Source organism: Bradyrhizobium sp. CCGUVB23, assembly GCF_024199885.1.
Classification (GTDB): Bacteria; Pseudomonadota; Alphaproteobacteria; order Rhizobiales; family Xanthobacteraceae; genus Bradyrhizobium.
In genome coordinates, this window is record NZ_JANADQ010000001.1 from 4,174,230 (window position 1) to 4,399,056 (window position 224,827).

At 64.2% G+C, this 224,827-nt stretch carries 213 protein-coding genes, 1 tRNA gene and 2 pseudogenes (1 of these 216 running past the window's edge); 109 read left to right on the forward strand and 107 right to left on the reverse strand.

Annotation, left to right across the window (positions count from 1 at the left end; genetic code table 11):
• Window positions 1–382: the start of a VWA domain-containing protein gene (locus NLN62_RS19070; protein WP_254109836.1), read on the reverse strand. Its footprint begins 737 nt before the window's first position; 382 of the gene's 1,119 nt are visible here — the first part of the coding sequence; the start codon lies at window positions 380–382; the stop codon falls past the left edge of the window.
• A gap of 231 nt (window positions 383–613) precedes the next feature.
• Between NLN62_RS19070 and NLN62_RS19075 the strand changes: the two genes are divergently transcribed.
• Window positions 614–2,215, forward strand: a complete 1,602-nt coding sequence (locus NLN62_RS19075) for an alpha-amylase family glycosyl hydrolase (RefSeq protein ID WP_254109837.1) — start codon at window positions 614–616, stop codon at window positions 2,213–2,215.
• Window positions 2,216–2,265: 50 nt separating this feature from the next.
• On the opposite strand, the gene NLN62_RS19080 is transcribed toward NLN62_RS19075, so the two are convergent.
• A complete protein-coding gene (locus NLN62_RS19080) occupies window positions 2,266–3,966 on the reverse strand; it encodes an alpha-amylase family protein (protein WP_254109838.1) in 1,701 nt (566 codons plus the stop codon).
• A gap of 201 nt (window positions 3,967–4,167) precedes the next feature.
• Between NLN62_RS19080 and NLN62_RS19085 the strand changes: the two genes are divergently transcribed.
• A complete protein-coding gene (locus NLN62_RS19085) occupies window positions 4,168–4,659 on the forward strand; it encodes an MmcB family DNA repair protein (RefSeq protein WP_027523987.1) in 492 nt (163 codons plus the stop codon).
• A gap of 147 nt (window positions 4,660–4,806) precedes the next feature.
• Here the strand turns inward: NLN62_RS19085 and NLN62_RS19090 are convergent, their stop codons facing one another.
• Together NLN62_RS19090 and NLN62_RS19095 are read right to left on the reverse strand one after the other, a co-directional pair.
• Window positions 4,807–5,361, reverse strand: coding sequence for an ActR/PrrA/RegA family redox response regulator transcription factor (locus NLN62_RS19090; RefSeq protein WP_027523988.1), 555 nt, complete (start codon window positions 5,359–5,361; stop codon window positions 4,807–4,809).
• 103 nt (window positions 5,362–5,464) lie between these two features.
• The gene (locus NLN62_RS19095) at window positions 5,465–6,787 is read right to left on the reverse strand and encodes an ActS/PrrB/RegB family redox-sensitive histidine kinase (RefSeq protein WP_027523989.1); all 1,323 of its coding nucleotides are present in this window, start codon (window positions 6,785–6,787) and stop codon (window positions 5,465–5,467) included.
• A 108-nt stretch (window positions 6,788–6,895) separates the two neighbouring features.
• Here NLN62_RS19095 and NLN62_RS19100 point away from each other — a divergent pair, with 108 nt between their 5' ends.
• The 4 genes from NLN62_RS19100 to NLN62_RS19115 all read left to right on the forward strand — a co-directional run bounded on the left by NLN62_RS19100 (window position 6,896) and on the right by NLN62_RS19115 (window position 11,013).
• Complete coding sequence (locus NLN62_RS19100) at window positions 6,896–7,702, forward strand: ABC transporter ATP-binding protein (RefSeq protein ID WP_027523990.1); 807 nt, start codon at window positions 6,896–6,898, stop codon at window positions 7,700–7,702.
• Window positions 7,699–8,517, forward strand: a complete 819-nt coding sequence (locus NLN62_RS19105; protein ID WP_027523991.1) for an ABC transporter permease — start codon at window positions 7,699–7,701, stop codon at window positions 8,515–8,517. Before NLN62_RS19100 ends, NLN62_RS19105 begins: the two co-directional genes overlap by 4 nt.
• A gap of 121 nt (window positions 8,518–8,638) precedes the next feature.
• Entirely contained in the window at window positions 8,639–9,967 is a 1,329-nt protein-coding gene (locus NLN62_RS19110) for a polyhydroxyalkanoate depolymerase (protein ID WP_027523992.1), read from the forward strand.
• A 206-nt stretch (window positions 9,968–10,173) separates the two neighbouring features.
• Window positions 10,174–11,013 carry a M48 family metallopeptidase gene (locus NLN62_RS19115; RefSeq protein ID WP_254109839.1) on the forward strand — a complete coding sequence of 280 codons (840 nt, stop codon included), beginning with the start codon at window positions 10,174–10,176 and terminating at the stop codon, window positions 11,011–11,013.
• 349 nt (window positions 11,014–11,362) lie between these two features.
• Here the strand turns inward: NLN62_RS19115 and NLN62_RS19120 are convergent, their stop codons facing one another.
• Entirely contained in the window at window positions 11,363–13,561 is a 2,199-nt protein-coding gene (locus tag NLN62_RS19120) for a transglycosylase domain-containing protein (RefSeq protein WP_027523994.1), read from the reverse strand.
• 166 nt (window positions 13,562–13,727) lie between these two features.
• Here NLN62_RS19120 and NLN62_RS19125 point away from each other — a divergent pair, with 166 nt between their 5' ends.
• Window positions 13,728–14,153: a DUF1330 domain-containing protein gene (locus NLN62_RS19125; RefSeq protein ID WP_027523995.1), complete on the forward strand. Its 426-nt coding sequence runs from the start codon at window positions 13,728–13,730 to the stop codon at window positions 14,151–14,153.
• Window positions 14,154–14,284: 131 nt separating this feature from the next.
• Here NLN62_RS19125 and NLN62_RS19130 read toward each other — a convergent pair whose 3' ends face one another.
• Window positions 14,285–15,511: an ABC transporter substrate-binding protein gene (locus NLN62_RS19130; protein WP_027523996.1), complete on the reverse strand. Its 1,227-nt coding sequence runs from the start codon at window positions 15,509–15,511 to the stop codon at window positions 14,285–14,287.
• 185 nt (window positions 15,512–15,696) lie between these two features.
• Between NLN62_RS19130 and NLN62_RS19135 the strand changes: the two genes are divergently transcribed.
• Window positions 15,697–16,224: a methylated-DNA--[protein]-cysteine S-methyltransferase gene (locus NLN62_RS19135; RefSeq protein ID WP_027523997.1), complete on the forward strand. Its 528-nt coding sequence runs from the start codon at window positions 15,697–15,699 to the stop codon at window positions 16,222–16,224.
• A gap of 155 nt (window positions 16,225–16,379) precedes the next feature.
• Here the strand turns inward: NLN62_RS19135 and NLN62_RS19140 are convergent, their stop codons facing one another.
• Window positions 16,380–19,169 carry a [protein-PII] uridylyltransferase gene (locus NLN62_RS19140; protein WP_027523998.1) on the reverse strand — a complete coding sequence of 930 codons (2,790 nt, stop codon included), beginning with the start codon at window positions 19,167–19,169 and terminating at the stop codon, window positions 16,380–16,382.
• A 188-nt stretch (window positions 19,170–19,357) separates the two neighbouring features.
• On the opposite strand from NLN62_RS19140, the gene NLN62_RS19145 reads away from it, so the two are divergent.
• From NLN62_RS19145 to NLN62_RS19170, 6 genes are all read left to right on the forward strand, one after another.
• Window positions 19,358–20,332, forward strand: a complete 975-nt coding sequence (locus tag NLN62_RS19145; protein ID WP_254109840.1) for an aliphatic sulfonate ABC transporter substrate-binding protein — start codon at window positions 19,358–19,360, stop codon at window positions 20,330–20,332.
• Window positions 20,333–20,468: 136 nt separating this feature from the next.
• Window positions 20,469–21,314 carry an ABC transporter permease gene (locus NLN62_RS19150; protein WP_371932998.1) on the forward strand — a complete coding sequence of 282 codons (846 nt, stop codon included), beginning with the start codon at window positions 20,469–20,471 and terminating at the stop codon, window positions 21,312–21,314.
• Window positions 21,314–22,099 (forward strand): ABC transporter ATP-binding protein, encoded by a 786-nt coding sequence (locus NLN62_RS19155; RefSeq protein ID WP_027524001.1) that lies wholly within the window; start codon window positions 21,314–21,316, stop codon window positions 22,097–22,099. Before NLN62_RS19150 ends, NLN62_RS19155 begins: the two co-directional genes overlap by 1 nt.
• A 54-nt stretch (window positions 22,100–22,153) precedes the next feature.
• The gene (locus NLN62_RS19160; RefSeq protein ID WP_254109841.1) at window positions 22,154–22,663 is read left to right on the forward strand and encodes an OsmC family protein; all 510 of its coding nucleotides are present in this window, start codon (window positions 22,154–22,156) and stop codon (window positions 22,661–22,663) included.
• 173 nt (window positions 22,664–22,836) lie between these two features.
• A complete protein-coding gene (locus tag NLN62_RS19165; RefSeq protein ID WP_254109842.1) occupies window positions 22,837–23,631 on the forward strand; it encodes a hypothetical protein in 795 nt (264 codons plus the stop codon).
• Window positions 23,632–24,075: 444 nt separating this feature from the next.
• Window positions 24,076–25,752 (forward strand): PAS domain-containing methyl-accepting chemotaxis protein, encoded by a 1,677-nt coding sequence (locus tag NLN62_RS19170; RefSeq protein ID WP_027524004.1) that lies wholly within the window; start codon window positions 24,076–24,078, stop codon window positions 25,750–25,752.
• Window positions 25,753–25,860: 108 nt separating this feature from the next.
• Here NLN62_RS19170 and mutS read toward each other — a convergent pair whose 3' ends face one another.
• Window positions 25,861–28,599: a DNA mismatch repair protein MutS gene (mutS, locus tag NLN62_RS19175; protein ID WP_254109843.1), complete on the reverse strand. Its 2,739-nt coding sequence runs from the start codon at window positions 28,597–28,599 to the stop codon at window positions 25,861–25,863.
• 350 nt (window positions 28,600–28,949) lie between these two features.
• On the opposite strand from mutS, the gene pcaF reads away from it, so the two are divergent.
• The 5 genes from pcaF (at window position 28,950) to NLN62_RS19200 (ending at window position 33,734) form a co-directional block, all read left to right on the forward strand.
• Window positions 28,950–30,158 carry a 3-oxoadipyl-CoA thiolase gene (gene pcaF / locus NLN62_RS19180; protein ID WP_254109844.1) on the forward strand — a complete coding sequence of 403 codons (1,209 nt, stop codon included), beginning with the start codon at window positions 28,950–28,952 and terminating at the stop codon, window positions 30,156–30,158.
• A 116-nt stretch (window positions 30,159–30,274) separates the two neighbouring features.
• Window positions 30,275–31,168 (forward strand): dioxygenase, encoded by an 894-nt coding sequence (locus tag NLN62_RS19185; RefSeq protein ID WP_027524007.1) that lies wholly within the window; start codon window positions 30,275–30,277, stop codon window positions 31,166–31,168.
• A gap of 138 nt (window positions 31,169–31,306) precedes the next feature.
• Entirely contained in the window at window positions 31,307–32,008 is a 702-nt protein-coding gene (gene pcaH / locus NLN62_RS19190; RefSeq protein WP_027524008.1) for a protocatechuate 3,4-dioxygenase subunit beta, read from the forward strand.
• Window positions 32,009–32,611: a protocatechuate 3,4-dioxygenase subunit alpha gene (gene pcaG / locus NLN62_RS19195; protein ID WP_254109845.1), complete on the forward strand. Its 603-nt coding sequence runs from the start codon at window positions 32,009–32,011 to the stop codon at window positions 32,609–32,611.
• Between the two features lie 58 nt (window positions 32,612–32,669).
• On the forward strand, window positions 32,670–33,734 hold the full coding sequence (locus NLN62_RS19200) for an ecdysteroid 22-kinase family protein (protein ID WP_254109846.1): 1,065 nt from the start codon (window positions 32,670–32,672) through the stop codon (window positions 33,732–33,734).
• 128 nt (window positions 33,735–33,862) lie between these two features.
• Here NLN62_RS19200 and NLN62_RS19205 read toward each other — a convergent pair whose 3' ends face one another.
• From NLN62_RS19205 to NLN62_RS19215, 3 genes are read right to left on the reverse strand one after another with little or no spacing between them, the layout of a single operon-like run.
• Entirely contained in the window at window positions 33,863–35,419 is a 1,557-nt protein-coding gene (locus NLN62_RS19205) for an MDR family MFS transporter (RefSeq protein ID WP_027524011.1), read from the reverse strand.
• Window positions 35,420–35,424: 5 nt separating this feature from the next.
• Window positions 35,425–36,594 (reverse strand): HlyD family secretion protein, encoded by a 1,170-nt coding sequence (locus NLN62_RS19210; protein WP_254109847.1) that lies wholly within the window; start codon window positions 36,592–36,594, stop codon window positions 35,425–35,427.
• Entirely contained in the window at window positions 36,587–37,069 is a 483-nt protein-coding gene (locus NLN62_RS19215) for a MarR family winged helix-turn-helix transcriptional regulator (protein WP_027524013.1), read from the reverse strand. The genes NLN62_RS19210 and NLN62_RS19215 overlap by 8 nt, the downstream gene beginning before the upstream one ends.
• A 157-nt stretch (window positions 37,070–37,226) precedes the next feature.
• Between NLN62_RS19215 and NLN62_RS19220 the strand changes: the two genes are divergently transcribed.
• From NLN62_RS19220 to NLN62_RS19240, 5 genes are all read left to right on the forward strand, one after another.
• Entirely contained in the window at window positions 37,227–37,718 is a 492-nt protein-coding gene (locus tag NLN62_RS19220; RefSeq protein WP_027524014.1) for a Fur family transcriptional regulator, read from the forward strand.
• Window positions 37,719–37,752: 34 nt separating this feature from the next.
• Window positions 37,753–38,706, forward strand: coding sequence for a DMT family transporter (locus NLN62_RS19225; protein ID WP_371932999.1), 954 nt, complete (start codon window positions 37,753–37,755; stop codon window positions 38,704–38,706).
• Between the two features lie 12 nt (window positions 38,707–38,718).
• The gene (ispG, locus tag NLN62_RS19230) at window positions 38,719–40,002 is read left to right on the forward strand and encodes a flavodoxin-dependent (E)-4-hydroxy-3-methylbut-2-enyl-diphosphate synthase (RefSeq protein WP_027524016.1); all 1,284 of its coding nucleotides are present in this window, start codon (window positions 38,719–38,721) and stop codon (window positions 40,000–40,002) included.
• A 285-nt stretch (window positions 40,003–40,287) separates the two neighbouring features.
• Window positions 40,288–41,184 carry a TauD/TfdA family dioxygenase gene (locus NLN62_RS19235; protein WP_027524017.1) on the forward strand — a complete coding sequence of 299 codons (897 nt, stop codon included), beginning with the start codon at window positions 40,288–40,290 and terminating at the stop codon, window positions 41,182–41,184.
• A gap of 3 nt (window positions 41,185–41,187) precedes the next feature.
• Window positions 41,188–42,009: an N-acetylmuramoyl-L-alanine amidase gene (locus tag NLN62_RS19240; protein WP_254109848.1), complete on the forward strand. Its 822-nt coding sequence runs from the start codon at window positions 41,188–41,190 to the stop codon at window positions 42,007–42,009.
• 115 nt (window positions 42,010–42,124) lie between these two features.
• On the opposite strand, the gene NLN62_RS19245 is transcribed toward NLN62_RS19240, so the two are convergent.
• The 3 genes from NLN62_RS19245 to NLN62_RS19255 all read right to left on the reverse strand — a co-directional run bounded on the left by NLN62_RS19245 (window position 42,125) and on the right by NLN62_RS19255 (window position 45,330).
• Window positions 42,125–43,732 carry a Na+/H+ antiporter gene (locus NLN62_RS19245; RefSeq protein ID WP_254109849.1) on the reverse strand — a complete coding sequence of 536 codons (1,608 nt, stop codon included), beginning with the start codon at window positions 43,730–43,732 and terminating at the stop codon, window positions 42,125–42,127.
• 48 nt (window positions 43,733–43,780) lie between these two features.
• Complete coding sequence (gene bla / locus NLN62_RS19250) at window positions 43,781–44,638, reverse strand: class A beta-lactamase (RefSeq protein WP_027524020.1); 858 nt, start codon at window positions 44,636–44,638, stop codon at window positions 43,781–43,783.
• Between the two features lie 317 nt (window positions 44,639–44,955).
• Window positions 44,956–45,330, reverse strand: coding sequence for a nuclear transport factor 2 family protein (locus NLN62_RS19255; protein WP_027524022.1), 375 nt, complete (start codon window positions 45,328–45,330; stop codon window positions 44,956–44,958).
• Window positions 45,331–45,479: 149 nt separating this feature from the next.
• On the opposite strand from NLN62_RS19255, the gene NLN62_RS19260 reads away from it, so the two are divergent.
• Window positions 45,480–45,902, forward strand: a complete 423-nt coding sequence (locus tag NLN62_RS19260; protein WP_027524023.1) for a GFA family protein — start codon at window positions 45,480–45,482, stop codon at window positions 45,900–45,902.
• Window positions 45,903–46,112: 210 nt separating this feature from the next.
• On the forward strand, window positions 46,113–47,894 hold the full coding sequence (locus tag NLN62_RS19265; RefSeq protein WP_254109850.1) for a caspase family protein: 1,782 nt from the start codon (window positions 46,113–46,115) through the stop codon (window positions 47,892–47,894).
• A 50-nt stretch (window positions 47,895–47,944) separates the two neighbouring features.
• Here NLN62_RS19265 and NLN62_RS19270 read toward each other — a convergent pair whose 3' ends face one another.
• Together NLN62_RS19270 and NLN62_RS19275 are read right to left on the reverse strand one after the other, a co-directional pair.
• Window positions 47,945–48,625, reverse strand: coding sequence for a DUF1345 domain-containing protein (locus NLN62_RS19270; RefSeq protein WP_035662844.1), 681 nt, complete (start codon window positions 48,623–48,625; stop codon window positions 47,945–47,947).
• 90 nt (window positions 48,626–48,715) lie between these two features.
• Window positions 48,716–49,639, reverse strand: coding sequence for a polyprenyl synthetase family protein (locus NLN62_RS19275; RefSeq protein ID WP_027524026.1), 924 nt, complete (start codon window positions 49,637–49,639; stop codon window positions 48,716–48,718).
• A 161-nt stretch (window positions 49,640–49,800) separates the two neighbouring features.
• Here NLN62_RS19275 and mtgA point away from each other — a divergent pair, with 161 nt between their 5' ends.
• The 3 genes from mtgA to NLN62_RS19290 all read left to right on the forward strand — a co-directional run bounded on the left by mtgA (window position 49,801) and on the right by NLN62_RS19290 (window position 51,615).
• The gene (mtgA, locus tag NLN62_RS19280) at window positions 49,801–50,478 is read left to right on the forward strand and encodes a monofunctional biosynthetic peptidoglycan transglycosylase (RefSeq protein ID WP_035662871.1); all 678 of its coding nucleotides are present in this window, start codon (window positions 49,801–49,803) and stop codon (window positions 50,476–50,478) included.
• Between the two features lie 163 nt (window positions 50,479–50,641).
• The gene (rpmF, locus tag NLN62_RS19285) at window positions 50,642–50,824 is read left to right on the forward strand and encodes a 50S ribosomal protein L32 (protein WP_024509484.1); all 183 of its coding nucleotides are present in this window, start codon (window positions 50,642–50,644) and stop codon (window positions 50,822–50,824) included.
• A 140-nt stretch (window positions 50,825–50,964) separates the two neighbouring features.
• A complete protein-coding gene (locus tag NLN62_RS19290; RefSeq protein WP_254113548.1) occupies window positions 50,965–51,615 on the forward strand; it encodes a hypothetical protein in 651 nt (216 codons plus the stop codon).
• A gap of 50 nt (window positions 51,616–51,665) precedes the next feature.
• Here NLN62_RS19290 and NLN62_RS19295 read toward each other — a convergent pair whose 3' ends face one another.
• On the reverse strand, window positions 51,666–51,929 hold the full coding sequence (locus NLN62_RS19295; RefSeq protein WP_254109851.1) for a hypothetical protein: 264 nt from the start codon (window positions 51,927–51,929) through the stop codon (window positions 51,666–51,668).
• A 234-nt stretch (window positions 51,930–52,163) separates the two neighbouring features.
• Here NLN62_RS19295 and NLN62_RS19300 point away from each other — a divergent pair, with 234 nt between their 5' ends.
• A complete protein-coding gene (locus tag NLN62_RS19300) occupies window positions 52,164–53,858 on the forward strand; it encodes a bifunctional diguanylate cyclase/phosphodiesterase (protein ID WP_254109852.1) in 1,695 nt (564 codons plus the stop codon).
• A 151-nt stretch (window positions 53,859–54,009) separates the two neighbouring features.
• Entirely contained in the window at window positions 54,010–54,885 is an 876-nt protein-coding gene (locus NLN62_RS19305) for an ankyrin repeat domain-containing protein (RefSeq protein WP_254109853.1), read from the forward strand.
• Window positions 54,886–54,891: 6 nt separating this feature from the next.
• On the opposite strand, the gene NLN62_RS19310 is transcribed toward NLN62_RS19305, so the two are convergent.
• The 4 genes from NLN62_RS19310 to phaR form a co-directional block, all read right to left on the reverse strand.
• Window positions 54,892–55,515, reverse strand: coding sequence for a c-type cytochrome (locus NLN62_RS19310; RefSeq protein ID WP_245288055.1), 624 nt, complete (start codon window positions 55,513–55,515; stop codon window positions 54,892–54,894).
• A 67-nt stretch (window positions 55,516–55,582) separates the two neighbouring features.
• Window positions 55,583–57,298, reverse strand: coding sequence for a PQQ-binding-like beta-propeller repeat protein (locus NLN62_RS19315; protein ID WP_051389811.1), 1,716 nt, complete (start codon window positions 57,296–57,298; stop codon window positions 55,583–55,585).
• Between the two features lie 461 nt (window positions 57,299–57,759).
• Window positions 57,760–60,627 carry a PAS-domain containing protein gene (locus NLN62_RS19320; RefSeq protein WP_027524033.1) on the reverse strand — a complete coding sequence of 956 codons (2,868 nt, stop codon included), beginning with the start codon at window positions 60,625–60,627 and terminating at the stop codon, window positions 57,760–57,762.
• 394 nt (window positions 60,628–61,021) lie between these two features.
• A complete protein-coding gene (gene phaR / locus NLN62_RS19325) occupies window positions 61,022–61,612 on the reverse strand; it encodes a polyhydroxyalkanoate synthesis repressor PhaR (protein WP_027524034.1) in 591 nt (196 codons plus the stop codon).
• A gap of 316 nt (window positions 61,613–61,928) precedes the next feature.
• Between phaR and NLN62_RS19330 the strand changes: the two genes are divergently transcribed.
• The 3 genes from NLN62_RS19330 to NLN62_RS19340 all read left to right on the forward strand — a co-directional run bounded on the left by NLN62_RS19330 (window position 61,929) and on the right by NLN62_RS19340 (window position 65,120).
• Window positions 61,929–63,107 (forward strand): acetyl-CoA C-acetyltransferase, encoded by a 1,179-nt coding sequence (locus tag NLN62_RS19330; protein ID WP_254109854.1) that lies wholly within the window; start codon window positions 61,929–61,931, stop codon window positions 63,105–63,107.
• Between the two features lie 211 nt (window positions 63,108–63,318).
• Complete coding sequence (gene phbB, locus NLN62_RS19335; protein ID WP_027524036.1) at window positions 63,319–64,044, forward strand: acetoacetyl-CoA reductase; 726 nt, start codon at window positions 63,319–63,321, stop codon at window positions 64,042–64,044.
• A 206-nt stretch (window positions 64,045–64,250) separates the two neighbouring features.
• The gene (locus NLN62_RS19340; protein ID WP_027524037.1) at window positions 64,251–65,120 is read left to right on the forward strand and encodes a DMT family transporter; all 870 of its coding nucleotides are present in this window, start codon (window positions 64,251–64,253) and stop codon (window positions 65,118–65,120) included.
• Window positions 65,121–65,136: 16 nt separating this feature from the next.
• Here the strand turns inward: NLN62_RS19340 and NLN62_RS19345 are convergent, their stop codons facing one another.
• Both NLN62_RS19345 and gloB read right to left on the reverse strand, forming a co-directional pair.
• Entirely contained in the window at window positions 65,137–65,559 is a 423-nt protein-coding gene (locus NLN62_RS19345) for a cupin domain-containing protein (protein ID WP_027524038.1), read from the reverse strand.
• 9 nt (window positions 65,560–65,568) lie between these two features.
• The gene (gene gloB, locus NLN62_RS19350) at window positions 65,569–66,336 is read right to left on the reverse strand and encodes a hydroxyacylglutathione hydrolase (protein WP_027524039.1); all 768 of its coding nucleotides are present in this window, start codon (window positions 66,334–66,336) and stop codon (window positions 65,569–65,571) included.
• A gap of 108 nt (window positions 66,337–66,444) precedes the next feature.
• Here gloB and NLN62_RS19355 point away from each other — a divergent pair, with 108 nt between their 5' ends.
• Complete coding sequence (locus NLN62_RS19355; RefSeq protein WP_254109855.1) at window positions 66,445–67,188, forward strand: methyltransferase domain-containing protein; 744 nt, start codon at window positions 66,445–66,447, stop codon at window positions 67,186–67,188.
• 66 nt (window positions 67,189–67,254) lie between these two features.
• Here NLN62_RS19355 and NLN62_RS19360 read toward each other — a convergent pair whose 3' ends face one another.
• Together NLN62_RS19360 and prmC are read right to left on the reverse strand one after the other, a co-directional pair.
• The gene (locus tag NLN62_RS19360) at window positions 67,255–68,019 is read right to left on the reverse strand and encodes a DUF4167 domain-containing protein (RefSeq protein ID WP_027524041.1); all 765 of its coding nucleotides are present in this window, start codon (window positions 68,017–68,019) and stop codon (window positions 67,255–67,257) included.
• 469 nt (window positions 68,020–68,488) lie between these two features.
• On the reverse strand, window positions 68,489–69,325 hold the full coding sequence (gene prmC / locus NLN62_RS19365) for a peptide chain release factor N(5)-glutamine methyltransferase (protein ID WP_371260493.1): 837 nt from the start codon (window positions 69,323–69,325) through the stop codon (window positions 68,489–68,491).
• Window positions 69,326–69,472: 147 nt separating this feature from the next.
• Here prmC and NLN62_RS19370 point away from each other — a divergent pair, with 147 nt between their 5' ends.
• Window positions 69,473–69,898, forward strand: coding sequence for an HIT domain-containing protein (locus NLN62_RS19370; RefSeq protein ID WP_027524044.1), 426 nt, complete (start codon window positions 69,473–69,475; stop codon window positions 69,896–69,898).
• Between the two features lie 14 nt (window positions 69,899–69,912).
• On the opposite strand, the gene NLN62_RS19375 is transcribed toward NLN62_RS19370, so the two are convergent.
• The 4 genes from NLN62_RS19375 to NLN62_RS19390 all read right to left on the reverse strand — a co-directional run bounded on the left by NLN62_RS19375 (window position 69,913) and on the right by NLN62_RS19390 (window position 74,818).
• Window positions 69,913–70,611, reverse strand: coding sequence for an ABC transporter ATP-binding protein (locus NLN62_RS19375; protein WP_254109856.1), 699 nt, complete (start codon window positions 70,609–70,611; stop codon window positions 69,913–69,915).
• Complete coding sequence (locus NLN62_RS19380) at window positions 70,608–72,482, reverse strand: ATP-binding cassette domain-containing protein (RefSeq protein WP_254109857.1); 1,875 nt, start codon at window positions 72,480–72,482, stop codon at window positions 70,608–70,610. The genes NLN62_RS19375 and NLN62_RS19380 overlap by 4 nt, the downstream gene beginning before the upstream one ends.
• An 8-nt stretch (window positions 72,483–72,490) precedes the next feature.
• Window positions 72,491–73,366: a branched-chain amino acid ABC transporter permease gene (locus NLN62_RS19385; RefSeq protein ID WP_027524047.1), complete on the reverse strand. Its 876-nt coding sequence runs from the start codon at window positions 73,364–73,366 to the stop codon at window positions 72,491–72,493.
• A gap of 105 nt (window positions 73,367–73,471) precedes the next feature.
• Window positions 73,472–74,818 carry a substrate-binding protein gene (locus NLN62_RS19390; protein ID WP_254109858.1) on the reverse strand — a complete coding sequence of 449 codons (1,347 nt, stop codon included), beginning with the start codon at window positions 74,816–74,818 and terminating at the stop codon, window positions 73,472–73,474.
• 241 nt (window positions 74,819–75,059) lie between these two features.
• Here NLN62_RS19390 and NLN62_RS19395 point away from each other — a divergent pair, with 241 nt between their 5' ends.
• Entirely contained in the window at window positions 75,060–75,665 is a 606-nt protein-coding gene (locus tag NLN62_RS19395; RefSeq protein ID WP_254109859.1) for a hypothetical protein, read from the forward strand.
• 117 nt (window positions 75,666–75,782) lie between these two features.
• Window positions 75,783–76,241, forward strand: coding sequence for a MarR family winged helix-turn-helix transcriptional regulator (locus NLN62_RS19400; protein ID WP_254109860.1), 459 nt, complete (start codon window positions 75,783–75,785; stop codon window positions 76,239–76,241).
• On the opposite strand, the gene prfA is transcribed toward NLN62_RS19400, so the two are convergent.
• The 3 genes from prfA to NLN62_RS19415 form a co-directional block, all read right to left on the reverse strand.
• A complete protein-coding gene (prfA, locus tag NLN62_RS19405; RefSeq protein WP_254109861.1) occupies window positions 76,238–77,323 on the reverse strand; it encodes a peptide chain release factor 1 in 1,086 nt (361 codons plus the stop codon). The two genes, NLN62_RS19400 and prfA, sit on opposite strands and share 4 nt — an antisense overlap.
• Before the next feature lie 56 nt (window positions 77,324–77,379).
• Window positions 77,380–79,647 carry a phosphoenolpyruvate--protein phosphotransferase gene (ptsP, locus tag NLN62_RS19410; protein ID WP_027524052.1) on the reverse strand — a complete coding sequence of 756 codons (2,268 nt, stop codon included), beginning with the start codon at window positions 79,645–79,647 and terminating at the stop codon, window positions 77,380–77,382.
• A gap of 286 nt (window positions 79,648–79,933) precedes the next feature.
• The gene (locus NLN62_RS19415) at window positions 79,934–81,190 is read right to left on the reverse strand and encodes an aspartate kinase (protein WP_254109862.1); all 1,257 of its coding nucleotides are present in this window, start codon (window positions 81,188–81,190) and stop codon (window positions 79,934–79,936) included.
• 148 nt (window positions 81,191–81,338) lie between these two features.
• Between NLN62_RS19415 and NLN62_RS19420 the strand changes: the two genes are divergently transcribed.
• The 3 genes from NLN62_RS19420 to NLN62_RS19430 all read left to right on the forward strand — a co-directional run bounded on the left by NLN62_RS19420 (window position 81,339) and on the right by NLN62_RS19430 (window position 83,781).
• Window positions 81,339–81,806 carry a PH domain-containing protein gene (locus NLN62_RS19420; RefSeq protein ID WP_027524054.1) on the forward strand — a complete coding sequence of 156 codons (468 nt, stop codon included), beginning with the start codon at window positions 81,339–81,341 and terminating at the stop codon, window positions 81,804–81,806.
• Window positions 81,807–81,820: 14 nt separating this feature from the next.
• Window positions 81,821–82,594, forward strand: a complete 774-nt coding sequence (gene ubiG, locus NLN62_RS19425; RefSeq protein WP_254109863.1) for a bifunctional 2-polyprenyl-6-hydroxyphenol methylase/3-demethylubiquinol 3-O-methyltransferase UbiG — start codon at window positions 81,821–81,823, stop codon at window positions 82,592–82,594.
• Window positions 82,595–82,881: 287 nt separating this feature from the next.
• On the forward strand, window positions 82,882–83,781 hold the full coding sequence (locus NLN62_RS19430; protein ID WP_254109864.1) for an EamA family transporter: 900 nt from the start codon (window positions 82,882–82,884) through the stop codon (window positions 83,779–83,781).
• Here the strand turns inward: NLN62_RS19430 and NLN62_RS19435 are convergent.
• Genes NLN62_RS19435 through NLN62_RS19450 form a run of 4 tightly spaced genes read right to left on the reverse strand, consistent with a single transcriptional unit; the run spans window position 83,778 to window position 86,255 of the window.
• Window positions 83,778–84,257: a DUF1178 family protein gene (locus NLN62_RS19435; RefSeq protein ID WP_027524057.1), complete on the reverse strand. Its 480-nt coding sequence runs from the start codon at window positions 84,255–84,257 to the stop codon at window positions 83,778–83,780. The two genes, NLN62_RS19430 and NLN62_RS19435, sit on opposite strands and share 4 nt — an antisense overlap.
• Window positions 84,254–85,138: a carbon-nitrogen hydrolase family protein gene (locus tag NLN62_RS19440; RefSeq protein ID WP_254109865.1), complete on the reverse strand. Its 885-nt coding sequence runs from the start codon at window positions 85,136–85,138 to the stop codon at window positions 84,254–84,256. The genes NLN62_RS19435 and NLN62_RS19440 overlap by 4 nt, the downstream gene beginning before the upstream one ends.
• Entirely contained in the window at window positions 85,135–85,410 is a 276-nt protein-coding gene (gene grxC, locus NLN62_RS19445) for a glutaredoxin 3 (RefSeq protein ID WP_254109866.1), read from the reverse strand. Before grxC ends, NLN62_RS19440 begins: the two co-directional genes overlap by 4 nt.
• 35 nt (window positions 85,411–85,445) lie before the next feature.
• On the reverse strand, window positions 85,446–86,255 hold the full coding sequence (locus NLN62_RS19450) for a ComF family protein (protein WP_254109867.1): 810 nt from the start codon (window positions 86,253–86,255) through the stop codon (window positions 85,446–85,448).
• A gap of 256 nt (window positions 86,256–86,511) precedes the next feature.
• On the opposite strand from NLN62_RS19450, the gene NLN62_RS19455 reads away from it, so the two are divergent.
• Entirely contained in the window at window positions 86,512–87,360 is an 849-nt protein-coding gene (locus NLN62_RS19455; RefSeq protein WP_254109868.1) for a methyltransferase domain-containing protein, read from the forward strand.
• 86 nt (window positions 87,361–87,446) lie between these two features.
• Window positions 87,447–88,389 (forward strand): IS630 family transposase gene (locus NLN62_RS19460; RefSeq protein WP_254109869.1). Its coding sequence is split into 2 segments (ribosomal slippage): window positions 87,447–87,782 and window positions 87,784–88,389, totalling 942 coding nucleotides; the frame shifts between segments, so codons are not numbered across the junction.
• A gap of 148 nt (window positions 88,390–88,537) precedes the next feature.
• On the opposite strand, the gene NLN62_RS19465 is transcribed toward NLN62_RS19460, so the two are convergent.
• The 3 genes from NLN62_RS19465 to NLN62_RS19475 form a co-directional block, all read right to left on the reverse strand.
• Entirely contained in the window at window positions 88,538–88,948 is a 411-nt protein-coding gene (locus NLN62_RS19465; protein WP_027524062.1) for a (deoxy)nucleoside triphosphate pyrophosphohydrolase, read from the reverse strand.
• Between the two features lie 8 nt (window positions 88,949–88,956).
• The gene (gene argJ, locus NLN62_RS19470; RefSeq protein WP_254109870.1) at window positions 88,957–90,198 is read right to left on the reverse strand and encodes a bifunctional glutamate N-acetyltransferase/amino-acid acetyltransferase ArgJ; all 1,242 of its coding nucleotides are present in this window, start codon (window positions 90,196–90,198) and stop codon (window positions 88,957–88,959) included.
• A gap of 108 nt (window positions 90,199–90,306) precedes the next feature.
• Complete coding sequence (locus NLN62_RS19475) at window positions 90,307–91,230, reverse strand: peptidylprolyl isomerase (RefSeq protein ID WP_027524064.1); 924 nt, start codon at window positions 91,228–91,230, stop codon at window positions 90,307–90,309.
• A 342-nt stretch (window positions 91,231–91,572) separates the two neighbouring features.
• Here NLN62_RS19475 and secA point away from each other — a divergent pair, with 342 nt between their 5' ends.
• A complete protein-coding gene (gene secA, locus NLN62_RS19480; RefSeq protein ID WP_027524065.1) occupies window positions 91,573–94,413 on the forward strand; it encodes a preprotein translocase subunit SecA in 2,841 nt (946 codons plus the stop codon).
• Window positions 94,414–94,634: 221 nt separating this feature from the next.
• On the opposite strand, the gene NLN62_RS19485 is transcribed toward secA, so the two are convergent.
• Complete coding sequence (locus NLN62_RS19485; RefSeq protein WP_027524066.1) at window positions 94,635–95,078, reverse strand: MarR family winged helix-turn-helix transcriptional regulator; 444 nt, start codon at window positions 95,076–95,078, stop codon at window positions 94,635–94,637.
• Between the two features lie 179 nt (window positions 95,079–95,257).
• Here NLN62_RS19485 and NLN62_RS19490 point away from each other — a divergent pair, with 179 nt between their 5' ends.
• From NLN62_RS19490 to NLN62_RS19520, 7 genes are all read left to right on the forward strand, one after another.
• Window positions 95,258–96,445 (forward strand): substrate-binding domain-containing protein, encoded by a 1,188-nt coding sequence (locus tag NLN62_RS19490; protein ID WP_254109871.1) that lies wholly within the window; start codon window positions 95,258–95,260, stop codon window positions 96,443–96,445.
• Between the two features lie 171 nt (window positions 96,446–96,616).
• On the forward strand, window positions 96,617–98,131 hold the full coding sequence (locus NLN62_RS19495; RefSeq protein WP_254109872.1) for an amidase: 1,515 nt from the start codon (window positions 96,617–96,619) through the stop codon (window positions 98,129–98,131).
• 36 nt (window positions 98,132–98,167) lie between these two features.
• Entirely contained in the window at window positions 98,168–99,025 is an 858-nt protein-coding gene (locus tag NLN62_RS19500) for a branched-chain amino acid ABC transporter permease (protein ID WP_027524069.1), read from the forward strand.
• A gap of 3 nt (window positions 99,026–99,028) precedes the next feature.
• On the forward strand, window positions 99,029–100,246 hold the full coding sequence (locus NLN62_RS19505) for a substrate-binding protein (protein ID WP_254109873.1): 1,218 nt from the start codon (window positions 99,029–99,031) through the stop codon (window positions 100,244–100,246).
• 6 nt (window positions 100,247–100,252) lie between these two features.
• Complete coding sequence (locus NLN62_RS19510; RefSeq protein ID WP_254109874.1) at window positions 100,253–101,356, forward strand: branched-chain amino acid ABC transporter permease; 1,104 nt, start codon at window positions 100,253–100,255, stop codon at window positions 101,354–101,356.
• Window positions 101,343–102,077: an ABC transporter ATP-binding protein gene (locus tag NLN62_RS19515; protein ID WP_027524072.1), complete on the forward strand. Its 735-nt coding sequence runs from the start codon at window positions 101,343–101,345 to the stop codon at window positions 102,075–102,077. The genes NLN62_RS19510 and NLN62_RS19515 overlap by 14 nt, the downstream gene beginning before the upstream one ends.
• A complete protein-coding gene (locus NLN62_RS19520; protein ID WP_254109875.1) occupies window positions 102,070–102,771 on the forward strand; it encodes an ABC transporter ATP-binding protein in 702 nt (233 codons plus the stop codon). Before NLN62_RS19515 ends, NLN62_RS19520 begins: the two co-directional genes overlap by 8 nt.
• Before the next feature lie 191 nt (window positions 102,772–102,962).
• On the opposite strand, the gene NLN62_RS19525 is transcribed toward NLN62_RS19520, so the two are convergent.
• The 4 genes from NLN62_RS19525 to NLN62_RS19540 all read right to left on the reverse strand — a co-directional run bounded on the left by NLN62_RS19525 (window position 102,963) and on the right by NLN62_RS19540 (window position 107,361).
• Entirely contained in the window at window positions 102,963–104,534 is a 1,572-nt protein-coding gene (locus tag NLN62_RS19525) for a L,D-transpeptidase family protein (protein WP_254109876.1), read from the reverse strand.
• Between the two features lie 466 nt (window positions 104,535–105,000).
• Window positions 105,001–105,960, reverse strand: a complete 960-nt coding sequence (locus tag NLN62_RS19530) for an acetyl-CoA carboxylase carboxyltransferase subunit alpha (protein WP_027524075.1) — start codon at window positions 105,958–105,960, stop codon at window positions 105,001–105,003.
• Between the two features lie 256 nt (window positions 105,961–106,216).
• Window positions 106,217–107,197 carry a site-specific tyrosine recombinase XerD gene (gene xerD / locus NLN62_RS19535; RefSeq protein WP_254109877.1) on the reverse strand — a complete coding sequence of 327 codons (981 nt, stop codon included), beginning with the start codon at window positions 107,195–107,197 and terminating at the stop codon, window positions 106,217–106,219.
• Between the two features lie 17 nt (window positions 107,198–107,214).
• Complete coding sequence (locus NLN62_RS19540) at window positions 107,215–107,361, reverse strand: hypothetical protein (RefSeq protein WP_035662856.1); 147 nt, start codon at window positions 107,359–107,361, stop codon at window positions 107,215–107,217.
• A gap of 157 nt (window positions 107,362–107,518) precedes the next feature.
• Here NLN62_RS19540 and NLN62_RS19545 point away from each other — a divergent pair.
• The 3 genes and pseudogenes from NLN62_RS19545 to NLN62_RS19555 all read left to right on the forward strand — a co-directional run bounded on the left by NLN62_RS19545 (window position 107,519) and on the right by NLN62_RS19555 (window position 110,609).
• Window positions 107,519–108,132, forward strand: a pseudogene (locus NLN62_RS19545) (shikimate kinase).
• Window positions 108,129–109,277, forward strand: coding sequence for a 3-dehydroquinate synthase (aroB, locus tag NLN62_RS19550; RefSeq protein ID WP_254109878.1), 1,149 nt, complete (start codon window positions 108,129–108,131; stop codon window positions 109,275–109,277). Before NLN62_RS19545 ends, aroB begins: the two are co-directional and overlap by 4 nt.
• 27 nt (window positions 109,278–109,304) lie before the next feature.
• Window positions 109,305–110,609, forward strand: a complete 1,305-nt coding sequence (locus NLN62_RS19555; RefSeq protein ID WP_027524077.1) for an HlyC/CorC family transporter — start codon at window positions 109,305–109,307, stop codon at window positions 110,607–110,609.
• 165 nt (window positions 110,610–110,774) lie between these two features.
• Here NLN62_RS19555 and NLN62_RS19560 read toward each other — a convergent pair whose 3' ends face one another.
• Complete coding sequence (locus tag NLN62_RS19560; RefSeq protein ID WP_027524078.1) at window positions 110,775–111,050, reverse strand: BolA family transcriptional regulator; 276 nt, start codon at window positions 111,048–111,050, stop codon at window positions 110,775–110,777.
• Window positions 111,051–111,169: 119 nt separating this feature from the next.
• Here NLN62_RS19560 and NLN62_RS19565 point away from each other — a divergent pair, with 119 nt between their 5' ends.
• Entirely contained in the window at window positions 111,170–111,805 is a 636-nt protein-coding gene (locus NLN62_RS19565; protein WP_254109879.1) for a J domain-containing protein, read from the forward strand.
• A gap of 212 nt (window positions 111,806–112,017) precedes the next feature.
• Here NLN62_RS19565 and NLN62_RS19570 read toward each other — a convergent pair whose 3' ends face one another.
• Entirely contained in the window at window positions 112,018–113,067 is a 1,050-nt protein-coding gene (locus NLN62_RS19570; protein ID WP_254109880.1) for a citrate synthase/methylcitrate synthase, read from the reverse strand.
• 73 nt (window positions 113,068–113,140) lie between these two features.
• On the opposite strand from NLN62_RS19570, the gene NLN62_RS19575 reads away from it, so the two are divergent.
• Window positions 113,141–114,370 (forward strand): citrate synthase family protein, encoded by a 1,230-nt coding sequence (locus NLN62_RS19575; protein ID WP_027524081.1) that lies wholly within the window; start codon window positions 113,141–113,143, stop codon window positions 114,368–114,370.
• 194 nt (window positions 114,371–114,564) lie between these two features.
• Here NLN62_RS19575 and NLN62_RS19580 read toward each other — a convergent pair whose 3' ends face one another.
• On the reverse strand, window positions 114,565–115,224 hold the full coding sequence (locus NLN62_RS19580; protein WP_254109881.1) for a DedA family protein: 660 nt from the start codon (window positions 115,222–115,224) through the stop codon (window positions 114,565–114,567).
• A 295-nt stretch (window positions 115,225–115,519) separates the two neighbouring features.
• Here NLN62_RS19580 and cobS point away from each other — a divergent pair, with 295 nt between their 5' ends.
• The 7 genes from cobS to NLN62_RS19615 all read left to right on the forward strand — a co-directional run bounded on the left by cobS (window position 115,520) and on the right by NLN62_RS19615 (window position 122,727).
• Entirely contained in the window at window positions 115,520–116,518 is a 999-nt protein-coding gene (gene cobS, locus NLN62_RS19585; protein ID WP_027524083.1) for a cobaltochelatase subunit CobS, read from the forward strand.
• Between the two features lie 4 nt (window positions 116,519–116,522).
• A complete protein-coding gene (locus NLN62_RS19590; RefSeq protein WP_027524084.1) occupies window positions 116,523–116,933 on the forward strand; it encodes a GNAT family N-acetyltransferase in 411 nt (136 codons plus the stop codon).
• Entirely contained in the window at window positions 116,930–118,834 is a 1,905-nt protein-coding gene (gene cobT, locus NLN62_RS19595) for a cobaltochelatase subunit CobT (RefSeq protein WP_027524085.1), read from the forward strand. The genes NLN62_RS19590 and cobT overlap by 4 nt, the downstream gene beginning before the upstream one ends.
• Complete coding sequence (locus NLN62_RS19600) at window positions 118,831–119,928, forward strand: esterase-like activity of phytase family protein (RefSeq protein ID WP_027524086.1); 1,098 nt, start codon at window positions 118,831–118,833, stop codon at window positions 119,926–119,928. Before cobT ends, NLN62_RS19600 begins: the two co-directional genes overlap by 4 nt.
• A gap of 97 nt (window positions 119,929–120,025) precedes the next feature.
• Entirely contained in the window at window positions 120,026–120,718 is a 693-nt protein-coding gene (locus tag NLN62_RS19605) for a hypothetical protein (RefSeq protein WP_254109882.1), read from the forward strand.
• Window positions 120,719–121,052: 334 nt separating this feature from the next.
• Window positions 121,053–122,165 carry an NADH:flavin oxidoreductase/NADH oxidase gene (locus NLN62_RS19610; RefSeq protein ID WP_254109883.1) on the forward strand — a complete coding sequence of 371 codons (1,113 nt, stop codon included), beginning with the start codon at window positions 121,053–121,055 and terminating at the stop codon, window positions 122,163–122,165.
• A gap of 145 nt (window positions 122,166–122,310) precedes the next feature.
• Window positions 122,311–122,727, forward strand: coding sequence for a hypothetical protein (locus NLN62_RS19615; protein WP_027524089.1), 417 nt, complete (start codon window positions 122,311–122,313; stop codon window positions 122,725–122,727).
• A 109-nt stretch (window positions 122,728–122,836) separates the two neighbouring features.
• Here NLN62_RS19615 and NLN62_RS19620 read toward each other — a convergent pair whose 3' ends face one another.
• Window positions 122,837–123,085 carry a PilZ domain-containing protein gene (locus tag NLN62_RS19620; RefSeq protein WP_027524090.1) on the reverse strand — a complete coding sequence of 83 codons (249 nt, stop codon included), beginning with the start codon at window positions 123,083–123,085 and terminating at the stop codon, window positions 122,837–122,839.
• A gap of 348 nt (window positions 123,086–123,433) precedes the next feature.
• Window positions 123,434–124,783: a DUF2235 domain-containing protein gene (locus NLN62_RS19625; RefSeq protein WP_254109884.1), complete on the reverse strand. Its 1,350-nt coding sequence runs from the start codon at window positions 124,781–124,783 to the stop codon at window positions 123,434–123,436.
• 259 nt (window positions 124,784–125,042) lie between these two features.
• On the opposite strand from NLN62_RS19625, the gene NLN62_RS19630 reads away from it, so the two are divergent.
• Window positions 125,043–125,588 (forward strand): hypothetical protein, encoded by a 546-nt coding sequence (locus NLN62_RS19630; protein ID WP_254109885.1) that lies wholly within the window; start codon window positions 125,043–125,045, stop codon window positions 125,586–125,588.
• 362 nt (window positions 125,589–125,950) lie between these two features.
• Window positions 125,951–126,928 carry an IS110 family transposase gene (locus NLN62_RS19635; protein WP_254109886.1) on the forward strand — a complete coding sequence of 326 codons (978 nt, stop codon included), beginning with the start codon at window positions 125,951–125,953 and terminating at the stop codon, window positions 126,926–126,928.
• 302 nt (window positions 126,929–127,230) lie between these two features.
• On the opposite strand, the gene ftsZ is transcribed toward NLN62_RS19635, so the two are convergent.
• The 3 genes from ftsZ to NLN62_RS19650 form a co-directional block, all read right to left on the reverse strand.
• The gene (ftsZ, locus tag NLN62_RS19640; protein ID WP_254109887.1) at window positions 127,231–128,487 is read right to left on the reverse strand and encodes a cell division protein FtsZ; all 1,257 of its coding nucleotides are present in this window, start codon (window positions 128,485–128,487) and stop codon (window positions 127,231–127,233) included.
• A gap of 51 nt (window positions 128,488–128,538) precedes the next feature.
• Complete coding sequence (locus NLN62_RS19645) at window positions 128,539–129,051, reverse strand: hypothetical protein (protein ID WP_254109888.1); 513 nt, start codon at window positions 129,049–129,051, stop codon at window positions 128,539–128,541.
• 255 nt (window positions 129,052–129,306) lie between these two features.
• Entirely contained in the window at window positions 129,307–129,498 is a 192-nt protein-coding gene (locus NLN62_RS19650) for a hypothetical protein (RefSeq protein ID WP_035662860.1), read from the reverse strand.
• A 183-nt stretch (window positions 129,499–129,681) separates the two neighbouring features.
• Between NLN62_RS19650 and NLN62_RS19655 the strand changes: the two genes are divergently transcribed.
• The 3 genes from NLN62_RS19655 to NLN62_RS19665 all read left to right on the forward strand — a co-directional run bounded on the left by NLN62_RS19655 (window position 129,682) and on the right by NLN62_RS19665 (window position 130,634).
• Window positions 129,682–129,966: a hypothetical protein gene (locus NLN62_RS19655; protein WP_254109889.1), complete on the forward strand. Its 285-nt coding sequence runs from the start codon at window positions 129,682–129,684 to the stop codon at window positions 129,964–129,966.
• Window positions 129,959–130,255, forward strand: coding sequence for a hypothetical protein (locus tag NLN62_RS19660; RefSeq protein ID WP_027524095.1), 297 nt, complete (start codon window positions 129,959–129,961; stop codon window positions 130,253–130,255). The genes NLN62_RS19655 and NLN62_RS19660 overlap by 8 nt, the downstream gene beginning before the upstream one ends.
• A 100-nt stretch (window positions 130,256–130,355) precedes the next feature.
• Window positions 130,356–130,634 carry a DUF1488 domain-containing protein gene (locus NLN62_RS19665; protein ID WP_027524096.1) on the forward strand — a complete coding sequence of 93 codons (279 nt, stop codon included), beginning with the start codon at window positions 130,356–130,358 and terminating at the stop codon, window positions 130,632–130,634.
• A gap of 52 nt (window positions 130,635–130,686) precedes the next feature.
• Here NLN62_RS19665 and NLN62_RS19670 read toward each other — a convergent pair whose 3' ends face one another.
• The 5 genes from NLN62_RS19670 to rpmB all read right to left on the reverse strand — a co-directional run bounded on the left by NLN62_RS19670 (window position 130,687) and on the right by rpmB (window position 134,496).
• Window positions 130,687–131,064, reverse strand: coding sequence for a hypothetical protein (locus NLN62_RS19670; RefSeq protein ID WP_254109890.1), 378 nt, complete (start codon window positions 131,062–131,064; stop codon window positions 130,687–130,689).
• Window positions 131,065–131,224: 160 nt separating this feature from the next.
• Window positions 131,225–132,402 (reverse strand): IS3 family transposase gene (locus NLN62_RS19675; protein WP_254107522.1). Its coding sequence is split into 2 segments (ribosomal slippage): window positions 131,225–132,105 and window positions 132,105–132,402, totalling 1,179 coding nucleotides; the frame shifts between segments, so codons are not numbered across the junction.
• A gap of 27 nt (window positions 132,403–132,429) precedes the next feature.
• Window positions 132,430–133,440, reverse strand: coding sequence for an ATP-dependent endonuclease (locus tag NLN62_RS19680; protein WP_254109891.1), 1,011 nt, complete (start codon window positions 133,438–133,440; stop codon window positions 132,430–132,432).
• Complete coding sequence (locus tag NLN62_RS19685; RefSeq protein WP_254109892.1) at window positions 133,377–133,964, reverse strand: AAA family ATPase; 588 nt, start codon at window positions 133,962–133,964, stop codon at window positions 133,377–133,379. The genes NLN62_RS19680 and NLN62_RS19685 overlap by 64 nt, the downstream gene beginning before the upstream one ends.
• A 223-nt stretch (window positions 133,965–134,187) precedes the next feature.
• A complete protein-coding gene (gene rpmB / locus NLN62_RS19690; protein WP_027524097.1) occupies window positions 134,188–134,496 on the reverse strand; it encodes a 50S ribosomal protein L28 in 309 nt (102 codons plus the stop codon).
• A 482-nt stretch (window positions 134,497–134,978) separates the two neighbouring features.
• On the opposite strand from rpmB, the gene NLN62_RS19695 reads away from it, so the two are divergent.
• The 5 genes from NLN62_RS19695 to NLN62_RS19715 all read left to right on the forward strand — a co-directional run bounded on the left by NLN62_RS19695 (window position 134,979) and on the right by NLN62_RS19715 (window position 141,913).
• On the forward strand, window positions 134,979–135,830 hold the full coding sequence (locus tag NLN62_RS19695) for a DUF3108 domain-containing protein (RefSeq protein WP_371933000.1): 852 nt from the start codon (window positions 134,979–134,981) through the stop codon (window positions 135,828–135,830).
• A gap of 727 nt (window positions 135,831–136,557) precedes the next feature.
• Entirely contained in the window at window positions 136,558–139,935 is a 3,378-nt protein-coding gene (locus NLN62_RS19700) for a helicase-related protein (RefSeq protein WP_254109893.1), read from the forward strand.
• Between the two features lie 84 nt (window positions 139,936–140,019).
• Complete coding sequence (locus NLN62_RS19705; RefSeq protein WP_256576091.1) at window positions 140,020–140,274, forward strand: RNA-binding S4 domain-containing protein; 255 nt, start codon at window positions 140,020–140,022, stop codon at window positions 140,272–140,274.
• Window positions 140,275–140,409: 135 nt separating this feature from the next.
• The gene (fdxA, locus tag NLN62_RS19710; RefSeq protein ID WP_027526516.1) at window positions 140,410–140,748 is read left to right on the forward strand and encodes a ferredoxin FdxA; all 339 of its coding nucleotides are present in this window, start codon (window positions 140,410–140,412) and stop codon (window positions 140,746–140,748) included.
• 340 nt (window positions 140,749–141,088) lie between these two features.
• Window positions 141,089–141,913 (forward strand): CarD family transcriptional regulator, encoded by an 825-nt coding sequence (locus NLN62_RS19715; RefSeq protein ID WP_084801675.1) that lies wholly within the window; start codon window positions 141,089–141,091, stop codon window positions 141,911–141,913.
• Window positions 141,914–142,027: 114 nt separating this feature from the next.
• Here NLN62_RS19715 and NLN62_RS19720 read toward each other — a convergent pair whose 3' ends face one another.
• Window positions 142,028–142,489: a hypothetical protein gene (locus tag NLN62_RS19720; protein WP_254109894.1), complete on the reverse strand. Its 462-nt coding sequence runs from the start codon at window positions 142,487–142,489 to the stop codon at window positions 142,028–142,030.
• Window positions 142,490–142,856: 367 nt separating this feature from the next.
• Here NLN62_RS19720 and NLN62_RS19725 point away from each other — a divergent pair, with 367 nt between their 5' ends.
• From NLN62_RS19725 to NLN62_RS19740, 4 genes are all read left to right on the forward strand, one after another.
• A complete protein-coding gene (locus tag NLN62_RS19725) occupies window positions 142,857–144,113 on the forward strand; it encodes a GTP cyclohydrolase II (RefSeq protein WP_254109895.1) in 1,257 nt (418 codons plus the stop codon).
• 8 nt (window positions 144,114–144,121) lie between these two features.
• The gene (locus tag NLN62_RS19730; RefSeq protein ID WP_254109896.1) at window positions 144,122–145,360 is read left to right on the forward strand and encodes a URC4/urg3 family protein; all 1,239 of its coding nucleotides are present in this window, start codon (window positions 144,122–144,124) and stop codon (window positions 145,358–145,360) included.
• Between the two features lie 128 nt (window positions 145,361–145,488).
• Window positions 145,489–146,118, forward strand: coding sequence for a uracil phosphoribosyltransferase (gene upp / locus NLN62_RS19735; protein WP_027526512.1), 630 nt, complete (start codon window positions 145,489–145,491; stop codon window positions 146,116–146,118).
• A gap of 127 nt (window positions 146,119–146,245) precedes the next feature.
• Window positions 146,246–146,728 (forward strand): cytochrome c family protein, encoded by a 483-nt coding sequence (locus tag NLN62_RS19740; protein WP_371260534.1) that lies wholly within the window; start codon window positions 146,246–146,248, stop codon window positions 146,726–146,728.
• A 42-nt stretch (window positions 146,729–146,770) separates the two neighbouring features.
• Here the strand turns inward: NLN62_RS19740 and NLN62_RS19745 are convergent, their stop codons facing one another.
• Window positions 146,771–147,610 (reverse strand): DUF1194 domain-containing protein, encoded by an 840-nt coding sequence (locus NLN62_RS19745; protein WP_027526510.1) that lies wholly within the window; start codon window positions 147,608–147,610, stop codon window positions 146,771–146,773.
• A 234-nt stretch (window positions 147,611–147,844) separates the two neighbouring features.
• A complete protein-coding gene (locus NLN62_RS19750) occupies window positions 147,845–148,132 on the reverse strand; it encodes a hypothetical protein (protein WP_035664194.1) in 288 nt (95 codons plus the stop codon).
• Between the two features lie 422 nt (window positions 148,133–148,554).
• On the opposite strand from NLN62_RS19750, the gene NLN62_RS19755 reads away from it, so the two are divergent.
• Complete coding sequence (locus NLN62_RS19755; RefSeq protein WP_027526508.1) at window positions 148,555–149,517, forward strand: AraC family transcriptional regulator; 963 nt, start codon at window positions 148,555–148,557, stop codon at window positions 149,515–149,517.
• Window positions 149,518–149,540: 23 nt separating this feature from the next.
• On the opposite strand, the gene NLN62_RS19760 is transcribed toward NLN62_RS19755, so the two are convergent.
• Window positions 149,541–150,941: an adenylate/guanylate cyclase domain-containing protein gene (locus NLN62_RS19760; RefSeq protein ID WP_084801677.1), complete on the reverse strand. Its 1,401-nt coding sequence runs from the start codon at window positions 150,939–150,941 to the stop codon at window positions 149,541–149,543.
• 325 nt (window positions 150,942–151,266) lie between these two features.
• Here NLN62_RS19760 and NLN62_RS19765 point away from each other — a divergent pair, with 325 nt between their 5' ends.
• A complete protein-coding gene (locus NLN62_RS19765; protein WP_254109897.1) occupies window positions 151,267–152,088 on the forward strand; it encodes an outer membrane protein in 822 nt (273 codons plus the stop codon).
• 121 nt (window positions 152,089–152,209) lie between these two features.
• On the opposite strand, the gene NLN62_RS19770 is transcribed toward NLN62_RS19765, so the two are convergent.
• Genes NLN62_RS19770 through cyoA form a run of 7 tightly spaced genes read right to left on the reverse strand, consistent with a single transcriptional unit; the run spans window position 152,210 to window position 159,119 of the window.
• Window positions 152,210–152,743 (reverse strand): response regulator transcription factor, encoded by a 534-nt coding sequence (locus NLN62_RS19770; protein ID WP_027526506.1) that lies wholly within the window; start codon window positions 152,741–152,743, stop codon window positions 152,210–152,212.
• Complete coding sequence (locus tag NLN62_RS19775; RefSeq protein WP_027526505.1) at window positions 152,733–154,130, reverse strand: ATP-binding protein; 1,398 nt, start codon at window positions 154,128–154,130, stop codon at window positions 152,733–152,735. Before NLN62_RS19775 ends, NLN62_RS19770 begins: the two co-directional genes overlap by 11 nt.
• Entirely contained in the window at window positions 154,102–154,935 is an 834-nt protein-coding gene (locus tag NLN62_RS19780; protein ID WP_254109898.1) for an SURF1 family protein, read from the reverse strand. The genes NLN62_RS19775 and NLN62_RS19780 overlap by 29 nt, the downstream gene beginning before the upstream one ends.
• Window positions 154,936–154,943: 8 nt before the next feature.
• On the reverse strand, window positions 154,944–155,321 hold the full coding sequence (cyoD, locus tag NLN62_RS19785) for a cytochrome o ubiquinol oxidase subunit IV (RefSeq protein WP_027526503.1): 378 nt from the start codon (window positions 155,319–155,321) through the stop codon (window positions 154,944–154,946).
• Window positions 155,318–155,947 carry a cytochrome o ubiquinol oxidase subunit III gene (gene cyoC / locus NLN62_RS19790; protein WP_027526502.1) on the reverse strand — a complete coding sequence of 210 codons (630 nt, stop codon included), beginning with the start codon at window positions 155,945–155,947 and terminating at the stop codon, window positions 155,318–155,320. Before cyoC ends, cyoD begins: the two co-directional genes overlap by 4 nt.
• Window positions 155,948–157,951, reverse strand: coding sequence for a cytochrome o ubiquinol oxidase subunit I (gene cyoB, locus NLN62_RS19795; RefSeq protein ID WP_254109899.1), 2,004 nt, complete (start codon window positions 157,949–157,951; stop codon window positions 155,948–155,950).
• A 7-nt stretch (window positions 157,952–157,958) separates the two neighbouring features.
• Window positions 157,959–159,119: a ubiquinol oxidase subunit II gene (gene cyoA, locus NLN62_RS19800; protein ID WP_254109900.1), complete on the reverse strand. Its 1,161-nt coding sequence runs from the start codon at window positions 159,117–159,119 to the stop codon at window positions 157,959–157,961.
• Window positions 159,120–159,298: 179 nt separating this feature from the next.
• Here cyoA and NLN62_RS19805 point away from each other — a divergent pair, with 179 nt between their 5' ends.
• Window positions 159,299–160,627, forward strand: coding sequence for an MFS transporter (locus tag NLN62_RS19805; RefSeq protein WP_254109901.1), 1,329 nt, complete (start codon window positions 159,299–159,301; stop codon window positions 160,625–160,627).
• A 137-nt stretch (window positions 160,628–160,764) separates the two neighbouring features.
• On the opposite strand, the gene NLN62_RS19810 is transcribed toward NLN62_RS19805, so the two are convergent.
• Complete coding sequence (locus NLN62_RS19810) at window positions 160,765–162,153, reverse strand: M48 family metalloprotease (protein ID WP_027526498.1); 1,389 nt, start codon at window positions 162,151–162,153, stop codon at window positions 160,765–160,767.
• Between the two features lie 156 nt (window positions 162,154–162,309).
• Window positions 162,310–163,119 carry a thermonuclease family protein gene (locus tag NLN62_RS19815; RefSeq protein ID WP_027526497.1) on the reverse strand — a complete coding sequence of 270 codons (810 nt, stop codon included), beginning with the start codon at window positions 163,117–163,119 and terminating at the stop codon, window positions 162,310–162,312.
• A 295-nt stretch (window positions 163,120–163,414) separates the two neighbouring features.
• On the opposite strand from NLN62_RS19815, the gene NLN62_RS19820 reads away from it, so the two are divergent.
• The 4 genes from NLN62_RS19820 to NLN62_RS19835 all read left to right on the forward strand — a co-directional run bounded on the left by NLN62_RS19820 (window position 163,415) and on the right by NLN62_RS19835 (window position 168,687).
• Window positions 163,415–164,614 (forward strand): ABC transporter substrate-binding protein, encoded by a 1,200-nt coding sequence (locus tag NLN62_RS19820; protein ID WP_254109902.1) that lies wholly within the window; start codon window positions 163,415–163,417, stop codon window positions 164,612–164,614.
• Window positions 164,615–164,803: 189 nt separating this feature from the next.
• A complete protein-coding gene (locus NLN62_RS19825; protein ID WP_254109903.1) occupies window positions 164,804–165,595 on the forward strand; it encodes an enoyl-CoA hydratase in 792 nt (263 codons plus the stop codon).
• A gap of 2 nt (window positions 165,596–165,597) precedes the next feature.
• Window positions 165,598–166,362, forward strand: a complete 765-nt coding sequence (locus NLN62_RS19830) for a hypothetical protein (RefSeq protein WP_254109904.1) — start codon at window positions 165,598–165,600, stop codon at window positions 166,360–166,362.
• A 210-nt stretch (window positions 166,363–166,572) separates the two neighbouring features.
• Complete coding sequence (locus NLN62_RS19835) at window positions 166,573–168,687, forward strand: acetate--CoA ligase family protein (RefSeq protein WP_254109905.1); 2,115 nt, start codon at window positions 166,573–166,575, stop codon at window positions 168,685–168,687.
• A 347-nt stretch (window positions 168,688–169,034) separates the two neighbouring features.
• On the opposite strand, the gene NLN62_RS19840 is transcribed toward NLN62_RS19835, so the two are convergent.
• The 5 genes from NLN62_RS19840 to NLN62_RS19855 all read right to left on the reverse strand — a co-directional run bounded on the left by NLN62_RS19840 (window position 169,035) and on the right by NLN62_RS19855 (window position 172,112).
• A complete protein-coding gene (locus NLN62_RS19840; protein ID WP_254109906.1) occupies window positions 169,035–169,601 on the reverse strand; it encodes a hypothetical protein in 567 nt (188 codons plus the stop codon).
• On the reverse strand, window positions 169,592–169,903 hold the full coding sequence (locus NLN62_RS53495) for a PadR family transcriptional regulator (protein ID WP_371933001.1): 312 nt from the start codon (window positions 169,901–169,903) through the stop codon (window positions 169,592–169,594). The genes NLN62_RS19840 and NLN62_RS53495 overlap by 10 nt, the downstream gene beginning before the upstream one ends.
• A 365-nt stretch (window positions 169,904–170,268) precedes the next feature.
• Entirely contained in the window at window positions 170,269–170,634 is a 366-nt protein-coding gene (locus tag NLN62_RS19845; protein WP_254109907.1) for a hypothetical protein, read from the reverse strand.
• A 26-nt stretch (window positions 170,635–170,660) separates the two neighbouring features.
• The gene (locus tag NLN62_RS19850) at window positions 170,661–170,873 is read right to left on the reverse strand and encodes a hypothetical protein (RefSeq protein WP_254109908.1); all 213 of its coding nucleotides are present in this window, start codon (window positions 170,871–170,873) and stop codon (window positions 170,661–170,663) included.
• Window positions 170,874–170,882: 9 nt separating this feature from the next.
• Window positions 170,883–172,112: a phage major capsid protein gene (locus tag NLN62_RS19855; protein ID WP_254109909.1), complete on the reverse strand. Its 1,230-nt coding sequence runs from the start codon at window positions 172,110–172,112 to the stop codon at window positions 170,883–170,885.
• Between the two features lie 357 nt (window positions 172,113–172,469).
• Here NLN62_RS19855 and NLN62_RS19860 point away from each other — a divergent pair, with 357 nt between their 5' ends.
• Window positions 172,470–172,763, forward strand: coding sequence for a hypothetical protein (locus NLN62_RS19860; RefSeq protein ID WP_254109910.1), 294 nt, complete (start codon window positions 172,470–172,472; stop codon window positions 172,761–172,763).
• 312 nt (window positions 172,764–173,075) lie between these two features.
• On the opposite strand, the gene NLN62_RS19865 is transcribed toward NLN62_RS19860, so the two are convergent.
• From NLN62_RS19865 to NLN62_RS19905, 9 genes are all read right to left on the reverse strand, one after another.
• On the reverse strand, window positions 173,076–173,534 hold the full coding sequence (locus NLN62_RS19865) for a hypothetical protein (RefSeq protein ID WP_254109911.1): 459 nt from the start codon (window positions 173,532–173,534) through the stop codon (window positions 173,076–173,078).
• A complete protein-coding gene (locus NLN62_RS19870) occupies window positions 173,509–173,967 on the reverse strand; it encodes a hypothetical protein (protein ID WP_254109912.1) in 459 nt (152 codons plus the stop codon). The genes NLN62_RS19865 and NLN62_RS19870 overlap by 26 nt, the downstream gene beginning before the upstream one ends.
• A 155-nt stretch (window positions 173,968–174,122) precedes the next feature.
• A complete protein-coding gene (locus NLN62_RS19875; RefSeq protein WP_254109913.1) occupies window positions 174,123–175,517 on the reverse strand; it encodes a primase-helicase family protein in 1,395 nt (464 codons plus the stop codon).
• Window positions 175,518–175,821: 304 nt separating this feature from the next.
• Window positions 175,822–176,199 carry a hypothetical protein gene (locus NLN62_RS19880; RefSeq protein ID WP_254109914.1) on the reverse strand — a complete coding sequence of 126 codons (378 nt, stop codon included), beginning with the start codon at window positions 176,197–176,199 and terminating at the stop codon, window positions 175,822–175,824.
• A 39-nt stretch (window positions 176,200–176,238) separates the two neighbouring features.
• Complete coding sequence (locus NLN62_RS19885; RefSeq protein WP_254109915.1) at window positions 176,239–176,589, reverse strand: hypothetical protein; 351 nt, start codon at window positions 176,587–176,589, stop codon at window positions 176,239–176,241.
• Between the two features lie 336 nt (window positions 176,590–176,925).
• Complete coding sequence (locus NLN62_RS19890) at window positions 176,926–178,236, reverse strand: tyrosine-type recombinase/integrase (RefSeq protein ID WP_254109916.1); 1,311 nt, start codon at window positions 178,234–178,236, stop codon at window positions 176,926–176,928.
• Window positions 178,237–178,423: 187 nt separating this feature from the next.
• Window positions 178,424–179,230: an enoyl-CoA hydratase/isomerase family protein gene (locus NLN62_RS19895; protein WP_254109917.1), complete on the reverse strand. Its 807-nt coding sequence runs from the start codon at window positions 179,228–179,230 to the stop codon at window positions 178,424–178,426.
• A gap of 11 nt (window positions 179,231–179,241) precedes the next feature.
• Window positions 179,242–180,402 (reverse strand): acyl-CoA dehydrogenase family protein, encoded by a 1,161-nt coding sequence (locus NLN62_RS19900; protein ID WP_027526491.1) that lies wholly within the window; start codon window positions 180,400–180,402, stop codon window positions 179,242–179,244.
• Window positions 180,403–180,420: 18 nt separating this feature from the next.
• Complete coding sequence (locus NLN62_RS19905) at window positions 180,421–181,485, reverse strand: acyl-CoA dehydrogenase family protein (RefSeq protein WP_027526490.1); 1,065 nt, start codon at window positions 181,483–181,485, stop codon at window positions 180,421–180,423.
• A gap of 238 nt (window positions 181,486–181,723) precedes the next feature.
• Between NLN62_RS19905 and NLN62_RS19910 the strand changes: the two genes are divergently transcribed.
• Window positions 181,724–182,509 (forward strand): SDR family NAD(P)-dependent oxidoreductase, encoded by a 786-nt coding sequence (locus tag NLN62_RS19910; protein ID WP_027526489.1) that lies wholly within the window; start codon window positions 181,724–181,726, stop codon window positions 182,507–182,509.
• 96 nt (window positions 182,510–182,605) lie between these two features.
• On the opposite strand, the gene NLN62_RS19915 is transcribed toward NLN62_RS19910, so the two are convergent.
• Entirely contained in the window at window positions 182,606–182,872 is a 267-nt protein-coding gene (locus tag NLN62_RS19915) for a GlsB/YeaQ/YmgE family stress response membrane protein (RefSeq protein ID WP_027526488.1), read from the reverse strand.
• Window positions 182,873–182,920: 48 nt separating this feature from the next.
• Window positions 182,921–183,523: a YidB family protein gene (locus tag NLN62_RS19920; RefSeq protein ID WP_027526487.1), complete on the reverse strand. Its 603-nt coding sequence runs from the start codon at window positions 183,521–183,523 to the stop codon at window positions 182,921–182,923.
• 187 nt (window positions 183,524–183,710) lie between these two features.
• On the opposite strand from NLN62_RS19920, the gene NLN62_RS19925 reads away from it, so the two are divergent.
• Together NLN62_RS19925 and NLN62_RS19930 are read left to right on the forward strand one after the other, a co-directional pair.
• Window positions 183,711–184,718 (forward strand): 2-dehydropantoate 2-reductase, encoded by a 1,008-nt coding sequence (locus tag NLN62_RS19925; protein ID WP_027526486.1) that lies wholly within the window; start codon window positions 183,711–183,713, stop codon window positions 184,716–184,718.
• Between the two features lie 26 nt (window positions 184,719–184,744).
• Window positions 184,745–184,957, forward strand: a complete 213-nt coding sequence (locus NLN62_RS19930; RefSeq protein ID WP_027526485.1) for a hypothetical protein — start codon at window positions 184,745–184,747, stop codon at window positions 184,955–184,957.
• 221 nt (window positions 184,958–185,178) lie between these two features.
• Here the strand turns inward: NLN62_RS19930 and NLN62_RS19935 are convergent, their stop codons facing one another.
• A complete protein-coding gene (locus NLN62_RS19935; protein WP_027526484.1) occupies window positions 185,179–185,775 on the reverse strand; it encodes a hypothetical protein in 597 nt (198 codons plus the stop codon).
• A 231-nt stretch (window positions 185,776–186,006) separates the two neighbouring features.
• Here NLN62_RS19935 and NLN62_RS19940 point away from each other — a divergent pair, with 231 nt between their 5' ends.
• Together NLN62_RS19940 and NLN62_RS19945 are read left to right on the forward strand one after the other, a co-directional pair.
• A complete protein-coding gene (locus NLN62_RS19940) occupies window positions 186,007–187,035 on the forward strand; it encodes a hypothetical protein (RefSeq protein WP_027526483.1) in 1,029 nt (342 codons plus the stop codon).
• Window positions 187,036–187,640: 605 nt separating this feature from the next.
• The gene (locus NLN62_RS19945; RefSeq protein WP_156944669.1) at window positions 187,641–188,153 is read left to right on the forward strand and encodes a hypothetical protein; all 513 of its coding nucleotides are present in this window, start codon (window positions 187,641–187,643) and stop codon (window positions 188,151–188,153) included.
• 120 nt (window positions 188,154–188,273) lie between these two features.
• Here NLN62_RS19945 and NLN62_RS19950 read toward each other — a convergent pair whose 3' ends face one another.
• Together NLN62_RS19950 and NLN62_RS19955 are read right to left on the reverse strand one after the other, a co-directional pair.
• Window positions 188,274–188,567: a GYD domain-containing protein gene (locus tag NLN62_RS19950; RefSeq protein WP_027526481.1), complete on the reverse strand. Its 294-nt coding sequence runs from the start codon at window positions 188,565–188,567 to the stop codon at window positions 188,274–188,276.
• Between the two features lie 123 nt (window positions 188,568–188,690).
• Window positions 188,691–189,044, reverse strand: a complete 354-nt coding sequence (locus tag NLN62_RS19955) for a VOC family protein (protein ID WP_027526480.1) — start codon at window positions 189,042–189,044, stop codon at window positions 188,691–188,693.
• A gap of 111 nt (window positions 189,045–189,155) precedes the next feature.
• On the opposite strand from NLN62_RS19955, the gene NLN62_RS19960 reads away from it, so the two are divergent.
• The 4 genes from NLN62_RS19960 to NLN62_RS19975 all read left to right on the forward strand — a co-directional run bounded on the left by NLN62_RS19960 (window position 189,156) and on the right by NLN62_RS19975 (window position 193,010).
• Window positions 189,156–189,350, forward strand: a complete 195-nt coding sequence (locus NLN62_RS19960; protein ID WP_156944667.1) for a hypothetical protein — start codon at window positions 189,156–189,158, stop codon at window positions 189,348–189,350.
• Window positions 189,351–189,451: 101 nt separating this feature from the next.
• A tRNA-Arg gene (locus NLN62_RS19965) sits at window positions 189,452–189,528 on the forward strand.
• 200 nt (window positions 189,529–189,728) lie between these two features.
• Entirely contained in the window at window positions 189,729–191,735 is a 2,007-nt protein-coding gene (locus tag NLN62_RS19970; RefSeq protein ID WP_035664186.1) for an SPFH domain-containing protein, read from the forward strand.
• A 135-nt stretch (window positions 191,736–191,870) separates the two neighbouring features.
• Window positions 191,871–193,010, forward strand: coding sequence for an amidohydrolase/deacetylase family metallohydrolase (locus tag NLN62_RS19975; RefSeq protein WP_027526477.1), 1,140 nt, complete (start codon window positions 191,871–191,873; stop codon window positions 193,008–193,010).
• 235 nt (window positions 193,011–193,245) lie between these two features.
• Here NLN62_RS19975 and NLN62_RS19980 read toward each other — a convergent pair whose 3' ends face one another.
• Both NLN62_RS19980 and NLN62_RS19985 read right to left on the reverse strand, forming a co-directional pair.
• The gene (locus NLN62_RS19980; protein WP_027526476.1) at window positions 193,246–194,856 is read right to left on the reverse strand and encodes an ABC transporter substrate-binding protein; all 1,611 of its coding nucleotides are present in this window, start codon (window positions 194,854–194,856) and stop codon (window positions 193,246–193,248) included.
• A gap of 375 nt (window positions 194,857–195,231) precedes the next feature.
• Window positions 195,232–195,957, reverse strand: coding sequence for an alpha/beta hydrolase (locus tag NLN62_RS19985; protein ID WP_027526475.1), 726 nt, complete (start codon window positions 195,955–195,957; stop codon window positions 195,232–195,234).
• Between the two features lie 161 nt (window positions 195,958–196,118).
• On the opposite strand from NLN62_RS19985, the gene NLN62_RS19990 reads away from it, so the two are divergent.
• Window positions 196,119–197,099, forward strand: coding sequence for a helix-turn-helix domain-containing protein (locus tag NLN62_RS19990; RefSeq protein WP_027526474.1), 981 nt, complete (start codon window positions 196,119–196,121; stop codon window positions 197,097–197,099).
• A gap of 96 nt (window positions 197,100–197,195) precedes the next feature.
• Here NLN62_RS19990 and NLN62_RS19995 read toward each other — a convergent pair whose 3' ends face one another.
• From NLN62_RS19995 to NLN62_RS20010, 4 genes are all read right to left on the reverse strand, one after another.
• Complete coding sequence (locus NLN62_RS19995) at window positions 197,196–197,723, reverse strand: hypothetical protein (protein WP_254109918.1); 528 nt, start codon at window positions 197,721–197,723, stop codon at window positions 197,196–197,198.
• Window positions 197,724–197,982: 259 nt separating this feature from the next.
• Window positions 197,983–198,591 (reverse strand): TlpA disulfide reductase family protein, encoded by a 609-nt coding sequence (locus NLN62_RS20000; RefSeq protein ID WP_254109919.1) that lies wholly within the window; start codon window positions 198,589–198,591, stop codon window positions 197,983–197,985.
• Window positions 198,584–199,048, reverse strand: coding sequence for a hypothetical protein (locus NLN62_RS20005; RefSeq protein ID WP_254109920.1), 465 nt, complete (start codon window positions 199,046–199,048; stop codon window positions 198,584–198,586). The genes NLN62_RS20000 and NLN62_RS20005 overlap by 8 nt, the downstream gene beginning before the upstream one ends.
• Before the next feature lie 22 nt (window positions 199,049–199,070).
• On the reverse strand, window positions 199,071–199,499 hold the full coding sequence (locus NLN62_RS20010) for a DoxX family protein (protein ID WP_254109921.1): 429 nt from the start codon (window positions 199,497–199,499) through the stop codon (window positions 199,071–199,073).
• Between the two features lie 101 nt (window positions 199,500–199,600).
• Between NLN62_RS20010 and NLN62_RS20015 the strand changes: the two genes are divergently transcribed.
• Window positions 199,601–200,485 carry a LysR family transcriptional regulator gene (locus NLN62_RS20015; RefSeq protein ID WP_254109922.1) on the forward strand — a complete coding sequence of 295 codons (885 nt, stop codon included), beginning with the start codon at window positions 199,601–199,603 and terminating at the stop codon, window positions 200,483–200,485.
• A 4-nt stretch (window positions 200,486–200,489) separates the two neighbouring features.
• On the opposite strand, the gene NLN62_RS20020 is transcribed toward NLN62_RS20015, so the two are convergent.
• The gene (locus NLN62_RS20020) at window positions 200,490–201,635 is read right to left on the reverse strand and encodes an acyl-CoA dehydrogenase family protein (protein ID WP_254109923.1); all 1,146 of its coding nucleotides are present in this window, start codon (window positions 201,633–201,635) and stop codon (window positions 200,490–200,492) included.
• Window positions 201,636–201,760: 125 nt separating this feature from the next.
• Between NLN62_RS20020 and NLN62_RS20025 the strand changes: the two genes are divergently transcribed.
• Window positions 201,761–202,438, forward strand: coding sequence for an alpha/beta family hydrolase (locus tag NLN62_RS20025; RefSeq protein ID WP_254109924.1), 678 nt, complete (start codon window positions 201,761–201,763; stop codon window positions 202,436–202,438).
• 12 nt (window positions 202,439–202,450) lie between these two features.
• Here NLN62_RS20025 and NLN62_RS20030 read toward each other — a convergent pair whose 3' ends face one another.
• Together NLN62_RS20030 and NLN62_RS20035 are read right to left on the reverse strand one after the other, a co-directional pair.
• Entirely contained in the window at window positions 202,451–203,098 is a 648-nt protein-coding gene (locus tag NLN62_RS20030; RefSeq protein ID WP_254109925.1) for a ketopantoate reductase C-terminal domain-containing protein, read from the reverse strand.
• Window positions 203,099–203,174: 76 nt separating this feature from the next.
• A pseudogene (locus NLN62_RS20035) lies at window positions 203,175–203,426 on the reverse strand (ketopantoate reductase family protein); the annotation flags it as partial.
• A gap of 172 nt (window positions 203,427–203,598) precedes the next feature.
• Here NLN62_RS20035 and NLN62_RS20040 point away from each other — a divergent pair.
• On the forward strand, window positions 203,599–204,399 hold the full coding sequence (locus NLN62_RS20040) for an enoyl-CoA hydratase-related protein (RefSeq protein WP_027526465.1): 801 nt from the start codon (window positions 203,599–203,601) through the stop codon (window positions 204,397–204,399).
• 16 nt (window positions 204,400–204,415) lie between these two features.
• On the opposite strand, the gene NLN62_RS20045 is transcribed toward NLN62_RS20040, so the two are convergent.
• Window positions 204,416–204,676: a hypothetical protein gene (locus tag NLN62_RS20045; protein WP_035664182.1), complete on the reverse strand. Its 261-nt coding sequence runs from the start codon at window positions 204,674–204,676 to the stop codon at window positions 204,416–204,418.
• A 244-nt stretch (window positions 204,677–204,920) separates the two neighbouring features.
• On the opposite strand from NLN62_RS20045, the gene NLN62_RS20050 reads away from it, so the two are divergent.
• From NLN62_RS20050 to NLN62_RS20065, 4 genes are all read left to right on the forward strand, one after another.
• The gene (locus tag NLN62_RS20050; RefSeq protein ID WP_027526463.1) at window positions 204,921–206,285 is read left to right on the forward strand and encodes an FAD-dependent oxidoreductase; all 1,365 of its coding nucleotides are present in this window, start codon (window positions 204,921–204,923) and stop codon (window positions 206,283–206,285) included.
• A 21-nt stretch (window positions 206,286–206,306) separates the two neighbouring features.
• Window positions 206,307–207,311 (forward strand): ABC transporter substrate-binding protein, encoded by a 1,005-nt coding sequence (locus tag NLN62_RS20055; protein ID WP_254109926.1) that lies wholly within the window; start codon window positions 206,307–206,309, stop codon window positions 207,309–207,311.
• Between the two features lie 72 nt (window positions 207,312–207,383).
• Window positions 207,384–208,157 (forward strand): ABC transporter ATP-binding protein, encoded by a 774-nt coding sequence (locus NLN62_RS20060; RefSeq protein ID WP_027520920.1) that lies wholly within the window; start codon window positions 207,384–207,386, stop codon window positions 208,155–208,157.
• Window positions 208,150–208,977 carry an ABC transporter permease gene (locus NLN62_RS20065; RefSeq protein WP_027520919.1) on the forward strand — a complete coding sequence of 276 codons (828 nt, stop codon included), beginning with the start codon at window positions 208,150–208,152 and terminating at the stop codon, window positions 208,975–208,977. The genes NLN62_RS20060 and NLN62_RS20065 overlap by 8 nt, the downstream gene beginning before the upstream one ends.
• Before the next feature lie 280 nt (window positions 208,978–209,257).
• On the opposite strand, the gene gtdA is transcribed toward NLN62_RS20065, so the two are convergent.
• Window positions 209,258–210,298, reverse strand: coding sequence for a gentisate 1,2-dioxygenase (gtdA, locus tag NLN62_RS20070; protein WP_027520918.1), 1,041 nt, complete (start codon window positions 210,296–210,298; stop codon window positions 209,258–209,260).
• A gap of 196 nt (window positions 210,299–210,494) precedes the next feature.
• On the opposite strand from gtdA, the gene maiA reads away from it, so the two are divergent.
• Together maiA and NLN62_RS20080 are read left to right on the forward strand one after the other, a co-directional pair.
• The gene (maiA, locus tag NLN62_RS20075; RefSeq protein WP_027520917.1) at window positions 210,495–211,127 is read left to right on the forward strand and encodes a maleylacetoacetate isomerase; all 633 of its coding nucleotides are present in this window, start codon (window positions 210,495–210,497) and stop codon (window positions 211,125–211,127) included.
• Window positions 211,117–211,629, forward strand: a complete 513-nt coding sequence (locus NLN62_RS20080; RefSeq protein WP_027520916.1) for a MarR family winged helix-turn-helix transcriptional regulator — start codon at window positions 211,117–211,119, stop codon at window positions 211,627–211,629. Before maiA ends, NLN62_RS20080 begins: the two co-directional genes overlap by 11 nt.
• Window positions 211,630–211,662: 33 nt before the next feature.
• On the opposite strand, the gene NLN62_RS20085 is transcribed toward NLN62_RS20080, so the two are convergent.
• The 4 genes from NLN62_RS20085 to NLN62_RS20100 form a co-directional block, all read right to left on the reverse strand.
• A complete protein-coding gene (locus NLN62_RS20085) occupies window positions 211,663–212,820 on the reverse strand; it encodes an FAD-dependent monooxygenase (RefSeq protein ID WP_027520915.1) in 1,158 nt (385 codons plus the stop codon).
• Window positions 212,821–212,911: 91 nt separating this feature from the next.
• A complete protein-coding gene (locus NLN62_RS20090; protein ID WP_027520914.1) occupies window positions 212,912–213,127 on the reverse strand; it encodes a hypothetical protein in 216 nt (71 codons plus the stop codon).
• A gap of 134 nt (window positions 213,128–213,261) precedes the next feature.
• Window positions 213,262–214,083 (reverse strand): cysteine rich repeat-containing protein, encoded by an 822-nt coding sequence (locus NLN62_RS20095; protein WP_254109927.1) that lies wholly within the window; start codon window positions 214,081–214,083, stop codon window positions 213,262–213,264.
• A gap of 165 nt (window positions 214,084–214,248) precedes the next feature.
• Complete coding sequence (locus tag NLN62_RS20100; RefSeq protein WP_254109928.1) at window positions 214,249–215,250, reverse strand: NADP-dependent oxidoreductase; 1,002 nt, start codon at window positions 215,248–215,250, stop codon at window positions 214,249–214,251.
• A 213-nt stretch (window positions 215,251–215,463) separates the two neighbouring features.
• On the opposite strand from NLN62_RS20100, the gene NLN62_RS20105 reads away from it, so the two are divergent.
• On the forward strand, window positions 215,464–216,759 hold the full coding sequence (locus tag NLN62_RS20105) for a dicarboxylate/amino acid:cation symporter (RefSeq protein ID WP_027520911.1): 1,296 nt from the start codon (window positions 215,464–215,466) through the stop codon (window positions 216,757–216,759).
• A 12-nt stretch (window positions 216,760–216,771) separates the two neighbouring features.
• Window positions 216,772–217,689: an amino acid ABC transporter substrate-binding protein gene (locus tag NLN62_RS20110; RefSeq protein ID WP_027520910.1), complete on the forward strand. Its 918-nt coding sequence runs from the start codon at window positions 216,772–216,774 to the stop codon at window positions 217,687–217,689.
• Window positions 217,690–217,959: 270 nt separating this feature from the next.
• On the opposite strand, the gene NLN62_RS20115 is transcribed toward NLN62_RS20110, so the two are convergent.
• Both NLN62_RS20115 and NLN62_RS20120 read right to left on the reverse strand, forming a co-directional pair.
• Window positions 217,960–218,229: a hypothetical protein gene (locus tag NLN62_RS20115; RefSeq protein ID WP_084801316.1), complete on the reverse strand. Its 270-nt coding sequence runs from the start codon at window positions 218,227–218,229 to the stop codon at window positions 217,960–217,962.
• A gap of 161 nt (window positions 218,230–218,390) precedes the next feature.
• Window positions 218,391–219,311, reverse strand: coding sequence for a RimK family alpha-L-glutamate ligase (locus NLN62_RS20120; RefSeq protein WP_371933002.1), 921 nt, complete (start codon window positions 219,309–219,311; stop codon window positions 218,391–218,393).
• Window positions 219,312–219,677: 366 nt separating this feature from the next.
• Between NLN62_RS20120 and NLN62_RS20125 the strand changes: the two genes are divergently transcribed.
• The 3 genes from NLN62_RS20125 (at window position 219,678) to NLN62_RS20135 (ending at window position 222,739) form a co-directional block, all read left to right on the forward strand.
• On the forward strand, window positions 219,678–220,451 hold the full coding sequence (locus NLN62_RS20125) for a ferredoxin--NADP reductase (protein WP_027520908.1): 774 nt from the start codon (window positions 219,678–219,680) through the stop codon (window positions 220,449–220,451).
• A gap of 406 nt (window positions 220,452–220,857) precedes the next feature.
• Window positions 220,858–222,483, forward strand: a complete 1,626-nt coding sequence (locus NLN62_RS20130; RefSeq protein WP_254113556.1) for an FMN-binding glutamate synthase family protein — start codon at window positions 220,858–220,860, stop codon at window positions 222,481–222,483.
• Window positions 222,484–222,499: 16 nt separating this feature from the next.
• Complete coding sequence (locus NLN62_RS20135) at window positions 222,500–222,739, forward strand: PilZ domain-containing protein (RefSeq protein ID WP_254109929.1); 240 nt, start codon at window positions 222,500–222,502, stop codon at window positions 222,737–222,739.
• 457 nt (window positions 222,740–223,196) lie between these two features.
• On the opposite strand, the gene NLN62_RS20140 is transcribed toward NLN62_RS20135, so the two are convergent.
• Complete coding sequence (locus NLN62_RS20140; RefSeq protein ID WP_254109930.1) at window positions 223,197–224,495, reverse strand: hemolysin family protein; 1,299 nt, start codon at window positions 224,493–224,495, stop codon at window positions 223,197–223,199.
• Window positions 224,496–224,827: the final 332 nt, after the last annotated feature.

A 224,827-nucleotide genomic window follows, 5' to 3' on the forward strand; every position in this document is an offset into this window, starting at 1 on the left:
TGTTGATGGCGACATCCAGCGCCTCATTGACGCTTTCCGGCCAGTCGCCGCCACCGCGCGCCTTGAACTCGAGCAGGTTGGCGTAGAGATCCTGGATGTCGCGCGTGAGCTCGATCTTGGTCGTGACGTACTCATCCCCGATATCGCGGTAGGCCACGAGGCCCATGCGGATATTGGCGTCCGGATTGGAATCGACGATGGCCGTGGCGATCGACCAGATCTTGCGCTTGGCGCCCTCGATCAACCGGCTCATCGAGCCGGTTGTATCGAGCACGAAGGCGACCTCGACGGTCGGTCGTGCCATGGCCGAGGACAGGCCTGCGGGCAACGGAAGTACGGCGAGAGCGAAGGCGAGCGAGTAACGGGTGATGCGTGACCTCATGGGTCTCCTCCAGGGTTTCGTCCCCGGAACCAAGGTTCCATCCGCATCGCGGTGGGCTGAAGGCGGGATCGGCGCGAAATTGCGGTACGAGTCCGCATCACGCGCCGTCCTCGCGGCATGACGCGAACTCGCGGTCATACGGACGTCCCATTACCCTGTTCCTCTGAACGCGCGCGCCAGTCCCGCGTTGCTTCGTCTGAAGCGCATATTTTCGGGGGAAATCACAAGAATATGGCCCAGGACGACGAATACTGGTGGCGCGACGGCATCTTCTATCAGATCTACCCGCGCTCGTTTCAGGACACCGACGGCGACGGGGTCGGCGATCTCGCCGGCATCCTCAAGCGCCTGGCTTACGTGAAATCGCTCGGCGTCGATGCCATCTGGCTGTCGCCGGTCTTCCGCTCGCCGATGGCCGATTTCGGCTACGACATCTCCGAGTACACCGGCATCGATCCCCTGTTCGGCACCATGGAGGATTTCGATGCGCTGCTTGAGGCCGCGCATGAAAGCGGGCTGAAGCTGATCCTCGATCTCGTGCCGAACCACACCTCCGACCAGCATCCCTGGTTCATCGCGAGCCGCTCCTCGCGCGACAACCCGAAGCGCGACTGGTTCATCTGGCGCGATGGCGGGCCCGACGGCGGTCCGCCGAACAACTGGCTGTCCGAGTTCGGCGGCAGTGCGTGGCAATATGACGAGGCAACGGGACAATATTACTACCACGCCTTCCTCGCCCGGCAGCCGGACCTCAACTGGCGCAATCCTGATGTCCGCGAGGCGATGTATGACGTGATGCGGTTCTGGCTGGAGAAAGACGTCGACGGCTTTCGCGTCGACGTCATCTGGCACCTGATCAAGGACGCGGAATTCCGCGACAATCCGCTGAACCCGCATTATGTCGAGGGACGTCCGCCGCACGAAAAAATCCTCACGCAGTACTCGACCGACCAGCCGGAGGTGCATGACGTCATCGCCGAGATGCGCCGCGTCACCGATGTCTATCGCGCGCGCGTGCTGATCGGCGAGATTTATCTGCCGCTGCATCGTCTGATGGCCTATTACGGCAACGATCTCGCCGGCGCGCAGATGCCATTCAATTTCGCGCTGCTCTCGACCTTCTGGAGCGCGCGCTCGATCGAGAAGATCATCGAGGACTACGAGAAGGCATTGCCGAAGGGCGCCTGGCCCAACTGGGTGCTCGGCAATCACGACCGGCCGCGCGTCGCAAGCCGCGTCGGGCCGGAGCAGGCGCGGGTCGCCGCCATGCTGCTGCTGACGCTGCGCGGTACGCCGACGCTCTACTATGGTGACGAGATCGGGATGAACCAGGTCGCGATCGCGCCCGAGGACGTCCGCGATCCCTTCGAGAAGAACGTGCCCGGCATCGGCGTCGGCCGCGACGGCTGCCGTACCCCGATGCAATGGGATTCCTCGAATTTTGGCGGTTTCTCTCAAGTCGCGCCGTGGCTGCCGCTGCCGGAGATCTACGTTCATGCGAACGTGGTCAATCTCGAGGCCGACAAATTCTCGATCCTGAATCTCTACAAGCGCCTGATCGCTTTGCGGAAGGCGCATCGGCCGCTGGTCGCCGGCGACTATCACCCGATCGCCGCGCAAGGCGACCTCCTGATCTATCGCCGGCAGGCCGGCGACGACGCGCTGGTCGTGGTGCTCAATCTCGGCCCGGACCCCGTCGCCGTCACCACCAGCGCCATCCGCTTCGGCAGCGAGATCCTGCTCTCGACCTTCCTCGACCGCGAAGGCGAAGAGCTCGAAGGCGTGCTCGACCTGCGCGGCAATGAAGGCGTGGTGATCGGACCGACGCGATGATCGCTGTCGTCCCGGGCTCGCGCTTTGCGCGCCCCGGAATGACGGGGGCGTCACTTCCCACGCGCATTCTTCCGCATCGCCGTGGTGTCGATATCGCTGCGCTTCAAGAGATAGTCGAGCCCGCCGACGCGGTACCAGCGATAGCCGTAGGGCTCGAGCACGACGTGGTGCCGGCCGCGTTTGTCGGCGCGGCTGTGATCTTCCGCCAGGAGATTGATCAGCAGCCCGCCATATCCTTCAGGCAGCTTCGTCGAGAACGCGATCTCGCGCGGCTTCTCGTCGAGATTGTGCACGAACAGCACCGAATTGTTGCGCCAGTCATAGCGGATGATGAAGATCGCCGGGTCCTGCACGGCGATGACCTCGAAGTCGCCCCAGCCGACCTCCGGCACTTCTTTTCGCATGCGGATGATGCGCTCGGTCCAGTTCAGCATCGAGTTCGGATCGCGCCGCTGCTTGGCGACGTTGACGTGCCCGAAGCCATATGGTCCTTCGTCGATGACCGGCGAGACCGGCTTGTTGCTGTCGGTGAAGCCTCCGTGCGGTTCGGTCGACCATTGCATCGGAGTGCGCGCGCAATTGCGCTCGGGCAGCGACAGGTCGTCGCCCATCGCGATCTCGTCGCCGTAGCGGATCACCGGTGTCCCCGGCAGCGTGCACATCAGGCTGTAGGCAAGCTCGAGCCGGCGCCGGTCGCCGCCGAGCATCGGCGCGAGCCGCCGGCGGATGCCGCGGTCATAGAGCTGCATGTCCTTGTCCGGGCCGAAGCATTTGAAGACGCGATCGCGCTGGGCCTTGGTCAGGCGTCCGAGATCGAGCTCGTCATGGTTGCGCAGGAACAGGCCCCATTGGGCGGACGCCGGCCGCGGCCTGGTCGCCTTCACTGCCTTGGCGAGTGCGCGCGAGTCGGCCGAAGCCAGCGCATAAAACAAATGCTGGTTGACGTGGAAGTTGAACATCATGTGCATGCGGTCGCCGTCGCGGCCGAAGTATTCCATGTCGGTCCTGGGCAGCACATTGGCTTCCGCAAGGATGATCGCGTCGCCCTCGCGCCATTGCAGAAATTCGCGGAACGAGCGCAGCATGTCGTACTGCTCCGTCGGCGTCTTGACCTTCGCTCCCTTGGTGGCGATCACGAACGGCACGGCATCCATCCGGAAGCCGGAGACGCCGAGCTGGATCCAGAAGCCCATGATCTTCAGGAGCTCGGCCTGCACGCGCGGGTTCGAGGTGTTGAGGTCGGGCTGGAAATCGTAGAAGCGGTGGAAGTACCAGGCGCCTGCTTCCCTGTCGCGCGTCCAGGTCGATTTCTGCACGCCTGGAAACACGACGCCCTTGGCTGCGTTCGCAGGCTTCTTGTCGGACCACACATACCAGTCGCGGTGGGGCGAGTCCTTCGAGCTGCGCGCAGCCCTGAACCAGGGATGCTGGTCCGAAGTGTGGTTGACGACGAGATCGATGATGATGCGGATGCCGCGCTGCTTGCAGCCATGAGCGAATTCGACGAAGTCGCCGAGCGTGCCGTAGCGTGGATCGACGCCGTAATAGTCTGATATGTCGTAGCCGCCGTCGCGCCCGGGCGACGGCTGAAACGGCATCAGCCAGATCGCAGTGATGCCGAGGCCGTGCAGATAGTCGAGCCGCCGCAACAGCCCCTTGAAGTCGCCGACGCCGTCGCCATTGGCATCCATGTAGGTGGCAACAGAGAGGCAGTAGATGACGCCGTTCTTGTACCAGAGGTCGTCGATCATGTCGGGGCAGCCTCGTGGGTCCGCGCGGCGGTTGGTGGCTGCGTGATTAAGTGTCGGCGAGAGGCGAGGTTCCACACCTCGCACTCAGTGTCGTCCCGGGCTCGCGCTTCGCGCGCCCCGGAATGACGACGGAGAATGGGCACCAGCTGCGTCTCCATCCAACTGTGGGCGCACCCAGTGGAATCGGCTAAGCTCACGTCCATGGACAACACCGCCCGCCACATCGCACTCGTTCCGCCGACTGACGGCCGTCAGTCGGAAACCGCGCTCGCGGTCGCGCGCGGTACGGCGCGGCTGTTGCGCTCGCTCGGCTTCTCCTGCATCAGCGAATTGCCGCTGCCGTCGGGCCGCCGTGCCGATCTCGTCGCGCTGAACGAGCGCGGCGAGATCTGGATCGTCGAGATCAAGTCGTCGGTCGAGGATCTTCGCAGCGACCAGAAATGGCACGAATACCGCGCCCATTGCGACCGGCTGTTCTTCGCCTTCACGCAGGATCTTCCTTGCGAGATCTTTCCGGAAGGCACCGGCCTGATCATCGCAGATGCCTATGGCGCGCATCTCCACTGCGAGGCGCCCGAGCACAAGCTGCCGGCCCCGACGCGCAAGCAGATGACGGTACGCTTCGCGATGGCCGCCGCGCTCCGGATCAACCGCCTGGTCGATCCGCAGGGCCATGCCGAGTTTTGGGAGTAAGGCAAAGAGCGACGCCGACCCGTCATCCTGAGGTGCGAGCGTAGCGAGCCTCGAAGGATGAACGGCCGGGATGCGGCCGGGCCGTCGCCCTTCGAGGGCCGCTTCGCGGCCACCTCAGGGTGACGGTGCCAGAGTACGATCCTGAAACTACCGCGGCGCGCGCTTGGCCAGAATTCGCTGCAGGGTGCGGCGGTGCATGTTGAGGCGGCGCGCGGTTTCCGAGACGTTGCGGTTGCACATCTCGTAGATGCGCTGGATGTGCTCCCAGCGCACACGGTCGGCCGACATCGGGTTCGCCGGCAGCTCGGACTTTTCGGTGCCGGTCGAAAGCAGCGCGGCGACGACGTCGTCGGCGTCGGCCGGCTTGGAGAGATAATCGATCGCGCCCATCTTCACCGCGGTCACGGCGGTGGCGATGTTGCCATAGCCGGTGAGCACGATGGCCCGTGCCTCCGGGCGCTTCTTCTTCAGCGCCGAGACCACGTCGAGGCCGTTGCCGTCGCCGAGCCGCAAGTCGACCACCGCAAACGCCGGCGCGGCCTTGCCGATCTCAGCCAATCCATCCGAGACGCTATCGCAGGAGGTCACCGTGAAGCCGCGCGTCTCCATGGCGCGTGACAGCCGCTCCAGAAACGGCTTGTCGTCCTCGACGATCAGGAGCGAGCGGTCGGCCTGTTCATTCAGTTCGGCGATGGCGTTCAAGGTTTTGTCCTCTCTCCAACGCTGAAACATATGGCGTTGCAATCGGGCGCTGCCAAGGTCGCCGAAAGTCGATCGTACTTGCAGTGCGACCCAACGTCGCGGCCTATCCTATTGTTTCTTCGGCTGTCTCGGTAGCCTCAAAACGCTCGCGCGGCCATGCGATCTGCACCACGGCGCCATGCTCGGGGAAGGTCCGATTGGTAAACGAGACTTTCGCGCCCGTGCGCTCCAGGAGCGTGCGTGCGATGAACACCCCGAGCCCCAGGCCGCGACGCTCGCCTCCACCGTCGTCCTGCAAGCGCCGCCGCGACAGATAGGGTTCGCCGATCCGGTTCAAGAGATCGGGTGGAATGCCGGGGCCGTCGTCGGAGATCAGGATCTCGAGACTGTCATTGTTCCACCACGCGTTCACCTCGACGGTGGTGTGGGCAAAATCGACGGCATTTTCGACGATATTGCCGACGCCATAGAGGATCGCTGGATTGCGCGAGCCGACCGGTTCCATGGTCGCCGCCACCGCGATCCGCACCTTGATGGCGACACCGAAATCACGGTGTGGCGCTACGACCTCCTCGATCAGCTCTGACAGCTTCATGCGGTCGAATGGCGCGCCGGTGGAGGAGAGCTGGGTGATCTTGCTCAGGATGTCGCGGCAACGCTGCGTCTGCTCGCGCAGGGTTTTCAGATCGGCGGCGAAGCTTGCGTCCTTCACCGTCTTCTCCAGTTCGCGCGAGATCAGGAAGATGGTTGCCAGCGGCGTGCCGAGCTCATGCGCGGCCGCGGCCGCAAGCCCGTCGAGCTGGGTCAGATGCTGCTCGCGCGTCAGCACCAGCTCGGTCGCGGCGAGCGCGTCGGCGAGCTTGCGCGCCTCTTCCGTCACCTGGAAGGAGTAGAGGCTCGTGACGCCGATCGCGAGCACGATCGAAAGCCAGACGCCGACCAGATAGATCGGCGGCAGCACCAGGGGATCGTCGGTGTCCCAGGGCAGCGGCAGATGAGAGAAGACCAGAATCGAGGCGCAGGCGACCGCGAGCAGGCCGAGGCCGAAGGTAAGCCGGGCCGGCAGCGCGGTCGCGGAGATCAGGACCGGGGCCAGGAACAGGAATGAGAACGGGTTCTGCAATCCGCCGGTGAAGAACAAGAGACCGGCCAGTTCCACGATGTTCAGCGCCAGCAGTGCGGCCGCATGGACCGGCTTCAGCCGCTGCATCGGATTGGCCGCCGTTTGCAGGGTGAGGTTGAGCGCCGCCGACAGCCCGATGATGGTGACGCAGGGGATGATCGGAACGTTGAATTCCAGCCCCTGCGCCACGATGAAGATGGCGGCGAGCTGGCCGAGCACCGCAAGCCAGCGCAGCCGCAGAATCGTATCCAGGCGGATATGTCGCTGCGAATGGCGAAACTCGGAAGCGGCAATTTCAGTCATATCGGCCAATTGGGCACTGCCTTCTCAGGTCACAAACACCGTGGCTCACACAATCCGACTGGTTACAAGTCTTGCGCTTGCCGCCGCAATAGCAGAAGAACGCCCAGCATGACCGAGAATGACAAGGCTTCAAGTCGGCTGACTGTCGCGGACGGCGCCCTGTCCGCGGCGATCGAGGTCGACCATCTCGTCAAGGTCTACAAGCAGACCCGCGCGGTCGACGACATTTCCTTTTCGCTTGCCCGCGGCACCATCACGGGCCTGCTCGGCGGCAACGGCGCCGGCAAGACCACGACGATCGCGATGATCATGGGCCTCGTGCTGCCGACCTCGGGCCGCGTGCGGGTGCTCGGGCATCGGATGCCCGAGGAGAGCGCCGATGTGCTCGGGCGGATGAATTTCGAGAGCCCCTATGTCGACATGCCGATGCGGCTCACGGTGCGGCAGAATCTGACGATTTTCGGCAAGCTCTATGCGGTGAAGGATCTGTCCGGTCGCATCGCGCAGCTTGCCGACGATCTCGATCTCAATGAATTCCTCGACCGGTCGAACGGCAAGCTCTCGGCCGGGCAGAAGACCCGCGTTGCGCTTGCGAAGGCGCTGATCAACCAGCCCGAGCTGCTGCTGCTGGACGAGCCGACGGCCTCGCTCGACCCTGACACGGCAGACTGGGTGCGGGCGCATCTCGAGGCCTACCGGAAAGCGCACAATGCCACCATCCTGCTCGCCTCGCACAACATGCTCGAGGTCGAGCGGCTGTGCGACCGCGTCATCATCATGAAGCGCGGCCGCATCGAGGACGACGACACGCCCGACGCCATCATGGCCCGCTACAACCGCGACACGCTGGAAGAGGTGTTTCTGGACGTCGCGCGCGGCCGGAGCAATGGAGCGCCGCGGGAGGCGGTGCGATGAGCGAGCTTGCGCTTCATCGTGGCCTCGCCATGCATCGCATCAACGCGATGATCCTGCGCTACTGGTACCTGTTGATGTCGTCCTGGCCGCGGCTTCTGGAGCTGCTCTACTGGCCGGCGCTCCAGGTCATCACCTGGGGCTTCATCCAGCTCTATATCGCGGAAAATGCCAATTTCTTCGCGCGGGCAGGCGGCACGCTGATCGGCGCCGTCATCCTCTGGGACATCCTCTTTCGGGGCCAGCTCGGCTTCTCCATCTCGTTCCTGGAGGAGATGTGGGCGCGCAACATCGGCAATCTCATGATGAGCCCGCTCAAGCCGATCGAGTTCCTGCTCGCGCTCATGGTCATGAGCCTGATCCGGCTCGCGATCGGCGTCATCCCGATGACGCTGCTCGCGCTGTTTCTGTTTCACTTCAATTTCTACAGCCTCGGCCTGCCGCTGATCGCTTTTTTCTGCAATCTGATCTTCACGAGCTGGGCGGTCGGCATCTTCGTCTCCGGCCTGGTGTTGCGGAACGGGCTTGGGGCCGAAAGCATCGTCTGGACCTTGATGTTCGCGATCATGCCGCTCGCCTGCATCTACTATCCCGTCAGCGTGCTGCCCGGCTGGCTGCAAGTGGTCGCCTGGATGCTGCCGCCGACCTATGTTTTCGAGGGGATGCGGGCGCTGCTGATCGAGCACAGCTTCCGGGCCGACCTGATGCTCGCCGCCCTCGTCATCAATGCGGGCCTTCTGGCTGCATCTTTCGGGGCATTCCTTGCCCTTTTGCGCAGCGCCAAGAAACACGGCTCGCTGCTGTCCAGCGGCGAATAGTTTCACTTTCCCGTGGATTCAGGCTCGTTTTTGCTACTTCAAGCCCGTACATGTACGGAACCATGCATTGACGCAATATTACGCATTCGGCAGTATGCTGCGATGCGAGAGGATATACGATATGCCTATTGGTGAGTTTGGCGGCGCACCGCCCCTGGTGGCCGAAGGCAGTCCGGTCTTAACGACGCCGATGTACTGGATGTACGAGATGGCGCACGCCTCTCTCAATCCAGCGCGCGCAGTCACCGACGCCACCAAGATCCTGTTTCAGAATCCCCTGAATCCGTGGTCGCACACCGATGTCGGCAAATCGCTGGCCGCGGCTTGCGAATTGTTCGAGCGCACGACGCGCCGCTACGGCAAGCCGGAATGGGGGCTCGACGACACCGAGGTCAACGGCATCCGCGTCCCCGTCGAGGTCCGCCCGGTCTGGGAAAAGCCGTTTTGCCGGCTGCTCTATTTCGATCGCAAGTTTACCCGCCCCTTGCGCAGCCCGCAGCCGCGCGTGCTGATCGTGGCGCCGATGTCCGGCCACTACGCGACGCTGCTTCGCGGCACGGTCGAGGCCCTGCTGCCCGCGCATGAGGTTTACATCACCGATTGGGCCGACGCTCGCATGGTCCCCTTGAGCGAAGGCCGCTTCGATCTCGACGACTACATCGACTACGTCATCGAGATGCTGCATGTGCTCGGCGGCAACACCCATGTGATGGCGGTGTGCCAGCCTTCCGTCCCCGTCGTCGCGGCCGTTTCGATCATGGAAGCGCGGCGCGACCCCTTCGTGCCGACCTCGATGACGCTGATGGGCGGCCCGATCGACACCCGCCGCAATCCGACCGCGGTGAACAAGGTTGCCGAACAGCGCGGCATCGACTGGTTCCGCAACCACGTCATCACCAAGGTGCCGTTCCCGCATCCCGGCATGATGCGTGACGTTTATCCGGGCTTTTTGCAGCTCAACGGCTTCATCAGCATGAATCTCGACCGGCACATGGATGCGCACAAGCAGCTGTTTGCCAACCTGGTGAAGGGCGACGGCGATCTCGTCGACAAGCATCGCGACTTCTATGACGAATATCTCGCGGTGATGGACCTGACCGCGGAGTATTACCTGCAGACGGTCGACACCGTGTTCGTCAAGCACGCGCTGCCGAAGGGTGAGATGACCCATCGCGGCACGCGGGTTGATCCCACCAAGATCACGCGCGTTGCGCTGATGACTGTGGAAGGCGAGAACGACGACATCTCGGGTCTCGGTCAGACCGAAGCGACGCATGGTTTGTGCAGCTCGATCCCCGAAAATCGCCGCGTGCATTACGTGCAGAAGGGCGTCGGACATTACGGCGTGTTCAACGGCTCGCGTTTCAAGTCGGAAATCGTGCCGCGTATCCACGATTTCATGATTTCGGCGGCGAATCCGAAGGCTTCACTGGCGTTGGCGGCCGAATAGGCCGCTTTTTCGGGTTTCCCGCGCCTGCCGGACCCCTCCGGCGGGCCTGGGTTCCCGCCAGATTCGCGGTAATTAGGTAGCGCTCTAGGAGTGAGTCTGCCCTCAGATTTTGGGGGGCCAGCATGCGTCCAGCGGGGGCGAAAAAATCGGGTTCCAACCCCAGTCTGTAGGGTCTCCCGGGCTGCCAACCCCTGTATATTGGGCAAATGATTTGTTTTTGCGCCGAGCGCTTTCCCTGGCGGCGGTTATGGCAGAATCCGGGCGAACTCCTGCCCCCCGGACTGACAGACATGGCCACTCGCGCGCTACTTTATCGGCGGCCTCACGAACCCAAGACCTTTGTGATCCACCACGGATCGCAATTCTTCGCGATAAGGCTGCGCCGGCACCGCCGCGCGCGTCGCTATACGCTTCGAATTCATCCGAGCGATCGCGAAGCGATCCTCACCATGCCGCCGCGCGGCACGCTCGCGGAGGCAAAAGACTTCGCGCAGCGTCACGGTGCATGGATTGCCGCGCGCCTTGGCCGCTTGCCAAAGGCTGCGCCGTTCCAGGCGGGCACTGTGATACCGCTTCGGGGCTTGCCGCACCGGATCGTGCATCGCGCCGGCGTCCGCGGCACGGTGTGGACCGAGACGCGCGATAGCGGCGAGCGCATCATCTGCGTTGCCGGCGGCGTCGATCATGTCGATCGCCGTGTCCATGACTTCCTCAAGCGCGAGGCGCGCCACGATTTGCAACGGTCGGCGGAAGGCTATGCCGCCGAGCTCGGCGTTCGCGTCAGGCGCCTCTCGATCCGCGATCAGTCGAGCCGCTGGGGCTCCTGCACCTCCGCCGGCTCGCTGTCGTTCTCGTGGCGCCTGATCCTCGCGCCGCCTTACGTGCTGGATTATCTCGCAGCCCACGAGGTCGCCCACCTCGTCGAGATGAACCACTCGCCACGGTTCTGGCGCGTCTGCGCGAAGGTCTGCCCGTCGGTGGAGCGCGCCAAGAAGTGGCTCGACACCCACGGCAACGACCTGCATCGGTACGGGATCGAGGATTAAGCTCTCATTGCTAGCCAGGCTGTAAGCCGGCGGCCGTCTCCGAAGCTGTCATCGCCCGCGAAAGCGGGCGATCCAGTATTCCAGAGGCGGTGACGAATACGGAGAAGCCGCGGCGTACTGGATTCCCCGCCTGCGCGGGGAATGACAGCGGAGAATGAGGCGATTTCTGCGCGTCTCTCTCGATTCTTCCCAGTCGCTGCGATGATCGCGCGGCAAGCTTGGTTTATCCCGCCGCATCAAAGACTTCGCAAAATCTACCGCGCATGGCGCCGGAAGTCACCGGCTAGTAGTTTGCATGGGGTTGTTTTCGAGACTCTTGTTTTGGGGTCACAGCGATCCCAGACAGAACCTACCTGTTCCCGCCGAACAACCGATCCATCAGCCAGCCGTCGAGACCCGCGGCCGGCTCCGGCCGGACATTGGCGCGCGTCGGGGGCGGGCGAGTGCCGCTGTTGTTGACGGGAGCAGGCGGCGTCGGGGCGGAGACTTGCGAAGCCGCCTGCGCGAGGTTCGACAGACCCCAGCCGACTTGCGAGTTCGGCAGGCTTGCGACCGCCACGCCTTCGTGCGCGGTGCGCATGAAGCGCGACCAGACTTCCACAGGCAGGCCGCCGCCGGTCGCCTTCTTGGTCGGCGAGTTGTCGTCATTGCCGAGCCAGACGCCGGTGACGAGGTTGGCGGTGTAGCCGACGAACCAGGCGTCCCGGTAATCCTGGCTGGTGCCGGTCTTGCCCGCGGCCATCCAGCCCGGGATCTCCGCCTTCTTGGCGGTGCCGGAGATCAGCGTTTCCCGCATCATCGTGTTCATCATCGCCACATAGCGCGGCTCGATCACCTGGTTGCGCTCGTCGGGTTGGCGCATGTAGAGCAGTTTGCCGCCTTCTATCGTCTTGATCTTCGTCACCACATGCGGCGACACCGCGAAGCCGCCATTGGCGAAGGGCGCATAGGCGCCGACCAGCTCGACCACCGAGACCTCGGAGGTGCCGAGCGCGATCGAGGCGTTGGGCTCGAGCTTCGAGGAGATGCCGAGCCGGTGCGCCGTGCGCACCACGTTCTTCGGCCCGACTTCGAGGCCGAGGCGAATTGCGACCGTGTTGAGCGACATCGCGAGCGCCTGCGTCAGCGTCACCGCGCCGAAATATTCATGAGTGTAGTTCTCGGGCTTCCAGCCCTTGACCTCGATCGGCGCGTCCTGGCGGATCGTGTCCGGCGTCAGCCCCTGCTCCAGCGCGGTCAGATAGACGAACGGCTTGAACGAGGAGCCCGGCTGGCGCTTGGCCGTCACGGCGCGGTTGTACTGGCTATCGGAATAATTCCGCCCGCCGACCAAGGCGCGCACCGCGCCGTCGGGCGTCATCGCGACCAGCGCGCCCTGGCTGACGTTGAATTTCACGCTTTTCGCCGCGAGCTCGTCGATGATGGCGGCCTCCGCCACGCTCTGGAGCTTTGGATCGATCGTGGTCTCGACCGTGATGCTCTGGTCGATCTGGCCGACGAGATCGTCCAGCACTTCGCCGATCCAGTCGGCGACGTAGTTCACGGTGCCGGCGCCGGCCGGCTTCACGTTGTAGGAGGGATGGCCGATCGAGGCCTGCGCCTGGGCTTCGGTGATGAACTTGGCCTCCGCCATCGCGGCGAGCACGACCTGCGCGCGCGCTTCCGCGCCTTCGGGATTGCGGTTGGGCGCAAGGCGCGAGGGCGATTTGACGAGGCCCGCGAGCATCGCGGCCTCCGCGATCGTCACGTTCCTGGCCGACTTGCCGAAATATTTCTGCGCGGCGGCCTCGACGCCATAGGCGCCGGAGCCGAAATAGACGCGGTTGAGGTAGAGCTCCAGAATCTCGTTCTTGGAGTGCTTGCGCTCCAGCCAGATCGCAAGCTCCGCCTCCTGCAGCTTGCGCTGCATGGTGCGCTCCTGCGTCAGAAACAGGTTCTTGGCGAGCTGCTGCGTCAGCGTCGAGCCGCCCTGCGAGACACCGCGACGGAGAACATTGGTGACGGCGGCGCGCAAGATGCCGACCGGGTCGATGCCGAAATGCGAATAGAAGCGGCGGTCCTCGATGGCGATGAAGGCCTTTGGCAAATACGGCGGCAGATCCCTTAGCGCGACATTGGCGCCGGCCATCTCGCCGCGCTGCGCCAGCACGCTGCCGTCCATGCCGACGATCTGGATCGTCGGCGGGCGCTTGGGAATCTCCAGCGATTGAATCGGTGGCAGATGGGCGCCGACCCAGATCACGACGCCGACCACGGCGATCACGCCCCAGAGGCCGAGCACGGCGCCCCAATAGAACAGCCGGCCGATGCCAAAGCCGATCCTCGACTTCGACCTTCGCTTTGCGCCGCTGCGGCTCACGGGGGCTTTCCTCTCGCGCGGCGGCTCGTCATCGGCATCGTCGCTCTTGCGCTTGGCCTTGGCCTTTTTCGGCTTGTCGTCGGCAGCGTTCGGGATGCGATCGGCAGCCGTCAGGCGCAAATCGGCCAGCGCTGCGGGCAAGCCAAACAGCGGCTCCTTGCGCCCGCCTTTTTTCTTTCCCAACGCCATCCGCGAAACGCCCGCTAGCCCGCCCGATCGCACGCTAGCGGTGGCTGTTTAAGGCCCGGTTACGCAAAGCTTAACGCGGGATTAGGAGGTGCGGCGGGCGCGTGCCGGTGGTTCCGCGAGGAGGGCGGCAAAGCTAGGATCGAGCCATCAACGAAAGGAAACGCCCATGGGCCATATCGATCCGACCAAGGAGGTTTTCGCGCAATTCCGGGAGAACGACCGCCCGGGCCCGATCCACATGCTCAACCTGGTGCGCCTGCGCAAGGAGGCCGCCTATCCGGACGGCCGGAAAGCGACCGGCGCCGAGGCCTATGCGGCCTATGGTCGCGAAAGCGGTCCGGTGTTCACACGCCTCGGCGGCCGCATCATCTGGCAGGGCAAGTTCGAGATGATGCTGATCGGCCCGCAAGAGGAGCGTTGGGACCATTGCTTCATCGCCGAATATCCAAGCGTCACCGCCTTCGTCGAGATGATCCGCGACCCCGTCTATCGCGAAGCGGTGAAACACCGGCAAGCGGCCGTGGAGGACTCGCGCCTGATTCGCCATGCCGTGCTGCCGGTTGGAAAGAATTTCGGCGAGGTGCCGACGTAAGCGAGGGGACCACTGGCTGATTTGATTGAAGTCAGCGCCACAATCACCGCTGCGCTCCCTCCCCCCTTCAGGGAAGGGAGCGAGAGAGCATACGCTCTGGCCTAACCAAAGCGAGAGAGTCAGCGCTGTAACTAACCGGACGGTCCGGTGTCTTCCATGATCGGGCCAAACAGCTCCCAGCGTTCGCCGTTGAACTTCATCATCTGCATCTGCTTGTTGACGCGGAAGTCGTTCGGTCCGGTGTTGATCTTGATGCCGGGGAGCGCGAAGCTCGGGGTGAAGTCCTTGATGTTGGCGACCTGCTTCATGACGTTCTCGCGCGTCAGGTCGTCGCCACACTGCTTCAGCACCTGCGTCAACAATTCGGCCACCGAATAGGCATAGGTGTTGACGGTGTTGAGCTTGTCGCCTTCCGGGAAATACTTGTCCATGAAGGCGAAGAAGGCCTTCACGCCGGGATCGTCCTTCCACTGCGGATCGCCGGGCTCCTTGCCGTACTGGGTCGAGATGATGCCCTTGGAGATGTCGAGGCCGGCAGGTTTCAGCGTCGCCGAGATCGGGCTCGCATTGATGTCGACGATGTGGACCGGCGTCCAGCCGAGGTCGGCGAGCTTCTTGATCGCCTGTGCCGCGAATTTCGGCGTCGAGGCATCAAAGAACACGTCTGTGCCCATCGACTTCAGCTTGACCACCTGCGAGTCGACGGTTGGATCGGTGACCTCGTAGGACACCTCACCGACGATCATGCTCGTGGCCTTGTCGCCGAGGCCGCTCTTCAGGCCGGCGAGATAGTCGCGGCCCATGTCGTCATTCTGGTAGAGCACGCCGATCTTGGCGTTGGGGTGATTTTCGAGAATGTATTTTGCGTAGATGCGCCCCTCGGACACGTAGTTGGGATTATAGGCGATGGTCCAGGGATAGTTCTTCGGATCATTGAAGCGTGCGGCCCCGGTCGAGGCGAGCAGCTGCGGCACCTTCTTGCCGTTGAGATATTTCTGCACGGCGGCATTTGCCGCGGTGCCGATGATCTGGAACGTGAACAGCACCTCGTCGCCTTCGACCAGCTTGCGCACCTGCTCGACCGTCTTCGGCGGCGAATAGGCGTCGTCATACTGGATCAGGTTGATCTTGCGGCCGTTGATGCCGCCCTGATCGTTGATCATCTTGAAGTAGGCGGCCTGGGTCTTGCCGATATTGGCGTAGACGGAATAGGGGCCCGAGAACGGCACGGTCTGGCCAATCTTGATCTCGGTGTCGGTGGCGCCGGTGTCGTATTTCTTCTGCGCGAGCGCCGGCGAGGCTGCGAGCGCAAGGGCGAAGGCCGCGGTGGCGGCCAAATGAGCTAGACGATTGTTCATCCGGAATCTTCCTCCTGACGGAATTATCTGCCGATGGTCTGATTGCGCCTATTTTGAGCGGCCGCCATCGCTGTCGGGAATTGTGGAGGAAGCCCCGCCACGGCGCAAGGCGCATCAGCTTTCGGGTGGCGTTCACGGGCGTACCGCGACAATGTGTGCCTGCCCATTTGGCAGAGATCATCCTGATGAAGTCGACGACGCAGAACCCGGAAGCATTCGGTCTCGATCGCCTCGCGACGCCGATCGGGGCCGCTTTGCTCGTCTTCGATGCCGACGGCATTCTTCGCGCGCTCGATTGGGAAGATTACGAACATCGCATGCGGGAGCTGTTGCGCCTGCACCACGGCGCGGTCGATTTGCGCGCGCGGCGCGCGCCCGCCGAAATGCGTTTCGCGCTGTCAGGCTATTTCGACGGTGATCTAGATCGGCTCAAGTCGATCAAGTGGCGTGTCACCGGCACGCCGTTCCAGCGCAAGGTCTGGACGGCGCTTGCAACGATTCCCTCAGGCACAACGCTGAGCTACGGCGCATTGGCGGCAAGGCTCGATATGCCCAAGGCGGTGCGCGCCGTCGGTCATGCCAATGGCTCCAACCCGATCAGCGTGGTGCTGCCCTGTCATCGCCTGATCGGCGCTGACGGATCGCTGGTGAAATACGGCGGCGGCTTGGAGCGCAAGCGTTGGCTGCTCGGGCACGAGGGGGTGGAGGTGTAGCGCGTCTCTCTCTACTCGTCCTACTCGTCATTCCGGGGCGCAGCGCGCGCGGCGAGCCCAGAATCTATCGGGCCACTGGTAACGCGGATGAATGGATTCCGGGCTCGCGCTACGCGCGCCCCGGAATGACACGTGGAGAGAGTCGGGCGCGCCCCTCACGCCGCCGGCTGAACCGCCTTCTCGCCCGCCATCACATGCGTCAGCGCGCTCTTGATCGCGGCCTGGCGTGTCGGCGCGTTGATCTGCGCGCCGAGGAGGTCGGTGACATAGAACACGTCGCGCGCGCGCTCGCCGAAGGTCGCAACATGAGCGGAGGCGATGTTGAGGTTCAGCTTGGAGATCGCCGTGGTCAACTCGTATAGCAGGCCGGGACGGTCGAGGCCGGAGACCTCGATCACGGTGTAGCGATCGGACCACTGGTTGTTGATGATCACTTCCGGCTCGATCACGAAGGGGCGCGCCTTGCTGCGCACGGTGCGCCGCGCCACCACCTCGGGCAGCCGCAGCTTGCCTTCCAGCACGTCCTCGATCATCTCGCCGATGCGTGTGGCGCGGCGGCCTTCATCCTCGTCGCGCTCGTATTCGCGCGAGATCGAGATGGTGTCGAGCGCACGGCCGTCGGTCGTGGTGTAGATCTGGGCGTCGACGATGTTGGCGCCGGCGGACGCACAGGCGCCGGCGATGATCGACAGCAGCCAGGGATGGTCGGCGGCGAAGATCGTGAGCTCGGTGACGCCGCGCACCTCGTCGAAGCCGACATTGATCGCGAGCTTGTGGCCGGCCTGCTCGCTCGCGCGCACGAAGCGCGCATGGCGCATCTTGCGCGGCAGTTCGACCTTGAGCCAGTAGGCCGGATAGTGCCGGCCGACATAGGCGTCGAGCTCATCCTTTGGCCATTCGGCAAACGCAATACGGAATTCGGCCTGCGCGGCGGCAAGGCGCTTGCCGCGGTCGACTTCGGAGAAGCCGCCGGTCAGCACCGGCTCGGTCTCGTAGTAAAGCGAGCGCAAAAGCTGCGCCTTCCAGCCGTTCCACACGCCGGGCCCGACGCCGCGGATGTCGGCGGTGGTCAGGATCGTGAGCAGCTTCATCTGCTCGACCGACTGCACCACGGCGGCAAAGTTCTCGATGGTCTTGCGGTCGGAGAGATCGCGCGACTGCGCGACCGTCGACATGGTCAGATGTTCCTCGATCAGCCACGCCACGAGCTCGGTATCGGCCGGGCTGAAGCCGAGCCGCGGACAGAGCCGCCGTGCCACCTTGGCGCCCGCGATGGAGTGATCCTCGGGCCGGCCCTTGGCGATGTCGTGCAGGAGCGTCGCGACATAGATCACCGAACGGTGCTCGGGCCGGGTCTTGCGCATCAGGTCGCTGGCGAGCGTGAACTCTTCGATGCCGCCGCGCTCGATGTCCTGCAGGAAGCCGATGCAGCGGATCAGATGCTCGTCGACCGTGTAGTGATGATACATGTTGAACTGCATCATCGAGACGATCTTGCCGAAGGCGCGGATGAAATGACCGAGCACGCCGGTCTCGTTCATCCGTCGCAGCACGGTCTCGGCGTCGTTGGAGGTCAGGATCTCCATGAACAGCCGGTTCGCTTCCGGATTCTCGCGGAGCTGCGCGTTGATCAGGTTGAGCGAGCGCGTCACGGTACGCATCGCGTCGGGGTGGAACGCGAGGTTGTTCTTCTGTGCCAGGCGGAAGATGCGGATCAGGTTGACCGGATCGTGCTTGAACACGTCGGGTGCAGCCAGGTTGATGCGGTTGTTGTCGACGATGAAGTCGTCGCTATCAGGCACGCGCCGCTTCACGGTGCTTGGCCTCAGGCGCGCCATCATCCGGCTCAGCACCGGCGCGGGCTTGGCCTGCTGGTCTTCCAGCTTCGCGCACAGGATGGCGGTAAGATTGCCGACTTCCTTGGCGACCAGGAAGTAGTGCTTCATGAAGCGCTCGACGTCCTGCATGCCGGGATGCGAGGTGTAGCCGAGGCGAACCGCGATCTCGCGCTGGAGGTCGAAGGAGAGGCGCTCCTCGGCGCGGCCGCAGTAGAAATGCAGATTGCAGCGCACCGACCAGAGGAAGTCGGCGCAGCGGCGGAAGGTGCGGTACTCCTGTGCGTCGAACACCCCGCGCTCGGCGAGTTCGTCGGTGTCGCGCACGCGATAGACGTATTTCGCGATCCAGAACAGCGTGTGCAGGTCACGCAGGCCGCCCTTGCCATCCTTGACGTTGGGCTCGACGAGATAACGCGACTGGCCGCCGCGGCGATGCCGCTCCTCGCGTTCGGCGAGCTTTGCGGTAACGAATTCGGATGCGGTGCCCTGCACCACGTCCTTGTCGAACCGCGCGACCAGCTCGTCATAGAGCGGCTGGTCGCCGGTCAGGAAGCGCGTCTCCAGGATCGCGGTGCGGATGGTCATGTCGCCGCGCGCCTGCCGGATCGATTCATCGACCGAGCGCGTGGCGTGACCGACCTTCAGGCCCATATCCCAGAGGCAATAGAGGATGGCTTCGGCCACCTGCTCGCCCCAGGCCGTCTGCTTGTAGGGCAGGATGAACAAGAGATCGATGTCAGATTCCGGTGCCATCAGCCCGCGGCCATAGCCGCCGGTCGCAACCACCGCCATGCGCTCGGCGCCGGTCGGGATCGGCGAGCGGTAGAGATGGCGGGTCGCGGCCGAATAGAGAATGCGGATGATCTCGTCCTGCACGTGGCACAGCCGCTCGGCGCAGCGCCTTCCGTGGCGGTCTTTCAGCAGGATCTTCTGCGCTTCGGCGCGCGCTGCGATCAGCTCGGTCTTGAGCAGTTGCGCCATCGCCGTGCGGAACGCGTCCTCGCGCCCCTCATGCTTTGCGGCAAGCGCGTCGACTGCGGCGGTCACCCGCGCGCTGTCGAAGCGATCATCCATCTCCTGCTTGTGCTGGGTCGTGACGCTGTCCATGCTTCACCGGATATAAGAGGTGACAGGCGCTGTCACCCGCCATTCTTTCGCAATAGTCGTTCCATGCTTGGAAAGGCCGGCTTTCGGCAAACTTGTTCTCGGTCGGCCCGGTTTCAAGACAGGGATTTTCTCGTTGACCTCTAGGTATAACTCATTGAAAAACAATGAAGTTTCGTAAGGAGGCCGGCATGACCAGATTTTCACGACGCATTCTGCTGGCGGGCGCTGTGGCGCTCGCGCTGACCCCTGGTTTGGTGCGCGCCGCCGAGCCGCTGAAGGAGCTTCGCATCGACTGGGCGACCTACAATCCGGTGTCGCTGGTCCTGAAGCAGAAGGGGCTTCTCGAGAAAGAGTTCGCCAAGGACGGCATCAGCATCACCTGGGTGCAGTCGGCCGGCTCCAACAAGGCGCTCGAATTCCTCAATGCCGGCTCGATCGATTTCGGCTCGACTGCGGGTTCGGCGGCGCTGGTGGCGAAAATCAACGGCAACCCGATCAAGTCGATCTACGTCTATTCGCGCCCCGAGTGGACGGCGCTGGTCACGACCAAGGACTCCAAGATCGCAAGCGTCGCTGACCTGAAGGGCAAGCGCGTCGCGGTGACGCGCGGCACAGATCCGCACATCTTCCTGGTGCGTGCGCTGCTCGGCGCTGGCCTTTCCGAGAAGGACATCACGCCGGTGCTGCTCCAGCATGCCGACGGCAAGACCGCGCTGATTCGCGGCGACGTCGACGCCTGGGCCGGCCTCGATCCGATGATGGCGCAGGCCGAGGTCGAGGAGGGCGCGAAGCTGTTCTACCGCAAGGCCGACGCCAACACCTGGGGCATCCTCAATGTGCGCGAGCAGTTTTTGAAGGATTATCCGGACATCGTCCGCCGCGTGCTCGCCGTGTACGAGGACGCGCGAAAATATTCGCTGGCGAACTACGACGAGCTGAAGAAGACCTTCATCGCGGTGACGAAGCTGCCCGATGCCGTCGTCGACAAGCAGCTCAAGGAGCGCACCGAGCTGACCCACAGCCGCATCGGCGCGCCGCAGCGCGAGTCGATCCTCGCCGCCGGCCTCGCCCTCCAGCAGGCCGGCGTCGTCGACGCCAAGGTCGACGTCAAGGTCACGCTCGATGCCCTGATCGACGACCAGGTCCCGCTGCCGACGAATTAGTTCCTGTCGGGAAGAGGCGCGTCGGCGCAACAAACTCCGTTGTCGTCCCGGATCGCGCTCCGCTTCGCTGCGCTTGTCCGGGACGACGACTGAGATTGCCGCGCGGCCTTGCATTCCCTCGTGAGACGCGCTTGCTATGGCTATGACCTTCGAAGCCCCAGCGGTGGAACAATCCGATCGCGGCGTAACGCGTGCGCCGCGCCTCTCCCGCTATGCGCGACCGCTGCTCGGGCTCGCGCTGCCGCTGACGCTCGCGCTTGGCTGGGAGCTCGTGGTCTGGCTCGGCTATTCCAACGGCCGGCTGGTGCCGCCGCCCTCGCGCGTCCTTGCGACCATTCTCGATCTCGCCCGCTCGGGCGAGCTGACGCGGCACATCGCCGCGACCTTGTGGCGCGTTGGTCTCGGCTTCGTGCTCGGCGTCGTCGCGGGCACGCTGCTCGGTGCGATCGCCGGCTACTGGTCGCTGGCGCGCCGGCTGCTCGATCCGACCGTGCAGGCGCTGCGCGCGATTCCTTCGATCGCCTGGGTGCCGCTGTTCATCCTCTGGCTTGGCATCTTCGAAACCTCCAAGATCGCGTTGATCGCGGTCGGCGTGTTCTTTCCAGTCTATCTCGGCGTGATGGGCGCGATTCTCATCGTCGATCGCAAGATCGTCGAGGTCGGCCGTATCTTCCGCCTGTCCGGCCCGGCCATGATCCGCCGCATCCTGCTGCCCGCCGTGCTCCCGGCCTACGTCGTATCGCTGCGAGTCGGGCTTGGCCTTGGCTGGATGTTCGTCGTTGCCGCCGAATTCATGGGCGCCTCCGAAGGCCTCGGCTATCTCCTGATCGATGGCCAGCAGCTCGGCAAGCCTGCGCAGATCGTCGCCGCGATCGTCATCTTCGCCATCCTCGGCAAGCTCACCGACTGGCTGATCGAGGTCGCGACGGCGCCGCTGCTGCGCTGGCAGGATGCCTTCGGGCGCGAGCAGGGAGGGGCGTGATGCTGGCGCTCGAACGGGTGAGCAAGACCTACCCCAATGGCGTCGAGGCGCTGGCGCGCTTCTCGGCCGCGATCAGGCAGGGCGAGATCGTCGCCATCATCGGCGGTTCCGGCTGCGGCAAGTCCACGCTGCTGCGCGCCATTGCCGGCCTCGATCGCGCCAGCTCGGGCACGGTGACGCTCGACAACGAGGCGATATCGTCGCCGCATGCCAAGATCGGCATCATCTTCCAGGAGCCGCGGCTGTTGCCCTGGCTCAGCGTCGCCGACAACATCGGCTTCGGCCTTGCGGACCTTCCCGCGGGCGAGCGACGCGAAAAAGTCGCGCGCGCGCTCGAGCGCGTCGGACTTGCCGACAAGGCCGATGCCTGGCCGCGCGAGCTCTCCGGCGGACAGGCGCAGCGCGTCGCGATCGCGCGTGCGCTGGTACCGCAACCCGAGGTGCTCCTGCTCGACGAGCCGTTCTCAGCGCTCGATGCCTTCACCCGCAGGGATCTCCAAGACCATCTGCTCGACCTCTGGGCCGATACGCGCCCGACGCTGATCCTGGTGACCCATGACGTCGACGAGGCCGTGGTGCTGGCCGATCGCGTGCTCGTGATGCGGCCGCGGCCGGGCCGGCTGTTCGACCAGATCGAGATCAATCTCGCACGCCCGCGCGACCGCAACTCGCCTCTGTTCGACAGCTTCAAGCGCAGCGTCCTGACTTCGCTCGACCGCTCGCTCGATCGCAACGTGCCTGACCGTGACGCAACCCAGGGTCCCGGCCAGGCGATGTGGTGGTGACAATTTTGCTCCCAGCCGGTACATCGAGGGGCGATCTTCCGGGAGAGAACAAAAATGGATGCCGCAGAACTCCGCCAGATGCAGGCCCCGATCAAGGAACGCTACAAGACCGATCCGAAGGCCGCGCTGATCACGCTGAAGGCCAAGGGCACGACCGACAACGACGGCATCGCCTGCAAGGTCGAGACCGGCCGCGCGCTCGCGGTGGCTGGCCTGCATCCGGCGACCGGCGGCTCCGGGCTGGAGCTTTGTTCGGGCGACATGCTGCTCGAGGCGCTGGTTGCCTGCGCCGGCGTCACGCTGAAATCGGTCGCGACCGCGATCGATGTGCCGCTGAAAACCGGCAATGTCTACGCTGAAGGCGATCTCGATTTCCGCGGCACGCTCGGCGTCGACAAGGAGACCCCGGTCGGCTTCGCCGAGATCCGCCTGGGCTTCGAAGTCGACACCGACGCGCCGCAGGACAAGCTCGATCTGCTGCTGAAACTCACCGAACGCTATTGCGTGGTCTACCAGACTATCAAGAACGGCCCGAAGGTCTCGGTGTCGATGCACAGGATGTAGCCGTCCACCTCTCCCGTAGGGAGAGGTCGCACCGAAGGCGCGGGTGAGGGGCTGCGCTCTCTCGTGGGACCTGAATCCCTCACCCGATTTGCTGCTGCAAATCGACCTCTCCCTACGGGAGAGGTGAACAAGCCCGCGGATAATTCACTTCAACAAAAATCATCCCGCGAAAAATGCCCCCCGAGCTCACCTTCCTCTTCTTCCTTCTCCTGCGCATGGCGATCGCTGCGGCGTTTGTCGTGACGGCGTCGATCATCACCGAGCGCGCAGGTCCGGTGATCGGCGCGCTGGTTGCGACGCTACCGATCTCGGCGGGGCCCTCTTACGTCTTTCTCGCGCTCGATCACGATGCCGCCTTCATCGCGCAGGGCGCGCTGGCGAGCCTTCCCGTCAACGCCGCGACGATCTTCCTCGGGCTCACCTATGTCGTGCTGGCGCAGCGGCGTAACCTCATCGTCAGTTGTGGTGCGGCAATCGCAGTCTGGATCGCGCTCGCCTCGATCATCCGCCAGTTCGACTGGTCGCTCACATCAGGCCTTGCCGCCGACCTGATCGCGTTCGGCATCTGCATTCCGCTGCTGGCGCGCTATCGCCATGTGAAGATGCCGCTGGTGACGCGCCGCTGGTACGACATTCCCTTCCGCGCAGCGCTGGTCGCCACTCTGGTCGCCATCGTGGTGTCGACCTCAGGCTGGGTCGGGCCGCGCGTCAGCGGCATCATCGCGCTCTATCCGATCGTCTTCACCAGCATGATGGTGATCCTGCACCCGCGCATCGGCGGCCCGCCGACCGCCGCCGTCATCGCCAATGCCGCCTGGGGCCTGCTCGGCTTCGGCATGGCGATCGCGGTGATGCACGTCGCGGTCGTGAAATTCGGATCGGTGATTGGCCTCACTCTCGCGCTCGCCACCTGCGTGAGCTGGAATCTGACGCTGTGGTGGACTGCGCGAAGAAAGAAACTTTCCTGATCGTGGCGGCAGTCTCTGCTGCAGTGAAAGTGTCTTGCCTTGTCGTCGCCGTCCATTCGCCCCTGAGCGCTGCTACTGCAAGTCGACGACCTTCGGGCCCGGGCCTATTGCAAGCTGAAGTCCGCGCGTTTGCGGGCGGTTCGTTGCCGAATTCCGATCGTATCGTTAAGCGAATCTTCGCATCTCGGCGCAATTGTAATTCCAAATTGATTCTTTCGGCAGATGAGCTGGGGCGCCTTGATGAGATGACGGTGTTCATCGACGACGAGCATCCGAGACGCCCTCGAGTTACATCGATTGAGATGCGCAACCGCGGCGATAAGCCGAGCGCTCATCTGCTTCACTGAAAACGGCGCGGCAAGCCAACGGAGGCGTCGCTCTGGACGCATTGCAGCACGAGACGGATTGTTCGCGCGGCTCAAGCGCAACTTGGGAGACACAAAGGTGTTTGGACGCAAAACGACTTCCGATGCGTACGCGTTGCTTGCCGCCAAGGTCATCGACGCAAATGTCATGATCGCAGATGAGAACCTGAACATCGTCTACATGAACGAGTCCGTGACCCGCCTTCTGCGGGGCGCGGAAGCCGATCTCAAGAAGGACCTGCCGCAGTTCAACGTCGATCGTCTGATCGGCACCAACATTGACATCTTCCACAAGAACCCCAGCCATCAACGGCGAATGCTTGAGGCTCTCAATTCCAAGCATCGCGCGACGATCAAGATCGGTCGGTGGAGCTTCGATCTGGTTGCGACGCCGCTGAAGCACCCGGACGGAAGGCGCGCCGGCACGGCGGTCGAGTGGACCGATGCGTCGATTCGCCTGCAAAATCTCAATTTCGAAGCCCAAGCCGCAGCCATTAGCCGCGCACAAGCCGTGATCGAATTCAATCTCGACGGCACCGTCGTGACCGCCAACGACAACTTCCTCAACGCGTTGGGGTACTCCCTCACAGAAATCCAAGGCAAGCACCACAGCCTGTTCATGCCTCCCGATCAACGCGACGGCGGCGCCTACCGCGAGTTCTGGGCTGCACTCAATCGCGGTGAGCTTCAGTCCGGTGAGTTCAAGCGGATCGCCAAGGGCGGGCGCGAGGTCTGGATTCTCGCGTCCTACAATCCTGTGCTGGACGAGAAGGGGAAGCCCTTCAAGGTCGTCAAATTCGCAACCGACGTGACCGCGGACAAGCTGAAGAATGCCGATCTCGCCGGCCAGATCGCGGCGATTGACAAGGCGCAGGCCGTGATCGAGTTCAACATGAACGGCACGATCATCACCGCCAACGACAATTTCCTGGCGACGCTCGGCTATTCGCTGGCCGAGATCAAGGGCAAGCACCACGGCATGTTCGTCGAGCCGTCCGAGCGCGACGGCGCGGCCTATCGCGAGTTCTGGGCTGCGCTCAACCGCGGCCAGTACCAGGCCGCCGAGTACAAGCGCATCGGCAAGGGCGGCAAGGAAATCTATATCCAGGCCTCCTACAACCCGATCCTCGACCTCAACGGCAAGCCGTTCAAGGTCGTGAAATATGCGACCGATACCACCAGGCAGGTGCTGGTCCGCATGGGCAATGAGCGCGTCCGCGGCATGATGGAATCGGTCGCCGCCGGCTCCGAGGAGCTCAACGCCTCGGTGCGGGAGATTTCGGAAGCGATGACGAAATCGCGCGAGACCGCGATGGGCGCGGTCGAGCAGGTCGCCTCCGCCGACGCGCAGGCGCAGCGCCTCACCGAGGCCGCGCAGGCGATGACCGGCATCGTCGAGATGATCAACAGCATCACCGGCCAGATCAACCTTCTGGCGCTCAACGCCACGATCGAATCGGCGCGCGCGGGGGAAGCCGGCCGCGGCTTCGCGGTGGTCGCCTCCGAAGTGAAGAGCCTCGCCAACCAGGCCAAGCAGGCGACCGACAAGATCGGCCAGGAGATCGGCAGCCTCAACGGCATCTCCGGCGACGTCGTCAGCGCGCTCGGCTCGATCAAGCAGGCGATCAACAATGTCAGCGAATATGTGACGTCGACGGCGGCCGCCATCGAGGAGCAGAGTACGGTCACGAACGAAATGTCGACCAGCATGCAGCGCGCCGCCGCCGAAGCAGCGGCGATCGCGGCGAGGGCTTGAGCCAAACACGCAGATCGTAGGTTGGGTTAGCCGAAGGCGTAACCCACCGCTTTCGTCGCCGCGAGAGAAGAGGTGGGTTACGCTTCGCTAACCCACCCTACGGCACCGTCACTGCTTCGGCAGCTTCGCCTTCAACGCATAGAGCGCATCGAGCGCCTCGCGCGGGGTCATCTCGTCGGGGTGCAACGCCCTTACCGCTTCGATCAGCAGTTCGGCTTCGCTTGGCGGAGCGGCTTCTGCCGCGGCGCGTGAGGGGACCGCGAACAGCGGCAGATCGTCGACCAGCGCACGCGCGGTCTGGCCGCGGTCTTGTGCTTCGAGTTTCGCCAGCACGGATTTGGCGCGCGTGATCACTGCCGGCGGCAGGCCGGCGAGCTTGGCGACCTGGATGCCGTAGGAGCGGTCGGCGGAGCCCGGCAGCACCTCGTGCAGGAACACGACGTTGCCCTGCCACTCCTTGACCCGCACCGTGGCGTTGAACATCCGTGGCAATTTTGCCGAGAGCGCGGTCAGCTCGTGGTAGTGCGTGGCGAACAGCGTCCGGCAGCGGTTGCTCTCGTGCAGATGCTCGATCGCGGCCCAGGCGATCGAGAGACCGTCGAAGGTCGCAGTTCCCCGTCCGATCTCATCGAGGATGACCAGCGAGCGCTCGCCGGCTTGGTTCAAGATCGCTGCGGTCTCGACCATTTCCACCATGAAGGTGGAGCGGCCGCGGGCGAGATCGTCGGCGGCGCCGACACGCGAGAACAGCCGGTCGACGATGCCGATGCGGGCGCGCGAGGCCGGCACGAAGCTGCCGATCTGCGCCATCAGCGCAATCAGCGCGTTCTGGCGCAGGAAGGTCGATTTACCGGCCATGTTCGGGCCGGTGAGCAGCCAGAGCTGGCCGGATTTCTGGCCAGGCGCCGGCGACAGATCGCAGGCATTGGCAATGAACGGCTCGCCATTGCGCTTCAAGGCCTGCTTGACCACCGGGTGCCGGCCGGCCTCGATCGCAAAGCCAAGGGAACTGTCGACCTCAGGCCGCACGTAGTTCTCGTCGACCGCGAGCTTTGCCAGCGACGTTGCGACGTCGAGCAGCGCGAAGCCATGCGCGGCAGCGCGCAAATCTTCGCTGATATCAAGCGCCTTGGCGCAGAGCCGCTCAAAGATTTCGAGTTCGAGCCCGAGCGCGCGGTCGCCCGCATTGGCGATCTTGGCCTCGATCTCGCCGAGTTCGGATGTCGTGAAGCGCACCTGACCCGCCAGTGTCTGGCGGTGGATGAAGGTCGCGTTCAGCGGGGCCGACATCAGCTTGTCGCCATGCTGCGCGGTGACCTCGACGAAATAGCCGAGCACGTTGTTGTGGCGGATCTTCAGGCCCTTGATGGAGGTCGCGTCGGCGTAGCGCGCCTGCATCGAGGCGACCACCAGGCGCGAGGCATCGCGCAAATTGCGGGCTTCATCGAGCGCCGGCTCATAGCCTTCGCGGACGAAGCCGCCGTCGCGCTTGATCAGCGGGAGCTGTTCGGCGAGCGCGGTCGCAAACTCAGCCGCGAGCTCGCGCGAGGGTCGCTGCATCGCTGCCATCACGGCGGCGATCTCCAGCGGCGGCTGGTCGAGCTCGGAGAGCCGCGCCAGCGCCTGGTCGGCCGCCAGAATGCCGTCGCGGATCCCGGCGAGATCGCGCGGTCCGCCGCGGCCAACCGAGAGCCGCGCCAGCGCGCGCGACATGTCGGGGGCGCCGCGCAGGATGCTGCGGATGTCCTCGCGTGCGGCAGAATCCGCGACGAAGGCACTGACCGCATCTAGCCGGCGTGCGATGCCTGCTGCGTCCGTCAGCGGTGCCGCGAGCCGCTGCGCGAGCAGGCGCGAGCCTGCCGACGTGACCGTGCAATCGATGGCGTCGAGCAGCGAGCCGCGCCGTTCGCCGGCCAGCGTCCGCGTCAGCTCGAGATTGGCGCGGGTGGCGGGATCGATCGCCATTGTCGCGCCCGAGGCCTCGCGTGCGGGCGGCGACAGCGGTGGATGTTTTCCGACCTGGGTGCGGTCGACATAGGTGACGGCGGCGGCCGCGGCGGTGGCCTCGAGGCGCGTGAGCTGCGCCAGCCCATCCATGGTCGCGACCGCGAAATAATCGCACAGGCGTTTCTCGGCGGTGGCGCCGTCGAAGATGTCGCGGGTCAGCGGCGTCACTGCCGGCAGCTCGCGCAGGACGGGTCCGAGTTCGCTGTCGTTATAGAGCGCGTCGGTGACAATCGCCTCGTTAGGGTTGATGCGTGCCAGCGTAGCGGCAAGCTCGCCGCCCGCGCATTCCGTCACCATGAACTCAGCGGTCGAGATGTCGATCCAGGCGAGGCCGAAACGGTCGCCGCCGGAAGAGGAGCGGGCGCGCGCGATCGCCAGCAGATAGTTGTTGGCCCGCGCATCGAGCAGCGTGTCCTCGGTCAGCGTGCCCGGCGTGACCAGCCGCACCACGCCGCGCCGCACGACGCTCTTGTTGCCGCGGGCCTTGGCGGCCGCGGGATCCTCGGTCTGTTCGCACACCGCGACCCGGTGGCCGGCTGATATCAGGCGGTGCAGATAATCCTCGGAACGCTCGACCGGCACGCCGCACATCGGGATGTCGGCGCCCTGATGCTTGCCGCGCTTGGTCAAGACGATGCCGAGAGTCCTGGAAGCGATCTCGGCGTCCTCGAAGAACAATTCGTAGAAATCGCCCATCCGGTAAAACAGCAGGAGGCCCTGATGCGCCGCCTTTATTTCAAGGTACTGTTCCATCATCGGCGTGACGCGCGCGGCAGCTTCCGCCTGCGGCGGGGGCGCGGGTTCAGGTTCTGGCGCTTGGATGGGCTGTTGCAGTGTCATGGGCGGCGCAACCTACAAAATTTCGCCCTGTGGTCCTATGGCTTTGGCCGGAGAGAGCGGGTTTTCCACGTTGTCCGTATTGTGGAACGCGGGTCGACACATCCTCAGTCGTCATTCCGGGATGCGCCGACAGGCGCAGGCCCCGAATCCATAACCCCGATCGATGGTTATGGATTCCGGGCTCGCCCTGTGGGCGCCCCGGAATGACGACTGAGATTGTTGCAGACGCACATGCGCCGAGCCACGCGCGCCCCCGCGAAACCGTCAATTGACCTGCCGCGGGCGCCCTCCTAAAACTCCGCCGTCATTGAAGAATTTTGGCCGAACCGCGGCGCTCAGGGAGAACAACGATGCGTGATGTGTTTATCTGCGATGCCGTCCGGACCCCGATCGGCCGTTTTGGCGGCTCACTCGCCAAGGTGCGCGCCGACGACCTCGCCGCCGCTCCAATCAAGGCGCTGATGGCCAAGCACCCCAAGCTCGACTGGTCGCAGGTGGATGAGGTGTTCTTCGGCTGCGCCAACCAGGCCGGCGAGGACAACCGCAACGTCGCGCGCACGGCGCTGCTGCTTGCAGGCCTCCCGGATTCGGTTCCCGGCCAGACACTCAACCGCCTCTGCGCCTCCGGCCTCGACGCGGTCGGCGCGGCCGGCCGCGCGATCCGCTCCGGCGAGATCGAATTCGCGATCGCCGGCGGCGTCGAATCCATGACCCGCGCGCCCTTCGTGATGGGCAAGGCGCAGGAAGCCTTCTCGCGCTCGGCCGAGATTTTTGACACCACCATCGGCTGGCGCTTCATCAATCCGCTGCTGAAGGCGCAATACGGCGTCGATGCCATGCCGGAGACCGGCGAGAACGTCGCCGAGGAATTCCAGGTCTCGCGCGCCGACCAGGACGCCTTCGCCATCCGCTCGCAGCAGCGCGCGGGCGCGGCGATCGCGGCGGGCTATTTCGCCGAGGAGATCACGCCGATCACCATTCCCGGCGGCAAGGCCGGCCCCATTACGGTCGACAAGGACGAGCATCCGCGTCCCGAAACCACGCTTGAGGGCCTCGCCAAGCTGAAGCCCATCGTGCGCAATCCCGGCACGGTGACCGCCGGCAACGCCTCCGGCGTCAATGACGGCGCCGCCGCGATGATCCTTGCCTCCGAAGCTGCCGTGAAGAAGCATGGCCTCACGCCCCGCGCGCGCATCCTCGGCCTTGCATCGGCCGGCGTGCCGCCGCGCATCATGGGCATCGGCCCGGTGCCCGCCACCCGCAAGCTGATGGAGCGTCTCGGCAAGAAAATCAGCGATTTCGACCTGATCGAGCTGAACGAAGCCTTTGCCTCGCAAGGCATCGCCTGCCTGCGCCAGCTCGGCGTCAAGGACGATGCTGATTTCGTCAATCCGCATGGCGGTGCGATTGCGCTCGGCCATCCCCTCGGCATGAGCGGCGCGCGTCTTGCGCTCACCGCCGTCCACGGCATGGAGAAGCGCGGCGGCAAGCTCGCGCTCGCCACCATGTGCGTCGGCGTTGGCCAGGGCGTCGCTGTCGCGATCGAGAAGCTGAATTGACGGGACGCGCATCGTCCCGTCATCCCGGGGCAGCCCGACAGGGCTGAACCCGGGATCTCGAGATTCCGGGTTCGATGCTTCGCATCACCCCGGAATGACGGGGGAAAGGACCGCCCATGATCATCGAGCGCGAGCAGGACGTCACGGCCGCGGCACTGGCGGTGATGGAGCGGACATCTGATCCGCGGCTTCGCCAGATCATGGTCTCCCTGGTCGAGCACCTGCATGCCTTCGTCCGCGATGTTCGGCTGACGGAGGCGGAATTCCGCGATGCCACGGCGATCGTGGCCGAGCTGGGCAAGCTCTCGACCGACACGCATAATGAAGTCGTGCTGATGGCGGGCTCGCTCGGCGTCTCGCCGCTGGTGTGCCTGCTCAACAATGGCGATCAGGGCAATACGGAAACCGATCAGTCGCTGCTCGGGCCGTTCTGGCGATTGAACTCGCCGCGGGTGGAGAATGGCGGATCGATCGTCCGCTCGAAGACGCCGGGTGCGCCGCTGTTCGTCAGCGGACGCGTCGTGGACGGTGACGGCCGTCCCGTCACTGCGGCGGAGGTCGATGTCTGGCACGCTTCGCCCGTCGGCCTCTATGAGAACCAGGATCCGGAGCAGGCGGACATGAACCTGCGCGGCAAGTTCACGACCGACCAGGACGGACGCTTCTCCTTCCGCTCGGTGATGATGGTTGGCTATCCGATTCCGACCAACGGCGTGGTCGGCCGCCTCCTGAAGGCGCAGAGCCGGCACCCCTATCGTCCCGCGCATCTGCACGCCCTGATCTTCAAGCACGGATTCAAGGTGCTGATTTCGCAGGTCTACGACCCCGCCGATCCGCACATCGACAGCGACGTGCAGTTCGGCGTGACGCAAGCGCTGATCGGCAAGTTCGAGCGCCACGATTCGCCGCATCCGACCGAGCGCGAGGTTGCGACGCCCTGGTATTCGCTCGACCACACCTACCGGCTCGAGGCCGGCGAGGCCGTGCTGCCGCGTCCGCCGATCAAGTAGTGCGCCCATATGTCAGGTGCCGGGCGCAGGAAGCCCGCCAAACCGCTTCCCCCAATTAGTTATATACTATAATGATTGGCCGAAGCGTTGACCGGCCGGACTAAAATGGCCGGGGAGGAACTCGCCAGGAGTTTGGCCATGACATTCATTTATCCCGTCGACAGCAACAAGGCGCATCCCCTGCCGCTGTCGCCCGACTACAAGAGCTCGATCAAGCGGGCGCCGAGCAAGCCCCTGATCCCGATGCGCCACACGCTGTCGGAGCTGACCGGCCCGGTTTACGGCCACGAGACCGTCCGCGAGGGCGACAAAGATCTCACCCTGCAGCATAAGGGCGAGCCGCTCGGCGAGCGGATCATCGTGCACGGCCATGTGCTCGACGAGGACGGTCGCGGCGTGCCCAATTCGCTGGTCGAGATCTGGCAGGCCAATGCCTGCGGCCGCTACGTGCACGTGCGCGACCAGCATCCTGCGCCGCTCGATCCGAACTTCACCGGCGCCGGCCGCACCCAGAGCGATGCGGCGGGCTACTACCGCTTCGTCACCATCAAGCCGGGCGCCTACCCCTGGGGCAATCATCACAATGCCTGGCGGCCCGCGCACATCCACCTCTCGGTGTTCGGCCATTCCTTCGTCACGCGCCTGGTGACGCAGATGTATTTCCCCGGCGATCCCCTGTTCCCGTTCGATCCGATCTTCAACTCGGTGCCGGACGAGAAAGCGCGCATGCGGATGGTCTCATCCTTCGATCTCGAGAACACCCAGCCCGAATGGGCGCTGTGCTATCGCTTTGACATCGTGCTGCGCGGCAAGAACGCCACGCCAATGGAGAACACCTAAGTGCAGGATTCTGTGAAGCCCAACGGGATCACGCCATCGCAAACCGTCGGCCCGTTCTTCAGATACGGCCTGACGCCGACCGGCGATTACGAGTGGAACGACGCCTTCACCAACTCGACGCTCACGCCCGACGTCACCGGCGACCGCCTCCGCATCGAGGGCAAGGTGTTCGACGGTGACGGCGTCGCCGTGCCGGACTGCATGCTGGAGATCTGGCAGGCGGATGCGCAGGGACGCTTTGCCGATCCGCAGGACAAGCGCGCGCTGCCGAACGCCAGCTTCCGCGGCTTTGCCCGCTGCGGCACCGACAAGGACGGCAACTATTCCTTCGACACCATCAAGCCGGGCGCGGTGCCTGATCCCGACGGCAGGCCGCAGGCGCCGCACATCCTGGTCGCGGTGTTCGCGCGCGGCATGCTCAGGCATCTCTACACCCGCATCTATTTCAGCGACGATGCAGGCCTCGCCTCCGATCCGGTGCTGGCGCTGGTGCCCGCCGACCGCCGCGCGACGCTGATCGCGAAGCGTGAGGCCGGCAAGCCGGTCTATCGCCTCGACCTGCGGCTCCAGGGCGATGAGGAGACGGTGTTCTTCGACGTGTGACGCGGCTGGCGCTTCCGGGTGTGATCGTGCAGGATGAGCGCGGCACCCGGGGCGCTTCATGACAATTCCGCAACTGCCGGCGGTCGCTGAGGCCGCGTATCTCACCGCCGCGCTGCGCAAGGCCGGCGCGCTGGACCGCGGCGCGGTGCGCGAGGTCAAGGTGCTGTCGTCGTACGACACGATCGTGTCGCACATCCAGCGCCTCGGCCTGCGCTATGTCGGGGAGTCCAATGGGGCGCCGCAATCCCTGATCTTCAAGACGGCCCATGCGTCGTTCGCCAAGTCGCTGCCGAACGCCGGCCGGCGCGAAGTGGCCTTTTACACGCAGCTTGCACCCAAGATGCCCTTGCGCCTCGTGCCACGCTGCTTCGACGGACATTTCGACGAGGAGAGCCTCGCCTGGCATCTGACACTGGAAGATTTGACCGACAGCCACGAGATCGCGACGGCGTGGCCGTTGCCGCCATCACACAGGCAGGCGATGGGGATCGTCACCACGCTCGCGCGCATGCATGCGGCGTGGTGGGATCACCCAAGTCTCGGCGAGACGGTTGGCGTCTGGATGACCGCCGACGAGACGGCAAATCTGCTGGAGACGTTCACCGGCCACTACGACCGCTTCGCCGATGTGCTCGGCGATCGCCTCGGCGAAGAGCGGCGCGATCTCTTCCACCGCTTGCTCGCGCAATGGGGCCGGCTGTTCCAGCGTTACCATTCGCGCCGCAACGTCACCATCGTCCATGGCGACGCCCATATGTGGAATTTCCTGCTGCCGCGCGCCGCCGTTGCCGACACCGTGCGCATCTTCGATTTCGACCAGTGGCGCATCAACGTGCCGACCGGCGACCTCGCCTACATGATGGCGTTGCAATGGTATCCCGAGACCCGGCAGGCGCTCGAACGGCCGCTGCTGGACAGTTACTACGATACGCTGATCACGCACGGCGTGACCGGCTACAGCCGCGACGCGCTTCACCGCGACTATCGCCAGTCGGTGCTCTGGCACATCACCAACCCGGTCTGGCAATGGAGCGTCAACATCCCGCCGGTGATCTGGTGGAACAATCTTCAGCGGGTGCTGATGGCCGTCGATGACCTCGGCTGCGAGGAGTTTTTGGAGTGAGGGCGCCGCACGCTCGCTGTCATCGCCCGACTTGAATCGGGCGATCCAGTATTCCAGAGGCAGTGACGAATACGGAGATGCCGCGGCGTACTGGATGCCCCGGTCAAGCCGGGGCATGACACCTTCATTTACTCCATCACCGCATGCTCCGGCCCGGCCGCCTGCTTGCGCAACGCGGCCTTGGTCGAGCCGATCATCAGGGCCAGCGGGATGGTGCAGAGGATGAAGATCATCACGAGCGAGTAGTCGTGCGCGAAGGCGATGATCTGCGCCTGGATGGCGACGATCTTGTCAGCCATGGCGCGGCCGGCGTCGGTGGAGAGGTTGATCATGCCGGCTACATCAGGCATCTGCAGCGCGTGGTTGAACGGGTTAATGTGCTCGGAGAGGATCGCATAGGTCTTGCGCGAGCCCTGCGTCAGCTCGGCGATGACGATGGAGATGCCGACCGAGCTTGCGACGTTGCGGAGCAGCGTCAGCATCGAGGTGCCGTCGGTGCGCAAATCGTTCGGCAGCGTCAGGAACGACACGGTCGAGAGTGGCACGAAAACGAGACCGAAGCCAAAACCCTGGAAGATGCTGACGGTGATGATCTCCGGCGCCTGGGTCTGGTCGGTCCATCCGGTCATCTGGAACAGCGAGCCGGCGGTCAGCGTCAGCCCCGCAATGATCAGCGTGCGTGCCTCGAAATAGCGCATCATGCGCCCGACCAGCATCATGGCGAGGAAGGTGCCGAAGCCGCGGGTCGCGAGCAGTTCACCCGCGGTGATGATGGGATAGCCGATGACGTTCTGCAGGTAAGGCGAGGCCAGCGCCATGGTCGAGTACAGCACGAGTCCCATCACCGTCATGAAGATGCAGCCGGTGAGGAAGTTGCGGTCTTTGAATAGCGCGAAGCGGATGAACGGCCGCGAGGTCGTGAAGGAGTGGGCGAAGAAATAATAGAAGGCGATCGCGGAGACCACGAACTCGGTCACGATCTCGGCCGATTCGAACCAGTCGAGCTGCTCGCCGCGGTCGAGCGCGAGCTGCAGCGCGCCGATCGCAATGGCCAGCGCCGTGAAGCCGAACCAGTCGAATTTCAGGCTGAGATCCTTTTTGGTCTCGTCCATGAAGACCATCAGACCGAGCACGGTGATCACGCCGAACGGCAAATTGACGAAGAACACCCAGTGCCAGGAATAGGTCTCGGTCAGCCAGGCCCCGAGCGAGGGGCCCATGATCGGGCCCATCATCACGCCCATGCCCCAGATCGACATCGCCTTGGCGCGTTCCTGGAGCGTGTAGGAATCCAGCATCACTGCCTGCGACAGCGGCACCAGCGCGGCGCCGAACACGCCCTGCAACAGGCGGAACAGCACCATCTGGTTGATGTCCTGTGCGAGCCCGCACAGCACGGAGGCGAGTGTGAAGCCGGCCGAGCAGACGATGAAGATGCGCTTGCGGCCGTAGCGGTTGGCGATCCAGCCCACCGGTGCGGTCATGATCGCGGCGGCGACGATGTAGGAGGTCAGGACCCAGTTGATCTGGTCCTGCGAGGCCGACAGCGTGCCCTGCATGTAGGGCAAAGCGACGTTGGCGATCGTCGTGTCCAGCGCCTGCATGATGGTCGCGGTCATGGCGCAGATCGTCACCATGTTCCGGCGCAGGCCGGGAACCATCGCTGTGCTGGCGGGACCGGACATCGACGTCAGTCTTCCTTGTCCTGGTTGGCATTCGCCGACAGGCCGAGCAGGCCGGCGAGCGAGCGCTGGTGGCCGGTGTCGATGGTGGCATAGACGCTCATGCCGGCCTTCAGCTTCTTCACGAACTTGTCGCTCTCGTCGAAATAGATCCGCACCGGCACGCGCTGCACGACCTTGACGAAATTGCCGGTGGCGTTCTGCGGCGGCAGGATCGCGAACTGCGCGCCGGTGCCCGGCGACAGCGAGCCGATCTTGCCCTTGAACACATGGTTGGGGAACGCATCGACCTCGAGCGTGACTGGTTGCCCGACCGCGACATAGGTGAGGTCGCTCTCCTTCGGATTGGCGTCGACCCAGGGGTGGGCGATGTCGACGATGGAGAACACCGGCGTGCCGGCGGCGACGAAGCGGCCGAGCTGGATCTGGTCGACCTGGGTCGCCACGCCGCTCATCGGGGCACGCAGCACGGCATGGTCGAGATTGCGCTGGGCGTCATCCAGCTTGGCCTTGGCCTGCACATAGGGCGGGAACTCTTCCAGCGGCAGGTCGGGATTTCCGAGCAGCTGCGTCTTCGCGTTTGAGAGCTGCTGCTTGACGAACTGGGCCTGCGCGCCGGCCGTGACCATCGCGTTCGACGCGTTGTCCAGGTCGAGCTGCGAGCCATAATTGTTCTTCACCAGCGCCTGCTTGCGCTCGACGTCGCGCTGCTTCAGGTCCATGCCCTGCTGGGCGAGATCGAGCATCTGGCCGTAGATTTTGACGTTGGCGACGAGGTTGTCGTAGGTGGTCTTGGCTTGCGCGAGCTGCGCCTTGGCCTCCTCCACCGCGAGGCGGAACGGGACCGGATCGATCTCGAACAGCTCGTCGCCCTGCTTGACGAGCTGACCTTCCTTCACGACGACCTTGTTGATCTTGCCGGAGATGTCGGGCGTCACCAGCACCTTCTGCGCGCCGACATAGGCATCATCGGTGCCGACATAGCGGCCGCCATGCAGATAGAAGGTGATGCCGCCGATCGCGGCCGCCGCGGGCAGCACCACCATCAGCAGGAAGCGGCGATAGCGGCGCAGGCCGGCGAGCAGCCGGCGACGCGGCTCGGCCGCGAGCTTACTGGTGGGCTTGCCGCTCTGGCCGCCCTTCTGCTCGGGGGCGAATTTCAGGACCTGATCAGCCATAGCGCTGCTCCTTACGTGCTTGTTCCGCTCCACTGGTCTGGATGGCGTGACGCACGTTTTCCTTGATTGTTTCGAGTTGGGTGAGGAGACGGTGGGCGTCCGCCGGGTTGATGCCGTCGAGCGCGTTGGCCGTGAGCTCGGACTTCAGGCCGCTCATCTTGCCGAGCAGCGCGCGGCCGGCCTTCTTCAGATAGAGGCGGTTGACGCGGCGATCGCTGGCGTCGCTGCGGCGCTCGATCCAGTCATTGTCGCAGAGCTTGTCGATCAGCCGCGTCAAGGTGATCGGCTGCATCTCCAGGAGCTCGGCGAGCTCGGACTGCTTCATGCCCTCGCTGCGCTCGACCTTGGCCAGCACCGCCCACTGCGCGCGGGTGATGCCGTAGCGGGATGCCTCCTTGTCGGCATAGACCCGGAGCAGGCGATACAGCTCGCCCAGCGTGAACAGGAAGTTCTGATCGACCGACGTGCGGCTCATAAGCTTGGTCTCCAATAAGCTTTGCATATAATAAGCAAGCTTATGATTATTTCATGGCAAGTTAACGCGGCGCTGCTCCGCCACAAAAGCATGGCTGGCAGCCATTCGAAGCCGCGCCCTTTGGGTTCCCGGTCCGGAAATGCTAAAAGCCTGCGCGATGAGCCTCGTAAAGCCGGCCTTTCCCGCGCCTGACCACGATCACGGCCGCTGCACTGCGGATGCCTTGACGCATGCGGAAGCCGTCTGCGAGCAGCGCGCGCAGAAATTCACGCCGATCCGCCGCGAGGTGCTCAAGGCACTACTCTCGAGCCACCGTCCGCTTGGGGCCTATGAAGTGATCGACGAGCTTGCCAAAACGATGCCGCGGCCCGCGCCGATCACGGTCTATCGCGCGCTCGAGTTCCTGATGGCCAATAGCCTCGCGCACCGCATCGAGAGCCGTAACGCCTATCTCGCCTGCGCCCACGACCACGATGCGACCTCGGCGGTCGCGTTCCTGATCTGCGAGCGCTGCGGCCTCGTCGGCGAGATTCCGGCTGCGTCCGTCGCGCAAGGCCTCAACCAGGCTGCCCGCGCCTCCGGTTTTGCCCCCAAACTGTCTGTGGTCGAGATCACGGGCACCTGCACCCATTGTCAGAAAGCTTCTTAATCAACAAACGGCGCCAAGCCGGTCCCGGGAAGATATGTCGATCGAACCAACAAGCCCATCCGCCGGCCGCCCCCTGAGCGCCGGCGCCATCGCCCTGATGCTCATGCTGTGCCTGACCTGGGGTTTCAACCAGATCGCGGTGAAGCTGGTCATCCCGGATATCCCGCCGGTGCTGCAGGCGACCATCCGCTCGATGGGAGCGCTGCCGGTGGTGTTCATCATCGGCACCTTGCGCGGCGCAAAATTCTTCGAGCGCGACGGCACGCTTGCCGCAGGCCTCATCGCCGGGCTGATGTTCGGCCTCGAGTTCGTGCTGATCTATGAGGGCCTGCGCTTCACGCCGGCCTCGCGCGCCGTGGTCTTCCTCTACACCGCGCCGTTCTTCGTTGCGCTCGGCTCCTACCAGGTGCTGGGCGAGCGGCTCAGCGGCACGCAGTGGCTCGGGCTCGCCGTCAGCTTTGCCGGCGTGGCGCTTGCGATCGGCGTGCCGCAGCCCAACGTGGATTCACAGGTCCTGCTCGGCGACCTCATGATCGTCGGCGGCGCCGCGCTGTGGGCGGCGACCACGCTGGTCGCCAAGTCGACGCGGCTGCGCTTCGCCCCGCCGGAAAAGGCCATCGGTTACCAGGTCGCGATGTCGATCCCGATTCTGGGCCTGGCCGCGTACCTCCTGGGCGAGTCCATTCCCCATACCCCGAGCCCGCTCTCGATCACGCTGATGGTGTTCCAGGCGGTCTGGGTCGTCGGAACGACGTTCACGCTTTGGTTCGCGCTGGTGAAGGCCTATTCGGCGAGCAAATTGTCGGCTTTTACCTTCATCACCCCTTTGTTTGGCGTCGGCGCTAGCTATTTCATCCTGCATGACACCCTCAGCCTCACGTTCGGGGCCGCCGCCATCCTTGTAATTGCTGGGCTTTTTCTGGTTAACCGTCCCAGCCAAGAAGCTGCGGCCCCGCGCGATGCATTGCTGAATGTCACCAAAACCTGATATTTGGACCCCATGAACAAGCCCGAAAACACCATCGATTCCGACATCGCGGGGCCCGCGCCGCGCCACAACACCACCCAGGTCAAGGTCGGCGACGTCGCCGTCGGCGGCGGCGCGCCCATCGTCGTGCAGTCGATGACCAACACCGACACGGCCGATATCGACGGCACCATCGCCCAGGTCGCAGCGCTGTCGCGCGCCGGTTCCGAGATGGTCCGCATCACCGTGGACCGCGAGGAGGCCGCCGCCGCCGTTCCGCACATCCGCGACGGCCTGCGCAAGCGCGGCATCACCACGCCCCTGATTGGCGACTTCCATTATATCGGCCACAAGTTGCTCGCCGACTATCCGGCCTGTGCCGAAGCGCTCGACAAGTACCGCATCAATCCCGGCAATGTCGGCTTCAAGGACAAGCGCGATACGCAGTTCGCCGACATTATCGAGATCGCCAACAAGCACGACAAGCCGGTGCGCATCGGCGCCAATTGGGGCTCGCTCGACCAGGAGCTCTTGTCCAAGCTGATGGACGAGAACGCGGCCTCGGCCAATCCGCGCGATGCCCGCGCCGTGATGCGCGAAGCCATGGTGCAGTCCGCGCTGCTGTCGGCGGCGCGCGCCGAAGAGCTCGGCATGCCCAAGAACCGCATCATCCTGTCGGCCAAGGTGTCGGCGGTGCAGGATCTGATCGCGGTCTATGAGGTCCTGGCGAGCCGTTCCGACTACGCCATCCATCTCGGGCTCACCGAGGCCGGCATGGGCACCAAGGGCATCGTCGCCTCGTCCGCCGCGCTCGGCATCCTGCTGCAGCAGGGCATCGGCGACACCATCCGCATCTCGCTGACGCCGGAGCCCGGCGGCGACCGCACCCGTGAGGTGCAGGTTGCGCAGGAGCTCTTGCAGACCATGGGCTTCCGTACCTTCGTGCCGCTGGTTGCGGCCTGCCCGGGCTGCGGCCGCACCACCTCGACCACGTTCCAGGAACTCGCGCGCTCGATCCAGGATTTCATCCGTGACGAGATGCCGACCTGGAAGACGAAATATCCCGGCGTCGAAGAGCTCAACGTTGCCGTCATGGGCTGCATCGTCAACGGCCCCGGCGAATCCAAGCACGCGAATATCGGCATCTCGCTGCCCGGCACCGGCGAAGCGCCGGCTGCGCCAGTCTTCGTCGACGGCAAGAAGTTCCGCACCCTGCGCGGCCCCGGCATCGCCGCCGACTTCAAGGCGCTGGTGATCGACTACATCGACCAGCGTTACGGCCAGGGCGCCAAGGTGCCGGAGACCGCGGCGGAGTAGAACTGAGCGGAGTGATTTTGCTCCGCTGGTGCCCATTCTCCGCTGTCGTCCCGGCGCAGGCCGGGACCCATAACTCCAGGGAGAGGTTGTGGCGCGAGCTGGTAAACGCGAGTCTTCGCCAAACCCAATCCTGTGGTTATCGCGACGAGCGCAAGCGCTCGCGCGGGGGTCCCGGGCTCGCGCTACGCGCGCCCCGGGACGACGAATTGAGTTTGTGGCTCCGGATTGCGCTTCGCTCCATCCGCGCTACCATGCCCTCAATCAAAACGATTGGGAGCAACACCCATGAGCTCGCTCGCCGGCAAGCAGGGTCCGCGCTATCGCCACATGGCAGACGACGGCGCACCGTATGAGACCATCGCCGTCGAAAAACTCACGCCGATCATCGGCGCTGAAATCACCGGCGTGGACATCGGCAAGCTCGTGTCCGACGATGCGCGCTCCAACCGGCAGATGGACGAAGTCCATCGCGCGCTGGCCGAAAACCTCGTCATCTTCTTCCGGGACCAGCACATCACGCCGCAGCAGCATCTCGCCTTCGGACGCAAGTTCGGCGAGCTGCATTTTCATCCCGCCGCTCCGCATGAGGACGACGATCCCGCGCTGATGAAGATCTATGCCGACAAGAACTCGCCGCGCGCCAATGGCGAGGGTTGGCATTCCGATGTGTCCTGCGATCTCGAGCCGCCGATGGGCTCGATCCTCTACATCAAGCAATGCCCGCCGCGCGGCGGCGACACGCTGTTCGCCAACATGTATGCGGCCTATGAGGCGCTGTCGGACCGCATGAAAGCCTATCTCGACGGCCTCATCGCGCTGCATGACGGCGAGCCGATCTATCGCGGGCTCTACGCCAATTACGGCGTCGCCGACAAGCAAAGCTACCCGCATGCCGAGCACCCCGTGGTGCGCACGCACCCCGTCACGGGCAAGAAGGCCCTCTACGTCAACCGCGGCTTTACCCGCAACATCAACGGCATTCCCCGCGACGAGAGCGACGCGATGCTCGCTTATCTCTATCAGCACGCGGAAAACCCGCTGTTCCAGTGCCGCTTCCGCTGGACCGAGAACGCCATCGCCTTCTGGGACAACCGCTGCACCCAGCACCGCGCGATGTGGGACTACTGGCCGCACACACGGTCAGGGACGCGCGTGACGGTGAAGGGGGAGCGGCCGGTGTAGCGCTTGGCGTCCGTGAGGGCCATCATTGCAGCGGTCGTTGCTTCGCTTCTTCCGCTGTTGCTCGCGCCGGTCGATGCGAGGCATGCCGTACCGGCGCGGAAGATCGTGCGCGCGAAGCCCAGGCCCAATCCCAAGCTCGCGCCCGAAAAATGTGAGCCGGCCAGATTCCGCATCGTCGTGGACGTCGGCCACACCGCCGAAGCGCTTGGCGCGGACAGCGCTCGCAACGATCCCGAGTTCGCGTTCAATCTCCGGCTTGCCAGGCTCATCTCGGAGAAACTGAAGTCGGAAGGTTTTGCCACGACGCGTCTGCTGGTGACGGAAGGCCGGGCGAGGCCGAGCCTGTTCAAGCGCGTCAACGCCGCCAACGACTGGCGGGCCGATCTCTTCCTGTCGATTCATCACGACGCCGTGCCGGACAAATTTTTGGAGCAGTGGGAGTTCGAGGGCGCAAAAAGCCATTTCAGCGACCGCTTCTCCGGCTATTCGCTGTTCGTCTCGCGGCAGAACCCGCGATACGCAGCGAGCCTCGCGTTCGCCCGGCTCGTGGGTAAGGAGCTGAAGGCGCAGGACCTGACTTACGCGCACCAGTACACGCTGCCGCTGATGGGCCGCTATCGTCACGAACTGCTGGACAAGGATGTCGGGGTCTATCGCTACGACCAGCTCGTCGTGCTCTCACGCACGAGAAGCGCCGCGGTGCTGCTCGAGGCCGGCTCGATCATCAACCGTGACGAGGAGATGGCGATGAACTCGCCGGAGCGGCAGCAGATGATTGCGTCAGCGGTAGCCGCCGCCATGGAGGAATTCTGCGAGAAACGCTAGTCTGGTGCAACACCGTCATTGCGAGCGCAGCGAAGCAATCCAGACTGTCGCCGCGGAAAGACTCTGGATTGCTTCGCTGCGCTCGCAATGACGATGGGCGGAGACACCCGCCCATTCACAGCGGCACCCTCTGAAACTCCCGGTTCGCCAGGCTTGCTTCCTCCAGATCGAGATCGCGCTCGATTCGTCGCCTTGCTTCGTCGGTGATCTTGCCCTCGCGCAGGAGCTCATGGATGAACCTGCGCTCGGCACTGATCAGCTCGCGCGTCAGCGCGGTGCCGGCGGCGGAGACGTCGTGGCGGCTCGGTTCGAGCGAATCGGGAAGCTGGCTGGCGCGGATTTCGTGCCGGGCGCGCAACAGGTGCACGACCTCGCCAGACAGCTCCTTCTCCGCGGCGAGCGTATCGAGCGACCTCAGGGCGGCATCGAGCGCCTGGCGCCGTGCGGCGATCTCGGCCTCGTGCTCGGCAACGTGTTCGGAGCGGCCGGCTTGGGCCACGCCGAGCCATCGCACCACCTTGGGCAGGCCGAGGCCGACGCCGACCAGCGTGACGAAGATGACGCCAAAGGCGACGAACAGGATCAGGTCACGATAGGGGAAGGCCTGGCCGCCTGGCAGCACGAAGGGCAGCGCCAGCGCCGCCGCGAGCGACACCGCACCGCGCACGCCGGTGAAGGCCAGGGTGAACACCCATTGCCAGGGCGGCGAGGGATCGCGCCGGCGCAGGCTCGGGCTCAATATCCGCGGCAGGTAGGTTGCGGGATAGAGCCATGCAAAGCGCGCGATGACCACGATGACCACGACCACGCCAGTCGCGATCAGGATCTCGTCGAGCGGAAACGCCTTCGACTGCTCATAGAGAGCGCGCATCTGGAAACCGGTGAGCAGGAACAGGATGCCCTCGATCAGGTAGATCACGAGGTCCCAGAAGAAGATGCCCTGCAGGCGCGTCGCCGATGAAATCCACAACGGCCCGTTCCAGCTCACATAGAGCCCGCAGGCGACGGTGGCGATCACGCCGCTTCCGCCGACATGCTCGGGCAGCCAATAGGCGAGGTAGGGCGTGATCAGCGACAGCGTGATCTCGACCTGCGAGTCGCGGGCCCATTTGCGGGCGCGCAAGGAGAGCCAGCCGACCCCGATGCCGTAGGCGACCTCGCCGGCGATGATGAGGAGGAATTCGCCGGTCGCAAGCGGCAGCGAGAAGCTGCCGGTCATGATCGCGGCGAGCGCGAAGCGGTAGAGGATCAGCGCGGTGGCATCGTTGGCAAGCCCTTCGCCTTCGAGCACCACCAGGATACGGCGCGGTATGTGCAGCTTGCGTGCGATCGCAAGCGGCGCCACCACGTCGGGCGGCGCGACGATGGCACCTAACAGGAAGCCGGTGGTCCAGGGCATGCCGATCAGGAAATGCGCAGCGGTTGCCACCATCGCCGCTGTGAAGATCACGCAGCCGACCGCGAGCAGCACGATCGGGCGCAGATTGTTCCTGAACTCGCGCCAGCTCATGGCGACGCTCGCCGAGTAGATCAGCGGCGGCAGCACCAGCAGCAGCACGAGCTCCGGCGGCAGCTCGACACGCGGCATGCCCGGCACGAAGGCCAGGCCCACGCCGGCCAGCATCAAGAGGATGGCGGGCGCGATGTTGAGGCGCCGGGCCACCAGCGCCGTACCGGCGAGCACGCCGAGCAGGATCAGAAAGATCTGAAATCGCGCTTCCACCATTCTTTCACTTGGCCCGGAAGCGCGGCCGAGGTCAATGCGGCGGGATCATCCCAGCTGCGCGGCGACCGTCTTTCCGATGGAAGCGAACACCGTATCGATCTGCGCGGCGTTCGGCGTGCCGCCCTGGGTGTAGGCCGCAATCAGGATCGGCGTATCGGGCTTCGGCCACGCCACCACGATATCGCCGGAAGCGTCCTTGCCGTTGTTGCCGGTCTTGTCGCCGATCCTCCAGGTTCCCGGCAAGCCGGCGCGCAGCCGTTTTGCGCCGGTCTTGCAATTCACCATCCACTCGGTGAGTTGCGCGCGCGAAGCCGCAGACAAGGCTTCGCCGAGCACGAGCCGGCGGAAATTGCCGGCCATGGCAGAGGGCGTGGTCGTGTCGTGCGGGTCGCCCGGCGGCGAACGGTTGAGCTCGGGCTCGTTGTGGTCGAGCCGCGAGGTGGTGTCGCCGAGCGAGCGCCAGAACGCGGTGAGTGCCGCCGGTCCCCCGATCCGCGCCAGCAGGAGATTGGCGCAGGTGTTGTCGCTGAGCTCGACACTGGCCTTGCACATGTCGGCGACTGACATTGCGCCTTTCGAAAGGTTCTCCCTCGCCACCGGCGCATAGTCGAGCAGGTCGTCCCGGCCATAGCCGATCATCGCCGAAAGCTGGTCCTCGCCGCGATCGACCCGCGCCAGCACGCAGGCCGCCAGCGATGCCTTGAACGTAGAGCACATGACAAACCGCTCGTCGGCGCGCCAGCCGAGCTTTTTGCCGGAGCTGAGATTTTCAGCATAGAAGCCGACCCGCCCGCCGCTCTCGCGCTCGTAGGTTTCAAGTGCAGGCGGTGCGCCTTCAGCAAATACGGGACGTGCGGCCAGCGCGCACAAAGAAGCGAGCAGGGAACGACGATCGAGCAGCATGGGGATCTTTCAGGCAGGATTGGGGTGAGGCATTGCGGAGATGTCATGAGTGCGCTCACGACGGTGTCATTGATTGTTCTGACAAATCTATGGCGACACGTCGCTCATCGCGCTGGTGTGAACGCGTCGCCGCGAAATGCAGTAACGAAGCACGGTGCGGTGTGCGATCTCTCCCGCCGTCATTGCGAGGAGCGCAGCGACGAAGCAATCCAGACTGTCTCCGCGCAAGAATCTGGATTGCTTCGCTTCGCTCGCAATGACGGAAAAATTGAGGAACGTCTTCGATCGCGACGCCCAACCGCCGCGGCCGCCGTCCCTCAATCCTTCAGATCATACCGATACGACTTCGACACGATCTGCCAGCCGTCGGCGAGCTTCATCGCCACGAGATAGTCGGTGAAGTAGCGCGGCGGCAGTTGGCATTTGGCCTTGATGAAGGCGGTCTTGTCGTCCGAGCGGTCGATGGTGACGATGAAATCCTCGCGCGGCTTGCCTTCCGACTTTGCGGAGGCGCGCTTGCGCACCCAGGCGAGCCAGTCCGGCACCGTCAGGATCTTGAGCTCGCCCTTTTCCACCCAGCGCAGATCGGCGGAGGGATGGAACACCGCGCCGAGTTTGTCGGCGTCGCCTTCATAGAGCGCATCGAAATAGCCTTGCACCACGGCCTCGACACTCGAACGGTCATACCCCATGCTTCTCTCCTTCCCTGGCACGTTGCCGCGACGAGAGAACGTAGGGCGGACCTCGCGAAACCGCCAGCGTTTTGCTCGCGAAAAGCTGATCGGCACAGGCTGGCCGACCCGCTAGATTGTCATGCCGCATTCCGCGCTGGAGAAAGATCGTGACAAGCTCGACAAGCCGTCGCCGCCTCGCTGGGAAATGTTACTGCGGCGCCGTGCAGTACGACGTCGCGGATGAATTCGTCTATGCGCTGAATTGCCATTGTTCGGATTGCCGCCGCACCACCGGCTCCGCCTTCAAGCCGTTCGCGGGGATCGAGCGGCACAAGTTCTGCGTGGTCGCGGGCGAGGATGCGCGGCTGATCTATGGCGACGAGATGACTCATGATGCGCATTGCGCCCGCTGTGGCTCGCTGCTTTATTCGGTGGTGCGCGAGGGGCACTGGGTCCACGTGACCATGGGAACCCTGCTCGACGATCCCTCGATCCGCCCCACTGCGCATATGTTCGTCGGCTCGAAGGCGCCCTGGTACGAGATCACGGACAATCTGCCGCAGCACCGCGGGCACGTCGGAGCCGGCTGAGCGGGCCGGAAACGCCTGATCCTGCGAACCGCTACCCTTCTGGCGACACTAACAAAAAGGGCTTTGCTCGCGAGCTGTCGCGCCCTTCGTGACCTCGGTTACAAGCTGTGGACCCGGTCACAAGCTGTGAGTCACAAGCTGTGACCTTCGTCACAAGCGGATGACGCGGATGTTGCTAGGTAGATCCAAAAGGGAGCTGGAAGTTCCGTCATGCGCAGCCTGTTCAGATTTTGCCCGCTTCTCCTCGTGCTCGCGCTGCTGCTCGGCGCCGGGCCCGCCTTTGCCGGCAAGCGCGTCGCGCTGGTGCTCTCCAATTCCGCCTATCAGAATGCGCCGCAGCTCGCGAATCCCGACAATGACGGGGCCGTCATCGCGAAGACGCTGAAGGAGGCCGGGTTCGATGTGGTCGACGCCCGCCACGACCTGCCGGCGCTGGAGACCCGCCGCGCGCTGCGCGAATTCGCCGACTCCGCGCGCGATGCCGATATCGCCGTCGTCTATTATGCCGGCCACGGCATCGAGGTTGACGGCGCAAACTATCTGATCCCCGTCGACGCCAAGCTCGAGCGCGACACCGACGTCTATGACGAAGCGCTGTCACTGGACCGCGTCCTGGTCGCGATCGAGCCGGCCAAGCAGCTTCGTCTGGTGATCCTCGACGCCTGCCGCGACAATCCCTTCGGCAAGACCATGAAACGCACGATCGCCTCGCGCGGGATCGGGCGCGGCCTCGCCCAGGTCGAGCCGACCAGCCCCAACACGCTGATTGCATATTCGGCCAAGGCCGGCTCCACGGCCCAGGACGGCGACGGCAGCAACAGCCCGTTCACGATCGCGCTGGCGAAGCATCTGACGACGCCAGGCCTCGACGTGCGCCGTGCCTTCGGCTTCGTGCGCGACGACGTCTTGAAGACCACCAACTACAAGCAGGAGCCGTTCGTGTACGGCTCGCTCGGCGGCGACGACGTGCCGCTGGTGCCGGCCAAGATCGCGGCGGTCGCGCCGGCCCAGCCGGCCGTCAATGCGCAGGCCGAGGTGCGGCGCGACTATGAGCTCGCGCTCCAGGTCGGCAACAAGGCGGCGTGGGATGCCTTCCTGGTCCAGCATCCGAACGGCTTCTATTCGAGCCTGGCAAAACTCCAGCTCGACAAGATCGCGGCCGAAGAGGCGCATGCGGCGGCGACCGCCAAGGCGAAGCAGGCGGAAGCCGAGCGCGATCGTCTTGCCGCAGCCGGGGCGCAGAAGGAGGAGCAGGCCAAGGCCGAGGCCGATGCAAAGGCTGCCGAGCAGGCGCAGCTCACCGCCCAGAAGGCCAAGGAGCAGGCGCAGCAGCAGGCGGCCGCCGCCGAGCAGCAGCGCGTCAATCTGGCTGGCGCTGCGCCCGACGGCTCGACCGTCAAGGCGAACAATCCACCCGGCACCAACGTTGCCGCGCTGACACCGAGCGCACCAGCCGACCTGACCCGCTCGGTGCAGACCGAGCTCGGCCGCGTCGGCTGCTTCTCAGGTCGAGCCGACGGCAACTGGAATACGGCCTCGCAGCGCTCGCTGTCGCAGTTCAACCGCTACGCCGGCACCAAGCTCGACGTGAAGGTCGCAAGCACCGATGCGCTCGACGCGGTCAAGGCCAAGCCGTCGCGGGTCTGCCCGCGGGTCTGCGATCGCGGCTTCAGGGCGGATGGCGACAAGTGCACCAAGATCGTATGCGGCGACGGCTATGTGCTGAACGACGACAATGAATGCGAGAAGAAGCGCGGCAAGCCGCCCGCGAGCACCGCCAAGCGCGACGACGGCCAGCAGCAGGATCGTCCGGCAAAACAGCGTCCACAGGCTGGCGCCGCCGCTGCGGCGGCCGGAGGCCGCGCCTCGGGAGGCAGCGGTCAGATCTATTGCAACGACCTCATCTGCCGCCCGGTCAAGCGCGGCTGTCATCTCGGATTTCGCGGTGGCGGTGGCTATGGCGCCGACCCCAACCCGGAGATCTGCGACTGAGCTCCCTGACGTCGTCCTGGCTTTCGCCAGGACGACTCCAAGGATGCAGCCTACGTCGCGATCGCGCTTGCCGCGATGTTCACCGTCAGTGCCAGCAACGCCGTATTGTAGATGAACGAGACGATGCCGTGCGCGGTCGCGGTGCGGCGGATGGTCTTGTCGGTGATGCCGACGTCGGAGACCTGTGCGGTCATGCCGATCACGAAGGAAAAATAGACGAAGTCCCAGTAGTCGGCGTGGTCGTCCTTGTCGCCGCTCGGAAATTGCAGGCCGCCCGGCTTGGCGTGGCGGTAGTAGTCGTGGGCGTAATGCAGCGCGAAGGTCGTGTGCACGGCAGCCCATGACAGCGCGATGGTCGAGATCGCGAGCGAGAGTTCGCCGACGCCGCGATGGGTGCCGAGTTCGGCAACGATGGCCGCGATGCTCGCGAATGCGCCCATCGCTATCACCAGCAGCAGTACGAAGCGGCCGTCGTCCTGCATGACGGCGGCCCGGCGGATGTGGCTGTGGTCCTGGTTCAGCATCATGCTGTAGACGAGCACGAGATAGACCGTGATCAGCGCGTCCCAGCCGAGCAAGAGCCGTGTCACCAGCCGCAACGAGCCGGGCAGCAGCAGGCAGACGAGAACGCCGACGCCGAGCGCGATGAAGGTCCGCGGCCGCGCATAAACCACGCGCACCGGTCGCGACATCTTGCGGAAGCGGATGAGGACGGGATCTTCTTGGTCCATGGCCTTCAATGTCCCGGACTGCCGCCGCGTTGCAGGTGCACTCCCTCTCCCGCTTGCGGGTGAGGGCTGGTCAATTTCGTCCTTGAAAGCCTAGTTCTTCCGCTCCGCCACGAACCGCGCTGCTGCCTGCAGCACCGCGGCGCGGTCGCCGAAGATCGAGACGGCGGCGTCCGCGCGCGCGAGCAGGTCACTCACGCGCTGCTTGGCGCCCTCGATGCCGAGCTGGGTGACGAAGGTGGTCTTGCCAAGCGCTGCGTCCTGGCCCGAGGGCTTGCCGAGCGCCGCCGCATCGCCCTCGACGTCGAGCAGGTCGTCGGCGATCTGGAAGGCTTCGCCGAGCGCGCGGCCGTAATCGTCGAGCGCCTGATACTCCTTCGCGGTGGCTTGTCCCAGGATCGCGCCGGCGATGCAGCCATAGCGCAACAGCGCGCCGGTCTTCATCTGCTGGATGCGTGCGACGTCGACCGGCTCGCGATCGCCGAAGCGGCCTTCACCGGCGAGATCGAGCATCTGCCCGCCGACCATGCCGCCGATGCCGGCGCAGCGCGCCAGCGCGCGCGTGAGCAGGAGCCGGACATTGGCGTCGCGATGGATCTCGTCGCGGGTGACGATGTCGAAGGCGAGCGTCAAGAGCCCGTCGCCGGCGAGGATCGCGGTGGCGTCGTCGGTCTGCTTGTGCAGCGTCGGGCGTCCGCGGCGCAGGTCGGAATTGTCCATCGACGGCAGATCGTCATGGATCAGCGAATAGCAGTGGATGCACTCGAGCGCGGCGCCCACGAGCAAGGCGGCCTCGCGCGGCACGTCGAACACCGCGGCGCTCTCGACCACCAGGAACGGCCGCAGGCGTTTGCCCCCGCCGAGGCTCGAATAGCGCATCGCGTCCATCAGCCGCTTGGGGCGCGCGATCTCGTCTGGCAGGATGTCGTCCGACAACAGCCTGGCCAGCAGGGCCTCGGTATCGTCAGCGGTCTTGTCCAGGCGTTTAGCGAAATCGGACGGGGTCGTGCCGGTCATCAAGAAGGGCTCCAGAACTAAAATTCGGCCGGACAATCCTTTATGCGGGCGCTTCCGTCAATCACTTGGAACGCCTTAAAACTGCTGGAAAAGCCCCGAATTATCACAGGCTTAATCGCCGGGCCGGTTCATCACTTCCATTTTGGCGCAGGACAAGGTCGATTTTTCGCATCGTCAAAACCCTGGCTCTGGTGCTGACCGTTGCGGCGCTCCTGCCCTATCTGATTGCGCCATTCTACCGTGCCGGCCACCCGGTCTCGACGCTGATGGTCTGGCGCTCCCTTCGCGGTGCTCCGATGCAGCGGCAGTGGATCGAACTTTCGGCGATGTCGCCCTATTTGCCGCGCGCGGTGGTCGGGGCTGAAGATGCCCATTTCTGCAAGCATCACGGCATCGACTGGGGCGCGCTGCGCGAGGCGATCGACGATGCGCAAGAGGACGGAACGCCGTTCCGCGGCGCCTCCACCATCACCCAGCAGGTGGCCAAAAACCTGTTCCTCTGGCAGGGACGGGATCCTATCCGGAAAGTGCTGGAGTTTCCGCTGGCGCTGTGGATCGACTTCGTTCTGCCGAAACACCGGATTCTCGAGATTTACCTGAATATTGCCGAGCTCGGCCCTCAGGGGCAGTTCGGGGTAGAAGCGGGCAGCGCCTATGCCTTCGGCAAGTCCGCAGCCAGTCTCTCGCCCCGGGAGTCGGGGCTTTTGGCCGCGATCCTGCCAAACCCGGTCAAACGCAGCGCCCGTACGCCGGGACCGGGGGTGCGGCGGCTGGCGGTGACCTATATGGCGCGGGCGCAGGCCGTTTCGACCTGTTGGCGGGAAAATCGCGGATTTTGAGCCCATTTCGGGTGCTTTTTCCGCCCCAAAACCCTAGCTTTACGAGCAGCCTTCCTCTATAAGCCCGGCCTTGATCAGCATTCAGCTCGCCCCGTTTGCGGGTGCTGAGCCGTCCGGAAGGCCGGACGATGCCCCGAACACCAATCCCTAGAGGATATTTATAATGGCCGTTCCGAGAAGAAAAACCTCGCCGTCGCGCCGTGGCATGCGCCGCTCGGCTGACGCGCTGAAGAAGCCAACCTATGTCGAGGACAAGGACTCCGGCGAGCTCCGCCGCCCGCACCATCTCGACCTCAAGACCGGCATGTACAAGGGCCGGCAGGTCCTGAAGAAGAAAGAGTCCTGAGGCCGGCGTATCAACAGGCGAGGCGATTGACCCGCCTGGATTCGGCCAATCAGTGAGTTAAGACGGTGACGGCGGCGGAGCAAACGCTTCGCCGCCGCATTGTCCTGCCCGGATGTCTCGATCAGGAAGGCGCGCACGCGATGGTCGGTTTCCCGCTGCTTCTCATTCCGCTCGCGGTCTACAACATCATCGTGTTCCTGATGCACGACGTGTCCTTCACGGCCGTGCTTTTCAAGGTGCCGATGCTTGAGGGCCAGGTCTGGCCGGTGACGCTGAGTGACCTGCTGCTGGCACTCGGTGTGGTGCTGCTGCTGCTCGAGATCGTCAAGGGCGCGCGGCCCGGCGCGAAATTCCTGATGGACCATCTGCTGTCGCTGATCGTGTTCGGCGCGGCCGCGGCCGAATTCGTCATGTGGCCGGAGAAGTTCGGCAACTCCACCTTTTTCCTGCTTGTGCTGCTTGCGATGGCCGATTTCTTCGGCGGCGTCGCCCAGCGTACCCGTCGCCGCGCCTATGTGACCGAGGCAGCGCCCGCACCGCGCAAGGCGCGCCGTCAGGTCGAGGAGGAGGCGGACGAGCCGGTCGTCGAGCCGCGCATGGCGCCTGCACCGCAACCCGCACCGGTCGTGCCTCCTGCACCCGCGCCATCCGCGCAGTCCGTCGCCGAGTCCGTGCTGATGGATCCCCCCGCGCCAAAAGCACCGCAAGCCGCGCCCTCGCCGGAAATCCCTTCGCCGCATCTGCAGCCGAGCAACGGCACGCCGACGTCGCCGGATACGCCGCAGCGCTGATCGCGCTAAGGGTGCCTCGCGGCTCGGATTGCGAAACTAACCAACGTCCTTCATGCCACCTGGCGCGTCCTGGCGCTCACGGTGCCCAGCGGGCGCTTATGGCCATAGGCCATGTTCGCATCGGCGGGGCTCGCCCGGCGCAGCCGGCTCGCCTGCGGCAGGTGCTCGGCATTGGCGATGAGCTGGGTGACGAAGCTCGGGTCGGGGCGGGGCAGCACCACCACCTTGTGCGCCAATGCGAGCGTCGGGGTCAGCAGGACCAGGGCGGTCCCGGTGCCGCCTTCCGCTTCCTCTGCTCGGTCCGTACTCACCATCGCAAACACCGTTAATCCGGCTCGAAATCCGGCGAGACTGTCGCGTTTCGGGACGCGGGTCGCCGTGCGTGTGAGGTACTCGCAAGGTCTATGCCGGCGGGGCCGTTCTGGTTCCGGACCAGCTTCGAAACGTGGTTTCCAAATTGTTTATGAACTTTGCCTAGGGTCAAAGCCGAATCTCGCTTTATCCTCAGGAGTGCGAGACCGTCTCCGCTGTCCCGAAACGAGGCGCCTTTGACCGCTGCCCTGCCGCAAGCCTCCGACATCCTGGCCTCCCTCGGCGAGGCCGTCTTCATCTGGGATATCGCGAGCGATGCGATTCAGTGGGGCGAGCAGGTCGGTTCCGTCTTCCCCGGCATCCCCGCCGAGCGGCTGGCGACCGGCGCGGACTTCGCCCGCCTGATCGAGCCGTCGCAGTCGCTGCGCACGGCCGCCCTGGCCCAGTCGCCGGCCGTGCACGGCGCCGACGGCACGCCCTACCGTGCCGAATATGGCGTGCGCATGAGCGCTTCCGACCCCGTGGTCTGGATCGAGGAGACCGGCCGGTGGTTCGCAGGTCCCGATGGCCGGCCGGTCCGTGCGATCGGCGCCGTCCGCATCAACAATGAGCGCCACGCCCGCGACGAAGAGCTTGCAAAGCTCGCCCGGCTCGATCCCCTGACCGGCGAGCTCAACCGCACGCATCTGATCGCGGCGCTCGCCGAGGCGATCGAGGAGTCAATCCGCTTCCGCTCCTCCAGCGCCTTCATGCTGGTCGGGATCGATCATCTCGCCCGCGTCAACGACGCCTTCGGCTTCGACGTTGCGGACGCCGTGATCCTCGACGTGGCAAAACGCATTCGCGCGCGGCTTCGCGGCGGCGACGTGCTCGGGCGCTTCTCAGGCAACAAGTTCGGCCTCATCTTGAAGAACTGCACCATTGACGACATGAACGTCGCCGCCGAGCGCTTCCTTGCCGGCATTCGCGACGAAGTGGTGCCGACCAAGTCGGGCCCGGTTTCGGTCACCGCCTCGATCGGCGCGGTCGGCGTTCCCCGCTATGCCCGCAACACCGATGAAGCGATCAACCGCGCGCACGAGACGCTGGATGCCGCCAAACGCCGCCGCGCCGGCTCGTTCGGTACCTGGCGGCCGAATGCAGAGCGCGACGCGCAGCGCCGCGTCAACATCCGTGTCACCGACGAGATCGTCACCGCGCTGAACGACCGTCGCATCGTGCTCGCCTATGAGCCGGTCGTCTCGGCCGCGACGCGCGACGGCGCATTCTATGAATGCCTGGTGCGGATGGAGCAGGGCGACGGGCGGACGCTGCTCGCGCCCGACATCGTGCCGGTGGCCGAGCGGCTCGGCCTCATCCGCCTCGTCGACCATCGCGTGCTCGAGCTCGTCGTCGCCGAGCTTGCCGCCTCGCCCGAGGTCAGGCTCAGCCTCAACATCTCGCCCGATACCACCATGGATCCCGACTGGTGGGCGGGAATCGAATCGCTGATGCAGGCCCATCCGGGCGTTGCCGAGCGGCTGATCGTCGAGATCACCGAGACGGTGGCGATCCAGGACATCGACGACGTCCGCGCCTTCGTCGGCCGTCTCAAGCATTTCGGCAGCCGCATCGCCATCGACGATTTCGGTGCCGGCTACACCTCGTTCCGCAACCTGCGCAAGCTCGGCGTCGACATCGTCAAGATCGACGGCGCCTTCGTGCAGAACATCACCCGTTCCGCCGACGATCGCGCCTTCGTGCAGACCCTGCTCGACCTCGCGCGCCGCCTCGACATCAAGACCGTCGCCGAATGGGTGCAGGACGAGGAAGCGGCAAACATGCTGCGCGACTGGGGCTGCGACTACATCCAGGGCCGCCTGATCGGCCTCGCCTCAGCCGAGCGGCCGTGGGGGGTGTCGCCCGATCGCGTGATGCCGGCCATAGGATAGCGGCCCGCCTGTGGCGCCTGCCTCCGGCGTGGACGCCCGATGGCTTGGCATGACGTAGCCGTCGTGCCACCCTGCGCGAACCGAAATGCGACGGGGAGGCACAGCCATGTATCGCCGTGTCGTGTTGTTTTGCCTGGTTGCGATCGCTTCGATGAGCGCGGCGTCATCGAGCCTCGCAGTCGGCCCCGAACGATGCCAGGAACTGGCGCGCCGGTTTCAATCCTTGAAACCTCAGGTCAGCGCGATCGAGGTCTCATTGACTTTGTTTTCGGCGGCGGATGCGAATTGCATAGCACTAGCAACCGAACTACTGGACGATGGAGCGTCCGTTGACGCGCGCGACCGGTTCGGCGCTCGCCCGCTTAGCCATGCTGCAAGGTTCGGTCACCTTGAGATGGTCGACCTGTTGCTTGCGCGCGGTGCTCCAATCAATGCGCGCAATCTGGCCGGGGCGACTGCACTGTACTTTGCGGCCGAACGAGGCCATGTCGCAGTCGCACAACGGCTCATTGAGCGGGGGGCTGACGTCAGGCTGACCGGGCGCAGTGGCATCTCGCCAGTAGCGGCCGCGGCCTATGCCGGCAGTGATGCCATCATCGAAATGCTGCTCGCGCATGGCGCCGACGAGCGCGCACCCGACGAGACGGGGAAACCGCCAATCGTCTATGCGGCGGCCCGGGCATGGCTCGACATCGTGAAGCGGCTGCTGGCGCAGAATATCGACATCAATGCCCGTTATCCCAACGACCTCACCCTGCTGATGTGGGCGGCGGGGCCTGATGAAAAGGTACCCGAAGCGGAGGCGGTGAAGGTCGTCGGATATTTGCTGGATGCGGGTGCACGTGTTGATGACCGGGATGTCCGCGGGCGCACGGCGCTGATGATTGCCGCTGAAGGCGGACACGCGGAGATCGCCGCTCTCTTGCTGGCGCGAGGTGCCGATCCATCGCTTATGGACAATGCCGGCAGACGTGCCGCAGATCTTGCCATTCCGTCGGCTCTGCGTGAACGCCTGTCAGTGCGGTGAGCCGGCTCACTGGCTGCGAGGAATTTGGAGACCGGCCAAATATTCCGCCAGCGCTGTAAGGTCGTCGCCCGCGGTGGCGATCATCAAGTCGGACATGCCCGGGTTGTTACCGCGCGCGCGGGTGCGGAAGTCGGCCATCGTCTTGGCCAGGTATTCGAGGCTTTGGCCGGCAAGCCGGGGCACCGTGCTGTCGCCCTGAAATCGATCGCGGTGACAGCTGGTGCAGCCCACCGAGTACTCGGCGCGCAGGGCTCGTTCCGCAACGTTCCTGGCTGTGACGGGCTGGCCCAGATCAGGCCAGGGCTTCTTCGAAAAAATTTCAGCTATCGCCAGCATGTCATCCTTCTCGAGCGTCGACGCGATGGGCTGCATAATGTCGCTTTTCCGGTCACCGCGTTTGTAATCGCGGAGCTGGATGTAAGCGTATCCGAGTTTTTGTCCCCAGATGACGGGAGTGGTCTTGTCGATCGGCTTGCCGTCCAGGCCATGACAGCGGGCGCAGCCCTCGGCCTTCTCGGCAATGCTTTCGGCAACTGCCGGAGCGGGGCTTGCCCCCGACAACGCTCCGATGATGATCCCGCCGGCTAACCAGCCAAGCGGCCTCTGCGACTTGCTGCGCATCCATCCCATTGCGTGAGCCTCAAAAATGCGGGGCCGCGAACGGCCCCGCCGGTGTGAACACCTGATGCCAGCCCGCTCAATCGAGCGTGAAGGCGATGATGTTGTTGCCGCGTCTGAAGTTCACCTGCGTGTTGCCGCCCGCGCCGACCACGATGTATTGCTTGTCGCCCAGCATATAGCTGGATGGCGGCGCATTGACGCCCGCACCGGCGCGGAAGCTCCACAATTCCTTGCCGGTCGACGAGTTATAGGCGGCGAACTTGCCGTTGCCTTCACCGGCAAACACCAGACCGCCTGCGGTGGCGAGAATGCCGCCGATCATCGGCTCCGGCGTCTTCACCTGCCACCTGATCTTTCCGTTGTTGTAGTTGACGGCGGTGATATTGCCCGACTGTTTTTCACCAGGAATCGCCGTGAAGGCGCCACCAAGCCAGAGCTTGCCGTTCGGATAGGGCGAGTTCTCGACCCGGTAGTGCATGGGCTGATGCAGGTTGATGGCGTAGGCCAGTTCCTGTCCCGGATCGGTAGCGATCGGCGACCACTCGACGCCGCCATTCGCACCCGGAAGCATGCGGGCTCCTTCCTTGGTCGGAAGCGTCCACATGTTCTCCTGTGGCACCATGGCTTCGGAGAACCGGATCAGGCTGCAATCCTTGCGGTCGTGAACGTAGATGTGACCGGTCTTGCCGGCATGGATCACGCCAGGGACGGTCTTGCCGGCCTTGTCCTTCACATCGACCAGAACCGGCGGGCTCACGGCATCGAGATCCCAGACATCGTGGGCGATGTACTGGAAGTGGCAGACATACTTGCCGGTCTCGAGATCAAGCGAAACCAGCGAGTCGGTATAGAGATTGTCGCCCGGCCGCACGGAGCCGTCGAGGTCGGGTGATGGATTGCCAACCACGAAATAGATCCGCTTGGTCTCGAGATCGACGGCCGGATTTTGCCAGACACCGCCACCGAGCTTCGCGTAGGGATCGCCAGATTTGGAGAGCTGGGCCTTTTCTGCTGCGATGTCGCGGTGCATGTCGCGCCCCGTGGCATCCTTGGTCGTCCACTCGCCGACGGAATTTTCCGGAATCGTATCGAAATTCCAGATCAGCTTTCCGGTCTTCGCACCGTAAGCCCTCACGAAGCCACGGATGCCATACTCACCACCATTCGTTCCGATCAAAACCTTATCGTTGACGACGGTCGGAGCCATCGTCTCGCTATAGCCGAGCTCAGGATCGGCAACGTCCGTCTTCCAGACGACGTCACCGGTCTTTGCATTGAGTGCGACGAGCTTGGCGTCCAGCGTGGCGAGATAGACGAGATCGCCAAGAACCTGGACGCCCCGATTGTTGGGACCGCAGCAGTAAATCGTCACGGGTCCCATCTTGTGAGCATAGTGCCAGAGCTGTTCGCCTGTCTTGGCGTCGATTGCATAGACATGGCTGAAGGATGTTGTCACATACATCACGCCATTGACTACAATGGGCGACGTTTCCAGAGATTCCTTGACCTCGGTCTGGAAAATCCAGGCGACGCGCAGGTTCTTCACGTTGTCGCGGTTGATCTGCTTTGCAGGGTGAAAGCGCGTCTGAGCGTAGTTGCCGTTGGTCAGCAGAAAATTCGTCGCGTTCTTGCCTGCTGCGTTGAGTTGATCTTGAGTGACTGGAGAAATCTTCGCCTCGCGCGGTGGCGTCCACTGGTCCGGATTGGGGACCTCTTGCGCATGACTTGCTGCTGCAGCGAGCGTGCAACTCATGCCGAACAAGGTGGCGCATGCAATAGAAAATCTATTCATGGTTCCGCCCCTATGATTTGAACCGGCCCATTTACTTGCCGGTGTTGTTCAAGTCTGATCCCACAGGGGAACCTTGACAAGGAAAAAGCGGCAACTGGCGCGTCTTGCAATCGCTCTGTTTGCGACTGCGAGATAAGCGTGCGTTGCAGTGTTTGCGTGACTGCAATGACGGCGCGGCGGCGTCCTCAACGGCGCGAGCGGAAACGGTACTGCAGCAGATTCACGTGTGCTGGCGGTGGGCGCGCGTCGGCTGGGAGGCGAGCCTCTTGCTGCAGTCCAGCTGGCTGTTGCTCGTGTGGGCGGTTTATCCCGTTACCGCTTTCGCGTGAACGCTGCGCGGAAGTGGGGCGTTCAATTCCAGTGCCGCGTAACTCAGACAGTTCGGGTTGTCGCCGATGGCGCGGCGGAGCCGGGTTGAGATGAAGCCGACCTCTCCGCAAGCGGGGCGAGGTGAAGAAACATCATGCCACGCGCCTGATCGCGTTCAGCCGCTCGATCGTGCGGCCGACTTCCGCGGCCTGGCATGGCTTGCCGAAATAAAATCCCTGCACCGCGGTGCAACCGCATTCGCGGACGAAGTCGAGCTGGTCGGAGGTCTCGACGCCTTCCGCCGTGGTCTCGACGCCGAGCACCGAGCCGAGGCTGGCGATGGTGCGGACGATGGCGACGCTTTCCGGGCTTTCGCCGAGCGTGCCGACGAAGGAGCGGTCGATCTTGATGCGGTCGAAGGGAAATTTTCGCAAATAGCTGAGCGAGGAATAGCCGACGCCGAAATCATCGAGGCTCACGCGCACGCCGAGTGCGCGGAGCTGATGCAGGATCTCGATCGTCGCCTCGCTGTCGTCGAGCAGCGCCGTCTCGGTGACCTCGAGCTCGAGCCGATGCGGCGCAAGGCCGGCCTCAGCGAGCGCGCTCGTGATCATGGCGACGAGACCACGCGCGCGGAACTGCACCGGCGACAGGTTCACCGCGATGGTCATGTCCGGCCAACCCGCCGCCGTCGCGCACGCGGTGCGCAAAACCCATTCGCCGATCGGAACGATCAGCCCGGTCTCCTCCGCGATCGGAATGAACTCCGCCGGCGAGACCATGCCGCGCGAAGGATGTTTCCAGCGCAGCAGCGCCTCGAAACCGGTCAGTTCGGATGTGTCCAGGCGAACCTGCGGCTGGAACACCAGATGAAACTCGTAGGCTTCGAGCGCGCCGCGCAAGTCCGCCTCCAGCGCATGCCGCGCGCGCGCCTCTTCCTCCATCGCTGGCTCGAAGATCTGATAGGCGCCGCGCCCCTTGGCCTTCGCGCCATAGAGCGCGAGGTCGGCGCACTTCATCAGCTCGTCCGCGTCCAGCCCGTGATCGGGCGCGAGTGCGATGCCGATGCTGACGCCGACATGGATCGACTGGTTTTCCAGCGGCGGCGGGCGGCCGATGATCTCGATCAGGCGGCGCGCCAGCTTTTCTGCCGCTTCCGGCTGCGGCCCGCGCTGGATCAGCGCGAATTCGTCGCCGCCGAGCCGCGCCACGGTGGCGTGCTCGCTCGCCTGCTCCTTCAGCCGCGTGGCGACCCAGCGCAGCAGCTGGTCGCCGGCGGCGTGGCCGAGGCGGTCGTTGACGGTCTTGAAATTGTCGAGGTCGAGGCACAGCACGGCCATCGCGCCGCCGGCGGTCGCGACCTCGTTCAGGCCCTCGCTCATCTGCTCACGAAACAGCACGCGGTTGGGCAGGTCGGTCAGCGAATCGTGTCGCGCCATATGCGCGACGCGGGCCTGCGTCTTGTGGCGCTCGGTGACGTCCTCATAGGTGACGACCCAGCCGCCATGTGACATGCGGGTGTGGTTGAGCTTGATGATGCGACCGTCGCTCAAATGGCGGTGCAGCGTATGCGCGCCCTCGCGCAGCCGCTCGAGATAGTCGGCATAGAGTGCGGCCGCCGTCGTGTTCGGGTTGATGCCGAGCGCGCAACTATGCTCCATGATCTCGCGCATCGAGACACCGGGCTTGACGATCTCGGGCGACAGGCCGAACATCTCGATGTAACGCGTGTTGCAGACGATGACCCGCAGGTGGCTGTCGAACATGCACAGCCCCTGACTCATGTTGTTCAGCGCCGCATCGAACCGGCGATACTGCTCGCTGAGCTCCTCGACCGCGCGCTCGCGCTCGGTGATGTCCTCGTAGGTCGCGACGAAGCCGCCCTCGGGCAGCGTGCAGTAGCGCACCGACACGACGGTGTCGTTGGCCATGCTCCGCCGCATCGACGAGTCGTCGCGGCTCGCTATGCGCGCGCGGGCGGCTTCCAGGATCTGCTGCGGACTGTACTCGGATGCGAAGGCGCCATTCGCCATCGACCGCTCGATCAGCTCGGCGAGATGCGTGCCGGGCCTGGTCTCCTCGGGCGACAGCCGGTAGATCTCGCGGTAGCGGTTATTGCAGACCTTGAGCCGCATGTCGCCGTCGTAGAAGGCGAGTCCATGCGCCATGTTCTCAAGCGCCGCGTCGAGCATGATATTCTGCTGCTTCAACGCCTCCTCGTACCGCAGCCGCTCGGTGACGTCTTCGTGCACCGTCACCCAGCCACCGTCGGGCAGGAAGCGCGATATCGCCTGCACCATGCGACCGTCGTAGCGCATCAGGAGCACGGCGTCCGAGCTCTTGCTGCGCACATCGTTCATCCGTCTGTCGTGGAATTCCTCCGCAGACATTCCGGGCAGATTGCCGCGCGAGATCCAGTGCCCGATCACGGCACTGTGCGACACGCCGGGTTTCACGATTTCGGGGTCGAGGTTGTAGAGGCGCAGAAACCGCTCGTTGCAGACGACGACGCTGCCTTGCGCGTCGTACATGATGAGACCGTGCGACATGTTGGTCAGCGCATGCTGGCTGCGCTCGGTCTGTACGCGCAGCTCCGCCTCGAGCCGGTCGAGGCGGGTGACGTCGTCGCAGATTGTCATCCAGCCGCCCTCGGGGAGCGGCTTCAGGTCGAGCGCCAGCACCAGGCCGCTGGACAGCCGCTGCTCCGTCCGGAAGTGCTTGCCGTTCGTGATCTGCGTGACGCGCTCCTGATAGAGCTTGTCGATCTCGCTCGCCGGAAAGTTGCCGCGCGAAGCGCTATGAGCCAGCACCTCGCGATAGCTCGTCCCGGGGCGCACCACCTCGGGCGACATGTCGAAGAGGTCGACATAGCGGCGGTTGAACAGCACGATCCGGTTGTCGGAATCGTAGACGCAGACACCCTGCTCCATGCGATCGAGCGCAAGCTGGCTCAGCGCGAGCAAGGCTTCGGGCCCGTGCTGGACGCTCGCGCGCGGCTCTGTCGTGCTGGGCGTCGTCATCGGCAAAGGCGCTTCGTCAGGAGCGGGACAATGAACGGGCGTAATCGGGAACCGGAGCTTAAGCCGCTATCCGGGAAGATTGTCTTAAGCGCCTTAGTTTACGGACCGTGACCGCCGGTGCGGATTCTGCAACTGATCGTCGGGCAAACGGCTGCGTGCCGACGAGAAGCTGTGTCCGCGATTTGGGATGACGAGATCGAGACACACGCGTGCCGTACTCTCGGTGTCATCGCCCGACTTGATCGGGCGATCCGGTACGCCGAGATGTCCGTGATCAATCGATAAGCCGCGGCATACTGGATTCCCCGCTTTCGCGGGGAATGACGGCGGCGGGTGTGGTCACGGTCGATGCAAATTGCTGCGCAGGAAGAAGTGGCACGCGCGACGGAGGAGCCTACTCCTCCTTCTTCGACATCCGCTCGAGGCGCTCCTGCATGTCCTTCATCTGCTGGCGCAGTTCGTCGATGTTGTCGCTCTTCGGCGCCTCGCCGTTGGCTTCCGGCTCGGGCTCCGGCGTTGCGGAGCGCTGCGGGGTCGCGAACGGCTTGAACATCGAAAAGGTCTGCTGGAACAGCTCCATGTTGCGGCGGACCTGCTCCTCCAGTGGCGCAAAGGGCGTGCCGGACAGGGTATTGGCGAGCTGCTTGCGGAATTTCTCCTGCTCCTGGGTCAGCGTCGCGAGCGACTGCTCCAGATATTTCGGCACCACCATCTGCATGCTGTCGCCGTAGAAGCGGATCAGCTGGCGCAGGAAGGTGGTGGGCAAGAGGTTCTGGCCGGCCTTGTTCTCCTGCTCGAAGATGATCTGGGCGAGCACCGAGCGGGTGATGTCGTCGCCGGTCTTGGCGTCATAAACCAGGAAATCCTCGCCTTCCTTCACCATGGCGGCGAGGTCTTCCAGCGTCACATAGGTGCTCGTTCCGGTGTTATAGAGCCGGCGGTTAGCGTATTTTTTGATTGTGGTGGGTTGGTCTGATTTCGCCATGGGCTCTCACTTGCAAACGCTGAGAACGGGAACCCGGCGGGCTATGCCGCAGGGCGGGAAGAGTACGCAACGCAACAAAATAAGCATTTTCAAAGGGCTCACGCTACCGTTTTGTGCGCCACGGTTAATTGCAGAGCAAAAACTTGCTTGCGAAAGCGACAGATGCGCTATTCTGAATGCGCTGCGGTATGAATCTGCCCCTCCGCCGATTGACATGCCGCAACGACGTTAACAGGATGCCGGGTGAGACTGGCGAGCCTTTTCGGATCGCTTGCCTGCCCCCATTTCAAAGAACCTCAAGCCCCAGGAGATGCCCATGTCAGACGATGTTGTCATCGTCAGCGCCGCCCGCACCCCGGTCGGAAGCTTCAACGGAGCCTTCGCGACCCTTCCCGCCCACGACCTCGGCGCCATTGCTATCAAGGCCGCGCTGGAGCGCGGTGGCATCGAGCCCGGCCGGGTCTCCGAAGTCATCATGGGCCAGATCCTGACCGCAGGTCAGGGCCAGAACCCGGCCCGTCAGGCCTCGATCGCGGCCGGGATCCCGGTGGAGAGCCCGGCCTGGGGCGTCAACCAGCTCTGCGGGTCGGGCTTGCGCTCCGTCGCACTCGGCTACCAGGCGCTGCTCAACGGCGACTCCGACATCGTGGTTGCCGGCGGCCAGGAATCCATGAGCATGGCCCAGCACGCCCAGCATTTGCGCAGCGGCGTCAAGATGGGTGCCCTCGAGCTCGTCGACACCATGATCCGCGACGGGTTGTGGGATGCCTTCAACGGCTACCACATGGGCAACACCGCCGAGAACGTGGCCAAGCAATATCAGATCACCCGCGCCCAGCAGGACGAGTTTGCGGTGGCCTCGCAGAACAAGGCTGAAGCCGCGCAGAAGGCCGGCAGGTTCAAGGACGAAATCATTCCGGTCACCATCAAGACGCGTAAGGGTGACGTCGTGGTCGATGCCGACGAGTATCCGCGCCATGGCGCTACTATCGATGCGATGACCAAGCTGCGGCCGGCGTTCGAGAAAGATGGCTCGGTGACTGCCGGCAATGCGTCGGGCATCAATGATGGCGCCGCTGCCGTCGTGCTGATGACCGCCAAGCAGGCGGCCAAGGAAGGCAAGAAGCCGATCGCCCGCATCGTGTCCTGGGCGCATGCCGGCGTCGATCCGAAGATCATGGGTACGGGGCCGATTCCGGCTTCGCGCGCCGCGCTGAAGAGGGCTGGCTGGAACATCGCCGACCTCGACCTGATCGAGGCCAACGAGGCCTTTGCGGCGCAGGCCTGCGCCGTCAACAAGGACCTCGGCTGGGATACCTCGAAGGTCAACGTCAATGGCGGCGCGATCGCGATCGGACATCCGATCGGCGCCTCCGGCGCGCGCGTGCTGGTGACGCTGCTGCACGAGATGCAGAAGCGCGATTCGAAGAAGGGTCTCGCCACGCTGTGCATCGGCGGCGGCATGGGTATCGCCATGTGCGTAGCACGTGACTGAGAACGGGTGCGTTGCACGCGACTAAACAGGCAGCGGTTGCAACTCAAATATTCTTCGCAACCGCGTAAGCCTCGACTAAAGACAGGCGCCCGGCTCACCGCCGGGCGTTTTGTTCTTGATGTCCGTCAATCCACCCGCATAATCCGTCAGTAAAAACGATCACTCAAGTCTCTAGAAGCGCCCAGGGAAACGTCGAGGGAAGGAATACAATATGGCACGTGTTGCATTGGTCACGGGTGGTACGCGGGGCATCGGTGCTGCGATCAGCAAGGCGCTGAAGGCGGCCGGCTACAAGGTCGCGGCGAGTTACGCCGGCAATGACGCGGCGGCGGAGAAGTTCAAGGCCGAGACCGGCATCAACGTCTACAAATGGGACGTCAGTTCCTTCGACGGCTGCGCCGAGGGCGTGAAGAAGGTCGAGGCCGAGGTCGGCCCGGTCGACGTGCTCGTCAACAATGCCGGCATCACCAAGGACGGCGCCTTCCACAAGATGAGCGTCGAGCAATGGAATGCCGTGATCGGCACCAATCTCGGCTCGCTGTTCAACATGTCGCGCCAGGTGATCGAGGGCATGCGCGCGCGTAAATTTGGCCGCATCATCAACATCTCGTCGATCAACGGCCAGAAGGGTCAGTTCGGCCAGGTGAACTATTCCGCCGCAAAGGCCGGCGAGATCGGCTTCACCAAGGCGCTCGCACTCGAGAACGCCAAGGGTGGCGTCACCGTGAATGCGATCTGCCCGGGCTACATCAACACCGAGATGGTGCAGGCGGTGCCGAAGGACGTGCTGGAGAAGGCGATCCTGCCGCTGATTCCGATCGGCCGCCTGGGCGAGCCCGAGGAGATAGCCCGCGCGGTGGTGTTCCTCGCAGCGGATGAGGCCGGCGCCATCACCGGCTCGACACTGTCGGTCAACGGTGGCCAGTACATGGTGTGATGCGCAAGCATCACGCCCGATCACAACCGTCTCGACGTCATGCCCGGGCTTGTCCCGGGCATCCACCCATGCACTGTCATTCCGGGGCGACTCCAACGGGTCCGGCCTTTGGCCGGCCCGATGACAGGCTCGGAGCCGAACCCGGAATCTCGAGATTCCGGGTCCGGCGCTTTGCGCCATCCCGGAATGACGAGGTATCCTCTCTGATGGCTCCCCGCTCCGCGACACTGATCGGATTGACCGCAATCCTGATGTGGTCCCTGCTCGCGGTGATGACGGTCGCGACCGGCAAGATCCCCGCGTTTCAGCTCGCTGCGATGACGTTTGCGATCGGCGGCCTCGTCGGTCTCCTGACCTGGATCGGTCGCAGTGGCGTGGCAGCGAGCCTGCGCCAGCCGCCGGTCGTGTGGGCCGTCGGCGTCGGCGGCCTGTTCGGCTATCACGCGCTCTATTTCCTCGCGCTGCGCTTCGCACCGCCGGCCGAAGCGGGCCTGCTCAATTATCTCTGGCCGCTGCTGATCGTGCTGTTCTCGTCCTTCCTGCCGGGCGAGCGGCTCGCCGTGCATCACGTCGTCGGCGCCGTGCTCGGCCTCGTCGGCACCGTGCTGCTGTTCGCCGGCAATACGAGCGGCTTTGCACCGGGCCAGTTGCCGGGGCTGATCGCAGCCTTCATCGCTGCCTTCGTCTGGGCAACCTATTCGGTGCTGTCGCGCCGGCTGAAAGCGGTGCCGACCGATGCGGTTGCCGGCTTCTGCCTCGCCACCGCGCTGCTCGCCGCGCTGATGCATGCCGCGCTCGAGACCACGGTGTGGCCGGAGACGACGCTGCAATGGCTCTCGGTGATCGCGCTCGGCATCGGTCCGGTAGGTGCTGCGTTCTACGCCTGGGACATCGGCATGAAGCGCGGCGACATCCGCGTGCTGGGCGCGGCGTCCTACGCGACACCGCTGCTCTCGACGGCCTTTCTCATCGCCGCCGGCTTCGCCAAAGCCAGCGCCAACATCGCCTTCGCCGCGATCCTGATCGCCGGTGGCGGCTTGATCGCGGCGAAGGACATGGTGTTGCGGAAGCGGTGAGGGCGTTTGCCCGCCGCTAGGGCTCCCAGCCCTTCGGCGCGAGCTCGAACTTTGCGAACTCGAAGGCCGGCGCCACGGTGCAGCCCACCAGCGTCCATTCGCCTGATGTCTCCGCCATCTGCCAGGCCTGCGCCGGCACGATCGCTTGCGGCCGCTCGCCGTGCGCGAGCCCGGTGCCGAGCCGCACCTCGTGCTGCGAGCAGCCCTCATGCGCAATGCGCAGCGTCAAGGGGCTGCCCGCGTAGTAGTGCCAGACCTCGACCGCATCGATGCGGTGCCAGTGCGAGCGCTCCCCGCGCGCCAGCAGGAAGTAGATCGAGGTCGAGCGTGAGCGTCCTTGCGCGTCGGTCGTCTGGTCGCGAAACGTCTCACGGTAGTGCCCGCCCTCAGGATGCGGTCTCAGCTCCAGGCGCGCGATGATCTCGGCTGCTGTCGGCATCGATCCCCGTCAGGACTTGTTCTTGCGTTCGCGCAATTCGCCGAACACGATGGCGCCATCGGCGCCCTTCATGTGTAGCTTGGCTGCAACCGAGGGGTCATCGGCGCGCAGGAACACATTTGTTCGCTTCTCATCACCAAGCAGTGAGGGGATCGTGGGCTTGTTCTCGGCGCGGAGCCTGGTCACCTCTGCCGCGCGGGCCTGGAGCGCCTGATTGTCAGGCTCGATGGTGAGCGCGAACTTGACGTTGGAGGCGGTGTATTCGTGGCCGCAATAGAGCTTGAAGTCGTCGGGCAGCGCCCGCAGCTTCAGGAGCGAATCCCACATCATCGGGTAGTTGCCCTCGAACACGCGACCGCAGCCGATCGAGAACAGCGTGTCGGCGGCGAACACCGTCTTCTCGGCGTCGAACACGTACGAGACATGGTCGAGCGTATGACCGGGCGTCTCTAGGACGCGCGCGAGCAGGCTGCCGACCTTGATGACGTCGGCATTGACGACGCGCAAATCGACATTGGCGATTTTCGTCGTCTTGTCATGCGGCGCGACGACGCGGCAATTATATTTCTGCTTCAGCTCGGCGACGCCGCCGATATGGTCGCCATGGTGATGAGTGATGAGAATGTCGGTGAGCGTCCAGCCTTCGCGCTCCAGCGCCTTCAGGATCGGCCCGGCTTCGGGCGCGTCGATCGAGGCGGTTGCCTTGGTTTCCGTATCGTGGATCAGATAACCGAAATTGTCGTTTAAACAGGTGAAAGTACGAATTTCGGCGGCCATGACATCTCCATCGCGCTCAGCCCCGGCAAACAGATATGGCGTTAACGTTGCGCAGGCAATGCAATATTCCGCGCGCCCAGGCCGCCGGGCGCATGTTACATTGCGGCCATGAGCATTGATGTCATTGATCTGCGTGACTTCTATTCGCGCCGCCTCGGGATCGTGGCGCGCCAATTGATCAATCGCGGGATCAGGGAACGCTGGCCGGGTGCCGAGGGGCAGCGGGTGCTCGGCATCGGCTATCCCACCCCCTATCTCGGCCTGTTCCGCGAGGACGCCGAGCGCTGCATCGCCTTCATGCCGGCCGCTCAGGGCGTGTTGAAATGGCCCACAGGCCGGCCGGCGCTGGCCTCTCTGGTCGATGAGTTCTCGCTGCCGCTGCCGGATGCCGCGGTTGACCGCATCCTGCTCGTCCATGCGCTCGAGATCTGCGACGATCCGGCGGCGCTGCTGCGCGAGGTGTGGCGGGTGCTGGCGCCATCGGGCCGCGTCATTGCAGTGATCCCGAACCGGCGCGGGGTGTGGACTCGCAGCGAGAACACGCCCTTCGGCCATGGCCGGCCGTATTCGCGCGCACAGATCACCGACCTGCTGCGCCAGACCTGGTTCACGCCGACCGCCTGGGGCGAGGCGCTGTTCATGCCGCCCTATGCCGGCGGCTGGCTGTTGAAGTCGGCGCTGATGTGGGAGAGTGCGGGCGCCGCGCTGTCGCTGCCGTTTGCTGGCGTGCACATCGTGGAAGCGACCAAGCAGGTCTATCGCGTGATCCCGGCGAAGCGCGAACGCGCGCGGCTGATCCCTTCTTTGAAGCCCGTGCTGGTGCCGTCCTCGACGACGGTGACGCGGAGCTGACAGCAAAACGCCCCGCGGGCCGGGGGCGTTTTTTCATGTCGGATAAATCGAAGCGGGCTTTGCGGCCTACTCACCGGGCGCGAGATCGTCGCTCGAGGCGGCCGGCGCTGCCTCGCGGTCGGGGCGCGGGCCATGCGGCCGGCGGCGCCGCCGCGGATAGCGCTCACCGCCACCGCCGCCTTCGAAGCCACCCTGGCCGCCATTGATCTGCGGCTGTGCGCCGGTGATGAAGGAGGGCAGGCGATCGACGCTGCCGGCATCCGCAATCACCGGCTGCGGCTGGTTCTGCGGTTGCGGTTGCGGCTGGGGCTCATATTGCGGCTGCGGACGGTGGTCGCGATCGCGATGCTCGCGCGGCTGCTGCTGGTTGCGCTGATAGGGCTGGCCCTCGCCGCGCTGGTGGTCACGCTGATGGTCGCGGTCGCGCATATAGGGCTGCTGCTGGGGCTGCGGGACGAAGCCGGGCTCCTGGCCGAAGTTCGAAAAACTCTCGCCGTCGTCTTCGCTGTCGTCGCTGCTGACGACGACCTCTTCACCGCTGCGCGGCTGTTGTTGGTTCTGGCGGAATTGCTCCTGGGCGGCCGCGATCAGGCGGAAATAATGCTCGGCGTGCTGGTAGTAGTTCTCGGCCGCAACCGGGTCGCCGGAAGAGCGCGCGTCGCGCGCAAGCTGAAGATATTTTTCGGCGATGTGCGAGGCTGTGCCGCGGATCTTGATGTCGGGTCCGTTGGACTCGTAAACCCGGGTCATCGGGTTCTGGCCGCGCCGGTTATTGTTGTTGTTGTTGTTATTCCGGTTGCGCATCCGCTGCTTGTTCTGACCGTTTCTCATGTCCTGCCTTTAATTCCAGCCCTTGAAAAGTTCGTACGCGTTACTGCTGTTGAGAGTGACCTGAATTGCTGCGACGCAGGCTTCATACGCGCGCAGCGCACGCCTCAAGACCCTGCCGAGTTCCTGTCAATGTCGTGACCTTCGCGTTCAACCAAGACGCGTTCCCCATCGCCAGCGCCCATCGCCGGCGAACCCATTCATTCTGCCTGCCGAAACAAGCCCTGGTTTCTTGCGTAAATCTTCAAGCGCAATATCAGGCTTTCGTTCACTTTGCGGTCGGAAAGCAGCGCAGCTCCACGGGCCATCGCGCTTAACAGGACCTGCGGCTTGGAACCTTCAATCCAGTGCAGCTCTCGCCTTGAGAGCCCGGCTTTCGCCCGTAGGTCTACGGGGCCGGCACCGATGTTTGACCGGAACGTAGTCGTTCCCACGGGATATTCCAAGAGGTTTTTGCTGCCCAATCGGGCTTTTATGGGGGCATTTTTCGGGCCGACACGGCCCTTAAGACGCCCGCCAGGTCAGCCTTGGGCGGCCTGTCCACCTCTAACGCCGCAGCTGCCATCAAGGTTTCAATGCCGCGTGCCTGACCTTGTCCGGCCTCCACCACCAAGGCTCCGCCGGGGGCCAGAAGCTCCGCCGCCTGCGGTATCAGGGCGCGGTAGGCGTCGAAGCCGTCCTTGCCGCCGTCGAGCGCAAGGCGCGGATCGTAGTCGCGGACCTCGACGCTCAAATTCGCGATGTCGCCCGAGGGAATGTAGGGCGGGTTCGACACGATCAGGTCGAAGGGACCCGCGAGCGCGGCTGCGTAGTAGCAGGCGATGAAGGCGGAACGGTCGGCGAGGCCAAGCGCTGTCGCGTTAGCCTTCGCGGTGCCCAGCGCGGTCAGGCTGACATCGGTGCCGACGCCGAACGCATCCGGAATCTCATGCAACAGCGCAAGCAGGATTGCGCCCGAACCCACGCCGATATCGGCGATCCGCGGCGGCCGTCCTGAGACGGGACGTTCGCGAAAGATCTCCAGCGCCAGCTCGACGACGGTCTCGGTGTCGGGCCGTGGCACCAGCGTTGCGTCCGAAAGCTGAAGGGTGAGGCCCCAAAATTCCCTGGTTCCGAGAATGCGCGCGACCGGTTCGCCCACGAGGCGACGCTGCGCGTAGCGTTCGAGCTGCGCGGCCTCGGTGGGCGTGAGTGGCCGGCTCGCCTGCGTGATCAGCCCGGTCAGATCGAGGCCCAGCACGGCTCCGACGAGCAGGCGCGCCTCGATCTCGGCCTCGTCGATGGCGGCCGACCGCAGCCGCGCCGCCAAAATGCGCCGCGTGCTCTCGATACTGCTCCCGGGAACGAAATCTGTCACCGCTGGACCATCCTGCCTCGCCACGTGGATAGGACGATGGCCCTGCTTGCGTCAACGGAAGCGGTCGCGTTTGATCGGCGAAAATGCACGGTAACAGCCATGCCGACCTATGACGATCAGAATGTCTTCGCAAAGATTTTGCGCGGCGAGATTCCCTGCCTCAGGATCTACGAGAACGACCGTGTGCTGGCCTTCCTCGACATCATGCCGCGCTCGCCCGGCCATACCCTGGTGGTCCCCAAGGCGCCTGCGCGCGGCATCCTGGACATCGCCGAGGACGATCTTGCCGAGGTGGCACGTGCTGCCAAGCGGATCGCGATTGCGGCGATGAAGGCGTTCGGCGCCGACGGCATCATCATCCAGCAATTCAGCGAACCCGCGAGCGGGCAGGTGGTCATGCACCTGCACATGCATGTCATGCCGGTCACGGCGGGCGTCGAATTGCTGCCGCCGCAGACGCGACAGGAAGATCCCGCGGTGCTCGCCGATCACGCCAGACGGATGATTGCCGCGCTCGGCGGTTGATCCTGTGAAGTGGATCAGACGCCGAGCCAGCGTTGCAGAAGCTGCGGCTGGGCCTTCAGCTCCTGGGCTGGGCCCTCGTGCACGATGTGACCGTTGTTGATGATGTAGATGCGCTTGGCGAGCGCGAGCGTTGCCGCCAGGTTCTGCTCGACCAGCACGATGGTCTGGCCGGCGGCGGCGAGATCGCCGCATGCCCTGACGAGATCGCGGACGATCACGGGGGCAAGCCCCTCGAACGGCTCGTCCAGCAGGATGATCTTGGGATCGCGCACCAGCGCGCGCGCGATTGCCAGCATCTGCTGCTCGCCGCCGGAAAGCTCGTTGCCGCGATTGCCGCGCCGTTCCTTCAGCCGCGGAAACATCTCGTAGATGCGATCGAGCGGCCAGCGCTTCTCCGCGGTGAAGCCGGCAATGACGATGTTCTCCTCGACGGTGAGGCTGCCGAAGATGCGGCGTTCCTCGTGGACCAGCTGCATGCCGGCCCGCGCGATCCTGTGGCTGCGGCGCCCGGCGATGTCGGTGCCGTCGAAGATCACCGTGCCGCTGCGCGGCCTCACCACGCCCATCAGGCTCTTCAACGTCGTGCTCTTGCCGGCACCGTTGCGGCCGAGCAGCGCGACGACCTCGTGCCGCTCGACGCGCATGGCGACGTCGAACAGGATGTGCGAATCCCCGTAATAGCTGTTCAGGCCGTTGACCTCGATCAGGCTCATGCGGCGATCTCTCCATGCACGCCGCCGAGATAGGCTTCCTGCACGGCGGCGTTGGTCCTGATTTCCTCCGGCGTGCCCTCGAGCAGCACGCGGCCCTCCTGGAGCACGGTGACGCGCTCGACCAGCTCGAACAGCGAATCCATGTCGTGGTCGATGATGATCATGGTGCGGTCGCGCGCGATGGCCTTGAGCAGGCGCACGGTTTCAATCCTCTCACGCGGGCTCATGCCCGCGAGCGGCTCGTCGAGCAGCAGCAGCCGGGGCGAGGTGGCGAGTGCGAGCCCGATCTCCAGCCGGCGCTTCTCGCCATAGGCGAGCTCGGCAACCGGCGTGTCGGCCCGCGCGGCCAGATTGACGAGATGAAGCGTATGCTCGACCTGCCGCGACAGGCCCTTCACGGTGGAGAGCTTGCGGAACAGATCGAGGCGGAACTTGCCGCGCAATTTTGCGAGCGCCGCGATGGTCAGGTTCTGCCGCACGGTCAGGCCGGCGAAAAGCTGGTTGACCTGGTAGCTCTTGGTCAGGCCGAGCTGGCAGACATCGGTGATGCGCTGTCCCGTGATATCGCGGCCCTCGAACACGATGCGGCCCGAGGTCGGCGCGATCTCGCAGGTCAGCATCTTGAAGAAGGTCGACTTGCCGGCGCCGTTGGGGCCGATGATGCCGCGCAGCTCGCCATGATTGACGCTGAAGTCGAGGTCGCTGTTGGCGACGAGGCCGCCATAGCGCTTGGTCAGGCCGGTGGCTTGAAGGATTGGACCCGGACGGTGGTCGCGTTTGGTCCCCGCCGGCGCAGGAACGACAGGCGTTCGTTCCGCTATTTCGGCCTCCGCGGCGTGCTGGCCTGCTACGGCTGGCGCTTCCTCGGCCGGAGCCGCGGCCCGCTTGCCCGTGACGAAGCCGAAGAGGTTGATGAGTCCGCCGACGATGCCGCCGCGCAGGAAGCAGACCAAAGCCACGAAGACGACGCCGAGCACGAGCTTCCAGGCGGCCCCTAACCCCATCGCGGCCTGCAGGAAATCCTGGAGGAACAGCCAGACGGCAGCGCCGACTAGCGGGCCGAACAGCGTGCCGCGGCCGCCGATCGCGGTCTGCATCACGAGCTGGCCGGAGGTGTCGAACGTGAAGGCGTCCGGCGGCATGAAGGCTTGCAGCACGCCGAGCAGTCCGCCGGCAAAGCCGGCATAGGCGGCGGCGATCACGAAGGCGGTGAGCTTGTAGCCGTGGATGTTGTGGCCGACCGCGGTTGCGCGCAGCGGATTGTCGCGGATCGCGCTGAAGATCGCGCCGACCGGCGAGCGCACGATCCTGAGCGCGATTACGATGCCGATGAAGTAGCAGAGCGCGATGAACTGGTAGAGCGACCAGCCATCGGTGAAGTGAAGCGTAATGAAGCCGAGATCGAAGCTCGGCGTCGGCACGCCCGGCAGGCCGTTCTCGCCGCCGGTGAAGTCGGCCAGCGGATTGAACTCGACGAAGAAGAACACCTCCGCGATCGCCACCGTGATCATGGCGAAGTAGATGCCGGTACGGCGCAACGCGATCAATCCGACCAGGTAGCCGGTCGCAGCCGCGGCGATCATGCCGATGATCAGCGCGCCCAGCACGTTGCCGAAGCCGGCGCGGGTCAGAAGCCAGGCGGCGACGAAGCCGCCGGTGCCGTAGAAGGCAGACTGGCCGAACGACAACAGCCCGGTGAAGCCGAACAGGATGTCGAAGCCGAGGCCGAACAGGCCCCAGACCAGGATCCGGTTCACGGTGTTCGGCGCAAAGCCAAGATGGGGCAGCAGGACAGGTGCGACGATCAGGCCGGCCGCCGTCAGGATCTCGATCAGATAGGGAAGCTGCCTGGACTTCGCTTGCTTGGGCATCGGACCACTCATTCGCGCCCCTGCACGCCGAGCAGGCCATGCGGTCGCACCACAAGCACGAGCGTCATCGCAGCAAACAGCATCACATAGGCATAGCCGGGGTTGAACATGGAGGTGACGCTGATGATCTCGCCGGCGATCAGGCCGCCCAGAATGGCGCCCGGGAACGAGCCGACGCCGCCGATCACCACCACCACGAAGGTCTCGACCAAAATGTCGTCGCCGACGCCCGGTGTCAGCGACACCACCGGCGCGTTGATGATGCCGGCAAATCCAGCGGCCATCGCGCCGATGCCGAACACGACCATGAAGACGCGGTAGACGTCGATGCCGAGCGAATCCACCATCACGGAGTCCTCGATGCCGGCGCGCACGATCATGCCGAGTCGGGTCCGGTAGAGTACGAGGAACAGCGCGCCGAGCGCGACCGCGACGATGCCGACCACCGCGAGGCGATAGGTCGGATAGAACATGAAGCCGAGATTGGTGATGCCCTGGAACAACGGCGGGGGCGGGACGATCTGCGACTGGCTTGAGAAGATCAGCCGAACGATCTCGACGAAGCAGATGCCGAGACCGAAGGTGACGAGAAGCTGGTCTTCATGCGGACGCTGGTAGAAGTGGCGGATGATCACCCGCTCCATCGCGATGCCGAGGAGCATTACGAACAGCGAGCCCGCGATGACGGCGATGATGAACGAGTGGGTGTACTGAAAGGCGACGAAGCCGGCGTAGCCGCCGATCATGAACATCGCGCCATGCGCGAGGTTCAATACGCCGAGCGTGCCGTAGATGATGGTCAGGCCCGAACTGATCAGCGCGAGCAGCGCGCCGAGCGCGAGCCCGTTGAAGAGCTGGGAGATGAGATTGGGCCAACTGATCATGAGTGCGTCTTGATTCCGAGCCGCGCGAACCGACGCGCCGATCCGCAAAAGGCTGACGCCGCAGGCGTGGCAACTGCCCGCGGCGTCACAGGGGTCAACCCAGGTTCACGAGTACTCGCCGAGATGGCAGCCGAACGCGTCCGGCTTCTGCATCAGGCCCTCACTGGGGACGATCTCGACGACGTCGTAATAGTCCTCCTTGTTCTTCATGTCCTTTTCCATCTTGCCCTTGACGATGATGACAGGACGGACGCACTGATGGTCTTCCGCGCGATAATGGACGTCGCCGACGAAGGAGGGGATGGTCTCGCCCTTCTCATAGGCCTTGATGACGTCAGGCGGATAGAAGCTGCCGGCTTCCTCACACATGCGCGCCCAGTGCGCGAAGCTGACATAGGCGTTCTCGGCGCCCCACTCCGGCTTGTAGCCGTACTTCGCCGCGAAGGCGTCGTTGAACATCTTGGCGAGCGGGAACTTGTCCTCGATCGTCCACCAATAGTCGGTCGCGGCATAGACGCCCTGCATCAGGCCGCCGGTCTCGCGCGCGATGAACGGCACCTGGTAGGGAATCACGAGCTTCATCCTGTCGAGCACGCCGAACTGCTTGGCCTGCTGGGTCGAGAGAACGGCATCGTGGCCCCAGTTGACGTTGATGAGCACGTCGGCGCCGGAGTTCGCGACGTTGAGCAGATATGAGGAATAGTCGGGCGCGCCGAGTGGCGCGACCTGGTTCGTCGCGGTCGTCCATCCCGCGCTTGCCAGAGAATCCTGCATCGACTTCGTCACGGTGTGTCCGTAGGTGTAGTCGGGCGTGAGGTAAGCGGCCTTCTTGTTCTTGCCAAAGGCTTTGACCATCACCGGGCCGATCGCCGCGGCCGCCGTCTGGCCGAAGAAATCCTGGCGGAAGCCGTAGCGGACGCAATCCTTGCCGGTGGTGTCGTTCGAGCCGGAGATGCCGCACACGAAGAGCACCTTCTCGCGCTGCGCGAGCTTGTTCAAGGCGACTGCGACCGCGCTCGACGTGCCGCCGGTGATCATGATCGCCTTGTTCTCGCTGATGAAGCGCTGCTGCGCCTGCACCGCCTCGTTGGGCTTGGCGGCGGAATCGGCGACACCGAATTTCAGCTCCTTGCCGAGCACGCCCTTGCTGGTCTTGGGCGAGATCTTCTTGATCAGATCATGCCCGCTGTTGATGTGCTCGATCGCGAGCTGATAGCCCTTGAGCTCGTCCTCGCCCTGCACCGCATAGGTGCCGGTGCGCGGCACGGAGATGCCGATGAAGACAGAAGAGCCCGAGGCGCCCGCCGGATAGGTGCCGAGCGCGGGCTTGTCGTCGGCGAGCGCGGGCATCGCCGGCAGCAGCGAGCCGCCGATGATGCCGGCGCTGCCTTGCAGCAGGCGTCGGCGCGAAAGTCTTGAATTCAGGCCGCGGCTGATGAAGCTGTTTGTCATGATCAAGTTCCTCCCGAGCATGTTTGTTTGGGGGACGTGACCATCCATCGGCGCTGCTCCCGGCCTTGCCGGTTGCGCGTCGTGTCACATCCCCGTGTAGCTCTTGCCGCAAGCATTGCTTGTGATGTCTCGCTGTCAATTTCGCCTTTGGTCTAGGTGAGAAAATTGTCCCGCAAAAACATATCGTGTTACGATACATATTAGCCTTTATGAGTACGTACTCGATGGTTCGGCAGACGACATGACGCGGCAAACGAGAGTGGCAGGTGTCAGGAAGCGGCGGTCATGGCCGCGGAACTCGCGGCGGGCAGCGGCGGATGGTGACGGCCACCGGACCACGCCGCAGGCTCTCGACGCGTTTCGCGCGCCGGAGGCGCGCAATCGGCCGGACGGCTGGCGCAGCTCGCCGGCCGGTCAGTCGAACCTGGCGCCCGGCCCGATGAAGACGCCGAGCGTGCGCGCCCAGAACGTGCTCAAGGAGCTTGCGGTCGAGCTGACGGGTGAGCAGCCGCCGAAGGGAAGCTGGTCGCCGTCACGCGAGTTGCTGCTCGCGCTGACTGCCGAGCGTCTTGCGACCGCGCGCAATTGCGGCCCGCACACGACACGCGAGATCATCGCCTGGGCGCAGGGCTGCGGCGTCACGATCAAGCCGGCGGTCCGGCCCGGCGGATCACTGCCGGAGATGTGGACGCGGCTGATCGCCAACGCCGCATCCGGCGCACTCACCAGCACCGAGATCGCCGGCGCGTTGCAGCGGTCGATCCGGCGGCGAAGCGTGCGCATCCCGATCGCGTTCCAGATCATCCTGGTGAAGATCCTGCTCTCGAATTTTTCCAACTTCGAATAGGCGGGCGGATAGCTGTGCATCCGCGGTGCCGGCCGGTTGGTCCGGAGCTGGCCGCTTGCTAGCCTTGACCTATCCGCTCCTGTCGGCGGGTGGTGAGATCGAGGCGGACGGCACGGCATGGTTCAACCGAAGAAGACGACAACGCCGGCGCGGCCCGAGAGCGCGGCCATGCGCGAGGCCGACTATCAGGCGCTAGCGCAATTCCGCTACCAGGTGCGAACCTTCCTGGCCTTCAGCGAGGCCGCGGCCCGGCGCGCCGGTCTGGCGCCCCAGCAGCATCAGGCCCTCCTCGCGATCAAGGGGGCTGCCGGACCGCAAGATGCGACCATCGGCGACGTCGCGCGCTTCCTGCTGATCCGGCATCACACTGCGGTCGAGCTGATGAACCGGATGGCGAAGCTGAAGCTGATCACCCGGGTTGCCGATCCGCAGGATGCCAGGAAGGTCCGTCTCAAGCTGACAGCCAAGGGCGAACAGAAGCTGCGGGCGCTCTCAAAAATCCATCTCGAAGAGCTGCGCGCGGCAAGCCCGGCCCTGAGCAAGATCCTGCGATCATTCCGCACGAAGAGGCGTTAGGCCGCAGCACCCTGCGCCGCGAGCTGGGCGGCCTGATGCTCCGTGGTCAGGGCGTCGATCAGCTCGCCGAGCGCTTCGCCCGCGATCACCTGCGGCAGCTTATACAGCGTCAGATTGATGCGGTGGTCGGTGACGCGCCCCTGCGGAAAATTATAGGTGCGGATGCGCTCGCTGCGGTCGCCGGAGCCAACCTTCTCCTTGCGGTCGGCCGAGCGCGCCGCCTCGACACGCTGGCGTTCGGCGTCGTAGATGCGCGAGCGCAGGATGTTCATCGCGGACGCCCTGTTCTTGTGCTGCGAGCGGCTGTCCTGCATCATCACGACGATGCCGGTCGGGATGTGGGTGATGCGGATCGCCGATTCCGTCTTGTTGACGTGCTGGCCGCCGGCTCCTTGTGCGCGCATGGTCTCGATGCGCAGATCCTCGTTCTTGATGTCGACGTCGACATCCTCGACCTCCGGCAGCACCGCGACGGTCGCGGCGGAGGTATGGATGCGGCCTTGCGTCTCGGTGTCGGGCACGCGCTGCACGCGGTGCGCGCCGGATTCGAACTTCAGCTTGGAGAACGCACCGCGGCCCTGCACCTCGGCTATGATCTCCTTGTAGCCGCCGACGGTGCCTTCGCTCGCCGCGATCACCTCGACCTTCCAGCCCTGCAAGCCGGCAAAACGCTCGTACATCCGGAACAGGTCGCCGGCGAACAGCGAGGCCTCGTCGCCGCCGGTGCCGGCGCGGATTTCCAGCACCACGTTGCGGTCGTCCATGGCGTCCTTGGGTAACAGCGCCACGCGGATCTTCTGCACGAGATCCTCGATTCTAGGCGAGAGATCGTCGCGCTCTGCCTCGGCCATGCCGCGCATTTCGGCGTCGGTCGCGGGATCGGCGATCAGCGCCTCGGTATCGGCGAGCTCCTTCACCGCAGACCGATAGGTCTTCACCGCCTCGATCAACGGGCTGATCTCGGCGAGCTCGCGCGTGACCTGCACATAACGCTCGGAGGAGAGCTGGCCGAGCGACTCGGCCTCGAGCGAGGCATGATGTGCAAGGAGGACGTCCAGTTTGGCTTCGGGGAGTGACGACATCGATCAAGTCTCAGATGCAAAAAGGGGCAACGCGGGGCGGGTTTCGGACCGGCCCGCTACAACGACAGCCCTTCGGCCTCGGCAAATTGCGTCAGCTTCTGACGGATCGAGACGGTGCCGGTCGGCGCATCCAGGAGCGGATCGAGCATCGCGGCCGCCTTCTTGGCGTCGAGCTCGAGGACCATCGCCTTCACCGGCCCGAGCGCGGTCGCCGACAGTGACAGGGAGCGATAGCCCATCGCGATCAGCGCCAGCGCGCCGATCGGCTTGGACGCCATCTCGCCGCACAGCGAGACGGACTTCTGCGCGGCTTTGGACTTGCGCACGATCTCGCGCAGCACGCGCAGGATCGGTGCCGACATGGTGTCGAAGCGGTCCGAGACCTTGGCGTTGCCGCGATCGACCGCAAACAGGAACTGGAACAGATCGTTGGAGCCGACCGAGATGAAATCGACCTTCTTCAGGAGCTCGTCGAGCTGGTAGAGCAGCGCCGGCACCTCGACCATGGTGCCGATGTCGATGCGCTCCGGCAGCGTGTGGCCGTGCTGGCGCAGATATGTCAGCTCGCGCTCGACCAGCGCCTTCGCCGAATCGAATTCGGCGACCTCGGAGATCATCGGGAACATCACGCGCAGCGCCCGGCCGCCGCCGGCGCGCAAGAGCGCGCGGATCTGGCCGCGCAGCAGGCCGGGGCGGTCCAGGCCAAGCCGGATCGCGCGCCAGCCGAGCGCGGGATTCTCCTCGATCACCGCCTCCATATAGGGCAGCGCCTTGTCGCCACCGATGTCGAGGGTGCGGAAGGTGACGGGCTTGGTGCCGGCGGCATCGAGCACGGTACGATAGAGCGCGAGCTGGTCGCTGGTGCGCGGCAGGCTCTGGCCGACCATGAATTGCAGCTCGGTCCGGAACAGGCCGATGCCGGCGCTGCCGGTGTCGTCGATATGCGGCAGGTCGATGGCGAGACCCGCGTTGATCATCAGCTCGACCGCCTCGCCGTCCTTGGTGACGCAGGGCCGGTCGCGCAGTGCCAGATACTGCGCCTGGCGCCGCGCGCGGAAGCGCACGCGCTCCGCATAGGCCGCCTCGATCTCCTGCGAGGGTCGTACATAGATCGAGCCCGAGGTGCCGTCGACGATGATGGCGTCGCCGGGATCGGCAATACCCGGCGCGTTCGGCACCTCGCCGACCGCGGGGATGCCGAGCGCACGCGCCACGATCGAGACGTGCGAGTTTGCGGTGCCTTCCTCCAGCACGATGCCGCGCAGCCGCTTGCGGTCGTAGTCGAGCAGCGCCGCCGGTCCCATCGCGCGTGCAATGACGATGGCGTTGTCGGGCAGTTGCTCGCGTGACGGCGCGTGATCCTGGCCGACGAGCTGCCGCATCAGGCGGTAGCCGAGGTCTTCGAGATCGTGCAGGCGGTCGCGCAAATAGGGATCGGTGGAGCGCAGCATGCGCGCGCGGGTGTCGGACTGCACGCGCTCGACGGCAGCTTCCGCGGTGAGGCCGGTCGCCACCGCTTCATGCAGCTTGTGCGACCAGCCCTGGTCGTTGGCGAACATGCGGTAGGCTTCCAGCACGTCGCGGTGCTCGCCGCCCTCGGCGACGTCGCCGCGCTCCAGCATGCGGTCGAGATCGGAGCGCAGCTTGGCGAGCGCGGTGTCGAGCCGCTTGATTTCCTTCGGCAGGTCCTCGGCAATGTAGTCCTTGATGACGACGCGCGGTTCGTGCAGCACGACATGGCCAAGCGCGATGCCCTCCGACAGGATCGCACCGACCTTTTGCGCGGAATGGCGCGCGGCCGGTTCGAGGCCGGGCTGGGCGAGCGCGGACAATTCGCCCGAGGCGATCAGCTCCGCCAGCACCATTGCGGTGGTCTGGAGCGCCTCCAACTCCTCCTCGACATAATTGCGCTTGGCGCGGTTCTGCACCACCAGCACGCCGAGCGTGTTGCCGGCGCGCAGAATCGGCACGCCGAGGAAGGAGTGGTAGATTTCTTCGCCGGTCTCGGGACGGAACGAGAAGGCCGGATGACTCTGGGCGTCGCTGAGGTTGAGCGGGGTCGCCTCGCTGGCGACGAGGCCGACCAGGCCCTCATGGGCGCTCAGCACGGTATGGTGCACGGCCTCGCGGTTGAGGCCTTCGGTGGCGTAGAGCTCGAGGGTATTGTCGACGCGCAGCACATAGACCGAGCACACCTCGGCCACCATGTTGGCAGCGATCAGCACCACGATCTTGTCCAGCCGCTCCTGGGCCGAGACCTGCTCCGCCATGGTTTCGCGGAGCCGTCTCAACAAGACGCGGGGACCTCCCGACGCGCTCCGCATGTGCCGTCAATCTCCTCCATCTGCCTGGCCCGGCGGGGTAGCCGGCGGCTGGCCCAAAACTCCAGAGAAACAACAAATTTGCTCTTCCGGCGTCGGCACGAGCCCAAATCTTTTCAGATTTAGCGCCTGCGCCGAATCGGCACCGCCTGAACTGGGGCACAGTCTGCGGCAGCCCACCCTGTTCGCCGTATAGCGAATTGAGGCTTGTTTTGCCAAGCAAAACGCCTGCCAAACGCGAAGGTGTGTACACCTTCGCGTTTGCTGCGGTCGCTAACAGAAAATTCGTCTAAACCTGATCGAGACCGTAGAGCGTGTGCAGGGTTCGCACCGCAAGCTCGGTATAGGCGGTGTCGATCAAAACCGAGAATTTGATCTCGGAGGTTGTGATGGCGCGGATGTTGATATTCCGTGCCGCGAGGGCCGAGAACGCCTGGGCGGCGACGCCGGCATGGCTGCGCATGCCGCTGCCGATCACGGAGATTTTGGCGACGTCGGTGGCGCTATCGAGCCGCGCATAGCCGATCTTGGCCTTGGCGGCGGCGATCGTGTCCCTGGCGCGGGCGTAGTCGGTCGCCGGCACCGTGAAGGTCAGGTCCGTGGTCTTGCCGTCCTCGGAGACGTTCTGGACGATCATGTCGACGTTGATGTTGGCGTCCGCGAGCGGCCCGAAGATCGAGGCGGCGACACCCGGCTTGTCCTCGATCTGGCGCACCGAGATCTGGGCCTCGTCCTTGGAGAAGGCGATGCCGGTGACGACGTGGTTTTCCATGATCTCCTCCTCGCTGCAGATCAGCGTGCCGGGCGGCTGGTTGGCATGCGGGTCGATGTCCTCGGGCTTGTCGAAGCTCGACCGGACGAAGATCGGCATGTTGTGGACCATGCCGAGTTCCACCGAGCGGACCTGGAGCACCTTGGCGCCCTGGGAGGCAAGTTCCAGCATGTCCTCGAACGCGATCTTGTCGAGCCGGCGCGCTTTCGGCACGATGCGCGGGTCGGTGGTGTAGACGCCATCGACATCCGTGTAGATGTCGCAGCGGTCTGCCTTGACGGCGGCGGCGATCGCGACCGCCGAAGTGTCGGAGCCGCCGCGGCCGAGCGTGGTGATTCGGCCGGTCTCGGGATTGATGCCCTGGAAGCCGGCGATGACCGCGACCTCCTTGCGCTCCTTGAAACGGTTGATGATCTCGTTGCCGTCGATGTCCTCGATGCGGGCCGAGGCATGGGCGTCGCTGGTCTTGATCGGGATCTGCCAGCCCTGCCAGGAGCGGGCCTGGATGCCCAGGCCCTGGAGCACGATGGCCAGCAAGCCCGACGTCACCTGCTCGCCGGAGGCGACCACGGCGTCATATTCACGCGCATCGTGCATGGGCGAAGCTTCGGTACACCAGGCGACCAGCTCGTTTGTCTTGCCGGACATCGCCGAGACCACCACGGCAACCTCGTGGCCGGCGTCGACCTCACGCTTCACATGGCGTGCGACGTTGCGGATACGTTCAATATTGGCGACGGATGTGCCGCCGAATTTCATCACGAGGCGGCTCATGACGACGCGTGCATTCCCTCTTGAGGATCAGTATGGTGGCCCGCGCTGGACGGGGTAGCTACCGACCGCGCGTATACAGAGCGGCGGGGCCGGGGGCAAGCCGGTTCCTGACGGACCCGTCGGGGCGGGGAATGGGTTAATCGAGGTTATGGCGCGTTATATCGACAAGATCCTGCAGCCCGGCGAGAAGGTGCTGTATTCGACCAATGCGCACTGGATCTTCTATTCCCCGGCGATTCTGGCCTGGATCGTGGCCCTGGTCCTGCTTCTGATGTCCCGGCAGACGACCACCGAGGGCCTCGTGCTGCTGTGCCTCACGGCCGGTGGCCTGGTGGCACTGGGCGCCCTCTATTGGACACTGAAGGGCTGGTTCCACCGCTTCACCACCGAAACCGACGTGACCAATTTCAGGGTTGTGCATAAGACCGGGTTCATCACCCGAAAGACCTTTGAAATGAGCCTCGACAAGGTCGAAAGTGTCGATGTCGACCAGACCATTCTGGGTCGCATCTTCAACTACGGCGATGTGACGATCCGCGGCGTGGGCGAGGGGATCGAGAAGATCCAGACCATCGCGTCCCCACTTGCCTTCCGCAATTCGATCACCGTGCGGTAGGACGGCGCGTTTTCATGAGCATGCAGCAGAATAGTTCCGCCACCACGATTGTTAGCCAGTCCTCGACCGTCGACGCCGGCGAGGTCGCCAAGTTCTCAAAGCTCTCCGCCGAGTGGTGGGACCCCAACGGCAAGATGGCCCCGCTGCACAAGATCAATCCGCTGCGGCTCGGCTATATCCGCGACGCCGCCTGCCGCAAGTTCGAGCGCAACGTGCGCAGCCTCAACTGCCTCGGAGGTCTGCGCGTGCTCGACATCGGCTGCGGTGCCGGGCTGCTCTGCGAGCCGCTGTCGCGGCTCGGGGCGCAGGTCATCGGCATCGATCCTTCGGCAAGCAACATCGCGGCTGCAAAGCTGCATGCCGACAAGGGGCATCTGTCGATCGACTATCGCTGCACCACGGTCGAGGAGGTCGATCCGCGCGAGCGCTTCGACATCGTGCTGGCGATGGAGGTGGTGGAGCACGTCACCGACGTCGGCGTCTTCCTGAGCCGCTGCGCCGCCATGCTGAAGCCGAACGGGCTGATGGTGGTCTCGACGCTGAACCGCAACTGGAAGAGCTTTGCGCTCGCCATCGTCGGCGCCGAATACGTGCTGCGCTGGCTGCCGCGCGGCACCCATGAGTGGAGCAAGTTCGTCACCCCCGACGAACTCGCCAAATATCTGCTCGACAACCGCCTCGTCATCACCGAGCAGACCGGCGTCGTCTACTCGCCCTTCGCCGACAGATGGAGCCTCTCGTCCGACATGGACGTGAACTACATGGTCGTGGCGGAAGGGATGGTGTGATGCCGAGCTGCCTGTAGGAGCCGAGCTGTCCCAGCAAAACAGGTGTCGTCCCCGCGAAGGCGGGGACCCATAACCCCAGGGAGAAGTTGTGGCGCGAAACTGGTAACCACGAGTCTTCGCCAAACCACTCCCTGGGATTATGGGTCCCGGGCTCGCGGTTCGCGCGCCCCGGGACGACGCTGGAGTTTGTGGCGAGAGCATCGCTCCTATGACGTGGGCGTGATTGACCTGCCTCGTGGCGAGCGGCAACTTGGCCGCAATCTTCCCCGCATCGTCGCTCCCCGCCCATGTTCACCGTCACCAGCCTTTGGATTCCCTTCACCGTCATTGCCGCACTCGGGCAGGTGGCGCGCAACGCGATGCAGCGGTCGCTGACGAAGCCGCTGGGCACCTGGGGCGCGACCAACATCCGCTTCCTGTTCGGCTTTCCGTTCTCGGTGCTTTTCCTGGCCGTCGTGCTGGTCGTCTCGGGCGATCATCTGAGCGCGCCGCCGTCCGTGTTCTGGCCGTGGCTGCTGTTAGGGGCGCTCAGCCAGATCGTCGCCACCGGATTGATGCTGCTCGCCATGAACGATCGGTCGTTCGTGGTGACGACGGCTTACCTGAAGACCGAAGCGATCCAGACCGCGATCTTCGGCTTCGTCTTCCTCGGTGATCACCTGACCTGGCTCAAGGTGCTGGCAATCGTGATCGCGACCGTCGGCGTCGTCATCACCGCGCTGCGTCCCGGCGGCGAGAAGAGTTTTGCCGAATTGAAGCCGACCATCATCGGCCTCGTTGCCGCGGCGGCGTTCGCGCTGTCAGCCGTCGGCTTCCGCGGCGCGATCATCGCGGTGCCCGGCGTCTCCTTCGTGACGGCGTCCTCGTTCACGCTCGTGCTGGGCCTGTTCGTGCAGACGCTGATCCTGACGGTCTACCTGCTCTGGCGCGCACCCAAGATCCTGCGTGCCATCCTCGGCCTCTGGAAGCCGTCGCTGCTCGCCGGTTTCATGGGCGCCTTCGCCTCGCAATTCTGGTTCCTGTCCTTCGCGCTGACCGCCGCGGCCAATGTCCGCACGCTCGCACTGATCGAGGTGCTGTTCGCGCAGGGCGTAGCCTACTACTCGTTCAAGCAGCCGGTTTCGCCGCGCGAAATCTTTGGAATCGTGCTGATCGTGGTCGGCGTGGCGATACTGGTCGGTGCCTAGTTCCGGTCTTCCGGCAGCACCGGCAGCGGCGACACCTCGATGCCTTCATCGATCAGCGCCTTGGCTTCATCGGGCGAGGCCTCGCCGTAGATCGGGCGGTGCTCCTTGTCGCCGTAATGCATGGCGCGGGCTTCATTCGGGAAGCGCTCGCCGACATTGTCGGCATGCTTCACGATGTGGTCGCGCAATTCCTTCAGCTTGGTGCGCAGCTCGCGCTCCTGCGCCATCATCAGCGAGGCCGGCTGCTGCGGCGTGACCTCGGTCGCGGGCGCGGGTGCCGGGGTTGGCTCGGGAGCGCGCTCGCGGCCCTTCTTGCCGACGATGCGTGGCGCCATGATCGCCTTGTCGACCTTGGCCGAGCCGCAGATCGGGCAGGTCACGAGCTTGCGCTTGACCTGCTGGTCGTAAGCCGACGAGCTCTGGAACCAGCTTTCGAACGCGTGGTCCCGCTCGCAGCGGAGCGCATAGCGGATCATGCCGATCCCCGTACCAGATGCAGATGATCAGGGCCGGCCTTCGGATCGGCGACGCCGAAGCGGCGGCCGTGTTGCAGCGATGGAATCGCCTTTCGCGCGGTGTCGACCTTGGCCGGATCGATCTTGGCCATGATGATGCCTGGCTCGACATCGCCTTCGGCGAGGATTTCGCCCCAGGGATCGATGATCAAGGAGTGACCATAGGTCTCGCGCTTGTTCTCGTGCAGGCCGGCCTGCGCCGCGGCAAATACGAAGCACCCGGTCTCGATCGCGCGCGAGCGGAGCAGCACATGCCAATGCGCTTCGCCGGTCTTGCGGGTGAAGGCGGAGGGTACGGTGATGAACGACGCGCCAGCCTCTGCCAGCGCGCGATAAAGCGCGGGGAAGCGCACGTCGTAGCAGATCGTGAGCCCGACACGGCCCCAGGGCAGGTCGGAGATGACAGCAGTCTCGCCCGGCTGGTAGTTGGCGGATTCGCGATAGCTCTCGCCGTCCGGCAGCTCGATGTCGAACATGTGGATCTTGTCGTAGCTCGCCAGCAGATTGCCGTCGGGGCCGATCAGGAAGGAGCGGTTGACCGCCTTCTCCGGCGAGTAGCGTAGCGCCAGCGAGCCGATATGCAGATGGATCTTCAATTCGGCGGCGAGCGCGCGATAGGCTTTCAGCGACTTGTCGTCCTCTTCGCTGGCGAGGTGATCGAACAGCGCCTTGCGGTTCAGCTGCATCATGTTGCTGACTTCGGGCGTCTGCACGTAATTCGCGCCGTTCGCCGCCGCCTTTCGAATCAGCTTGCTTGCCTGCTCGAAGCTCGGTTCAGGCAGAAGGCCGGTGCGCATCTGCACCATGGCGGCGGTGAAGGTACGATCCTGATTCTGGCTCATGAGACGGCCTTGACGCTTTCGAGCAGCGCATCGAGCTTGCCTTCGCGATCGAGCGAATAGAGCTCGTCGCAACCGCCGACATGCTTCTCGCCGATCCAGATCTGCGGGAATGTCGAGCCGTCGCCCGCACGGTCATACATCTCCTGGCGCCACGACGGGTTCTTGGCGATGTCGAACTCGGTGAAGGCGGCCTTCTTGCGGGCCAACAGCGACCTGGCCGCGGAACAATAGCCGCAGCCCGGCCTCGTATAGATCTCGACAGCAGTGCTCATCTCGCCTGATGCTCTCAATTCATGAATTGATCGAATTATATGGGACGTGACCCGGTCTCCACAACCCGGGCAAAGACCAGTGCGTCGACGTGCGCTGCCTTGGCGCGGAGCAAGGCCCGGGCGCAGGCATCCAGCGTCGCGCCGGAAGTCAAGACGTCATCTATGAGGACAATACGCCGGCCCTGCACCTCGGCCTGGTGGTCGGCAGATACCTGGAATGCGCCCTGCACATTGGTGGCGCGCTGGGCGCGCGACAGCCCGATCTGCTGCTCCGTGGCGCGGATCCGGCGCAGGATGTCGCCTTTCACCTTGACCCCGGTCTGGCGCTCGATCACGCGGGCCAGCGCGCCCGACTGGTTGTAGCGGCGGCGCCAGGCCCGCCGCCAATGCAGCGGCACCGGGACCAGCATGTCGGCCTCGCCGAGCAGCTCGCGCCCCGCGCGCGCCATCCAGCGGCCCATGGCCGGCGCAAGGTCGGTGCGGTCCTGGTATTTCAGCGAATGTACCAGCGTGCGCGCGACGTCGTCATAGCGCACCGCGGCGCGCGCCCGATGATAGGCGGGCGGGCTCGCAATCGCCTCCATCGACAGCATCTCGGGGCCGGGATCATAGACAAAGGGGATGCCGAGCCGCGGACAGTAGGGCGGGGCGATGAACGACAGTTTTGCCCAGCAGGCCGCACAGACGCCCTCGCCATCGACCGGCTCGCGGCAGGACACGCACAGGGTCGGCAGCGCGATATCGAGCGCGAGCCTAGCCGCGCGCGACAGCATGCGGTGCCCGGCCGTCCATGTGGCGCGTAGAGATGCGGATATGGAACGGTTGGGGGCGCTGGCGGATTCCATGGGCGAGAGGCTAGCGCTACGCCGCAGAGGGCTCAAGCCGCGCTCCGGTCTCTTGCCCCGGACGCAGCGCAGCGCCATAAGCGCGTTTACGCGCGTCTTCGACGCGCTATGGCGGTGCGCTGCCGAGCCGGGGCCTAAAGCGTGCACTCGGAAGCGTGGGTCCCGGATCAGCGCAGCAGCGCAAAGAGCGCTGCAGCGCGTCCGGGACACGAGGGAGAAGATTGCCAGAAACATCATAATCGGCGTAACCAGCGGCATGGCGCAAAACCCGCAAATCCCGCCCGCCCTGTTCGATCGCGCGCTTCTGCATATGCGGCAGTCCCGTGTGCGCGCGCAGGGGCCGGTCAGCTTCCTGCTCGACCGCGTCGACGAGGACATGGCCGACCGGCTGGCGGCGGTGATGCGCGAATTTGGCGCCGTTGCCGATCTCTGGACCCCCGGCGAGGGCCTGGCGGCGCTGCGCGCACGCTTCGGCAACGCGCAGCGGGTCGAGCTCGATGCGGCGGGCGAGGAGAAGCTGCCCCTGGCGCCGGAAAGCCTCGAGCTCGTGGCGTCTGCGCTGGCCCTGCAATTCGTCAACGATTTGCCGGGTGTGCTCGCGCAAATCCGTCGGGCGTTGAAGCCCGACGGTCTCTTGCTCGCCGCGATGGTCGGCGGCGACAGCCTGACCGAGCTGCGCCAGGCCTTTGCCGCGGCCGAGGCCGAATGCGAGGGCGGAGTGTCGCCGCGTGTCGCGCCGTTCGCTGACCTGCGCGACATCGGCGCATTGTTGCAGCGGGCGGGCTTTGCGCTTCCGGTGACCGATGTCGATCGCATCGTCGTGCGCTACGCGAATGCCTTCGCGCTGATGCAGGATTTGCGGCGCATGGGCGCAGCCAACGTGCTGGTCGAGCGGCGGCGGACGCCGACACGGCGCGCGACCATGCTGCGGATGGCCGAGATCTATGCCGCGCGGTTTGCGGATCCCGACGGTCGCATCCGCGCAACGTTCGACATCGTCTGGCTCTCCGGCTGGGCGCCGCATGCGAGCCAGCAGCAGCCGCTCAAGCCCGGCTCGGCCAAGGCGAGCCTTGCGGAGGCGGTCAAGAAGGTTAAGCGCGACTAGAGCATGTTGTTTTTTGCCGGAATCGGGATTCCCAGAGGGGACAATTTCTGATTCAAACTCTATGCTGGGAACGGGGGCCAGCATGGATGACGCGACCCTATTCGGAAGACCTTCGAGAACTCGCGCTGGCGAGGGCTGATGCGGGCGAGACGGTTCGTTCGATTGCAGAAGCGCTTCAGATCAGTCCTTCCTGTGTGACGAAGTGGAAGAATCTGCGGCGGGAGACCGGAGGCGTTTCGCCCGGCAAGATCGGTGGTCACAAGAAGCCGGTTCTGTCCGGCACCAACGCCGACTGGCTACGCAAACGCATTCGCTCCGGACCATTCACTTTGCGGAAGCTGACGCAGGAACTGGCTGCGCGGGGGATCAAGACAGACGTGCGGGCGGTGTGGACGTTCGTCCATGCCGAAGGGCTGAGCTTCAAAAAAAACGATCCTGCCGGCCGAACAAGATCGTCCCGATATCGCCCGTAAACGGACGCGCTGGAAGACCCATCAGGGCAGGATCGACGCTTCGCGCCTGGTCTTTATCGACGAGACCTGGATCAAAACCAACATGGCGCCGCTGCGAGGCTGGGGGCCGAGCGGGCAACGTCTCCAGGCGTCTGCGCCTTTCGGCCACTGGAAGACCATGACTTTCATCGCGGCGCTCCGCCACGACCGGATCAGCGCCCCATGGGTCATCGACGGTCCCATCAACGGCGAGCTCTTCACCCTTTATATCGAGCAGGTACTGGCGCCGACCCTTGCAAAAGGTGAACTCGTCATCCTTGACAATCTCGGCAGTCACAAGGGCAAGGCGGCGCGCAACGCCATCCGCGCCACAGGAGCCCATCTGCTCTTCCTGCCGCCCTACAGCCCCGACCTCAATCCGATCGAGCAGGTTTTCGCCAAGCTCAAACACCTGATGCGAGCCGCGCAGACGCGTGACGTCGAAGCGACTTGGCGCAAGGTCGGCGAACTCCTCGACGTCTTCTCCAAGGAGGAGTGCGCCAACTATCTCAAAAATTCAGGATATGTTTCCGTATAAAAACATCATGCTCTAGTCTAGCGTGTCCCGGACGCGCTGCAGCGCCCTTGCGCTGCTGCGCAGAGCCGGGACCCAGCCAGTGCCCTCTGGGCCCCGGCTCTGCAGCGCACCGCAAGAGCGCTGCGCTGCGTCCGGGGCATGAGCATCCTCACATCAGCAGATCGATCAGATGCGGTATCAGCGGAATGTCCGCCGGCGGCATCGGATAGTCGCGCAGCTTGTTGGCGCGGACCCAGGCGAGGGTCTGGCCTTCGCGCGCGGTCACCATGCCTTCCCAGCGCCGGCAGATGTAGAGCGGCATCAACAGGTGGAACGTCTCGTAGGCATGGCTTGCGAAGGTGAGCGGCGCCAGGCACGGCTCGCTGACGGTGATTCCGAGCTCCTCATGAAGCTCGCGAATGAGGCTCTGCTCCGGCCGCTCGCCAGGCTCGAGCTTGCCGCCGGGAAACTCCCAGAGGCCGGCAAGCGTCTTGCCCTCGGGGCGCTGCGCGATCAGGACGCGCTTGTCGGCGTCAACAAGCGCGCAGGCCACCACCAATGTCAGTTTGAGTTCGGCCATGCCTGAACTTACGATCGATAGTCGCCGTTGATCGCGACATATTCCTTGGTGAGGTCGCAGGTCAGCACGCGGTCGCGGCCCTTGCCGAGGCCGAGCGAGACCTTGATCGCGATCTCCGGCGCCTTCATTGCCTCCGACACCTGCGCTTCATCATAGGACGGGTCGCGCGCGCCGCTTTTCGCAACGCGGATACCGTTGAAGGAGATCGACAGCTTGTCGCGATCGGCGGGCTCGCCGGCCTTGCCGACCGCCATGACCACGCGGCCCCAATTGGCGTCCTCGCCGGCGATCGCCGTCTTCACCAGCGGCGAGTTCGCGATCGACATCGCGATCTTGCGCGCCGACGCCTTGGTCTTGGCGCCTTCCACGGTGATTTCGACCAGCTTGCGCGCGCCTTCGCCGTCGCGGGCGACCTGCTCGGCGAGGTTGGCGAGGACCTCGTTGAACGCCTTGATGAAGGCCTTCAGGCGCGGGTCGCTAGGGCGGCTGATTCTGGGCGCGCCGTGCTCGGCGGCAGCGCCGGTCGCGAAAGCCAGCAGCGTGTCCGAGGTCGAGGTGTCGCCGTCGATCGTCACCGCGTTAAAGGTGTCCTCGACGCCGCTCTTGAGCAGCGCCTGCAGCGCGGCGGGCGCGATCGGTGCGTCCGTGAAGATGAACGACAGCATGGTCGCCATATCGGGTGCGATCATGCCGGCGCCCTTGGCCATCCCGTTGATGGTGACCTTGGCCTTGCCGAGCTTCACGGTTCTGGTTGCGACCTTCGGGAAGGTGTCGGTGGTCATGATCGCCTTGGCGGCACCCAGCCAGTCGGCGGGCGCGGCGCTCTCGGCGAGGCGGGCGAGCACGCCGTCGAACTTGGTCGCATCCAGCGGTTCGCCGATGACGCCGGTCGAGGCCAGGAAAATCTCGCTTTCGCTACAGCCGACCGCCTTGGCCGCGATCTTGGCGGTCAGCGCCGTCGACGCCCGGCCGGTCTTGCCGGTGAAAGCATTGGCATTGCCGGAATTGACCACCAGCGCGCGCGCCTTGCCGCCTTTCAGCTTGGCGCGGCACCATTCCACCGGCGCGGACGGGCATTTCGACTTGGTGAAGACGCCGGCGACCGCGGTGCCATTGTCCAGAAGCGCGAGCAGCACGTCGGTGCGGTTCTTGTAGCGGATGCCGGCCTCGGCCGTTGCCAACCTGACGCCCGCGATGACGGGCATGTCGGGAACATGTTTCGGGGCAAGCGGGGAGACGGAGGAGGACATCGCGGGGGCGCCTTTTGGGAAGCAAATCCAGATAAGCAGATGCCCGGCACGAGGCCGGGCATCACGATGCTTAGATACTATTGGCGTCAGCGAAGTGACAGCGAATTCTTACTTCTTCGCTGGCGGCGCCATCTTGTTGTCGGCCGGCTTGTCAGCCGGCTTCGCCGCGTCGGCCGGCTTGGCCGCGTCGGCAGCCGGCTGGTCGAGCCGCTCGACCTTGGCTTCAGTGCGCAGCTTCGCGACATAGTCGGCCTGGGCCTTGCGGGTGACGTAGTTCTCGATCTGGGCCTTGACCTGGTCGAAATCCGGCGCCTTGCGGCTGCGCTTTTCCTCGACCTTGATGATGTGCCAGCCGAACTGCGACTTCACGGGGTCGGAGATCTTGCCCGGCTCCAGCGCGAAGGCGACCGCCGAGAATTCCGGCACCATCTGCTCCTTGGTGAAGAAGCCGAGGTCGCCGCCGTCGGCGGAGCCCGGATCCTTGGACTTCTTCTTGGCGAGCTCGGCGAAATCGGCGCCCTTGTCGAGCTCGGCCTTCACGGCCTTGGCCTCGTCCTCGGTCTCGACCAGGATGTGGCGGGCGCGCACCTCCTGCTCGCCGGTGATCTGCTTGGAGGCCTCCTCATAGACCTTCTTCATGGCGTCGGGGGTGGTCGCCGACTTGCCTTCCTGGGCGAGCAGGCTGTCCATCAGAAGCCGGTTGCGGGCGAACGCCAGGCGCTTCTTGAACTCCTCATTGTCGGCGATCTTCTTGTCCTCGGCGGCCTTGGCGACGATCTTCATGTCGATCAGGAAGGCCAGCACGTTCTCGTCCTTGGTCGCCGGGTCCATCTGCGCCAGCGAGGGGCCCAGTTCCTCCTCGGCGAGCGCGACGTCACTCTTCTTGATCTCCACGCCATTGACCTTGGCCAGGACCGGGTCGTCGGCAGCCCGGCCGGGACCCGCGATCAGCGCCAGCGCAAGGCAGCCCGCTAGGGCGGTGGCAAGGCCGAAGCGCAGGCCGGTTTTCGTTACCGGGAACGAGGTGGTCATGGAAAATCCTTATCCTGAAGGGGGTATTTGGGCGGGGCGGACACTCGCCCAATCGGGGTGCCTTGGCAACGCGAAAAACCTGTCAAAATGATGAATTACCGGAAAGCCGGCCGCCGTTGACAAGGCTCAGACCGGGCCATATCTCTGGCCGGTCGCGTCCATGGCGATAGCGTTTATTTTGCTGCGTTTTTGGCCGTTGAACCCAGATTTGCTCAATTCCCACCCATATGGCGGATGACCCCGGAACGGGGTCTTGGCCGCGAGGCGTCACGGTGAGTTGATAGGCAAGTTGGTGACAACCTCTTGGCTGCAACGCGGTATTCGCGAACACAGGAATTTGGCATGATCGGCGCGCTCGCCCGCAAGTTTTTCGGCTCCGCCAACGACCGGCGGGTGAAGGGATACCAATCCCGCGTCAACGCGATCAACGCGCTCGAGCCGGAACTTTCAAAACTCTCGGACGAAGCCCTCAAGGCCCGCACCGCCGAATTCAAGCAGCAGATCGCAAGCGGCAAGACGCTGGACGACCTCCTGGTCCCGGCCTTCGCCACCGTGCGCGAGGCGGCCAAGCGCACGCTCGGCCAGCGCCATTTCGACGTCCAGCTCATCGGCGGCATCGTGCTGCATGAGGGCGACATCGCCGAGATGAAGACCGGTGAAGGCAAGACGCTGGTCGCAACGCTGGCGGTCTACCTCAACGCGCTCGCCGGCAAGGGCGTCCACGTCGTCACCGTCAACGACTACCTCGCCCGCCGCGACTCCGCCTGGATGGGCCAGATTTACGGCTTCCTCGGCATGACCACCGGCGTGATCGTGCACGGGCTCGACGATACCGAGCGCAAGGCGGCCTATGCCTGCGACATCACCTACGGCACCAACAACGAGTACGGCTTCGACTATTTGCGCGACAACATGAAGTACCGGCTCGAGGACATGGTCCAGCGGCCGCATTACTACGCGATCGTCGACGAAGTGGACTCCATTCTCATCGATGAAGCCCGCACCCCGCTGATCATCTCCGGCCCGCTCGACGATCGTTCCGACTTCTACAACACCATCGACACCTTCATGCCGAAGCTGGAGAAGGTCACGGACTACGAGGTCGACGAGAAGCAGCGCACGGTGACCTTGACCGAAGGCGGCATGGAGAAGCTGGAGACGCTGCTGCGCGATGCCGGCCAGCTCAAGGGCGAGTCGCTCTACGACGTCGAGAACGTCTCTGTCGTGCACCATGTTAACCAGGCGCTGCGCGCCCACACGCTGTTCACACGCGACAAGGACTACATCGTCCGCGAAGGCGAGGTCGTGATCATCGACGAATTCACCGGACGCATGATGCCGGGCCGTCGTTATTCGGAAGGCCTGCACCAGGCGCTCGAGGCCAAGGAGCATGTCGCGGTTCAGCCAGAGAACCAGACGCTCGCCTCGATCACCTTCCAGAACTATTTCCGCATGTACGAGAAGCTGGCGGGCATGACCGGCACGGCGGCGACCGAAGCCGACGAATTGTTCGACATCTACAAGCTCGAGGTCGTGGAGATCCCGACCAACCTGCCGGTCGCGCGTCTCGACGAAGACGACGAGGTCTACCGCACGCAGAAGGAAAAATACGTCGCCATCCTCGCCGAGATCGAGCGCGCCAATGCGCGCCTGCAGCCGGTGCTGGTCGGCACGGCGTCCATCGAGAAGTCGGAAGTGCTCGCCGAGTTTTTGAAGCAGAACGGCTACAAGCAGATCGATTTCGGTAAAGAGAGCGCGCTGGAGAAGCTCTACGCCGCCGCCCGCGCCGGCAAGCCCGCAAAGCTGTTTGCGGTGCTGAATGCGCGCTTCCACGAGCAGGAAGCTTATATCGTTGCGGAAGCCGGCGTTCCCGGCGCGATCACGATCGCGACCAACATGGCGGGACGCGGCACCGACATCAAGCTCGGCGGCTCCCTGGAGATGCGTATCCAGCAGGAGACCGCAGGGATCGAGGACGAGGCCGAGAAGGCCAAAAAGATCGAGCAGATCAAGGCCGACATCGAGCATTTCCGCGACATCGTGCTCAAGGCCGAGGAGACCGTCGAGATCGAGCCGGCGAAGGGCGGTAAGCCCGCCAAGACCGTGAAGAAGCCCGGCGGCCTCTACATCATCGGCTCCGAGCGTCACGAGTCCCGCCGCATCGACAACCAGCTCCGCGGCCGCTCCGGCCGTCAGGGCGACCCCGGTCGTTCAAAATTCTTCCTGTCGCTGGAAGACGATTTGATGCGCATCTTCGGCTCGGATCGTCTCGACAGCATGCTGCAGCGGCTCGGCCTGAAAGAGGGCGAGGCCATCATCCATCCCTGGATCAACAAGGCGCTCGAGAAGGCGCAGCAGAAGGTCGAGGCGCGCAACTTCGACATCCGCAAGAACTTGCTCAAGTTCGACAACGTCCAGAACGACCAGCGCAAGGTGATCTTCGATCAGCGCGTCGATCTGATGAAGGACGAGAACGTCGCCGAGACCATCGCCGACATGCGCCATGCCTTCATCGACGACCTCGTCGCCAAGCACGTGCCCGAGCATGTTTATGCCGAGCAGTGGGACGTCGCCGGCCTGAAGGAAGAGCTGAAGCGCGTGCTCGATCTCGATCTGCCGGTCGACGACTGGGCCAAGGAAGAGGGCATCGCCGACGAGGAGCTGCTCACGCGCATCGAGAACCGCGCCGACGAGCACATGGCGGCCAAGGTCGCGCAGTGGGGTCCCGACGTGATGCGTTACGTCGAGAAGACCATTTTGCTGCAGACGCTCGATCATCTCTGGCGCGAGCACCTCATCATGCTCGACCATCTGCGCCAGGTCATTGGCCTCCGCGGTTACGGCCAGCGCGATCCGTTGCAGGAGTACAAGACCGAGGCATTCAATCTCTTCCAGGAGATGAGCGCGCACTTGCGCGAGGCCGTCACAGCGCAGCTCATGCGCGTCGAGATCATCCCGCCGGAGCAGGAAGCGCCGGTCATTCCGGCGATGGAAGCGCACAAGCTCAATCCTGATACCGGCGAGGACGAGATGGCCTTCGCCAACGTGACGCTGGCCCCCCAGGCCAACGCCGCGCAGCGCGATCCGAAGAACCCCGCATCCTGGGGCAAGGTCGGCCGCAACGAGGACTGCCCCTGCGGCAGCGGCAAGAAGTACAAGCACTGCCACGGCCGGTATGCGTGAGGACTGAGGTGCGCCGCGTGACCTCTGAGGCGCGACGCTCTCGCCTCACTCTCCACTGTCGTCGCCCGGCTTGACCGGGCGACCCAGTACGCCGCGGCTCCTCCGCTCAACCACAACCGTCTCTGGAATACTGGATCGCCCGCTTTCGCGGGCGATTACGATCGCGTGTGTGGTGCGCAGCTTGGTCCACATCATCAAGCCACGACATCTGCACGAACCGCTCAATTCGAGCTATCGATCAGACTCTCCAGCAGCCGCTTCAATTCGCTCGTCGACTTGTCGCCGTAGCTCTCGACGATGTGCTCCTCCTGGTCGACCGCGAGCGAGTTGAGCTTCTTGCACAGCACCTTGCCGCGGTCGGAGATGAACATCAGGACCTTGCGGCGGTCGTTCGGGTCCTGCACGCGATAGACCAGCGCGTCGGAGACCATGCGGTCGATCATCTTGGTCAAAGTCGGATGGTTGAGCAGCACGGCATCCGCGAGTTCGCCCATCGAATGACCGTCGCCGTCGGACAGGACTTTGAGGATGCGCCACTGCTCGACCGGTACGCCCTCCTTGCTCAATCGCAGCTCAAGCTGGCGGTTGATCTCCCGGTTGGCTTGCGCCAGCAGGTAGGCGAGGTGCTCGGTGATGGGGGAGTTCTCTTTCGGCGGTTTGGCCACGGCTTAAGACTTCGTATTGGTGCAAATGAGTGAATGTCTTGCAATTGCTGCTGCATCTATATGCACTTCAATTCTTGAATATTCAATATTTTCAAAATAGGATGATTGCCCAACAAAAGGGCGGATGCCGAGGTCGCCCGCTGAATGTGCTTTAGGTCTGGTACCGGACAGGAGTTGGTGTGGGCTCGACGGTCAACTTCCCGGCTTCCGGCGGGCCCGCCTTCCCGCCGTCCCTGCTGTTGAGGAATCTGTCGTCGCCGGCGATCGATTGGGCATTGTCGCCGAGCGATCACTCGTTCTTCCGGCGGCGCGGCGCCAGCAGCAAGCTTCGCATCGGCGGCTTCATCTGCTGCAGCGGCTCGCCCGGGGTCTGGGGTCCGTGCGCCACCAGCAGCGCGCAGCTCGCCGTCGCCGAGATCAACAAGCGCGGCGGCATTCTCGGACGCGAGATCGAGCTGTCGATCTACGACGCCGGCGGGCCGCTCGACGAGATCCTCGATCGTGCCGAGCAGGCGATCGCCTTCGACGAGGTCGATCTCATCGTAGGCCTGCACACCAGCGCGGTCCGCGTCGCCTTGCGCAAGGTCACCACGCGCAACCGCATCCCCTACATCTACACGCCGGTCTATGAGGGCGGCGAACAGACGCCGGGCGTCATGGCGATCGGCGAGACGCCGCGCTGGCAGAGCCGGCCGTCGATCCACTGGCTCGCCGACGTCAAGAAGGCCGCGCGCTGCTACCTGATCGGCAGCGACTATGTCTGGCCCTGGCAGTCGCATCGCGCGGTGAAGCGCTACATCAAGGAGACCGGCGGCCACGTCGTGGGCGAGGAGTTCGTGTCGCTCGGCGAGGACAATCACGAGCCGCACCTGGCGCGGATCCGCGCCGCCAAGCCCGATGTCGTGCTGATCTCGCTGATCGGCACCGACAGCATCACCTTCAATCGCGCCTTCGGCGAATGCGGCCTCGGCGCGACCACGCTGCGGCTTGCCGGTGCGATGGACGAGACCGTGCTGCTCGGCATCGGCGCCGACAACTCCGAGAACCTGTTCTGCGCCTCCGGCTATTTCCCCGCCGTCGGCTCGCGCGCCAATGACGACTTCCAGAGCCGCTACAGCGCGATGTTCGGTCCGAACGCCCCGCCGATCGGCTCGCTCGGGCAATCCAGCTATGAGGGGCTGCGCTTCCTCGAAGCGGTTGCGGCCAAGGCCGGCACACTGGCGATGGGGCCGATGCTCGCGGCGGCGCGCAACGTCGTCTACAGCGGCGCGCGCGGCCCCGTCACGGTGCGCAACGGCCACGCGAAGATGCCGATGTATCTCGCCGAGGCCGATGGTCTCGACTTCAAGCTGATCAAGCCGATCTGACGCCGGCGCGGACATCCGCAAAGCGTGCCTCTTCAAAATAATACTTGAAAAGGAAAATATTTCCGTTTTGAATGTTGCGACAAGGCCGGTGGGTCTGCGCTCGCAAAGCGGACCGCGGCCGCACGCCCAAGAGACCGTCCAGGGATCGTTCAAAGCTTTGAGGAGAGCGTCGTGTCAGTTGTCCTTCCCACCCCAACCCAGCTCCGCAGCGTCGCTCAGCAGTGCGGCCTTGCGCTGACCGATGAAGACGTCGCCTCGTTTCGCGGCCTGATGCAGGGCTCGATCGAGGCCTACAATCTCGTCGCGGCGATGCCCGACGAACTGCCGCCGGTGAAATATCCGCGGACGCCGGGCTACCGGCCCTCGCCGGACGAAAACCCGCGCAACGCCTGGTATCGCAAGTCGACCGTGAAGGGCGCCCCCAGCGGCAAGCTCAAGGGCAAGACGGTTGCGCTGAAGGACAACATCATGCTCGCTGGCGTTCCCATGATGAACGGCTCGGCGACGCTGGAGGGCTATGTGCCCGATTTCGACGCCACCATCGTCACGCGCATGCTGGACGCCGGCGCCGAGATCGCCGGCAAGGTGCACTGCGAATCCTTCTGCATGTCCGGCGGCAGCCATACCGGCGCGGTCGGTCCGGTGCACAATCCGCACAAGATGGGCTATTCGGCCGGCGGCTCGTCCTCCGGAAGCGGCGTCGTCGTCGCGCTCGGCGAGGTCGACATGGCGATCGGCGGCGACCAGGGCGGCTCGATCCGCATGCCGTCCTCGTTCTGCGGCATCTACGGCATGAAGCCGACCTGGGGCCTCGTGCCCTACACCGGCATCATGCCGATCGAGATTTTTGTCGATCACACCGGCCCGATGACGGCGACGGTCGCCGACAATGCGCTGCTGCTCGAGGTGATCGCCGGCGACGACGGCTACGATCCCCGCATCAAGTCACCCAAGGTCGACGAGTACACCAAGGCGCTGGGGGCCGGCATCAAGGGCATGAAGATCGGCATCCTCAAGGAGGGTTTTGAGCTGCCGACCGCAGAAGCAGCCGTCAATGAGAGCGTGCGCGAGGCGGCGAAGCGCTTCAGGGATCTCGGCGCTACCGTCGAGACCGTGTCGATACCGATGCATCTCGCAGGTCCCGCGATCTGGACGCCGATCGGCACCGAGGGCATGACCCAGACCATGATGTATGGCGACGGCTACGGCCTCAGCCGCGGCGATCTCTATTCGACCTCGCTGATGGATTTCCACCGCGGCTGGCGCCGGCAGGCCGATTCCCTCTCCGAGACGACTAAGCTGTTCCTTCTGCTCGGCACCTACATCAACAACACCTTCGGCCCCCGCTATTACGGCAAGGCGCTCAACATCTCCCGCCGCCTGACGGCGGCCTATGACAAGGCGTTCGGCGATTACGACCTCCTGCTGCTGCCGACGACGCCGATGAAGGCGACGCCGTTGCCGCCGGCCAATGCCAGCCGCGAGGACTATGTCGCTCGCGCGCTGGAGATGATCGCCAACACCGCGCCATTCGACATCACCCATCACCCCGCAATGTCATTGCCGTGCGGCATGGTCGACGGCCTGCCGGTCGGGCTGATGCTGGTCGGCCGCCACTTCGAGGAATCGACGATCTACCGCGCCGCGCATGCCTTCGAGCAGATCGGCGACTGGAAGAAGATGTGAGGCGAGACGTGATGCCGGCTGGGTGGATCGCAACGTATGGCTAACGCATTCGTCGCGGCGTTCGAAATCCTGAGCTTTGGCGCGATCATCGTCCTGATCGTGCTGGGGCTCGGGATCATCGCCAGCATGATGGGCATCTTCAACTTCGCGCAAGGAGAGTTCGTCCTGCTCGGGGCCTACATCACCTATCTCGCCTATAGCCACGGCCTGCCGATCTGGGCTGGCATGGTCGCCGCGCCCTTCCTGGTCGGGGCGCTCGGCTTCGCGCTGGAGGGGCTGATCATCCGCCGCTTCTACGCTGCGCCGATCGTCGCCATGCTCGGCACCTATGCGCTCGGCCTGATCATCCGCGAGTCCGTGCGCGGGCTGATCGGCGGCTTCTATCTGACCGTGCCCGAGCCGATCGGCGGCTCGATCGACATCGGCACCATGCACATCTCGACCTGGCGCTTCATCATCATCGTGATCACGCTCCTGGTGATGGGCGCCTGCTATCTCCTGCTCTCGCGCACCAGCTTTGGCCTGCGCGTGCGCGCCACGCTGGAGAACCCGGCTCTGGCGCGCGCCTCCGGCATTTCGACGCCGCTGATCTACGGCGTCACTTTTGCCTTCGGTGCGGCGCTCGCAGGGCTTGCCGGCGCGCTGATCGTGCCGGTCTTCAGCCTGTTTGCCGATCTCGGCATCCGCTTCCTGATTCAAGGGTTTGTCGCCGTCATGGTCGGCGGCGTCGGATCGTTCATCGGACCGGTCGCGGGCGCCGGCGTCATTGGCACGCTCAGCGCCGCGCTGCCATGGGTCATGGCGCCCGTCATCGCCGACGTCCTCGTCTTCGTTCTTGCAATTGCCTTCATCAAATTCCGGCCGCAAGGCCTCATCGCTGGAAAAGGGGTTTAGTCCATGTTCGATCGCGTCAATCTCACCCGCCGCCGCTTCCTCTCCAATTTCGCCTTTGCTTCCGGCGCGATCGCGACCGGCGCCACCAGCTGGGTGATTCGTCCCGACTGGGCGAACGCGGCGGAGGGCCCGATCAAGGTCGGGATTGCGACCGACCTCACCGGCCCGATCGCCTATGCCGGCAACGCCGACGCCAACGTCGCCAAGATGGTGATCAAGGAGATCAATAACACCGGCGGCCTGCTGGGCCGGCCGCTCGAGCTCTACATCGAAGATACCGCCTCGAACGAATCCGTGGCCGTCGGCAACGTGCGCAAGCTGATCCAGCGCGACAAGGTCGACATGGTGCTGGGCGGCATCACCTCGTCGATGCGCAACGCGATCAAGGATCCGATCGTGGCGCGCGGCAAGACGCTCTACATCTATCCGCAGCTCTACGAGGGCAAGGAGTGCACGCCGTTCCTGTTCTGCACCGGGCCGACGCCTGCGCAGCAATGCGACGAGTTCATCCCCTGGCTGATCAAGAACGGCGGCAAGAAGTTCGCGCTGCCGAGCGCCAACTATGTCTGGCCGCACACGCTGAACGTCTATGCCCGCAAGGTGATCGAATCCAATGGCGGCGAGGTGGTGTTCGAGGAATACTACCCGCTCGACCAGATCGACTTCTCGGCAACCGTCAACCGCATCATCTCCAACAAGGTCGACGTCGTCTTCAACACCGTGATCCCGCCCGGCGTCGGACCGTTCTTTAAGCAGCTCTATGAGGCGGGCTTCCTCAAGAATGGCGGACGGCTCGCTTGCGTCTACTACGACGAGAACACGCTCAACATCAACCAGGCGAACGAGATCGAGGGCCTCGCAAGCTGCCTCGACTATTTCAAGGTGCTGACCAAGGAGGACCCGGTCAACGCCAGGATCCAGGCCGCCTATGAGAAGGATTTCCCCGGCAACTTCCTGTTCGCCGCCGGCAGTGCCGCGACCGGCACCTACCGCGGCTTGAAGTTGTGGGAGGCCGCGGTCAAGGAGGCCGGCAAGATCGATCGCGAGTCGGTTGCCGCCGCACTCGATCACGCCAAGATCGCGGAAGGTCCGGGCGGGCCGGCCGAAATGGTGCCGGGCAAACGCCACTGCAAGATGAAGATGTACACGGCGGTGGCCAAGGGCGGCAATTACGAGATCGTCGGCCGCAGCGACGGGCTCGTCGATCCCAAAGAGTGCTGAGACCGAATGCTGAAGTCGATGAGTGTGGTAAGAGAAGCCATCGACGCCGATGTCGGCGACGAGCCGGACGGTGCGATGGCTGAAAGCGAAGCGCGGCAGGCCGCCTCGGGACGAAAGGTCCTGCCGATCGTCGAGGGTCTGGTGCTGCTGGCGGCGCTGATTGCGCCGCTCGTGCTGCAGGACTATCTCACGGTGTTTGCGACCCGCGTCATCATCCTGGCGCTGTTCGCGCTGTCGTTCGACCTCGTCTGGGGCTATGCCGGCATCATGAGCTTCGGCCAGGCCCTGTTCTTCGGCTCGGCCGGCTACGGCGTGGCGCTGCTGGCGCGCGATCTCGACATCACCAACATCTTCCTGGTGCTCCCTGCGGGCACGATCATTGGTCTCACCTTCGCACTCCTGCTCGGCGGCTTCCTGCTGCTCGGCCGGCATCCGTCGAGCGTGATCTTCGTCGCGCTCGGCACGCTGACCGGCTCCTACGCCGCCGACCGCCTCGCGCGCGGCTGGTATTATCTTGGCGGCCAGAACGGCATCCCCTCGATTTCGCCGATGACGCTCGGCTCCTACGAATTCTCCGAGGGGTCGGTCTTCTACTATCTCACGCTCGGCATCCTCGTCGTCGCCTATCTCCTGTGCCGCTTCCTGGTGCGCTCGCAATTCGGCCTGGCGCTCGCGGGCCTTCGCGAGAACGAGCAGCGTATCGCATTCTTTGGCTACAAGGCCCAGCATCTTAAGGCCATCGTGTTCGCGGTCGGCGGCAGCATCGCCGGCCTTGCCGGCAGCCTCTACGCCTTCCACGAAGGGTTTGTCTGGCCCAACATGGTCGGCGTCGTCGTATCCACCCAGGTCGTGCTCTACGTGCTGTTCGGCGGCTCCGGCACGCTGATCGGCGCCGTGATCGGCACCGTGATCATCGAAGGCGTCAGCTTCTGGCTGTCGGACAATTATCGCGACATCTGGCCAATCATCTTGGGCGTGCTGCTGCTGTTCGTCATCCTGTTCCGTCCCCTAGGCCTGATCAGCTTCGTGTTAGGAGAACGCGAGCGCGTCGGCAGCTTTGGTGCGAAGCCCAAGGAGACTGAAAAGGAGAAGCGCAATGCCGCTTCTTGAAGCCGCAGGCATCACGAAAATCTTCGGCAAGCTCACAGCGCTCGATGGCGCCACGCTTACCGTCGGCGAGAACGAGTTTCACGGCCTGATCGGGCCGAACGGCTCGGGCAAGAGCACGCTGATGAAGTGCATCGCGGGCGCCGAGGTGCCGACGCAGGGCAAGGTCTCTTTCGTCAACGCCGACATCACCGCGTTCACGCCGACCGAGCGCGCGCGGGCCGGCATGAGCCTGAAATTCCAGATCACGAGCGTGCTGCCGACGCTCACGCTGTACGACAACATCCTGCTGGCGCTGCAGGCGCAGTCCTCGCTGTTCGATCTCGTGTTCTCGCGCACCCGCGGCGCGCTGCATGACCAGGTGATGGCGATGCTGACGCAGTTCCGTCTTGCGAGCCGCGCCTTCGATGCGGCGGCGACGCTGTCGCACGGCCAGCAGCAATGGCTGGAGATCGCGATGGCGCTCGCCGGCAAGCCGCGGCTTCTGCTGCTCGACGAGCCGACCGGCGGCATGAGCCTGGAGGAGCGCCGCGTCACCGGTGAGTTGCTCGCGCCGATCAAGCAGCACTGCTCACTCGTCATCGTCGAGCACGATCTAGATTTCATCCGCGACATCTGCGACCGCCTCACCGTGCTCGACCAGGGCAAGGTGCTGGCATCAGGTACGGTGTCGGAGATCCAGGCCAACAAGTCCGTCCAGGAGATTTATTTGCGCCGTGCCTGAGCAGGAGTTTTTGCATATCAAGCATCTCGACGCCGGCTATGGCCGCAGCCAGGTGCTGTTCGACGTCAGCCTCGGCATTCCCTGGCGCGGCGGCGTCGCTGTGCTCGGCCGCAACGGCGCCGGCAAGACCACGCTGATGAAGACGATCGTCGGCGAGCTGCCGGCGTGGAAGGGCGAGGTCGCCTTCGATGGCCACGACATCAGCCGCCGCGCTACCCAAGAGCGCGTGCGCGCCGGCATCGGCTACGTGCCGCAGGAGCATTCGGTGTTCGCCCGTCTGTCGGTACGCGACAATCTCGCCGTCGGCTCGCTCGCGGCCAAGGATTCCGCCGCCGTCGACCGCGTGCTGACGATCTTCCCGAAGCTCGGCCAGCGCCTCGACCAGCCCGCCGGCACGCTCTCCGGAGGCGAGCGCAAGATGCTCGCCATCGGCCGCGCCATGCTGGGCGATCCAAAACTCCTGCTGCTGGACGAGCCGACCGAAGGCGTCTGGATCGGCGTTATCGAGGAGATCACCGAGCGCCTGATCGAGCTCGCCAAGCAGATCGCGGTGATCATCGTCGAGCAGCACCTCGACCTCGCGCTAAGGGTCGCCGACTACGCTTACGTCCTCGACCGCGGCCGCGTCGCATTGCAGGGCGCGGCGGGAGATGTGCGGGGGAATCCGGAGCTGCTAAGGTATCTGGCGCCGTAGGGAATTTCAGGTGCCCCAACTTGTCGGGCGTGCACAGCCGGTGCGCGCACTCCGCATCTCGTCGCACGGCTCGACCGGGCGACACAGTTCGCCGCGGCCTCTCCGTATCCTCGCGCTGTCTCTGGAATACTGGATTCCCCGCTTTCGCGGGGAATGACGGCTGAGTGTGTCTCTGGACGCGAAGACGTCGCCTACTTCACCGCCCCGAACCGGCTGTCGAATGAGTTCGACGACATCACCGGCGCGGCGCCTGCGAGTTGCGCGTCTTTGCTGCCGGCTGCAGCCGCGTTATCCGACACTGGCGGCTTCAGCGGCGGGCGTGAGGCGGCGACCTTGGTGTCGGCCGGCTTCGGCTCGGCGGGTTTGGCGGCTGCGACCGGCTTGGCTGCTTCCTTAGCAGTTTCCTTGGGGGCGTCCTTCGCGTCCTTGGCCGTGCCGTGTCCCGGCACGAACCGGGTCACCGCGGCCTTCAGCCGGGATGCGGCCGTGGGCGGAGTTGCCGAAGCGGTGGTGGCCGGCGGCGGCGATGCGGTCGCCGTGGTGTCGGCACTACCCATGCCCATCTTGCGGGCGAGGCCGGAGAAGAAGCCGCCGCCTTGCGAATTCTCTTTGTCAGTGGGCGCGGCGGCCGCGACGCGGGTGTTGCTGGCTTGCGCAGGGGCGGCGACGACCGGCTCGCTCTGCGGGCTTGCTGCGGCAGGCTCGAGGTTCGGCCTCGGCGGATTGACGGTGCCGGGGATCGTGCCGGGCGCCTTCGACATCGCCAGCATCTGCAGCGTGGAGCCTTCGGCGCCCTCGGACAGGCCCGTCGAGCCTTCCGGAATCTTCGCGGCGAACACCTTGTTCATGCCGCCGTCGATGCCGGTATTCATGCGCGCCATCGGCGTGCCCTTGGCGACGAGCCTGGCGTATTCCGCCTCGTCCTTCTGCTCCTTCTCGCGCACGGCGCTCGCGATGTCGTCGGGGATCACGTAGGCCGGGCACTTTGCGGAGGCATCGAACACGGGATCGCGCTTGGCATCCGGCGTCTTCGCCGCGTCGAAGACGTACTTCTTCTCGCAGAAATCGACCTTCGGCTCCTGCCGCGTCACCTCGAAATGATCATTGCCTTCCTTGATCATCTTCCAGAAGGCCATGTTTGGATTGTTGCGGTGCTTGGCCATGTTCACCGGCGTCATCCGGAACGGATACGCCTGGAACTGGAACGCCTTCTGGCCGCCGAAAAAGGACTCACGCCCGAGCGAATAGATCTCCGCGATCTGCTCGTCCGTCATCGCGTAGCAACCGCGCGAGGAGCAGTCGCCGTGCACCATCAACTGCGAGCCGGAGCGGCCGAGCGCGCGGTCGAACGCGTTGGGATAGCCGGTGTTGAACGAGAGGTAATAGGCCGACTGCGGATTCATCTGGCTGGGGTTGATCGAGTAGAACCCCTCGGGCGCCTGGCGGTCGCCTTCGCGCACCTTCGGCCCGAGATCGCCCGACCAGCGGCAGATCGGATAGGTCTTGAGCAGCGCGAACTGGCCGCTTCGGGTCTGCTTCCAGACCTCAAGCTCGGCCTCCTGCTTGAACAGGCGGACCAGGATCGGCGATTGCAGATCCATGTCCTTCTCGGTCATCGCGGCGAGAAGCTTTGGCGAGACGGGTTGGTTGGCCTTGGCGTTGGTCGCAAGCGAGACCTGATCGGTGTCGCAGCCAGCCAGCAGCACGCTGGTGACAAGCGCAACCGACGTCAAAAGCGCGCGTGCAAGCGAGCTAGAAATCAAGATGGACCCCACACTCACCGGGCAAATCGCAAAACCCCCAGGTTTGGAGCATGGCCTGACCGGCGATCCGGACCCGCGATTGACGGGTTTTTTGCAGACCAAGCCCCAGCGCTTATGCCCTGAAGCCATTGATTAAAATCTTACCCTCTGGGCCAAACCGTCGCAACCCAGGCGCGGATCACGAGCCCGTTGCCCCATAGGGATGGTCAACAAAGACTAAATCAGGGCGTAGCGGCTCAATTACGGCCGGGATCGCCGATTCGGGCGAAAAAAGGGTTAATGGGGTGTTAGCGGGCTATTGAGGCCGTCATTCGGGGATGGTCTCGTGCCCCGGACGCGACGCAGCGCGGAGCGGTGCGTCGCTGAGCCGGGGCCCATGCCGCAGGTGATCGTGTGGCCTGCTGGGTCCCGGCTCTGCGGAGCAGCGTTGCACGCTGCACCGCGTCCGGGACACGGCACCCCCAAATCACGCCAGTTTGCGGCCGATTTCGAGGAATTTCTGCCGACGCTGTTTGCGGATGGCGTCCGCATCGAGGTTGCGCAGCTCGATGAAGGCCTGCTCGATCGCCTCGCCCGTGGTGGCGATCATGGCGGCGGGGTCGCGGTGGGCGCCGCCGACGGGTTCTTTGAGGATGCTGTCGATGACGCCGAAGCGCAGCATGTCCTGGGCTGTGATCTTCATGCTGTTGGCGGCTTCCTGGGCCTTGGTGCCGTCGCGCCAGAGGATCGAGGAGGCGGCCTCCGGCGAGATCACGCTGTAGATCGCATGCTCCAGCATCAGGACGCGGTTCGCCGTGGTGATCGCGATCGCGCCGCCCGACATGCCCTCGCCGGTGATGATCGCAACGTTCGGCACGCCTAGCGACAGGCAGGCGTCCGTCGAGCGCGCAATCGCTTCGGCCTGTCCGCGCTCTTCCGCGCCGATGCCGGGATAGGCGCCGGCAGAATCGACGATCGACAGCACGGGCAGGCCAAACCGCTCGGCCATCTCCATCAGCCGCACCGCCTTGCGATAGCCTTCGGGCCGCGCCATGCCGAAATTGTGCTTGATGCGGCTCTCGGTGGAATCGCCCTTTTCCTGGCCCATCACGCAGATGGCTTCGCCGCGGAAGCGGCCGAAGCCTGCGACCAGCGCCTCGTCCTCGCCGAACTTGCGGTCGCCGGCGAGCGGGGTGAATTCGGTGACCAGGCCGTTGATGAAGTCGGAGAAGTGCGGCCGCTGCGGATGGCGGGCGACCAGCGTCTTCTGCCACGGCGTCAAATTCGCATAGAGATCGGCGAGCGCCTGCGCCGCCTTGTCCTCGATCTTGCCGACCTCCTCGGCAATGTCGCCGGAGGCCGAGAGCGCGCGCAATTCGTCGAGCTTGGAATCGAGCTCGGCGACGGGCTTTTCGAAATCGAGATAGCTGCGCATGAGGTCTGACATCGGTTCAATATAGGGGGCAGGGTGGGGAGACGAAGCAGATTTCCGGCGGGACAGAGAAGTGGAGCGTCTTCAATGGCTTGGCGCGGGATAAGAGCAGCCGCGCGCCAAATCGCGACAAAGGCAGACGGCTCTTTCTGCGGAGACGGGGCGGAAGTCAAGGCGGATGGTGGTGGCTCTCGTGTCCCGACTCCAACCTCCGCTGTCGTTCCGGATTTGCGCTTACGCTTGTCCGGGACCACGGCGGAGGTTGCTTCGCCTACTTCTCCGCCAGCGGGTGCAGGTCGCGCACCAGGCTCTTCAGGCGCTCCTCCACCACATGGGTGTAAATCTGCGTCGTCGAGATGTCGGTGTGGCCGAGCAGCGTCTGCACGATGCGCAGGTCGGCGCCGTTGTGGAGGAGGTGGCTGGCAAAGGCGTGGCGCAGCACGTGCGGGGAGACGAGGCGCGCCTGAAGACCGGAGGCGACCGCGAGCTCCTTCAGGTCGCGGGCAAAATGCTGCCGCGTCAGGTGGCCGCTTTCGCCGAAGGAGGGAAACAGCCATTTCGAGGCTGCGAGGCTGCCTTTCTTGTTCGACTTGCCGTCGCCCTTGCTGTCGCCTTTGGCGGCGTCCGTTGCCGCAAGATAATCCGCCATCGCCTGCCGCGCGGCCTCGTTGAGTGGCACCAGGCGCTCCTTGTTGCCCTTGCCGCGCACCACGATCATGCGCGCGTCGCGCTTTGCGGCCGAGCGCGGCAGCGACACCAGTTCGGAGACACGCAGGCCCGTGGCGTAAAGTACTTCGAGCAGGCAATAGAGCCGCAAGCTGCGGAGCCGCTGGGAGAGCGACGCGTCCGCCGCCTCACTCAGCTCCTTGGCGCGTCTCAGCATGCGATCGACGTCGGCAATCGACAGCACCTTCGGCAGGCTGCGGCCGCGCTTCGGTCCCGAGAGGATCGCGGCGGGATAGTCGCTGCGAATGCGCTCGTTGAGCAGGAAGCGAAACAGGTGCCGCATCGCCGACAGGCGGCGGGCGACGCTGGTCGATTTGAACCCGCGCGTATCGAGATCACCGAGATAGTCGCGCAAGACTTGCGTGTCGGCGCCGATGAAATCCTGGCGCTTGTGGGCGAGGAAGTCGGAGAAGTCGGTGAGGTCGCGCCGGTAGGCGTCGAGCGTATTGGGGCCGGCACCTTGTTCCGCCGCGAGCATGTCGAGGAACAGGCCGGTCAGTTGGGTATTGGAGGGCTTTGCTGGCATGCCCCGGAGGCTAGCGCCTATTTCTTGAGAAACTTGTCAGGCGAGATGGTCACGGTCATTTCCCGCGACTTTGGGCTGACGAAATTCGCCAGCGCGAAGATCACGCCATAGACGATGCCGGCGAGTACGGCGACGACCGTCAGGAAGCGGAACAGGCTGGGCATCGGGCGAAGTCTCGGTAGGGGTCTCGTCGGGGCGAATTAACCAATGAAATCATCCAACATGTTCGCCGTTTCGTGGCAAGAGTCTCTGGCGAGGGTCCCTTCGGGGTCGTATAGGTGGCCCCAGATGCCGCCTTTGGCGGCAGATTGAGCGAGATCCATGTCCGAGGCCGCCGTACCAGCACCAAGCTCGCCCGAGCCCGACATCCTGTCGGCGCTTGCGGGCCGCTCGATCGTGCTGGTCGGCATGATGGGGGTCGGCAAATCCACCATCGGCCGGCGCCTCGCGGCCCGGCTCAAGCTGCCTTTCGTCGATGCCGACACTGAGATCGAGGCGGCTGCCGGCATGACCATACCGGAAATCTTCGAGCGCCACGGCGAGCCTTATTTTCGCGACGGCGAGACGCGGGTGATAGCGCGCCTCCTGGACGGCGGCCCGCTGGTGCTCGCCACCGGCGGCGGCGCCTTCATGCGCGAGGAGACGCGGGCGCGCATCGCGGCCAAGGCGGTCTCGATCTGGCTCAGGGCCGATCATGACGTCATCATGCGGCGGGTACGCCGCCGCGCCGATCGCCCGCTGCTGCAAACCGCCGATCCGGAAGGGACGGTAACCCGGTTGCTCAGCGAACGCGAGCCGGTCTACCAGAATGCCGACCTCACGATCTCCTCGCGCGACGTGCCGCATGACCGGATCGTGGAGGAGTGCCTGGAGACGCTGCGCGACTATCTCTGCGGCGCTCCCCACCCTTCGATGTAGCGAGTGCCGCGAGATGACCGCGCCGTTGAAACATTCAGATCCTGTTATCGTCGACGTCGCGCTCGGCGAGCGCACCTACGACATCGTCATCGGCCGGGACGTGCTGGCCTCGCTCGGCGCGCGTGTCGCGGCCCTGCGCCCCGGCGTGCGCACCGCGATCGTCACCGATCGCACCGTCGCAAAGCATTGGTTGGAGCCGGCTGAAGCCTCGCTCGCAGCCGCGGGCGTTCCGACCTCGCGCATCGTTGTTGAAGAAGGCGAGATTTCCAAAACCTATGCCGGGCTCGAAAAGGTCAGCGAGGCGCTGATCGCCGCGAAGATCGAGCGCAACGATCTCGTCATTGCGCTCGGTGGCGGCGTGGTCGGCGATCTCGCCGGCTTTGCGGCCGCGATCCTGCGCCGCGGCGTCGACTTCGTGCAGGTGCCGACCTCGCTTCTGGCTCAGGTTGATTCCAGCGTCGGTGGCAAGACCGGCATCAACTCGCCGCAGGGCAAGAATCTGCTTGGCGCCTTCCACCAGCCGGTGCTGGTCATTGCCGACACCGCCGTGCTCGATACGCTGTCGCCGCGGCAGTTCCGCGCCGGCTATGCTGAGGTCGCCAAATACGGCGTGCTCGGCGACGAGGCCTTCTTCACCTGGCTGGAGAAGAACCACGCCGACATCTTCAAGGGCGGCTCGGCGCGCGAGCACGCGATCGCGACCTCCTGCCGCGCCAAGGCAGGCGTCGTCTCGCGTGATGAGCGCGAGACCGGCGAGCGCGCGCTGCTCAATCTCGGCCACACCTTTGGTCACGCGCTGGAAGCCGCCACCGGCTTCTCCGACCGGCTGTTCCACGGCGAGGGCGTGTCGATCGGCATGGTGCTGGCGGCGGAGTTCTCCGCAAGGCTCGGCATGATCGGTGCGGCGGATGCGGCGCGCGTCGAACGTCACCTTGCGGAGGCTGGCTTGCCAACGCGTCTTCAGGATATCGCGGGCTTTGCGCAGGAGGGGCTTGTCGACGCCGACGCGCTGCTGGCGCTGATGGCGCAGGACAAGAAGGTCAAGCGCGGCAAGCTCACCTTCATCCTCCTGGAAGCAGTCGGGCGCGCCGTCATCGCCAAGGATGTCGAGCCGTCGCTGGTACGCGATTTCCTCAACGACAAGCTCGCGCGCAAGGCGTGATGAGCGATTGATATCGGCGGTTGGGTCATGGATTGGCTCGGATTCTCCATCGTCGTCTTCTGTCTCCTGGTCTCGGCGTTCTTCGCCGCGAGCGAGACCGCGCTGACCGGCGCCTCGCGCGCCAGCATGCTGCGGCTCTCCAGGCAGGGTCATCGCGAGGCCGATGTCGTCTCCCAACTGCTCGATATGCGCGAGCGCCTGATCGGCGCGCTGCTGCTCGGCAACAACATCGCCAATATCGGGGCGTCGGCGATTGCGACCGGCATCTTCACCACCTGGTTCGGTGAGGTCGGCGTGCTCTACGCGACCGGTGTGATGACCGCGCTGGTCGTGATCTTCGCGGAAGTCTTGCCAAAGACCATCGCCATCAACGCACCCGACCGCGTCGCGCTCGCCGTGGCGCGTCCGATGCGGCTGACGATGTACGTGCTCGGGCCGCTATTGACGGTGGTGGAAGTCATCGTGCGCCTGTTGATGCGGCTGTTCGGTCTTGCCGGCGAGCACCAGGCGATCCTGTCGCCGACCGAGCGCCTGCGCGGCGCGGTCGACCTCTTGCACCATGAAGGCAAGGTCGAGAAGCAGGACCGCGACATGCTCGGCGGTCTCCTCGACCTGCGTGAGCTTCAGGTGTCCGACGTCATGATCCATCGTACCGAGATGATGATGATCAACGCCGACCTGCCGCCGGAGGATCTGGTGCGCGAGGTGCTGGCGACCGAATACACCCGCATCCCGCTGTGGCGCGACAAGCCCGAGAACATCATCGGCGTGCTGCACGCCAAGGACCTGTTGCGCGCCATTCGGGCCTCCGAAGGCGACACCTCGCGCATCGACGCCTCGACCATTGCGCTGCCGCCCTGGTTCGTGCCGGAGATGCGCACCGTATCCGAGCAGCTAAAAGCCTTCCGCCGCCGCAAGACCCATTTCGCGCTCGTCGTCGACGAGTACGGCGAAGTTGAAGGTCTTGTGACGCTGGAAGACATTCTGGAAGAGATCGTCGGCGATATCTCCGACGAGCACGACGTGGTCGTCGCCGGCGTGCGCGCCCAGCCAGACGGTTCGGTCGTGGTCGACGGCTCGGTGCCGATCCGCGATCTCAACCGCGCCATGGACTGGCGTCTGCCTGATGGAGAGGCAACGACGGTCGCCGGCCTCGTCATTCACGAGGCGCGCTCGATCCCGGACCGCGGCCAGAGTTTTACGTTCCACGGCTTCCGCTTCCGAGTGCTGCGCCGCGAGCGCAACCGCATCACCGCACTCCGTATTTCGCCGGTGCCGCGCGAAGCGGAGGTGGAGGAGGCCAAGCCGAGGCGGGCAGGGACGTCGTTCTAGCTTCACGCGCTTCTGTCGAACCCTCATGGTGAGGAGGCGCGAAGCGCCGTCTCGAACCATGCAGGCCCGGCGGCAGCCTCTCGGCCTTCATACTTCGAGACGCGCGCAAGGGCGCGCTCCTCAGGATGAGGGAAAATGGCGCGATTTGTTGCTCGAATAGGGCGGTTAGCTCCCGCCTTCCCCCGGCGCCTGCGCGTGGATGGCCAGCGCGTGCACGCCGCCGGAGAGTTCCGCGGCCAGCGTCGCATTAATCATGCGGTGACGCTCGACCCGGCTCTTCCCTTTGAAGGCATCAGACACGATATAAACCCGGAAATGCGTCTCGCCGCCCGGCCGGTGGCCCGCATGGCCTTCATGCAAATGTGATTCATCGACCACTTGCAGGCTGTCCGGCGAGAAAGCTTCGCGCAACTTGTTGCTGATAGTGTCTTGTGTAGCCATGTCGTTGCCTGTCATGTGAGCCATAAAGTCGCGCGATCGCGTTTCTTTAATCCCGTGCTTCTACGCCAATCGCAATGTCAAGACTTGAAGGTTTTTGCATTGCGTAGTCAAAGTTAGCCATGCCGATCGATTCATCAAAATTCTTCGACTCCATCCGCGTCAAGCCGAGAGGTGCGAAGCCGGAAGCGAAGCCGCGCGAGACCGTGGTCGCCTGCGAATGGACCGGCTGCCAGAACAAGGGCAGCCACCGCGCGCCAAAGGGCCGTGAGAATTCGCGCGAGTACTGGCACTTCTGCCTCGATCACGTGCGCGAGTACAACCAGAACTACAATTTCTTTTCCGGCATGAATGCCGACGCCGTCGCGCGCTACCAGAAGGATGCGCTGACCGGCCACCGCCCGACCTGGAAGATGGGCGCCAATGGCGGCGTCAAGAAGGGTGCGGAAGCCGAGATCGATGGCGCCTTCGATCCGTTCAGCATGTTCAGCGAGATCAACGGCCGCGCCAACTGGCGGCGCGGGCCGGAGGCCCAGCCCAAGGCTGAAACGCGCAAGGTGATGAACGCCGAGCGCAAGGCGCTTCAGGTCATGGGGCTCGGCCCCGACGCCACGCTCGCCGACGTCAAGACCAAGTACAAGGCGCTGGTGAAGCAGCATCACCCGGATGCGAACGGCGGCGACCGCTCCACCGAAGACCGCCTGATCGAGATCATCAAGGCGTATAATTATCTGAAGACGGTGGTGAAGGAGGCGTAGGCCCCCGCACCCTGGCGCGCGCTCGCTGCTTTCCCTTCTCCCCTTGTGGGAGAAGGTGGCGCGAAGCGCCGGATGAGGGGTTGGGTCCGCGAGTTCACTGCAAGAGATTCGTCCGCCGAGAGAACCCCTCACCCGTCTCGCCGCTGCGCGGCGAGCCACCCTCTCCCGCAAGGGGAGAGGGGACAGCACGCTCCATCCGGGCTAGACGTCGCTCAATCCTTCGGCATCGCTCCCACATACGACGAACTCGGCCGGATCAGCCGTCCTGTCCGCCGATGCTCGAGTGCATGCGCGGTCCAGCCTGCAGAGCGCGCTACCGCGAAGATCGGCGTGAAGGCCTGGCGCGGGATGGCGAGGGCATCGAGCAGGATCGCGGTGAAGAACTCGACATTGGTCTCCAGCGGCCGATCCGGATTCTTCTTGCGCAGCGCGGCGCGGATATAGGCCTCGACCTCGCCGGCAAACGGCAGGTCGGCGCGCGGATCGCGCACGCGATAGACGCGATGGCCAAAACCCATCAGCCGTTCGCCGCGCGCCAGCGCCGCATCGACCCACGGCCTAATCCGTTCGCGCGAACCGATTGCATCCAGCATTTCCAGCACCGGCTCCGGCGCGCCGCCGTGCAGCGGTCCCGTCAGTGCGCAATAGCCGGCGGTGACGGCGGCGAACAGATCGGCCTGCGTCGAGGCCACCACGCGCGTGGCGAAGGTCGAGGCGTTCATGCCGTGATCGCAGACCGTGACGAGATAGGCGTCCAGCGCCGCGACCTCGCGCGGCTCGGGCATAGCGCCACGCAGCATCTTCAGCGTATCGGCGGCATGGCTCGCATTCGGATCGGGCGCGACCGGATCAAATCCCTTCGCCTGTCGCACCAGCGCGCCGGCAATCACCGGAAACGCGCCGACGATGGTCGCCTCGTGCTCGAGCCCGTTCTCGGCGCGAAGTCCTGCGACCGCCGCGCGAAACCCGTCGATGATGCCCATACCGCGCGTTGCCGGCAAAAGATCCGGCAGCCGCGCAAAGGCGCGTTCGCGTGCAAGCCCGAGGCTCGCGCGCACATTGGCTTCGCTGAGCGTGCCTCTAGATGCGCCGTTCCAGAGCCGGGCGGTGACGCCCTCGAAGCTCGACTGGCGGGCGAGGGTGCCGACATGCTCGCCGGCAATGATGAGCTCGCCGCGCTCGCCGTCGACATGGCTGAGCACGGTCTCGGCGGCGGGAACCCCGTCCAGCCCAATCTGGCTTTTGGTGAGGTGGATGTTCATGGCCTGTCTCCTTTCACGATGAGAAAGGTCAGGCCTCTCGACAGATTGATCAATCTTGATTACATAAATCAATATGAAAAATTCCGAGGAGCTGTACCTCTCGGCGCGGGAGGCCGCCGCGGAACTTGCGATCTCGCCTGCGACACTCTACGCCTATGTCAGCCGCGGCCTGATCCGCTCCGAGCCGACGGCGGATTCGCGCAAAAACCGCTACCGCGCCGAGGACGTCCGCAACCTGAAAGAGCGTCGCGTCCCGTCGCCGGAACCGCGGGGCCTGCGCAGCTTCGACGCCGACCTGCCGGTGATGGACACGGAGATCTCGACCATCACCGAGGAGGGCGCGATCTATCGCGGCGTGAACTGCGTCGACCTCGCTGAGCGGGACACGCTGGAGCATGCCGCGACGTTGCTCTGGGACGTCTCCGGCGTCGATCCCTTTGCATCGGACAATTGCCCCCAGGTCTCGGACGAGATGCGCGCGATCGCGGAGGCCGCGCGCCGAGCAGCCCCAATCGACCGCGCCATCGCGGTGCTGGCGCTTGCCGCGAGCGCCGATCCCCGCGCCTTTACCCGCGCGCCCGATGGCCGCGCGATGGTCGGAGCGCGCATCGTCCGGCTGCTGGTCGCAACCATGCTCAATGCCGAGCCCTCGTCCGCGCCGCTACATCAGCAGATCGCCAGCGCCTGGGCACCCGACAACAAGCATGCGGCTGATCTCGTCCGCCGCGCGCTGGTACTGCTGGCAGAACACGAACTGAATGCGTCGACCTTCACCGCACGCTGCGCGGCTTCTACCGGGCTCAATCTCTACGATGCCGTCATTGCTGGTCTCGCCGCGCTGAAAGGCCCGAAACATGGCGGCGCCGGCGTGCTGGCCTCGCAGCTCGTGAAGACGCTGGTGGATCGCGATGTCGAGCCGATGGTGCGTGAGCGCGTCGCGCTCGGCGAGCATTTTGCCGGCTTCGGCCACGGCGTCTACAAGCGCGGCGATCCGCGCGCACAGTCGCTGCTCAATGCGTTGGCGAGGGCCGGCGCGCCGCGCAAATTCACCCGCGAGGTGCCGGAGCGGATTGCGGAGGCGACCGGCGAGTTCGTCAATATCGACTACGCGCTCGCCGTGCTGGTGCACGCCCTGCGCCTGCCGGCCGGCAGCGAGCTCGCGCTGTTCGCAATGGCGCGCAGCGTCGGCTGGATCGCGCATGCGAGCGAACAATTGCAGCACGGAAGGCTGATCCGCCCGCGGGCGCGCTATGTTGGGCCAGCGCCTGGGCGGCGGGCGGGGACAGTCGATACGAAGGGCTGAGATCGCTCCTCGCCCCAGATCGCTCTGCCACCCCCGAGCTCTCCATCGTCGTCCTGGCGAAAGCCAGGACCCATACCGCGGAATCTATCGATTAGGGACGCTAGCAGTACCGGACGACGAATCTTCGCCGAACCACTCCCTGGGGTAATGGGTCCTGGCTTTCGCCAGGACGACACCTGTGGTGTGGCGGCCCTCTAACCCTCCGGCTTTGCCGGCACGACCCTGCTGCCGTGCCTCCGGCGGATGCTCCAGATCACGAGGCCCACAACGATCGCGACGCCGACGACAGTGAGCATCCAGATGTGCTTGGCGGGATGCCCGTGGTGCGGCAGGCCGGAATAGCTGTGCCAGGCCGAAATCGCGAGGTCGCCCGGCAGCACGTGCGCCGGCGCCCAGACCAGGATTGCAGGGATATTGACCGCATAGAAGCGCGCCGGCGCCATGCCGACCGCACCGGCGGTGACCGGTACGAAAGCCCGGATTGGTGGGACAAAGCGGGCGAAGAACACCGCCCAGGTGCCGAACCGGCGGAAGAAGGTCTCGCTCTCCTCGATCACGCGGGGATAGTTGGTCAGAGGCCAGCTATTGAGGATCTCGCGCTGCTGCTTGTGTCCGATCCAGTAGGCCGAGCCGTCACCCAGAATGGCGCCGAGGGCGGCGGCCAGTAGCACCCATTGTAGTTTCAGTTCGCCGCCCGGGATCAGGGCGCTCAGCGCCAGGATGATGGTCGAGCCGGGAACGACCGAACCCACCACCGGAACAGCCTCCAGCAGCGCCGCGAGGAAGAGAGTCAGGTAGGCCAGCCCAGCATGGGCCGAGACGAAGTCTATGAAGGGATCGAGGAAGGACGTCACGTCGTCTCTGTATCGGGCAGGAGCATTTGGGTTCAGACCTTACACAAGTAGGGCGCGGCCGCCAAAGTGCCAAAGCGGGCGGCGAACGCTTGAAGGCCATGGAATTTCGGCGTGATTCGCAGGGCAGCCTTCCAAAAATCGCGTTCCTTGCCTATCTAAATGAAATGACAACGGAACTTTGATTGGGGCGCGGGCTTCTGCCGGCTCGTGGTCTCTGATAGGTTCGCAACTGCACCCAGCCGCCGCCAAAGTGCAAATAACTGGTCTCGGGACCGCCCGGGGCCTCGGAGGATGAATGACGACCGCCGCCCTGTCCAAAGTTGAGGAAGTCAACGGTTTGCCCGACATGAAGGTGTCGGTCCGCCAGGTCTTCGGGATCGACAGCGATCTCGAAGTGCCGGCCTATTCCGAAGTCGATCCTCACGTGCCCGAAGTCGATGCCGATTACCGTTTCGACCGCGCCACCACGCTCGCGATCCTCGCAGGTTTCGCCAAGAACCGCCGCGTCATGGTGACGGGCTATCACGGCACCGGCAAATCCACCCATATCGAGCAGGTCGCCGCGCGCCTCAACTGGCCCTGCGTGCGCGTCAACCTCGACAGCCACATCAGCCGTATCGACCTCGTCGGCAAAGACTCGATCGTGGTCAAGGACGGCAAGCAGGTCACCGAATTCCGCGACGGCATTCTGCCCTGGGCGCTCCAGCACAACGTCGCGCTGGTGTTCGACGAATACGACGCCGGCCGCCCGGACGTGATGTTCGTGATCCAGCGCGTGCTGGAAGTCTCCGGCCGCCTGACGCTGCTCGACCAGAACAAGGTGATCAAGCCGCATCCGGCGTTCCGGCTGTTTTCGACCGCCAACACCGTCGGCCTCGGCGACACCTCGGGCCTCTATCACGGCACCCAGCAGATCAACCAGGGCCAGATGGACCGCTGGTCGATCGTCACCACGCTCAACTATCTCGGGCATGACGAGGAAGTGGAGATCGTGCTGGCGAAGGCCAAGCACTATCGCACCCAGGAAGGCCGCGACATCGTCAACAAGATGGTTCGCCTTGCCGATCTCACCCGCAACGCCTTCGCCAATGGCGATCTGTCGACGGTGATGAGCCCGCGCACGGTGATCACCTGGGCCGAGAACGCCGACATCTTCGGCGATATCGGCTTCGCCTTCCGCGTCACCTTCCTCAACAAGTGCGACGAGCTCGAGCGTCCCCTGGTCGCCGAGTTCTATCAGCGCTGCTTCAACGCGGAGCTGCCGGAATCGGCGGTCAACGTGGCGCTTAGCTAGTCCCATGCCAACCATCACCGCCGAGCGCAGCATTGGGACGACCAAGAAAGCGGTGCTCGCCGGGCTCATTGGCTACAACAATGAGCGGATGGGAAAGCAGAAGTACAAGCGCCTCGCGATTTCCCTGAAAGAGCGCGGCAAGATCGTCGGCGGCATCGTCGGTGAGGTCTGGACGCAGGTTCTGTTCATCCAGTTCTTCTGGATCGAGCAGAAATTCCGCGGCAAGGACCACGGCACCAAGCTGATCGCGGCGATCGAGGACGAGGCGAGAAAGATCGGGGCGACCCGGTCTTATCTCGACACGATGAGTTTCCAGGCGCCGGGCTTCTACCGCGCTAGCGGCTACGAAGAATTCGGCGCCATTGACGGCTATCCTGGCGGCGTGACGCGCCATTGGTTTACGAAGTCGCTATGAGCAGCACATCCAACTCCAAATTCCGCAACACCAAGGAAGCGCCGACCGAGCCGTTCAAGCGCTCGGTGGCGTCGTGCCTGAAGGCGATCGCCAAGACGCCCGAGCTCGAAATCAGCTTCGCCGCCGAGCGCCCCGGCCTTGCGCCGGGCAAGGCGCGGCTGCCCGAGCCGGCGCGGAAAATGACGAAGCGCGATGCGGCGATCGTGCGCGGCCATGCCGACTCGATCGCGCTCAAGCTCGCCTGTCACGATCCGAAACTGCATCGCAAGCTGATGCCGGGCAATCCGCAGGCACGCGGCGTGTTCGAGGCGGTGGAGCAGGCGCGGGTCGAGGCGATCGGCGCGCGCCGCATGGCGGGCGTTGCCAAGAACCTCACCGCGATGCTCGATGACCATTTCCATCGCGGCAAGTTCGACGAGATTACCGACCGCGCCGATGCGCCGCTGGCGGATGCGCTCGCCATGCTGGTGCGTGAACGCCTGACCGGAATGGCGCCGCCGGCGGCGGCCAAGAAGATGGTCGATCTCTGGCGGTCGACGCTGGAGGACAAGATCGGCAGACGGCTCGACCGGCTCGACAGCCTGGTCGAGAACCAGACCAAATTCGGCGACGCCATCCATGACCTGTTGTCGGCGCTCGAGCTGGGTGACGAGCGCAACGCCGATTCCGACGAGGACGACAATCAGGACGACAACCGCGACGGCGACAACGATCAGGCCGGCGCGGAGGGCTCACCCGATTCCGACGCCGCGCAGGAGATGAGCGCCGACCAGGCGCAGGCGACGACCGAGGAGATGAGCGAGAGCGCGATGGAAAGCGCGCAGGCCTCGACCTCGGACACCTTCGACGACGGCGAGCTCGGTGACGACGAGACGCCGGGCGAGGCGACGCGGCCGAATTCGCGCGGGGTCAACGAGCCGCGCGGGCCGGAATATCACGCCTTTGCGCCGAAGTTCGACGAGGTGATCGCCGCCGAAGATCTCTGCGACCATGACGAATTGGAGCGCTTGCGCTCCTACCTCGACAAGCAGCTCGCGCATCTGCAGGGCATCGTCGCGCGCCTCGCCAACCGCTTGCAGCGCCGCCTGATGGCGCAGCAGAACCGCGCCTGGGAGTTCGATCTCGAAGAGGGCATTCTCGATCCCGCGCGGCTGTCGCGCGTGGTGACCGATCCCTATCACCCGCTGTCCTTCATGCGCGAGAAGGAGGCGACCTTCCGCGACACCGTGGTGACGCTGCTGCTCGACAATTCCGGCTCGATGCGGGGACGCCCCATTACGGTGGCGGCAACTTGCGCCGATATCCTGGCGCGCACGCTGGAGCGTTGCGGCGTCAAGGTCGAGATTCTGGGCTTCACCACGCGCGCCTGGAAGGGCGGACAATCGCGTGAGGCCTGGCTCGCCGCCGGCAAGCCGGCCAATCCCGGCCGCCTCAACGACCTCCGCCACATCATCTACAAGTCGGCGGACGCGCCCTGGCGCCGTGCGCGGAAGAATCTCGGCCTGATGATGCGCGAGGGGCTGCTCAAGGAGAACATCGACGGCGAGGCGCTCGACTGGGCGCACAAGCGCCTGCTCGGCCGCACCGAGCAGCGCAAGATCCTGATGATGATCTCGGACGGTGCGCCGGTCGACGATTCCACGCTGTCGGTCAATGCCGGCAACTATCTCGAGCGGCACCTGCGGCACATCATCGAGGAGATCGAGACGCGCTCGCCAGTGGAGCTGATCGCGATCGGCATCGGCCATGACGTTACGCGCTACTACCGCCGCGCGGTGACGATCGTGGACGCCGAAGAGCTTGGCGGCGCCATCACCGAGAAGCTCGCCGAGCTCTTCAGCGAGACGCACACCGCGCCCGCGCAAGCCCCGAGCCGCCCGCGCCGCAAACTGCATTCGTGACCGCGCGTTTCTCCCGCCGCCAATTTCTCGGCCATGCGGCGGGAGCAGCGACGCTCGCGCTCCCCGCAAATGCGCGCGCAGAGGTCGCGACCCAGCCGCCGAAATCGGCGGGGCAGGCCGAGCACACCGTCACCGAGCCGGTCGCCATCGAGGTGAACGCGCGGCAAATTCCTTCGTTCGAGCCGCGCGATCGCGCGCGCACCCGCTTCGGCGCGCTGGAGTATCGCAGCGGTCTCGTCCTGACCTCGCCCTATCGCGGCTTCGGCGGCCTCTCCGGCATCCGCTTCCTCGACGCCCAAGGACAACGCAAGAAAGGAGAGCGCTTCATCGCGATCTCCGACCAGGGCGCGTGGTTCAGCGGGACCATCCGCTACGCCGGGCGCGACATGGCCGGGCTCGACGACGTCGAGGCCGCGCCGATGCTGAACGCCGAAGGGCGGCCGATCACCGAGAAGCGGCTCTGGTACGATACCGAGTCAATCGCGCTCGACGGCTCCTTCGTTTATGTCGGGCTCGAGCGCGTCAACGCGCTGATGCGCTTCGACTTCTCCAAAGGCTTTACCCGCGCCCGCGGCGAGGTGCTGCCGTTGCCGCCCGCCGCGAAGAAGCTGCCGTACAACAAGGGGCTCGAGGCGCTGGTGTTCGTGCCCAAGGGCCTGCAAAAGGCGCAGCCCTTGGCCGGCACGCTGATCGCGTTTTCCGAGCGCGGGCTCGACCGCGACGGCAACCTGATCGCCTTCCTGATCGGCGGTCCCTCGCCCGGGCAGTTCAGCGTGCGCCGCACCGAGAATTTCGACATCAGCGACGCGGTGCTGCTGCCTTCGGGCGAACTCCTGATCCTGGAGCGCAAATTCTCCTGGTTCACCGGCGTTAACATCCGCATCCGCGCGATCCCCTTGAAGTCGATCGCGCCCGGCGCGCTGGTCGATGGTCCCGAGCTCTTCGCCGCCGATCTCGGCCACGAGATCGACAACATGGAAGGCATCGACGCCCATATCGGCGCCGACGGCGAGACCGTGCTGACGCTGGTCTCGGACGACAATTTCTCCTTTCTCCAGCGTACGCTGCTGCTGCAATTCACGCTGGTGGAGTAGTAGCCTTAACCCCGCTGTCGTCCCGGGCTCGCGCTTCGCGCGCCCCGGGACGACGGCGGGTGTTGAACGCGCAGTCGGAGAGCCGCGACATATCGGCATGCTCATCCCTCGCGCCATTCTCGCTCTCGCCCTCACCCTTGCCGCCCTGTCGCCGGCGCATGCCACGGCCGAGCATGACTATGCCAAGGGCGAGTACGCGATCATCGCGGGCGGGCGCGCGCCGAACGGAAAGCTGTCGATCGCGGCACATGGAAGCGGCGAGGGCGGCCGCGACAAATTCCGCGTCTACCTGATGGCCGAACCCGGCCACCGTCGGCTGGCTGTGCTGGACGACATCAGCGAGAACAACAATCTCGATACCGCGCCCGATTCCTATCACGCCGGCTGGTCGCCGGACTCGCACTACGTCGCGGTCTCCTTCCGCAGCGAGCGCCACATCCTCACGCTGAACATCTACAGGATCGAGGGCGGCCGTGCGCAGCTCATCGCCGCGCCGGACCTGTTCCGCGACATGACGGGACGCAAGATCGACCGTAAGACCGACGGCGACATGCGCGCCTCGAGGCCGGGCGTCGAATGGCAGGGCCCGCGCCGCTACCGCTTCTCGGACCATCGGCTGTTCGTGATGCAGGATGCCGGGCTCGCCGACAAGATCGGCGCGTTCGGCAAGTCGAGCAAGATGGACGACGGCCGCTATTCGATCGAGTTCTCGGCGGAGGCCGTCGTCGACATCGACCGCGGCGGCCGCTTCCGCATCGGCAAGCCGGAGCCGGGCGCGTTCTGGGAGTAGGTGTTGTGGGTGAGGGCGCGTGTGAAGGAGGCATTCCTTCTCCCACCGTCATTCCGGGGCGCGCAACACGCGAGCCCGGAATCCATCACCACAGGGTCGTGTTGTCCAGGCGAGATCGTGGTTGAAGTCCCGCGCCACAACTTCTCCCTGGGGGGTATGGGTCCCGGGCTCTCTTCGCGCCCCGGGACGACGGCGGAGCGTGTGGCGCCGCCTTGTGACCATGTGAGAGCGCAATGCGCCGCGCCGCTAGCCGCCATTCCTCCCGCGCGGCTAGCATTCCGCCTCCCGCCGACTACACTTCCCGCCCATCGCCCCTCCATCCGCCGGAACCCGCATGAGCGCCCTGTTTTCACCGATCGAGCTGCGCGGCCTGTCCTTGAAGAACCGCGTCATGGTGTCGCCGATGTGCCAGTATTCGGCCGAGGACGGCGTTGCCACCGACTGGCACTTCACCCACGTCAATTCGCTCTCCCTGTCGGGCGCGTCCGTGTTCTGCATCGAGGCGACGCATGTCGAGGCGATCGGCCGCATCACGCCGGGATGCCTCGGGCTCTACAGCGATGCCTGCGAGGCCGCGCTGAAGCAGATCATCACCTCGGTGCGAAAACATTCCACCGCCGCCGTCGCGATGCAGCTTGCGCATGCTGGCCGCAAGGGCTCTTCCGCGCGGCCCTGGGACGGCGGGCAGCAGCTGGCGGAAGCTCAAGGCGGCTGGCAGACGGTTGCGCCAAGCGCCGTGCCGCACAAGGGGGGCGAGGCGGCCCCAACCGCGCTCGACCGCGCCGGCATGATCCGCATCCGCGACGCCTTCGTCGATTGCGCGCGCCGCGCCGATCGGCTCGGCATCGATGCGATCGAGCTGCACGGCGCGCACGGCTATCTCATGGCTCAATTCCTCTCGCCGATCTCCAACCACCGCACCGACGAGTATGGCGGGAGCTTGCAAAACCGCATGCGCTTCCCGCTCGAGGTATTCGACGCCGTGCGCGCGGCGTTCCCGCATGACAAGCCGGTCGGCATGCGGGTGTCCTCGACTGACTGGGTCGAAGGCGGCTGGGACCTGCCGCAGACCATCGAATTCGTCAAAGAGTTGAAGAAGCGCGGTATCGACTGGATCGACGCCTCTTCCGGCGGCGTGTCGCCGCTGCAGAAGATTCCGCTCGGCCCCGGCTACCAGGTGCCGTTCGCGGAGGCCATCAGGCGCGAGACCGGCGTGACGACGATCGCGGTCGGCCTGATCACGGAAGCCAAGCACGCCGAGGAGATTGTCGCCTCCGGCAAGGCCGACATGGTCGCGCTCGCGCGGGCCATGCTCTACGACCCGCGCTGGGGCTGGCACGCCGCCGCCGAGCTCGGCGGTGTCGTCGACGCCCCGCCGCAATATTGGCGCTCGCAGCCCTCGACGCAGAAGGCGCTGTTCGGCAAGACGACGTTCGGGGCGCGGTGAGGGGGCGTGTGTGCACGATGCGCTGCGCATGAGTTGCGACGCCGCTTCCCCGCACCCTCGCATCACCCCTCCGTGACTCTACTAACCTTCCGCCACTCCCGAAATTAGCCTAACCTCGCCATCGCAAACCCCCGCGAGGCCTGCCATGCGCTATGGTGTCCGGAAGTCTGCCCACGTGCTGGAGCGCTGCGGACTGGCGCTGGCGGGGGCGGCGTGCGGCCTGTTCGTCGGCGCCTATGTCGGGTCGGCGATCCCGATGCTGACCACGCAGGGATTTCTGGTGCTGATGATGGTGCTGGGGACGATCGGCTTCTATCTCGGCATCGACACCCCGCAGCTTCCCTTCGACCAGGCGCATGAGCAGATCGACGCCGCGGAATTCCTGAGCTCGGCCGGCACCCTCTTCGCCAGCGTGACCGCCTTCGTCTCCGTCGCCGTCATCGTGCTGCGCGAGAACCCGGACATCGTCTGGACCTGGCTCGTCTTCCTCGGCTGGATCGCCGGCGTCGCCATGCAGATCGTCGCGGGCGCGAAGGCGCGGTGGCGGAAGGACAAGTCTTGAGCGTGTACGTTTGTGGGGCTATCGCGCCGCGTACTGCGCTTGCGCTCCCGCGATCGAACGCACCGATGATGCGGCGCGTGCTCTCCGTCTCAGCGAGTGTATCGTCCCCCTAAAACACCACCCCGATCCGCGTCCCGCGCTTCCACGCGACGCGGCAGCGTTTGCGCGTGTTGACGTGGAGCAGCTCGAAGCGGTCGGGGACTTTTACCTGGCCGCCGAGATCGACGCAGGCGCCGCCCGGCGAATAGTCGATCAGCGTGCAGTTGATCACCGGCGCCTTCGGGTCCGTGATGATCTTGGCCTGCCTCGACACCAGCCCGCTCGGCTTGACGCGTGTAAATCGACGCGGATGCTGCATGTCGCTTGTCCTCCGTACGCGAAATGCGTCCTTGCGGGAAAGAATGGCACAGAGCGTCGCACCATCGCGCTAACTGTTGCGCAAGCATTTTAGCGATTCTTCGATGCGATTAAGAAGGCGTTAGCCACGCGCTCCCTGTTCTGTTCGTGTGGCGCGAGCTCTCCACACCGTCGTCCTGGCGAACGCCAGGACCCATACCGCGAGGTCTATCGATTGCGGATTGTGGTAGTACCGAACTCAGAATCTTCGCCAAACCCCTCCCTGGGGTAATGTGTCCTGGCGTTCGCCAGGACGACGATTGAGGATGTGGCGCGCTCCCGCCTCACCTCACATCGCCACTTATCCCCCTCACGCCGCCTCCACCGTCGTCGGCTTCTCCGGCCCGACCGGCATCGGCACCGTCACAAAATCCTTCGGCAAATTCACCGGCCTGTACTCGGGCACGTCAACCATCCGCTTCACCACGCTCTCATGCACATGCGCGCCTTCGGGGATCAGGCGCGGCTCGCAGTCGGGGATGTAGAAGCCGAAATAGACCTGCCGCTCCGGCCATTCCTTGTACTTCGCGCTCTTCGGAAAGTATTCCAGCACGCGCCAGGCCGGCGTCATCGAATTGTGCAGCTCGCCCGTCACGCTGGGCGCGACGTAAGTGAACGGACTGTTCTTGCGCTGGATGCCCCAGGCGAGCTGGTTCACAGTGCGCGGGTTGAAGTGCAGCCCGGCCTTGATCGCCTCGTCGATCATCCACAAGAGCGGATATTTCGACAGCGCGCTCCCGGTCTCGGCATAGCCGCCGCCGACGTCGCAATGCACGCCGGCAAAGTACACCTGCAGAATGTCCTGCGGCTCCTTCTTCTCGTCAGGGACGAAGCGGTTGCTCCAGAACTGCTGCGGCTCGATCCACTCCTTCAGACGGAACATGCAGCGCCGCTCGTCGATCGCGATCGCCTGGCGAAAGATTTTCACGCTCGGGTTCTGCAGCGTGAACGCAAGCTCCTCCAGGCTCGGCCAGTACAGCCGGTCCGGCCGCGGCACAATTACGCTCGCGACCGTGTCCCACACGCCGATGAAGCGGATCGTCGGCCAGCGCGAGGAGGTGATACGCGCGAACTGCGCGGCGAGATCGAAGCGGTCCTGCGGCAGCGGCCCGTCCTCGTCGGCGCCCGCATCGGTGAGCGCGGAGAGGTCATTGCCGCGCCCGGTGCCGGAATATTGCTTGTAGGCAATCAGGCCCGAGCCTGCGAGGTTCGCCTGCTCCGGCGAGATCAGCCCGACCTTGTGGATCAGCCCCGCCAGCACCCGGACGGTATAGGCGCCGCGCGAGAAGCCGAACAGATAGATCTGGTCGCCCGGCGCGTAGTGCTGGACCAGGAAGCCGTAGGCCGCGAGCACGTTGTCATCGAGCCCATAGCCGGTGGCGAGCCCCAGCACCAGGTTGATATCGGCCTTCCAGCGGTTCCACGTCGACGGCTCCGTGACCGTGCCGACGCCGGGATCATAGAACACCAGCTGCCGCGGCCGCGTCCTGTCGGTCTTGCGCAGGCAGCGATAGAGCTTGAGCACATTGGAGATGTTCTCGCTGATCTCGTTGCCGGTGCCGTCGCAGCAGATGACGATGTTCTTCGGCTCGGTCTTCGGTTCGTTCCTGGGTGCGGTCGTGTGTTCGTTCTTGGTTTCGTTCTTGGCCTCGTGCTCCATCGAAGCGTCCCCTCCGATCATGCTACCGGGCGAGTATAGCGGAATTGGATGACAGCGAGCATCGGCTGTTGAAATTAACCGCTTGTTAACCATGCGGTCGCCTAATGTGGACAATTGGGGGCTCACCATGTCGGCCCATGCGACGCGACCGAAGTTGATGCCTGTTTCGGCCGATCCGGCCATCCGGTCGGTGGCGAGGCTGGCGGTTCGCGCCAAGGCCGTCTTACAGACCAAAACGGCTGTCCTACGGAGTAACCCAATGTTCGGAAAGGACGACTTAGTGGACCATCTCAGCCGCGATCTCGATCGCGTGCGCGGACGGCGCGATGCACTTGCATCCGAAGCCACGACCCTGACGGCCCAGATCGCCGAACTTGAAACCCGCCTGTCGGAGGAGAAAAGCAGGCGGGAACGCGATCGCGTCTTAAGCGAAATCGAGGCGATAAAAACGCGTGTCAAACAAGCCGCAGGCGCGTTTGGACCTGTCGTCGATGGTCTCGGCAAGGCGATCGAGTCGGCTGCGGCAGTCGTACCCGAGGCGCGCGAGCTCAATAGTTTTTTGGTGTCGGTGGCGACCGAAATCGACAGCGTGCTCGATCCCCTGTTGCGCGGGCTGGATCAGCGCGCGGATGCGGTGCGCGTCGGCCACGCTGCACTGGACCTGCCGATCTCGGTCGATGAAGCTCCCATCGAACCGCCAAAGGATGGCAACGATCGCCTGCTTCGTTTCACAGCCTGGCTGTCTCGCGACAAGGAGCCGGACAAAAAGGAAACAGCGGAAAACCCGCGCAGCACGGTAGCGTGAACGATCGGCGCTGCTTGCGTGACTTAAGAACCTCGTCTTAGCGTTGCTCCTGCCGCAAACTCCGCTGTCGTCCCGGCGAAGGCCGGGACCCATAACCCCAGGGAGCGGTTATGACGCGAAGTTGCCAACCACGAGTCTTCGCCAAACTACTCCCTGTGGGTATGGGTCGTAAGTCTGGGTGCCTCACGTATGGTGGGGTCGAGGCGGGCGTTGCGAGGTTTATGGGAGGTCTCAGCGACCGTCGGGATCTCGCACCCCGCCTTGATTGATTGAAGGGCCGGACACCCGGACGGTAGCAAGTGCTGGCCGCACGTTTGACGATCCAGGCGCCGGCCCTGCCTCGTGAACAAGGCAGGAGCAGCATGACAGCCTCACACTTTGCAGACAATAGCTTCGTCGGTGTCGACGTTGGTGGTTCCAGTCTGGATGTCGCATGGCATCGGGGCGATAGCGCCCATTACGCAAATCGACCCGATGCCATTGCTGCGCTGGTCGAGCGGCTGAAGAAGCAGCCGGTAAAGCGCATCGTGATCGAGCCGACCGGTGGCTACGAGAAGGCACTGGTGAAGGCGTTGCGCCAGGCCCAGCTTCCGCTGGAGATCGTTCACACCACTCGGTTCAAGGCCTATCGTGAGCTGGTCGGCGTCAAAGCCAAGTCGGACACGTCCGATGCCCGGTTGCTGGCTTCCTATGCTGCCGCTCCAGATGACGTGCGTGGCCGCAAGGCCGATTACGTCGAACTGCCGGAGCATGCGACCCGCGAAGCACTCTCTGAACTCGCCAGCCGGCGCGATCAGCTCAAGCATATGATCCATGCCGAGACCTGCAGGCTCGGCACCACGCGCCTGAGCGAGCTGCGGCAGGCAATCACGACCCATCTCGAGGCTCTCAAGGCTGAAGACAAGCTGATCCACCAAAGGATGCTGGAGCTCGTTCGTCAGCGTCTCGATCTCAAGCGAGATCAAAAGCTGCTCGCAACCATCAAAGGGATCGGCCCCAAATCGGGGCTCGTCCTGCTCGCCTCCGTTCCGGAACTCGGCCGGATCGACAACAAAGCGGCTGCGGCCCTGATTGGAGTGGCTCCGTTCGTCCACAAGAGTGGGACCATGGCTGCTCCCGCGCGCATCCATGGTGGCCGAGCGGCCGTACGCCATATCCTCTACATGGCCGCCATCGCAGCCAGCAGGCACAACCCTGTCCTGCGACCCTTCTACGAGCGGCTGATCGCAAAGGGCAAACCCGCCAAGCTCGCCCTGATCGCCGTCCTGCGCCGCCTCGTCGTCTTCGCCAACGCCGTCCTCAAGTCAGGTCAGCCCTGGAAAGGAGCTGCCATTGCTTGACAACCGACACGGTAGATCCCGGCCTTCGCCGGGACGACGGCTTTGTTGCTGCGTCGCCTAGCGGCGGCCCATGTCCGGCATTGGGGAGTTGTTGCTTTGCTCCGTCAATCCGGGGCGCGCCTCTTGGCGCGAGCTATGATGCGCAATTGCGCATCTGAGAATCCATTGCTCAACAGTCACTGCGGCCCGATGGATCCCACAATGCGCAATTGCGCATTGGGGCTCGCGACTACGTCGCGCCCCGGGATGACGGCCTATTGTTGGGCGCGCTGGTCACCAAGCAAGCGCTTCTCGCGAACCGCTCAGCTGGCGGTGCGGCGCAGGAAGGCCGGGATATCGAGAATGCCGTCGTCAATCGCATTGCGCGGAGAAGCGCGGCCGTAAGGATCGAGCGGCCGGGGCGCCGCCTGGCGCGCATGTTCCGGATTCGGCCTTGGCGGTTGCCCCGCTTGTGGGCGGGCCGCCGGCCGGAGCGGCGGGCTCTCCAATTGCGGGAGGGGAGCACTGCGCTCGATGCGATCGGCGATGCGGCGGCTGTCGTTGCGCAGCTTGCCGGCGAGCTGCGTGAGCGAGGTTTCCACCGGCATCTGCTGCGCCGGGTCGAGATTATCTATGCCGGTCGCCACCACCGAGACGCGGACGATACCTTCAAGGCTGTCATCAAAGGACGCGCCGACGATGATGTTGGCGTCCGGATCGGCCTCGTCGCGAATGCGGGTGGCCGCTTCGTCGACTTCGTACAGCATGAGATCCTTGCCGCCGGTGATCGAGATGATGAGGCCGCTGGCGCGCTTGATCGATGGGTTCTCGATCAATGGATTGGAAATCGCGGCGACCGCCGCGGCGAGCACGCGCTTCTCGCCGGACGCCTCGCCCCGTCCCATCATGGCCTTGCCCTTCTCCTTCATCACGGAGAGAACGTCGGCAAAATCGAGATTGATCAGGCCTTCCTTGACGATGAGATCGCTGATGCAGGCCACGCCCGAATAAAGCACCTGATCGGCAAGGGCGAAGGCATCGGCGAACGTGGTCTTCTCGCTGGCCACCCGGAACAGGTTCTGGTTCGGGATGATCAAGAGGGTGTCGACTGTCTTCAGCAACTCCTCGATGCCGGCTTCGGCAGAGCGCATGCGGCGCTGGCCCTCGAAGTAGAATGGCTTGGTGACCACGCCGATCGTGAGAATGCCGAGCTCGCGCGCGGTCCTGGCGACGATGGGTGCAGCCCCGGTGCCGGTGCCGCCGCCCATGCCGGCCGTGACGAACACCATGTGTGCGCCGGTCAATTGATCGCGGATCGTATCGATTGCCTCTTCGGCTGCGGCGCGTCCCAATTCGGGCTGCGAGCCGGCGCCAAGGCCTTGAGTGACCTGGGTGCCCAGCTGGATGCGTCGCCCCGCCTTCGACATGGCAAGCGCCTGCGCGTCGGTATTGGCGACGACGAACTCGACCCCCTGCAGCCCGGCCGTGATCATGTTGTTGACGGCATTGCCGCCGGCGCCGCCGACCCCGAACACGACGATGCGCGCCCTCATCTCGTGAAGATCGGTGATGCCAGTCATTGTTCCCTCGCGTTGGTCCGGCAAGCCGGGGATTTGAGAAAGGTTCGCGTGCTACCTGAAAGCCGCGCGGTCTGCTGCCACGATGGCCGCGGCCAGATGCCCCAATCGAAGCGCGGCTCGTCCCGCGGTCGAGCCGCTGGCACGGCGACCGGTCCGTAAGTCCGCCACTTCATCTTCCAATTGTCCCGCCCACGCATTGGCTGCCGTCGTCTCGGCAGCCGCCTGCAGCAGCTCGACGGCGAGGCGATCGGCGCGCTCGCGCTCGCGCTCGAAATCCGCCCTGTAGCCGGCTGCCTTTGCTTCGAGCCGCGCGATCTCCGCCTTGAATGCCTCGCTCTTGAATGCCTCGATCTTTGCCATGGAGGCGGCGATGGGGTCCGCCTGGCGGCCAATTCGCGGGCGGGGCCTATAGCGGAGTTCGGAGAAATCGACGCCTACCAGGGCCTTGCCGTCATCCGAACGCGAGCGCGGAAACCGGCGTCGTCTGGCAAGCGAACGAGCCGCCTCGCGCGAGACGTTGAGGCGGGCGCCTAGCTCAGCATACGTCAACAACTCAACGGACATCGGCTGTCATCCTGGAATGAACCGGGAGGCATTTCGGGCTGATGATGGCTGGACGATGAGTTGAGGCTAGGCTGCGTTGGTTAATGGACGGTTAACGCGCGGGGGGCCCCAGCACCGGATTGATGTTTGGCCTTCCAGCGGTGCCATGTCCTCGGTGCCGTGACCATGCCGAGGCGGGGCGAGGTTAAGGCAGCACCGTGTGTCGGCTCTCGTCATGGCCGGGCTTGCCGGAACCGCGAGCGCGATGCCTGGCGTCTATTTCTTCTTCGCGGGGCCGAAGTCCGGTTGCCAGGCGGCCTCCTTGCGGCTCGGCGCCGCGGCGATCACCTTGGCCTTTTCCTTCTTCGGTTTCTTGGCTTCGCGATTGCTGCGTTGCTGACCCTTTGCCATGTCGTCCTCCCGTGGTGTGTCGAGTAGCGGAACGATCACCGAGGTCGATGCCGTCAAGAAAATGCGGTGATGCGAAAGCCTACGCTCCTGACTTGCGGATAGCGAGCGCTAAGACGCTGCTGCTGCGCAGCGGCGTTCCGGCGCGGGCCTCGCCTGAGAAAGCGGTGGCTATTGACGCTGAACGGGCGCACTGTCCGAAACAAGCGGCGGTTGGGGCCATCTCGCGAAAGGCAGGCTTACATGACCATCCGCTCGCGGCGGGAGACCGTCACCTTCAACCATCCGTTCCACATCCGCGGCCTCGCACGGCAATTGCCGCCGGGCGCCTATGAGGTCGTCACCGACGAGGAGACGATCGAGGGCCTGTCCTTCTCCGTCTGGCGCCGCATCGCCACCATGATCGTCGTGCCGGCGGAAGGCGCCCGCGGCGGCGCGGTGGAGATGGTGTCGATCGGCTCGGTCGACCTTGCGGACGCGCAGCGCATCGATGCCAGCGCCTCTGGTAAGGTGCCCGGCGATGTCTGACGAGCCGGTCGATCTCGACGAGCATCGCGGCATGGCCGCCCGCAAGGCGACCGGCCTGCGCCGCGCGTTGGCGGAGGTGGAAAACAATCTGCGGGAGCTGCGCGAGCGCGAGGCCGTGCTGGAGAACCAGCTCTTGACCGTTCCCGCCGCGTCGTGGCCGGAGGCGGCGGCGAAGGCGCGCTACGTGCTCAATCTCTACGCCGCGAGCCTCCCGGCGGAGGACACGCGGCACCGCGCGCTGGTGGCGGCGCTGCTCGACGATTTTGCCCGGCTCGGCGGGGAGGGCTGAGGCGATCCTGGCGGTGCGCCATGCCGGCGCTCCGTGCGGACGCGCGGGCCTGCAACGCGTTTCTCGTTCACAGGATTCGTGTTTACGAGGAGTAAGGCCCATGACGCTCACGAGCGGCCGCTATATCGGCCACGAATACGACAGGATGATCGTGCTGTTCTCGATGCACGACGGCGCGAAGGAGATTCCCTGCGCGATCTCCACCTCCGCGATGGACTATCTCGAGCGCGGCCCGCAGGCCCGCCCCGAGCAGCGCGAAGCGCAATTCCTGCGCCTGCGCGACCGCATCGAAGCCCGCGCCGCCGGCAAATATCGCGCGACGGAGTTCGAAGGCACGCCCCCGGGCATCGTGCTGCGGAGCATCGACTTTACGAGCTAGGCCAGGATGAGCTTTGGTTGAATCGGTGCAAGCCGTCCCGGAATGCTCTTCGTTATTGCCGAGGCCGCAGCTTCTTGAATTTCGCACTGATTGTTTCGAAAAGGGATTCGAACCGGGCTTGGCTCTCGGCTGAAAGAACGGAAGCCGGTTCTTTCATCATTCGAGACATGAATTCGCGGGCTGGCCGGGTCTTGTTGAATTCAAGCTGTGCAGCCGCAAATGCCTCTTCATATCGTTTAACAATCCTTGGAATTTTGGGATTGAGCGAGAGAGCTTTGCCTTTTAGTTCTGAAGCGTATGTCTCTTGAACAAGAGCGCTGTACATGGAAGGGTCGAGCAAATCTTCAATGTCTGCTTCACTAGGAGTAGAAGACGCGAATGCTTCGGTTACAAAAGTGATGGCAGTCTCGCGAACGAGTCTGCTTTTCACTAAGTCGGTCTTCGTCTCTCGTTCCCGCCCGATCATCGTCGAGGAGTACCAGCACTCTTAGCTCTTCTGCGGCCAGCAGGGCGGCCATGTAGGACACTCGTCCGGCGCCTCCTACCGGCATAAGCGTAAGCTTGATCTTCCCCCGAAAAAATGGACAGGGTTAAGCTGCTTTTAGCTCCATCTCGATCGGGCTGAGATATCCGATGGCCGAGTGGCGACGTGTTCGATTGTAGAAGCCCTCGATGTAAGCAAAGATATCACGTGTGGCTTCCTCACGTGTTGCATAATGCTGGTGATGGACGAGTTCGGTTTTGAGCGTGTGGAAGAAACTCTCCATCGGAGCGTTGTCATAGCAATCGGCCCTGCGGCTCATCGAGGCTCGGAAGCCGGCGGACTGCATCATCTTGCGATACTCCGCGGAGGCGTATTGAACGCCGCGATCTGAATGGTGGATCAGGCCGGCGCCAGGCCGCTGTGTCGCAATGGCCATCGCTAAGGCCGCCAATGGCAGTTCGGCGCGCAAATGATCCGCCATCGCCCAGCCGACGATCTTGCGGCTGTAGAGGTCCATGACCGTGGCCAGATAAAGCCAGCCCTGATCAGTCTCGACGTACGTGATGTCGGCGAGCCAGATCCGGTTCGGCGCTGCGGCGATGAAGTTGCGCTCGAGCAGATTCGCGGCGATCGGGAAGTCGTGACGGCTGTCGGTGGTGCGCACCCGTCGTGGCCGCGCCATGATGGCCCTGATACCGTGGCGGCGCATCAATCGCTCGATGCGACCGCGGCTCGCCCCGCGGCCCTGAGCCCTCAACTCGGCATGGATGCGCGGGCTGCCATAGCGGCCATTGGTGTCGCGGTGAACCCGCTTGATATCGCCGACGAGCTCACGATTGGCGGCGGCTCGCGCGCTCTCCGGGCGCGCCCGCCAGGCATAATAGCCAGCAGGCGAGACGCCGAGCACGTCGCACATGATCATCACCGGATAGTCGGCACGGCGATCTTCAATGAAGCGGAATCTCATTTCTGAACTCCAGCAAAGATCGCGATCGATTTTTTTAAAATGTCGCGCTCCATGCGCAGCCGCTCGTTCTCTCGCTGCAAACGGGCGATCTCCGCCGCGTGGTCCGCCGACGGCAGCGCCGCCTGCGTCGTGGGGCGCCGCGACGCCGCCGTCGGCTCCCGCCTGGCCCCACGTTGCTCTACCCACCGCCGCAACACGGAATCGCGCAGGCCAAGTTCCTTGGCCACCGATCCGATCGAGCGGCCACTCGATGCGACCAGATCAATCGCTTGCCGCTTGTAGTCGTCCGTAAACGACCGACGTTGACGTCCTTCCATCCGACACCTCCTGGCTCTTCGAGCCTACTACAGGTGTCCATCAGTTCGGAGGAGGTTCAGCTCCGCCGGTAAAGTTCGTCGCCCACTGGTAGCGAAATGGGCGTTGATTGATGAGAGGATCCAAAAGTCTGTAATGCCCTCCACAATGAGATTGTAGTTTCCAATGAATAGGGTTTGTGAAAGGTGATAACCCAGCGCTGCTTGAAGCGGAAACAGCGTTTTGGAACCGCCGGTGGGCGTGTTGGTTACCGTGGTGCCGGACGAGGGTTGAATATTTACAGTTCTGACGATCTTGATGGCGTCGGCCGGTACCATGAACGGCGAATGTGTAGTGTAGATGATTTGATTTTTGTAGTCTTCCCGGAGATGCTTAAGCAGATCTCCTTGTGATTTGGCATGCAGATAGAGGCCTGGTTCGTCCAAGAGTAGAATTGCTCCATCAGCATTTCCTCCTCTCGTATCAGCCGAAAACGTAATGAAGAACGCGAAGAACCATCGAAAGCCGCGGCTTCTCTCGTCTAAGTTTACTTCGACGGGATATTCAGCATGTGGGTCGGAGACCAAAATATCGAGGCGGGGTCCGTCTAAATTGAATCGCACCATCAAAGTTTGATCTTTCCACAGCCTCCTGATTTCCGCAGTTACAAGCGAGCCAGCTCTGTTTAGAATTTGAGCTCGTTCCTCGTGTTCGTTGCGAATATTGTTGAGGCGCGCTGGATCGAAGTCAGCAACTCTCGCCAATTTCTCGAAGTTATTTTCTCTCTCGATGAGAGACGGATCGTGTCCCCGCCGTTGCGTAAAAGTGTCGAGGTCCTGGTGGCCATTCAACTCGGGGAATTCGGAAACATAAACAAAGATCGGTAGGCATCCCTCGATGAGTTTCTTCGCTTTGTCGAGCGCGGCATCGAAACCCGAGACGCCTCTGGCTTGTTCCTCGATATCCGCTAGAATCTCGTCCTCAGCATCGCCCAAAACTATGCCGGCGCTACCAAGTGAGAACGAAGAGTTGTTGATGCGGCCGGGAGCGTGACGGCCCATGCTTTCATATCATGGGCCTCGGACGTCGCCGCATCGAAGGCGTTCCAAGCGCTTTCGGCATTTGTCTTGTGTGGAACGTCGAGCGTGTCGATTTTCGGACCTAAAACGGGTCTCAGTTTGCGTGACGCCGCGGCGGTCTTCTTAAGATCGAGCACGGGCACCTTCACATCTATGTTGACCCTAATGGCAAGGTCGTAGCCCCGCCCGATCTCCACTTCTGAAAGCCTCGGCGAGCCAGGCAATAGTCTCGCTAGCTCGGCACTCTCGCTCTTTGAGAGCTTCCACGTACTAGACACGACCGGAGTGTCCGCCTTGCACTCCTCTAGCCGGCGCCCCCGTGGAAAATCCTTTATCGCGGAGAGAGCCGCACGCCCGCCAGGTGGCTTCAAAGTGGCAAGCGCCAGAATTAGATTGGATTTGCCGCTCTCGTTGCGGCCTACGAGCGACGTGATCTTGTCAATTGCAATTTCGCCGCTGTCATTGATCGAACGAAAGTTCGTTATACGAAACTTGGTAAGCTCCATCGGCCTCCCCCTGCAACCAGAAAGCTACCATAACTTGGATTCGCTACTGGAGAAGCGCTTGCAACTTTGGAACGAGGAGACAGCCGGTTTTTCCATCCAGATGCGCTTGCGCCGCAAAACAAAAACGGCCGGATCTTTCGACCCGGCCGTCACTCAAACTCAACGCTTCCTAAGCTACGCCACGCGACGCTTACGCGTGCCCCCGGCCCAGCTCGCAGATCTCTTAGCTCGCCTTCTTCTCAGGCTGAGCGCCGCCGACCTTCTTCTCGATCTGGCGCTTCAATTCCAGCGCGCGCGGGGAGAGGTCGCCGGCGCGGGCCTTGACGAGGTAGGCATCCAGGCCGCCGTTGTGGTCGACGCTCTTCAGCGCATTGGTGGAGACGCGCAGGCGCACGTTGCGCTCGAGGGCTTCGCTGATGAACGTCACGTTGACGAGGTTCGGCAGGAAGCGGCGCTTGGTCTTGATGTTGGAGTGGCTGACCTTGTGGCCGACGAGGGGGCCCTTGGCCGTCAGTTCGCAGCGGCGAGACATGTTAAAAACCCTTTCCGTTCCCCCAACGATTTGCGGCGGCCATTCGGGGCGCCACGGGGGTGCAAATTCTCTGTCCTTGCAGGGAGCGGGCGGACGTATAGGGGGGAAGGGGCAAGACGTCAAGTTTTTGGCCGCGCTTTCGACCCAGCCACCGGCGTCATCGCCCGGCTCGACCGGGCGATCCAGTATTCCAGAGGCGGTTGTGATTCAACCGAGAGGCCGCGGCGTACTGGATGCCCCGGTCAAGCCGGGGCATGACGGCGGAACAAGGGGCGGGAGAGGTGACCGAGTACGCGGCCCCGCTCACGAAAACGGCAATGATTGAAATGCCTTACCATCACATAAAGGGCGTAATCGGAGCGGAAAGAGAGGCCGGTTCCAAGCGGCCGGGCGCGGATTGCCCGACCCCTGACATTGTTTGCCGCCGGTTTTGGCTTAAGTACGGGACTGGCGGTATCATCGGATTGCAGCTGAACGTGATCATGCCTCTGTCTTTCTCGCCCCGGCCGCGTGCCTGCGGCTGGCTGGCCCTGACGGTCCTTTGCGGCCTCGGCTGGGATATGGCGCCGGCTTCCGCGCAAGGGCGGCTCGAGGCGCAGTATGAGGCGACGCTGTCGGGCATTCCGGTCGGCCGCGGCGCCTGGACCATCGACATCCAGGACGACGTGTTCTCGGCCGCCGCTTCCGGCGGCACGATCGGCATCCTGAAATCCTTCACCGGCGGGTCCGGCACCGGCGCCTCGCAGGGCCGCGTCGTCAACGGCGCCCTCGTTGCGACCGGCTACCAGGCGTCCACCACCACCTCGAAAAAGACCGAGGACATCCGCATCGTCCTCGACAAGGGCAATGTGAAGGAGTTCGGCATCGCGCCGGAGCCGCCGGTCGATCCTGATCGTATCGTCGTCACCGAGGCGCATCGCCGCGGCGTCTGGGATCCGATGACGGCTTCGCTGCTGCGCGTGCCCGGCACCGGTGACCCGTTGTCGCCGGAGGCCTGCCACACCGGCGCCCCCGTGTTCGACGGCCGCATGCGCTATGACCTGAAGCTCGATTTCAAGCGCATGGAGAGCGTGAAGGCGGAGAAGGGCTATCGCGGCCCGGTGGTGGTCTGCGCGCTCTATTTCGTGCCGGTCGCCGGCTACATCCCCGATCGCCCCGTCATCAAATACCTCGCCGCCCAGCGCAACATCGAGATCGCCTTTGCGCCGGTTGCGGGCACCCGGATCCTGGTGCCGTTCTGGGTGAAGATCCCGACGCCGCTCGGGCCGGCCATGCTGGAAGCCACCAGCTTCATCACCGTCCCCCAGCCGCCCAAGGTCGCGAAGACGCAGTAGGCGTCCCGTAGCCCGGATGGAGCGAAGCGTAATCCGGGATTCGTGCCCGGGGCTCCCGTATTCCGCTTCGCTCCATACGGGCTACGCGTTGGTGGCCTACTACAAATGGTGGAGAGCGTGTCCCCGCTTGTCTATCCCTACTGTGCATGGGGTTGTTTTCGACAAATGGGCGAGGCGCGTGACGAGCCCCGTAGCCCGATGTAGCAAAGCGAAATCCGGGATGCGCGTACCGCAAGGCCCCCCGTATTCCGCTTCGCACGGCTGATGAATCCATTTGACTCTCAGTCGATTTTGATTCGACTCCGGCCCGTCCCCAACGTTAAGGAACTCGCCCCGAAAACGCCGCTTGTGCGAGAGGCCAAAACTCCATCTAGTGCGCCTGAAAACGACCTGGCACGAGATGCTGCGTGAACGAATCCGGAAGCAAAGGGGAGTCAGCGATTCGGCCGCGATTCGTTCCGGAGTCGTTCCGAAGCTTAAGTGCGGGCGAGAAAGCGTTGCAAAATGAGACAGTTGCGGGGGAGGCGGGCGATGCACCCAAATATTCCGCTGTCATGCCCCGGCTTGACCGGGGCATCCAGTACGCCGCGGCTTCTCGGCTCAAGCACCGCCTCTGGAATACTGGATCGCCCGGTCACGCCGGGCGATGACAGCGGTGTGTGTGGCAAACCCTCCGCCCCCAAACGCCACTGACAATCGGCCCAATCACGACTAGCTAATCCCCAGAATGGCCTTTCCTCCCTCCTCCTTTGCTTCCGAGCGCGCGCCTGGCGCGGGCGTCACTGCGGTGCTTGGGCCGACCAATACCGGCAAGACGCATCTCGCCATCGAGCGGATGCTCTCGCATTCGTCCGGCATGATCGGGCTGCCGCTGCGGCTGCTGGCGCGCGAGGTCTATAACAAGATCGCCGATCGCGCCGGCGCCGAGAGCGTCGCGCTGGTCACCGGCGAGGAGAAGATCAAGCCGAGGAATCCGCGCTACTGGGTCTCGACCGTCGAGGCCATGCCGCGCGATCTCGATGTCTCGTTCCTTGCTGTGGACGAAGTGCAGATCGCCGCCGATCTCGAGCGCGGCCACGTCTTCACCGATCGCATCCTCAACCGTCGCGGCCGCGACGAGACGCTGCTGCTCGGTGCTGCGACCATGCGCCCGATCATCGAGCGTCTGTTGCCCGGCGCTTCCATGATCACGCGTCCCAGGCTCTCCAGCCTTGAATTTGCCGGCGACCGCAAGATCACGCGGCAGCCGCGGCGCACCGCGATCGTCGCGTTCTCGGCCGATGAGGTCTACGCGATCGCCGAGCTGATCCGCCGCCAGCATGGCGGTGCCGCCGTCGTGCTCGGCTCGCTCTCGCCGCGCACGCGCAATGCTCAAGTTGCGATGTACCAGAACGGCGACGTCGATTATCTCGTCGCCACCGATGCGATCGGCATGGGCCTCAATCTCGACGTCGACCACGTCGCATTCGCCTCCGACCGCAAGTTCGACGGCTATCAGTTCCGCCGCTTAACTCCGGCCGAGTTCGCGCAGATCGCAGGACGCGCCGGCCGCGCCACGCGCAATGGCACCTTCGGAACAACCGGTCGCTGTGCGCCGTTCGAGCCCGAGCTCGTCAATGCGCTGCAGAACCACACCTTCGATGCGGTGAAGGTATTGCAGTGGCGCAATTCGAAGCTCGATTTCTCCTCGCTCGGCGCGCTCCAGGTCTCGCTGAACCTGCCGCCCGGCCATGAGGCGCTGACGCGCGCGCCGATCGCCGAGGACATGCGCGTGCTCGATCACGCCGCCCGCGACGGCGAGGTCCGCGACAAGGCGCACGGCAAGGCGGCGGTGGAACGGCTGTGGGAGGCCTGCCAGGTCCCCGATTACCGGAAACTCTCGCCGGCGGCCCATGCCGAGCTCGTCACCACGCTCTACGGCTTCCTGATCGACAAGGGCTGCATCCCGGATAACTGGTTCGCCGCCCAGGTCGACCAGGCCGACCGCATCGACGGCGACATCGACACGCTGTCGGGCCGGATCGCGCATATCCGCACCTGGACCTTCGTCGCCAACCGCCCGGACTGGCTGAAAGACCCCGAACGCTGGCAGGGGGTCACGCGGGAGGTCGAAAATAAATTGTCAGATGCGCTCCATGAACGGCTTACAGAGCGTTTCGTTGATCGTCGTACCAGTGTATTGATGCGCCGCCTGCGGGAGAACACGAGCTTGAATACTGAAATCGGCAAGACCGGCGAAGTCATCGTCGAAGGCCACGTCATCGGCCGTCTTGATGGGTTCACCTTTGCACCGGATGCTGCGGAAGCAGGCTCCGATGCGAAAGCCTTGCAGGCTGCTGCGCAGGCGGTGCTCGCCGGCGAGATCAATGCGCGTGCCGAGAAACTGGGCGCTGCGCCCGACGAGCAGTTCGTGCTGACCTCGGAAGGCACCATCCGCTGGACCGGCGATGCCGTGGCGCGTCTCGTTGCCGCAGAGGAAGCGCTGCATCCGCGCTTGCGCATCATCTCCGACGAGCGCCTCACCGGGGCCCCGCGTGAAAAGGTGCAGGCGCGGCTCGAGCTCTGGCTCAAGACGCATGTCGAAAAGCTGCTCGGGCCGCTGTTCGAGCTGTCGAAGGCCGAGGACGTCACCGGCATCGCCCGCGGCATCGCCTATCAGCTCGTCGAGGCGCTCGGCGTTCTGGAGCGGCCGAAGATCGCCAATGAGCTGAAGGATCTCGACCAGCCCTCGCGCGCGACGCTGCGCAAGTATGGCGTGCGGTTCGGCGCCTATCACCTCTATTTCCCGCAGCTGCTCAAGCCCGCCGGGCGTGCGCTGGCCGCGCTGCTCTGGGCGCTGAAGCACGACAATGTCGATCTGTCAGCACTGTCGGGCGCGCAGCATCTGGCGAGCTCGGGCCGCACCTCGTTCCCCGCTGACAAGGCGTTGCCGCGCGATGCCTATCGCGTGCTCGGCTACAAGCAGTGCGGCGAGCGCGCCGTGCGCGTCGACATCCTGGAGCGCCTGGCCGATCTGATCCGTCCCGCGCTGGCCTGGCGCGAGACCTCGCCCGGCGCGAAGCCGCTAGGGGCGTTCGACGGCCGCGGCTTTGTCGTGACGCAGGCGATGACCTCGCTGACCGGCTCGGCCGGCGAAGATTTTGCCTCGGTGCTGCGCGCGCTCGGCTATCGCATGGAGAAGCGCGCGCCGCTGCCGCCGAAACCCGTCGTGGCAGAGACGGTCGCGGTCGAGACGCCGCCCGCTGAAGGCACCGCGGAAACGTCGAGCGAGACGGTCGCTGAGGCCGTTGCCCAAGTGCCGGCGGATGACGCAGCGCCTGCCGTTGAGGGCGCAGTCGAGCCGGTTACCGTCGAGGATGCGCCGGGCATGGAGCAGCATGAGGAAGAGCCTCACGCCGAGCCCGCGCTCGAGGCCACGCCCGATGCGCCGGTGACGCCCGAGGATGCACCCGGCATCGCACCGCCGGCGGAAGAAGCTGCAACCGTTCAAGCCGTCACCGAGGCCGCGCCGGCTGACGCTGCTGCCGCCGTGGAAGCCGCCGCATCGACTGACGCCGCCTCGCCTGCGGAAGCTGCCCCCGCCGAGCCGCAGCTCGTCGAGGTCTGGCGTCCCGGCGGCCGTCACGAGGACCGCAAGCCGCGCCACGAGCGGCACCGCCCCCGCCATCATCAGCCGCGTCCGCAGGAAGGCGCGCAGGCTGCGCCCGCAGAGGGCGAAGTCGCAGCCGCTGATGCCGCAAAGCCCGGCGAGCGCCATCGTCACGGTGGCGGTCGCAAGGATTTCCGCAAGGGACGCGAGCAGGGCGAAGGCGGCGAACGCCGCGAGCCGCGTGACGACAAGGGCCGCCGGTTCGAGGGCCAGGAACGTAACAAGGATCGCGACAAGGATCGCGATCGGGGCAAGGGCAAGTTCGGCGATCGCGACGGCGGCCGTGGCCGCGACCGCGACAAGGGCCGCGATCGTCGCGACCGCGAATCCGGTCCGTCACATCGCCCCTATGCCTCCAGCGCTTCCCCGCGCGAACGCGATCGCCCGATCGATCCGAACTCGCCCTTCGCAAAGCTCGCCGCGCTGAAAGAGCAGCTTGCCGGCCGCAAGGAGTAGCGTAGCGTTTTCGAGCGAAGTGCGGGGCGGTTCGCGTGAAGAAAACGCGTCAAAGGGAATAATGCCACGACCGAGCGCCAGCGGATCGACAAATGGCTGTGGCACGCTCGCGTGGTGAAGGCGCGCACGTCTGCAGCCGAGCTGGTCGAAAGCGGCCATGTCCGCGTCAACGGCGTGCGCGAGACTTCGCCCGGGCATGCGATCAAGACCGGCGACGTCCTGACGATCGCGCTCGATCGCACCGTGCGGGTGATGAAGGTGGTCGCCTTCACCGAGCGGCGCGGCGACGCAAATTCGGCGCGCGTGCTGTATGAGGAGTTGAATGAGCGCAAAGAGTAATTAATTGCGCTTGGCGTTCACTTCTTGGCCGAAGACGTGCGAAAACCCGTCGTGATCGGCCGTTCCCGATCTTGCGGCGTCGGTATTTACGCGCTACGCAAGCCGCGAATTTGAGAGAGCTTTTCGGAGCGTTGGATGACTTACGTCGTCACTGAAAACTGCATCAAGTGCAAGTACACCGACTGCGTCGAGGTGTGCCCGGTAGATTGCTTCTACGAGGGCGAGAACATGCTGGTCATCCACCCCGACGAATGCATCGATTGTGGCGTGTGCGAGCCGGAATGCCCGGCTGACGCCATCAAGCCGGACACGGAACCCGGCCTCGAAAAGTGGCTGGAAGTGAACGCCGAATACGCCAAGAGCTGGCCGAACATCACCCAGAAGAAAGATTCGCCGGAGGACGCGAAGGAATTCGACGGCAAGGAAGGCAAGTTTGAGAAATATTTTTCTCAAAACCCCGGTTCTGGAGACTAACTCGGGTCAAACTTAACCCTAATACCTTAGTCAGCGCTGTAAACAGGCCAAAAAACCCCTAAATCATTGATTTTTGCGGGAAATGTGCTATATTGGGCACATTGAGCCGAACCCCGTCAGCCCCGTTGGCCCCTCTGGGTTCCCGTGAAACCTCATGTCGAACAGGGGCGTGGCAGTTTTCCGCGCGCAGGCTGTGTCACAGAAAACGCGTAAAAAGAGTACTTCTGCTAAGGCGTCCCATAAGGATGCCAAAAAAGTCGCCGCGGCCAGCCGTAGCGCATCCAAGGGTCGTGCGGCGACTAAGCACACGGCTGCAAAGTCCTCGAAGAAAAGAAGCGCAATGCCTCACAAGACTGCCAAGCCGGCCGCGAAAGCGACCGTTTCCAAGCCCGCGGCTGCCAAGGCTGCGGTCAAGCCTGCCGTGAAAGCGCCTGTTGCCGCTGCGCCCAAGACGCCTGTCGCCGCCAAGGCTCCCGTCAAAGCCCCCGTCGCTGCTGCCAAGCCCGCCGTGAAGCCGGCTGCCGCTGCGCCGAAGGTCGAGGAAAAGAAGGTCGTGACCCAGCGTCAGGGCTTCAAGGCCAATGAATTCGTCGTTTATCCCGCTCACGGCGTCGGCCAGATCCTGGCCATCGAGGAGCAGGAGATCGCCGGGGCCAAGCTCGAGCTGTTCGTCATCAACTTCATCAAGGACAAGATGACGCTGCGCGTTCCGACCGCCAAGGTCGCCAATGTCGGCATGCGCAAGCTGTCCGAGCCGGCGCTGGTCAAGAAGGCGCTGGAGACCCTCAAGGGCCGCGCCCGCGTCAAGCGCACCATGTGGTCGCGCCGCGCCCAGGAATACGAAGCGAAGATCAATTCGGGCGACATCGTCGCGATCGCGGAAGTCGTGCGCGACCTCTACCGCTCCGAATCGCAGCCCGAGCAGTCCTACTCCGAACGCCAGCTCTATGAAGCGGCGCTCGATCGTCTCTCCCGCGAGATTGCGGTGGTGCAGCACTCGACCGAGACCGAAGCGGTCAAGGAGATCGAGGCGCAGCTCGCCAAGAGCCCGCGCCGCACCAATGCCAAGGCCGAAGCCGCCGAGGGCGAGGCCGATGCGGACACCGAGGGCGATATCGACGATACCGATGGCGACGATACGGCGGTCGCCGACGAGGCGGCGTAAGCAGCTTCGGCTCACGCTAGCATTCAAAAGCCCGGCCGTTCGGCCGGGCTTTGTGTTTTGGCGGCGGACACCTCGTCCGGCAGCTGGTCCTCGAATTGTGTTTCGGGCGTTGCGTCAACGCCGATTGCTTGCTTCCGCAAGATGCGGGAGCCGACGTCGAAGCCGAGGCCAGCCCCGGATCAGCGATGCGGATTTCCGAACCGGCTTGACCGGCTTGCAGTCGGGAAAGCGCGCAAGCAGCTCGGCCTTCAGAAACTCGAGGTGGCCGATCTGGGCGACGAGCTCCTTCAGGTCGCGTTCGCCGTCGATCAGCTCCACCTCGAGGCTCCGCAGTCGCCGTTTGTCGCCATCGTCGCGATCGACGAATTCATCTGCGTCATTGCCGGCCGCCACGGCGGCGCGCGCAAGCACGTCCTCCATCCGCTCCTTCAGGTTGGCCTGTCGGGCTTTCCCGGCCTTCAGCGTCGCGTCAAGCGCCTGGACGATCGCGTCCATGCGCAGCGGATCGGTCTCGGTAGCAGGTGTCAGCTCAAGTGCAGCCCTGCCTAGGGCGACAGCGAAAAAGCGCGACTTCATCAGTAATGTCAACATCATGCGCGTTGGTCGCGTAGTTCGGCCGGCGGGTTCGATTCCTTCTGCGTGCCCTTGGCGACGGCGCTTGGCTCTCTGCGCCAAATCCGAACCGGTATCACGAAGCCCTTGAGATCAGGCGGGCATTACGCATCTCCCGTCCACGCAGGAACTGCGGATTCAGCTGTTCGACCTCCTTTCGGTCCGGCCCGCGCTGCCGCGCGCCCCGGAATGAGGGAACAACTGTTGGATACAACACTGGCGATTAAGAGATGAACTGCTATGTTATTGAGATCGGTCATGAATGGCTTTGCCCCGTGACCGCGCTAGGCCCGTCCGACAGGCGGGCCGTTGGCTTTATAGGAGCCTGGTTATGAGCCGCTCAAACCGTACCGAACATATTCGCCTCACCTCCCATCCGGAGCCGGGCGGAAAGGCGGCCTTTCCGATTCAATGGGGCGCCGCGGACGCGCGCGCGCGCGGGCCGATCGTCGGCACGGTGTCGCGCGCCCAGGACCGCAACGTCATCGGCAGCCATGGCGGTTCCTATGCCGTCTATCGTGCGCTCGCGGTCTCCGCCGGCGCGCTCGATCCGATCCGGCGTCCCGATCTCACCAACACGTTTCCGGCCGCGACCATCGGGCCGTTCCCGCAATGGAGCGATCCGGAAAAGATCGTCGCGCTCGACCCCTGGGGGCATCTCGTCGCCGAGAATTTCCGTAAAGAAATCGCCGAAGGCGCCGACATCCGGCCGAGCATCGCGGTGACGCGCGCGCGGCTGGACCTGCCGGAAATCCGCGGCGCGCTGGTCGCCAAGCGGCTGAAGCCGGACGGCGAGGTCGTGCACGCCAATGGCAGCGTGTCGGTGGTGAAGATCGCGATCGATCCGGTCTGGTATCTGCCCGGCCTTGCCAAGCGCTTCGGCGCCAGTGAGACCGAGCTGCGGCGCACCTTGTTCGAGCAGACCGCGGGAATGTTCCCCGAGCTCGTGACGCGGCCCGACATGAAGGTATTCCTGCCACCGATCGGCGGCACCACGGTCTATCTGTTCGGCGACGTGACGAAACTGCCCGATCATCGCACCAGGATCACCTGCCGCGTGCACGACGAATGCAACGGCTCCGACGTGTTCGGCTCCGACATCTGCACCTGCCGCCCCTACCTCATTCACGGCATCGAGGAATCCGCGCGCGGCGCGCAGGAGGGTGGGCTTGGGCTCGTCGTCTACAACCGCAAGGAAGGACGGGCGCTCGGCGAGGTCACGAAATTCCTGGTCTACAATGCCCGCAAGCGCCAGGAGGACGGCGACGCAGCCGCCGCCTATTTCGAGCGGACCGAATGCGTTGCCGGCGTGCAAGATGCACGCTTCCAGCAACTGATGCCGGACACGATCCACTGGCTCGGCCTGAAGCGCATCGATCGCTTCCTGTCGATGAGCGACATGAAATATGACGCGCTTACGGGGCAGGGCATCGATATCGTCGAGCGCGTGCCGATCCCGCTGGAGCTCATTCCGGCCGATGCGCATGTCGAGATCGCCGCCAAGAAGGCGGCCGGATACTACGCCGAAGAGATTCCGACAGCGAAGGACTTGACCGACACGGTCGGACGCTCGCTGGAGAAATATTGAGTCACGTGATGGCGGCGGCCACAGAACGAGAGGCCCGATCGCTGCTCTCGGCGGAAGCGGTCCGCGCGCGCGCCGCGCAGATGCTCGACATCGGCCTCGACGGCGGACTGACGCATTTCACGGTTCATCTCGATCGCATGGACGCTGTCGTGGATGCCGTGCTCGCGGTCACGCGGCGGTCCTATCCTGCGCTGGATATTCCCTTTCACGCACGTTGGCGGCACTTCGTCCTCGGCGGCGCCGACCGTTGGTCGCGCCTCGCGGACACCGTGTCCTGGCCGGATCGCGCCGCGCGGGCGCGCGCCGAGTTCGATCTCGCCATCGTCAGCGTGCTGCTGGATGCAGGCGCCGGCGCTGCCTGGCGCTACCGCGATGCCATGACGGGGCAGGACATCGGCCGCTCCGAGGGGCTTGCCCTGGCAAGCCTCGACATGTTCGCAAGGGGCGCGTTTTCCGGTGACCCGCGCTCTCCCTTCCGCGTCGATGCGGATGTGATCGCACAACTCCCGCTCGCGCGGCTCGAGTCCGGCTTTCAGGTCACGGACAGCAATCCGCTGCTGGGCCTTGAGGGACGCACGGATTTGTTGCGGCGCCTGGGGCAGCTGGTGGCGTCTCGTCTGCAGGTCTTCGGTACGCATGATCGGCCGCGTCCGGGTGGGTTGTTCGATCACCTCGCGGCAAGAGCCGTGAGCGGCGCGATCGCCGCACCAGTCATTCTCGCCGAAGTGCTGAGCCAGCTCGGACCGATCTGGCCGTCGCGACTCGAGCTTGCCGGCATTGCGCTCGGCGATTGCTGGCGCCACCCCGCGATCAAGACCGATGACGCGACCACAGGCCTCGTGCCCCTGCACAAGCTGTCGCAATGGCTGAGCTATTCGCTGATCGAGCCCTTGCAGCACGCCGGCTTTGACGTGACCGACATCGACGGCCTCACCGGGCTCGCCGAATACCGCAACGGCGGCTTGTTCGTCGATCTCGATGTGCTTGTTCTGCGCGATGCTCTGGATTCGGAGCGCTCTCACGGAGTGGATTCCCTCCTCGTCGTGGAGTGGCGGGCACTGACGGTCGCCTTGCTGGACCGGCTCGCCGAGCATGTCCGCGCGCGGCTCGGTCGCGATCGCACCTCGTTGCCGCTTGCAAGCATTTTGGAAGGCGGCACCTGGGCTGCGGGCCGCGCCGCTGCCTTTGCGCGGCGCCCCGACGGCGCGCCGCCGATCAAGGTCATCAGCGATGGGACGGTTTTCTAAGCCATGAGATTTGGTTCGACCGATTGCGGACCCGCGTGCACGCTGTGCCCCTCTCCGACAAGGGGAGAAGGAAAAGATCTCGGCTGATCGCGATTCAATCAAAGCTCATTTTTTGGGAGCATCACGTCATGGAAGGCGTCACGATCGTCGATCATCCCCTGGTCCAGCACAAGCTGACGCTGGTGCGGGACAAGTCCATCTCGACAAAATCCTTCCGTGAGCTCGTCAAGGAGATCGGCATGCTCCTGTGCTACGAGGTCACGCGCGATCTTCCGCTCGCCGAGGTCGTCGTCGACACGCCGCTTGCGCGCATGCAGTCGGCCAAGATCGCCGGCAAGAAGCTGGTGTTCGTTCCGGTGCTGCGTGCCGGCACGACGTTCGTCGACGGCATGATGGATCTGGTCCCCACCGCGCGCGTCGCCCATATCGGGCTCTATCGCGAACCGCACAGCTTCGCGGCCGTCGAATATTTCTTCAAGTCGCCGTCCGACCTCGGCGAACGGCTCGCGATCGTGGTGACGCCGGTGCTTGCAACGGCCAACACGGCAGTGGCTGCGGTCGACCGGCTGAAGGAGCGCGGCGCGAAGGATATCCGGCTCGCCTGCCTGATCGCCGCGCCCGAAGGCCTCGAGCGGATCCGCGGTCTGCATCCGGACGTCCCGATCTGGACGGCAGCCATCGATGAAGGGCTCGACGAGCACGGCTACATCCTGCCGGGCCTCGGCGATGCCGGCGACCGCGCGTACGGAACGCGGTAGCGCAGCGCCCTGGCAGACAATTTCATTTGAATTCCAGCGCCGATCCGCCAATTGCAAGATGCTGGTGAGATACGGGACTTCGACACCGCCTTGAGTCGCATAGTCGCTGCGCCAGCGAGGTGATCAAATGAAGCAGCCGCAGTTCCTGGCGCGCCTTGCCTTGCCGAAGTTCGGCCGGTTGCGAGACGCGCATGTGCAGCACATCGGTTGGGTGAGCGCACTCGTGGCCCTCGGCGGGGTGGCGTGCATGCTGTATTCGCCTTCCCATGGACAGCAGCCGGGGCAACAAAGTCTCGATGCCGCCTCAGGACAACGAGCGTTCAACAATGCATGTCGGACCTGCCACACGATCAAGGACGGCGACAATCGCTTGGGCCCGCATCTGTACAGGATCGTCGGAAGGAAGGCCGGCTCGCTGCCGGATTATAACTACTCGAGCGCGATGAAGGGGGCGGACCTCGTCTGGGACGAAGATAAGCTCGAGCGCTTCATCGCCAATCCGGACGAGTTGATACCGGGCAACAGCATGAAACCATACAGCGGACTGGCATCTGCCGACGACAGAGCAAGAATAGTTTCCTTCCTGCGATCGGACGCGTCGAGCCAATAGCTCGCCTTTTCACTCGCCCGTTCGCCAGCCGCTTGCCGATGCTCACCACCGGCTTCGTCTCTCCCATATTTCCTCGCCGATGCCACAGGACACCCTCGGCCCGCTTTCGGCCGCCGGGACGATCCGGTACGCCGGTGTTCGGCCGGCGACCTCCAGCGTGAGCTTGGTCTTGATTGCCTCCTTGAACTTCTCGCGCTCCCTGATTGCCAGCATAAACGAGCCCGGGCCTCCGATCACGCAATCCTCGTAGTAAAAATCAAGGTCATCGATATCCATCATCGAAACGGTCGCGCCTTTCACCATGATCGGCAGGCCGTTAATCGTGATGCCCTTCTCCAGCGCCGCATTCCGCGCCTTGGTAACCGGGGGCCCTTCGTTGTTCGCACCATCGCCGGAAATATCGATCACGCGTCGCAGCCCGTGGTACGGGTTTTGGTCGAACAGCGGAATTGCAAAATGGATCGCGCCGGAAATCGACGTGCGGGAGCCCCGGCGAACCGGCGTTTTCATGATCTCGGCGGCCAGCGCATCTGCGGACTCCGGACCGTCGATGAGCCTCCAGGGCACGATGATCCTCTGATCATCCGATGCAGACCATTCGAAATAGGTCACGGCCAGCCTCTTGCTTGGCCCGGCCTTGAGCGCCTGGAGAAATTCATCGGAGATGACGGCCTGCGCGTAGCCTTCGCGCTGGACGACAAGCTCGTCCTCGTCCATCGAATAGGAGACATCGACGGCAATGACGAGTTCGGCATCGACGGAGGGCAGGGCGTCCTTGTCGACCAATTGATGCCCGAAATTGCCGACGGCGGTGCTGGCGAAGTTGCCTCCAGCGATAGTGCCCGCGATCAGCAATCTCAGGAGCCAGACATACTTGCGCATGCAGGTCCTCGTTCGGGTTGTACTCACATGCACGCGCTCAGACGACGTGCGCGTGTCCAACTTGATCGTGCAGACGGAGGTAACCAGTCACTGTGTGGCGAAACGGCGCACCGGACCCGGTTGCCGCCGCCCCGGATAAGGAATGTCCGAGGCGGCTCCTGAAATCATGCTTGCGTCAAAATGGCATCTGCAAAGCTGGTAGCGGGATGCATGGTAATATCACAGGCCGCTCTACTACCGCGAAGAGAACCCGACGGTCGTCAGTTTCGGCGCCTTCTGCTGCGCGATCATGCTCTGACGCGGAGTCAGGACGGCGATCTGGTGGGGAGAAGCAGGCATACCAGCAGCCTCCAGCATCGGAGTGGGCGACTGCTCCTGAACTCCGGATGCCCCCATCACCGCAACCTGGTGCCACGTGATCGGAAAGCCCGTCAGTTCAAAGCTTGGAAGTTCTGCTGCCCCTGCGGAGAAGCCGACTACCATCGCCGGCCCAATTACAACCATCAAGAACATCTTCTTCATGGCAATCTCCTTCCGTCGGATATGCGCGAAAAGTGAACCAGCTCACATCCCGCCACGACAAATTGAAATATGCTATTTTCCTGCGCACCTTAACTTGCCAGACTAGCAAACGAACGGCAGTTCTTCTTGGTCAATTGCGAACGGCAGCACCGAACCTGGGTACGCGAATTGTCAACACGCTCGGATTGTGGTTCGGCTGAATAAGTTGCCGGCAAGATGCTGATCGAAGGAGTCAACCACGTGACTCTGCGAATCGAGTCAAGCAGCAGATGCCCCCATGCTCCACCGGAGTGGTGTACACCCGGTGCGCGCGACAACAGAGCATCTCACGCCTCGATTCCGCTCCTGCTTAGCGGGGTTTTGAGGCGCGTCTGAGGTCGAAGCTCATGAGTGAAACAGGAAAGCGCCAGACGTCGGAATGCTTGCCTGAACTCGCAACATTTCGACTTTCGACCGACAAGTTTCCCCAGCGAAAGCGCCTGTCCATGTGGCGCGAGGAATTCGGCGACAAGATCCTTCGCGTCGATATCGAGCCGTTGTCGGATATTCCATTCCACGCCAGGTCGACGTTGCGTATCCTGCCGGGGCTGAATGCGTTCTCTTCCACCTCATCGCCGCTTCGATTTCGCCGCACGAGCGATGGGCCCGATGCTGATGGATCAATTGCGCTCATCATCAACATGACGAAGGACTGTGTCGTATCTCAGCGGGGCCGGGAGGTGACGCTCCGCGCGGGCGATGCAGTCGCAGTGCATCACAGGAGCAGGGGGAGCGCGAGCTTTGCAGAAGGAAGCTACTTCGCTCTGGTGATCCCGCGCGCTGAGCTTGCGTCGCGCCTGAGCAATCTCGATGAGCCGACGATGCAGCCTATCCCGCGCGAGCAGACCACCCTGCGGCTCATTAGAAGCTATATGCGTCCGCTATGGGACGAGCTTCGCCTGGCCACGTCCGATCTACGTAGCCTGGTGGCGACGCACGTTCATGATCTTGCGGCAATGATGCTGAGCCGTGAGCATTTGTCAGGTGAGAGCAACGCCAGCGCGGTGGTGGCGACCCGATTGGCCGCCGTATTGGACTATATCGGTGCCCACTTCGACGATCCGGAACTCAATCTGGATACGGTCGCGCATAGCCAAGGCGTTTCTCCTCGCTACCTGCAGCGGCTGCTCGAAACCTCGGGATCATCCTTTACCGCCCAGGTGAACGAGCTGCGCCTGCAACGGGCGTTCGCGCTTCTGACGGAGCCGGCCGCGAGCCCGAGACTGATTTCCGACATTGCATTGGAGGTCGGCTTTTCCGACATCTCCTATTTCAATCGATCGTTTCACTCGCGCTTTGGCGAGTCGCCGAGTGGCATACGAACCCAGTCAAGAAGATCGCATTGACGACGCCGGCGGAGCTGTCCGATCTACGGCTCTCCAGCGCGCGCCTGCGTCCAGATCGCGATCGGCTGCTCGAGGCCGCGGACGACCTGCGGGGCCTGGGCCATCAGCGGACGAAACGCCGCGTCGGCCTCGCCGAGCTCGATCCTGGCGCGCCTGACGAGATCGTCGCTGGCCACCAGCGCACAGCCGAGCGTGCGCGTCAGGGATTCGAGCCGGCTTGCCGCGTTCACGGTAGAGCCGATCACCGCAAATTCGAGACAGGTCACCCCGATATCGCCGAGCACGACGGGTCCGTAATGCAGGCCAAAGCTGACGCGGATCGGAGACTCGCCGGCCGCTTTGCGCTGCTCGTTCCAGCGATCCGCGGCCGCCATCATCGCCTGGGCACAGCGTAGCGCGTGGATGGCATCAAGCTTGCCGACGAAGGGCGTGCCGAAGGTCGCCATCAACCCGTCGCCGAGATATTTGTCGAGCGTCCCGCTGTGGCGGAACACCTCCTGTTCCATCAGCGCGTGGAATTCGCGCAATGTGCGCACGACGTCTTCCGGTGTTCGCGCGTCGGCAAAGGCCGTGAAGCCGACGATGTCGACGAACAGAACCGCGACGTTTTGCGTGCGTACCTGCTTCAGCGGCTCGTCATGCCGCGACAATTCCTCGACCACGTTCGGCGAGAAGTAGCGCGCGAGATTGCCGCGTTCGCGCTCCACTGCGGCATGGCGGATCAGGAGATCGTTGCTGCGGCGCACCGCCAGGGCGAGCGTCGCCGCGACGATCATGAACACGACGATTTCCTGGATGCGCGTGCCGAGCGCGATCGAACTTGGCGAGATCAACTGAAACAGCCTGTGATCGCTGCCGAGCGCTGCGGCGATGCGGGCGGTCAGTTCAGGGGCGCGATCCGGTTGCCACCACACCCAGGCAACGCCGATGCTCCAAAGAGCCGCAGTCCACGTTCCGACTGCGATGACGGTCCGCCAGGAGTAGGCCAGCGTCGCACCCGACAGCAGCACGAAGAAATAGATGAAGTTGCCGAAATGGAGTTGCATCGCCACGGGCAAGCGCGCGGAAACGAACGGATTCGGCACGACGAGGATCAAAGTCAGCAGTGCGAGGTCGCAGAACAACAGCGCCAGCTCCGGCCTCGACACGCCGACCCGCCCAACCCTGACCTGGGCCCAGCCAATCAGTGCGAACAGACCGAGCAACGCCACATAATAAAGCTGGTCCCATACCGGATTGATGTAGATGAGCAGGCAGGCGATCACCGTGAGCGCGACATAGCGCGCCCGCACCGCCAGCTGCAGGCCCTCCTGCTTGGCCGCTGCGAGCGCGGCCTGTGCAAACTCGACGGTTTCGGTCTCGCGCCGATCGCGCGCACGCGGCAATACGGCGGACAGGTCAAGACGCTCGACAAGCGTGGTCACGGGGCGGTCTCCTCGTGTGGGCTTTTGCAGCACATTGACGAACGTCAGCGTCCGCAACAAACGAATAGTGCGGAGAAGGTTGTCGCGCCAGCCTTGCGATGGCGCCACAGGCGAAGTTCCGGTCGCGCGGCCGACCGGTGTGTCGCGGCCGCGCAACACATGGTGACAGAACCGCTGTCGATTTCGTGCGAGTCCATATGGTAGTCGCCTCCGTCCAAGAGGGCGGGCGCGGTCGTTGCTAGCTTGCCGGTGACACTAAGGTGTGACCATCGAGGTCGGGCACCGCCACGGCGCGAGCCGATCTGACTGACTTGAGGTTCTCTAGATGAAGCGAGTTCTGTTCGCCGCGGCGTTTGCCGCCGTTGCCGGGATGGGCGCCGCCCACGCCGCCGACCTTGCCGCCCGTCCCTATACCAAGGCGCCCGCGGCGGCCGCAGTCGAGAGCTGGACCGGGTTTTATCTCGGCGCAGATGTGGGGGCCCGCTGGTCCGATACGACCTGGACCTCGACAGCCTTGGAGGATCCTGTCTGGGCAGGTGGGTCGTCCCTGCTTCTCCAGGGCAACCCCGCCAGCTTCAACAGCACGTCGTTTCGTGGCGGTGGCTATGCTGGCTACAACTGGCAGGTCGCGCCGTCCTGGGTGATCGGCATCGAGGGCGATGTTGCCTGGGCGGACAACAACAAGACGCTTGCCGGCGTCCCCGGCACCTGGGGGAGTAGCACCCCCGCCTCTCTCATTGCGATCGATAGCACCACCGTAAAGCTCGGTTGGGATGCGAGCATTCGCGGCCGCGTCGGCTGGCTGGTTGCTCCGAGCGTGATGCTGTTCGGCACCGGTGGTATTGCCTGGCAGGACGTCTCGCTGACTGCGAACTGCATGCGCACCGGGCCGTGGTGCATCCTCGATCGCACCGAAACGTTCCACAAGGTGGCAACCGGGTGGACCGTGGGCGGCGGCATCGAAGCCAAGGTTTGGAGCAACTGGCTTGCGCGGGCCGAATATCGCTACGCCGATTTCGGGCACGTCGACCACGAATTCTTCCCGCAGACAGTCGATTCCGTCTTCATGAACCAGAGCTTGAAGACCCATGCCGTGTCGGTCGGTTTGGCGTACCAGTTCGGCGGACCGGTGGTTGCGAAATATTGATCGCGCCGCGCCGAATTAGCCGCGGCGTTCATCGTTCCCGTAACTTAAGCCCGGCTTCAAGCCGGGCTTTTTTTTTGGTGCGGTGCGTAGGGTGACTAGATCACGGCCAGGCAAGGCCCGCTCACTTCACCGGCCGCTTCTCGAGCTTCCGGGCCAGCGTGCGGCGGTGCATGCCGAGGCGACGTGCGGCTTCCGAGATATTGAAATCCGTCTCGATCAGCGTCTGGTGGATGCGTTCCCATTCCAGCGTCTTGATCGAGGTGGGACGCGCGTCTAGCGCCACCTCGGCATTGCCTTCGGCCTTCTGGAACGCGGCTTCGATGTCGTCGGTGTTGGAGGGCTTTGCGAGATAGTGGCAGGCCCCGAGCTTGATTGCCTCCACTGCGGTGGCGATGCTGGCAAAGCCCGTGAGCACCACGATCAGCATGTCGGGATCATGGGTGTGCAGCAGCTCGACACAGGCAAGACCGGAGGCGCCGCCGAGCTTGAGGTCGACGACGGCGTGGCCGAACGATTTGTCCTCGAGCTCCTTGCGGACCTCCTCGATCGAGGCGGCGATCACGACGGAATAGCCGCGGCGCTCGAATGAGCGCTTCAGCGTGCGCGCAAAGCTCGCGTCGTCCTCGACGATGATCAGGGACTGCTCAGGCGTCAAAACCGCCTCCGATGGCAAGCGTGGAGAGAGGCAGCACGAGCCGCACGGTGGCGCCGCGCTTCCTGTGGTTCTCCGCGGTCACCATGCCCCCAAGCTTGCGCACGACGTTGACCACCAGGAACAGGCCGAGCCCGCCGCCGGCGCGGCCCTTGCTCGACTGGTAGGGTTTTCCGAGCTGCGCCAGCATCTCCCGCGCAAAGCCCGGGCCGCGGTCGCTGATCGACAGCACGAGCTTGTCGTCCTCGCGCTCGGCCAACAGCTCGACCCAGTCGCGCGAGACCTCGTAAGCGTTGTCGAGCACGTTGAAGATCACCTGCTTCAGCGCGATGTCGGAGACGATCGCGACGTCCTCGCCAAAAGTGTTGGTGAAGTAGAGCGTGCGCGCCGAGCGCGCGTTGCGCCATTCCTCGACCAGCGCGGTCAGGAAGGCCGCCACGGTCGTCGGCGCCGAGCCCTCGCCGCGGGCTTCGCCAGCGGAGACCAGGATGCCGGTCACGATCGATTTGCAGCGTTGCAGCGAGGTCTCCATCTCGGCGAGATCCTCGGCGAGCTCGTCGCGGCCGCCAAGCTCCGGCATGCGGCGCCAGTCGTTGAGGATGACCGAGAGCGAGGCGAGCGGCGTGCCGAGCTCATGCGCTGCGCCCGAGGCGAGCAGGCCCATGCGGACGATGTGATCCTCCTCGGCGGCATGCTGGCGCAGCGCCGCCAGATGTGCATCGCGCTCGCGAAGGTTCCTGTTGATGCGAGTCACGAACACCACCAGCAGCACGGCGTTGAGCGCGAAGCCGAAGAGCATGCCGACGACGGTTAGGCTGTAGGTGTCGCTCAGGGGGTTATGCGGCAGGTCCAGCGGCCGGTAGGCGAGCGTCAGCCAGACGAAGGCGGCGCAGGTCAGCGCCACCAGCGACCAGGTCGAGCGGGCATCGAGCAGCACTGCCCCCAGCGTCACCTGCAACAGGAACAACGAGGTGAAGGGATTGGTGGCGCCCCCGCTGAGGTAAAGCTGAGCGGTGAGTGCGGCGACGTCGAGCATCAGCGCGACCAGCAGCTCGTTGTTGGTGATCGCGGCACGGTGGCGCACCCAGACCAGGCTCGAAATGTTGAGCAGCACCAGCGCCGAGATCACCGCGCCCATCCGCGCGAGCGGCAGCTCGATGCCGAGCCCGAAATGCGCCGCCCCGATCGTGATGATCTGGCCGACGACCGCGGTCCAGCGCAGCTGGATCAGCAGCGCCATGTTCTTGCGGTTGGTCTCGTCGTCGGTCGGCGAGGGCAGGGATGTCGCGGTCAGCTCGGTGCGGCCGTCCACCTGCGCAGGAAGCGCAGCCGCGTCATGTCCGAGAGAGAGCTTTCCCTTCTCAGGTCGGCTCGACGATCGTTCCAGCATCTGATCCCGTCCCGCGGGCGGCGGTCTTGCCGGCCCTTTCGTGGACAAAGCGCCCGCGGCGGAACAGCCCGCCGCCGAATGTGACGAATAGTTTGCCGGCCAGCATAAAGGCCAGCGCAAACCATGTCAGCGCGTAAATCAGGTGGTTATTGGGAAAGCGGATCACGGTCAATCCGCCGATCGGATAGACGCCGGCGTTGGGGGCTGCGTCGGCATCGATGAAGAAGGGCGCGACCTCATCATTAAGTCCGCGCGCGGCGGCGATCGCTGCGACATCGCGCGAGTACCAGCGATCATGCGCGGGATCGTTGTCGCGCAGGAAGCCGCCCTTCGGCTCGGTCATGCGCAGGAGACCGTTGATCACGATCGTGCCGGATGCGTCACCATCCGGCCGCGTCGCGGGATCGCGCTTGTCGGCCGGCACGAAGCCGCGATTGATCAGGACCATCGTGCCGTCGTCGCGCAGAAGCGGCGTCAGCACCCAGAAGCCGGCGCCTTCCTCCGTCACGGCTTTGACCAGCGTCTCCCGGTCATTCAGCAGGCGGCCGGCGACGCTGACGTGGCGGTATTCGTCGCTCGCGGCCGTGACCGCGGGCCAGGCCGCGGGCGGCGGCAGCGCGGTTGTCGTGGCGTGAACGCGCGCCTCGACGCGATCGATCAGCACGAGCTTCCAGGCGCGCCGCTGGACCTGCCAGACGCCGAGGCCGATCAGGATAGCGATAGCAAGGAGAGAGAGCGTCGTGAGCCACAGGGAAGGGCGCGCAGCCTTGGCGGGGCTGCGCGTTGTCCGTCCGTCGTGTCTCACGGATGCGCTCACTTCATCCCGCTCATCTGGTGGACTGGCATCATGTTGCTGTTGAGGTGATTCATCACCCACAGCGAGCCGGACAGCGCGATCACGACCATGACGATGGTGAAGATCATCGCCATCATGCTCCAGCCGTCCTCGGCCTTGGTGTTCATGTGCAGGAAGTAGATCATGTGCACGACGATCTGGACCACCGCGAAGGCCATGATCACGAGCGCCGTGATGTTCTTGTTTGGGATCGCCCCGCCCATGACGAGCCAGAACGGAATCGCGGTCAGCACCACCGAGAGCACGAAGCCCAACAGATAGGTCGAGAGCGAGCCGTGCGCATGCGCATCGTGATGATGATCGGCCGCGTGGGCGGCGTGAGTGTCGGTGCTCATCGCAGAACTCCCAGGAGATAGACGAAGGTGAAAACGCCGATCCAGACCACGTCGAGGAAGTGCCAGAACATCGACAGGCACATCAGCCGGCGGCGGTTGGCCTCGATCAGGCCGAAGCGCCAGACTTGCGTCATCAGGGTCACCAGCCAGATCAGGCCGCAGCTGACATGCAGGCCGTGGGTGCCGACCAGGGTGAAGAACGACGACAGGAAGGCGCTGCGCTGCGGGGTTGCGCCCTCATGGATCATGTGGGCGAACTCGGAGAGCTCGATGCCGATGAAGGCGAGGCCGAACAGGCCGGTGATCGCGAGCCAGGCCTGCGTCGCGCCGACCCGGTTCTGCTGCATCGTCAGCATCGCAAAACCGTAAGTGATCGACGACAGCAGCAGCATCGAGGTGTTGACCGCGACCAGCGACAGGTCGAACAGATCCTTCGGCGCGGGGCCGGCGGCGTAGTTGCCGCCAAGTACGCCGAAGGCCGCAAACAGGATCGCAAAGATGAGACAGTCGCTCATCAGATAGATCCAGAAGCCGAGCGAGGTGCTGTATCCTTCCGGATGCGGGTGTTCGTCGGCGAGGTAGAACAGCGGCTCGCCAGACTGGTCGGGTTTGACAGCGATCGTCATTTACTTGGCTCCGGCGAGCAGTTGGGTGCGCGCTTCCTCGGTCCGGACGACCTCATCGGCCAGGATGTCGAAATCGCGGTGATAGTTGAAGGTGTGGCCGATCGCGACGACGAGCAGCGCGATGAAGCTGACGGCAGCAAGCCACCAGATGTACCAGATCAGACCGAACGCCATCGCCGTCGACAGACCGGCGAGGATGATGCCGGTGCCGGTGTTGCTCGGCATATGGATCGGCTTGAAGCCGGCGAGCGGACGCTTGTAGCCGCGGCGCTTCATGTCCCACCACGCGTCGTTGTCGTGAACGACGGGGGTGAAGGCGAAGTTGTAGTCCGGCGGCGGCGAGGAGGTCGCCCATTCCAGCGTGCGCGCGTCCCAGGGATCGCCAGTGACGTCCTTCAGCGCTTCGCGCCGGAGGATGCTGACGGCGAACTGCATGAGCATGCAGAGGATGCCGAGGAAGACGAGGCCAGCGCCGATCGCAGCGATGACGAACCAGATCTGCAGCGACGGATCGTCGAACACGCGCAGGCGGCGGGTTACGCCCATCAGGCCGAGCACGTAGAGCGGCATGAAGGCGAGGTAGAAGCCGGTGACCCAGAACCAGAACGACAGCTTGCCCCAGAACGGATCGAGCTTGAAGCCGAACGCCTTCGGGAACCAGTAGCCGATGCCGGCGAACACGCCGAACACAACGCCGCCGATGATCACGTTGTGGAAGTGGGCGATCAGGAACAGGCTGTTGTGCAGCACGAAGTCGGCTGGCGGGACAGCGAGCAGCACGCCGGTCATGCCGCCGATCACGAAGGTCAGCATGAAGGCGATCGTCCACATCATCGGCAGTTCGAAGCGGATGCGGCCGCGATACATCGTGAACAGCCAGTTGAACATCTTCGCGCCCGTCGGGATCGAGATGATCATCGTGGTGATGCCGAAGAAGGAGTTGACGCTGGCGCCCGATCCCATCGTGAAGAAGTGGTGCAGCCAGACCAGGTACGACAGGATGGTGATGACGACAGTGGCGTAAACCATCGAGGTGTAGCCGAACAGCCGCTTGCCCGAGAAGGTCGATGTCACCTCGGAGAAGATACCGAACGCCGGCAGAACCAGGATGTAGACCTCGGGGTGACCCCAGATCCAGATCAGGTTCACATACATCATCGGGCTGCCGCCGAAGTCGCTGGTGAAGAAGTTGGTGCCGACGTAGCGGTCGAGCGAGAGCAGCGCGAGCACGACGGTAAGGACCGGGAAGGAGGCGACGATCAGCACGTTGGTGCAGAGCGAGGTCCAGGTGAAGACGGGCATCTTCATCATGCCCATGCCCGGCGCGCGCAGCTTGACGATGGTGCAGATCAGGTTGATGCCCGATAAGGTCGTGCCGACGCCGGCGACCTGCAGCGCCCAAATGTAATAGTCGACGCCGACATCAGGACTGTAGCCGATGTTCGACAGCGGCGGGTAAGCGAGCCAGCCGGTGCGGGCGAATTCGCCGATGAACAGCGACATCATCACCAGCACCGCGCCGCCGACCGTCATCCAGAAGCTGAAATTGTTCAGGAACGGGAACGACACGTCGCGGGCGCCGATCTGGAGCGGCACGACGTAGTTCATCAGGCCCGTGACGAACGGCATCGCCACGAAGAAGATCATGATCACGCCGTGGGCGGTGAAGACCTGGTCGTAGTGATGGGCGTTGAGATACCCGTCCGAGCCGCCGAAGGCAATTGCCTGCTGGAGGCGCATCATGAGGGCGTCGGCAAAGCCGCGCAGCAGCATGACGATGCCGAGGATCATGTACATGATGCCGATGCGCTTGTGGTCGACGGTGGTGAACCACTCGCGCCACAGATAGCCCCACAGGCGGAAATAGGTCAGGCCGGCGAGCAGCGTGAGGCCGCCGAGCGCGACCACGCCGAAAGTGCCGACGACGATCGGCTCGTGCAGCGGCAGCGATTCGAGACTGAGCCGCCCGAAGACGAGCTTGATGAGATCAGGATTGGTAGACATGCGTGCCTCAGGAGTCTGATTTCGGACGCTGGCCGAGGAAGAAGGACGTTGACTTGAGCGGCGTGAAGGTCGGCCGCTTCAACCCGGCGCCGAGCAGCGGCGTGGTGTCGGCGGGGGCCTTGACCGCGGCACTCGTCTGTCCCTGCGGTGCGTCAGGCGTGCAGGTGCTGGCCACGAAGCTCGGCTCGGGTCCGAGCGCGGTGCCGCGGCGGGCGTACTTGTCGTAGGTGAGCGGCAGGGTGTTGTTCAGCCCTTCATGGCCGGCGCCGCCCTTGGCGTCGATTGCCATCATCTCGCTCATGCACATCTTGCCGGGCTCGACGCACATGTTGAGGATGAGGCGGTAGAGATCGGCATCGACGCTGGCGTAGCGGCGCACCGGCTCGTTCTGGCTGGGCTTCTCGAGTTGCAGATATTCGCTGCGGCCGAGCGATCCGCCGGTGGCTTTGGCCTTCGCGATCCACTCGCCAAAGCCCTTGTCGTCGAGGCCGTGGAAGGCGAAGTGCATGCCTGAGAAGCCGGCGCCGGAGTAGTTCGCCGAAAAGCCCTTGTAGGTGCCGGGGTGGTTGACCACCGCGTGCAGCTTGGTCTCCATGCCCGGCATCGCATAGATCTGGCCAGCGAGCGCGGGGATGTAGAACGAGTTCATCACCGTCGAAGCGGTGATGCGGAAGTCGATCGGGCGATCGACGGGAGCGGCGAGCTCGTTGACGGTCGCGATCCCATAGTCGCGATAGATGAAGAGCCACTTCCAGTCGAGGGCGACGACATCGACCTCGAGTGGCACCGTCGCCTCATCGACCCGCTGATTGGCGGCGATGCGGTCGAGCGAGCGGTAGGGATCGAGCAGATGCGTGCCCATCCAGGTCAGCGCGCCCAGGCAGATGATGATCAGCAGCGGCGCCGACCAGATCACGAGCTCGAGCTTGGTCGAGTGGTCCCATTCCGGCTCGTAGCGGGCTGACTTGTTGGACTGGCGGTAGCGCCAGGCGAACAGCGCCGTCAGCGCCATCACGGGCACGACGATCAGCAGCATGAGCACGGTGGAGATAATGACGAGGTCGCGCTGTTGCGCTGCGATATCACCGGCCGGCGCAAGCACGATGAAGTTGCAGCCGCTCAGAGCGACCGCCAAAGGTAGTAGCGCCAGGATCCGTAGACGGGACACAGGTAGGCCTTTTGGTTGGAAATTTGGTAGTCCAGCCAAGGCGTAGCTGCGGCGCACCAATTGGGACATTGGACAATTTGTCCAATGTTGCAGTGCGGGAGGTTGCGCCAGAGAGGGGCAGGCTGCCCTGCGACCGCCGGGTGGTCGGCTTTGGTTTTAAGGACGTTAAGAGCGCAGGAATGGCGACCGCACAGACCCCCGTAGTGGCAGGCATCCACCCCGGCGAGCATGGTCACGACCATGCCAATCCCGGCGAGATCGCCATCGGCGTCATCATCGGGCGCACGTCGGAGTTCTTCGACTTCTTCGTCTATGCGATCGCCTCGGTGATCGTATTTCCGCGCCTGGTCTTTCCGTTCGCCACCGAACTGACCGGCACGCTTTACTCCTTCGCCATCTTCGCGCTTGCCTTTATGACGCGGCCGCTCGGCACCGTCATCTTCATGACGATCGACCGCGAATACGGCAAGACCGCAAAGCTGGTCGCCGCGCTGTTCCTACTGGGCACCGCGACCGTGGCGATCGCGTTCCTGCCCGGCTACAGCGACATCGGCGCGGCCGCGATCTGGCTTCTGGCGCTCGCGCGAGCCGCCCAAGGTCTCGCCTGGGGCGGCGCGTGGGACGGGCTTGCCTCGCTGCTCGCGCTCAACGCGCCGCCGAACAAGCGCGGCTGGTACGCGATGGTGCCGCAGCTCGGCGCACCGCTCGGGCTGATCGTGGCGAGCGCGCTATTTGCGTATTTTGCCGGCAATCTCTCGGCCGACGATTTCTTCGACTGGGGCTGGCGCTATCCGTTCTTCGTCGCCTTCGCCATCAACGTCGTGGCGCTGTTCGCGCGCCTGCGCATGGTCGCGACGGAGGAATATGCCGCGCTGTTCGAGACCCGTGACCTGCAGCCCTCGCGCATCTCCGACACCGTCGCGCGCGAAGGCCACAACATCATGCTTGGCGCCTTCGCGCCGCTCGCGAGCTTCGCGCTGTTCCACATGGTCACGGTGTTTCCGCTGTCCTGGGTGTTTCTGTTCACCCATGAAAGCCCGGTAAGGTTCCTGATGATCGAGATCGTCGGCGCCGCCTTCGGTGTCGCGGCGATCGTGGCCTCAGGCATTATCGCCGACCGCGTCGGCCGCAAGTCGCTGCTGATGGGCTCGGCGATCGCGATCGCGGTCTATAGCGGCTTTGCCCCGCAGCTGCTCGATGCCGGCGCGTTCGGCGAGACCATCTACATGGTGCTCGGTTTCATCCTGCTCGGGCTGTCCTTCGGCCAGTCCTCCGGCGCGATCGCCTCCAACTTCAAGCAGATGTACCGCTACACGGCCTCGGCGCTCACCTCCGACATGGCCTGGCTGTTCGGCGCCGGTTTTGCGCCACTCGCCGCGCTGCTGCTCGCCACCAATCTCGGCGTCATTGCCTCGGGTGCCTATCTGCTCTCGGGCGCATTGTGGACGCTGATGGCGCTCTGGCTGAGCGGCCAGCGCGAACGCGGCGATATGGATGCGGGTAACTAGCTAGGTACGTTGGCGGGCCCGCCAACTCGCGTGCGTAGTGCGTAGGGTGGGCAAAGGCGCTCTTGCGCCGTGCCCACCATCTATCCATGATCTGCGACAGAAGTGGTGGGCACGCTTCGCTTTGCCCACCCTACAACTCAATCCACCACGATTTTCACGCGGTCGCGCACTTTCACCTGCGCGTGGGCGTCGAGGCCGTTGAGCACGCGGAAGCGCTCGGCCGGGTGATCGACGCCGGCCATGCGGTGGGCGAGCGATTCCACGGTGTCGCCGGGCTGCACGGTGATCACCTTGATGCGCAGGGGGCGCGCGGCCTGGATCTCCTCGAGCGTCAGGCGGCGGAATGAGTTCACCGTCTCGCGCGCGTTGCGCTCGCTCTCTGTAGTCTTCTGCCGGCTCGCGAAGATGAAGCGGTAGACGTCGCTGCCGAAGCGCAGCGCGTAGACCTTGAACTGCCACTGATCGCCCTTGGCGGTCACGGCCGACGCCGGGAAGCCATTGATGGTGATGTCCTCGGTCGAGGATTTGTCGACGCCTTCCATCCAGCCGGAATTGAGATAGTCGCCGAGCGTCTGTTCGGCCGGCACCCGCACGACGTCGAAGCGCATCGCCTGCGAGCCGCCCTCGCGCACGCCGATCACCGCCTGCGCGGTGTTGTCGAGCGTGAAGTTGTCGGGCGCCTGGAAGGTGAAGCCGAGCTTGGGATGCAGGAAGCGGCGACCGCGGACAAAGCCTTCGCTGGGGTCCTCGCCATAGACGATGTTGTCGATCGCGCCGAGATAGGTCTCGCGGTCGCGCTCGGCGCCCTCCGGCGCTGCATATTGCCGCGCGATCGTCTGCGCGTTCTGCACGCGCTCGGGGGTAGCCGGATGCGAGGAGGTGAAGTCCTGCGCGCGCGGATCGAGCGCGTTCTTGCCGGCCTTCAGCTCGGCATTGCGCTCCATCGCGGAGAGGAAACGTGCGGCGCCATAGGGATCGAAATGCGCCCGCGCGGAGATGCCGACGCCGATGCCGTCGGCCTCGATCTCCTGGTTGCGCGAAAAGCTCGCCATGGTGAGCTTGGTCTTGGCGAGCGCGAGCGCGGTGAGCTCGGGATCGTTGCTCATGTCGGTGACGACGCGGGTGACGATCGCAGCCTGGCGCGCCTGGTCCTCGCGCATCGCGGCGTGCTTGGATAGTACATGCGCCATCTCGTGGCTGAGCACGGATGACAATTCGGAGGTATCGCTGGCGAGCGCGAGCAGGCCGCGCGTGACATAGAGCTGGCCGTTCGGCAGCGCGAAGGCATTCACCGCGCCGGAATTCAGGATCGTGACCTTGTAGCCCTGGTCGGGTCGATCGGAGGCCGCGACCAGCCGCTCGACCGTCTTGGTGACAAGCTGCTCGAGCCGGGGATCGTCATAGGCGCCGCCATAGCTGGTAAGGATGCGCTCGTGTTCCTTCTCCGTGGCCGGCGTCTGCGCGACCGCGGGCTTCGGCTTGGGTGGCGCGACGGCCGGCGGGGCTGCGGTCTGGAACCGACCCATGTCGCCGCAGCCCGAGAGCAGCGTCCCGAGGCCGAAAGATAGACCGAGGCAAAGCGCAACTGGCGCAGCCCGAAGGCGGCGGCTCACCTCTGTTCCGCGTCCCAAAACCCCATCCACGTCGCTTAACCCGTGCCTGGCCTTAAGGCCTTTCCGCGGCTAGTTCGCGCCCAGCAACTCGATCTGTCCCACCCGGAGCGCGTCAATCCGCGGCCCCACATTCCCCTCGACCCAACCCCGGACACGAATCTTCCGATTCTCCAGGGACTTGAGAGCGATCCCGGCGCTCTCGAAGGCCGGAACCATGCGCCTTGAAATAGTCACAGCGAAGCCGCGTGTCCAGTTCCGGCCGAAGTTGAGGTAAGTCGTTGCCCCAGCTTGCCGGACGGACAGGACTTTACCCTCGACCACTACGAAGCGCCCGATCCCGGCCAAAATATCGTCCGGACTTTCCGCGTTTTTTATGGCCAACGGGTCAGCCCAGCTGCCCTTTTTTCCGCGCCGCGCCTCGGCTTCCGCCGCCATGAGGGCGGCTGCGCACTCCTTGTCCGCGATCTCGGCGGAGACAATTGCATCACCTTGGGACAGCAAGAGGGCCTGCACCGAGGCATCGCTCTCGCTGAGGAAAACCAGCGCGGGCTGGCGGCCGTAGCGGTCCGGCGTGTCGTCAGCGCCGCGCAGGCGAACGTCGCGGCCGCCGAGCATTGCGGCCAGCGCCTGCTTCGTCGTCGCAGTCGGCTCGATGCCGGAGAGGCGCACCTCACGGCCGTCGTCGAGACGCAAGCTCCGCGCATCGACGATTGTCGTGACGCGGCCTTCGCCTTGGGACTCGAACTGGCAACCGGTCGCACTTGCGGCGCCGTGCGACACGACGAGAAGTGAGACGACAGCAAGGAAGATGAGTGATTGGTTCACGCGGCCCGGCGAGGTTGTTGTGCGCTGTACTCTTAACTCAAACGTGGTTCCCATCGAAGGGGCTTTGGCCGGATTAGCGACGGGGCTGCCACATCCTCCGTCATTGCGAGTGCCGCGAAGCAATCCAGAGTCTTTCCGCGGCGGGATTCTGGATGTTTCGCTGCGTTCGCAATGACGATGTGGAGGCAAATGCGGCTCAGGCGCCATTCCGCTTTGCGGAAAACAATCACGCGATTCTGCACGGCCGAACCGCGCTTGCTGCCCCCTTTCGCATGCGGCATGATCGCGGCAATACCAACAGCAATAAGCAAGCCGCCATCAGAGCACGGCGCGATAAGGGAGGTTTTCCATGAACAGGATATTGTCCGGCATTTTTGTTGCCGCGCTGGTTGCGAGCGCGGCGCAGGCTCAGGACAAGCCGCCGCTCAAGCTCGGCGGTATTCTCGACATGTCGAGCCTCTACGCCGACATCACCGGTCCGGGCAGCGAGACGGCGGCCAAGATGGCGGCGGAGGATTTTGGCGGCGAGGTGCTGGGCCGCAAGATCGAGATCCTCGCGGCCGATCATCTCAACAAGGCCGACCTTGCCGCCAACATCGCCCGCGACATGATCGATAATCAGGGCGTCGAGATGATCTACGACGTCGCGGCCTCCGCGACCGCGCTCGCCGCCGGAGAGATCGCGAAAGCGCGCAACAAGATCGTCATATTCAACGGCCCGGGCTCGATCCGGCTGACCAACGAGGCCTGCGGCCCCTATACCGTACACTACGTCTTCGACACCTTTGCGCAGGCTAACACGACCGGCCTTGCCGCGGTGAAGTCCGGTCTCGACACCTGGTTCTTCCTCACCGCCGACTACGCCTTCGGCCAGGACCTCGAGAAGGACACCAGCAATGTCGTGGTGAAGACCGGCGGCAAGGTCTTGGGCAATGTCCGCCATCCGCTCAACACCTCGGACTTTTCGTCCTTCCTGCTCCAGGCACAGGCCTCCAAGGCCAAAGTGATCGGACTTGCCAACGCCGGCGGCGATACCGTCAACGCCATCAAGCAGTCGGCCGAGTTTGGCATCATGAAGGGCGGCCAGAAGATCTCGCCGCTGCTCGCCTTCGTCACCGACATCGACTCGATCGGTCTGGAGACCGCGCAGGGCCTGTTGCTGGCGGAAGCCTTCTACTGGGACGCGAACGACGAAACGCGCGCCTTCGCAAAGCGCTTCATGGAGCGCGTGAAGCGGCCGCCGACCTCGGCGCAGGCCGGCGTCTATTCTTCCGTCACGCATTATCTGAAAGCCGTGAAGGCGGCCGGCACCACCGATGCCGCCGCCGTCATGAAGGTGATGAAGGAGACGCCGATCAACGACTTCTTCGCGCATAATGGCAATATCCGCGAGGACGGCCGCATGGTGCACGACATGTACCTGTTCGAGGTCAAGAAGCCGTCGGAGTCCAAGGGACGCTGGGACGACTACAAGCTGCTCGCCACCGTGCCCGGCAAAGAGGCGTTCCAGTCGCTGGAACAGTCGCGCTGCCCGCTGGTGAAGAAGTGACGGCGTGAGCCTTCGTGGCGAAGGGCGAGCCCAATAACCGGCCGTCATCCCGGGGCGCGACAAAGTCGCGAGCCCGGGATCCATCGGACCGAAGAGATCGCTGAAGAATGGATTCCGGGCTCGCGCCAAGTGGCGCGCCCCGGAATGATGATGTGAAAGAGTGGCACCACAGAAAGAGGCAAGACACCCATGAGCAACGACATGGTCCTGCAAAAGCTCGAAGGCGGGCTGCTCACCATCACCATGAACCGCCCCGAGCGCAAGAATGCGCTGAACCCCGACATGGTGCGTGGGCTGGTCGAGGCGGCGCGCCGCGCTGCCGATGATCCCGAGGTCCGCGCGGTGTTGTTCAAGGGCGCCGGTGGCAGCTTCTGCGTCGGCGGCGACGTCAAGTCGATGGCCGAGGGACGCGCGCCGCTGCCGTTCGAGACCAAGCTCGCGAACCTGCGCCGTGGCATGGAGGTGTCGCGCATCCTGCACCAGATACCCAAACCCGTGGTGGCGCAGCTCGACGGCGCGGCCGCCGGCGCCGGCCTCTCAATGGCGCTGTCCTGCGACCTGCGCATCGCCTCCGAGTCCTGCAAGATCACGACGGCGTTTGCCAAGGTCGGCTTCTCCGGCGATTACGGCGGCACCTATTTCCTCACCCAGCTCATCGGCAGCGCGCGGGCACGCGAGCTTTATCTGATGTCGCCGGTGCTGAGCGCGAAGGAGGCGCAGGCGATCGGAATGGTAACGAAAGTGGTGCCTGATGCCGAGATCGATGCCGCCGCGCACGAGCTTGCGCTGTCGCTGGCGCAGGGGCCGTCGATCGCGCTCGGCTACATCAAGCGCAACATCAACAATGCCGAGCACCTGCCGCTGGAAGATTGTTTTGACGGCGAAGCCATTCATCACACCCGCTGCGGCGACACCGAGGACCACAGGGAAGCCGCAAAGGCTTTTGTCGAGAAGCGGAAACCCACCTTCAAGGGCGCCTGACCATGGCCGGCTATATGCGCTTGCGGCAGATCTGCCTGGTCGCGCCGCAGCTCGAGCCCTTGATCTCCGATATCGCAGGCATCATGGGCCTTTCCGTCTGCTATCGCGACGGCAATGTCGCGAAATATGGGCTGGAGAACGCGCTGTTGCCGGTGGATACGATCCTGCTGGAGGTGGTGGCGCCGCTTAGGGACGGCACCGCGGCGGGTCGCTTCATCGCCAAGACCGGCGGCCGCGGCGGCTACATGGCGATCTTCTGCTGCGACGATCCGGACGCGCGCGCCCGCAATGCGAACGCAATGGGCGTGCGCACCGCGAACACGATTGACCACCCGCCCTACCACGGTGTGCAGCTCCATCCGCGCGACTGCCGCGCCGCCTTCATCGAGTTCAATCACACCAAGGGCAGCGACGACATCTTGGGCACCTATCCGCCGGCGGGGCCGAACTGGCAAGAATTCATCCGCAAGGACGTGACGCAGGCGCTGACGGCGGTCGAGATACAGAGCCCGGATCCGCAAGGCCTGGCCGAGCATTGGGGCAAGCTGATCGGCGTCGAGTCGGACAAGGCGGATAGCGGCGAGACTGAGCTGAAGCTGCCCAACGCCAGCTTCCGCTTCGTCAAGGGCGGAGCTGAGATCATGAGCGCGCTGGAGTTCCGCGTGGCGGATGTAGCGAGCGTGATTCATGCGGCAAGGGAGAAGGGGCTCGCGGTGGCGGGGAATGAGTTTTTGCTGGGCGGCGTGACGTTTCGACTCGCTGCGTGAGCTCTTGCATCCGCTTATTTCAAACTGTCATCCCCGCGCAACGGCGAAGCCGTTGTCGTTGGGGGTGCGAGTCGCGCGGCGCAGCGCGCCGTGCGGCGAGCCTCGAAGGATGAACGGCAGGGATGCAGCCGGGCCGTCGCCCTTCGAGGCCTCCGCTACGCTCCGGCGCCTCAGGGTGACGGATTGTTATGAGAACAAGGAACCCGCCACATGCCGCATCCGCTCGACAGCTTCTTCGCGCCGGCAAGCATCGCGCTAATCGGCGCCTCGCGCGATCATGAGAAGATCCCGGGGCGGCTGCTGTCGATGCTGCGTAGGAACGAGTATCACGGCAAGATCTATCCGGTGAACCCGAACTACACCGGGATCGACGGGCTTCCCTGCCACAAGTCGATCGCGGACATCGGCGCGCCGATCGATCTTGCCGTCATCATCATCCCGGCGCGTGCGGTGCTGCCGGCGCTCGAGCAATGCGCCGCCGCCGGGGTGAAGAATGCCGTCATCATCTCGTCCGGTTTTGCCGAGGAGGGCGGCGACAGCACCGCGATGCAGGAGGCAATCGCCGATCTGGCACGGCGCACGGGCATGCGCATCTCCGGCCCGAATGCCGAAGGCTTTCTCAGCCATGTGCAGCGCGTAGCGGCGACCTTCAGCCCGGCGGTCGACGTCAAGCCGGGCCAGGCGCCGCTGGTTGCGACCGCGCGGCGGATCGGCATCGTCGCGCAGAGTGGCGGCATCGGCTTTGCCTATTATAACCGTGCGAAGGCGCTCGGGGTTGCCGTGAGCTACGTCGTCTCTACCGGCAACGAGTCCGATCTCGGCGCCGGCGAGTTTCTGGACTACCTGGTGCAGGACGCCTCGACCGACGTGATCCTGCTGTTCATCGAGGGCATCCGGGACGTCGAGAAATTCCTGGTGGCCGCCCAGCGAGCCGCCGAAATCAAGAAGCCAGTCATCGTCACCAAGGTTGGTCGCTCCGGTGCCGGCGAACGCGCGGCCGCTTCGCACACTGCCAGCATGGCCGGCTGGTCAGCAGCTTATGACGCAGTGTTCGCAAAGTACGGCTTCATCGTCTCCAACGATCTCGACGAGGCGCTGACGATCGCCGCGGTGTTTGCCGGCAACCCGCTGCCGAAAGGTGATCGCGTTGCTGTCGTCACCGTGTCCGGCGGCGCGGGCATCTGGGGCACGGATGCGGTGGCGCTCAGGGGCTTGCAGGTCCCGGAGCTCTCCAGGTCCATTCAGGCGGAGATCAGGGCATTGATGCCGTCATACGGCACGGCGCGCAACCCGATCGATGTCACCGCCCAGGGCGTAACCTCGGGCGGCCTGCAACGAAGCGTCGATCTGCTCACCGCATCCAACGAGGTCGATGCGATCCTCGTCATGCTGTCGCTGTCGAGCGAGGTGCGGATGCCCTTCAAGGAGGAGGAGCTGAAGCCGGTGCTGGCGGCACAGAAAAAGTCGGTCGTGTTCTATTCCTACACGCTGCCGTCTGATTTTGCGCGGCGAGAGCTCGCCAAGTCGGGCGTCGTGGTGCTGTCGGGCCTCGCCCATGTCGGCGTTGCGCTGCGGCAGCTTGTTGACTTCGCGACGTTTGACCTGCCCAAGCCTGCGGAAGAGTTGCGGCGACCGGCGCACGATCTCTCGGCATTTTTGCAATCGCCGGTCCTGTCCGAGGCCGACAGCAAGGCCTTGCTCCGTGCGGCCGGCATCGCGCTGCCGGAGGAGGTGCTGGTTGCGGAGAAGAGCGGACTTGACGACGCGATCGCGCGTGTCGGCTTTCCGCTGGTGATGAAGATCCAGTCACCCGACATCCCGCACAAGAGCGAGGTCGGCGGCGTGCGGGTGAACGTCACCACCAAGGGCGAGGTGTTCCTGGCGTTCGAGCAGCTCCTGAACAATGCGCGCAGGCATCGGCCGGATGCCGCGGTTCAGGGCGTGTTGCTCGCACCCATGACGAAGAAGGGCGTCGAGATCATCGTTGGCACGATGACGGACAAGACGTTCGGCCCGATGGTGATGGTGGGGCTTGGCGGCATTACGACCGAGTTGTTCCGCGACGTTGTCTACCGCCCGGCGCCGGTGAGCGCGGCGGAGGCCGGCGCGATGCTGGCCGCGTTGAAAGCGGCGCCGCTGCTGAACGGATTCCGCGGTGCAGCCAAGGCGGATGTCGCGGCACTGGCGCAGTTCATCGCTGACATTTCCGTGCTTGCGGCACGGCATGCTGGGGAGATTGCGGAGATCGAGCTCAACCCGGTTCTGGTGCATCCGGAGGGACAGGGCGTGACGATTGTGGACGCGCTGGTGGTGGGGCGAAGGTGAAGCCACTCACTTGCGCAAGAGGGTAAAGCAGGTTGTGGCAAATGCGATGCGAATTGCTGTGCCCTCTCCCCTTGTGGGAGAGGGCAGCTCCGCCGTCCCGCAATGTCAGTCGGGTGAGGGGTTCTTTCCGCGTACAACTCTGTTGCAGCGAATGCGCGGATAGAACCCCTCATCCGGCGCTTCGCGCCACCTTCTCCCGCAAGGGGACGAGGCTTCGGATTTTTCCTGAAGTTAAGTGAGGTTGATCAATTACTTACGCGTTTTGCCCAACGGCGTCGGCTTGCGGGGTACAACGTGGGTCCAACTCGTCCGCCGGGTGAGTAATCCCCCACAATGTTTGTGGAATCTTAGTCGCCTATAAAATCGCGATCGGCAGCGGTCAGCCGTGCTTGCCGCCGCTTTTCCCGGAGATGGAAGGCCCAAATCGAGAGTCGATGACTAAGGTAGAACGCCATGGCCGTTGCCAAAATGAGTGCTACCAACACTGCGAATGCGACAGGCCGAGAATTCGCGATGTGCGACCGGATGAATGGGGTCAATGTCGCTTCGTATTTGTTTAGCAGAGCCGCTGCCACCCCGAACGAAGCACCAAGGGCTGTCAATTGCCCGATCAATAGGCTTCTTTTGAATGACTCGAGGCGTGTCTCTGGCGCGATTGCCCGTCGAATGCGAAATGCAGACACGACGTAACTCAGCGAGTGCAAGAGCTGCGCCGTGGGGCTGCGCAGATCTTCAATCACCGCAAGCCATTCGCTCTCGATGGCCGCGCGCTCCTCTGCTGGTAGTCGGGCAGCCGCAACCTTTACAAGCCAACGGCAGACCGGCAGGTGCCGAACGCCAATCTCGACGCCGAGCAAGCGGACGAAGAGACTGATGAGGATCGTCGCGAGAATCCCGACAAGCGTCATGCCCATGCAAGACCTCCCTTGGGCACGGCGGTCGGAAGGTTTTGCCGATAAGCCGCTTGGCCTGCGGCAGTGAGCCTGTAGTACCGCCGCTTAGGGCGGCCAAGCTCGACTGGCTCGTCATCTTCCCAACGGTCCTTCAGCCAACCAGCTGACTTGAACCTGATCAGAATAGGGTAGAGCGTCCCTGACAGGATGGCCGTTCGCTCGGCGATGTCAGCGCCGGAAAGCTCGCGGTTTCCTGCATCTACGAATGCGTGCAGCACTTTCAGTCCCTTTGCGCTAACGCGCGGTTGCTTACTCGTTACCATCGCCTCACATCTCCCCTATGTAGATTTGCTACATAGCAGTCCCTGTTGATTCGCAAAAGCCTCGAATCACCGTGAGCGCGTGAGATGATTGGACACCCGGGCGCCTTCTCGGCGCAACGCACTACGTAGGCGCCGGGTGAGTTACGAACAGGCGCTTGCCTGTTATTTATGCGAATCTATACCCGTACTCGCTAATTTCCAGCAAATGTCGCCCCACCGCAACATCCGGGCATTACCGGGGATGTGTCCATCCGGCAGCGCAGCATCGCGCAACCTCCTTTGATTGCTTGGCGCGCGTCGAGCCGGACTGCACCGGGAATTCTGCTCGTGTGATCACCGCCGGACGGATATTCTCGGCCAGAACATTATCGCGCCAGCCGCCGCAGCCCCGCTATCGTCGCGACGTGCGGCGCATGCTCCGCCATCGTCGCCGGGTCGCCCGGATCTTTGAGCACGGCACCGCAAACACACCTGATCTTGCCCGGACCGTTCGCCTTCGCCGCCGATTCGATCGCGTCGAGGATCGCGTTCAGCGTGCGCCTGCGCTCCGTCTGCAGCCGCGCGAGGTCGCGCTCCAGCCACAGCTCGAACAGCTCCAGCCACTGCTCACGCGACAAATGCGGCATGTGCGCTTGCTGGATTTCACGAAACACGAGCTGCAGGTCGTGGCGCCGCACGTGCGCGCCGCTCTCGCGCATCGCATCGGCAGCCTGATCCATCTCGGCGATCAATGAAGCGTGTCCAGTCATGGTGCGCATCACCTCACTTGATCCTGAGCCTCCAGCGCGGCAAGCCGCTCCTCGAGGATGCGCAGCCTGTCGGTGATCAATGCCTCCAGCTTCGCGGCGCGGGCGCGCAATTCGGCGAGGCTGTCGCTGTTGTTGTGCTCGGCCTCGGTGATCTTCTCGTTCGCCGCGCGCACGGCTTTCAGGATGTCCTGATAGATCGCCGGATCAAAATCGCCATGCATCGCTTGACCTCACCTGATCCTGAGCAGCCGCGCCGCGTTCGGGCACAGGATGCCGCCGCCGACGCGGGTGTCGAAGCGAAACAGGACGCACCACCCGGCCGAATAGGGATCGGCCAGCATGGTGACGCCGCTCCTGCGCACCAAGAGATAGGCCGCATTCCAGTTGCCATAGGCGATCGGCGTTGCGCCCGGTGCGATGTCGGGCATGAAGTTGTTGATGTCGATCGGCACGCCCATGAAGTTGAAGCCGGGCACGCTCTGGAATGTCGGGTTGAGCAGCGGACGGCCGTCGGTCGACGACATCGACAGCAACATGCTGAATGTTTTTTGGTTCATCCAGAACCGTGCGCCACCCTGCCACTGCATCGGGACCTGGGCCATCAGCATCACGAGATCTTGCCAAGTGAAGGTCCCCGCTGGCGTGTTCTCGCTGGTCTCGCAGACCGGGATGCCGCTGTTCGGATGCAGGATGCCTTGCGGCATGCCGATGCCAGTGCCGGTCATGATCGAAGCCGACAGCCGATCGCGAAACGCGGTGGCGACCTTGCCGAGCACCCACGCTTCGATGTTGAACGAGCTATCGGCGAGCAAATCGCTCGGCGCGCAGACGACATAGCGCAATGATTCCGGCTTGATCTCGATCTCCCCAAGCCCGGAAAAATCCGGATTGGGATTGTTGGCCCAGCAACTCGCCTCGCAGGCGAAGCCCGCGACATCGAGCACCACGTTGTCGAGCGGCAGCTTGAGGCTCGGTCCCGAGATCGCCTGCGAGCCGACCAGCGCGGTGACATCGGTCTGCGTGACCAAACAGCTGAGCACGCGGCCGGAAAGTTCGGGCGGCAGGATGAACGAATTGGAGGCGCCGAACGCAAAACTCGACAGGCTCTTGCGCTCCTGCGCATCGAGCAGGTTCGGATCGCGGCGGCGGAAGAGATTCCTGATTGCCTTTCTGGCCAGCGTCGCCTGATTGATCTCGTCGTGGCTGGGCACATAGTCGACGACGACATCGCCCTCGATCTTCGGCGTCAGCAATTCGCGCCGCAGCAGGCAATACTCGATCGCGCTCTTGCGCTGGTCGATGTTGTCGTTGTCGGCGGCATGACCGGGACGACCAGCGCGAACAAACAAATTATCGATAGAACTTTCCAGCGCGGCCAGTCGCGCCTGCGTGGCGGCATCGCCACGGTCAAAGGCCTCCTGCAGCTCGCGCAGGATGCCCGCCTCGGCAGCATTGAGCATTGTCGCTCACTCCAGTGAGGCCGCGTCTGGCATCGCGGCAATGACCTCCTGCCGCAAATCCTACTGCCGTTCTGCGCTGGAAAAGCCTGAGTCACCTCGCGCTGAAAAATTCAACGCGAGACGAGCCGGGAAGGAGGCACCCGGCTCGTCGGAGATCATCATTCACTGGAGTCGCCGCAATCGACACGGCCACGACATCATAGCACTGCTGGTTTCGTCAGCACGCCAAAATGCAGCAAGCCAATGATCGTGAGCTGCTCGACGACGCCACCGAGATCCGGTGCCCGCCGGACGTCCGAGAAAAGGTAGTGACAGCCCAGAAGACACTACCTTTATCGGTCGATCCGGAAATCAAAAGTGGCAAAGGAAAATCAAGTGGCCAATGGCCACTTGAAAACCAGCAGCCATAGTTCGAACAGCGTGAGCCGCACTCTTGGCCATCTCCACCGCGACCGCCCCGATCTCGCGGCGCGCGTCGAGCCGGTGCTTTCAAATGCGACGCATGCGTCGCTTTTTGCCGCCCCAGTCGCGAGCGCGGCGCAGCGGTGCGCTATTTCTGCGCGGACGGCGCGAGACATCGGGCAACACAAACGCGCACCAGCGGGCTTCTGTGGTCCGGCAATAACGTTGACAACAATTGCGGTGATGTAAACACCTGCTGGTTCCAAATGTCGCTCGGGACTGACATTTGGAACTTTGAAATTTCGGGTTTGCGAGCGGGAGGGCGGCTCCCGAGCCCCCTTGCCAGCACACTCACGCCCAAGCCGAGAACCGCCCCCTAGCACAACCGTCGGCTGATAACTGGCAAGTGATTGCCGGTTGAGCCGCCTTCCTCCGCAGGGGAAAGGGATCGGCGATAAGCAGCTGATCTGGCTGCAGATTGCTGGCGTGTAGGTGCGAGGGCACAAGCGGGGAGCAACCGTGCGACAGGTTGGCGGGTGCGCGATAGATGCGATACAACCTCTAGTGAATGACGTCATCAGGCTTCGGCAGCGCTGGCTGCTGCTTGCCGATCAGTTCGTCGAGCACCTCGCGCAATTGGTCCGTCGAGGTCCGCTGCTGTGGCGCAGGCGTGCTGGTGATGATGGTGAAGCCAACACCAGTGGCCGGGCTCAGTCCGCAGACCTCGTGCTTGCGCTGGGCGAGCTTGTGATAGATCGCCGCTGATGCATGGCGATGTGGCTCATCCGACAGGGCCTCGCTGTGATACTTCGCGAGCAATTGATCGAGGCGGGTGACTTCGAGCAAGATCTCGCGGCGCATCGCTTCGCCGCTCAATCTGTCGCCTGCTGCTTGGCTGACGACGTCGCGCACGGCGGCAATCGACAGCCCGAACGCCTTCGCAACGTCGCGCTCAGTCTGGCCATTAGCGACAGCGCGCACGATCGCCAGAACGTCAGCCTCGATCAGTCCGTTTGCCATCGGTGCCTCGTATCATCTGCAGTTCGAGCAGCCGGATCTCGGCGGCAATCGCCCGACGATTGTGCCTCGCCACCAAAAGACGGCGCCGCATCCGGTACAGCCGGTCGCCATACGGCCGACGATACTTCAATTTGAGACACAGGCGACACGCGATCTCATCGCACAGAAATAAATCTCCGCACGGCCGTGTGCACTTAGGGCAAGAAAACCACGGTCGACAGCAGCCCGGCAACCATTCCTGCCAGATCACCGCCACGCGCGGGCCGCCCTCGATCACCAGATCTCCGCCCTCGCACGTCAGGCGCAGGCACCCCTCCAGACCGGCCCCATGATCGATTTGCAGCGTCGTACAGGCGCCTTCCGCCAGTCCTCCGGCATGCAGCAGCTGCCAGACATTCACGCGCTTGGTGCTCTCGACAATGCGTTCCGGCATGAGAAATAAAGCTCCTCCCGTTCCATTGTCGCGCGCCTTTAGGCGCGTCTTCACCTACATCACTGACGCTTGCGTCAGGGGTGTAGGTGATGTCAGTGGTTTTCCTCTTCTCGTCGGAATTTTGTTTTTGGATAACAAGAGGAAGATCACTGACTTTACTGACACGACTGACGGATGGCCTCCAGTCGCTGACGGACAGCCTCCAGTCGCTGCTGTTCGGTGAGGTCCTTGCGGGCGTAGATCACCTGCCGCCTGCCACGGATCCGCCACAGGCCATCGTCGGCGTCGGGATTGCGCACCGGGACGAAGCCGCAGGCCTCCAGCCGGTGCGGGATACGCCGGGCGTTGCTCCTGTCCTGCAGCCACCATGAGATCTCGGTGTGGCGGCCCTCGCTTGCCGCCGCCTTGGCAATCAGTTGCCTCAGCGTGATCGTATCAAGGGCCTTGCCTGCCTTCTGCTTCGCCTCCTGCATGTCCTCGAGCAGGTCAGCCAGTTCGGCATCCTCGGTCGAGCGGTTGGCGTTGATGATCTCGAAGAACGCCTCGGTCTTCTTCGGCGGCGCCTTCGGATTGAAGCAGGTGACGTCGAGGGTTGCGAGATACTGCGCCACAGCCTCGAAGCCGCCGTGCTCGTACCAGTGCCAGAGCCTGTCCCAGTAGGTCTGGTCGAAGTCCTCCTTGGCACAGTTGCTCCACGCCACGAAATGGCGGCGGTCGTCGGGATCGAGGAAAATTCCGTCGTTCCGATGGTTGGTCGTGATCACCACGCCGCACACATTGGGGATGTAATATTCGCCGATGTACTTCTCGTTGACCTGCAGCACGTCCGGCGGCGCGGCGATGTAGATCTTGGCGTGATCATAGAAGGCGAAGCGGTCGAAGTCGCCGAGATCGCGCGCCTCGTTGATCACCAGCAGCACGGAGCGCACGAACTTGTTGTTGCGATGCATCGCCTGCTCCGCCGATATGCTCGCACAATTCCACGGCCCGACCGCACGGCGGACCGGCTCCAGCAGCGTGTCCTTGCCGATGCCCTGCTCGCCGCCGAGCATGATCGCGTGGTTGATCTTGATGTCCGGGTGCTGCACGCGATGGGCGAACCATCGCACGATGTGGCGGGCGGCAACCTTGCCGTAGAGCTTGACGATATGACGGAGCCACAGCGTCACGTTGCCCTTGGGCAGGCTTCGCGGATTGACCGGCGGGCGATAGGTGTTGAAGATGCGCGCGCCGTCCTTGTCGGCGAAGCCCGCGTTGTCGACGACCAAGTCGCGGAGCAGCATTTCGTCGCCGGGCGACCACGTCGTCTGCGTCACCGCGCGGTTCTTGTCGAGCCACACCGACGCGGCCAGGAAGATGGGGTTGCCCTCGTCATCCAGTTTGCCGCTGTCCCTTGGCTTGAGCCGCGCGTTCACGCTCTCCTTCGGCCACGGTTCGCGCGTCGGGATGAAGATGTACTTGTGACTGGGCAGGTAGGCCAGAAAATCCTCGTAACCTAGCGGCGCGGTATCATCCTCGGACCGGACGTCGGGGCTGACAGTGGTGTGCATGGTCTTCAGTCCTTCCCTTCGAAGAAGGACCGCCGCGACGTTGGGCACTTGGCGTGAACGAGCGGAGGATGCTATGGTTCAGTCGCGTGTTTGACCTACGTCCATAGCTCAATAGCGCGTCCTCTGGCCGTCGCGTCGTGCTGTCGCGGCGGCCTTCCTATGCATACGACATGTCTGTCTCTGCATCATGGTGAGGTCTGGCTCCTCGCTGCGCCACCATGGCGCGGCTTCATCTCTCAAGGGGCTATCGCTGCCCTGTCTTTGTCGTCGAGGTCTGTCGCTTTGATCGGTGTCGCGTCCGAAGTCATCGTATAGAGGGCGCGAACATTTTTGCCATGCTAACGGCCGCAGCCTTCTCCGCGCCGGGATCGTTCTCAAGCGCCTTTATCAGCGCGTCGGCTTCCGGCGTCTTGCCCATCGTCCCTATCCACAGTGGATGAATGAAATAGCGAAACGGCTCAGTGCGCCCGCCGTCGCCCATCGCGATCAAGCCGCCGGTCTCCGTCATGCCATGCAGCGCCCGCCGCAGCGAGCGCGCAACCGATGGCCGCAGCACCATGTCCGGCCCAACACCGGCGGCGCGATCGAGCGCGGCGCGGAAATCTTCAAACGTCATCGGCTTGCCGTGGCTCAGGATGGTCCCCCACACCCACCTCTGCCATTTGCCAAGACCTCGCGACATTGGGCCTCCTTTAGGTAAGTGTTCACTGTGAACACTTAATCATCCGCGCCTTCCATCCAGCTCGCTCAGCATCACCTTGGTGCTGCGCGCCAGATCGTCGAGCAGATCGCGGGCGCGGCACCTCGGATGACCGTCAACGTCGACCCACTTCAGCTTGTGCGCCGGGTCGGCGCGGTGTTTGGCGATGGTCGACAGCGAGCAGCGCTTGACCGCCGCCACCTCAAGGGGCGTGAGCAGCGCCGACGGTGGCAGCTTGTCGATGTCGAAGTCGGGGTGCGGCGGAATGCCGTTGCGGCGCAGATGAGGCTTGCGCGGTTTGGGCCTCGCCTTCGCGGCCTTGTGCTTGGCGCGCAACGCCGCATGCGCCGCCACCATGTCGCGAGACGACATGATCCAAATCTCCGGTTCGATTGTCAGGATGATTTCCGGCGGTGTGCCTGCAATGGGCCTACCGAAATTAGATTGGTCGCGTCACCGGGCAATTCAGGACCCTCGGCGCCAATACGCGGCACGATATGTGCCGAGGGCGGTGTCGGTCAAGCGCCTGAAAACTCAATCGAAAAAGCGATTGGCCAAACATCGGCAGAAATAGGCAAGTCTGCACGCGTGCAAGTCCTGCACTGACGTGCCACTTGGCAAAAGTGCAGCCCCCATCCCGGCAAGTCATTGCCGGGCTTCGGGTTTTTCTGCGCGGTCAGCAATCTCAGGGTGTAGTACTGCAATTCCTCACGCGGCCTCTTGTAGCACCGCCAGCCGCGCCAGCAATTCGACGCGCTGCGCATTCGCCCGCTCGGCTTTGGCCACTGCATCGGCGTCCTCGCCCGCGAGCACCGCCGCGAGATAGCGGTGAAGCGCGGTGAATGCCGCGCGCCGCAGGTCCCACTGCGGATCGAAATTGTAGGTGGCGTCCAGTTCATCACCGACCTGCTGCCCGACGGCCAGCCGCTGCGCGGCATCGCTAAAGCCGCAGCGGCTCATGATCGTTCGCGCCGTTCGTCGCAGATCGTGCATTGTCCATTTCGCCGTGCCCGCCTGCTTGATCAGCGCGTCGGTACGACGGGTGAAGTCGCCCAAGCGCGTGGCCTTGCGCGGTGACGGAAAAATCAGGTCGCTCGATCGCTGATACGCCTTGGCGCTGGCGAGGACGTCATCAATCAGCGCCGATCGCGGGATCTCATGCGGGCGGCCCTGCTTGGTGTGGGCGGCCTCGATCACGATCCGATCAGGCAGCACGTGCTGCGACCACGTCAGATAGGTCGGCTCGGAGCGGCGCGTGCCACTGAGGACACAGAATTTCACCAACAAGCCGAACGTCCCGGCGTTGCCCGCCGCAATCCACACCTGCCTGATCTCGTCGTCGCTGAGCGCGCGCTGCTTGCGCTTGCGGGCCGCCTGTTCGGCCAATCGCTCGGCCTTGGTCTTCTTCTGAACGCGAAAACCCGACATCGGATTGAACTTGATGTAGTGCTTGACGTCGCAGCACCACGACAGAAACACCGATGCATGTTTTCGCAGATCCTTGGCCGCGCCCGATGTCAGCTTGTCCATCTCGCTGACAATGTGCCACCGCTCCAGCTTGCGAATATCGGTGGTCTTGTACTGGGGCAACAGACGCCGCCGCAGCGCCGAGAGCGCGGTCTTGGTGTTCTTGTAGTGCCGCGCCTTCAGCGCCGTCTCATACGGCCCGCCCTCACGCAACAGCGCAGAGAGCGTTAGCACCTTGTCGGCGGCGGCGGCCTTGTCGGCTTCCCGTTGCTGGCGGCGCTGCGCGATGATGTCGCCGTCGGCGCCGACGATGGCGGCGGCCTTCTTGCGCGCGGCCGCGACGGAGACTTTGCCCGGCGCGCCGATCGTCACCTTGTGTGAGCCCTTCATGCCGGGCCGGGTGACGAACGCGACATAGGACTTGCCGCCGGTCGATCGCAGCCGCAGCGCCAGCCCGCGCTGCTTGCTATCGCGGATGAAATGCTGCGACTTGTCGGGCGGGCACGTCGCCTTGTTCACGAGGCTGTCGGTCAGTTCGATGGTGTCGGACATGGGGTCGGATTCCTCTCGGGGCCCAACGGGGGCACAACGGATTTTGGGGGTGTCGGGCGCTGCCCGTTACTGCCCAATATGTGCGGAAACCCCTTGTTTACAAGGGTTTCCTGCACCTCCGTTGACGTCCGGTACTGCCCGAGATTATACCCCATCTACCCCCGCAAGGGGAGAAGGAAGAATGCAATCACCGCCCTTTGAAGTTCGCGACCCTTCGCTCTTCCGTCGCCTTGACACCTTCCTTGAAATCTTCAGTCGCGCGCAGCCTCGACTGTTCGGCGAGCTCGTGGTTGGTTGCGGCCATCACGCGGTCGGCGAGGCCTGCGCGCATCGTGGCGCGGGTGGAGAGCAGGCCGAGCGGCGAGCACTCGGCGATCTCGCTCGCCAGCTTCATCGCAGCCGGCTTCACCTGGTCCTGCGGCACCAGCTCGTTGGCGAGGCCCCATTTGTAGGCCTCTTCGCCGGTGACGCGGCGGCTGGTGTAGAACATCAGCTCGGCGTTGTTCTTGCCGATCAGCTCGGGCAGCGTGACCGTCAGGCCAAAGCCCGGATGGAAGCCGAGTTTTGTGAAGTTCGCGGAGAAGCGCGCCTCCGGGCAGGTGACGCGGAAATCCGCTGACACCGCGAGCCCGAGCCCGCCGCCGATGGCAGCGCCCTGCACGGCGGCGACGATCGGCTTCTTGGCGCGGAAGATGCGTACGGCCTGGATGTAGAGATGGTTGATCGGCCCGAGGCTATCGGCCGGATCGCCTTTTGCCGCGCGCGCCTCCTGCTCCTGCCGCGCCGGGTCGTTGAAATTGGCGCCGGCGCAGAACGCCTTCCCCTGTGCGGAGAGCACGGAGGCGCGGATCTCGATGTCGCGATCGAACTCGTCGAGCGCGTCCGCTATCTGGTTGATCAGGGAGATGTCGAAGAAGTTGAGCGGCGGGCGGCGGATCTCGATGGTGCCGACGTGCCCGACCTTCTCGACGCCGATATCCTTGTAGCTGCTCATGATGATCCTCGTTAGCGCAAACCAAGTCCGCGGGCGATGATGCCGCGGAGCACTTCGGTGGTGCCGCCCTGGATGGTGAGTTTCGGCGCGGTCTTGATGGCGAAATCGAGCTGCCGCTCCAGCGTCTCGCGATTGCTGGCGGTCTCCTCGACGAAGGCGGCGAGATCGCGCACGCGATGCGGCAGTTGCTGCTCCCACACCGTACCGATGTCCTTGACGATGGAGGCTTCGACCACGGGCTCCTTGCCGGCCTGCAACATGCCGGCAACGGAGACCGACATGCGCCGCATGGTGTGGAGCTGCGCGACGAGCCGGCCGATGCCTTCGGCGCTGCGTGTATCCGGATCGTTGCCGACCGCGCGTACCAGCTCGGTCAGCACGTAGTAGGTTTCGAGGAAGCGCTCGGGACCCGAGCGCTCGTAAGCGAGCTCGGATGTCGCCTGCTTCCAGGCGCCGTCGACTTCGCCCAGCACGTGATCATCCGGAATGAAGTAATCGGTGAAGACGACCTCGTTGAACTCGTACTGGCCGGTGATCTGGCCGATCGGGTTCACCTTGATGCCGGGCTGCTTCATCTTGACCAGGAACTGCGTCAGGCCGTGGCGGCGGTTTTCCTTGGTCGGCTGCGAGGTGCGGAAGATCGCGATCATGTAGTCGGCGATGTGCGCCGACGAGGTCCAGATCTTGGTGCCGTTGATGAGATAGCCGCCGTCGGTCTTGGTCGCGCGTGTCTTCGCGGCGAACAGGTCGGAGCCCGAATTCGGCTCGCTCATGCCGATGGCAAAGCACAATTCGCCGCGGCAGATGCGCGGCAGGATGTCCATCTTGATGTGCTCCGGCGCGTATTTCAGCAGGATCGGTCCGCTCTGCCGGTCGGCGACGAAGAAGCGACGCGTCGGCGCATTCGCAACGCGCATTTCTTCGGTCACCACGTAGCGCTCGAGGAAGGAGCGCTCATGGCCGCCATATTTCTTCGGCCAGGTGATCCCGATCCAGCCGCGCTCGCCGACGCGGCGGGAGAATTCCGGCACGTCGGTGTCTTCGCGATTGGGCTTGAACGGGTTGAAGGTGCCGCGGGCCATTTCTTCGGCGAGGAAGGCGCGCACTTCCTTGCGCAGCTCCTCGCATTTGGGCGGCAGGCGGATCGGATCGAAACGGAGGGCAGCAGTCATGTGTCTCGTTCCCTGAACTCACCGTGACGCCACCAGCGGCCACAATTCATCGGCGCCTCTGGCAGCAACGAGCTTGCCGAGCTCGACGGCCCAGTAGCTCTCCGAGCCGAAATCGTCGCGCCAGGCCAGCGCCCGCAGCGAATAGCGATGCAATATGTGCTCGATGGTGAACCCGATCGCACCGTGCACCTGATGCGCGATGGCGCCACCCTTCTCGGCGGCTTCCGCGCAGCGGATTTTTGCGGAGGCGGCTTCGAGATAGACCGCGTCGTTGAAGGCGGTCGCGTTCGCAATCGCATCCGCGGCGGAGGTTGCCGCCGCCAGCGCTGCGGCGGATTCGCCAGCGAGCTTTGCGAGGTTGTGCTGCACCGCCTGGAATTTCGAGATCTTCTTTTCGAACGCGACGCGCTCGTTGGAATAGCGCACGGAAATGTCGAGCATGGATTCCAGCGCGCCCGCAATCTGGAGGCTGCGCGCGACGCCTCCCATCAACATCACCGTGGTCTGGTCAAGATGGTTTGGCGCGGGCTTGATTGTGATGGGCGCGATCTTGTCGAGCGTTACGACATCGCTGTCGTCGTAGCCGACATTGAGCCCGGCCTCGACCTTAGCCTTGCCGGCATCGACCAGCGCGATGGATACGCCGCTTGCGTCATGCGTCAGCACAGCAAAATGCCTGGCCGCTTTCGCAAAGGGCACGCCGCGGACGCGGCCGGAGAGCGAGCCGTCGGGATCGAGAGTGATGCGGTCCTTCGGGCTCGCCGGCAGCACCGTCATCTCGCCCTCGGGGGAGGCGATCTTCGCCTGCGCGAGCAGCCAGCCGGCGAGCATGGTTTCGGCGAGGGGAACCGCGATCGCAAAACGACCGGCCGCATTCAGCAGCGCAAATCCATCGGCAAGGCTCGCGCCGGAGCCGCCAAGATCGTCCGGCACCCACGCCAGGGGCAGTCCGGCCTCGCTCAGCGCCTGCCAGAGCGGCGCTTTCCACGCGTCCTTCTTGTCGTTGTTGATGGTTTGCGGATCGGCGAGATCGGCGAAGATCTTCTCCGCAGTCTCGACGACGATGTTGTCACTCTCCGCCACAGCGTTCCCCGTGTTTTGTCCTTGGCGCATCCGTCTTTTTGAGCGGGTGCGCAGCTCTCTTCTTGCGCCCGATGATCGGAAAAAGCCACGGCCCTGACAAGCGTTGATCGCAGGTCCGCCTGCGGCGCGGGCATGGGCCAAAAGACTAATTCCGCTTAGCGGAGTTTGATCGATTTGCAGCCGTCCGCAAACTCGCTAAACAGGACCGCTGGCATTGAAGACAAGAGAGGATAACCGGATGGCAAAGGACGGCTTGTGCGCAATCGTGACGGGGTCCGCATCCGGCCTTGGGGCGGCGACCGCGGAGATTCTCGCGCGAAGCGGAGCGCGGCTCGTCATCAACTATTCCTCGAGCCAGAAAGAAGCCGAGGCCACCGCGGAGGTCTGCCGCAAGGCAGGCGCAGCCGAGGTCGTGATCGCACAGGGCGATGTCTCGCGCGACGAGGATTGCCGCAGGATCGTCGCGGCGGCGGAGGCCTGGGGCCGGCTCGACGCGCTCGTCAACAATGCCGGCACGACCAAGCACGTCGCTCACGCCAATCTCGACGGTTTGTCGGCCGAAGATTTTCAGCGGCTCTATGGCGTCAACACTATCGGTCCGTTCCAGATGGTGCGTGCGGCGCGCAAGCTGCTCGAGGCCGGCGCGAACGCCTCGGGGCGGGCGTCGGCGGTGGTGAACGTCTCCTCGGTTGCCGGCATCAGCGGCGTCGGGTCATCGATCGCCTATGCCGCAAGCAAGGGCGCGCTCAACACCATCACGCTCTCGCTGGCGCGCGCGCTTGCGCCGCTGATCCGCGTCAACACCGTTTGCCCCGGCTATATCGACACGCCCTGGTTCACCAAGGGCCGCGGCGAGGATGCCGCCAAGCAGGTCCGCGACAACGTGGTCGCGAAGGTGCCGCTCAACGTCGCCTCAAGCGCCGACGACATCGCACAGCTCGTCTGCTTCCTGGCGACGCCGGCCTCCAGCAACATGACCGGCGAGATCGTGCGCATGGATGCCGGTCTGCATTTGATTACGTGATTGATGTCATTCCGGGACACGCGAAGCGTGAACCCGGAATCTCGAGATTCCGGGTTCGATGCTGACGCATCGCCCCGGAATGACGGAGTATAGGCGTCAACCCTTGATCACGCCGCTTGCCACCAGGCGGTGCCAGATGAACAGCACCACCACCGCGCCGATCGTGGCGGTGATGAAGCCGGCACCCTGGTCCAGGCTGTAATGGCCGATGGCCTGGCCGATAAACGTCGCCAGAAACGCGCCGACGATGCCGAGGACGGTGGTGAGGATGAAGCCCTGCGGATTTTTCGGTCCCGGCATCAGCCAGCGCGCGATGAGGCCGGCGACGAAACCGACGATGATGACCCAGATAATCCCGCCCATGTTCGCAACTCCCCTTGCAGCAACGATACGACTGACGTCAGAGCTCGGTCAGATTCGGCCAGACAGCTCGTTCTCGGTCGGCAGCCGTCCATCCGGCGTCAGGTGATCGATCACCTTCGGCAGATACTGGCTGAGACCGGACAGAAGCTCGTCACGCGACAGGCCGCTCTGGGCTGACAGGCTCTGGATCTGGTCGGCGCCGAGCGCATTGGCGAGATCGCCCGGTGCGATCGGCTTGTTCTCGCCCTTGCCGACCCAGGAATTCGCGGTTTCGCCATGACCGCCTTGCTGGAGCTGGTTGAGGAGATCGCCGAGCCCGCCACTGAGCACGCTGCCGGCCGCGCCGCCCGCGAGCAGGCCGCCGAGGCCGCCCTTCAGCACATCACTAAGCCCGCCGCCGCCGGGCGCGCCGCCCGGAAGCGCTTGCCCGCCCGCATTCGCCGGCGTGGGCGGCGGCAGTGGCGACGATTGCGGCGCCGCGTCACCCTGGCCTGCCGTCAAATGCTTGAACGCTTTCCACGCCAACAGACCAAGGATTGCCATGCTCATCGGCGACATGCCGCCGGACGATTCTTGCGAGCTTTGCGAGCTCGGCGTGCTTGACCCGCGCGGGCCGTTCTGCATGCCGTTGAGGACGTCGAGTAGACCCATGGTGCTCTCCTGCCGCTGAACCTGCCCCCGGGGCGAAAACATATGGGGCTCTCATGACGGTTACAAGGCGGTCGCACCGCAACCGCAGCGGCCGATGGGCAAGCGGCGCGGCCTTTGCTATCGAAGGTCAAATAATGAAGGTCTGGTCAACGCCGCTGTCGAAAGCGGCAAGCGGTTTCAGGAGCACATGGTGACGGATCGACCGATCGCCGTGGCGGGCGCGGGGGCCATCGGCTGCTTCGTCGGCGGCATGCTCGCGGCCGCCGGCCGCCGCGTGGCACTCCTGGTGCGGCCGCGGGTGAAGACCGAGATCGAGCGGTTCGGCCTGCGCCTGACCGATTTCGACGGATCCGAGCGGCGGCTCTCCGCAGGCCAGCTCGCGCTGTCGGAAGATGCCTCGATTTTTCACCGTGTTGGCGTGGTCTTGGTGACGGTGAAGAGCGCCGACACGACTGAGGTCGCCGAGCTGATCGCCCGGAACGCGCCGGACGATGCCGTCATCGTCTCCTTGCAGAACGGCGTCGGCAATGTGGGGATCCTGCGCGACAAGCTGCCGGGGCGGCGTGTGCTCGCGGGCATGGTGCCGTTCAACGTGATCGCGATGGGCGAGGGGCGCTTCCACCGTTCGACCTCGGGCGACATTCATGTCGAGAAGGATCAGGCCGATACCGCTGCGACGCTGTCCGTGCCGGGGCTCGCGATGCGCGCGAGCGCGGACATCACCGGCGTGCAATGGGGCAAGCTGGTCATCAATCTGAACAATGCGCTCAGCGCGTTGTCCGACATGCCGCTTGCCGCGCAGCTTGCGAACCGGGACTGGCGAAGGCTGTTCGCGGACCAGATGGCCGAGGGGCTTGCGGCGATGACGGCGGCTGGCATCAACCCGGTGTCGGCGACGCCGATACCGCCGCGCTGGACGCCGACCCTGCTGCGACTGCCCGACATGATCTTCAACGTGATCCTGGGGCGGACCATGAAGATCGATCCCGAGGCACGCTCCTCGATGTGGCAGGATCTGAAGCAGCGACGCAAGACCGAGATCGACTATCTGCAAGGGGCGATCATCGCGCTGGCGGACCAGCACGGCGTGGACGTGCCGCTGTGCCGCCGCATTGCTGCGCTGATCAGGCAGGCTGAGAGCGCGGGCAACGGCCCGCCGCGCCTGACGCCGCAGCAGATCCGGGGCGGTGGGTGAGAGCCGGTCCGACCGGAGGCATGCCGATGAAACCCGTTCCGATGACGGCGATTGCGGTTGCGATGCTCTGCGGTGCATCCACCCTCGCGCAGGCCCGTCCGCCGACCGTCACACCGTCGCCCGGCTACGACAGGCGGTTGCAGGAGAGCCGATCGGCGCCAAGCGGCACGACGACGGTTGCACCGACCAATCCGCCGGCGACCACGCAGAAGCGGACCAGGAAGAAGCATACGAACTGATGCGCCGCAGGATGTTGTGGCTTATCAAGGCCAGTTGGACGAGGCTCGAGGCTACACGCTCCGCTGTCATTCCCCGAGAAAGCGGGGAATCCAGTACGCGGCGGCCTATCGATTCAATCAAAGTCGTCTCTGGAATACCGGATCGCCTGATCAAGTCGGGCGATGACGGCGGAGGGTAAGGAGAGTGCCCGACCCCGGCTCGCAGGGACGGCGCGAGGGCTTCACCCCTTCTTCGCCTTGCTCGGCGTGGGGCTGAACAGCTTCTTCAGTTCGTTCAAGCTCTCCGACAGCCGCGGCCATTCGCAGGAGAACGAGCCCTTGGTGCATGCCTTCGGCCGCGGCTGTTTGGGCCGCTCGACCGGAACCGGCACGCGCTCGGCCTCGGTGCGGAGTGCAACCTGCTGGACTTGCTGTTGCCGTTGCTCCTGCTGTTGCTGCTGTTTGGCGGCGGCTTCGGCAGCCAGGTTGGCACGGCGCTGATTGGCGAGATAGGCGGCGTAGGATTCGTCGATCTTCTTCTGTTCCTCCGGCGTCGGATTGGGACCGGCGATATCGAAGCTGCGATCCTGGAGGAAGTCGTAGTAGGTGTACCCGCCACCCGCCTTGCGGCGGCCGGCGAATTTGGCGTTGCACTCGGCGAGCGCCGCCGTCTTCTCCTGCCTGGTTGCGTATTTCTCGGCCCGGTCGGCGCATTCCTCGAAATCGCCCGGCGCGCGTTTCCACCATTGCGCATGGGCATGCGCGGGCATCAGCAGGGCGAGCCCTGCAGTCAAGCCAAGCAACAATCTCGCGCTACGCGAAGCGATCACGAACGACATTCAACAGATGCAATCTTTGTGGAACTCAACTGATTCAGTCGAATTTTCGCCTGTTTCCAGCCACTTGTCACCCATGGAACCCGACATTTTCATGGCTGCATTGCTGACATTTTTTGCTTGACGTGGCCGGCCAGTCACAGCGGCATGGCACGCGATGCGCATAGAGTTGCAAGAAGGCTTCAAGTCAAGAGGGCTCCAAGTCAAGCCTTCGCGCGGAGAGGATTTTTGGCAATGAAATGGCGGACATTTGTCGCAACGATCGCGTTGGCGCTGCTGTCGTGTCACGCGAATGCCGCCGATGAGGCCACGCCCAACCTTGCGCCGGTGAAGGCGGTCGCCGATGCGCGCCTTGCGGTCGGCGATCACGCCGTCCTGCCACTTTATCTCTCCAGCGATTGGGCGCTGCCGCTGCCATCGATCACCCGCGCCGTCATCGTGCTGCACGGGCGCCTGCGCAATGCGGATGTCTATTACAAGTCGGCGCGGACGGCGCAAGCGGCGGCCAGCGACGAGGGCCGGGCCACCATCATGATCGTTCCGCAGTTTCTGGCGCAGGTCGATATCGATGCGTACAAGTTGCCTGACGAGACGCTGCGCTGGTCGCTGGAGGGGTGGGAGGGCGGCGAGGCCGCGCTCGCACCGAGCCCGGCCTCCTCGTTCGAGGCGCTCGATGCGATCCTCGCCAGGTTTGGCGACCGGCGCATCTTCCCGAATCTCAAGCAGGTCGTGGTCGCCGGTCATTCCGGCGGCGGCCAGGTCGCGCAGCGCTATGCCATCGCAGGCAGGGGCGAAGCGAAACTGTCGCGCCAACACATCGAGGTGCGCTACGTCGTCGCCAATCCATCGTCCTACGCATATTTCAGCGCGGAGCGGCCGGAGCCGTCGATCGCCGCTTCCTGTCCCGGCTACGACAACTGGAAATACGGTATGAACGATCGCCCGCCTTATCTGAGCGATGCAACGTCCGCCGCGCTCGAGCAGCGCTATGTCGAGCGCGAGGTGATCTATCTGCTCGGCACGCTCGACACCAATCCAGAGCATCCAGCGCTCGACAACAGCTGCATGGCGAAAGCGCAAGGACCCTATCGCTACGCCCGCGGCCACGCCTATGCGGACGCAATGGCCGGACGCGACCACGGCACGCCCAATCACAAGCTGTTCGACGTCGCCGGCATCGGTCACGACGGCGACAAGATGCTGACTTCGAAATGCGGGCTCACGGCGCTGTTCGATCTGCCCGGCTGCACCGCGGACCGCTGAGCTGAGGATGCCTTGAAGGCCCGGCTCGGGCTGTTACACTTCGTCCCGTGAGCGCACGATTACGGTGCCACCAAGAAGACGAGATGGATTGCAAAAACGAAGTCGGCCGTTGCTGCTTTCGAAAGCGATTTCACACCCTTTGTTTCAGCCAAAGCTCTCTCATATTCTTTATGCCGGGGTTACTTCAAGTGATGAGGAATTGCGCGTTCATCCTGCCTTGCGTTCTCCTTCTTGTTTCTGGAAACAACGAGGTTGGTTCATTGGAGATGCGGCGACTTGGTACCGACCGCGTGTCAGCGTCCTTCTACAACGGCCATGAAACTATCAACGATCATCCCATGCAGCCGATAGTCACTGTTGCCTTGGCGGATAGAAACCGGCGAATGACGGAAGAGGGGTACGCAGAAGCAAACAGTCTCTCTGCAGATGAGGTTGGAAGCCGCTTTGCGGCAAGTGGAATCTTACGGTGTCCCGGTGGAGCTAGTAGAGCTCAAGTGACCGGAGCGCGCGACGTGATCACGACGGTAGCTCATGCGTTTCGGGACACTTGCAAGCTTCGGACGTCGCCTGACAAGTGTACATTCGAGTACTATCTGGGAGCGCAGATGCGGACCGTTCCCTTGTCAGCGACCCTATGGATGGGCCCATGCATCGACAGTGCACCGAGACAGGGTAGCGCCGATTGGGCGGTCGCAAAACTCGCATTTCCCGCAGACGTGACGCCATACGAAATCTATGAACAGCCCGAAATTTTGGTGGAGCTGGAGCGTGTCCTGGCGGTTGTCGGTTATGATATCGAAGCCACAGGAAAGACGGACAAGGACGGGCCGTTCAACAAGACGATACAGGAGTGCCAAATACGCGACGTAAGGGATTGGCAGACATTTGAAACGAACTGCGAGTTCGAAGTCGGGGCATCGGGTAGCGCCCTGTTTCGTCTGTGGGGTCGTCGAATGACCCTACTTGGCGTCGTTTTCGGAGACTATCGAGATAAAGAATATTGTCCACGGGGCGGCTGCGAGTTCAGGAGCCGGAAATGGTCGAGCTTGTTTGTTACCTTGAAGGGCGAGTTTAAGGACAGCCTCGTGGCGGCCGTGCGTCTGTCTGTAGCAAAATAGAACGTCGGGCTGCCCCTCGGATCGGTAAGCTGCGGATGCATGCCGACTGACGACAATGAGGCCGCGGCTCCGGGATCGCCATCCCGGTCCGCTGCAGTCGCGCCCACGCGAACTCAAATCTCAGAGCATTTTGCCGACGATCTTCGTCATATCCGCCGCCGAATACGCGCGCAGTGTCTCGGTACGGACATTGCCGAGTGCGCCGAGACTGAGACTGAGTGACATCACGGCCGGCTCATCTGGAGCCTCCAGAAGGGTCACAAAGTCATATCGCCCTTGCGTCCAGACGAGCTCCTTCACGGTCACGCCGAACGTCTTGGCCATTTCCTTGAAAGCGTCGGCCCGCTTCGGCGAGTCCTTGACGTTGCGGATTCCCTGATCAGTGAAGTTTCCCAGCACGACATAGGCCACCATGGTCGTCCTCCCTGGTTAGAGCCTGATACAATTCTCGCATGAGGAAACCGCGACGAACTTGCCACAGCGGCTGAGACGGCGCACCTGCCCATTGGGGAACGTCAGCGGGCGTGACTTATCGGGTCAGGACAACGGCCTTGCAAAACTGAGCTCGTGGCCGTCAGGGTCGGTGAGATGGAAGTAGCGCTCGCCCCATTCGGCATCGCGCGGCGCGGTCGATGGCTGCCATCCTGCCGTGAGCGCGCGCTGATGGATGGCATCGACGTCGGCGACGTAGAAGATGACGCGGCCCCACCAGGACCAGCGCTTGTCCGCCGGCTGGGCGATCAGGTTGAGATAGCCTGGACCGGCGCGGAAGCTCGTGAACGCCTGGGCTTCGCCGCCGTGCAGAATCTCAAAGCCCAGCGAACGGTAAAAGCCGACGGCGCGCGCCATGTCATGGGTGGCAAGCGTGATGGCGCTGATGCTCTCGATCATGGTGGCGCTCCCCGTGGATTGGGAGATATTAGAGCGCTGATGAAACGATTGACGATGGCCAATGTTTCGCATTGCGGGGAGATGCGGACGTCCAACAGGCGGGAGGTCCTGATGCGAGTACCTGCAACACCGGACGGCGCGCTACCAAAACCTGGAACGGCAGAGGCGATCGAGCTCGGCTGCACCTGCCAGGTGTTCTCGCACGACTCCAAGACGGATGAGCTGGAGCCGTCCGGGATGCTGGTCGCGCCTGACGCGAATTGCCCGGTTCACGGCACGGCGGCCCAACTCGAGGAGCATGATTGAGACCGCCGGATTGCCGCCGTTTGGATGCATCGCAGCGCTGGCGATTTGCGAGCTGCTCTGCTATGGAGACCCCAAGTGCCTGCACCCGTTGCAGGTTCCGCGGTCCCGTAGCTCAGCCGGATAGAGCGGCGGTTTCCTAAACCGTAGGTCGGATGTTCGAGTCATCCCGGGATCGCCATTCTCAAATGCGGTTTTTCAGAACCGGCCGCCTTTCTCACTCTGCCCCGCCCGTCAAGTAGCCAATAAAAAAAGTTTGGCACGGCTTTACGCGACATTCGTCTTGCAGACCGGGCTCCGTATTCACATCTCGCCTCCCGCAATTCTGGGGTGTGGCTTTGGTTAACAAAGTCGCCCAGTTGCGAATTGTGGAGATGAACTATGGACTTCAATGGTTTCAATGGCGCCTGGCTGATCCAGCCCGCGCTTTGGGCCGCGGCAGCGGTCGCGTTTTTGATCCTGCTGCGCGTTGCCAATATCTTTCGTTATATCCCGAACAACCAGGTCGGCATCGTCGAGAAGCTGTGGACGACGAAGGGCTCGATCGAAGGCGGCTTCATCGCGCTGAACGGCGAAGCCGGCTACGAGCCGGAAGTGCTGCGCGGCGGCCTGCACGTGTTCTTTCCGTTCATGTACCGGATCCATAAATCGGACCTCGTCACGGTCGGACAGGGCAAGATCGCCTATGTGTTCGCGCGCGACGGCGCGCCGCTCGGCGCTTCGCAAGTGCTCGGCGCCAACGACACCGAGGACAAGTCGGACTTCGAGGACGCGCGTCGATTCCTGCTCGGTGGCGGGCAGAAGGGACCGCAGCGCAAGATCCTGCGCGAAGGCACCTATGCGATCAACACGACGCAGTTCGCGATCATCACCGACGATCGCGTCTACGGTCATGCCCTGAGCGAACAGGAGCGCGGCGTGCTCGACGCGATGCAGCTTACGATCGCCGAGCGATGGGGCTTTGCGCCCGTCGTGCTCGCGGCCGATCACGACCTCGTCGGTATCGTCACCGTGCATGACGGCCCGTCGCTGCCGCCTGGCGAGATCATCGCGCCCGAGGTCGGCGTCGACTTGCGCGACTGGGAGACCTTTCACAACAATTTCCAGGAGCCCGAGCAATTCCTGAGGGCCGGCGGCTATCGCGGCCGGCAGCTCCAGATCATCGTCGAGGGCACCTGGTACATCAACCGCCTGTTCGCGACCGTCGAGGCGGTGCCGAAGACTGTGATCCCGGTCGGCAATGTCGGTGTCGTCATCTTCTACACCGGACCGCAGTCCGACGACGTGTCGGGCGAGCAGTATCGCCATGGCGAGCTCGTCCTCAACGGTGGCCGCGGCGTCTGGCGGGATCCGCTGCTGCCCGGCAAATACGCGTTCAACACCTATGCGGGCAAGATCGAGATCATCCCGACCGTCAACTTCATCCTGAAATGGGTGCGCGGCGAGGTCGGTGCGATGAAGCTCGATGAGAACCTGTCGGAGATCTCGCTGATCACCAAGGACGCGTTCGAGCCGACGCTGCCGCTCTCGGTGGTGATGCATATCGACTACAAGAAGGCGCCGATGATCATCCAGCGCTTCGGCGACGTGAAGAAGCTCGTCGAGCAGACGCTCGATCCGATGGTCAGCGCGTTCTTCAAGAACATCGCGCAGAAGATGACGCTGATCGAGCTGCTCCAGAACCGGGCGTCGGTCCAGGAGGAATCTGCGGCCGAGATGAAGGCGAAGTTCGCAAGCTATTCGCTCGACCTTCAGGAGGTCCTGATCGGTACGCCGCGCGCCGCCAGCGGCGATCACACCATCGAGAACATCCTGATCCAGCTCCGCTCGCGCCAGATCGCACGCGAGCAGATCGAGACTTACCAGGAGCAGGAGAAGGCCGCGGTGCAGGAGCGCGCGCTCAACGAGGCCAAGGCGACGGCGGCCGCGCAGTCGGCGCTGACGCAATCGCTGATCCAGATCAAGGTGAACGAGAACGAGGGCGCCGCCGCACTCGCCCGCGCGCAGAAGGACGCCGAGACCCGAAAGGTGACGGCAGCCGCGGTCGGCGAGCAGTCGCGGCTCGAGGGCCAGGGCGAGGCCGATCGGGTGCTCGCGATCGGCGCCGCCAACGCGCAGGCGACCAAGCTCTCGGTCGAGGCCTATGGCGGTCCGGAGTTCCGGCTGGCCGAGCAGAACTTCACGAAGTTCGCGGAAGCCCTGACCCGGATCAACCAGCCGCTGGTGCCGCAATTCCTGATGTCCGGCGGACCGGGCCAGGAGACCGGCAATGCGGGCCTGATCCCGACCGCGATGCTGAGCTCGATGTTCGGCCGCATGATGCCGGATGCGCTGGAGCGGCTGAAGGACGAGGCGCCGAAGGCGGCCCGCAAGGCCAACGGCCAGTGATCACAGGCCGCCTCCGATTTGCTTAGCCGGCGGGAAGATTGCTAACAGGAATGACGAAACGGCCAGGCTGGAAGTAAACCTTCCGGCCTGGCCGATGCCTGTTCCTTGCAAGCCTTGTGACCCCCGGAGATGACGATGCCTTTTGACTTGATCCTGCGTGGCGGACGGGTCGTTGACCCCTCGCAGAAGCTTGACGCGGTAACGGATGTCGCGTTTGCGGGCGGCAAGGTCGCGGCGATCGGCAGCGGGCTCAAGGCGGATCCGGGGACCGATGTGCGCGACGTTTCTCGCTACATCGTGACGCCTGGCCTGATCGATTTGCACACCCATGTCTATTGGGGCGGCACCTCGCTCGGCATCGATGCAGAAGAATTCTGCCGTCTCTCCGGTGTCACCACGGCGGTGGACACCGGCAGCGCCGGCCCCGGCAATTTCGCCGGCTTCCGCAAGCATGTGATCGAGCCGAGCCAGGTTCGCATCCTCGCCTATTTGCACGTCTCGCATGCCGGCATCTTTGGCTTCTCGCACAAGGTGATGGTCGGCGAGAGCGAGGAGCTGCGGCTGATGAACCCCATCGATGCCGCCAAGGTGGCGGATGCAAACCGCGACCTCATCGTCGGGATCAAGGTGCGCGTCGGCCTGCACGCCTCGGGTACCTCGGGGATCGTGCCGCTCGATATCGCGCTCGAAGTGGCCGAAGAGGTCGGCATGCCCCTGATGGCGCATATCGACCATCCGCCGCCGAGCTATGAAGAGGTGCTCGCGCGGCTACGCCCGGGTGACGTGCTCACCCATGCCTTCCGGCCGTTCCCCAATACGCCTGCGACCGCGCAAGGCACGGTCAAGAAGGTGGTGCTGGAGGCGCGCGAGCGCGGTGTGATCTTCGACATCGGCCACGGCAAGGGCTCGTTCGCCTTCAAGACCGCGCGCGCGATGCTGGCGAACGGTTTCTATCCGGACACGATTTCATCCGACATCCATCTGCTCTGCATCGACGGGCCGGCCTTCGACCAGGTGACGACCATGTCGAAATTCCTGTGCATGGGGATGTCGCTGTACGACGTGATCGCGGCCTCGACCGTGAACGCCGCGATGGCGCTTCGGCGCCCGGAGCTCGGCAGCCTCAAGGTGGGCAGCGTCGGCGACGCCACGCTGATCACGGTTCGCGAAGGGCAGTTCGACTATGTCGACGTCGTCGGCGAGCACCTGACGGGTAGCCAGAAAATCGCCTCCGAAGGCGTCGTCATCGGTGGCCGCTGGTGGCATCCGAAATAAGGAGCGCGACTTCGGCTGTATTTCGCCTCGCCCCGCTTTCGGGGAGAGGCCGACGCGCGGAACGCGCGGCGGGTGAGGGGGACTCTCCGCGCGTCCGACTGTCACCGCATTTGCGGAAGCAGCCCCTCACCAACCCTCACAGAGCGAGCGAAGCTCGTCTCGTCCCCGCAAGAGCGGGGCGAGGGAGCACAGCTCGATCGCGGACGCTGCGTCCTCGTATCAGTTGCGCCGGCGCCTACTCATTCTTGTCCACATTCCAGAACAACGGCGTCGCCGGGCCGTCGATCACGCCGGTGAGCGATTTGCGCCATGCGCTCGGCGCCTGGAACTGGCCGAGCGGGACGTAGATCACCTGCTCGTAGGCTTCCTTCTGCACGTCGAGCGCGATCTTCTTCTGCTCTTCGGGTGAGGTGGCGCGGGCAAAGGCGTCGCGCAGCTGCTCGAGCTTGGGATCCTCGGACCAGCCGAACCAGCCGCCCTCCTTGCCCTTGCCTACCATCGCGCCATTGACGAGCGGATTCATCGAGTCGGCGGCGCCCTGATAGGTGAAGAACATGTTCCAGCCGCCTTCCTTCGGCGGTTTCTGGTTGGCCCTGCGGGTGACCACGGTCTGCCAGTCCATTGCCTGGAGATCGACCTTGAAACCGGCCTCGCGCAGCAGCTGCGCGACCACGATCGGCTGCGCTTTCAGCAGGATCTGGTCGCCCGGCGCCAGGATCACGACGGGCGTGCCGTCATAGCCGGACTCTGCCAAGGCCTTCTTGGCTTCCGCCATGCCGTTGCCCTTGATCAGGGTCTCGCCGCCCTCGTCGCTGGCGAACGGCGTGTCGCAGATGAAGAATGCGCCGCAGAGCTTGTAGTATTTGGGATTGCCGATCTGCGCGTCAAGCACGTCCTTCTGGTTGATCGCGAGCATCGCGGCGCGGCGGATCTTCACATTGTCGAACGGCGGATGCAGGAAGTTCATCCGGCCGAACGATTGGAAGCCGAACTTGTTCAGGATTGCGATGTTGATGTCCGGGTTGGACTCGAGCACAGGCAGCAGGTCGAACGGCGGCGTTTCGACGAAATCGACGTCGCCGGATTGCAGCGCGTTGAGCGCGGTCTGCGCGTCCGGCATCGTCAGCCACTCGACACGGTCGACCTTGACCACCTTGCCGCCCGATGTCCATTCGGCCGGCTCCTTGCGCGGCACGTAGTCGGTGTTCTTTTCGTAAACGGCTTTCACACCGGGCTGGAATTCGGCAGCCACGAACTTGAACGGGCCGGAGCCGATCTGCTCCGGAATCTGCTTGCTGATCGGGGTTTCGGCCAGCCGCTTGGGCATCATGAAGGCGCAGATCGACGATGGCTTGGCGATCGTCTCCAGCACGAGGCCATAGGGCTCCTTCAGCTTGAGGACGATCGTTTTGGCATCGGGGGCTTCGATGCCTGCCGTGAAATCCATCAGCTTGCGCGCCATGCCGTCGACGCTCGTGCCCCAGCGCTTCAGCGAGGCGACGCAATCCTCCGCCGTCACCGGCGGGCCGTCATGCCACTTCAAGCCGTCGCGCAAGGTGAAGGTGTAGGTCAGCTTGTCGTCGGAGACCTTCCAGTCGGCCATCTGCGGCCGCACCTTGAAGCTGGAATCGATGCCCAGCAGCGTATCGTAGACCATGTAGCCATGGTCGCGGGTGATGATGGCGGTCGTGAAGCCGGGATCGGTGACGCGAAGGTCTGATTGCATCACCGCAGTCAGGATCTTCTTTCCGCTCGCGGCAGATGCAACCGACGTCCATGCAACGGGAAGTGCCGATGGCGCAACAGCAGCAAGCTGAAGCAGTTTCCGGCGCGAGACGTGAACCATTCTCTATTCTCCTGACCTGACGCAAACGAAACCAGATGGCGGCTGTCGATGAAGGGCAGCGTATGGCGGGGAGCCGCACGTGACAAGGAGAGCTTGCTTCCGCCGATCTGAATTCGTTTGCGACGAAGCAAGGGCCGTGCCGCCGAAGCCGGCGGCGCAGGAAATCGCGAAGGTCGTCTCGCTTTTGACGGACGCGCGTTAACTTTACTGCGTCACAAGCACACGCCCTCATCCTGAGGAGCCCGCGACGAGCGGCATTTCGAAGGATGGCCGCGGGTGAGAACCGGGCCTTATGGTTCGCTCGGCGATGCGGAGCGTCGTCCGAAGACGGGCGTTCCGCGCTCCTCACCATGATGGTCTTGTGACGCAGCAGGTTTAGTCCCGTCCGGCCTCCATGATCGCGCGTGCCAGCCGGGCGGGATCGGAGAAGCACAATTCGTGGCTCCCAGCTACCTGCACCAGGCGGAACAGCCCGAGCTTCTCCGACAGCCGCGGATGCCAGGGATAGCCGTGCGGCAGCGCGGTATCCTCGGTGCAATTGATGTAGGACTTCGCCAGCTGCATCTCGGCCGGGTTGGTTTTCAACTCGATCTTGTCGCTGAAGGTCTTGAGGGGATGCGGATTGAGGATGTCGTAGGCACGCTGGGCCAGTTCGAGATCGGCATCGTTGATGAACGCCTCGCGCCAGATCGGGAATGGCAGCACCACCGAGCCGTCGCCGCGCTCGGCGGCGATCGCCTCGAACAGGCCGAGATAGTGTGACGGCACCAGGTCGTTGAGCGACTCGCCGTTGTTGGGGACGAAGGCATTCCAGTAGATCAGCCGGTGGATCCGCTCCGGCACGAGGTCGGCGACCCCCGTGATGACCATCCCGCCATAGGAGTGGCCGAGCAGGATCACGTCCTTCAGATTGTTCTCGGCGAGATAATCGGCGATGGACTGGATCGCCTCCTTGAGCCCTGTGGTCTTGGCATCGCCGGGCCGGTTACCCTTGATTGTGGGCGTATGAACGGTGTGGCCCGCGGCCCGAATGGGGGCGGCGACGGGCTCGAGCTCGGCCCCGGTGTGCCAGGCGCCGTGGACGAGGACGTAGGTCGACATATTGTGGCTCCTCCGCAAGGATGGTTAGATCGGCGCGGCAATCACCGGCCGAAACCCTTGCCGACTGAACGTCGGTCGTTGTCTTTGTTGCAGCCATATTGAGCCGGCGGCGATCGGTCCGCTTGGCTGGCGCTGAACCGGATTGGTCTCGGAGCGAACTGATGGAGCAGGTCAATCCAGCAAGCCGGCCGCGGCACTTCGTCTGGAATACGGCCGAGACGCGTCCGGCCGAGCAGTTTTCCTTCTACCGCGAGGCAATTTGCCAGGCGTTCATGAACCTGACGCCGGAATCGGCGACGACGTCATGTTTTCCGGCGAAGGTGGAGACGATCAGGTTTGGCGCCGGTGCGGTCAACCGCGTGGTGTTTCCCGAGCATACGGTGCATCGCTCGCGCAGCGATATCGCGGCCTCGAACGAGAGCTGCTTCTATCTCAACTTCAAGCTCGCCGGCCGCTGCCGCATCGTGCAGGGGAATCGCGACGTCAGCCTGTCGCGCGGCCAGGTCGGCATCTGCGACAGCGACCGCGAGGTAAGGCTGCTGCATGACCGCGGCCCGACGCTGGAGGTCGCTTCGTTCTGGGTGCCCTCGCGCGCGCTGCGCGACCGGCTGCCGCCGGGCTTCGATTTCGAGGCCGAGCGCGTCTCCGATGATCCCCATGTCGGTCATCTCATCATCGAGACGGCGCGCTCGCTCAACGCCGGCGCTTTGCGGATGACGGAGGAGGACAGCGTGCGCCTGTTCGGCGTGCTGCTCGATCTCGTCGCGCTGAGCCTGTCGCGCCGCTCGCGCGCGCAAGTCGCGGAGGCGGCGAGCTTTGCCGATGCCACGGTGCTCGCGCTGCGCCGTGCGATCCACGAACGGCTGCGCGAGCCAGGGCTGACGGTCGCGGCGGTCGCAGGCGCCGTCGGCATCAGCGAGCGCTACGTGCACAAGCTGTTCGAGCGGTCCAGCACGACGTTTTCCGACTACATCATGGAACGCCGCCTCGACGGCGCCGCGGCGGATTTGCGGGATCGGGCCATCGCGGGGCGCGAGATCGGCACGATCGCGTTCGACTGGGGCTTTTCGGACCTCTCCCACTTCACGCGCCGCTTCAAGCAGCGTTTTGGCTGCCGGCCGCGCGATTGGCGCAACCGATAAGGCTATCCGCTAAGGGGTACTTACAAACGTCCGCTTCCCACGGCAAAGACCGTGATCGGCGTTAGGATTGCAGGATCGCAACACAAACCACGTGCTTCACGTCATCGTTCCCGGAATGAAGCAGCGAACGCTCACACCCATCGGGCCGTATAGCGGCCAGACCATCGTCATGTTAGCCCTGTTCGGCTCATCGATGAGAGCCTCGTCGGGCACGTACACCCACTCGGTTTCCACGTTGGTGGCGCCGGCCATCGCGCGCTCGAAGCCCCAAGGCGTTGTCGGCACGCGGACGCGGTAATGGTTGCCATTAGTCGCCCAATCTACTTCGGACAAATGCATCGCTTCGCTACCATCGCAGCACAGATCGCCCTTTCGGTCATGAAGGTTCTCAAACCACTTCGACAGATCGGCCCGGTTGTGATCGTGCGCGAGCACGGCGTCGGGCATACCAGCCGTACTCTCCTCCACTTGGGTCGCGCCCAGCAATGCTGGTTGATGTGGCCGGGAGATCTGGAAGCTCGTAAGTTTTAACGTTGGAAGATGCAACGCGCACGCATCGGCGTGATTGGTAGTCACGAGTCCGATGGCGGCAACGGCTGTCGCAATCAAGAACTGGCTTTTCATGGGGTTCTCCCTCTTCGATTAGAGATATTCCCACCACGAATTCCACACAGCCCCAGCCACAGAGGCACCATTTGAGCTGTTCACTATAAGTCTCCGGAAATCCCGCATGGGTTCAGGTCCGGTGCTGGCTTCTTCCATCTCGAGCTTACTTCAGAGCGTCGCATCGAGTGTAAGTATGGCTGCCCAAAGGCGACCTTCATCAATGTTGGCGTGATAGTCGTCTTTGAAGCAGACCTGACTAAGTTCATGAGTACATGCCCTAGGCCTGCTCGCGATAGAATTGCAGCAGCGCTGTGCCTGCCGGCGACAGCCAGTCGGCGGCACCGGTGATGTAACCCTCGATGCGATTGCTTCGCCCGACGAGATAGGTGATGGGCATGCCGATCAACCTGAAGGTCGCCTCAGCCGGATCGCTCGCCGCGACGGCGACGCCATGGGCATCGACGTAGAAGAGGAGATTCTGCGTGTTGAGGCCGCCGAGGAAGCGCGTGATCTTCCCGAGATCCCTTGTGTCGGTGCAGATCGCATGGACGTCGAGGCCATTGCCCCTTGATCGCGCGAGGCTTGCCATGACCGGCAGGTCGAGGCGGCAGGCCGCGCACCAGGTCGCCCAGAAATTGATGAGGGTCACGCGCCCCGGCTTCGCCGACAGCACGATGTCCTTGCCGCGCAAATCCTGTAACCGAAGTGGTGGCATCGGCGCGCGAGGCCGCACCACGGTGAACTGGCTGCGTCCGGTCTCGAACACCGGCGGCCAGCGTGTCTCGTCGCTGGCCGCGCGGTCAGGGTTGAGAGACGAGAGCGCCAGCGCGGGCGCGGCGAGCAGGAGCGATCGTCGCGTCAGCGTGGGCCGGGGCTCATCACGCATGGACATAGGCCCAGCCCCGGAACTGGAGATCGACGACGCGTCCGATGCCAAACGGCACGAGCGTCGCGCCCGATATCAGCGGGATCGTGATCTGCTCCTTCGCCTCCGCGATCGCCTTGGAGGATGCGCACATGCTGTAGCTGAGGTTCGGCAGCGATTGCCGTAAGCCGGCCAGCGGCTCGGCGAGCGCTGTCTTGTCCGCGCGAAACACCTCGATGCCCTTGCCGTTGGCGACGACCTCGATCATGAGCTTGGTGCCCCGCTCGGCAAAATGCTTTGCGAGATTGGCCGAGTAGCTGATCGCATGCCCCATGACATAGGGCTCGTTGCTGTCGATGAGGATCACCACGCCGTCGACGAGGCGATCCTCCTTGGCCGCAGCACGTGAGCCGGCCGCGGTCAAGATCGAGGCGCCCGCGATCAGTCCGCGGCGTGACAAGGGGTTGGAAAGGACCATCGTTGGCGCCGCAAGGTCCGTGTCAGAACTGACGCGCAGCAATCGGCGCCTTGCGGCCGCGTCCCCACAGCACGAAGACGGCGAGCGCCAGCAGGACGAAATTGAGCGGGGTGACCGCGGCTTCGCCGCGTGAGATGTGGAAGACGAGCGCGAACACCTGCAACACGGTGCAGCCGAGCGCGGCCAGCACCGTCAGTCGCGGCAGGATGCGCGTCAGCGCCGGCAGGAGAATGCCGATGCCGCCGGCGAGATCGATCAGCCCGATGACGCGAACGAAGCCCTCCGAATATTCGCCGGCCCAGGGCATCATGGCGGCAAGCTGCGGGATCGGCGTGAGCAGCTTGACCAGCCCGGCTGAGCTGAAGGCGAAGCAGATCAGGGCCTGGGCGATCCAGAGGCCGATGCGAAGGGCGCGGCCCGGCGAGGCGGTTTCGAGAGCGGTGGTCGACATGGTGGTTCTCCGATCAGTGGGTTACCACCATTTGATAGTTTCACCATCTTTGATCATTATGCATTCCGGTATGGGTTCCTTTCCCGGATGTTGATGATCTCATGGATTCTCTGGTCAGCATGAGGGTGTTTTGCCTGGTCGCCGAGCTGAAGAGCTTTGCGACTGCGGCCCAGCGCCTGCGCATCTCGCCCGCCATGGCGAGCAAGCACGTAATGCAGCTCGAGAGGCGGCTGGGCACGCGGCTGCTCAACCGGACCAGTCGGCGCGTGAGTCTGAGCGAGAGCGGCACGCTCTATTTCGAGCAAGCGCGCCAGATGCTCGATTCGCTTGACGAGGTCGAAGCCGCCGTCAGCAAGGCGACCGTCGTCCCGCGCGGCGTGCTGCGGCTGACCGCGCCGGTGTGGATGGCCAATGCGACGTTCGCGGGCGTGCTGGCGGAATACCAGGCCCGCTATCCCGAGGTGCGCCTCGACGTCGATCTCAGCGGGCGGCTGGTCAACCTGGTCGAGGAGGGCTTTGATCTCGCCCTGCGCGCGACGGGCGCGCCCGACGAGGCGCTGATCGCGCGTCCGATCTCCAGTGTCCCGTTCTACATGGTTGCAGCTCCCGCCTTTCTCAAACGCGCTGGTCGCCCAACGAAGCTGACCGATCTCGCCGGCCGCGCCCTGCTGCACTATGCGCTTTATCCGGGCGAGAGCTTCTCGTTCGCGGGCGAGCGCGGCACCGAGACCGTTAAGCTGAATCCAGTCCTTCGCAGCGGCAACGAAACGCTGCTTCACATGGCAGCGCTCGAAGGCATGGGCCTCGCCTTCCTGCCGAAATGGCTGGTCGCTGACGACATCGCGGCCGGACGTCTCGAGCACGTCATGCCCGACCAGATCATCTTCGCGGGAAAACTGTTTGCGGTCTATCCGAGCCGCAAATATCTCTCCGCGAAAGTGAGGACCTTCATCGACTTCGTCGCCGCCGACAAGCGGATGAAGTAGCCGCCTACAGCGACCGCGCGATCAACAGCTTCATGATCTCGTTGGTGCCGCCATAGATCTTCTGGATGCGGGAATCGACGAAGATGCGCGAGATCGGGTATTCCTGCATATAGCCATACCCGCCGAACAGCTGGAGGCATTCGTCGGCGGTCTCGACCTGCTTCTCCGAGCACCAGTATTTCGCCATCGACGCGGTGACGGTGTCGAGATCCCCGGCGACCAGGCGCTCGATGCACCAGTCGACGAAGACGCGGGCGATCATGGCCTCGGTCTTGCGCTCGGCGAGCTTGAACGCGGTGTTCTGGAATTCGAGCAGTGGCTTGCCGAAGGCGGTGCGCTCCTTGGTGTAGTCTGTGGTGAGCTTGACGGCGCGCTCCATCGAGGCGACGGCGCCGACCGCCAGCGCCAGCCGCTCCTGCGGCAGTTGCTGCATCAGCTGCACGAAGCCTTGCCCTTCCTCCTTGCCGAGCAGGTTTTCGGGCGGGACCGTGACGTTGTCGAAGAACAATTCCGACGTATCGGAAGCGTGCAGGCCGATCTTGTCGAGGTTGCGTCCGCGGCGGTAGCCGTCAGCGCCTGCGGTCTCGACCACGATCAGCGAGATGCCCTTGGCGCCGACATCGCCGGTGCGCGCAACGACGATGACGAGATCGGCTGCCTGGCCGTTGGTGATGAACGTCTTCTGGCCGTTGATGACGTAGGAGTTGCCCTGCTTCTTCGCCGTGGTCTTGACGCTTTGCAGGTCCGAGCCGGTGCCGGGCTCGGTCATGGCGATGGCGCCGACCATCTCGCCCGACGCCATCTTCGGCAGCCAGCGTGTCTTCTGCTCCTCCGAGCCGTAGTTGAGGATGTAGTGGGCGACGATGGCGCTGTGCACGGAGACGCCGGTCGTCACCTCCGGTACCGTGCTCTCGATATCCTCCAGCACCGCGGCGTCATAGGCGAAGGTCGCGCCGAGGCCGCCATAGGCTTCGGGCACGCTCGGCAGCAGCGCGCCCATCTCGCCAAGCCCGCGCCAGGCGGAGCGGTCGACCATCTTCTGCGCGCGCCACTTTTCCGCGTGCGGCGTCAGATCCTTCGCCAGAAATTTCCGGAACTGGTCGCGGAAGATTTCGAGCTCTTCGGTCATCCAGGAGGAGCGGTAGGACATGAAAACTCCGGTCGGTGGTACGACTGTCTTGGTACGCCAGTAGAAGTCGGCAATTATTGTGTTTTCAGGCTGCGCCGGGGACGCTACCAAGGCAAGCGGATTCGAGCCTTTCAGGATCTGCGATTTTGAACGCCAAAACGACCGAGCTCAAGATCGACATCGCGCGCGTGGGCGCCGTCTCCGCGCTGCTGACGATGCCGGACAAGCCGCGCGCCTGCTACGTCTTTGCCCACGGCGCGGGCGCCGACATGCGGCACGCTTTCATGGACAAGGTCGCGGCTGGACTGGCCGAGCGCGGCATCGCGACGCTGCGCTACAATTTTCCCTACATGGAGAAGAAGCAAGGCCGACCCGACACGCCAATGATCGCGCACGCTGCCGTGCGGGCAGCGGTCGAGGAGGCGGCACGGCTCTGCGCCGGTCTTCCGCTGTTCGCCGGCGGAAAGTCGTTCGGCGGGCGCATGACCTCGCAGGCGCAGTCCAAGGCGCCGCTGCCCGGCGTGCGCGGGCTCGCTTTCCTCGGCTTTCCCCTGCATGCCGATAACAAGCCCTCGATCGAGCGCGCAGCTCATCTCGCCGGGATCGAGATCCCGATGCTGTTCCTGCAAGGCACGCGCGACCGGCTCGCCGACCTCCGTTACCTCGAACCCGTGATTGCGGAGCTCGGCCCCAAGGCCAGGCTGCATGAGGTCGCCGGGGGCGATCACTCCTTCCTGGTCTTGCGCAAATCCGGTCGCAGCAATGAAGAGGCGATGGAAGAGGTGCTCGATACGCTCGCGGCGTGGATCAACGAGCTGGTCTGAGCCTTTGCGCAATCATCCCGCATAAAGCCCCTTTTCGCGCGCCTTCTGGATCGCGAGCGCGGCGATCAGGTCGAGCGACGGCGTCGAGAGGCCCGCGGCGTGGGCAAAGGCACTCGGCGCCTTCACCAGCACGTCGATCTCCATGGCGCGGCCGAGTTCGTAGTCCTGGAGCAGCGACGGCTTGTGGTTGGGCGCCGGGCCGCTCCGTGTCACCCGCTTGACCTCGGGGATGTAATGCTGCGCGATCTCGTTGGCCTCGTTGAGCAGGCGCGGAATGACGTCCGTGAAGGCGGCGTCGTTGCGCACCCCGCGCGCGGTGAGGCCGGTAAGCAGGCACAGCACCGAGAGCGACATGTTGGTCAGGAGCTTTGACCAGATCGCCTCGCGAATGTCGGAGATGGGCGGCGAGTCGAGCTTTGCCTCGTTCAGGGCCGCGCGGAGCTGCGCGATGCGCTCGCTGTTGCGGTCGTCGCATTCGCCGACCAGGAGCCGGTTGCGGTCCGGCGAGAGGTTTTCGACGATGCCGGGCTCGACCACCTCGTTGGAGGAAAACACGACGCCGCCGACGATGCGCTCCTTGCCGATCGCCTTCTTCAGCCGTACGCCTCGGATCGAGGAAGGAGAGATCAGGCGGAGTGGGATGCCGTGGCGGTAGTCCAATATTGTACCACCAGGGGATACCGTTCTGCGCGAACACGATTGCGGTGTTCTCGCCTAGCAGCGGCGCAATGCCGGTGACGAGGCCCGGCAGGCCGGTTGCCTTCAGCGTAGAGATCACGACGTCCTGCGGCCCGAGCTGGGCCGGATCGCCGGAGGCGCGCACCTTGGCACAAACTTCCGCCTCGCCGACGCGCAGCTTCAGGCCATTGGCGCGCACCGCCTCCAGATGTGGTCCGCGCATCACGCAGGAGACCTCATGGCCGGCGCGTGCGAGCCGCACCGCAAGGTGGCTGCCGACGGCACCAGCGCCGAAAATGCAAATCCGCATGATATGACCGCCCCGTCCCGAGGATTGATCTTTGGCTCGCGCCGGCGGCCAGCATGGCACAAGCCGCCATGCGATGGACGCGACCGCCTCCCCGCGGAAAGTGATGGATCAAGGGGCGCGGCCACGGTCATAGTGCGCGGCCTGACAACAAATAATGCCGAGAGGATCGCCGATGCCGGCCAGCCCAGTTTTGTGGACCCTTGACGACCGCGGGGTCGCGACCGTCACGCTCAATCGACCCGAGGTCAACAATGCCTATGACGGTGCGCTGATCTCAGGCGTGCTCGCCGCGATGGATGAGCTGGGCGGGAAACCCGACTTGCGCGTCGTAGTGCTCAAGGGCAACGGCAAGCATTTTCAGGCCGGCGCCGACCTCAAATGGATCAACTCGGTGCGCCCGCAGTCGCCGGAGGCCAACGAGGCGGCTTCGCGGGCGACCTTCGAGGCGGTGCAGCGGCTGAACACGCTGCCGATCCCGACGGTGGCTCTCGTGCAGGGCGGCTGCTTCGGCGGCGGCACCGGCGTGATCGCGGCCTGCGACGTGGTGATCGCGGCCGACAATGCGCTATTCTCGATCACCGAGGTTCGTTGGGGCCTGACCGCCGCAATCATCATCCCGCAGCTCTGCGATGCCATCGGCGTCCGTCAGGTCCGCCGCTACGCGCTGACCGGCGAACGGTTTGGCGCCGATGAGGCGCGCCGCATCGGCCTCGTGCATGATGTTGTGCCGCTCGCCGAGCTGGAGGTCGCCGGCGCGAAGGTCGTCGAACAGTTGCTCGCCAACGGGCCGCAGGCTATGGCCGAGACCAAGCGACTCGCGCTGGAAAGCTCGTTCGGCGGCATGAGCGTCGATGACGCCGCCTATGCGCGCCTCGTTCGTCTGCATTCGCTCAAGCGCCAGAGTGCAGAAGCGGCGGAAGGGCTGGCGTCCTTCGCCGAGAAACGCGCAGCGAAGTGGGGCAGTAAGACTTAAATCGCCTGCTTGCCGCTCAGCAGCCGCGGCAGATGCCGCTCATGCTGCGATAGACCGCGTCGTCGTCCTGCCGCATCTGCTTGAGCGATTCGAGTGTGGTGCTCTCGCGTGGCGGCTCGGGTTTGCGCTTCGCCGCGAGTTCCTCCTCCTGTCGCTTGTAGCAGGCCTCGCGGTCGGCCTTGGCCTGGATGAAGCGGCAGTTCTGCTCCAGCGCCGAAGCGGGAGCGGCGGAGATCGCGAGGCAGATCAGCGATATTAGAGTGCGTTTCAAAGACATCGATCCTAAAGCATGATCCGGAAAAGTGCGAAGCGGTTTTCCGGAAAGATCATGCGCAAACAACAACCTAAAGCGCGATGATGATTCATCCTGATCTCATCGCGCTTTAGGAAGACGCCTGTTCTGTCAGTTCCGCCGTACGGGATCAATCGTCTTGTGGCGCCACAGGGCTTTACATCGTCGATCCCTTTGTCGAGATAGCAAGAAGGGCCCGCCTTGGGCCTCAAACGATTGGGTTATCGTCTTGCAGCAAAAATCCATTCAGGAACCTGCGCGTCAGGTGCCGCTCTACGGTGAATATGAAGTCGTCGTGCTCGGCGGCGGGCCGGCCGGCATCATCGCGGCGGCATCGGCGGCACGGGCGAGGCGGCGAACGCTGCTGATCGAGCGCTACGGTTTCTTGGGCGGCATGGGCACGGCCGCCGGCGTCACCAATTTCTGCGGCCTGCATGGCAATGTCCATGGCAGGCACCACCGGCTGGTGCAGGGCATGGCCTCCGAGCTGCTTGCGCGGATCGCCCGGCTCGACGGCCTCAACGAGCCGCATCTGATCCTCGGAAAGGTTTTTGCGCAGGCCTATGACACCGCGGCCTACAAGATCGCGGCGGATGATCTGCTCGCGAGCCACAAGGTCGATATCCTCTTCCACGCGCTCGGCGCCGGCGTCGTGATGGGTGACGCGCGTCGGATCGATACGCTGATGGTCGAGACCAAGGCGGGACGGCAGGCGGTGCGGGCCGAGATCTTCATCGATTGCTCCGGCGACGGCGATCTCGCGGTCTGGGCCGGTGCGCCCTACGAGGTCGGCGATGAGCACGGCCATCCGCTCTATCCGTCCATGATGTTCCGCCTCAACGGCATCGATCCCGAGAAGGCGGGAGAAGCCTGGCGCACCATCCCGCAATTGATGGAAAAGGCGCTCGCCGCCGGCACGCACAGCTTTCCGCGCAAAAGCGCGATCGTGCGGCCGCAGCGCCACGGCATCGAATGGCGGGTGAATTTCACGCAAATTGCGCGTGAGGACGGCCATGCCGTCAACGGCATCGAGCCTGATGACCTCACCCACGGCGAGATCGAGGGTCGTCGCCAGGCGCTCGCCGCCTTCGAATTCCTGCGCACCGTGCCGGGCTTTGAAAAATCCTACATCGTCGACCTGCCGCCGCAGCTCGGCATCCGCGAGACCCGCCGTATTATTGGCGGCCATCAGCTCAGCGGCGAGGATGTGCTCGCTTGTGCCTCGTTCGAGGATTCCATCGGCGTCAATGGCTGGCCGATCGAGGCACATGTGCCCGGTGACGTCGTCTTCACCTTCCCGCCGATTCCGGAATCGCGCGGCTACAACGAATTGCCGTATCGCATGCTGGTGCCGGAGGGCGTAGACAATCTCCTGGTCGCCGGCCGCTGCGCCTCCATGACCCATGAGGGCCAGTCGGCGGCGCGCGTCTCCGGGGCCTGCTTCGTGATGGGGGAGGCGGCGGGTTCCGCTGCTGCGCTGGCGCTGTCGGGCAACCAGATCCCGCGCGACATCCCGGTTGCAAAATTGCAGGAAACATTGAAACAACAGGGCGCCTTCATCGGGCGGGACCAGACCGTGCCAGAGGGCCTGTAAAGAAACGACGGAGGAAGCCGGATGGGTTGGGTTGCGCGGTTTGCTGTAGCTGGTTTGTTGGCGCTGACGACGATTGCAACAGCGCAGGCCGAGGAGGCGCTGAAGGCCAGGATTGGTGTGCTCAGGCTGTCGTCCTCCGCGCCGGTCTTCATCGCGCAGGACAAGGGCTATTTCCGCGACGCCGGCCTCGATATCGAGCTGAAGTTCTTCGATGCGGCACAGCCGATCGCGGTCGCCACCACCTCGGGCGACGTCGATTTCGGCATCACCGCCTTCACCGCCGGTCTCTACAATCTCGCCGGCAAGGGTACGCTGAAGGTGATCGGCGGCATGAGCCGCGAGAAGGCCGGCTATCCCCTGATCGGCTATTTTGCCAGCAACAAGGCTTACGCGGCGGGGCTGAAGACGCCGAAGGACCTTGCCGGCAAGCGCGTGGCGATGACGCAGGTCGGATCATCCTTTCACTATTCGCTCGGCCTGCTCGCGGACAAATATGGCTTCAAGCTATCAGACGTGAAGATCGTGCCGCTGCAGTCGCTGTCGAATGCGGCGGCTGCGCTGAAGGGCGAGACCGTCGACGCCGCGCTGCTTCCCATCTCCACCGCGCGAAAGCTGATGGACGAAGGCGGCGCGAAATTCCTGGGCTGGGTCGGCGACGAGACGCCCTGGCAGCTCGGCGCCGTCTTCGCCTCGCCCAAGACGCTCGCCAACAAGGTGCTGGTGACGAAGCTGCTCGGTGCGTTGGCAAAAGCCGATCGCGAATATCACGACGTCATTTTGACCGCGATGAAGGACAGCACCGTGCCGATTAACGAGCAGACAAAACCGCTGCTCGAGATCATCGCAAAGTACACCAACCTGCCGGTCGAGCAGGTGGTCGGCAATTGCGCTTATATCGATCCGGACGGCAAGCTGGACGTGAAGAACGTCGACAACCAGATCAAATGGCTGCAAGCGCAGGGTTTTGCCGACAAGGGCTTTGACGCGGACGCGATCATCGCGAAGGAATATGTGAAGGCGGATTGATTGCTTTGTTCGTCATTCCGGGGCGCCCGGAGGGCGAGCCCGGAACGACGGACGGGAGATGGACGAGACCGCATGGACCTGATCGCCAACCACATCACTCACCGCTTCGGCGAGCTCGCTGTGCTCGATGACGTCTCCTTTACCGTCAGCGCGGGCGAGGTGGTGGCGATTGTCGGGCCGTCGGGCTGCGGCAAGAGCACGCTCTTGTCGATCCTCGGCGGGCTGCTGCTGCCGTCATCGGGCGCTGCGGAACTGCGCGGCGCGCCGCCTGCGGACAGCCTCAATCCGCTGACCTTCGTGTTCCAGGATTTTGCGCTGCTGCCCTGGGCCACGGTGGAGGAGAACGTCGAATTCGCACTGCTGCACACCCAGCTCTCGCCCGCGCAGCGCCGCGCGCAGGTTGGCGATGCCCTGCGCCGTACCGGCCTCACTGATTTTCGCACGGCCTATCCAAAGCAGCTCTCCGGCGGCATGCGCCAGCGCGTCGGCATTTCGCGCGCGCTTGCGGTGAGACCCGCAATTCTCTTGATGGACGAGCCACTCTCTGCGCTGGATTCGCAGACCCGCGAGCTCCTGATGGAAGACTTCGTCGGCCTGCTCGCCGATGGCGGCATGGGCGCGGTCTATGTCACCCACAATCTCGAAGAGGCCGCTCGCCTTGCCGACCGCATCGTGGTGCTGTCGCGGCGGCCGGGCCGCATTCGCGAGGTCGTCACGATACCGATGACGCGCGCCGAACGCGGCGAGCCTGCTGCGCGTGAAAAACTGCTCATGCTCCAGAACCAGATCTGGTCGCTGATCCGCAACGAGGCGATCGATGCCGAGCGCGAGGTCCAGCATGCTTGATCGCGCAACCCAGGCCGAGACGCTAGCAAAGGACGTGGTGACGCGGCCGGTCCGCTTCCGCGGCGCGGGCTTCGTGCCGGCGAGCAGCCGCTTTGGCGGGTGGGTCGCGCTCGCGCTCGTCATCGCGATGTGGCAGATCGCCGGCAGCGCGCGCCTCGTCAATCCGCTGTTCCTGCCGGCGCCATCGGCGATCGCGCGTGCGATCTACGAACTCGCGATCTCCGGCGCGCTCTGGCAGCATCTCTCGGCCTCGCTGCTGCGCATCGGCATCGGTTGGCTGGTCGGCACCGCGGCGGGCGTCGCCGTCGGCTTTGCCATTGGTCTGTCGCGGCTGGCGCGCAGCGTCGGCATCACCTTCATCTCGGCGCTGTTCCCGATCCCGAAGATCGCGCTGTTGCCGCTGCTCATCCTCTGGCTCGGCATCGGCGAAGAACCAAAGATCGCGACCATTGCGCTCGGGGTGTTCTTCTCGACCGCGATCTCGGTCTACAGCGGTGTCGATGCGGTGCCGCGCAACCTCATCCGCATGGCGCAGAGCTTCAACGTCCCGTTCGCGACCATCGTGCGCAAGGTGATCTGGCCGGGCGCGCTACCCTCGATCCTCGCCGGCTTCCGCATCACCGCGTCGGTGGCGCTCCTGCTTGTTGTCAGCGCCGAGATGATCGGCGCCCAGTTCGGCATCGGCGCCTTCGTGCTCCAGGCCGGCAATCTCATGCAGACGGATCAGCTGCTTGCGGGCGTAGTGATCCTGTCGGTATTCGGGCTTGCGGTCGGGAAGGTGATCAACTGGCTGGAAACGCGGCTGTTGCACTGGCGCTAGCCAGGTTCGTCATTGCGAGGAGCGAAGCGACGAAGCAATCCAGACTGTCTCCGCGGAAAGATTCTGGATTGCTTCGCTGCGCTCGCAATGACGATGTGGATGGAGATGCGCGCCACAACTTCCACCGTCGTCCCGGCGAAGGCCGGGACCCATTACCCCAGGGAGAAGTTTGGCGAAGATTCGTCGTTCGGGATGAGCACCGCGCGCCAAGGATAGATCACGCGGTATGGGTCCCGGCCTTCGCCGGGACGACACGGAACGTTTGGCGAGCAGCTCGTGGTCACACGTTCCCGCGATCCTCGCGGAAGAGGTCGAGCTTCTGCTGCACCGGGCGATCGGAGAAGCTGAACAACACGGCGTCGGTCTCGGCCTCGTGCGTTACCCAGTGCCAGCTCGGCGCCACGAACAGGTCGCGCGGGCCCCATTCGAAGGTCGCATCGCCGATGCGGGTGCGACCCTTGCCTTCGATGGCGCAGAACACGGTGGCATCGGTGGAGCGATAGCGCGCGGTCTTGAAACCCCTTGGCAGGAGCTGGATGAACGTGCCGATGGTCGGCATCGCGTAGTCGCCGGTCTCGGGGTTGCTGAACTTCAGCTTCAAGCCGTGGCAGGCGTCCCATTCCTCGCGCGCTTTGGCTTTTTCCAGGGCCTCGCGGGTGTAGGCATAGGGGTAGCTGAAGATCGGCGAGGTCTTCGACGATCGCTTCACGTCGACCGGCAGCAGATTGTGGCCGTAGCGCGCAAAGCTGTCGCCAGCGGGTTTGGTGATCCTCTGCTGATCCTCCTTGGCGCCTTCCGCGAATGAGCAGTCGAAGAATTGTACGAGGGGGATGTCGAGACCGTCGAGCCAGAACATCGGCTCATCCGTCTCGTTGGAATGATCGTGCCAGGTCATCGATGGCGTGATGATGAAGTCGCCGGGCTCCATCGCGGTGCGCTCGCCGTCAACGGCGGTGTGCGCGCCCTTGCCCTCGAGCACAAAGCGCAAGGCCGACTGGCTGTGACGATGCGCAGGCGCGACGTCGCCGGGCACCACCATCTGCACGCCGGCATAGAGCGAGGTCGTGATCTTCGACTGCCCGCGGAGGCCGGGATTTTCCAGGATCAGCACCCGCCGCTCGGCTTCCTTGGCGGTGATCAGCCTGCCCGCTTCGGTCATGTAGTCGCGGATGATGTCGAACTTCCACAAATGCGGCCGGCAGGCGCTTTTCGGCTCCGGCGTGATCAAATCGCTCATCACGGTCCAGAGCGCGGTGAGGTTTTCGCCGTCGATTTTCCTGTAGAACGCTTCGCGTTCCGGCGTCTTCGCTACGGCTTCCATGGCGAGCCTCCCGTTCGTTTTGTAGATTGACAGTATACTGCCAATCTAGGTAGCGTCAACTTGACACGCCGTCATTCCGGGGCTCGCGAAGCGAGAACCGTGGTGCGCAATTGCGCACCTGAGAATCTCGAGATTCCGGGTTCGATGCTGGCGCATCGCCCCGGAATGACGGGAAAGATAATGAGGGAGGATTCCGATGAAGCTGCACGGCTATTTCCGCTCAAGCGCGGCCTACCGGGTGCGGATCGCTCTGAACCTGAAGGGCCTGACCGCCGCTCACCTGCCGCATCATTTGCGCAAGGGCGAGCAATGTGCGCCGGCCTATCTCGCCATCAACCCGCAAGGGCTGGTGCCGGCGCTGGAGGACGATGCGGGCACAATCCTCACCCAGTCGCTCGCCATCATCGAATGGCTGGATGAGAACCACCCCAACCCGCCGCTGCTGCCCAAGGATAGCTTGCGCCGCGCCAAGGTGCGCGCGTTTGCGCTGGCGATCGCCTGCGACACCCATCCGGTGCAGAACCTGAAAGTGCTGGCGCGCCTGCGCGAGCTTGGGCTGGCGGAAGAGAAGGTTCAGGAATGGGCCGCCTGGGTCAATCGCGAGGGGCTTTCGGCCTGCGAGACGCTGGTGAAAGACGAAGTGGGGCCGTTCTGCTTCGGCGACGCGCCGACGCTCGCCGATCTCTGCCTGGTGCCGCAGCTCGGCAATGCCCGCCGCTTCGGCGTCGACGTCTCGGCCTATCCGCGCCTGCTCCAGGCGGAGGCCGCGGCTAAGGCGCTGCCGGCCTTCGCGAATGCTGCCCCAGAGAAGCAGCCCGATGCCGAGTAAGCCTGCTCCTCCGATCACGATGGACGCGGTCTATGCCGCGCCGGGCTATCTGTTCCGGCGCATGCAGCAGATCGCGGTCTCGATCTTCATGGAGGAGTGCAAGGCGTTCGACCTGACGCCGGTGCAATATGCGGCGCTGGTTGCGATCCACACCCATCCCGGCATCGATGCGACGCGGCTGTCGGCGGTGATCGCCTTCGACCGTTCGACCCTCGGCAGCGTCATCGAGCGGCTCCAGGCCAAGGACTATATCGAGCGCAAGCCGGCGACCGAGGACAAGCGGATCAAGCTGCTCTATCTGACCAGGCAAGGTGCTGGGATCCTCAAGGACATCATCCCCGCAGTCGAGCGCGCGCAGGCGCGCATGCTGGAGCCGCTCAAGCCCGCCGACCGCAAGACGCTGATGACGCTGCTCGTGCAGCTCGTCGATCTCAACAACGAAGCCTCCCGCGTCCCCCTGCGCGCCGAAGACGCGCTGGAGCATCTGGGGAAGGCGGGGTGAGGGTGGCGATGTGAGTGAGGCTGCACGCGCGCCTCACCCACCGCCGTCTTCCTGGCGTGCGCTCCCACCGTTCTTTTCCGCCTCGTAGCGCGCCATGAAGGCCGGCGACATATGGCGCAGGCGCGCATCGTCGATCCGCCCGGAGCGGGTGATGTAGCTGTAGGCAAAATCCATCAGGTCGAGCTTCATGTGCTCGGCAAAGTGCTCGTACCAGCCGGCCGAGGTGCGCGCGGCGCTGACGAGCTTTTGCACGATCGGCTTGCGCTCGGCCTGGTAGCGGTGGAGCGCGGTGGCAAGATGCGCGTCGGATTCCAGCGCCTTCACCAGCGAAATCGCGTCCTCGATCGCGAGTCGCGTGCCCGAGCCGATCGAGAAATGTGCCGAGTGCAGGGCATCCCCGATCAGCACCATGTTCTTGAACGACCAGTGCTCGTTCCAGACCCAGGGGAAATTGCGCCAGACCGATTTGTTCGAGACCAGGCAGTGGCCGCCGAGCGTGTCCACAAAGACCTCCTCGCACACGCCCTTGGACTGCTCGACGTCCTTGTAGGCAAAGCCATAGGCCTGCCAGGTGGCATGGTCGCACTCGACCAGGAAGGTGCTCATGGTCGGCGAGTAGCGGTAGTGATGGGCGTTGAAGGCGCCGCGGTCGGTCTTCACGAAGGTCTGGGACAGCGTGTCGAAGCGTTTCGAGGTGCCGTACCAGACGAATTTGTTGGAGCAGTAGGACAGCGAGGTTCCGAAATCGCCCTCGAACGCGCGGCGCACCAGCGAGTTGAGCCCGTCGGCGGCGACGATCAGATCGTGGCCGTTGAGCTGATCGATCGAATGGATCTGCGTGTCGAAGCGCGGCGTGACGCCGGCATCGATCGCGCGCTGCTGGAGGAATTTCAGGAGATCGAGCCGCCCGATCGAGGAGAAGCCGACGCCGTCGATGGCAACGCTGTCCCCGTTCAGGTTCAGCGTGATGTTTTCCCAGCTCTCCATGTGCGGCGTGATCGCGTCGACGGTCTCGGGATCGTCGGCGCGGAGGAACTCCAGCGCCTCATCCGAGAACACCACGCCAAAGCCCCAGGTCGCGTCGGCCGGGTTCTGCTCGAACAGGTCGACCTGGTCGTCGGGGTGACGCTTTTTCCAGAGATAGGCGAAGTAAAGCCCGCCAGGCCCTCCGCCAATCACGGCGATCCGCAACGTCGTCCTCCCTGATTGACAGTGTGCTTGTTATCTCGAGCTGAACTGGTCTGGCCCGGCCCGCGGCGCCAGAGCCATGATCGTCGGGTCCTCAGACGCAGCGCTTCACCCAGGCGCCGTTCACCAGCACCGTGGAGCACCTCACCGCCGGAACCGGCTCCCTGACCACCACCGCGGCATTCGGCCCGGCGCATCCGGCGCGATAGACGCCGCGCGCGCACACCACGGCATTGGCGTCGGGCGCTTCGACGACCATCGTCGCCGCGAAGGCGAGGATCGCGGACGCAATAAGCAGGCATGAACGCATGGTCTCCTCCCGGTCTTATCGTGATCAAAATCGAAGAGTCAGCAACCTCTCTGTGGCGGTATCGTCTGCGCACGCCGCTAGACATCGCCGCGCGGAACTGGCCATGCGCGGCGTTGTACGATCCTAGCGCGATCTTAGCGCGTGGCGAAGGGGGCCAGGACCTCCTTGCAGGCGGGCGACAGCGAGGCCGCGTTGGTTGCGAGGCACTGCGCGATGCGGCCGCCGCCCGGTGCCACGCCGGCGCATAATGTCCGGACATCGCCGCCGCATGCCGAACGCACGATGAGCAGTTCTTCGCGTGGCCGCAAGGGCCGCAGCACGATCACCGTCGGCGCTGCTGCAGGTGCAGCCGCCGTTGGGGCCGCGCCCGCAGTCGCTGCGGCGGCGGGAGCGCCGCCACCGCCGGTCGCGGCGCTCACCGCCTTCGCGCAGGCGGGCGAGACTTTCGCCTTGTTCTTTTCCAGGCATTCCAGCGCGGGCGCGCCGCCGGGCGGCACGCCGGCGCAGACTTTTGGATAGTCGGAGCGGCAGGCGCTCTTGATTACGGACACCTGTGCGCTGCCCGGCTGCTTCGCCGCGGCGGCTTTGGGTGTCTCGGCCTTGGGTGCTTCGGTCGTGGCGGCCGGCTTGCCGGGTTCGGCGGCAGGCGCCGATTCTGCTTTCGGTGCGGCCGGGGCGGCTTCTGTCTTTGGCGCAGCCGCCGGTTCGATCGGGCGCACCGCGCTCTGGCAGGCCGACGACAGGCTCGACATGTTCTTGTTCAGGCATTGCAGCGCCTCGGCGCCGCCCGGCGTCACGCTCGCGCAATGCGCCTGATAGTCGGCGCGGCACGCGGACCGGATCGCACTCTTCTGAGCGTCGGTCGGAGCCTGCGCGAAGATCGGTGCTGCAGTTGCGAAGAGAGCCGCCGCCAGCAACGCGTTGCGCGTTGCGACAATTCTCGAGCTGTCGAACATTTGCGTCAATTCCTGCCCTTGGAAGCTCATGCCTTGAAAATCGGAGCTTCGAAAAAGTCATATGATCGCAATCGGCGCGAGGGTCATCTCGCGCGCGGCATCATTGGCCGCTTTGGCCTCTACCGCAAGTAGATTATGCCCGCCGAATGTGGCGGGACAACATCGTCAGAGCTTGACCATGCGCTTGCCGCGGTTCTCGCCCGCAAGCAACCCGATCAGCGCCCGCGGCGTGTTCTCGAGGCCGCCAATGATGTCCTCCTGCACCTTCAACCGTCCCGACTTGACCCAGGCTTGCAGGTCGGTGAGCGCACGCTGGCTCTGGTTCATGTAGTCCATCACGATGAAGCCCTGCATCACGAGCCGCTTCACCACGATCAAGCCGGGCACGCCGCGCGGGCCATGCGCGGACGGCGCGCCGTCATATTGCGAGATCGCACCGCAGCAGGCGATACGGCCGTAATTGTTCATCTGTGGCAGGCAGGCTTCCAGAATGTCGCCGCCGACATTGTCGAAATAGACGTCGATGCCATCAGGTGCAGCCGCGCGCAGCGCCTTGAATACCGCGCCGTCCTTGTAATCGACCGCGGCATCGAAGCCGAGTTCCGAGGTGAGCCAGTTGCATTTGTCCTCGCCGCCGGCGATGCCGATCACGCGACATCCCTTGATCTTGGCGATCTGTCCGACGATCGATCCGACCGAGCCGGCAGCCGCCGAGACAACGACCGTCTCGCCCTCCTTGGGCTTGCCGATCTCCAGCAGGCCGAAATAGGCGGTGATGCCGGCGATGCCGAATACGCTGAGCAGATGCGTCAGTGGCTCGAGCTTCGGCATCTTTGTAAGATGCTTTGCGGGCACCGCGGCGTAATCCTGCCAGCCGGTATCGCCGAACACGATATCGCCGGCAGCGATCCCCGCTGCCTTGGAGCTGACGACCTCGGCGATGGCGCCGCCGGCCATCACGCTGTTGGCCTCGACCGCCGAGCGATAGGTTGCGCCATGCATCCAGGCTCGGTTGGCAGCATCGAGCGAGATGTAGCGCACGCGCAACAGCGCCTCGCCGTCGTTCGGCTCCGGCACGGTGCCTTCGACCATCTTGAAATGCTCCGGTCCAAGCTTGCCGCTCGGCTTCTCCACCAGGAGAATCTGGCGATTGACGGTCCCGCTCATGGGTCATCCCCTCTCTAATTGTTTGACTTTTATTGATGCAGATGTCGCGCAGAAAACATGCAAGCCGCATCCGTTGTGCGCTGCGTGAAAGCTAGATCGCTCCACCCATTTTCACAACGGGAACATCCGGCCAACGCGGGCGCCCGCCAAGCGTGTTGCGTCGCTGTCAAAATCTGCGACACTATGAAACGCCGGTGTACGTGGGGGTAAGAAATGTCGAACAGGTTCACGCAATACATTCTGGCCGCGATGGTGCTGGGCATCATTGTGGGGTCGGCGATCTACAATTTCATGCCCGACACCCGTGCCGAATGGGCGGCCTCGATCAACCTGATCGCCATGATGTTCCTGCGCCTGATCAAGATGATCATCGCGCCGCTGGTGTTCGCAACCCTGGTCGGCGGAATCGCGCATATGGGCTCGGGCGCAAGGCTCGGGCGGATCTTCGCCAAGACCATGGGCTGGTTCGTCAGCGCCTCCTTCGTGTCGCTGATGCTCGGCCTCGTGATGGTCAATCTGCTCCAGCCCGGCGCGAATTTCCCCGGCACGCTGCCGGAGAAGGGGCAGTCGACGGGATTGCCCGTTTCGGCCTTCTCGATCGAGAAGTTCCTGACCCATCTGATCCCGACCTCGATCGCGGATGCGATGGCGCAGAACGAGATCTTGCAGATCGTGATCTTCGCCGTGTTCTTCTCGGTCGCGATGGGCGCCATGCCTGAGCGCTCGAAGCCAATCCTGCAACTGATCGACGACGTCGCCCACATCATGCTGAAGGTGACGAGCTATGTGATGCTGTTCGCGCCGCTCGCGGTCTGGGCCGCCATCACCGCAACCGTCGCCAAGAACGGCCTCCTGGTGCTGTGGAAGCTCGTCGTGTTCATGGGCGGCTTCTACCTGTCGCTCATGATCCTCTGGGCCATCCTGGTCATCGTCGGCTTCATCGCGATCGGGCCGCGCTACAGCCATCTGTTGCGGCTGATCCGCGAGCCGCTGATGATCGCGTTCTCGACCGCGAGTTCGGAGGCCGCCTATCCGAAGACGCTGGAGGGGTTGACCAAGTTCGGCGCCTCCTCGCGGATCTCCAGCTTCGTGCTGCCGCTCGGCTATTCCTTCAATCTCGACGGCACGATGATGTACTGCACCTTCGCGAGCATCTTCATCGCGCAGACCTATCACATCGAGATGCCGCTCGCGACGCAGCTTGCGATGCTCGCCACGCTGATGATCACCTCCAAGGGCGTTGCCGGCGTGCCGCGTGCCTCGCTCGTGGTGATCGCCTCGACGCTCTCCCAGTTCGGCATCCCCGAGGCGGGCCTGCTGATGATCATGGGCATCGACACTTTCCTCGACATGGGGCGGAGCGCCACCAACGTGATCGGCAACTCGCTCGCCACCGCCGTGGTCGCGAAGTGGGAAGGCGAACTCGGGCCCGAGCATGCGCTCGGACCGGGTGAGGCTCCCACGCCGGACATGGTGCCGGGCGAAGTGCCCGCGATGGCCGGCCACTGACGGGAGCGCGTCATGCGCCTGATATCGGCGATATCGGCAGGCCTGTTGCTGGCATGCGTGCTGGCAACGGGAGCCTCGGGGCAGACCGGCGGCAGCGAAGGGTTGAGCCCGACGCTGTCAGCGATCAAGAGCGCCCATGTGGTGCGGCTCGGCTATCGCGAAAGCTCGCTGCCGTTCTCCTTCCTCGATCAGGCGGGCCGGCCGATCGGCTACAGCCTCGAGCTCTGCGAGGCCATCGTGGAGGAGATTGGCATCGAGGTTGACGATCCAAACCTGCGGATCGATTACGTCAAGGTCACCTCGGACGACCGCATCGACGCGGTCCTCCAGAACAAGATCGACCTAGAATGCGGCTCGACCACGGCCAATGCCGAGCGCGCCAAGCGCGTCGCGTTCTCACCTCTGATGTTCGTGGCCGGCACCAAGCTGATGGTGCCGAAGGCGTCCACCGTGTCCGGGGTCACCGACCTCAAGGGCAAGACGGTGGTGGTGACCAAGGGCACCACCAACGAGCAGGCGATGCATGCGGTCGACAAGAAGTTTTCGCTCGGCCTCAACATCATCACCTCGCCCGATCACGAGCAGTCGTTCCAGATGCTGGCCGACGGCAAGGCTGACGCGTTCGCGACCGACGACATCCTGCTCTACGGCCTGATCGTGCGCCACAAGGCGCAGGACAAGTTCCGCGTCACCGGCGATTACCTGTCCTACGACCCCTACGGCATCATGTTCCGCAAGAACGAGCCGCAACTATCGGCCGTCGTCGAGCGCACCTTCCGCAAGCTCGGCTCCAACCACGATCTCGTCCCGCTCTACAACAAGTGGTTCGTGGCGCGGCTGCCGACCGGCGAACGGCTCAACGTGCCGATCTCGCTGCAGCTCGAGGAAGCCTTCAAGGCAATGGACGATTCGCCGGGCGCGAATAATTAGCGCCTACGATTGAGCAGCACTCGAGCCTCACGCTCGCTGCTGTCCCTTCTCCCCATGTGGGAGAAGGTGGCGCGAAGCGCCGGATGAGGGGTTGCATCCACATACTCAACTTCGCGAGGTCACTCGCGGAGAGAGCCCCCTCACCCGTCTCGCCGCTTGCGCGGCGAGCCACCCTCTCCCACAAGGGGAGAGGGTGCAGCGGTCGCGTGGCGGACCAAGAACCTGGCGCACCGGCTGCCGCCAAGGGCTCGTGACCCGCAAAAGAAGCCCTTACCGCCGAACCCCGACGCGATTGACGCCCCCATTCCAATTGCCTGGACCGGCCGTGCCAGCGCGGACCGCGGCACGTGCCACCGGCCGGGGCCTGAGCACGACGCCTGCTCTTGCGACGCAACTGGGCGGATAATCAATGTACTGGCAGTACACGACGGCTTTGGCTGGTGCTGGATTGAGAGTGACGCCTGCAAATCCTAACAGGACGCTGGCAGCGATCCCCGTAACTGTGACGGACTTGATCGAAAGATGCTTCCTCCGATGCATGGTGATCCTCCTCCTCGCGCGTGCGAAACTACGGCAGCCCATGTGCGGCCGAACCTAACGTGAGGACCAGGGATCAGCCGACCTTGACGTAGATCAACGGTGCGCCGGCCTGCAGCCGCCGCTTCGGTTCAACGGCAGGCCAGCGTTCGCCTAATGGCCCGCTATCCGAACACCCGGTCCAGCGCCGCGTCATACGTTGCCTGAACGAGTTCCGGATACAGCTTCCCCAGCGCCTCCATCATCACGCCGGAGTTGATCTCGAGCACTTTCCACACGCCATCGACACGGACGAGGTCGATGGATGCGAAGGTGATGCCGATGGCGCGGGCGGCATCGATCGCGAGTTTTGCGCAGGCCGCGCGCGTCTCGCCGCCCTCAATGAGAACGGGCTTCGCGCCGGCATCGAGATTGTGGCGCCAGGTGAGGACGCGCCGCTCGCCCTTTGGAACGACGGCGTCGAGCGCGTGCGCGTCGAGATCATCCAGCTTCACCTTGGGCACCGCGCGCGCCAGTTCGCGCAGCGTCTGCACGCCGTCGCCGGTGACCGACGGCCGCTCCTTGCCATAGACCGCCATCGGCGTCTCATCGAGGAGAATGACCCGGACCTCGTCCTCGATATCGACATAGGGCGCGATCACGAGGCCCAGGCTCATCGCAAAGACCTCGCTCACGGCGCGTTCGAGCTCGGCGCTGCCTGTCACCTTGACGACTGACCGGCCGGCCGTACCCTCGTTTGGCTTCACCACGAGCCCTTGCGGATTCTGGATCGAGAGCCGGAGCATTGCCTCCCACCACCGCGGTCCGGCGACGTGCTCGCCCAACTTCGGATTGAGGAAGAGGTGATGGGCGATAGAGGGCACGCCCGCCAGCGCGAGCACCTCTGATGTGGCCGATTTGTCGTTCGCGAGGCGATGCGCAATCGCGCTGTTGAGACCGATGTCGTAGCCGAAGGCGAAGCGGCGGGTCTCGCCCCGGTCCATCGCGATCAGCCAGCCGTCTGCGCGCACGTCGATGGCGACGCCATGCCGCGCGCAATAGCTCCGTATCGCCTGGACGAATATCCGTCCATTGTTTGGCAGCATGCTTGTCCCGCCAAAAGATCGCTTCATGCCGGAATCGGCGGTCTGCCATGGCCAAAAGCAGAGCTATTCTTAATGAATTTCTCGCGAGCGAAATGGAAATTAAGTGCTGCCAGCTGCGCCGTTTAGGCAAAGAAATTGCTGCAATGCGGCCCGAAAAGAGAAAATCGTTAATTATCCTTACAAATCAACGGGAAATGCCGGTTTGATCGGCATCAATTGCTGCACGAACGAGGTTGATTATTGACCTCAATGGCGTACATCAACGACGTGAAATCATCCGCCATGACAGTGGTGTTCGCCCCCAACGTCGAAGGGGCCGGGCAACCCTTTTGTTCAAAACCGCATAGATTCGGAATATCGAAACACATGAGCGCGTTTTATCGAGAGAAGGTCCTTTCCGTCCAGCACTGGACCGATACCCTGTTCAGCTTCCGCGCGACCCGCGACACCGGCTTCCGGTTCCAGAATGGCCAGTTCGCGATGATCGGCCTCGAAGTGGACGGCCGTCCGTTGCTGCGCGCCTACAGCATGGCGAGCGCCAATCACGAGGAAGAGCTCGAGTTCTTCTCGATCAAGGTCCAGGACGGCCCGCTCACCTCGCGCCTCCAGAAGATCAAGGAAGGCGACACCATCCTGGTCGGCCGCAAGGCGACCGGCACGCTCGTGGCCGACAACCTCATTCCCGGCAAGCGGCTTCTCCTGCTGTCGACCGGCACCGGCCTCGCGCCGTTCGCGAGCCTGATCAAGGACCCCGACGTCTATGACCGGTTCGAGACCATCGTGCTGGTTCACGGCTGTCGCCAGGTCTCCGAGCTCGCCTATGGCGAGCAGCTCGTCGCGACCTTGCGCGATGACGAACTGTTCGGGCCGATGCTGTCCGAGAAGCTGGTCTATTATCCGACCGTGACCCGCGAGCCGTTCAAGAACCGCGGCCGCATCACCGACCTCATCAACTCCGCGCAGCTCTTCAACGACATCGGCCAGGCTCCGCTCGACATCGCAACCGACCGCATCATGATGTGCGGCAGCCCGGCGATGCTCGAAGAACTCCGCGGCATGTTCGAAGGCCGCGGCTTCACTGAGGGCTCCGGCAGCGAGCCCGGCCATTTCGTGATCGAAAAGGCCTTCGTGGAGCGCTGATCTCCGCTCGGAGAGTGGCGCCCCCACTCTCGCCAAACTTTCCCATCGTCATCCCGGGGGCGCGAAAGGCGCGAGCCCGGGATTCCGCGCGAGCGCTTGCGCTCGTCGCGAGAGCCCCGGCTGGAGTTGTGGCGCGAGACGGTGGCTACAAGTCTTCGCGTATCGTTGAGCCGATCCGGGCACCGTCCGTGCCCCATTCCAATCCAGTCTATTGCACTGCAGCAGCCCGCCCGCCCGGCGGATTGATCTGCGCTGGCCGAATTCGGTAGCCTGAAACCGGAAGCCGCGTCATATCCGTATGAAGGCGCAGCCGTATAGTAGCCCGTCAGCCCGACGAGAGGATGTGATCGTGTCCAACGTCAATAAAGCGCACAACCAGCCCAGGGGACCTCTCGAACAGGGTGTCATGGAGACCCTGCTGCTCCCGTTCTCGCCGCGTTTCATCGTGCTGACGATCTGCGCGGTCGTTACCGCCCTCCTGATCGGCTTCGGCATCGCCGACCGCAAGATTTTCGACATCCTGATCATTCCCATCGTGATCTTCGGCGGGCTCACGCTGCTCGGCGTCCGCGATCTCCTGCAAAAGGGCCACGCGGTCCTGCGCAACTACCCGATTTCGGCGCATATGCGCTTCCTGCTCGAGGAAATCCGCCCGGAGATGCGGCAGTATTTCTTCGAGAGCGAGAAGGACGGGATGCCGTTCTCGCGCGACACCCGCGCGGTGGTCTACCAGCGCGCCAAGATGCAGCTCGACAAGCGGCCCTTCGGCACACAGGAGGACGTCTATCGCGAGGGCTATGAATGGATGCATCACTCGGTCTCGCCGAAGACGCGGTCCGATGAGAAATTCCGTATCACCATCGGCGGGCCGGACTGCACGAAGCCCTATTCCGCATCGGTGTTCAACGTCTCGGCCATGAGCTTTGGCGCGCTCAGCCCCAACGCCGTGCGCGCGCTGAATGCCGGCGCGAAGAGAGGCGGCTTCGCCCACGACACCGGCGAGGGTGGCGTCAGCCCCTATCACCGCGAGATGGGCGGCGACATCATCTGGGAGATCGGCTCGGGCTATTTCGGCTGCCGGCATCTCGATGGCACCTTCGATCCGGACGCCTTCGCCAAAGTTGCAACCGAAGACCAGATCAAGATGGTCGAGCTCAAGATCAGCCAGGGGGCCAAGCCCGGCCATGGCGGCGTGCTGCCGGCGGCCAAGGTCTCTGAAGAGATTTCAAAGATCCGCGGCGTCAAGATGGGTGAGGACTGCATCTCACCGGCCTCGCACCGCGCCTTCTCCACCCCGATCGGGATGATGCAGTTCATCGCCGAGATGCGAAAACTCTCCGGCGGCAAGCCGGCCGGCTTCAAGCTGTGCATCGGCCATACCTGGGAGTTCCTGGCGATCTGCAAGGCCATGCTGGAGACCGGCATCTACCCGGACTTCATCGTCGTCGACGGCAATGAAGGCGGTACCGGTGCTGCGCCGCTCGAGTTCATGGATCATCTGGGCATGCCGATGCGTGAGGGCGTTAACTTCGTGCACAATGCGCTGGTCGGCATCAACGCGCGCGACCGCATCAAGATCGGCGCGTCGGGCAAGGTAGCGACCGCCTTCGACATGGCGCGCGCCATGGCGATCGGCGCCGACTGGTGCAATTCGGCGCGCGGCTTCATGTTCTCGCTCGGCTGCATCCAATCCTTGAGCTGTCATACCGACCGCTGCCCGACTGGTGTCGCCACGCAGGACCCGACGCGCGCCCGCGCGCTTTACGTGCCACTCAAGATCGACCGCGTGCACAACTATCACCATGCGACGTTGCACTCGCTCTCCGAGCTGATCGCCGCGGCCGGCCTCGAGCATCCGCAGGAGCTGCGCCCGATCCACTTCGCCCAGCGGACCTCGACCACCGAGGTGAAGTCGTTCGCGCAGCTCTATCCGGCGCTGCGGCCTGGGGAGCTGCTCGAGGGCACCGAAGACCCGCGCTTCCGCGATGCCTGGCGGATGGCGCGGGCGGATACGTTCCAGCCGGTTCTGTGAGGGCCCGGCCCGATCCATGGACGAACGGCGAATCCAGTCGCGGCACCGCGTGCTCAAGGCCGGAACCATCGAGTTCGGCGGCGGCGCGATCGACTGCGCCGTCCGCAACTTCTCGGACACAGGCGCCGCGCTCGACGTCACCAGCCCGGTCGGCATCCCCGAGCATTTCACGCTTTTCGTCCAGGCTGATGGAAGGCATCTGTCCTGCACCGTGGTGTGGCGCAAGGAAAAGCGCATCGGCGTGAAATTCGGCTGAGCCGCGGCCTCGCGCGTTGAAACCCTCAACACTCGATCTGCATTGTCCTGCAACGCGCGCGTTGAGCCGAGAGGCGATCATGAGGACAGCGAGCATGGCCGCTTTACTCTGGCTTGCACTATCGCCCACGGCCATGGCGCAAGGCGGAGGATATCCCGCAAGTCCGTCGCACGCCGTCGTCGGCACGACGGCGGACGGCACTCCACGCTACGGCCGCGAGCCGCGGAAGGAACAGGGGGCGTCGGATACCGTGGGCCGTGGCGGCGCGTTCGATAGCAGCGGCAAGCAGGATCGAACGCCTGAAGCGAGCAACCGCGCCGACGACAGGCAGAGAACTACTAGCGGCCCTCAAGAGCGAGGGAAGTGAATCTCGAGTGACGCGCGGTAGCGCCCCAAACTCAACCGTCGTCTAGGGCTCGCGCTGCGCGCGCCCCGGGACGACGAGTGGAGAGGTAGCTCACGCCGCCGCCTGCTCACTTTTCCGGCTCGCAAGGATCTTGTCGATCCTCCGGCCGTCGAGATCGACGACTTCGAGATGCCAGCTGCCGAGGTCGAACGCGTCGCCGACGTTCGGTAGCACGTTGAAGTGTTGCAGCACGAGGCCGGCCACGGTGTTGTAGCGGGGATGCGGCGGCAGCTCGAAGCCGAGCAGCTCGCCGAATTCATCGACCGGCATCCAGCCCGAGACCAGCAGCGAGCCGTCGGCGCGCGTGACGTAGGCCGGCTCCGGCGGGCCTTCCTCGGAATGGAACGCGCCGACGATGGATTCCAGAATATCGGCCGCGGTGACCACGCCTTCGAAGGCGCCGTATTCGTCGTAGACGAGGCCAATATGCACCGGCGCCGCCTTCAGGATCGCCAGCACGTCGCGCGCATCGGCGGAGGCCGGAATCACCGGCGCGTCGCGCACGAGCGCGCGCAGATCGGGCGTGCGCGCGTTCATGTATGCGACGAGCAGATCCTTGGCCTGGAGCACGCCGATCGGCTTGTCGCGGTCGCCGTCGGACACGGGAAAGCGCGAATGGGGGCTTTTCGACATGATCTCGCGGATCGTCTCCGGCGCGTCGTTGAGGTCGATCTCGTCGACATCGGTCCGCGGCGTCATGACGGCGCCGACCGGACGGTCGCCGAGCCGCATCACGCCGGCGATCATCTCCCTCTCACCCGGCTCCAGCACGCCGGCGCTCTCGGCCTCGCTGACGAGGTGATGGATCTCGTCCTCCGAGACCGTCTCCTCCGCCTTGCCGCCGCGGCCGAGCAGCGTCAGGATCAGCTTGCCGGAGAGATCCAGCAGCACCACCAGCGGAAGCGAGATCCTCGCGAGCCAGTCCATCACCGGCGCGACCTTGACCGCGATGCTTTCAGGATCGCGCAGCGCCACCTGCTTGGGCACCAGCTCGCCGACGATCAGCGTCGTATAGGTGATGAGGGTTACGACGATGCCGACGCCGACGATGTCGGCGATGCCCGCCGACAAGCCGAGCTCGACCAGCCATTGCGACAGCCGCTGCCCGAGCGTTGCGCCCGAGAACGCGCCGGAGAGCACGCCGACCAGCGTGATGCCGATCTGCACCGTCGAGAGAAACTTTCCGGGATCGGACGCCAGCGCCAGCGCGCGCTCGGCGCCGCGCACCCCCTTGGCCGCCAGCATCGAGAGCCGGGCCGGCCGCGAGGAGACGACCGCCAGCTCCGACATGGACAACAGGCCGTTAATGACAATCAGCAGGACGACGATGAGGAGTTCGAGCGAGAGCATTGTGCAAGATGGTTGGAAAGGCTTCGGCCGGCGACCTGCCGGCAACTCACCCTATATATGAATGCCTCGACCGATTTCGTCGGCCTTTGGTAAAATTGTCGCATCTTTCCGCGCCGTCCCGGCAGGCTGTGCCGGTTGGATGCGCGCCTCAAGGCGGCTCAGGCGAGAGCGCTTTCCTGCGCCGGCGCGGATTTTCGAGGCCAGGTTTCTGGGAACCTGTTTAGCCGACATTAATGATGCCTTCTCAATGTGGCACATCCGGTTCGGTTTCAGGCCATGTCTATGTATTGCCTGTAAACGTTGATTAACGAGGCCGTTCCCATATTTCCGCG

Excerpts from the sequence above, each read along its gene's own strand:
- NLN62_RS19875 (WP_254109913.1), bottom strand. The coding sequence starts at position 175,517 with ATGCACACCACTGTCAGCCCCGACGTCCGGTCCGAGGATGATACCGCG.
- mutS (WP_254109843.1), bottom strand. The coding sequence starts at position 28,599 with ATGACACTGCAACAGCCCATCCAAGCGCCAGAACCTGAACCCGCGCCC.
- NLN62_RS19750 (WP_035664194.1), bottom strand. The coding sequence starts at position 148,132 with ATGAAGAAGATGTTCTTGATGGTTGTAATTGGGCCGGCGATGGTAGTC.
- NLN62_RS20140 (WP_254109930.1), bottom strand. The coding sequence starts at position 224,495 with ATGCTCTCGCTCGAACTCCTCATCGTCGTCCTGCTGATTGTCATTAAC.
- NLN62_RS19265 (WP_254109850.1), top strand. The coding sequence starts at position 46,113 with ATGCGCAGCCTGTTCAGATTTTGCCCGCTTCTCCTCGTGCTCGCGCTG.
- NLN62_RS19740 (WP_371260534.1), top strand. The coding sequence starts at position 146,246 with ATGAAGCAGCCGCAGTTCCTGGCGCGCCTTGCCTTGCCGAAGTTCGGC.
- NLN62_RS19975 (WP_027526477.1), top strand. The coding sequence starts at position 191,871 with ATGCCTTTTGACTTGATCCTGCGTGGCGGACGGGTCGTTGACCCCTCG.
- NLN62_RS19645 (WP_254109888.1), bottom strand. The coding sequence starts at position 129,051 with ATGTCCGTTGAGTTGTTGACGTATGCTGAGCTAGGCGCCCGCCTCAAC.
- NLN62_RS19895 (WP_254109917.1), bottom strand. The coding sequence starts at position 179,230 with ATGAGCAGCTACAAGGATATCGGCGTCGAGAAGGTCGGGCACGTCGGC.
- cobS (WP_027524083.1), top strand. The coding sequence starts at position 115,520 with ATGACGACCGCCGCCCTGTCCAAAGTTGAGGAAGTCAACGGTTTGCCC.
- NLN62_RS19125 (WP_027523995.1), top strand. The coding sequence starts at position 13,728 with ATGGGCCATATCGATCCGACCAAGGAGGTTTTCGCGCAATTCCGGGAG.
- NLN62_RS19315 (WP_051389811.1), bottom strand. The coding sequence starts at position 57,298 with ATGAATAGATTTTCTATTGCATGCGCCACCTTGTTCGGCATGAGTTGC.
- NLN62_RS20040 (WP_027526465.1), top strand. The coding sequence starts at position 203,599 with ATGCCGGCCAGCCCAGTTTTGTGGACCCTTGACGACCGCGGGGTCGCG.
- NLN62_RS20000 (WP_254109919.1), bottom strand. The coding sequence starts at position 198,591 with ATGCGTGATGAGCCCCGGCCCACGCTGACGCGACGATCGCTCCTGCTC.
- NLN62_RS20045 (WP_035664182.1), bottom strand. The coding sequence starts at position 204,676 with ATGTCTTTGAAACGCACTCTAATATCGCTGATCTGCCTCGCGATCTCC.
- argJ (WP_254109870.1), bottom strand. The coding sequence starts at position 90,198 with ATGTCCTCCTCCGTCTCCCCGCTTGCCCCGAAACATGTTCCCGACATG.
- cyoD (WP_027526503.1), bottom strand. The coding sequence starts at position 155,321 with ATGAGCACCGACACTCACGCCGCCCACGCGGCCGATCATCATCACGAT.
- NLN62_RS19185 (WP_027524007.1), top strand. The coding sequence starts at position 30,275 with ATGATCATCGAGCGCGAGCAGGACGTCACGGCCGCGGCACTGGCGGTG.
- grxC (WP_254109866.1), bottom strand. The coding sequence starts at position 85,410 with ATGAGCACTGCTGTCGAGATCTATACGAGGCCGGGCTGCGGCTATTGT.
- NLN62_RS19960 (WP_156944667.1), top strand. The coding sequence starts at position 189,156 with ATGCGAGTACCTGCAACACCGGACGGCGCGCTACCAAAACCTGGAACG.
- NLN62_RS19390 (WP_254109858.1), bottom strand. The coding sequence starts at position 74,818 with ATGACAAACAGCTTCATCAGCCGCGGCCTGAATTCAAGACTTTCGCGC.
- secA (WP_027524065.1), top strand. The coding sequence starts at position 91,573 with ATGATCGGCGCGCTCGCCCGCAAGTTTTTCGGCTCCGCCAACGACCGG.
- NLN62_RS19815 (WP_027526497.1), bottom strand. The coding sequence starts at position 163,119 with ATGGGAACCACGTTTGAGTTAAGAGTACAGCGCACAACAACCTCGCCG.
- NLN62_RS19395 (WP_254109859.1), top strand. The coding sequence starts at position 75,060 with ATGACGCGGCAAACGAGAGTGGCAGGTGTCAGGAAGCGGCGGTCATGG.
- prfA (WP_254109861.1), bottom strand. The coding sequence starts at position 77,323 with ATGTCGTCACTCCCCGAAGCCAAACTGGACGTCCTCCTTGCACATCAT.
- NLN62_RS19345 (WP_027524038.1), bottom strand. The coding sequence starts at position 65,559 with ATGCCGACAGCAGCCGAGATCATCGCGCGCCTGGAGCTGAGACCGCAT.
- NLN62_RS19140 (WP_027523998.1), bottom strand. The coding sequence starts at position 19,169 with ATGGACAGCGTCACGACCCAGCACAAGCAGGAGATGGATGATCGCTTC.
- NLN62_RS20105 (WP_027520911.1), top strand. The coding sequence starts at position 215,464 with ATGTCGAACAGGTTCACGCAATACATTCTGGCCGCGATGGTGCTGGGC.
- NLN62_RS19340 (WP_027524037.1), top strand. The coding sequence starts at position 64,251 with ATGGCTCCCCGCTCCGCGACACTGATCGGATTGACCGCAATCCTGATG.
- NLN62_RS19270 (WP_035662844.1), bottom strand. The coding sequence starts at position 48,625 with ATGGACCAAGAAGATCCCGTCCTCATCCGCTTCCGCAAGATGTCGCGA.
- NLN62_RS20065 (WP_027520919.1), top strand. The coding sequence starts at position 208,150 with ATGCTTGATCGCGCAACCCAGGCCGAGACGCTAGCAAAGGACGTGGTG.
- NLN62_RS19825 (WP_254109903.1), top strand. The coding sequence starts at position 164,804 with ATGAGCAACGACATGGTCCTGCAAAAGCTCGAAGGCGGGCTGCTCACC.
- NLN62_RS19115 (WP_254109839.1), top strand. The coding sequence starts at position 10,174 with ATGATTTGTTTTTGCGCCGAGCGCTTTCCCTGGCGGCGGTTATGGCAG.
- rpmB (WP_027524097.1), bottom strand. The coding sequence starts at position 134,496 with ATGTCTCGCCGCTGCGAACTGACGGCCAAGGGCCCCCTCGTCGGCCAC.
- NLN62_RS19295 (WP_254109851.1), bottom strand. The coding sequence starts at position 51,929 with ATGGTGAGTACGGACCGAGCAGAGGAAGCGGAAGGCGGCACCGGGACC.
- NLN62_RS19810 (WP_027526498.1), bottom strand. The coding sequence starts at position 162,153 with ATGGGTCGGTTCCAGACCGCAGCCCCGCCGGCCGTCGCGCCACCCAAG.
- NLN62_RS20015 (WP_254109922.1), top strand. The coding sequence starts at position 199,601 with ATGGATTCTCTGGTCAGCATGAGGGTGTTTTGCCTGGTCGCCGAGCTG.
- NLN62_RS19835 (WP_254109905.1), top strand. The coding sequence starts at position 166,573 with ATGCCGCATCCGCTCGACAGCTTCTTCGCGCCGGCAAGCATCGCGCTA.
- NLN62_RS19615 (WP_027524089.1), top strand. The coding sequence starts at position 122,311 with ATGCGCTATGGTGTCCGGAAGTCTGCCCACGTGCTGGAGCGCTGCGGA.
- NLN62_RS19530 (WP_027524075.1), bottom strand. The coding sequence starts at position 105,960 with ATGTCAGACCTCATGCGCAGCTATCTCGATTTCGAAAAGCCCGTCGCC.
- ptsP (WP_027524052.1), bottom strand. The coding sequence starts at position 79,647 with ATGCGGAGCGCGTCGGGAGGTCCCCGCGTCTTGTTGAGACGGCTCCGC.
- NLN62_RS19155 (WP_027524001.1), top strand. The coding sequence starts at position 21,314 with ATGCTGGCGCTCGAACGGGTGAGCAAGACCTACCCCAATGGCGTCGAG.
- NLN62_RS20115 (WP_084801316.1), bottom strand. The coding sequence starts at position 218,229 with ATGCATCGGAGGAAGCATCTTTCGATCAAGTCCGTCACAGTTACGGGG.
- NLN62_RS19540 (WP_035662856.1), bottom strand. The coding sequence starts at position 107,361 with ATGCCCAGCCTGTTCCGCTTCCTGACGGTCGTCGCCGTACTCGCCGGC.
- NLN62_RS19990 (WP_027526474.1), top strand. The coding sequence starts at position 196,119 with ATGGAGCAGGTCAATCCAGCAAGCCGGCCGCGGCACTTCGTCTGGAAT.
- NLN62_RS19805 (WP_254109901.1), top strand. The coding sequence starts at position 159,299 with ATGGCGACCGCACAGACCCCCGTAGTGGCAGGCATCCACCCCGGCGAG.
- NLN62_RS19590 (WP_027524084.1), top strand. The coding sequence starts at position 116,523 with ATGCCAACCATCACCGCCGAGCGCAGCATTGGGACGACCAAGAAAGCG.
- phbB (WP_027524036.1), top strand. The coding sequence starts at position 63,319 with ATGGCACGTGTTGCATTGGTCACGGGTGGTACGCGGGGCATCGGTGCT.
- NLN62_RS20005 (WP_254109920.1), bottom strand. The coding sequence starts at position 199,048 with ATGGTCCTTTCCAACCCCTTGTCACGCCGCGGACTGATCGCGGGCGCC.
- NLN62_RS20055 (WP_254109926.1), top strand. The coding sequence starts at position 206,307 with ATGGGTTGGGTTGCGCGGTTTGCTGTAGCTGGTTTGTTGGCGCTGACG.
- NLN62_RS19305 (WP_254109853.1), top strand. The coding sequence starts at position 54,010 with ATGAGCGCGGCGTCATCGAGCCTCGCAGTCGGCCCCGAACGATGCCAG.
- cyoC (WP_027526502.1), bottom strand. The coding sequence starts at position 155,947 with ATGACGATCGCTGTCAAACCCGACCAGTCTGGCGAGCCGCTGTTCTAC.
- pcaH (WP_027524008.1), top strand. The coding sequence starts at position 31,307 with ATGACATTCATTTATCCCGTCGACAGCAACAAGGCGCATCCCCTGCCG.
- NLN62_RS19565 (WP_254109879.1), top strand. The coding sequence starts at position 111,170 with ATGCCGATCGATTCATCAAAATTCTTCGACTCCATCCGCGTCAAGCCG.
- ftsZ (WP_254109887.1), bottom strand. The coding sequence starts at position 128,487 with ATGACTGGCATCACCGATCTTCACGAGATGAGGGCGCGCATCGTCGTG.
- NLN62_RS19680 (WP_254109891.1), bottom strand. The coding sequence starts at position 133,440 with ATGGGCCGTCACGCTCCCGGCCGCATCAACAACTCTTCGTTCTCACTT.
- NLN62_RS19275 (WP_027524026.1), bottom strand. The coding sequence starts at position 49,639 with ATGACCGGCACGACCCCGTCCGATTTCGCTAAACGCCTGGACAAGACC.
- NLN62_RS19745 (WP_027526510.1), bottom strand. The coding sequence starts at position 147,610 with ATGCGCAAGTATGTCTGGCTCCTGAGATTGCTGATCGCGGGCACTATC.
- NLN62_RS19105 (WP_027523991.1), top strand. The coding sequence starts at position 7,699 with ATGAGCGAGCTTGCGCTTCATCGTGGCCTCGCCATGCATCGCATCAAC.
- NLN62_RS19915 (WP_027526488.1), bottom strand. The coding sequence starts at position 182,872 with ATGGGCGGGATTATCTGGGTCATCATCGTCGGTTTCGTCGCCGGCCTC.
- NLN62_RS19725 (WP_254109895.1), top strand. The coding sequence starts at position 142,857 with ATGAGCCGCTCAAACCGTACCGAACATATTCGCCTCACCTCCCATCCG.
- NLN62_RS19075 (WP_254109837.1), top strand. The coding sequence starts at position 614 with ATGGCCCAGGACGACGAATACTGGTGGCGCGACGGCATCTTCTATCAG.
- NLN62_RS19145 (WP_254109840.1), top strand. The coding sequence starts at position 19,358 with ATGACCAGATTTTCACGACGCATTCTGCTGGCGGGCGCTGTGGCGCTC.
- fdxA (WP_027526516.1), top strand. The coding sequence starts at position 140,410 with ATGACTTACGTCGTCACTGAAAACTGCATCAAGTGCAAGTACACCGAC.
- NLN62_RS19095 (WP_027523989.1), bottom strand. The coding sequence starts at position 6,787 with ATGACTGAAATTGCCGCTTCCGAGTTTCGCCATTCGCAGCGACATATC.
- NLN62_RS19555 (WP_027524077.1), top strand. The coding sequence starts at position 109,305 with ATGGATTGGCTCGGATTCTCCATCGTCGTCTTCTGTCTCCTGGTCTCG.
- NLN62_RS19930 (WP_027526485.1), top strand. The coding sequence starts at position 184,745 with ATGAAACCCGTTCCGATGACGGCGATTGCGGTTGCGATGCTCTGCGGT.
- NLN62_RS19435 (WP_027524057.1), bottom strand. The coding sequence starts at position 84,257 with ATGATCCGCTATGCGCTCCGCTGCGAGCGGGACCACGCGTTCGAAAGC.
- phaR (WP_027524034.1), bottom strand. The coding sequence starts at position 61,612 with ATGGCGAAATCAGACCAACCCACCACAATCAAAAAATACGCTAACCGC.
- NLN62_RS19775 (WP_027526505.1), bottom strand. The coding sequence starts at position 154,130 with ATGCTGGAACGATCGTCGAGCCGACCTGAGAAGGGAAAGCTCTCTCTC.
- NLN62_RS19465 (WP_027524062.1), bottom strand. The coding sequence starts at position 88,948 with ATGGCCGAACTCAAACTGACATTGGTGGTGGCCTGCGCGCTTGTTGAC.
- NLN62_RS19920 (WP_027526487.1), bottom strand. The coding sequence starts at position 183,523 with ATGGGTCTACTCGACGTCCTCAACGGCATGCAGAACGGCCCGCGCGGG.
- NLN62_RS19945 (WP_156944669.1), top strand. The coding sequence starts at position 187,641 with ATGCGGACCGTTCCCTTGTCAGCGACCCTATGGATGGGCCCATGCATC.
- NLN62_RS19935 (WP_027526484.1), bottom strand. The coding sequence starts at position 185,775 with ATGTCGTTCGTGATCGCTTCGCGTAGCGCGAGATTGTTGCTTGGCTTG.
- NLN62_RS19635 (WP_254109886.1), top strand. The coding sequence starts at position 125,951 with ATGACAGCCTCACACTTTGCAGACAATAGCTTCGTCGGTGTCGACGTT.
- NLN62_RS19560 (WP_027524078.1), bottom strand. The coding sequence starts at position 111,050 with ATGGCTACACAAGACACTATCAGCAACAAGTTGCGCGAAGCTTTCTCG.
- NLN62_RS20135 (WP_254109929.1), top strand. The coding sequence starts at position 222,500 with ATGGACGAACGGCGAATCCAGTCGCGGCACCGCGTGCTCAAGGCCGGA.
- NLN62_RS19110 (WP_027523992.1), top strand. The coding sequence starts at position 8,639 with ATGCCTATTGGTGAGTTTGGCGGCGCACCGCCCCTGGTGGCCGAAGGC.
- NLN62_RS19085 (WP_027523987.1), top strand. The coding sequence starts at position 4,168 with ATGGACAACACCGCCCGCCACATCGCACTCGTTCCGCCGACTGACGGC.
- NLN62_RS19575 (WP_027524081.1), top strand. The coding sequence starts at position 113,141 with ATGAAAAATTCCGAGGAGCTGTACCTCTCGGCGCGGGAGGCCGCCGCG.
- NLN62_RS19370 (WP_027524044.1), top strand. The coding sequence starts at position 69,473 with ATGCCGACCTATGACGATCAGAATGTCTTCGCAAAGATTTTGCGCGGC.
- NLN62_RS19160 (WP_254109841.1), top strand. The coding sequence starts at position 22,154 with ATGGATGCCGCAGAACTCCGCCAGATGCAGGCCCCGATCAAGGAACGC.
- NLN62_RS19235 (WP_027524017.1), top strand. The coding sequence starts at position 40,288 with ATGAGCTCGCTCGCCGGCAAGCAGGGTCCGCGCTATCGCCACATGGCA.
- NLN62_RS19210 (WP_254109847.1), bottom strand. The coding sequence starts at position 36,594 with ATGGCTGATCAGGTCCTGAAATTCGCCCCCGAGCAGAAGGGCGGCCAG.
- NLN62_RS20095 (WP_254109927.1), bottom strand. The coding sequence starts at position 214,083 with ATGTTCGACAGCTCGAGAATTGTCGCAACGCGCAACGCGTTGCTGGCG.
- NLN62_RS19225 (WP_371932999.1), top strand. The coding sequence starts at position 37,753 with ATGTCGATCGAACCAACAAGCCCATCCGCCGGCCGCCCCCTGAGCGCC.
- NLN62_RS19855 (WP_254109909.1), bottom strand. The coding sequence starts at position 172,112 with ATGCTCAATGCTGCCGAGGCGGGCATCCTGCGCGAGCTGCAGGAGGCC.
- NLN62_RS19120 (WP_027523994.1), bottom strand. The coding sequence starts at position 13,561 with ATGGCGTTGGGAAAGAAAAAAGGCGGGCGCAAGGAGCCGCTGTTTGGC.
- NLN62_RS19415 (WP_254109862.1), bottom strand. The coding sequence starts at position 81,190 with ATGAGCCGCCTCGTGATGAAATTCGGCGGCACATCCGTCGCCAATATT.
- NLN62_RS19630 (WP_254109885.1), top strand. The coding sequence starts at position 125,043 with ATGTTCGGAAAGGACGACTTAGTGGACCATCTCAGCCGCGATCTCGAT.
- cobT (WP_027524085.1), top strand. The coding sequence starts at position 116,930 with ATGAGCAGCACATCCAACTCCAAATTCCGCAACACCAAGGAAGCGCCG.
- NLN62_RS19455 (WP_254109868.1), top strand. The coding sequence starts at position 86,512 with ATGGCGCAAAACCCGCAAATCCCGCCCGCCCTGTTCGATCGCGCGCTT.
- NLN62_RS19685 (WP_254109892.1), bottom strand. The coding sequence starts at position 133,964 with ATGGAGCTTACCAAGTTTCGTATAACGAACTTTCGTTCGATCAATGAC.
- NLN62_RS19440 (WP_254109865.1), bottom strand. The coding sequence starts at position 85,138 with ATGAGCCAGAATCAGGATCGTACCTTCACCGCCGCCATGGTGCAGATG.
- aroB (WP_254109878.1), top strand. The coding sequence starts at position 108,129 with ATGACCGCGCCGTTGAAACATTCAGATCCTGTTATCGTCGACGTCGCG.
- NLN62_RS19870 (WP_254109912.1), bottom strand. The coding sequence starts at position 173,967 with ATGCCGGAACGCATTGTCGAGAGCACCAAGCGCGTGAATGTCTGGCAG.
- NLN62_RS19830 (WP_254109904.1), top strand. The coding sequence starts at position 165,598 with ATGGCCGGCTATATGCGCTTGCGGCAGATCTGCCTGGTCGCGCCGCAG.
- NLN62_RS19730 (WP_254109896.1), top strand. The coding sequence starts at position 144,122 with ATGGCGGCGGCCACAGAACGAGAGGCCCGATCGCTGCTCTCGGCGGAA.
- NLN62_RS19880 (WP_254109914.1), bottom strand. The coding sequence starts at position 176,199 with ATGTCGCGAGGTCTTGGCAAATGGCAGAGGTGGGTGTGGGGGACCATC.
- NLN62_RS19970 (WP_035664186.1), top strand. The coding sequence starts at position 189,729 with ATGGACTTCAATGGTTTCAATGGCGCCTGGCTGATCCAGCCCGCGCTT.
- NLN62_RS19500 (WP_027524069.1), top strand. The coding sequence starts at position 98,168 with ATGGCTAACGCATTCGTCGCGGCGTTCGAAATCCTGAGCTTTGGCGCG.
- NLN62_RS19385 (WP_027524047.1), bottom strand. The coding sequence starts at position 73,366 with ATGATCAGTTGGCCCAATCTCATCTCCCAGCTCTTCAACGGGCTCGCG.
- NLN62_RS19320 (WP_027524033.1), bottom strand. The coding sequence starts at position 60,627 with ATGACGACGCCCAGCACGACAGAGCCGCGCGCGAGCGTCCAGCACGGG.
- gtdA (WP_027520918.1), bottom strand. The coding sequence starts at position 210,298 with ATGGAAGCCGTAGCGAAGACGCCGGAACGCGAAGCGTTCTACAGGAAA.
- NLN62_RS19255 (WP_027524022.1), bottom strand. The coding sequence starts at position 45,330 with ATGGGGTATGACCGTTCGAGTGTCGAGGCCGTGGTGCAAGGCTATTTC.
- NLN62_RS19610 (WP_254109883.1), top strand. The coding sequence starts at position 121,053 with ATGAGCGCCCTGTTTTCACCGATCGAGCTGCGCGGCCTGTCCTTGAAG.
- NLN62_RS19450 (WP_254109867.1), bottom strand. The coding sequence starts at position 86,255 with ATGGAATCCGCCAGCGCCCCCAACCGTTCCATATCCGCATCTCTACGC.
- NLN62_RS19330 (WP_254109854.1), top strand. The coding sequence starts at position 61,929 with ATGTCAGACGATGTTGTCATCGTCAGCGCCGCCCGCACCCCGGTCGGA.
- NLN62_RS19515 (WP_027524072.1), top strand. The coding sequence starts at position 101,343 with ATGCCGCTTCTTGAAGCCGCAGGCATCACGAAAATCTTCGGCAAGCTC.
- maiA (WP_027520917.1), top strand. The coding sequence starts at position 210,495 with ATGAAGCTGCACGGCTATTTCCGCTCAAGCGCGGCCTACCGGGTGCGG.
- NLN62_RS19910 (WP_027526489.1), top strand. The coding sequence starts at position 181,724 with ATGGCAAAGGACGGCTTGTGCGCAATCGTGACGGGGTCCGCATCCGGC.
- NLN62_RS19625 (WP_254109884.1), bottom strand. The coding sequence starts at position 124,783 with ATGGAGCACGAGGCCAAGAACGAAACCAAGAACGAACACACGACCGCA.
- NLN62_RS19695 (WP_371933000.1), top strand. The coding sequence starts at position 134,979 with ATGCCTCTGTCTTTCTCGCCCCGGCCGCGTGCCTGCGGCTGGCTGGCC.
- rpmF (WP_024509484.1), top strand. The coding sequence starts at position 50,642 with ATGGCCGTTCCGAGAAGAAAAACCTCGCCGTCGCGCCGTGGCATGCGC.
- ispG (WP_027524016.1), top strand. The coding sequence starts at position 38,719 with ATGAACAAGCCCGAAAACACCATCGATTCCGACATCGCGGGGCCCGCG.
- gloB (WP_027524039.1), bottom strand. The coding sequence starts at position 66,336 with ATGGCCGCCGAAATTCGTACTTTCACCTGTTTAAACGACAATTTCGGT.
- NLN62_RS19955 (WP_027526480.1), bottom strand. The coding sequence starts at position 189,044 with ATGATCGAGAGCATCAGCGCCATCACGCTTGCCACCCATGACATGGCG.
- NLN62_RS20060 (WP_027520920.1), top strand. The coding sequence starts at position 207,384 with ATGGACCTGATCGCCAACCACATCACTCACCGCTTCGGCGAGCTCGCT.
- NLN62_RS19890 (WP_254109916.1), bottom strand. The coding sequence starts at position 178,236 with ATGTCCGACACCATCGAACTGACCGACAGCCTCGTGAACAAGGCGACG.
- NLN62_RS19940 (WP_027526483.1), top strand. The coding sequence starts at position 186,007 with ATGAAATGGCGGACATTTGTCGCAACGATCGCGTTGGCGCTGCTGTCG.
- NLN62_RS19130 (WP_027523996.1), bottom strand. The coding sequence starts at position 15,511 with ATGAACAATCGTCTAGCTCATTTGGCCGCCACCGCGGCCTTCGCCCTT.
- pcaF (WP_254109844.1), top strand. The coding sequence starts at position 28,950 with ATGCGTGATGTGTTTATCTGCGATGCCGTCCGGACCCCGATCGGCCGT.
- NLN62_RS20090 (WP_027520914.1), bottom strand. The coding sequence starts at position 213,127 with ATGCGTTCATGCCTGCTTATTGCGTCCGCGATCCTCGCCTTCGCGGCG.
- NLN62_RS19360 (WP_027524041.1), bottom strand. The coding sequence starts at position 68,019 with ATGAGAAACGGTCAGAACAAGCAGCGGATGCGCAACCGGAATAACAAC.
- upp (WP_027526512.1), top strand. The coding sequence starts at position 145,489 with ATGGAAGGCGTCACGATCGTCGATCATCCCCTGGTCCAGCACAAGCTG.
- cyoB (WP_254109899.1), bottom strand. The coding sequence starts at position 157,951 with ATGTCTACCAATCCTGATCTCATCAAGCTCGTCTTCGGGCGGCTCAGT.
- NLN62_RS53495 (WP_371933001.1), bottom strand. The coding sequence starts at position 169,903 with ATGGTAACGAGTAAGCAACCGCGCGTTAGCGCAAAGGGACTGAAAGTG.
- NLN62_RS19950 (WP_027526481.1), bottom strand. The coding sequence starts at position 188,567 with ATGGTGGCCTATGTCGTGCTGGGAAACTTCACTGATCAGGGAATCCGC.
- NLN62_RS19605 (WP_254109882.1), top strand. The coding sequence starts at position 120,026 with ATGCTCATCCCTCGCGCCATTCTCGCTCTCGCCCTCACCCTTGCCGCC.
- NLN62_RS19865 (WP_254109911.1), bottom strand. The coding sequence starts at position 173,534 with ATGGCAAACGGACTGATCGAGGCTGACGTTCTGGCGATCGTGCGCGCT.
- NLN62_RS20010 (WP_254109921.1), bottom strand. The coding sequence starts at position 199,499 with ATGTCGACCACCGCTCTCGAAACCGCCTCGCCGGGCCGCGCCCTTCGC.
- NLN62_RS19355 (WP_254109855.1), top strand. The coding sequence starts at position 66,445 with ATGAGCATTGATGTCATTGATCTGCGTGACTTCTATTCGCGCCGCCTC.
- NLN62_RS20125 (WP_027520908.1), top strand. The coding sequence starts at position 219,678 with ATGAGCGCGTTTTATCGAGAGAAGGTCCTTTCCGTCCAGCACTGGACC.
- NLN62_RS20080 (WP_027520916.1), top strand. The coding sequence starts at position 211,117 with ATGCCGAGTAAGCCTGCTCCTCCGATCACGATGGACGCGGTCTATGCC.
- NLN62_RS19620 (WP_027524090.1), bottom strand. The coding sequence starts at position 123,085 with ATGCAGCATCCGCGTCGATTTACACGCGTCAAGCCGAGCGGGCTGGTG.
- NLN62_RS19510 (WP_254109874.1), top strand. The coding sequence starts at position 100,253 with ATGCTGAAGTCGATGAGTGTGGTAAGAGAAGCCATCGACGCCGATGTC.
- NLN62_RS19430 (WP_254109864.1), top strand. The coding sequence starts at position 82,882 with ATGTTCACCGTCACCAGCCTTTGGATTCCCTTCACCGTCATTGCCGCA.
- NLN62_RS19220 (WP_027524014.1), top strand. The coding sequence starts at position 37,227 with ATGAGCCTCGTAAAGCCGGCCTTTCCCGCGCCTGACCACGATCACGGC.
- NLN62_RS19570 (WP_254109880.1), bottom strand. The coding sequence starts at position 113,067 with ATGAACATCCACCTCACCAAAAGCCAGATTGGGCTGGACGGGGTTCCC.
- NLN62_RS19475 (WP_027524064.1), bottom strand. The coding sequence starts at position 91,230 with ATGACCACCTCGTTCCCGGTAACGAAAACCGGCCTGCGCTTCGGCCTT.
- NLN62_RS20130 (WP_254113556.1), top strand. The coding sequence starts at position 220,858 with ATGGAGACCCTGCTGCTCCCGTTCTCGCCGCGTTTCATCGTGCTGACG.
- NLN62_RS20020 (WP_254109923.1), bottom strand. The coding sequence starts at position 201,635 with ATGTCCTACCGCTCCTCCTGGATGACCGAAGAGCTCGAAATCTTCCGC.
- NLN62_RS19310 (WP_245288055.1), bottom strand. The coding sequence starts at position 55,515 with ATGGGATGGATGCGCAGCAAGTCGCAGAGGCCGCTTGGCTGGTTAGCC.
- NLN62_RS19765 (WP_254109897.1), top strand. The coding sequence starts at position 151,267 with ATGAAGCGAGTTCTGTTCGCCGCGGCGTTTGCCGCCGTTGCCGGGATG.
- NLN62_RS19660 (WP_027524095.1), top strand. The coding sequence starts at position 129,959 with ATGTCTGACGAGCCGGTCGATCTCGACGAGCATCGCGGCATGGCCGCC.
- NLN62_RS19925 (WP_027526486.1), top strand. The coding sequence starts at position 183,711 with ATGGTGACGGATCGACCGATCGCCGTGGCGGGCGCGGGGGCCATCGGC.
- NLN62_RS19900 (WP_027526491.1), bottom strand. The coding sequence starts at position 180,402 with ATGACTGCTGCCCTCCGTTTCGATCCGATCCGCCTGCCGCCCAAATGC.
- NLN62_RS19135 (WP_027523997.1), top strand. The coding sequence starts at position 15,697 with ATGAAGTCGACGACGCAGAACCCGGAAGCATTCGGTCTCGATCGCCTC.
- NLN62_RS19380 (WP_254109857.1), bottom strand. The coding sequence starts at position 72,482 with ATGCCCAAGCAAGCGAAGTCCAGGCAGCTTCCCTATCTGATCGAGATC.
- NLN62_RS19420 (WP_027524054.1), top strand. The coding sequence starts at position 81,339 with ATGGCGCGTTATATCGACAAGATCCTGCAGCCCGGCGAGAAGGTGCTG.
- NLN62_RS20110 (WP_027520910.1), top strand. The coding sequence starts at position 216,772 with ATGCGCCTGATATCGGCGATATCGGCAGGCCTGTTGCTGGCATGCGTG.
- NLN62_RS19700 (WP_254109893.1), top strand. The coding sequence starts at position 136,558 with ATGGCCTTTCCTCCCTCCTCCTTTGCTTCCGAGCGCGCGCCTGGCGCG.
- NLN62_RS19165 (WP_254109842.1), top strand. The coding sequence starts at position 22,837 with ATGCCCCCCGAGCTCACCTTCCTCTTCTTCCTTCTCCTGCGCATGGCG.
- ubiG (WP_254109863.1), top strand. The coding sequence starts at position 81,821 with ATGAGCATGCAGCAGAATAGTTCCGCCACCACGATTGTTAGCCAGTCC.
- NLN62_RS19850 (WP_254109908.1), bottom strand. The coding sequence starts at position 170,873 with ATGCATGGCGATTTTGATCCGGCGATCTATCAGGACATCCTGAAAGCC.
- NLN62_RS19720 (WP_254109894.1), bottom strand. The coding sequence starts at position 142,489 with ATGAAGTCGCGCTTTTTCGCTGTCGCCCTAGGCAGGGCTGCACTTGAG.
- NLN62_RS19400 (WP_254109860.1), top strand. The coding sequence starts at position 75,783 with ATGGTTCAACCGAAGAAGACGACAACGCCGGCGCGGCCCGAGAGCGCG.
- NLN62_RS19205 (WP_027524011.1), bottom strand. The coding sequence starts at position 35,419 with ATGTCCGGTCCCGCCAGCACAGCGATGGTTCCCGGCCTGCGCCGGAAC.
- NLN62_RS19375 (WP_254109856.1), bottom strand. The coding sequence starts at position 70,611 with ATGAGCCTGATCGAGGTCAACGGCCTGAACAGCTATTACGGGGATTCG.
- NLN62_RS19655 (WP_254109889.1), top strand. The coding sequence starts at position 129,682 with ATGACCATCCGCTCGCGGCGGGAGACCGTCACCTTCAACCATCCGTTC.
- NLN62_RS19840 (WP_254109906.1), bottom strand. The coding sequence starts at position 169,601 with ATGGGCATGACGCTTGTCGGGATTCTCGCGACGATCCTCATCAGTCTC.
- NLN62_RS19100 (WP_027523990.1), top strand. The coding sequence starts at position 6,896 with ATGACCGAGAATGACAAGGCTTCAAGTCGGCTGACTGTCGCGGACGGC.
- xerD (WP_254109877.1), bottom strand. The coding sequence starts at position 107,197 with ATGCCAGCAAAGCCCTCCAATACCCAACTGACCGGCCTGTTCCTCGAC.
- NLN62_RS19885 (WP_254109915.1), bottom strand. The coding sequence starts at position 176,589 with ATGTCGTCTCGCGACATGGTGGCGGCGCATGCGGCGTTGCGCGCCAAG.
- NLN62_RS19080 (WP_254109838.1), bottom strand. The coding sequence starts at position 3,966 with ATGATCGACGACCTCTGGTACAAGAACGGCGTCATCTACTGCCTCTCT.
- NLN62_RS19290 (WP_254113548.1), top strand. The coding sequence starts at position 50,965 with ATGGTCGGTTTCCCGCTGCTTCTCATTCCGCTCGCGGTCTACAACATC.
- NLN62_RS20100 (WP_254109928.1), bottom strand. The coding sequence starts at position 215,250 with ATGAGCGGGACCGTCAATCGCCAGATTCTCCTGGTGGAGAAGCCGAGC.
- NLN62_RS19715 (WP_084801675.1), top strand. The coding sequence starts at position 141,089 with ATGCCTCACAAGACTGCCAAGCCGGCCGCGAAAGCGACCGTTTCCAAG.
- NLN62_RS19665 (WP_027524096.1), top strand. The coding sequence starts at position 130,356 with ATGACGCTCACGAGCGGCCGCTATATCGGCCACGAATACGACAGGATG.
- NLN62_RS19995 (WP_254109918.1), bottom strand. The coding sequence starts at position 197,723 with ATGAAAAGCCAGTTCTTGATTGCGACAGCCGTTGCCGCCATCGGACTC.
- NLN62_RS19200 (WP_254109846.1), top strand. The coding sequence starts at position 32,670 with ATGACAATTCCGCAACTGCCGGCGGTCGCTGAGGCCGCGTATCTCACC.
- NLN62_RS19505 (WP_254109873.1), top strand. The coding sequence starts at position 99,029 with ATGTTCGATCGCGTCAATCTCACCCGCCGCCGCTTCCTCTCCAATTTC.
- NLN62_RS19980 (WP_027526476.1), bottom strand. The coding sequence starts at position 194,856 with ATGGTTCACGTCTCGCGCCGGAAACTGCTTCAGCTTGCTGCTGTTGCG.
- NLN62_RS19215 (WP_027524013.1), bottom strand. The coding sequence starts at position 37,069 with ATGAGCCGCACGTCGGTCGATCAGAACTTCCTGTTCACGCTGGGCGAG.
- NLN62_RS19150 (WP_371932998.1), top strand. The coding sequence starts at position 20,469 with ATGGCTATGACCTTCGAAGCCCCAGCGGTGGAACAATCCGATCGCGGC.
- NLN62_RS19820 (WP_254109902.1), top strand. The coding sequence starts at position 163,415 with ATGAACAGGATATTGTCCGGCATTTTTGTTGCCGCGCTGGTTGCGAGC.
- bla (WP_027524020.1), bottom strand. The coding sequence starts at position 44,638 with ATGCTGCTCGATCGTCGTTCCCTGCTCGCTTCTTTGTGCGCGCTGGCC.
- NLN62_RS20120 (WP_371933002.1), bottom strand. The coding sequence starts at position 219,311 with ATGCTGCCAAACAATGGACGGATATTCGTCCAGGCGATACGGAGCTAT.
- NLN62_RS19985 (WP_027526475.1), bottom strand. The coding sequence starts at position 195,957 with ATGTCGACCTACGTCCTCGTCCACGGCGCCTGGCACACCGGGGCCGAG.